Origin of the sequence: Paraburkholderia sp. EB58 (assembly GCF_050436665.1) — a bacterium.
Lineage (GTDB): Bacteria > Pseudomonadota > Gammaproteobacteria > Burkholderiales > Burkholderiaceae > Paraburkholderia.
Genome location: NZ_JBNDMQ010000018.1, coordinates 1 through 187,515, shown reverse-complemented (window position 1 = coordinate 187,515; position 187,515 = coordinate 1). Strand labels below are relative to the sequence as shown.

Annotated in this window: 165 protein-coding genes, 7 tRNA genes, 1 other RNA gene and 2 pseudogenes; 89 read left to right on the top strand and 86 right to left on the bottom strand. The window is 62.2% G+C overall.

The window, feature by feature from the left end:
* Positions 1-371 precede the first annotated feature (371 nt).
* A complete protein-coding gene (gene poxB, locus P3T40_RS25415) occupies positions 372-2,096 on the top strand; it encodes a ubiquinone-dependent pyruvate dehydrogenase (RefSeq protein WP_429270452.1) in 1,725 nt (574 codons plus the stop codon).
* Positions 2,097-2,223: 127 nt separating this feature from the next.
* On the top strand, positions 2,224-3,600 hold the full coding sequence (locus P3T40_RS25410; protein WP_429270451.1) for an amino acid permease: 1,377 nt from the start codon (positions 2,224-2,226) through the stop codon (positions 3,598-3,600).
* Positions 3,601-3,628: 28 nt separating this feature from the next.
* On the opposite strand, the gene P3T40_RS25405 is transcribed toward P3T40_RS25410, so the two are convergent.
* Entirely contained in the window at positions 3,629-5,635 is a 2,007-nt protein-coding gene (locus P3T40_RS25405) for a sigma-54-dependent Fis family transcriptional regulator (RefSeq protein ID WP_429270450.1), read from the bottom strand.
* Between the two features lie 422 nt (positions 5,636-6,057).
* On the opposite strand from P3T40_RS25405, the gene P3T40_RS25400 reads away from it, so the two are divergent.
* The 7 genes from P3T40_RS25400 (at position 6,058) to P3T40_RS25370 (ending at position 12,910) form a co-directional block, all read left to right on the top strand.
* Positions 6,058-7,122 carry an ATP-NAD kinase family protein gene (locus tag P3T40_RS25400; protein WP_429270461.1) on the top strand — a complete coding sequence of 355 codons (1,065 nt, stop codon included), beginning with the start codon at positions 6,058-6,060 and terminating at the stop codon, positions 7,120-7,122.
* Between the two features lie 39 nt (positions 7,123-7,161).
* Positions 7,162-8,145, top strand: coding sequence for a thiamine pyrophosphate-dependent dehydrogenase E1 component subunit alpha (locus P3T40_RS25395; protein ID WP_429270449.1), 984 nt, complete (start codon positions 7,162-7,164; stop codon positions 8,143-8,145).
* 37 nt (positions 8,146-8,182) lie between these two features.
* On the top strand, positions 8,183-9,187 hold the full coding sequence (locus P3T40_RS25390; RefSeq protein WP_429270448.1) for an alpha-ketoacid dehydrogenase subunit beta: 1,005 nt from the start codon (positions 8,183-8,185) through the stop codon (positions 9,185-9,187).
* A gap of 3 nt (positions 9,188-9,190) precedes the next feature.
* Positions 9,191-10,303 (top strand): acetoin dehydrogenase dihydrolipoyllysine-residue acetyltransferase subunit, encoded by a 1,113-nt coding sequence (locus P3T40_RS25385; RefSeq protein ID WP_429270447.1) that lies wholly within the window; start codon positions 9,191-9,193, stop codon positions 10,301-10,303.
* Position 10,304: 1 nt separating this feature from the next.
* A complete protein-coding gene (gene lipA / locus P3T40_RS25380; RefSeq protein WP_429270446.1) occupies positions 10,305-11,297 on the top strand; it encodes a lipoyl synthase in 993 nt (330 codons plus the stop codon).
* A 69-nt stretch (positions 11,298-11,366) separates the two neighbouring features.
* Complete coding sequence (locus P3T40_RS25375) at positions 11,367-11,690, top strand: hypothetical protein (RefSeq protein WP_429270445.1); 324 nt, start codon at positions 11,367-11,369, stop codon at positions 11,688-11,690.
* 587 nt (positions 11,691-12,277) lie between these two features.
* On the top strand, positions 12,278-12,910 hold the full coding sequence (locus tag P3T40_RS25370; RefSeq protein WP_429270444.1) for an NUDIX hydrolase: 633 nt from the start codon (positions 12,278-12,280) through the stop codon (positions 12,908-12,910).
* Between the two features lie 102 nt (positions 12,911-13,012).
* Here P3T40_RS25370 and P3T40_RS25365 read toward each other — a convergent pair.
* Positions 13,013-13,097, bottom strand: a tRNA-Leu gene (locus P3T40_RS25365).
* A 198-nt stretch (positions 13,098-13,295) separates the two neighbouring features.
* Positions 13,296-14,681, bottom strand: coding sequence for an oxygen-independent coproporphyrinogen III oxidase (gene hemN / locus P3T40_RS25360; protein WP_429270443.1), 1,386 nt, complete (start codon positions 14,679-14,681; stop codon positions 13,296-13,298).
* A 237-nt stretch (positions 14,682-14,918) separates the two neighbouring features.
* On the opposite strand from hemN, the gene P3T40_RS25355 reads away from it, so the two are divergent.
* The 3 genes from P3T40_RS25355 (at position 14,919) to P3T40_RS25345 (ending at position 16,851) form a co-directional block, all read left to right on the top strand.
* The gene (locus P3T40_RS25355) at positions 14,919-15,215 is read left to right on the top strand and encodes a YkgJ family cysteine cluster protein (RefSeq protein WP_429270442.1); all 297 of its coding nucleotides are present in this window, start codon (positions 14,919-14,921) and stop codon (positions 15,213-15,215) included.
* A gap of 135 nt (positions 15,216-15,350) precedes the next feature.
* Positions 15,351-15,935: a DUF1439 domain-containing protein gene (locus P3T40_RS25350; RefSeq protein WP_429270441.1), complete on the top strand. Its 585-nt coding sequence runs from the start codon at positions 15,351-15,353 to the stop codon at positions 15,933-15,935.
* A 79-nt stretch (positions 15,936-16,014) separates the two neighbouring features.
* Positions 16,015-16,851: an undecaprenyl-diphosphate phosphatase gene (locus P3T40_RS25345; RefSeq protein ID WP_429270440.1), complete on the top strand. Its 837-nt coding sequence runs from the start codon at positions 16,015-16,017 to the stop codon at positions 16,849-16,851.
* 113 nt (positions 16,852-16,964) lie between these two features.
* On the opposite strand, the gene trmB is transcribed toward P3T40_RS25345, so the two are convergent.
* The gene (gene trmB, locus P3T40_RS25340; RefSeq protein WP_429270439.1) at positions 16,965-17,777 is read right to left on the bottom strand and encodes a tRNA (guanosine(46)-N7)-methyltransferase TrmB; all 813 of its coding nucleotides are present in this window, start codon (positions 17,775-17,777) and stop codon (positions 16,965-16,967) included.
* Between the two features lie 168 nt (positions 17,778-17,945).
* Positions 17,946-18,019, bottom strand: a tRNA-Gly gene (locus P3T40_RS25335).
* Positions 18,020-18,217: 198 nt separating this feature from the next.
* Between P3T40_RS25335 and P3T40_RS25330 the strand changes: the two genes are divergently transcribed.
* A complete protein-coding gene (locus P3T40_RS25330) occupies positions 18,218-21,208 on the top strand; it encodes a tetratricopeptide repeat protein (RefSeq protein ID WP_429270438.1) in 2,991 nt (996 codons plus the stop codon).
* 19 nt (positions 21,209-21,227) lie between these two features.
* On the opposite strand, the gene P3T40_RS25325 is transcribed toward P3T40_RS25330, so the two are convergent.
* The 3 genes from P3T40_RS25325 to P3T40_RS25315 all read right to left on the bottom strand — a co-directional run bounded on the left by P3T40_RS25325 (position 21,228) and on the right by P3T40_RS25315 (position 23,179).
* Positions 21,228-21,791 carry a YggT family protein gene (locus P3T40_RS25325; RefSeq protein WP_429270437.1) on the bottom strand — a complete coding sequence of 188 codons (564 nt, stop codon included), beginning with the start codon at positions 21,789-21,791 and terminating at the stop codon, positions 21,228-21,230.
* A gap of 51 nt (positions 21,792-21,842) precedes the next feature.
* Positions 21,843-22,163 (bottom strand): EthD family reductase, encoded by a 321-nt coding sequence (locus tag P3T40_RS25320; RefSeq protein WP_429270436.1) that lies wholly within the window; start codon positions 22,161-22,163, stop codon positions 21,843-21,845.
* A 77-nt stretch (positions 22,164-22,240) separates the two neighbouring features.
* Positions 22,241-23,179 carry a Rossmann-like and DUF2520 domain-containing protein gene (locus P3T40_RS25315; protein WP_429270435.1) on the bottom strand — a complete coding sequence of 313 codons (939 nt, stop codon included), beginning with the start codon at positions 23,177-23,179 and terminating at the stop codon, positions 22,241-22,243.
* An 844-nt stretch (positions 23,180-24,023) separates the two neighbouring features.
* Here P3T40_RS25315 and P3T40_RS25310 point away from each other — a divergent pair.
* Positions 24,024-24,329, top strand: coding sequence for a hypothetical protein (locus P3T40_RS25310; protein ID WP_429270434.1), 306 nt, complete (start codon positions 24,024-24,026; stop codon positions 24,327-24,329).
* A gap of 161 nt (positions 24,330-24,490) precedes the next feature.
* Positions 24,491-25,456, top strand: coding sequence for a threo-3-hydroxy-L-aspartate ammonia-lyase (locus P3T40_RS25305; RefSeq protein ID WP_429270433.1), 966 nt, complete (start codon positions 24,491-24,493; stop codon positions 25,454-25,456).
* Positions 25,457-25,458: 2 nt separating this feature from the next.
* Here the strand turns inward: P3T40_RS25305 and P3T40_RS25300 are convergent, their stop codons facing one another.
* A complete protein-coding gene (locus P3T40_RS25300) occupies positions 25,459-27,027 on the bottom strand; it encodes a UbiD family decarboxylase (RefSeq protein WP_429270432.1) in 1,569 nt (522 codons plus the stop codon).
* A gap of 583 nt (positions 27,028-27,610) precedes the next feature.
* Between P3T40_RS25300 and P3T40_RS25295 the strand changes: the two genes are divergently transcribed.
* A complete protein-coding gene (locus P3T40_RS25295) occupies positions 27,611-28,780 on the top strand; it encodes a transglycosylase SLT domain-containing protein (RefSeq protein ID WP_429270431.1) in 1,170 nt (389 codons plus the stop codon).
* Positions 28,781-28,942: 162 nt separating this feature from the next.
* On the opposite strand, the gene P3T40_RS25290 is transcribed toward P3T40_RS25295, so the two are convergent.
* The 4 genes from P3T40_RS25290 to ribBA form a co-directional block, all read right to left on the bottom strand.
* On the bottom strand, positions 28,943-30,136 hold the full coding sequence (locus tag P3T40_RS25290) for a pyridoxal phosphate-dependent aminotransferase (RefSeq protein WP_429270430.1): 1,194 nt from the start codon (positions 30,134-30,136) through the stop codon (positions 28,943-28,945).
* Between the two features lie 105 nt (positions 30,137-30,241).
* Positions 30,242-30,676, bottom strand: a complete 435-nt coding sequence (nusB, locus tag P3T40_RS25285) for a transcription antitermination factor NusB (protein WP_429270429.1) — start codon at positions 30,674-30,676, stop codon at positions 30,242-30,244.
* Positions 30,673-31,185: a 6,7-dimethyl-8-ribityllumazine synthase gene (gene ribH, locus P3T40_RS25280; RefSeq protein WP_144163163.1), complete on the bottom strand. Its 513-nt coding sequence runs from the start codon at positions 31,183-31,185 to the stop codon at positions 30,673-30,675. The genes nusB and ribH overlap by 4 nt, the downstream gene beginning before the upstream one ends.
* Before the next feature lie 75 nt (positions 31,186-31,260).
* On the bottom strand, positions 31,261-32,397 hold the full coding sequence (gene ribBA / locus P3T40_RS25275; RefSeq protein WP_429270428.1) for a bifunctional 3,4-dihydroxy-2-butanone-4-phosphate synthase/GTP cyclohydrolase II: 1,137 nt from the start codon (positions 32,395-32,397) through the stop codon (positions 31,261-31,263).
* Positions 32,398-32,675: 278 nt separating this feature from the next.
* Here ribBA and P3T40_RS25270 point away from each other — a divergent pair, with 278 nt between their 5' ends.
* On the top strand, positions 32,676-33,443 hold the full coding sequence (locus P3T40_RS25270) for a tetratricopeptide repeat protein (RefSeq protein WP_429270460.1): 768 nt from the start codon (positions 32,676-32,678) through the stop codon (positions 33,441-33,443).
* 383 nt (positions 33,444-33,826) lie between these two features.
* Here P3T40_RS25270 and P3T40_RS25265 read toward each other — a convergent pair whose 3' ends face one another.
* From P3T40_RS25265 to hemL, 8 genes are all read right to left on the bottom strand, one after another.
* Positions 33,827-34,339, bottom strand: coding sequence for a cupin domain-containing protein (locus P3T40_RS25265; RefSeq protein ID WP_429270427.1), 513 nt, complete (start codon positions 34,337-34,339; stop codon positions 33,827-33,829).
* A 214-nt stretch (positions 34,340-34,553) separates the two neighbouring features.
* Positions 34,554-35,315 carry an ATP-binding cassette domain-containing protein gene (locus P3T40_RS25260; protein ID WP_429270426.1) on the bottom strand — a complete coding sequence of 254 codons (762 nt, stop codon included), beginning with the start codon at positions 35,313-35,315 and terminating at the stop codon, positions 34,554-34,556.
* Positions 35,312-36,286: an ABC transporter permease subunit gene (locus tag P3T40_RS25255; protein WP_429270425.1), complete on the bottom strand. Its 975-nt coding sequence runs from the start codon at positions 36,284-36,286 to the stop codon at positions 35,312-35,314. The genes P3T40_RS25260 and P3T40_RS25255 overlap by 4 nt, the downstream gene beginning before the upstream one ends.
* 89 nt (positions 36,287-36,375) lie before the next feature.
* On the bottom strand, positions 36,376-37,356 hold the full coding sequence (locus tag P3T40_RS25250) for an ABC transporter substrate-binding protein (protein WP_429270424.1): 981 nt from the start codon (positions 37,354-37,356) through the stop codon (positions 36,376-36,378).
* A gap of 213 nt (positions 37,357-37,569) precedes the next feature.
* Entirely contained in the window at positions 37,570-37,884 is a 315-nt protein-coding gene (locus P3T40_RS25245; RefSeq protein WP_429270423.1) for a hypothetical protein, read from the bottom strand.
* A gap of 50 nt (positions 37,885-37,934) precedes the next feature.
* Positions 37,935-38,552 carry a riboflavin synthase gene (locus tag P3T40_RS25240; protein ID WP_429270422.1) on the bottom strand — a complete coding sequence of 206 codons (618 nt, stop codon included), beginning with the start codon at positions 38,550-38,552 and terminating at the stop codon, positions 37,935-37,937.
* A 16-nt stretch (positions 38,553-38,568) separates the two neighbouring features.
* Complete coding sequence (gene ribD / locus P3T40_RS25235) at positions 38,569-39,702, bottom strand: bifunctional diaminohydroxyphosphoribosylaminopyrimidine deaminase/5-amino-6-(5-phosphoribosylamino)uracil reductase RibD (protein WP_429270421.1); 1,134 nt, start codon at positions 39,700-39,702, stop codon at positions 38,569-38,571.
* Between the two features lie 57 nt (positions 39,703-39,759).
* The gene (hemL, locus tag P3T40_RS25230) at positions 39,760-41,052 is read right to left on the bottom strand and encodes a glutamate-1-semialdehyde 2,1-aminomutase (RefSeq protein ID WP_429270420.1); all 1,293 of its coding nucleotides are present in this window, start codon (positions 41,050-41,052) and stop codon (positions 39,760-39,762) included.
* A 487-nt stretch (positions 41,053-41,539) separates the two neighbouring features.
* Between hemL and oxlT the strand changes: the two genes are divergently transcribed.
* Entirely contained in the window at positions 41,540-42,823 is a 1,284-nt protein-coding gene (gene oxlT, locus P3T40_RS25225; protein ID WP_429270419.1) for an oxalate/formate MFS antiporter, read from the top strand.
* Between the two features lie 302 nt (positions 42,824-43,125).
* Here the strand turns inward: oxlT and P3T40_RS25220 are convergent.
* Positions 43,126-43,674: pseudogene (locus tag P3T40_RS25220) on the bottom strand (hypothetical protein); the annotation flags it as partial.
* A gap of 335 nt (positions 43,675-44,009) precedes the next feature.
* Between P3T40_RS25220 and P3T40_RS25215 the strand changes: the two are divergent.
* Positions 44,010-45,230: a Bcr/CflA family multidrug efflux MFS transporter gene (locus P3T40_RS25215; RefSeq protein WP_429270418.1), complete on the top strand. Its 1,221-nt coding sequence runs from the start codon at positions 44,010-44,012 to the stop codon at positions 45,228-45,230.
* Between the two features lie 724 nt (positions 45,231-45,954).
* On the opposite strand, the pseudogene P3T40_RS25210 reads toward P3T40_RS25215, so the two are convergent.
* The 7 genes and pseudogenes from P3T40_RS25210 to zwf (P3T40_RS25180) form a co-directional block, all read right to left on the bottom strand.
* Positions 45,955-46,570 (bottom strand): annotated as a pseudogene (locus P3T40_RS25210) (type VI secretion system amidase effector protein Tae4).
* A gap of 57 nt (positions 46,571-46,627) precedes the next feature.
* On the bottom strand, positions 46,628-46,954 hold the full coding sequence (locus tag P3T40_RS25205; protein WP_429270417.1) for a hypothetical protein: 327 nt from the start codon (positions 46,952-46,954) through the stop codon (positions 46,628-46,630).
* A gap of 138 nt (positions 46,955-47,092) precedes the next feature.
* Positions 47,093-47,638 (bottom strand): PAAR domain-containing protein, encoded by a 546-nt coding sequence (locus tag P3T40_RS25200; protein WP_429270416.1) that lies wholly within the window; start codon positions 47,636-47,638, stop codon positions 47,093-47,095.
* Between the two features lie 29 nt (positions 47,639-47,667).
* Positions 47,668-48,330 carry a PAAR domain-containing protein gene (locus P3T40_RS25195; protein ID WP_429270415.1) on the bottom strand — a complete coding sequence of 221 codons (663 nt, stop codon included), beginning with the start codon at positions 48,328-48,330 and terminating at the stop codon, positions 47,668-47,670.
* Between the two features lie 680 nt (positions 48,331-49,010).
* A complete protein-coding gene (locus P3T40_RS25190; protein ID WP_429270414.1) occupies positions 49,011-50,927 on the bottom strand; it encodes a bifunctional transcriptional regulator/glucokinase in 1,917 nt (638 codons plus the stop codon).
* Positions 50,905-51,609 (bottom strand): 6-phosphogluconolactonase, encoded by a 705-nt coding sequence (gene pgl / locus P3T40_RS25185; RefSeq protein ID WP_429270413.1) that lies wholly within the window; start codon positions 51,607-51,609, stop codon positions 50,905-50,907. The genes P3T40_RS25190 and pgl overlap by 23 nt, the downstream gene beginning before the upstream one ends.
* A 188-nt stretch (positions 51,610-51,797) precedes the next feature.
* Positions 51,798-53,258, bottom strand: coding sequence for a glucose-6-phosphate dehydrogenase (gene zwf / locus P3T40_RS25180; RefSeq protein WP_429270412.1), 1,461 nt, complete (start codon positions 53,256-53,258; stop codon positions 51,798-51,800).
* Positions 53,259-53,766: 508 nt separating this feature from the next.
* Between zwf (P3T40_RS25180) and P3T40_RS25175 the strand changes: the two genes are divergently transcribed.
* The 4 genes from P3T40_RS25175 to P3T40_RS25160 all read left to right on the top strand — a co-directional run bounded on the left by P3T40_RS25175 (position 53,767) and on the right by P3T40_RS25160 (position 58,184).
* Positions 53,767-55,014 carry an ABC transporter substrate-binding protein gene (locus P3T40_RS25175; protein WP_429270411.1) on the top strand — a complete coding sequence of 416 codons (1,248 nt, stop codon included), beginning with the start codon at positions 53,767-53,769 and terminating at the stop codon, positions 55,012-55,014.
* Positions 55,015-55,164: 150 nt separating this feature from the next.
* The gene (locus P3T40_RS25170) at positions 55,165-56,103 is read left to right on the top strand and encodes a carbohydrate ABC transporter permease (protein WP_429270410.1); all 939 of its coding nucleotides are present in this window, start codon (positions 55,165-55,167) and stop codon (positions 56,101-56,103) included.
* A complete protein-coding gene (locus tag P3T40_RS25165; protein WP_429270409.1) occupies positions 56,093-56,950 on the top strand; it encodes a carbohydrate ABC transporter permease in 858 nt (285 codons plus the stop codon). Before P3T40_RS25170 ends, P3T40_RS25165 begins: the two co-directional genes overlap by 11 nt.
* A gap of 115 nt (positions 56,951-57,065) precedes the next feature.
* Positions 57,066-58,184, top strand: a complete 1,119-nt coding sequence (locus P3T40_RS25160) for an ABC transporter ATP-binding protein (protein ID WP_429270408.1) — start codon at positions 57,066-57,068, stop codon at positions 58,182-58,184.
* A 306-nt stretch (positions 58,185-58,490) separates the two neighbouring features.
* On the opposite strand, the gene P3T40_RS25155 is transcribed toward P3T40_RS25160, so the two are convergent.
* From P3T40_RS25155 to zwf (P3T40_RS25135), 5 genes are all read right to left on the bottom strand, one after another.
* Positions 58,491-58,718 carry a hypothetical protein gene (locus P3T40_RS25155; protein ID WP_429270407.1) on the bottom strand — a complete coding sequence of 76 codons (228 nt, stop codon included), beginning with the start codon at positions 58,716-58,718 and terminating at the stop codon, positions 58,491-58,493.
* A 35-nt stretch (positions 58,719-58,753) separates the two neighbouring features.
* A complete protein-coding gene (locus tag P3T40_RS25150; protein WP_429270406.1) occupies positions 58,754-59,638 on the bottom strand; it encodes a lipid A biosynthesis lauroyl acyltransferase in 885 nt (294 codons plus the stop codon).
* A gap of 434 nt (positions 59,639-60,072) precedes the next feature.
* Complete coding sequence (locus P3T40_RS25145) at positions 60,073-60,339, bottom strand: DUF1214 domain-containing protein (protein ID WP_429270405.1); 267 nt, start codon at positions 60,337-60,339, stop codon at positions 60,073-60,075.
* 88 nt (positions 60,340-60,427) lie between these two features.
* A complete protein-coding gene (locus P3T40_RS25140) occupies positions 60,428-61,849 on the bottom strand; it encodes a TAXI family TRAP transporter solute-binding subunit (protein ID WP_429270404.1) in 1,422 nt (473 codons plus the stop codon).
* Positions 61,850-62,197: 348 nt separating this feature from the next.
* Positions 62,198-63,661: a glucose-6-phosphate dehydrogenase gene (gene zwf, locus P3T40_RS25135; protein WP_429270403.1), complete on the bottom strand. Its 1,464-nt coding sequence runs from the start codon at positions 63,659-63,661 to the stop codon at positions 62,198-62,200.
* Positions 63,662-64,057: 396 nt separating this feature from the next.
* Between zwf (P3T40_RS25135) and P3T40_RS25130 the strand changes: the two genes are divergently transcribed.
* The 5 genes from P3T40_RS25130 to P3T40_RS25110 all read left to right on the top strand — a co-directional run bounded on the left by P3T40_RS25130 (position 64,058) and on the right by P3T40_RS25110 (position 67,969).
* Positions 64,058-64,891 carry a transporter substrate-binding domain-containing protein gene (locus tag P3T40_RS25130; RefSeq protein WP_429270402.1) on the top strand — a complete coding sequence of 278 codons (834 nt, stop codon included), beginning with the start codon at positions 64,058-64,060 and terminating at the stop codon, positions 64,889-64,891.
* Positions 64,892-64,931: 40 nt separating this feature from the next.
* Positions 64,932-65,648, top strand: a complete 717-nt coding sequence (locus P3T40_RS25125; RefSeq protein ID WP_429270401.1) for an amino acid ABC transporter permease — start codon at positions 64,932-64,934, stop codon at positions 65,646-65,648.
* A 22-nt stretch (positions 65,649-65,670) separates the two neighbouring features.
* Positions 65,671-66,321, top strand: coding sequence for an amino acid ABC transporter permease (locus tag P3T40_RS25120; RefSeq protein WP_429270400.1), 651 nt, complete (start codon positions 65,671-65,673; stop codon positions 66,319-66,321).
* The gene (locus P3T40_RS25115) at positions 66,318-67,079 is read left to right on the top strand and encodes an amino acid ABC transporter ATP-binding protein (protein ID WP_429270399.1); all 762 of its coding nucleotides are present in this window, start codon (positions 66,318-66,320) and stop codon (positions 67,077-67,079) included. The genes P3T40_RS25120 and P3T40_RS25115 overlap by 4 nt, the downstream gene beginning before the upstream one ends.
* A gap of 128 nt (positions 67,080-67,207) precedes the next feature.
* Positions 67,208-67,969 (top strand): IclR family transcriptional regulator, encoded by a 762-nt coding sequence (locus P3T40_RS25110; protein WP_429270398.1) that lies wholly within the window; start codon positions 67,208-67,210, stop codon positions 67,967-67,969.
* A 26-nt stretch (positions 67,970-67,995) separates the two neighbouring features.
* On the opposite strand, the gene P3T40_RS25105 is transcribed toward P3T40_RS25110, so the two are convergent.
* From P3T40_RS25105 to trxB, 3 genes are all read right to left on the bottom strand, one after another.
* Positions 67,996-68,616: a trimeric intracellular cation channel family protein gene (locus tag P3T40_RS25105; protein WP_429270397.1), complete on the bottom strand. Its 621-nt coding sequence runs from the start codon at positions 68,614-68,616 to the stop codon at positions 67,996-67,998.
* A gap of 13 nt (positions 68,617-68,629) precedes the next feature.
* The gene (locus P3T40_RS25100; RefSeq protein WP_429270396.1) at positions 68,630-69,388 is read right to left on the bottom strand and encodes a Smr/MutS family protein; all 759 of its coding nucleotides are present in this window, start codon (positions 69,386-69,388) and stop codon (positions 68,630-68,632) included.
* Positions 69,389-69,644: 256 nt separating this feature from the next.
* Positions 69,645-70,646, bottom strand: coding sequence for a thioredoxin-disulfide reductase (gene trxB / locus P3T40_RS25095; protein WP_429270395.1), 1,002 nt, complete (start codon positions 70,644-70,646; stop codon positions 69,645-69,647).
* A 325-nt stretch (positions 70,647-70,971) separates the two neighbouring features.
* Between trxB and P3T40_RS25090 the strand changes: the two genes are divergently transcribed.
* Both P3T40_RS25090 and lolA read left to right on the top strand, forming a co-directional pair.
* The gene (locus tag P3T40_RS25090) at positions 70,972-73,287 is read left to right on the top strand and encodes a DNA translocase FtsK (RefSeq protein ID WP_429270394.1); all 2,316 of its coding nucleotides are present in this window, start codon (positions 70,972-70,974) and stop codon (positions 73,285-73,287) included.
* Positions 73,288-73,378: 91 nt separating this feature from the next.
* A complete protein-coding gene (gene lolA / locus P3T40_RS25085) occupies positions 73,379-74,098 on the top strand; it encodes an outer membrane lipoprotein chaperone LolA (protein WP_429270393.1) in 720 nt (239 codons plus the stop codon).
* Between the two features lie 133 nt (positions 74,099-74,231).
* On the opposite strand, the gene P3T40_RS25080 is transcribed toward lolA, so the two are convergent.
* Complete coding sequence (locus P3T40_RS25080; RefSeq protein WP_429270392.1) at positions 74,232-75,152, bottom strand: LysR family transcriptional regulator; 921 nt, start codon at positions 75,150-75,152, stop codon at positions 74,232-74,234.
* A 149-nt stretch (positions 75,153-75,301) separates the two neighbouring features.
* On the opposite strand from P3T40_RS25080, the gene speB reads away from it, so the two are divergent.
* The gene (gene speB, locus P3T40_RS25075) at positions 75,302-76,291 is read left to right on the top strand and encodes an agmatinase (protein ID WP_429270391.1); all 990 of its coding nucleotides are present in this window, start codon (positions 75,302-75,304) and stop codon (positions 76,289-76,291) included.
* A gap of 3 nt (positions 76,292-76,294) precedes the next feature.
* Here the strand turns inward: speB and P3T40_RS25070 are convergent, their stop codons facing one another.
* The 3 genes from P3T40_RS25070 to cytX all read right to left on the bottom strand — a co-directional run bounded on the left by P3T40_RS25070 (position 76,295) and on the right by cytX (position 78,731).
* Positions 76,295-76,819 (bottom strand): helix-turn-helix transcriptional regulator, encoded by a 525-nt coding sequence (locus P3T40_RS25070; protein WP_429270390.1) that lies wholly within the window; start codon positions 76,817-76,819, stop codon positions 76,295-76,297.
* Between the two features lie 3 nt (positions 76,820-76,822).
* Complete coding sequence (locus P3T40_RS25065; protein WP_429270459.1) at positions 76,823-77,116, bottom strand: hypothetical protein; 294 nt, start codon at positions 77,114-77,116, stop codon at positions 76,823-76,825.
* Positions 77,117-77,414: 298 nt separating this feature from the next.
* On the bottom strand, positions 77,415-78,731 hold the full coding sequence (cytX, locus tag P3T40_RS25060) for a putative hydroxymethylpyrimidine transporter CytX (RefSeq protein ID WP_429270389.1): 1,317 nt from the start codon (positions 78,729-78,731) through the stop codon (positions 77,415-77,417).
* A gap of 185 nt (positions 78,732-78,916) precedes the next feature.
* On the opposite strand from cytX, the gene P3T40_RS25055 reads away from it, so the two are divergent.
* The 7 genes from P3T40_RS25055 (at position 78,917) to P3T40_RS25025 (ending at position 86,330) form a co-directional block, all read left to right on the top strand.
* Complete coding sequence (locus tag P3T40_RS25055) at positions 78,917-80,230, top strand: replication-associated recombination protein A (protein WP_429270388.1); 1,314 nt, start codon at positions 78,917-78,919, stop codon at positions 80,228-80,230.
* A gap of 74 nt (positions 80,231-80,304) precedes the next feature.
* The gene (serS, locus tag P3T40_RS25050) at positions 80,305-81,597 is read left to right on the top strand and encodes a serine--tRNA ligase (RefSeq protein WP_429270387.1); all 1,293 of its coding nucleotides are present in this window, start codon (positions 80,305-80,307) and stop codon (positions 81,595-81,597) included.
* Between the two features lie 148 nt (positions 81,598-81,745).
* Positions 81,746-81,836: transfer RNA gene (locus P3T40_RS25045), tRNA-Ser, on the top strand.
* Between the two features lie 311 nt (positions 81,837-82,147).
* Positions 82,148-82,366 carry a hypothetical protein gene (locus P3T40_RS25040; RefSeq protein WP_429270386.1) on the top strand — a complete coding sequence of 73 codons (219 nt, stop codon included), beginning with the start codon at positions 82,148-82,150 and terminating at the stop codon, positions 82,364-82,366.
* Positions 82,367-82,966: 600 nt separating this feature from the next.
* The gene (locus P3T40_RS25035) at positions 82,967-84,265 is read left to right on the top strand and encodes an NAD(P)/FAD-dependent oxidoreductase (protein WP_429270385.1); all 1,299 of its coding nucleotides are present in this window, start codon (positions 82,967-82,969) and stop codon (positions 84,263-84,265) included.
* Entirely contained in the window at positions 84,262-85,122 is an 861-nt protein-coding gene (locus P3T40_RS25030) for a DUF1365 domain-containing protein (RefSeq protein WP_429270384.1), read from the top strand. The genes P3T40_RS25035 and P3T40_RS25030 overlap by 4 nt, the downstream gene beginning before the upstream one ends.
* Positions 85,119-86,330 (top strand): class I SAM-dependent methyltransferase, encoded by a 1,212-nt coding sequence (locus P3T40_RS25025; RefSeq protein ID WP_429270383.1) that lies wholly within the window; start codon positions 85,119-85,121, stop codon positions 86,328-86,330. The genes P3T40_RS25030 and P3T40_RS25025 overlap by 4 nt, the downstream gene beginning before the upstream one ends.
* A 103-nt stretch (positions 86,331-86,433) precedes the next feature.
* On the opposite strand, the gene P3T40_RS25020 is transcribed toward P3T40_RS25025, so the two are convergent.
* On the bottom strand, positions 86,434-87,729 hold the full coding sequence (locus tag P3T40_RS25020; RefSeq protein ID WP_429270382.1) for an Nramp family divalent metal transporter: 1,296 nt from the start codon (positions 87,727-87,729) through the stop codon (positions 86,434-86,436).
* 130 nt (positions 87,730-87,859) lie between these two features.
* On the bottom strand, positions 87,860-88,807 hold the full coding sequence (locus P3T40_RS25015) for a ferritin-like domain-containing protein (protein WP_429270381.1): 948 nt from the start codon (positions 88,805-88,807) through the stop codon (positions 87,860-87,862).
* A gap of 559 nt (positions 88,808-89,366) precedes the next feature.
* Here P3T40_RS25015 and map point away from each other — a divergent pair.
* From map to P3T40_RS24985, 6 genes are all read left to right on the top strand, one after another.
* Positions 89,367-90,152 carry a type I methionyl aminopeptidase gene (gene map / locus P3T40_RS25010; RefSeq protein ID WP_429270380.1) on the top strand — a complete coding sequence of 262 codons (786 nt, stop codon included), beginning with the start codon at positions 89,367-89,369 and terminating at the stop codon, positions 90,150-90,152.
* 122 nt (positions 90,153-90,274) lie between these two features.
* Positions 90,275-90,808, top strand: coding sequence for a GNAT family N-acetyltransferase (locus tag P3T40_RS25005; RefSeq protein WP_429270379.1), 534 nt, complete (start codon positions 90,275-90,277; stop codon positions 90,806-90,808).
* Between the two features lie 157 nt (positions 90,809-90,965).
* A complete protein-coding gene (minC, locus tag P3T40_RS25000) occupies positions 90,966-91,823 on the top strand; it encodes a septum site-determining protein MinC (RefSeq protein WP_429270378.1) in 858 nt (285 codons plus the stop codon).
* A gap of 92 nt (positions 91,824-91,915) precedes the next feature.
* On the top strand, positions 91,916-92,731 hold the full coding sequence (minD, locus tag P3T40_RS24995) for a septum site-determining protein MinD (RefSeq protein ID WP_007175863.1): 816 nt from the start codon (positions 91,916-91,918) through the stop codon (positions 92,729-92,731).
* A 14-nt stretch (positions 92,732-92,745) separates the two neighbouring features.
* On the top strand, positions 92,746-93,000 hold the full coding sequence (gene minE, locus P3T40_RS24990) for a cell division topological specificity factor MinE (protein ID WP_074263652.1): 255 nt from the start codon (positions 92,746-92,748) through the stop codon (positions 92,998-93,000).
* Positions 93,001-93,312: 312 nt separating this feature from the next.
* The gene (locus tag P3T40_RS24985; protein ID WP_429270377.1) at positions 93,313-93,624 is read left to right on the top strand and encodes a YXWGXW repeat-containing protein; all 312 of its coding nucleotides are present in this window, start codon (positions 93,313-93,315) and stop codon (positions 93,622-93,624) included.
* Between the two features lie 362 nt (positions 93,625-93,986).
* On the opposite strand, the gene P3T40_RS24980 is transcribed toward P3T40_RS24985, so the two are convergent.
* On the bottom strand, positions 93,987-95,420 hold the full coding sequence (locus P3T40_RS24980; RefSeq protein WP_429270376.1) for a chloride channel protein: 1,434 nt from the start codon (positions 95,418-95,420) through the stop codon (positions 93,987-93,989).
* 218 nt (positions 95,421-95,638) lie between these two features.
* Here P3T40_RS24980 and waaC point away from each other — a divergent pair, with 218 nt between their 5' ends.
* Positions 95,639-96,646 (top strand): lipopolysaccharide heptosyltransferase I, encoded by a 1,008-nt coding sequence (gene waaC, locus P3T40_RS24975; protein ID WP_429270375.1) that lies wholly within the window; start codon positions 95,639-95,641, stop codon positions 96,644-96,646.
* A gap of 689 nt (positions 96,647-97,335) precedes the next feature.
* Positions 97,336-97,461, top strand: coding sequence for a hypothetical protein (locus P3T40_RS24970; RefSeq protein ID WP_283204759.1), 126 nt, complete (start codon positions 97,336-97,338; stop codon positions 97,459-97,461).
* A 43-nt stretch (positions 97,462-97,504) separates the two neighbouring features.
* On the opposite strand, the gene P3T40_RS24965 is transcribed toward P3T40_RS24970, so the two are convergent.
* From P3T40_RS24965 to P3T40_RS24955, 3 genes are all read right to left on the bottom strand, one after another.
* Complete coding sequence (locus P3T40_RS24965) at positions 97,505-97,702, bottom strand: hypothetical protein (RefSeq protein WP_429270374.1); 198 nt, start codon at positions 97,700-97,702, stop codon at positions 97,505-97,507.
* A 124-nt stretch (positions 97,703-97,826) separates the two neighbouring features.
* Positions 97,827-99,134, bottom strand: a complete 1,308-nt coding sequence (locus P3T40_RS24960; protein ID WP_429270373.1) for an MFS transporter — start codon at positions 99,132-99,134, stop codon at positions 97,827-97,829.
* A gap of 470 nt (positions 99,135-99,604) precedes the next feature.
* Positions 99,605-100,129: an energy transducer TonB family protein gene (locus P3T40_RS24955; protein WP_429270372.1), complete on the bottom strand. Its 525-nt coding sequence runs from the start codon at positions 100,127-100,129 to the stop codon at positions 99,605-99,607.
* A gap of 203 nt (positions 100,130-100,332) precedes the next feature.
* Between P3T40_RS24955 and P3T40_RS24950 the strand changes: the two genes are divergently transcribed.
* The 5 genes from P3T40_RS24950 (at position 100,333) to P3T40_RS24930 (ending at position 102,886) form a co-directional block, all read left to right on the top strand.
* Positions 100,333-100,947, top strand: a complete 615-nt coding sequence (locus tag P3T40_RS24950; protein ID WP_429270371.1) for an HAD family hydrolase — start codon at positions 100,333-100,335, stop codon at positions 100,945-100,947.
* Positions 100,948-101,020: 73 nt separating this feature from the next.
* Positions 101,021-101,326, top strand: a complete 306-nt coding sequence (locus P3T40_RS24945; RefSeq protein WP_429270458.1) for an NIPSNAP family protein — start codon at positions 101,021-101,023, stop codon at positions 101,324-101,326.
* A gap of 184 nt (positions 101,327-101,510) precedes the next feature.
* Positions 101,511-101,720: a hypothetical protein gene (locus P3T40_RS24940; RefSeq protein ID WP_429270370.1), complete on the top strand. Its 210-nt coding sequence runs from the start codon at positions 101,511-101,513 to the stop codon at positions 101,718-101,720.
* A 245-nt stretch (positions 101,721-101,965) separates the two neighbouring features.
* Positions 101,966-102,331 carry a hypothetical protein gene (locus P3T40_RS24935; protein WP_429270369.1) on the top strand — a complete coding sequence of 122 codons (366 nt, stop codon included), beginning with the start codon at positions 101,966-101,968 and terminating at the stop codon, positions 102,329-102,331.
* 27 nt (positions 102,332-102,358) lie between these two features.
* Positions 102,359-102,886, top strand: coding sequence for a hypothetical protein (locus tag P3T40_RS24930; RefSeq protein ID WP_429270368.1), 528 nt, complete (start codon positions 102,359-102,361; stop codon positions 102,884-102,886).
* An 83-nt stretch (positions 102,887-102,969) separates the two neighbouring features.
* Here the strand turns inward: P3T40_RS24930 and P3T40_RS24925 are convergent, their stop codons facing one another.
* Positions 102,970-106,254 carry an efflux RND transporter permease subunit gene (locus P3T40_RS24925; protein ID WP_429270367.1) on the bottom strand — a complete coding sequence of 1,095 codons (3,285 nt, stop codon included), beginning with the start codon at positions 106,252-106,254 and terminating at the stop codon, positions 102,970-102,972.
* Positions 106,255-106,690: 436 nt separating this feature from the next.
* Positions 106,691-106,861: a hypothetical protein gene (locus P3T40_RS24920; RefSeq protein ID WP_429270366.1), complete on the bottom strand. Its 171-nt coding sequence runs from the start codon at positions 106,859-106,861 to the stop codon at positions 106,691-106,693.
* Positions 106,862-107,186: 325 nt separating this feature from the next.
* On the opposite strand from P3T40_RS24920, the gene P3T40_RS24915 reads away from it, so the two are divergent.
* Both P3T40_RS24915 and P3T40_RS24910 read left to right on the top strand, forming a co-directional pair.
* Positions 107,187-107,417, top strand: coding sequence for a hypothetical protein (locus tag P3T40_RS24915; protein WP_429270365.1), 231 nt, complete (start codon positions 107,187-107,189; stop codon positions 107,415-107,417).
* Between the two features lie 315 nt (positions 107,418-107,732).
* Complete coding sequence (locus P3T40_RS24910; RefSeq protein ID WP_429270364.1) at positions 107,733-108,902, top strand: DSD1 family PLP-dependent enzyme; 1,170 nt, start codon at positions 107,733-107,735, stop codon at positions 108,900-108,902.
* Here P3T40_RS24910 and P3T40_RS24905 read toward each other — a convergent pair.
* From P3T40_RS24905 to rph, 6 genes are all read right to left on the bottom strand, one after another.
* Positions 108,890-109,348 (bottom strand): nuclear transport factor 2 family protein, encoded by a 459-nt coding sequence (locus tag P3T40_RS24905; protein ID WP_429270363.1) that lies wholly within the window; start codon positions 109,346-109,348, stop codon positions 108,890-108,892. The two genes, P3T40_RS24910 and P3T40_RS24905, sit on opposite strands and share 13 nt — an antisense overlap.
* 90 nt (positions 109,349-109,438) lie before the next feature.
* Positions 109,439-109,888 carry a hypothetical protein gene (locus tag P3T40_RS24900; RefSeq protein ID WP_429270362.1) on the bottom strand — a complete coding sequence of 150 codons (450 nt, stop codon included), beginning with the start codon at positions 109,886-109,888 and terminating at the stop codon, positions 109,439-109,441.
* A 305-nt stretch (positions 109,889-110,193) separates the two neighbouring features.
* Positions 110,194-110,283, bottom strand: a tRNA-Ser gene (locus P3T40_RS24895).
* Positions 110,284-110,348: 65 nt separating this feature from the next.
* A complete protein-coding gene (gene hemW, locus P3T40_RS24890) occupies positions 110,349-111,569 on the bottom strand; it encodes a radical SAM family heme chaperone HemW (RefSeq protein WP_429270457.1) in 1,221 nt (406 codons plus the stop codon).
* A gap of 5 nt (positions 111,570-111,574) precedes the next feature.
* Positions 111,575-112,165 (bottom strand): RdgB/HAM1 family non-canonical purine NTP pyrophosphatase, encoded by a 591-nt coding sequence (gene rdgB / locus P3T40_RS24885; protein WP_429270456.1) that lies wholly within the window; start codon positions 112,163-112,165, stop codon positions 111,575-111,577.
* A gap of 70 nt (positions 112,166-112,235) precedes the next feature.
* Positions 112,236-112,988 (bottom strand): ribonuclease PH, encoded by a 753-nt coding sequence (rph, locus tag P3T40_RS24880; RefSeq protein WP_429270361.1) that lies wholly within the window; start codon positions 112,986-112,988, stop codon positions 112,236-112,238.
* A gap of 215 nt (positions 112,989-113,203) precedes the next feature.
* Between rph and P3T40_RS24875 the strand changes: the two genes are divergently transcribed.
* The 5 genes from P3T40_RS24875 to P3T40_RS24855 all read left to right on the top strand — a co-directional run bounded on the left by P3T40_RS24875 (position 113,204) and on the right by P3T40_RS24855 (position 118,123).
* Positions 113,204-114,127 (top strand): YicC/YloC family endoribonuclease, encoded by a 924-nt coding sequence (locus P3T40_RS24875; RefSeq protein ID WP_429270455.1) that lies wholly within the window; start codon positions 113,204-113,206, stop codon positions 114,125-114,127.
* A gap of 30 nt (positions 114,128-114,157) precedes the next feature.
* Positions 114,158-114,838 (top strand): guanylate kinase, encoded by a 681-nt coding sequence (gene gmk / locus P3T40_RS24870; protein ID WP_429270360.1) that lies wholly within the window; start codon positions 114,158-114,160, stop codon positions 114,836-114,838.
* 60 nt (positions 114,839-114,898) lie between these two features.
* A complete protein-coding gene (gene rpoZ / locus P3T40_RS24865; RefSeq protein WP_031359151.1) occupies positions 114,899-115,102 on the top strand; it encodes a DNA-directed RNA polymerase subunit omega in 204 nt (67 codons plus the stop codon).
* An 81-nt stretch (positions 115,103-115,183) separates the two neighbouring features.
* A complete protein-coding gene (locus P3T40_RS24860) occupies positions 115,184-117,556 on the top strand; it encodes a RelA/SpoT family protein (RefSeq protein WP_429270359.1) in 2,373 nt (790 codons plus the stop codon).
* 78 nt (positions 117,557-117,634) lie between these two features.
* Positions 117,635-118,123 (top strand): phage protein NinX family protein, encoded by a 489-nt coding sequence (locus tag P3T40_RS24855; RefSeq protein ID WP_429270358.1) that lies wholly within the window; start codon positions 117,635-117,637, stop codon positions 118,121-118,123.
* Positions 118,124-118,258: 135 nt separating this feature from the next.
* Here the strand turns inward: P3T40_RS24855 and P3T40_RS24850 are convergent.
* Together P3T40_RS24850 and P3T40_RS24845 are read right to left on the bottom strand one after the other, a co-directional pair.
* Positions 118,259-118,335 (bottom strand) — tRNA-Arg (locus P3T40_RS24850).
* An 83-nt stretch (positions 118,336-118,418) separates the two neighbouring features.
* Positions 118,419-118,495: transfer RNA gene (locus P3T40_RS24845), tRNA-Arg, on the bottom strand.
* Positions 118,496-118,614: 119 nt separating this feature from the next.
* Between P3T40_RS24845 and greB the strand changes: the two genes are divergently transcribed.
* Positions 118,615-119,184, top strand: coding sequence for a transcription elongation factor GreB (gene greB / locus P3T40_RS24840; RefSeq protein ID WP_429270357.1), 570 nt, complete (start codon positions 118,615-118,617; stop codon positions 119,182-119,184).
* 121 nt (positions 119,185-119,305) lie between these two features.
* Here the strand turns inward: greB and P3T40_RS24835 are convergent, their stop codons facing one another.
* The gene (locus P3T40_RS24835; RefSeq protein WP_429270356.1) at positions 119,306-120,466 is read right to left on the bottom strand and encodes a porin; all 1,161 of its coding nucleotides are present in this window, start codon (positions 120,464-120,466) and stop codon (positions 119,306-119,308) included.
* A gap of 529 nt (positions 120,467-120,995) precedes the next feature.
* Positions 120,996-121,244 carry a hypothetical protein gene (locus P3T40_RS24830; protein WP_429270355.1) on the bottom strand — a complete coding sequence of 83 codons (249 nt, stop codon included), beginning with the start codon at positions 121,242-121,244 and terminating at the stop codon, positions 120,996-120,998.
* Positions 121,245-121,660: 416 nt separating this feature from the next.
* Here P3T40_RS24830 and P3T40_RS24825 point away from each other — a divergent pair, with 416 nt between their 5' ends.
* Together P3T40_RS24825 and P3T40_RS24820 are read left to right on the top strand one after the other, a co-directional pair.
* Positions 121,661-121,864 carry a cold-shock protein gene (locus P3T40_RS24825; protein WP_074300443.1) on the top strand — a complete coding sequence of 68 codons (204 nt, stop codon included), beginning with the start codon at positions 121,661-121,663 and terminating at the stop codon, positions 121,862-121,864.
* 436 nt (positions 121,865-122,300) lie between these two features.
* Positions 122,301-123,473, top strand: coding sequence for an exonuclease domain-containing protein (locus tag P3T40_RS24820; RefSeq protein WP_429270354.1), 1,173 nt, complete (start codon positions 122,301-122,303; stop codon positions 123,471-123,473).
* Here the strand turns inward: P3T40_RS24820 and P3T40_RS24815 are convergent.
* The 4 genes from P3T40_RS24815 to P3T40_RS24800 all read right to left on the bottom strand — a co-directional run bounded on the left by P3T40_RS24815 (position 123,470) and on the right by P3T40_RS24800 (position 128,696).
* Entirely contained in the window at positions 123,470-124,066 is a 597-nt protein-coding gene (locus tag P3T40_RS24815) for a chorismate mutase (protein WP_429270353.1), read from the bottom strand. The genes P3T40_RS24820 and P3T40_RS24815 overlap by 4 nt on opposite strands.
* Positions 124,067-124,297: 231 nt before the next feature.
* The gene (locus P3T40_RS24810; protein ID WP_171991723.1) at positions 124,298-124,447 is read right to left on the bottom strand and encodes a hypothetical protein; all 150 of its coding nucleotides are present in this window, start codon (positions 124,445-124,447) and stop codon (positions 124,298-124,300) included.
* A gap of 874 nt (positions 124,448-125,321) precedes the next feature.
* Positions 125,322-128,021: an excinuclease ABC subunit A gene (locus P3T40_RS24805; RefSeq protein ID WP_429270352.1), complete on the bottom strand. Its 2,700-nt coding sequence runs from the start codon at positions 128,019-128,021 to the stop codon at positions 125,322-125,324.
* Between the two features lie 81 nt (positions 128,022-128,102).
* On the bottom strand, positions 128,103-128,696 hold the full coding sequence (locus P3T40_RS24800) for a TetR/AcrR family transcriptional regulator (RefSeq protein WP_429270351.1): 594 nt from the start codon (positions 128,694-128,696) through the stop codon (positions 128,103-128,105).
* A gap of 135 nt (positions 128,697-128,831) precedes the next feature.
* Between P3T40_RS24800 and P3T40_RS24795 the strand changes: the two genes are divergently transcribed.
* Complete coding sequence (locus P3T40_RS24795; RefSeq protein WP_429270350.1) at positions 128,832-129,878, top strand: saccharopine dehydrogenase family protein; 1,047 nt, start codon at positions 128,832-128,834, stop codon at positions 129,876-129,878.
* 99 nt (positions 129,879-129,977) lie between these two features.
* Here the strand turns inward: P3T40_RS24795 and P3T40_RS24790 are convergent.
* Positions 129,978-130,053, bottom strand: a tRNA-Thr gene (locus P3T40_RS24790).
* 175 nt (positions 130,054-130,228) lie between these two features.
* Between P3T40_RS24790 and P3T40_RS24785 the strand changes: the two genes are divergently transcribed.
* Positions 130,229-131,368: an ISNCY family transposase gene (locus P3T40_RS24785; protein WP_429270349.1), complete on the top strand. Its 1,140-nt coding sequence runs from the start codon at positions 130,229-130,231 to the stop codon at positions 131,366-131,368.
* A gap of 140 nt (positions 131,369-131,508) precedes the next feature.
* Here P3T40_RS24785 and P3T40_RS24780 read toward each other — a convergent pair whose 3' ends face one another.
* From P3T40_RS24780 to pepN, 4 genes are all read right to left on the bottom strand, one after another.
* Positions 131,509-132,525 carry a class 1 fructose-bisphosphatase gene (locus tag P3T40_RS24780; protein WP_429270348.1) on the bottom strand — a complete coding sequence of 339 codons (1,017 nt, stop codon included), beginning with the start codon at positions 132,523-132,525 and terminating at the stop codon, positions 131,509-131,511.
* A gap of 109 nt (positions 132,526-132,634) precedes the next feature.
* Entirely contained in the window at positions 132,635-133,090 is a 456-nt protein-coding gene (locus P3T40_RS24775) for a HigA family addiction module antitoxin (RefSeq protein ID WP_429270347.1), read from the bottom strand.
* Positions 133,091-133,107: 17 nt separating this feature from the next.
* The gene (locus tag P3T40_RS24770) at positions 133,108-133,389 is read right to left on the bottom strand and encodes a type II toxin-antitoxin system RelE/ParE family toxin (protein WP_429270346.1); all 282 of its coding nucleotides are present in this window, start codon (positions 133,387-133,389) and stop codon (positions 133,108-133,110) included.
* A gap of 195 nt (positions 133,390-133,584) precedes the next feature.
* Positions 133,585-136,278, bottom strand: coding sequence for an aminopeptidase N (gene pepN / locus P3T40_RS24765; RefSeq protein WP_429270345.1), 2,694 nt, complete (start codon positions 136,276-136,278; stop codon positions 133,585-133,587).
* Positions 136,279-136,459: 181 nt separating this feature from the next.
* Here pepN and P3T40_RS24760 point away from each other — a divergent pair, with 181 nt between their 5' ends.
* On the top strand, positions 136,460-137,149 hold the full coding sequence (locus P3T40_RS24760; RefSeq protein WP_429270344.1) for a DUF4136 domain-containing protein: 690 nt from the start codon (positions 136,460-136,462) through the stop codon (positions 137,147-137,149).
* A gap of 190 nt (positions 137,150-137,339) precedes the next feature.
* Here P3T40_RS24760 and guaD read toward each other — a convergent pair whose 3' ends face one another.
* The 5 genes from guaD to xdhA form a co-directional block, all read right to left on the bottom strand.
* Positions 137,340-138,695 (bottom strand): guanine deaminase, encoded by a 1,356-nt coding sequence (gene guaD, locus P3T40_RS24755; protein WP_429270343.1) that lies wholly within the window; start codon positions 138,693-138,695, stop codon positions 137,340-137,342.
* Between the two features lie 102 nt (positions 138,696-138,797).
* Positions 138,798-139,844 carry an adenosine deaminase gene (locus P3T40_RS24750; protein WP_429270342.1) on the bottom strand — a complete coding sequence of 349 codons (1,047 nt, stop codon included), beginning with the start codon at positions 139,842-139,844 and terminating at the stop codon, positions 138,798-138,800.
* 72 nt (positions 139,845-139,916) lie between these two features.
* Positions 139,917-140,924, bottom strand: a complete 1,008-nt coding sequence (gene xdhC, locus P3T40_RS24745; RefSeq protein WP_429270341.1) for a xanthine dehydrogenase accessory protein XdhC — start codon at positions 140,922-140,924, stop codon at positions 139,917-139,919.
* 90 nt (positions 140,925-141,014) lie between these two features.
* Positions 141,015-143,417 (bottom strand): xanthine dehydrogenase molybdopterin binding subunit, encoded by a 2,403-nt coding sequence (xdhB, locus tag P3T40_RS24740; protein WP_429270340.1) that lies wholly within the window; start codon positions 143,415-143,417, stop codon positions 141,015-141,017.
* On the bottom strand, positions 143,417-144,961 hold the full coding sequence (xdhA, locus tag P3T40_RS24735) for a xanthine dehydrogenase small subunit (protein ID WP_429270339.1): 1,545 nt from the start codon (positions 144,959-144,961) through the stop codon (positions 143,417-143,419). The genes xdhB and xdhA overlap by 1 nt, the downstream gene beginning before the upstream one ends.
* Before the next feature lie 224 nt (positions 144,962-145,185).
* Here xdhA and P3T40_RS24730 point away from each other — a divergent pair, with 224 nt between their 5' ends.
* A complete protein-coding gene (locus tag P3T40_RS24730) occupies positions 145,186-145,482 on the top strand; it encodes a hypothetical protein (protein WP_429270338.1) in 297 nt (98 codons plus the stop codon).
* A gap of 15 nt (positions 145,483-145,497) precedes the next feature.
* Here the strand turns inward: P3T40_RS24730 and P3T40_RS24725 are convergent, their stop codons facing one another.
* The 3 genes from P3T40_RS24725 to P3T40_RS24715 form a co-directional block, all read right to left on the bottom strand.
* Entirely contained in the window at positions 145,498-146,007 is a 510-nt protein-coding gene (locus tag P3T40_RS24725) for a disulfide bond formation protein B (protein WP_429270337.1), read from the bottom strand.
* Positions 146,008-146,102: 95 nt separating this feature from the next.
* Positions 146,103-147,479, bottom strand: a complete 1,377-nt coding sequence (locus tag P3T40_RS24720) for an amidase (RefSeq protein WP_429270336.1) — start codon at positions 147,477-147,479, stop codon at positions 146,103-146,105.
* 43 nt (positions 147,480-147,522) lie between these two features.
* On the bottom strand, positions 147,523-147,663 hold the full coding sequence (locus tag P3T40_RS24715; protein ID WP_429270454.1) for an FCD domain-containing protein: 141 nt from the start codon (positions 147,661-147,663) through the stop codon (positions 147,523-147,525).
* 316 nt (positions 147,664-147,979) lie between these two features.
* On the opposite strand from P3T40_RS24715, the gene P3T40_RS24710 reads away from it, so the two are divergent.
* From P3T40_RS24710 to P3T40_RS24700, 3 genes are all read left to right on the top strand, one after another.
* A complete protein-coding gene (locus P3T40_RS24710; protein WP_429270335.1) occupies positions 147,980-149,737 on the top strand; it encodes a cation:proton antiporter in 1,758 nt (585 codons plus the stop codon).
* A gap of 139 nt (positions 149,738-149,876) precedes the next feature.
* Entirely contained in the window at positions 149,877-151,388 is a 1,512-nt protein-coding gene (locus tag P3T40_RS24705) for a gamma-glutamyl-gamma-aminobutyrate hydrolase family protein (protein WP_429270334.1), read from the top strand.
* Positions 151,389-151,852: 464 nt separating this feature from the next.
* Entirely contained in the window at positions 151,853-152,590 is a 738-nt protein-coding gene (locus P3T40_RS24700) for a DUF2968 domain-containing protein (RefSeq protein WP_429270333.1), read from the top strand.
* Positions 152,591-152,652: 62 nt separating this feature from the next.
* On the opposite strand, the gene P3T40_RS24695 is transcribed toward P3T40_RS24700, so the two are convergent.
* Entirely contained in the window at positions 152,653-153,183 is a 531-nt protein-coding gene (locus P3T40_RS24695) for an N-acetyltransferase family protein (RefSeq protein ID WP_429270453.1), read from the bottom strand.
* A 325-nt stretch (positions 153,184-153,508) separates the two neighbouring features.
* Here P3T40_RS24695 and P3T40_RS24690 point away from each other — a divergent pair, with 325 nt between their 5' ends.
* Complete coding sequence (locus tag P3T40_RS24690) at positions 153,509-154,804, top strand: MFS transporter (protein ID WP_429270332.1); 1,296 nt, start codon at positions 153,509-153,511, stop codon at positions 154,802-154,804.
* A 134-nt stretch (positions 154,805-154,938) separates the two neighbouring features.
* On the opposite strand, the gene P3T40_RS24685 is transcribed toward P3T40_RS24690, so the two are convergent.
* Positions 154,939-156,786 carry a tetratricopeptide repeat protein gene (locus tag P3T40_RS24685; protein WP_429270331.1) on the bottom strand — a complete coding sequence of 616 codons (1,848 nt, stop codon included), beginning with the start codon at positions 156,784-156,786 and terminating at the stop codon, positions 154,939-154,941.
* 126 nt (positions 156,787-156,912) lie between these two features.
* Between P3T40_RS24685 and P3T40_RS24680 the strand changes: the two genes are divergently transcribed.
* The 3 genes from P3T40_RS24680 to P3T40_RS24670 all read left to right on the top strand — a co-directional run bounded on the left by P3T40_RS24680 (position 156,913) and on the right by P3T40_RS24670 (position 160,191).
* The gene (locus P3T40_RS24680) at positions 156,913-157,236 is read left to right on the top strand and encodes an ArsR/SmtB family transcription factor (protein ID WP_429270330.1); all 324 of its coding nucleotides are present in this window, start codon (positions 156,913-156,915) and stop codon (positions 157,234-157,236) included.
* Positions 157,233-158,309 (top strand): cation diffusion facilitator family transporter, encoded by a 1,077-nt coding sequence (locus P3T40_RS24675; RefSeq protein WP_429270329.1) that lies wholly within the window; start codon positions 157,233-157,235, stop codon positions 158,307-158,309. Before P3T40_RS24680 ends, P3T40_RS24675 begins: the two co-directional genes overlap by 4 nt.
* A 79-nt stretch (positions 158,310-158,388) precedes the next feature.
* Positions 158,389-160,191, top strand: coding sequence for an FAD-dependent monooxygenase (locus P3T40_RS24670; protein ID WP_429270328.1), 1,803 nt, complete (start codon positions 158,389-158,391; stop codon positions 160,189-160,191).
* 29 nt (positions 160,192-160,220) lie between these two features.
* Here the strand turns inward: P3T40_RS24670 and P3T40_RS24665 are convergent, their stop codons facing one another.
* The 4 genes from P3T40_RS24665 to P3T40_RS24650 are packed head-to-tail and all read right to left on the bottom strand — an operon-like array spanning position 160,221 to position 165,498.
* Positions 160,221-160,472 carry a formate dehydrogenase subunit delta gene (locus tag P3T40_RS24665; RefSeq protein WP_429270327.1) on the bottom strand — a complete coding sequence of 84 codons (252 nt, stop codon included), beginning with the start codon at positions 160,470-160,472 and terminating at the stop codon, positions 160,221-160,223.
* Between the two features lie 9 nt (positions 160,473-160,481).
* The gene (gene fdhF / locus P3T40_RS24660) at positions 160,482-163,436 is read right to left on the bottom strand and encodes a formate dehydrogenase subunit alpha (protein ID WP_429270326.1); all 2,955 of its coding nucleotides are present in this window, start codon (positions 163,434-163,436) and stop codon (positions 160,482-160,484) included.
* Positions 163,437-163,450: 14 nt separating this feature from the next.
* A complete protein-coding gene (locus tag P3T40_RS24655) occupies positions 163,451-165,010 on the bottom strand; it encodes a formate dehydrogenase beta subunit (RefSeq protein ID WP_429270325.1) in 1,560 nt (519 codons plus the stop codon).
* Entirely contained in the window at positions 165,007-165,498 is a 492-nt protein-coding gene (locus tag P3T40_RS24650) for an NAD(P)H-dependent oxidoreductase subunit E (protein WP_429270324.1), read from the bottom strand. The genes P3T40_RS24655 and P3T40_RS24650 overlap by 4 nt, the downstream gene beginning before the upstream one ends.
* Positions 165,499-165,632: 134 nt before the next feature.
* On the opposite strand from P3T40_RS24650, the gene P3T40_RS24645 reads away from it, so the two are divergent.
* Together P3T40_RS24645 and P3T40_RS24640 are read left to right on the top strand one after the other, a co-directional pair.
* Positions 165,633-166,712, top strand: coding sequence for a substrate-binding domain-containing protein (locus P3T40_RS24645; RefSeq protein WP_429270323.1), 1,080 nt, complete (start codon positions 165,633-165,635; stop codon positions 166,710-166,712).
* Positions 166,713-166,823: 111 nt separating this feature from the next.
* Positions 166,824-167,090, top strand: a complete 267-nt coding sequence (locus P3T40_RS24640; protein ID WP_429270322.1) for a hypothetical protein — start codon at positions 166,824-166,826, stop codon at positions 167,088-167,090.
* A gap of 86 nt (positions 167,091-167,176) precedes the next feature.
* On the opposite strand, the gene ssrA is transcribed toward P3T40_RS24640, so the two are convergent.
* The 4 genes from ssrA to ompA form a co-directional block, all read right to left on the bottom strand.
* Positions 167,177-167,546, bottom strand: a transfer-messenger RNA (tmRNA) gene (gene ssrA, locus P3T40_RS24635).
* 127 nt (positions 167,547-167,673) lie between these two features.
* Positions 167,674-168,387 (bottom strand): HAD family hydrolase, encoded by a 714-nt coding sequence (locus P3T40_RS24630; protein ID WP_429270321.1) that lies wholly within the window; start codon positions 168,385-168,387, stop codon positions 167,674-167,676.
* A gap of 25 nt (positions 168,388-168,412) precedes the next feature.
* The gene (ubiG, locus tag P3T40_RS24625) at positions 168,413-169,111 is read right to left on the bottom strand and encodes a bifunctional 2-polyprenyl-6-hydroxyphenol methylase/3-demethylubiquinol 3-O-methyltransferase UbiG (protein WP_429270320.1); all 699 of its coding nucleotides are present in this window, start codon (positions 169,109-169,111) and stop codon (positions 168,413-168,415) included.
* Between the two features lie 223 nt (positions 169,112-169,334).
* Complete coding sequence (ompA, locus tag P3T40_RS24620) at positions 169,335-169,985, bottom strand: outer membrane protein OmpA (protein ID WP_429270319.1); 651 nt, start codon at positions 169,983-169,985, stop codon at positions 169,335-169,337.
* Between the two features lie 484 nt (positions 169,986-170,469).
* On the opposite strand from ompA, the gene gyrA reads away from it, so the two are divergent.
* The 15 genes from gyrA to P3T40_RS24545 all read left to right on the top strand — a co-directional run.
* Positions 170,470-173,100, top strand: coding sequence for a DNA gyrase subunit A (gyrA, locus tag P3T40_RS24615; protein ID WP_429270318.1), 2,631 nt, complete (start codon positions 170,470-170,472; stop codon positions 173,098-173,100).
* Between the two features lie 115 nt (positions 173,101-173,215).
* Complete coding sequence (locus P3T40_RS24610; RefSeq protein WP_429270317.1) at positions 173,216-173,830, top strand: DUF2059 domain-containing protein; 615 nt, start codon at positions 173,216-173,218, stop codon at positions 173,828-173,830.
* A gap of 183 nt (positions 173,831-174,013) precedes the next feature.
* Positions 174,014-175,096: a 3-phosphoserine/phosphohydroxythreonine transaminase gene (gene serC / locus P3T40_RS24605; protein WP_429270316.1), complete on the top strand. Its 1,083-nt coding sequence runs from the start codon at positions 174,014-174,016 to the stop codon at positions 175,094-175,096.
* Between the two features lie 53 nt (positions 175,097-175,149).
* Positions 175,150-176,232, top strand: coding sequence for a prephenate dehydratase (pheA, locus tag P3T40_RS24600; protein WP_429270315.1), 1,083 nt, complete (start codon positions 175,150-175,152; stop codon positions 176,230-176,232).
* 72 nt (positions 176,233-176,304) lie between these two features.
* Positions 176,305-177,417, top strand: coding sequence for a histidinol-phosphate transaminase (hisC, locus tag P3T40_RS24595; protein WP_429270314.1), 1,113 nt, complete (start codon positions 176,305-176,307; stop codon positions 177,415-177,417).
* Between the two features lie 83 nt (positions 177,418-177,500).
* Entirely contained in the window at positions 177,501-178,442 is a 942-nt protein-coding gene (locus P3T40_RS24590; protein ID WP_429270313.1) for a prephenate dehydrogenase, read from the top strand.
* Between the two features lie 19 nt (positions 178,443-178,461).
* Complete coding sequence (gene aroA / locus P3T40_RS24585; protein ID WP_429270312.1) at positions 178,462-179,766, top strand: 3-phosphoshikimate 1-carboxyvinyltransferase; 1,305 nt, start codon at positions 178,462-178,464, stop codon at positions 179,764-179,766.
* Positions 179,767-179,802: 36 nt separating this feature from the next.
* On the top strand, positions 179,803-180,489 hold the full coding sequence (cmk, locus tag P3T40_RS24580) for a (d)CMP kinase (RefSeq protein ID WP_429270311.1): 687 nt from the start codon (positions 179,803-179,805) through the stop codon (positions 180,487-180,489).
* A gap of 185 nt (positions 180,490-180,674) precedes the next feature.
* Complete coding sequence (gene rpsA, locus P3T40_RS24575; RefSeq protein ID WP_144156931.1) at positions 180,675-182,408, top strand: 30S ribosomal protein S1; 1,734 nt, start codon at positions 180,675-180,677, stop codon at positions 182,406-182,408.
* A gap of 32 nt (positions 182,409-182,440) precedes the next feature.
* On the top strand, positions 182,441-182,767 hold the full coding sequence (locus tag P3T40_RS24570) for an integration host factor subunit beta (protein WP_074300394.1): 327 nt from the start codon (positions 182,441-182,443) through the stop codon (positions 182,765-182,767).
* 340 nt (positions 182,768-183,107) lie between these two features.
* Positions 183,108-183,401 carry a LapA family protein gene (locus P3T40_RS24565; protein ID WP_429270310.1) on the top strand — a complete coding sequence of 98 codons (294 nt, stop codon included), beginning with the start codon at positions 183,108-183,110 and terminating at the stop codon, positions 183,399-183,401.
* A gap of 61 nt (positions 183,402-183,462) precedes the next feature.
* Entirely contained in the window at positions 183,463-184,638 is a 1,176-nt protein-coding gene (gene lapB, locus P3T40_RS24560) for a lipopolysaccharide assembly protein LapB (protein ID WP_429270309.1), read from the top strand.
* Positions 184,639-184,784: 146 nt separating this feature from the next.
* Positions 184,785-186,188: a UDP-glucose dehydrogenase family protein gene (locus tag P3T40_RS24555; RefSeq protein ID WP_429270308.1), complete on the top strand. Its 1,404-nt coding sequence runs from the start codon at positions 184,785-184,787 to the stop codon at positions 186,186-186,188.
* Positions 186,154-187,155, top strand: coding sequence for a D-glycero-beta-D-manno-heptose-7-phosphate kinase (gene rfaE1 / locus P3T40_RS24550; protein ID WP_429270307.1), 1,002 nt, complete (start codon positions 186,154-186,156; stop codon positions 187,153-187,155). The genes P3T40_RS24555 and rfaE1 overlap by 35 nt, the downstream gene beginning before the upstream one ends.
* 77 nt (positions 187,156-187,232) lie before the next feature.
* A partial coding sequence (locus P3T40_RS24545; RefSeq protein WP_429270306.1) for an NAD-dependent epimerase/dehydratase family protein occupies positions 187,233-187,515 on the top strand: 283 nt, incomplete at its 3' end.

Here is a 187,515-nt window from a genome sequence, read left to right as displayed (position 1 = left end):
ACACCGTGCGGCTCTGGCAATGCTAACCCGCGTTTGATTCCTCACGGCAGGCCAGCCTTTGCCTCACGGGAGTCATACTGCCTAATAGACCGATAAGAATGCAAGGAAAGGCCAACGCCATAAGAAAACAGCCAAGTGCGGCGCCAACAGACCAACAAGCCAGCAGGAAAGGCCAACGCCATAAGCAAACAGCCAAGTGCGGCCCCAAACAGACCAACAAGCCAGCAAGAAAAGCCCAACACCACAAGAGCACCACCAAAGCGCCGCAAGGCAAAAAACCAAAACCTGTACGACAATAGACCCCCAGTGCGCAAATCGCCGCACCCCTCCCAGCGACATCGTCTCTTCAACCCTGGCGGAGCAGAAAGACCATGAGCAAACAGACCATCGCAGACTACCTTGCAAAGACGCTTCATGCAGCCGGGGTCGAACGTATCTGGGGCGTGACCGGCGACAGCCTGAACGGCCTATCGGACAGCCTCTACCGCCTCGGCTCGATCCGCTGGATGCACACCCGCCACGAAGAAGTCGCCGCATTCGCGGCAGGCGCCGATGCCGCCGCCACCGGCAAGCTCGCCGTCTGCGCGGGCAGTTGCGGCCCCGGCAATCTACACCTGATCAACGGCCTGTACGACTGTCACCGCAATCATCAACCGGTGCTCGCCATCGCCGCGCATATTCCGTCGTCGGAAATCGGCCTCGGTTACTTTCAGGAAACCCATCCGCAGGAGCTGTTCAGGGAGTGCAGTCACTACGTCGAACTCGTGACCAATCCATCGCAGTTCCCGCGGGTGTTGGCCACCGCGATGCACACGGCGATCGAGCAGCAGGGCGTCGCAGTGATCGTGTTGCCGGGCGACGTCGCGCTCGGCGAGGCGCCCGATGAAGTGCCCACCTGGGCCGGCACGCTGGGGCCGGCCACGTTGATGCCGTCCGCTGCTGATATCGACCGACTCGCCGATCTGCTGAACCAGTCCGAAGGTGTCACGCTGCTGTGCGGCAGCGGTTGCGCGGGCGCGCACGACGAAGTGGTCGCGCTCGCCGACGCGCTCGGCGCGCCCACCGTCCATGCGTTGCGCGGCAAACAGTACGTGGAGTGGGACAACCCGTACGACGTCGGCATGACTGGCCTGATTGGCTTCAGTTCCGGCTACTACGCAATGATGTCGTCCGACACACTGGTGATGCTCGGCACCGATTTCCCCTATCGCAACTTTTATCCATCGCACGGCAATATCGTGCAGATCGATCGCCGCGGCAGCGCGCTCGGCAAGCGCGCGCCCTTGAAGCTGGGGCTGGTCGGCGACATCAAACCGACCTTGCAGGCACTGCTGCCGAAGCTCACACGCAAGACCGACCGCGACTTTATCGAGCGCGCCCGCACCCATTACTACGCTGCGCGCCTCACGCTGGACGATCTCGCTCGCCCATCGGATCCCGGCAAGCCGATTCATCCGCAATACCTGACGAGCATCGTCAACGAAGTGGCGGACGACGACGCGGTGTTCACCGTCGACGTCGGCACGCCCACGCTATGGGCCGCGCGCTATCTGACGATGAACGGCAAGCGCACCTTGCACGGCTCGTTCAATCACGGCTCGATGGCGAACGCCATGCCGCAGGCACTGGGTGCGAAAGCGGCGCAGCCGAACCGCCAGGTGATCTCGCTATCGGGCGACGGCGGTCTGTCGATGCTGCTCGGCGATCTGCTGACTGCCCGCCAGCTCGACCTGCCGATCAAGGTGGTGGTCTACAACAACAGCTCGCTCGGCTTTGTCGCGATGGAGATGAAGGCGGGCGGCTACCTCGATACCGGCACCGACCTCAGCGCGACTGATTTTGCAGCCATCGCACAGGCCGCTGGAATCTACAGCGTACGTGTAGAGGACTCCGAAAGGATCGGCGATGCGTTGCGCGACGCCTTCGCGCATCCCGGGCCGGCGTTGATCGATGTGGTCACGGCGAAGCATGAACTGGCGCTGCCGCCAAAGATTCAGTGGGCGCAGGCCAAGGGCTTTAGCTTGTACATGTTGCGCGCGGTATTGAACGGTCGCGGCGACGAGGTAGTGGAACTGGTGAACACGAATCTGCGCTAGCGGCTTCTGCAGTCACGGGTTCCACCCAGTATGTGGGGCGTATCGGAACAAGCTAAAATCTTGGGCTTTGCCAGCTCAAACCATTAGTTTGTCTGGGTGATCGACATCCCTACACTGGGGCGCAATTTTGAATAGTCCACAGCAGCAAGAAGGCCTGAAGCGCGGGCTGAAGAACCGTCACATCCAGCTGATCGCGCTGGGCGGGGCAATTGGCACGGGCTTGTTCCTCGGGTCGGCTAGCGTGTTGCAGGCGGCCGGCCCGTCGATGATTCTCGGCTACGCGATTGGCGGCATCATCGCCTTCATGATCATGCGGCAACTCGGCGAGATGGTCGCGCAAGAGCCGGTGGCTGGTTCGTTCAGCCACTTCGCCTACAAGTACTGGGGCGATTTCCCCGGCTTTCTATCGGGCTGGAATTACTGGGTGCTGTACGTGCTGGTCAGCATGGCCGAGTTGACGGCAGTGGGGACGTACGTGCATTTCTGGTGGCCCGGTGTGCCCGCCTGGGTGTCGGCGCTGGTGTGCTTTGTGGGCATCAACGCGATCAATCTGGCTAACGTGAAGGCCTATGGTGAAACCGAATTCTGGTTTGCGATCATCAAGGTGGTGGCGGTGATCGGCATGATCCTGTTCGGCGGCTATCTGCTGATCAGTGGCCATGGCGGTCCGCAGGCGTCGATCACCAATCTCTGGGCCGATGGTGGTTTCTTCCCGCACGGCTTCCATGGCCTCTTCATGATGTTGGCCGTGATCATGTTTTCGTTCGGAGGCCTCGAACTGATTGGCATCACGGCGGCTGAGGCGGATGAGCCGCAAAAGAGCATTCCGAAAGCGGTGAATCAGGTGATCTACCGGATTCTGCTTTTCTACATCCTCTCACTGGTGGTGCTGCTGTCGCTGTATCCGTGGAATCAGGTGGCCGCAGGCGGTAGTCCGTTTGTGATGATCTTCTCGCAGATCGGTTCGACCCTCACGGCGAATATTCTCAACGTCGTGGTATTGACCGCGGCGCTGTCGGTCTACAACAGCGGTGTGTACGCGAATAGCCGCATGCTGTATGGCCTCGCGGAGCAGGGCAATGCGCCGCGTGCGCTGATGAAGGTGGATCGCCGCGGCGTGCCGTATCTGGCGATCGGCCTGTCCGCGCTCGCTACGTTTGCCTGCGTGATCATCAACTACCTGATTCCGTCTGAAGCGCTCGGCGTGTTGATGGCGCTGGTGGTGGCGGCGCTGGTGCTGAACTGGTCGCTGATCAGCCTTACGCATCTGAAGTCGCGCAGGGCCATGGTGCAGGCAGGCGAGACGCTGGTGTTCAAGTCGTTCTGGTTCCCGGTCAGCAACTGGATCTGCCTTGCGTTCATGGCGATGATCCTGGTGATTCTGGCGATGACGCCGGGGTTGTCGGCGTCGGTGTGGCTGGTGCCAATCTGGTTGCTGTTGATGTGGGCCGGCTATGCGGTGAAGCGGCGTCGGGCAGGGGCAGTCGCTCACGCCACGCGCTAAGACATCGCTAATACCTTGGCGGTCCGCATCAACTGCGATGCGGGCCCACAATTTCCAGTTTCGCAATCCGCCGGTACAGGGTCGCCCGCGAAATCCCTAACGCCTGCGCCGCGGCATTGGGCCGCCATTGATGCCGCGTGAGCGCTTCGACAATGCGCGTACGTTCGTCGCGCGAGTCGTGCGAGTCGTGCAAGCCGTGCGAATCGTGAGTGTTGCGCTGTGGAGGCATCGAGGCTAACGTCCGGTTGCCCACAATCTCAGGCTCGAGAAGTACCGCGACGTCAGGCGCGACGTGCCGCATTTCGACCCGCGACGAATCGCAGAGCGCACACGCATAACGCAACACATTGCGTAACTGCCGGATATTGCCCGGCCACGTAAAGCTCGCGAGGCGCTCGGCGAGCCGCGGGTCTAGCGTCAGGACGTGGCCTGCCATTTGCGCTTCTTCGTCGAACACAATCGCAATGACGTCGCGGATATCCGCGCGCTCGCGCAACGGCGGCATCGGTAAGCAGGCGCCGCTCAAGCGGTAGTACAGGTCCTCGCGAAACAATCCTTCAGCAACCATCTGCGCGAGATCGCGGTGAGTCGCGCAAATCACATCAATGTCGACGCGTACGGGCGCGTCGCCCCCGAGCGGCATCACCTCGCCCTCGGCCAGCACGCGCAGCAAGCGCGTTTGCAGATTGAGCGGCATATCGCCGATTTCGTCGAGAAAGAGCGTGCCGGTATGCGCCTGCGCAATCTTGCCGCGAGCGCCGCGGCTGCGCGCGCCCGTAAATGCGCCGGGTGCGTAGCCGAACAATTCGCTCTCAATCAGCGACTCTGGAATCGCGCCGCAATTTACCGCGATGAATGGCCGCGTGCGTCGTGCGCCGGAATCGTGCACCGCACGGGCGAAGACTTCCTTGCCGACACCTGTTTCACCGAGAATCAGAATCGGTAGCCGCCTGCCGATCAGGCGCAGCGCCACCGACGCGTTGTGCGCGATACGCGAGTCCGCGCTACCGAGAAACCGGCTCAGTGCGCCGACGTGAAGATGATCGTGGGCGCCGTCTTGTGACAGGCGGACGGCGCCAGCGCTGGCTGCGGTACTGGCCGATGGACGCGCAGGACGTTTGAGCGGCGCGCGAATCCGCGCATAGAGCGTCGAACCCGTTGCCCGCAGACGCAAACAGACAATCGCATCGGTACGTGCGACATCGTGCAGATGCACGTCGGCGGTATCGAACACGTCGTCTATATGACGCGGGCCGTTCAAGGCCGGAATGCATTCGCGCGCTTTGCGATTCGCCGCGACCAGGTTGCCGCATTCGTCGAACGCGATCAGCACTTCCGGTTGCGCTTCGACGAAGTTGCGGCTCGAGTGCCCGAACAGAACCCAGTGCTGCGCGGTTTGATTAAGAAAGTAGCCGTCTTCGATCAGCCCCGCGCTCTGACGCACCAGTTGAAACACGAGCCGCTGGCTGTCGCGGTTATCCGGCGAGCGTACAGCGGAGGCGTCGAGCACGCCGATCATTTCGCCGGTGGGCGCGAAAATGGGCGCTGCGCTGCAGGTCAACGTCGTAAAGGCTGCACGGAAGTGATCGGTCTTGTGCACCGTGATCGGCGCGAGATCAGTCAGCACGTTCGCCACGCCGCAGGTGCCTTCTTCGCGTTCGGACCAGCACGATCCAATATAGAGCCCCGCGTGCTTGAAATCGCTGCGACGCTCGCGGTCGATCCGGTAGTCGATCGTCACACCGTGAGCGTCGGTGAGCATCACGCAATAATCGGCCACGCGGATCATGTCGTGCAGACGCGTCAGACATTGACCCGATGCGCGCAGGAACGACTCTTCCTTACCCTGAATCTCGCGCAATTCCGCCGACGTCAGGACGCGGGGCCCGATCGCGGCGCCCGGATCGAGCCGGTATTGTTCGAACGAACGCTGCCATGACGAGACAAGGCGTGCGGAATCTGCGGGGGCGGGCAAGCGCCCTTCGATCGCGCCGCGCACGCGCTCGATATGCTGGTTTTGCGAAACGTAAGGCATGGTCGGCTCCGGTCGAGCGACACACAGTCAGTTCAGGCTGATCTTGTAGCACATCCCGCCGCATCAATCACACTGCAATGCAGCATGCGAGACGCGTGAGACGTTCGTCTCATCGGTGCATGAGACGAGGTCGCGGAGCGCCGTGATGCAAGCGCGATAAGGCTCAGCGCGTTGCGGGCTGGTTGGCCTGTCTCGCTGCGACGATCTCTCATGCTGCACTTGAGACGCGCCGCGCGCTGCGCCACACCGCGCTCGTCACGAGTTTCACACCCGTTGTTTGCCAGAAAAGCCCTTTAAACAAGGCACTTTCGCTGGACATCCTGCTCCTTCAGAAACATTGGCACACCCTTTGCAGTGTCTCGCTCATGACAAACGCGCCGTCGCTCGAAGACGGCGTGTCGAAAAAACCGGAGACAAGCACAGTGCCATCGCCCTTTACCGTTGGCGTAATCGCGAATCCCGCGTCTGGGCGCGACATTCGCCGCCTCACGAGCTATGCGTCCGTGTTTCCGACTTCCGAAAAAGCGAACATGGTGGTGCGATTGCTGGCGGGACTCGGCGCGCTCGGCGTGGATCGCGTGCTGACCTTGCGCGACCGTACCGGCGTCGCCGCGCTGTTGTTGCGCGCACTCGAAACCCACGCGGTGGTCGGCACACAGCAGCGCTGGCCGGTAGTCGACTTCATCGCCCAACCCATCACCGATAGCGCCGCCGACACGCACGCAGGCGTCGTCGCGATGCTGCGGGCCGGCGTGGAACTGATCGCAGTACTCGGCGGCGACGGAACGCATCGCGCGGTCGCCGCGCATTGCGGGCGGGTCCCGTTGCTGACCTTGTCGACCGGTACCAACAACGCCTTTCCCGATTTGCGCGAAGCGACGGTCGCCGGACTCGCCGGTGCGCTGGCGGCATCCGGTTCTGTGCCGCCCGATGTGGCCTTCACGCGCAACAAGCGCCTCGTGGTGCGCTGCGTTGCCGGCCCCAATCGTGGCCGCACGGAGATCGCGCTCGTGGATGTCTGCGTGAGCCGGCAGCGCTTCGTCGGCGCGCGCGCTATCTCCGAGCCGTCCGATATCGAGACCCTTTTTCTCACCTTTGCGTCGCCCGACGGGATCGGCCTGTCGTCGATCGGCGGCGCGTGGGCGCCAGTCGAGCGCACGGCTTCGCATGGCTTGCATCTGCGTTTTGCCCGGCCCGGCGAATCCGGCGTGCCGCTGGTCGCGCCGATTGCACCGGGTCGGGTCGAGCGGGTGCTCATGCGTACCTGCGAGCGCTTTGAAGTGGGCGGCTGGACGCCGCTCGAGGCAGAGCACGGCACGCTTGCGTTCGACGGTGAGCGCGAAATCGAACTGGAGCGTGGCGACCAGTACGAGATTTCACTCGACTGGGACGGCCCGCTCACCGTCGATGTCGAACGCACGCTGCGTTACGCGGCGTCGCGGCAGCTGGTTAGGGACGTGGCACATGTGGTTGCGCAGCAAAAGTAGTTGGGTGCAAGCAGGGCATTCATTTCAAGGAGACACACCATGTCGGTTTCAACTGATTTGAGCAAGGACGAACTGCTGAAGGCGTATCGGATGATGCGCACGATCCGCGAGTTCGAGGAGCGCCTGCACGTGGAGTTCGCGACCGGCGAAATACCCGGTTTCGTGCACCTCTACGCGGGCGAAGAGGCGTCGGCGGTCGGCACGATGCTGCATCTGAACGACGCGGATTATGTGGCCACCACGCACCGCGGCCACGGTCATTGCATCGCCAAAGGGGTCGATGTGCGCGGCATGATGGCCGAAATCTACGGCCGCAAAACCGGTGTGTGCCACGGCAAAGGCGGCTCGATGCACATTGCGGATCTGTCGAAGGGCATGCTCGGCGCGAACGGCATCGTCGGTGCGGGTGGCCCGTTGATCTGCGGCGCGGCGCTCGCGGCCAAGTACAAGAAGTCTGGAGGCGTGGGGGTGTGTTTCTTCGGCGACGGGGCCTCGAATCAGGGGGTGATCTTCGAGTCGCTGAACCTTGCCTCGGTCTGGCGCTTGCCGGCGATTTTTGTGGCGGAGAACAACGGCTACGCAGAAGCGACGTCGTCGACGTGGTCGGTAGCGACCGACAACATCGCAGACCGCGCGAGCGGCTTCGGCATGCCGGGCGTGATCGTCGACGGCTTCGATTTCTTCGCGGTGCATGAAGCGCTTGGCGAAGCGATTGAAAGGGCGCGCCAAGGCGGCGGTCCGACGCTCGTCGAAGTGAAATTCTCGCGCTATTTCGGCCATTTCGAAGGCGATGCGCAAACCTATCGCGCGCCGGGTGAAGTACAGAAACTACGTGACGAGAAAGACTGCCTGAAGCGCTTCGAGGAGCGTGTGGTGCGCGCGGAGATGCTCACCGCGGATCAGTTACGTGGCATCGATGCAGAGGTGAAGACCTTGATCGATTCCGCCGTGACCGAAGCCAAAGCCGCGCCGTTGCCCACCGCCGAAGACCTGTTGAGCGACGTGTACGTGTCGTATCCGTAATGCGCCCGTCGTACACCTAAACTATCTGGAGACAGACATGGCACGCAAAATCACCTTCTCTCAGGCAATCAACGAAGCGCTGAGTCAGGAAATGGCCCGCGATGAAACCGTCATCGTGATGGGCGAGGACAACGCGGGCGGCGCAGGCTCGCCCGGCGAACAGGACGCATGGGGCGGCGTACTCGGAGTGACGAAGGGCCTGTTTCACAAGTACCCGGGGCGTGTGCTCGACACGCCGCTTTCCGAGGGCGGCTATATCGGCGCGGCAGTGGGCGCGGCGGCATGCGGCATGCGGCCAGTGGCGGAGCTGATGTTCATCGATTTCATGGGCGTGTGCTTCGACCAGATCTTCAACCAGGCCGCTAAATTCCGCTATATGTTCGGCGGCAAGGCGGTGACACCAGTCGTGATTCGCGCAATGCAGGGCGCCGGCTTGCGCGCGGCCGCGCAGCACTCGCAAATGCTGACGTCGTTGTTCACGCATATCCCCGGTCTGAAAGTGGTGTGCCCCTCCACGCCCTATGACGCGAAAGGCCTGCTGATTCAGGCGATCCGCGACAACGATCCGGTGATCTTCTGCGAGCACAAGCTGCTGTATAGCCGCGAAGGCGACGTGCCGGAAGAGTCGTATGCGATCCCGTTTGGCGAAGCCAACGTAGTGCGTGAAGGCGACGACGTGACGATCGTCACTTACAGCCGCATGGTGCACTACGCGACGGAAGCCGCGGAAAAGCTCGCGAAGGACGGCATCGAGGCGGAGGTGATCGATTTGCGCACCACCTCGCCGCTCGATGAAGAGACCATCCTCGAGAGCGCGGAGCGGACGGGCCGCGTGGTCGTGGTCGACGAAGCGAATCCGCGCTGCTCGATTGCCACCGACATCTCCGCACTGATCGCGCAACGCGCGTTTCATTCGCTGAAGGCGCCGATCGAAATGGTGACCGCGCCCCATACGCCCGCGCCGTTCGCCGGCGTGCTCGAGGACATGTACATCCCGTCGGCCAAGCAGATTGCCGACGCCGTGCTGAAAGTGAGAGGCTAAGCGATGCCGATTCATATGATTACGATGCCCAAGTGGGGCCTGTCGATGGAGCAGGGACAGGTGAACGGCTGGCTCAAGGCGATCGGCGACAAGGTCGCCAAAGGTGACGAAATTCTCGATGTGGAGACGGACAAGATTTCATCCGGCGTCGAGTGTGCGTTCGACGGCATCCTGCGGCGGCAGATCGCGCAGGAAGGCGAGACCTTGCCCGTAGGCGCATTGGTCGCAGTGGTGGCGGATGCTGAAACCGCCGACGCGGAGATCGATGCAGGGGTGGAAGCGTTTCAGCGCGACTTCGTGCCGGCCAGTGCCGAAGCGGGCGAAAGCGGCCCGCAGCCCGAAAAAGTCCAGATCGGCGGACGCACTGTACGGTATCTGAAGCTGGGTGAGGGCGGCACACCCGCGTTGCTGATTCACGGCTTCGGTGGCGATCTGAACAACTGGCTGTTCAATCACGCCGATCTGGCCGCGCATCGCACCGTGTGGGCACTGGATTTACCGGGTCACGGCGAGTCGGGCAAGTCAGTCGAGAGCGGCAGTGCGCAGGAATTGGCGGACGCCGTGATCGCTTTCATGGACGACCGCGGCATCGGGCGTGCGCATCTGATCGGGCATTCGATGGGCTCGCTCGTGGCGATGACGGTGGCCGACAAGGCACCCACGCGTGTTGCTTCGCTATCCTTGATTTCCGCTGCAGGCTTGGGCAAGGAGATCAATGGCGGCTACATCAGCGGATTCACCGAAGGCAGCAATCGCAACGCACTCAAGCCGCAACTGGCGAAGCTCTTCGCCGATCCGACGCTCGTCACGCGTCAACTCGTGGAGGATATCGTCAAGTACAAGCGGCTCGAAGGCGTGCAGGATGCGTTGCGCAAGATATCTGCATCCGCATTCGAAGGCGATGTGCAGCGCTCGGGCTATCGCGACCGGCTCGCGGGGCTCGCGCCTCGCATCCTGGTGATCTGGGGGGATGGGGATCAGATCATTCCGGCGTCGCATGCTCAAGGACTGCCAGGCGATGTCAGCGTGCATGTGCTGGAGGGCAAAGGGCACATGGTGCAGATGGAAGCGGCCTCGGAGGTGAATCGCCTGCTCAACGACTTTCTGGAGGGCTGAGATGGACGCCGCCCTGCATGGCGTCGGCGTCACTGCGGTCACTGCGCTTGGCCAGCACGGCAAGCGCAGCGGCGACAAGCTCGCGCGGATTCCGGTGAAGATCGTCCCGCTGACAGCCGGCGAAGTCCTGCCCAAACCTTCCTGGTTGCATGCCAAGCCGATGATGAGCGAGACGGTTGCCGGCATGGCGGCGATCCTGCGTGAACACCGCTTGCATTCGGTGTGTGAGGAGGCGATGTGTCCGAACATCGGCGAATGCTTTGCGCAGCGTACCGCGACGTTCATGATCATGGGCGGCATCTGCACACGCCGTTGTGCCTTCTGCGACGTCGCGCACGGCCGGCCGGAGCCATTGGACGAGCGGGAGCCGCACAGGCTTGCCGAAGCGGTGGCGGCGCTCGGTTTGCGCTATGTAGTGGTGACGTCGGTAGACCGCGATGATCTGCGCGACGGCGGCGCCGCGCATTTTGCGCGCTGCGTCGCGTTGCTGCGCGAGCGCGTGCCGGGAATTCGTGTCGAACTACTGACGCCGGATTTTCGCGGCCGCGCCGAGCGGGCGTTGCTCGCTCTGTCGCAGGCGTGGCCGGACGTGTTCAACCACAACATCGAAACCGTGCCGTCGCTTTATCGCGCCGCGCGTGCCGGTGCGGATTACCGCGGCTCGCTCGAACTGCTTTTACGCGTTAAAGAGGCGAACGAGGCCGTGCTGACCAAGTCGGGTTTGATGGTCGGGCTTGGCGAGTCGGATGAGGAACTGCTTGAGACGCTGCGTGATTTGCGCGCCCATTGCGTAGATGTCGTCACGATTGGCCAGTACCTCGCCCCGTCGCGCTTTCATATGCCGGTGCGCCGGTATATGGAGCCGGCGCAGTTCGCGGCATTGCGCGAGGAGGCGGTGAAAATGGGGTTTCGCGAAGTTGTCGCGGGGCCGCTCGTGCGTTCGTCGTATCACGCGGATCAGGTGGCGGATGTGGCCACGAATAGTTATCCCTAGCGTCTTCTTTGATAAATCACCATCGCGCCAACGCCTAGCGCCACAGCAACGAGCAGAACACCGAGAACGATGGGCAACCCATTCGACGATGTGCCGCTCGAGGTAGGTGTGGTCGCGGATGCCGCACTGACTGGGGCCGCCCCCGACGCATCCGATGTAACGGCCCGCGGCAGGGCGATGCCGTATGCACTTCCCTGGCGCGAGACGGGGACGCTCGACGCTTGCTGGTTTGCCGCGGCCGCAGTTGCGGCGGCGGCCGGAGAAGCCGGCAACGTAGCGGAGGCAGGTCCGAGTGCTTCCGAAGCGGTTATGACGGGTTCCGCTGGGATGCTCTCGGCTGTGGTGTTCTGGGTTGGACTATTCTCAACACCTTTGCCGATGGCGTTCCATTGAGCGAATACACCGTCGATGCAATGCACGTCAGTGCAGCTATCGCGTTTGCGCTTCCATGCCGCGAGGTCGTTCGCGTTCAGCTTGCCTTGCTGAATCAGCTTCTGCTGCTGCTCATAGATGTCGTCGTACTCGTGATTCAAAATCGCGTGATCGCAAATGACCCGCTGGGCCGGTTGCTGTGTGCTCTCACACTGAATGTCGCTTGCCCATGAGCTTGTGCTGCAGAGCAGGAAGCAAATTAGAGCGCATTTGATACTACTTGTGTGCAGCGGCAATTCACCCTCCTTTGAGTATGGTCGAGTTCATAAGGCGCGGGTCGCCGTGGCACAACCCACTTTAATTGCCAGAGCGGCGACGAGGCTGAACAAACATGGCCACGTCGCAAACGGTATGCCACATCCTGACAGCGGTAAGCTCACTCCGCAATGCAGAGCCCACGGCATGTAGTTTGCTGGCAGGATGCGGTCTAAACGAAGATGCCAGATTGATTGCCAATGGTTCTATCGCCGGTCAGAGCTAAGCATGGGAAGTTTGGATTACATTTGGGGTTTTAAATTTCATCAATCGCCCAGAAGCGGAACGGTCCCATGCGTGAACCTGCTGACTTGACGAAACGGCGGTTGACACAGGCGCGTCGCCTGTTGGCAATCGCACAATCGGGCCTGCATTACACCACCGGCGCATTCGACAAAGAGCGTTATCAGGAGTTACTAAGCATTGCGCAGGCCCAACTTGCCGACCTCGCCGATATGAACACAGAGGAGGTCGCGCAACTATTCGCCCCTGAAGAAGGTTATGCGAATCCGAAAATTGATGTTCGCTGCGCGGTGTTCGATGACGCCGGTCAGATCCTGCTAGTGCGCGAAGCTTCCGATGGTCGCTGGTCCCTTCCCGGCGGTTGGGCCGACATCGGCGCCTCGCCAGCCGAGAACGCCATGCGCGAGGTCCGCGAGGAAAGCGGGTACACCGTGACCATCGAGCGATTGCTTGCGATATGGGACATGCCGAAGCACCAACACCCACCTTCCGTTTTCCACATCTGGAAGCTGGTGTTTCTGGGGAAGATTGCCGCTTCGGGTGAAATCTCCGGCGTGGAAACGGACGCCGCGGGATTTTTCCCCATCGACGCATTGCCTCCGTTGTCGCTGGGGCGCATCTTGCCCGAGCAGATTCGAAGACTTGCTGAGCTTCGATGTGAGGGGGCCGTGGAGTTCGACTAAGCCCTTTCGGTCACTTATCGGCGCACTTGATCGGATTGCGTGCGGCTTGAGCGCAAATGCAAAAAGCCGCTCGAGAGCGGCCGTTGCGATACTGCTGAGATTTGGTGCCCAGGGCCGGACTCGAACCGGCACGCCTTGCGGCGGGGGATTTTGAGTCCCCTGCGTCTACCTGTTTCACCACCTGGGCTTGTCTTGCGACACGTGCGCATAAAGGCTGCGCGCGGCGGGAGACGCAGATTATGTCCGAAAATGCCGCGCCGGGCAAGCTGCCTGCCAACTATCGCCGTTCAGGGTTTGTCCGGGCCGAATCGGCAGGCGCTCCGCACGCGGACAGTTCAATTGGCTCAGGGCTTGTCCGTACCGTACTGTATTGCCGCCCGAAGCCTCAGACCGTCCGCGAGAACCGGTCCATGGTCTGCTGGCCGAGATAGCGGTCGAACACCATCGCAATGTTGCGCACCAGCATGCGCCCGGCCATCAGTACTTCGACCTTGCCACCGCCGATCGACACCAGTCCATCCTCCGCAAAGCTACGCAGCCGTTCCAGTTCTGTAGCGAACGTATCGGCGAAGTGAATCCCATAAGCCGCTTCGAATTCATCGAAACGTAGCTCCAGGTTGCACATCAGTTGCGTGATGATGTCGCGGCGCAGGCGGTCGTCGGCGCTCAGCCGCACACCACGCGTGATCGCGAGACGTCCGGCATCGATCGCCGCCGCGTAGCCCGGCAGATCCTTCGCGTTCTGCGCATACACGTCGCCCACCTTGCCGATCGACGACGCCCCGAAGCCGAGCAAATCGCATTCCGCACGCGTGCTATAGCCCTGGAAATTGCGGTGCAGGGTACGTTGCTCCTGCGCACGCGCCAGTTCGTCAGTGGGCAGCGCGAAGTGATCCATGCCGATATACACATACCCCGCGCTCGTCAGACGCTCGACCACCAGCCGCAGGATCGCCATCCGCACGGCGGATGAGGGCAGCGCCGAGGCGTCCATCTGGCGCTGCATCTTGAAGAGCTGCGGCATGTGCGCATAACCGAACACCGACAGGCGGTCAGGCGCGAGCGCAAGCATGGTGTCGAGGGTGCGGCTGAAACTGTCGACCGTCTGATGCGGCAGTCCGTAGATCAGATCGACGCCGATAGAGTGAAAGCCCGTGGCACGGGCGGCGCGCATCACGGAAGCGGTCATCTCGAGCGGCTGGATACGGTTGATGGCCTGCTGGACCAGCGGATCGAAATCCTGCACGCCAAGACTCAGCCGGTTAAAGCCGAGCGTGCGCAGATGCACGATGGTCTTGGCGGATGCCTCGCGCGGGTCGACTTCGATCGAGAATTCGCCCGACGAGTCGGGACTCAGCATGAAGTGCTGACGGGTGGCCGCCATTAGCTCGCTCATCTCGTCGTGGGACAGAAAAGTCGGCGTGCCGCCGCCCCAGTGCAGTTGGGAAACCGGCCGTGTGGTGTCGAAGCAGGCCGCCTGCAAGGCGAGTTCGCGCTTGAGCCGGTCCAGATACGGGCGGGCGTGGGCGCGGTTCTTCGTCGCCACCTTGTTGCAGCCGCAATAGAAGCAGACGGTGTCGCAGAACGGAATGTGGAAGTAGAGCGAGAGAACCGTCGCCGACGCGCCTGGGTCAGCCGCGGCGCGCCGATAATCGGCCTGATCGAAATCGTCGCGGAACTGAAGGGAGGTTGGATAGGACGTATACCGTGGGCCGTTTGCGCTGTACTTGGAGAGCAGGTCGGGGCGAAAGAGGGTGTCGGCGATGGTCATAGGTGGCTCGGTGGGGCGCCACGCCGGGAAGTGCGAGAGAGGCCTGCGGGTCGGCTAAACCGGATGGAACGGGGCAGGCGCCTCTTGAGCGTGGCCTTTCGTATCTGTCCAAGCTTACGGGAGCGCTCGCGGCCCGCATTGTGTAAAAAGGTCGCACGCGGCGCAATGGCACAATGCAGGGTTGGCGTGCCGTACGGACATCGCCGGCGAGTGTTGGGGCGTTTCAGGAAGAGTGTGGTGACTGTCGAATCTCTGTTTAACGTAGCGGGTCATGCGTGCCGTCCGGATTGCGGCGCGTGCTGTATCGCGCCGTCGATCTCGAGCCCGATTCCGGGCATGCCGTACGGCAAGCCAGCGGGCGTGCGCTGCGTGCAGCTGGGGGACGATCTGCGCTGCGCGATCTTTGGCCAGCCCGAGCGGCCGGCGTGCTGCTCCGGCTTGCAACCGCAGGGAGAGATGTGCGGCACGACGCGCACCGAGGCGCTTGCCTGGCTCACCCAGCTCGAAACACTGACGCAGCCCGCAAGCCCGTAAAAGCCCTATAGGGCACGGCCGACCGCGTGGCTGACCCCGTGCCGCTTCGCACTTGCCGCTGACCGCGTGTGGGGGCACTAACTGACAACCATGGTTCGATCCCCGCAACGGGGCCGTTTCAACAGGAGAATGTGCATGACTCAACCCGTTGCGCCGACCCGGCGCCGATTCCTGCTCGCGGCCGCTGCGGCTGCGGCCATCACGATGTCGCTGACGGCTTGCGCGACGTCGACCTTTCCGTTCATCCCGTCGCATTACACGTTCTCGCAGCAGCAGGTGCAGGAGGCCGTGCAGCGCAAATTCCCGTATCAGCGGACGATTCAGCAGGTATTCGACGTTGCGCTCACCAACCCTGTGGTCGGCTTCCTGCCGGATAGCAACCGCGTCTCGGTGCAGCTCAATGCGCGCCTCGCCAGTCCGTTCCTGCGGCAACCGGTCGACGGCGTGTTCACGTTGTCGAGCGAACTCGCCTACGACGAGGCCAGCAAGTCCGTCGTGCTGAAGTCGCCGAACGTCGACAGCGTCAATGTCAGCGGTGACGCGCAGGCCTACACGCAGCAGATCAACGCCGCGGCGGCCCTGCTGGCCACCCAGTTGCTGACCAACTACCCCATCTACACCTTCAAGCCTGAGCAATTGCAATTCGCGGGCGTGAACTACGAACCCGGTACAATCACAATCCTTACAAACGGCATACGCGTGCAGATCGTCGAGAAATGACGCGCGTGCGGCCGCCAGGGCCGCGCGTTGCTTGCTGGACCAGCCCTGATTCGACAACCTTTGGCGATGAGAGGAATGGATGGACTGGTTACTGGCTGGCAAGGCGCTGATACTCGGGGTTGTCGAGGGCTTGACTGAATTTTTGCCGGTATCGAGTACGGGTCACCTGATCGTCGTCGGCAGCCTGCTCGATTTCAGCGGCGAGTATGCAAAGACCTTCGATGTCGTGATCCAGCTCGGCGCGATTCTGGCCGTGTGCTGGGAGTATCGCCGGCGGATCGGCAGCGTCCTGACCGGCTTGCCTTCGCGGCCGGACGCGAGGCGTTTCGCGCTCAACGTGGTGATTGCAACCATTCCGGCGGTCGTACTCGGCCTGCTGTTCGAAAAGACCATCAAGGCCGCGCTGTTTTCACCGCTGCCGGTTGCCTATGCGCTGGTGGCGGGCGGCCTGGTGATCCTGTGGGCGGAAGTGCGGCAGCGCGCACGCGGCGCTGTGCCGCCGCGCGTGCAGTCGGTCGACGACTTGAGTCCGCTCGACGCGCTAAAGGTGGGCCTGGCGCAGTGTTTCGCGCTGATCCCGGGCATGTCGCGCTCCGGCTCGACGATCATCGGCGGCATGTTGTTCGGCCTCGAGCGGCGGGTGGCCACCGAGTTTTCCTTTTTCCTCGCCATGCCGATTATTTTCGGCGCGACGACCTTCGAACTGGTTCGGGGCTGGCGCCTGCTATCGGCAGATGCGCTGGGGGTCTTCACGTTGGGTTTCGTCGCCGCGTTCGTCAGCGCCTTCGCTTGCGTGCGCTGGTTGCTGCGCTACATCGCGGCGCATGATTTCACGGTGTTCGCGTGGTATCGGATTGCGTTTGGCTTGCTGATCCTGTTGCTGGGATATAGCGACGTGCTGGACTGGTCGGAGTAATGCAGGGAGCGAGGTCCTCGTCCTTGAGCTCCTCAACCCGTTGAGCCATAAGCAAAAAGGTCCGCGTGAGTGCGGACCTTCTATGACGTTTTCTAACATCCCCTGGCGGGCGCTTAACTTCCGTTGCGCCGCTTGAAAACCAGATCCCAAACACCGTGGCCGAGCCGCAGGCCACGGCGCTCGAATTTCGTCACCGGACGGTACTCGGGGCGCGGCGCATAGCCGTCCGCCGTGTTTTCGAGCGCGGGGTCTGCACCCAGCACTTCGAGCATCTGTTCGGCGTAGTTTTGCCAGTCGGTGGCGCAGTGCAGATACGCGCCCGGTTTCAGGCGAGATCCCAGCAGCGCGACGAACTTCGGCTGAATCAGGCGGCGCTTGTGATGACGCGCCTTGTGCCACGGATCGGGGAAAAAGATGTGCACGCCGTCGAGACTGTCCGGCGCGATCATGTGCTCGAGTACTTCGACCGCATCGTGCTGGATGATGCGGATGTTCGACAGTTCCTGCTCGCCCACCAGCTTGAGCAAAGCGCCGACGCCCGGTTCATGAACCTCGACGCCGAGAAAATCGTCGCTCGAACGATGCGCTGCGATTTCCGCTGTAGTCGCGCCCATGCCGAAGCCGATTTCCAGCACGCGCGGAGCCGCGCGGCCGAACACCGCGTCCCAGTCGGGTTGCTGCGGTTCGTATGGCAGCACGAAGCGCGGACCGAACTCGTCCATCGCGCGGCGCTGGCCAGTCGAGACACGCCCGGCGCGCGTGACGAAGCTGCGGATGCGGCGCAAACGCAGGGCTTCTTTCGGATCGTTCGACTCGTTCGCGGCGTCGCCGTCTTCGGCTTGCGGCGCTGACGGTACGAGATTCGCGTCGTCGGCGGTCTGGGAAAGCTCGCCTGGCTGGCCGGCTTGGTTCGGATCGTGGATCATCTTCGATGGCTACAAGGGTAGCGGCAAGGGTGAGGGCGGCAGGGGCGGCGCTGCGTGCACCGGAAGGCGCGACGGCTGCGACGCCATACGTTACCGCCCTCAGTACGAAAAAGCCGCCTTCGTGGAGGCGGCTCTCGTGCTGGAATTCCGCTGACGGTCAGCTGAATGTGGAGCGGGCGATGGGAATCGAACCCACGGCTCTAGCTTGGGAAGCTAGGGTATTACCATTATACGACGCCCGCAGAGCGCGCTATTTTACGCGGAATTGGGTCATTTAGGCAAATGCGGCCCGGATTGGCAGGCAGGAAAGGGCGCTGAGACAGTTGGCTCGCTGAAGTATTGCCGACCATCAAGTTTTTGCGCCACGTGCCGATACACCTAAGTTGGCACGCAATCTTGTGCCGGTTGCCGTTTGGACGGGACCCATCCCACGAGATCGAATGAACCACACCATCGGCCGTTCGCGCGGCTTCCCGCTGCGCCGCCCAGTTCTGCGTCGTCTTTACGCCTGTCTCGCGCTCGCCTTGCCGGCGATGTCCGCGCTCGACGCCGGCGCCATGCCCGCCGCTGCCATCACGACCGCCGGCCATGCGACATGGCTGTTGTCCCAAGCACCTGGCACGCCTTCGATCACGCAGCGCGCGCCGCTTGCCGTATTCAGCGACCCGACCACGCCGTGCGCGCTATCGAGCACGAACGCTTCATGGGCTGTCTCGCCGCTTGCCAAACCGGCCCAGCTATTGGCTGTCTGCGCTGCCGAAGCCGCCACCGGCCGTCTCAACGCACGGGCACTCTACGCCCAGATGATCCTGTTCGGCGTTGCCACACGGCCCAGCACCGATCGCGGTCTTGCGCTGCTCGAAGACGCTGCACTTGACGGCTCCGGCGTCGCGGGGCGGGTACTCGGCTCGCTCTATCGACAGGCTTTGCGAGTGCCGCAGGACTACGCAGCGGCGCGTCGCTGGCTTGCGCTTGCGGCGGACGCCGGCGACGGCTTTGCGGCAGACACGCTCGGTTTGATGAACTACAGCGGCGAAGGCGCGCCCGTCGATAACGCGGCGGCCTACGTCCTGTTCGCGCGCGCCGCGGAGCATGGCGACCCGCACGGCGCGGCCAACGCCGGCCGTCTGATGATGAACGGGCAGGGCGTGCCCATCGACGCCGCGGGCGCCGTCGTATGGTTCACGCGCAGCGCGCTGCGCGGCGACCCGGATGGCGAGTTCATGCTGGGTCTCTCGCTGCTGCAAGGCAAAGGTGTCGCGCAGGACTTCCAGAAGGGCAGCGCCTGGGTGAGTGCTGCAGCTGTGCAACATCACACTGGCGCGCAGGCCCTGCTAGCCGATCTTTACCTCAGCGGCACGGGTGTGCCGCGCGACCCGAAGCGGGGTTTCGTGCTGATGTCGAGTGCCGCACACAGCGGCGTGACCTACGCGCAGCGCCGACTCGGCGACCTTTATGCAAACGGAATCGGCGTCGCGCGCAACGATGCGATCGCCCGCGTCTGGTACCGCAAGGCCGCGCTCGAAGGGGACCCGTTCGCGCAGTTCGGTCTCGCGTTCGAGTATCGCAACGGACGCGGCGGCCCGAAGGATCTTGCGGCGGCGATCGGCTGGATGCGCGGCGCGGCGGATGCCGGCGTAGCCGCGGCGCAGAACGATCTGGGCACGATGTTGCAGCATGGCGAGGGCGAGCCTCAGAACCTCGTGGAGGCAAAAGCCTGGTACGAGAAGGCGGCTGCACAGGGACTTGCGATCGCTGATTTCAATCTCGCCTCGCTCGCCTACAGCGGCGCAGGCACGCCGCGCGATCACGCCGCCGCGTACCGGCTGGCGCGCGTCGGTGCTGAGCGCGGCAACCTGCAGGCGAGTCTGATGGTGGGCACGTTGCTGTTCCGAGGCGATGGTGTGGCCGTGGACAAACGGCAGGCCGTCGCCTGGTATCGCAAGGCGGCGGACCTCGGCAACGTCGACGCTGCGCGCGCAATAGGCTGGGAGTATCTGACCGGCATCAACGTCCCGCGCGACGCAGCGCTCGGCGAGCAGTATCTCGAACGGGCCGCGCAACCCGGCGACCCGCGGGCGCAACTTCTGCTCGGCGGCCATCTGCTCGATCGCAAGCAGGCGGGAGACAACAGTGCCGGAATGGCGTGGATCCAGAAGGCAGCCGCGCAGCACTATGCTCCGGCCTACAACGCCTTGGGCCGTCTCTACTGGTACGGCGTCGGCGTTGCGCCGGACCGCAGCGCGGCGATCGACTGGTTCACGCGCGGCGCGCAAGCCAATCAGACGGCTTCGCAACTGGCCCTGTGCGGCGCTTATCTGAATGGCGTCGGCGTGCCGCGCGACGACCCGACGGCGACACGCTGGTGCTCCGCTGCCGCACGCGGCGGCGACCTTACGGCCATGCGTATTCTGACGTCCAACTCTCCACGTCTGCCGGGTGTGGACGCCGACGCCCGCGCTTACTGGATGTGGCGTCTGGCGAGCGGCGGCGAAGCCCGCTACCAGTCCATGCTGGGCGACGCCTATGATTTGGGCAACGGCGTCCCCGTCGACTACGGCGCGGCCCTGTATTGGTTCCGCAAGGCCGCGCAGCAAGGCGACGTCTCGGCGCAAGGCTCGCTCGCGTGGCACCTGCTCACCGGTCTTGGTGGCGAGCGCGATGAACGCCAGGCGTTCGAGTGGGCGACCCGCGCCGCAAACGGCGGTCCGGAAGGCAAGGAGATGGTGGGCGCGGCCTATCTCTCCGGTCGCGGCGTCGCAGCCGATGCGACGGCAAGTCGCGCGTGGTTCGAGAAAGCTGCGGCCGGCGGCGAGAGCTGGGCCGCCAGCGACATCGCGCGGCTCTACGAAATGGGTGCCGGCGTACCGCGTGACGATCTGGTGGCGGTGAGCTGGCACCGCAAGGCTGCGGCGAAGGGAGCCGATTCATCGGAGATCGCGCTGGCTTTGCGGGCGCTGGCCACGGGTGACGTGCACGGTCTCAGCGCGAGCGAGGCCCATTGGCTGTTGGACGATGCCTCTTTGGGTGCGGTCGGCGGCGCAGGCGGCAACAGAAGCACCACTGCGCAGGCAAGCGCGGGTGGTCAGGTCGAATGGGATGCGCTGTCGTGTCTGAACGAGGCCCTGCTGGGCGACGCGATGATGCAGTACGAACTCGGCGTTCGCTATCTGACCGGCGACGGCATCGCACCCGACCGGGCGTTGGGCGATGCCTGGCTCAGGCGCGCGCAGGCGAGCTTTGCCGCCGAGCCAGGGTTCAGTGTGTACGCGCAGGCGACGCGGATGGTCGAAGCGCGGGTGGCGGCGCGGCTCAGTGCCGATGAGCGCGAACGCGCGGGTCGCCTCGCGGACCATCTGCTGGCGACCGTACCGGGAAGTCTTGCCGTTGCCGCATCCGCGGGAACGGCGTTGGCGACCGCGTCGCCATAACCGTTCCCGCGCCAGCCGCTCAGATGACGAAATACGTCAGTTGCACGGCGGCCCGCGTGACGATCATCAACAGCACCTGCACGATCACGAACAACAGGATCGGCGACAGGTCGATGCCGCCGAGATTCGGGATCACGCGACGCAGCGGATCCAGAAACGGCGCGGTGAGCTGAAACAGAATCGGCATGGCCGGCGAGCGCGGATTGAGCCACGACAGCAGCGCCATCAGGATGGTCAACCAGATGATCAGGTTGAGCCCCCATTTGATGAGCGTGAGCAGCGCGACGATCAGCAAGGTCGGCCACAGCGTGAGCGGATCCACCCCGGTCACAGCCACCATCAGCACCACATAGACGATGGCAGCGATCAGCGCGGCGAGGATGCTTGCCCAATCGATCCTGCGCGTACTGGGCACGATGTGCCGTAGCGGCAGCACGATCCAATTGGTGGCGTGCAATACGGCGTTCGAGACCGGGTTATACGGCGGCAGGCGGACGACTTGCAGCCATGCGCGCAAAAGCAGCGCCGCGCCGAACAGCGTGAAAACGGTATTGAGCAGAAAGCGGGCGATATCGCCGAACATCTCGTGTCCTTTCCTTCAGGGTAGCGTCGGGTGGGAGTGCAAAAAGAGGAGCTAAACCGTGACCTTGATTTCGCTGATCAGAATCGAGCCGTTACCGCCGTCGGTGTAGTTCGGAATATCGGCGAGCAGCGTGTCGGCGGCCGGCTTGAAGACCGTGTAGAACGCCTCGACCGTGTCGAACAGGAAATGCCCGGCCGCGACATAGGGCGGCGGCGTACCCGGCGGCCCGGCATTGATGCCGATATCCACTGACCAGCCTTTGAGCGCCGCGCCGAACAGCTTGGCCGCAAGCGGCATGTGCGTGCCGCAGTAATACTCCACGTCGAATTTGCCGTTTTCTCGGTACGGATAGAGGATGCTGACCTTGATCATTATGTGTTCTCGTCGATTGGTCCCGGAGCGAGGCGCAGGCGGATTGCGCGCTGCGCCGGTCGTCACATTATCACGGCTTACTTGACGCTAGTACCCGCTGGCACCTGATTCAACGATCGCGCGAGCGATTCTTCGACGGCTTCCCCGATGGCGTCGATCGTGGCCGGCGGCGTGGCGCGACGGCGCGCCAGTGCCACCGCCCGCCGGCTCATCAGCCCGTACAGCGCCGCGTGGTCGCCGCCAAGCGCTTCGAGCAGCGCGAGCTGCTTGCGCACGACGCCGGTATCGCCGCGCGACACAGGTCCGGCGAGCGCGCCCGGCAAGCCTTTGTCGCGGGCCGTCTGGATCGTGCCGGTCAGCATCGGCAGGAGCGCGCGCAGCGCGTCTTCTTCGGCAAAACCGAGGGTGCGCCAGAGCGCTACGCATTCGGCGAGGCTGCACAGCACAAAGCTGGCCGCGTAATGGGCGGCGCCGTGGTAGAGCATCCGCCCGCCGGCCGGAATCGACAGCGGATGGCAGTTCAGCGCCAGCGCCAGCGCCGTGAGTGCCTCTTTGAGCGCGCCATCGGCCTCGATGGTGATCGAGCAGCCGCCGATGCGCTCGATATCTGCGAGATCGCCGCTAAACAGGTACAGTGGGTGAAAACCACCGATCGATGCGCCCTGCGACTGCGCCGGCGCGAGCAGTTCCACTGGCGAGGCGCCGCTGCAATGCACCAGCGCGCGCAGGTGCCCGGGCGAGCTGGGCGAGTTATTAAAGCGCAAAGTGTTCGCCGTCGAACCGATGCTGTCGTCGGGAACGGATAGAAAGACGATATCGGCGGCGTCGACGACGTGTTGCGGATCGTCGTACGCCGCACATTGCTCTATCTGACTGGCGAGCACGCGCGCGGATTCCGGCGTGCGGCTCGCAATGGCCGTGACCGGATAACCGGCCCGGGTGAAGCCGAGCGCAAGGCACCGTGCAAGGCGCCCCGCGCCGATGAAGCCGAGACGCGGCAAAGAGGACTGGGACATGGTTCCGGCTCCGGGCGGCACTATGAACGTGAACGGAAAGCTGGAGTATCGCGCATTCATTCAGCGCTCGCGAGCGGGGGCCTTGCCCCGCGCAGAGCACGTGGGACGGCGCCGTGGGCGTGACGGCGTTTTCCTCGGATCAATTTCTGCGCCATATGGCGCGCACGGCGGACTATCCGCCCGTACGAATCCCGCAGGCCCGGAAACTGCTCACAATGAATTTGGTCGATTGAGTTAGGGGTTGCGGTTGGAGTTTTTTCTGTCTCGCAGTCAGATTCGGGAGGTAACTATGAGCATTTTTTCTTACCGAAAGCACTTGCGGTTCCTGACCCATTCGCAGCGTCGCCGCTGGTGGGATCAAAGAAAGCGCCTCACGCCACGCGTCAAGATTAGTGGGGCTTACGTGCCGCCGAATGTCACACGTGAATTCACTTATGTAAAAGTGGGTTGAAGATTTGTCCCTTAAAGGGTGAGAAATGCCCGGCCGTCGCGCCGGGCATTTTCGTTTACAGCGCGTCGCGCTTTTGCGGTGTTTTGACCAACCTTCAACACGGCCAAGTCTGAAGTGAATTTGTAATTAAAGATTACTGGTATTGGCGCTCCGAGGCGCGGCCGCCCGGTAAAACGCGCTTCGCACGGTCTCTGACCCCGCGCAAACCCTTAGATATCGAGATATTGTGGCTTACTCGCGCGCAGCAACACATTGCTGCGTATTTCAACCTCTAAACAGCAATTGCAATTTGCAACAAATGCGCACAGCCGTGCTGATCCTTTTTCGATACATTGGATTCCATAGCATGCACGTCATGCGACACGGTCATCCGGCCGCGCTTGGAGAAGAAACATGAAAAAGATCATTCCGCTTGTTGTTGCCGCTGCACTGGGTGTGGGCTTCGCCACCGCTGCGGAGGCGCACGTGTCCGTCGGTATCGGGATCGGCGTTCCGGTGGCGCCGGCGTATCCGGTTTATGCAGCGCCGCCGCCGGTGTACTACGCACCGGCGCCGGTCTATGCTCCGCCTCCTGTCGTGGTGGTGGGTGGTGGCTATGGCGGTTACTACGGCTATCGCGGTGGTCCGTACTACCATCGCGGCTACTACGGCCACGGTTATTACGGCCATGGTTACGGGCACGGCTACTATCGTCGTTAATCACTTCGGCGCACGCGACTGGCGCGTAGGCACTTAGTGCCCCAGCGCACTGTTTATCGTATCGGCGTAACGCATGCTTAATCGCTGCGTTGCGCCGTTTTTATTTTGGGGACGAAGCTGGGAGAATGCCTTCCATTCCGCTGCTTCGGAGTTCGCCGCCTATGCAAGTGCTCCCCGCTCCCACCTATGTCGATATCGTCGATGCCGCTGCGCGTCTTGAAGGCGTCGCCCATCGCACGCCGGTTCTTACGTCCACCACGGCAAACGAACGCACCGGCGCGTCTATCTACTTCAAATGCGAGAATTTCCAGCGCATGGGTGCGTTCAAGTTTCGCGGTGCTTATAACGCGGTGTCGCACTTCGACTATGCGCAGCGGGATGCAGGTGTAGTGACTTACTCGTCGGGCAACCATGCCCAGGCCATTGCGCTGTCGGCGCGTCTTGAGGGGATTCGCGCGACGATCATCATGCCGCACGATGCACCCGCCGCGAAGGTCGCCGCCACGCAAGGTTACGGCGGCGAAGTGATTATCTACGACCGCTACAAGGAAGATCGCGAAGAGATCGGCCAGCGGCTCGCGCGCGAACGCGGCATGACGCTGATTTCACCTTACGATCATCCGCATGTGATTGCAGGGCAGGGGACGGCCGTCAAAGAGCTGCTCGAGGAAACCGGCCCGCTCGATCTGCTGTTCGTGTGCCTGGGCGGTGGTGGATTGCTCGCCGGCAGCGCGTTGGCGGTGGCCGAGTTGAGTCCCAACTGCAAGGTCATCGGTGTCGAACCGGAGGCCGGTAACGACGGCCAGCAGTCGCTTGCGCGCGGCGAGATCGTGCACATCGAGGTGCCGCATACCATCGCAGATGGCGCAGCGGCGACGCATCTTGGCCTATACACGTTCCCGATCATCCAGCGTCTGGTCGAGCAGGTGGTGACGGTGACGGACGCGCAACTGATCGAGACACTGCGCTTTTTCGCGCAGCGTATGAAGATCGTCGCGGAGCCGACGGGTTGCCTCGCCGCCGCGGCCGTGATGAGCGGCGTCGTGCCGGTGGAAGGCAAGCGTGTCGGCGTGCTGGTCAGCGGCGGTAATGTGGATCTGGCGCGGCTGGCACAGTTTCTTGCCTAAAACTATAAGCCCAACTCGGTCCACAACGTATCGACGCGCCGTTTCACCGCGGCGTCCATTTCGATGGGGCGGCCCCATTCGCGATCGGTTTCGCCGGGCCATTTGTTGGTGGCGTCCAGCCCCATCTTCGAACCCAGCCCGGCTACCGGCGAGGCGAAATCCAGATAGTCGATCGGCGTGCGATCGACCAGCACCGTATCGCGCACTGGATCGATACGCGTGGTGATGGCCCAGATCACTTCTTTCCAGTCGCGAATATTCACGTCCTCGTCGACCACGACGATGAACTTCGTGTACATGAATTGTCGCAAGAAACTCCACACGCCGAACATCACCCGTTTGGCATGTCCAGGGTAGCTTTTCTTCATCTGCACGATCGCCATCCGGTAGCTGCAACCTTCGGGCGGCAGATAGAAATCGGTGATCTCAGCGAACTGCTTCTGCAACAGCGGCACGAACACCTCGTTGAGCGCGACGCCCAGCACGGCGGGCTCGTCAGGCGGTTTGCCGGTGTAGGTGGAATGGTAGATCGCGTCGCGGCGCATCGTGATCCGCTCGACGGTGAACACCGGGAACCACTCCTGTTCGTTGTAGTAGCCGGTGTGGTCGCCGTAGGGACCTTCGAGCGCGTGCTCGTAGGCGGCGCTTGCACCTTTCGACGGCCGTGGCGGCGCGCCGGCCGGAGCCGGCTCGGGCGTGCCTTCCTGCGGATAGATGAAGCCTTCCAGAACGATCTCCGCGCGCGCCGGCACCTGCAGCGTGTCGACGCCCGGCGTGATGCACTTCGCGAGCTCCGTACGGCCGCCGCGCAGGAGGCCCGCGAACTGGTATTCGGAGAGCGTATCGGGCACCGGTGTGACCGCGCCGAGGATGGTGGCCGGGTCGGCGCCGAGTACGACGGCCACCGGGTACGGCTTGCCGGGATTCTGCAGGGCGAACTCGCGGAAATCGAGCGCGCCGCCGCGATGGGCGAGCCAGCGCATGATGAGTTTGTTACGGCCGATCAGCTGCTGGCGATAAATGCCTAGATTTTGGCGGCTCTTGTTTGGGCCTCTTGTAACGGTCAGGCCCCATGTGATCAGCGGGCCTGCGTCGCCCGGCCAGCAGGTCTGAATCGGCAGCCTGGCGAGGTCCACAGCGGCCCCCTCCCAGACGATTTCCTGGCAAGGCGGCGCGCTCACCGTCTTGGGCGCCATGTCCCAGACCGCCTTGGCGAGCGAGAACAGCTTGCCGGCGTCCCTGAGGCCTTTGGGCGGCTCCGGCTCCTTCAGCGCCGACAACAGGCGGCCGACGTCGCGCAGCGACTCCAGCGCGCCACTATCGCCGTCTTCCTCGCCGCTTTCGATGCCCATGCCGAGCGCGACGCGCCGCGGCGTGCCGAACAGGTTGCCGAGCACCGGGAACGCATGGCTTTGCTTGCTCTCAAACAGCAACGCCGGGCCACTGGCGCGCAGCACGCGGTCGCACAGTTCAGTCATTTCCAGGATTGGCGAGACGTTTTGCGGGATACGGCGTAGCTCGCCAAGGGTCTCGAGACGGCCGACGAAGTCGCGCAGGTCTTTGTATTTCATCTGGTCCGGATCAGGGCCGCACAGCGCGGCGGGAAAGTGGGGCGCGACAGGCCATCGGCGCGCATGAACTATTGTCGATTTTACCTGCGTTGGTTAGCGCACGTTATTGAAGCAATTCTGTAACTGACCTGAGAGGCGCGTAGCGCGCGGGTTTCGGGGCGCTGAACACTGTTCTTTATTACAATTAGTTATAGATTTGCCTATCTATAGTGTTGACGAACTATTTAAGCCTGCTAGAATCCGGTCACATTGGTTGCAGGGCGTGAACCTTTTTACCACCGCCCCCGGTCCTTACGACGCAACGCGTCACCGCTTACCGACCCCCCTGCACGGTATTTGACGGCCTTATTTGCAGTCCTCGCCAGCGCGACCTGACGCTGGTTTTTCGCGTGGGAGCCTCTGCGTGCGTGCTTTTTAGGCACGGCGCCGAGCTGTTCCGAGATGGCTCCCCACCGACGGTTATGCCGTATTCCCGACGCCGCTGCTGCCCTAACCAGAGCGCGCGACGTCTTGACTCTGCGAACGTGTTTTGATGCCGGCTCGACCGGTGGGGTTCGCAGATCATGCAAGATGGGAGATCTGAATGAACGCCTGGTTAACGTGGCGTCCCGACGAAAAACTTGCGCAAGTCATGCGCGGTGTCTTACGTCGCGGGACGCGTATGAGTCATCACCTGTTCAGCATTGTTGGCGGTTCCGCCGTCCTGCTGGCGCTCGCGCTGTGGCTGATGCCCACTTGGCGCGGTACGCTGGCTGCCAAGCTGATGCCGGTCATTTCTGCCGCTGTGCAGGCCGGCCCCGCCCGTCTGTTGCAGGGTAACCCGCTGCCGTCGTTCGCGCCGGCCAACGCGGTGCCGTCCGACGATTCGCTGTCCGCGTCCGCCAATGCGGTGGGCGGCGACACCAGCAATGGCGCAACCAGCAACGGTGCAACCAGCAGCAATACGAGCTATGACGGCGCCTTTGACGGCAGTGGTACGAGCGGTCTCGGTGGCGCGGCGCTCAACGCGCTCGATCCGCGTTCGGTGCAAAGCATTAGCGCTCTTGCGCGACTGATTCCTTCACAGCGTGTCGCTCCTGACGCACGTGACGACCGCGCGCTGGTCTCCACCCGCGAGCAGGATCTGGTGGCTTACTATCTGGCCCGGCGCTATCGCGTCGCCCAGGAACCGGTGAGCGAACTCGTCAAGGCGGCGTTTGACACCGGCCGCGAAGTCGGCCTCGACCCGCTGCTGCTGCTCTCCGTGATGGCTATCGAATCGGGCTTCAACCCGTATGCGGAAAGCGGCGTGGGGGCGCAGGGCCTGATGCAGGTGATGTCGAAGGTGCACTCGGACAAGTTCCAGTACTTCGGCGGCGAAAGCGCCGCACTCGATCCGCTCGCCAATATCAAGGTTGGAGCGCTCGTGCTGAAGGACTGCATCGCACGTGGCGGCTCGCTGCCGGGCGGCCTGCGTCTTTATGTCGGCTCGACTGCGCAGGATGACGGTGGCTACGGCGCGAAGGTGATGGCGGAACGTGGCCGTCTGCGTGACGTGGCGCGTGGCCGCAAGGTGCCGATCAACGCACCGCAAGCACCGGTCACGACGACTGCGTCGGTCGCGACGCCGGCTGCCGCAGCGCCGGGCAAGCGTGTTCAGGTGACGCTCGAGGCGCATCCGCTGACCGCGACCACTCCGGCGAAGGCGCCGGAACAGGACGACGCCAGCGCGACGGCAACGAAGCACGCTTCGACGTCGGAGTTGGGCGCCTGAGTGGTTGCAGACACATCGCAGTAAAGGCAGTACTGGTAGTACAAATAGAGAAGGCACCCGCGCGGTGCCTTTTTTCATGGTTCGACGCTTTTTGATTAGCGGAATGCTTGCGTCGATTGCGCGGCGTCGCATAGGCGTTCTGTGAGGCCAGTTCGGCTCAACTCAGCGCCCGAAGAACCCATGCAAACGTTCGACCGCCTCTTCGAGCTTCGAATACGCCGTTGCATACGACAGACGGATATACGAACGCGGCGCATGATTGCCGAAATCCATGCCCGGCACCAGCACCACGCCTGCATCGTGCAGCATGGCTTTGGTGAGCGCGGCGCTGTCGCCGGCCGCCGCGTGCGTGACCCGGCTGCAATCCGCGTACACATAGAATGCGCCGTCCGGCATGACTGGCACCGAGAACCCAAGCGATTCGAGCGCCGGAGCGATGAAATCACGGCGACGCTTGAACTCGAGACGGCGCGCCTCGTAGATCGCGCGCGTGTCCGGTTCGAAGCAGGCGAGTGCCGCATGCTGCGCAAGCGCCGAGGCACAGATAAACAGGTTTTGCGCGAGCTTCTCGAATGCCCCGACCAGCGACGGCGGCACCACGAGCCAGCCGAGGCGCCAGCCCGTCATGTTGAAGTACTTCGAGAAGCTGTTGACGGTGATCACATCCTCGCCGTACGACAAGGCGGAGATGGGTGGCTCGCCGTAGCTCAAGCCCTGATAGATTTCGTCGACGATCGTAAAGCCGCCGCGCGCGCGGACGGCCTCGACGATGCGCTTCAATTCCGCGGGTTCGATCGACGTACCGGTTGGGTTCGACGGCGACGCGAGGAGCACGCCGCGCGTGCGTTCGTTCCAGAGGCGCTCGACATCGGCGGCGGTCAGCTGGAAGCGTTCGGCCGGGCCGCTGGGCACCAGCACCGGCTTGCCTTCCGCGGCGGCGACAAAATGCCGGTTACACGGATAGCAGGGATCGGGCATCAGCACTTCATCGTCACGGTCGACCAGCGCCGCGCACGCGAGCAGCAGCGCAGCCGAAGCGCCGGCGGTGACCACGATGCGCGCCGGATCGACGCGGATGCCATAGGCCTGCGCATAGTGGCCGGCAATCGCCTCGCGCAGCGCGTGCAGCCCGAGCGCGCTGGTGTACTGCGTGACGCCGCGGCGCAGCGCGCTTGCGGCAGCTTCGATGACTGGCTCGGGGGCAGTAAAATCGGGCTCGCCGATTCCCATGTGGATGATGTCGCGCCCCTCGCGCTCCAGCAGGGCGGCTTCCTTCGCCAGTTCCATCACATAGAAAGGCTGGATGGCGTCGACACGCGCAGCAAGCCGCACCAATGGTTCGGTCACGGAGTTCATACAGTCAGTACAGTAAGTGCAATTTCAGAAACCCGGCAGGGGTGCTGCGAGGTAAGCGCGCCGCCCGCCACCCTGCCCTGGCGAGGCAGGGTCCGGCGAGACGGCTTAGCGCTTGCGAGCCGCCTGCGTTTCGTCGACGCGCAGTTGCGCCGCCAGCTTGTCCAGCACGCCATTCACGTACTTATAGCCGTCTGCACCGCCAAAGGTCTTGGCGAGTTCGACTGCTTCGTTGATCACAACGCGGTACGGAATGTCGACGTGATTCTTCAGCTCGAATGCCGCGACGAGCAGCACCGCGCGTTCAACCGGCGAGAGCTGGTCGATCGGGCGGTCAAGACACGGCGTGAGGTCGGCCGACAGCGCTTCCGAGTCGCGGATCACGCCATGCAGCAGCGTGTCCAGGTGCTCGTGATCCGCCTTGTCGAAGCCTTGCGCCCCGCGCAGCTGCGCGTCGATCTCGCCGCCGGGCGCGCCCGACAGCAGCCACTGATACAGCCCCTGCGTGGCCAGTTCGCGGGAACGTCGGCGAGCGCTCTTCATGCCTGTTCCTCTTCGTCGTCCTCGTCTTCCTCTTCGTCGTCGCCGCCGAGTTGTTCGAGTGCGACCGCGAGGTTTGCCATTTCGACGGCCACGCGTGCAGCGTCACGACCCTTTTCGGTCATGCGCGCGACGGCTTGCTCGTCGTTTTCGGTGGTCAGCACGGCGTTGGCGACCGGAATGCCGAAGTCGAGGCCGACGCGCGTGATGCCGGCGCCGCTTTCGTTCGACACCAGTTCAAAGTGGTACGTCTCGCCGCGAATCACTGCGCCGAGCGCGATCAGCGCGTCGAACTGGGCGCTTTCTGCCAGCTTTTGCAGCGCCAGCGGGATTTCCAGCGCGCCCGGCACGGTGACGAGCAGCACGTCTTCGCCGGTGACGCCGAGGCGTTCGAGTTCTTCAATGCACGAATCGGCGAGGCCGTTGCAGACGGGCTCGTTAAAGCGTGCCTGGACGATGCCGATACGCAGGCCGTCGCCGTCGAGGTTCGGTTGGTATTGTCCGATTTCCATAGTCAGTCCGTAGTGTGTTTGAGTAAGCGCCAAGGCGCGTGAATGGTCGGATCAGCCTTGCGCTGCGTATGCCGGTCAGGGCGTTTGCGGCGACTGGGAAGGGCAGCCCGGCATCGGCACGAAGCCCGTGACTTCGAGGCCATAGCCCGACATGCTGCCCAGCTTGCGCGGGTTCGACAGCACCTGCATCTTGCCGACACCCAGTTCGCGCAGGATCTGCGCGCCGATGCCGTAGGTTTTGAAGTCGACCGGACGGCGCTTGAGCGCGTCGGCCCTGTCCTTCGAATCGAACGCCTTGAAGACGTCGATCAGGTGATCTTTCGAATCGCCGCAGTTCAGCAGCACGACCACGCCGAGATCGCGTTCCGCGATCTCTTTCATCGCGGCGTCCAGCGTCCACGAGTGAGTCGACGTGCTGACTTCGAGCAGATCGAGCACCGACAGCGGTTCATGCACTCGCACCGGCGTTTCCTGCTCCGGCGTGGGCTTGCCGCGCACCAGTGCGATGTGCGGCTGGCCGCTCGGCTGGTCGAGGTACATTACCGCGCGGAACGGGCCGTGCGCGGTATGCATGGTGCGTTCGCAGATTCGCTCCACGATCGATTCGGTGCGGCTGCGGTAGTGAATCAGGTCGGCAATGGTGCCGATTTTCAGGCCGTGTTCCTGGGCGAACTCCATCAGGTCGGGCAGGCGCGCCATCGTGCCGTCGTCCTTGATGATCTCGCAGATCACCGCGGCGGGCGTCAGGCCCGCGAGCGCCGTGAAATCACAGCCGGCCTCGGTATGGCCGGCGCGCACCAGCACGCCGCCAGGTTGGGCCATGATCGGGAACACGTGGCCGGGCTGGACGATGTGCTCGGCCCGCGCGTCGTGCGCGACGGCGGCGAGGATCGTGCGGGCGCGGTCGGCCGCCGAAATGCCCGTGGTGACGCCTTCGGCCGCTTCGATGCTGACGGTGAACGCCGTACCGTACTGGGTGCCGTTGCGGTATGTCATCAGCGGCAGGTTCAGCAGTTTGCAGCGTTCCTGGGTGAGCGTCAGGCAGACGAGCCCACGGCCGTAGCGGGCCATGAAGTTGATCGCTTCCGGCGTGACGAATTCGGCGGCGATCACGAGGTCGCCCTCGTTTTCGCGGTCTTCTTCGTCGACGAGTATCACCATCCGGCCGGCTTTCAGTTCGGCGATGATCTCAAGTGTGGAGGAGAGCGTCATGGTGGCGAGAATTTCGGGAAAGCGCGTATTTTACGCCACGCGCGGGTCCGCGTCGTTCCCCCGAACGGGATAGGCCGTTTGGCGGGGTGGTGCAGGCGGTTTAATAGACCGAAACATCGCTCTAGCCGGTCTTCGGTAGACTGTGGCATCTGCAATGCAGCAAATCAACGGATTACGGTCCGTTTAGGGGTGTCGGTCATGGTGCCCCTGTGGTGGCTGCGCCGTTTTTGTCCGGCGCCGCCGTTGATCGCTTCGCCCTGTGTCTCAAGTCGATAAACATGTCATTTTTCGGAATCGGTCTTCACGTCATTGTTGCGCTGTTCTTTGCCGTGCACGTGGTGCGTACTCACCAGAATATGTACTGGCTGTTGCTGCTGTTTGCTTTTCCGCTGCTCGGTAGCCTGGTTTATCTGTTTGCGGTCTATTTGCCTAGTTTGCGGGAGTCGCGTGGCGGGCGGGCTGCTTCGCGGGCTATTACGCAGCTCGTGGATCCTAATCGGGCAGTGCGCGAGGCGCGGGTTAATTTCGATCGTGCGCCCACTGTCGAGCATCGGATGCGGCTTGGGGCGGCATTGCTCGAAGCCGGGCAGCCTCAGGAAGCGCTTGAGCATTATCAGGCGGCTGCTAATGGGCCTTTTGCTACTGATGCGGCTCTTTTGCTGGGAATGGCCAAGGCGCAGTTTGCTGTTGGGCAGGTTGCTGCTGCGGACGTTACTTTGGGGCGGTTGTTTGAGGCTAGTCCGCAGGCGCGGCAGCAACCTGAGCCTGCTTTGTTGTATGCGCGGACTCTCGCTGCGCTTGATTCTCCCGCTGCGCGGGCCGCGTTTGAGCAGTCGCTGGCTTGTGCTAGTGATGCTGCGCCCAGGTGTTTGTTTGCCGATTGGCTGGCGAAGCAGGGGGATGAGGCGGATCGGCAGCGGGCTAACAGTTTGTATGCGGATATCGCGCAGGATGCTAAGCATTGGCCTCGGCATGCGCGGGAACATAATCGGGAGTGGTTGTTGCGGGCGCAGGCGGCGTTGGCGGGGGCGCCGGAGCGGCGGTGAAGGTGGGGTGTTGGCCTTTCCTTGATTTCTTGTCGGTATATTTGTGTTGCCCCTGTGCGGGGCGGCACCTACTTTTCTTTGCCGGCCGCAAAGAAAAGTAGGCAAAAGAAAGCGGGCTCACACCGCCAGCCTGTAGATGTCCATCCCGGTCCTCAACCGGGAACGGCCCAAGACGAGACGTGCTCTCGCACCACGCACTTAGTGACAAAGCAGTCATCCGTTCCAGCGTCGCGCTGCGCGCCCCGCTGTCGGGCATAACATTCGGTAGGCCTTCAGACATCCGCTTCGCGAAATGCACGGACGCTATGAGTTCGTTTTGCCAGACTTTGGGTGCCGTTCCGTTTGCATGTTGGCGCAGGTCCGCGATTGACAATATTCCCGGCTTATACGGCTCGCGCCAAGGGTTTGTCCGGTTCCGCCAACTTGATGTCTACCGGACCGATCCCGCAAATCGCGATCGTTACCGGTCCCGCTTCGCCCCGCGGGACGCCGTCGTAGTGCCACGTGCGCGCTATGCGCCGTACGAAGGTGCCGACCTTCACGGGCACCGTGTGTGCGGGGTCGAAGTCCGCGCCGCTGTTGATCCACCATGTGCCCGACACCACCACGCATAGACGGTCCGTCGCATAGCTGTGCGGTGCGCTCATGTAGCCTGGATACCACCGTAAAAGCGCGTAGTAGATGCCTTCCTTCTCGGGACTGCTGTACAGGAGCGCGCTCTCCACGCTCTTTGGCGGCGCTCCGCCTTGCGCCACGAATTTGATGTCTTCTGGCACGGTGTACATCGTCTCGCTAGTGTTGATCGGGCTAGCCTCGGCTCGTCCGGCCAACAGCAGCGATGCCATTCCGCCCATCATCGCTAGCATTTCGCGTCGGTTGATGCTCTCTCCTGCCATCAAGACTCTCCTTGTCCATTCTCAGAGGCGCCCATCGTGCCGCGCAATCAGCGTCTTACTCGCGGCCAGGCGAGCAACAACTATAGATCAAGTGTTTTCGGACAGTCGGCGAGGAGGGCAGGTTACGTCCATGCCATCACGCGGCGGTGTCCTGTCGCGTGACGTCAATGAACGGTGACGGAGGGGGCTTGCCTTACTTTACGTAATGTCCCGCTTAGCCAGGATTCGCGTACGTGTCGCCAACCATCAGGTGCACGATCTCGTCGCCATTCGTTTGCTGAACCAGCCGCTCTCCGGCTACTTCCCCACGCCGCAGTACGACAATGCGATCGGCGATCGCGAAGATGTCGTGCAGATTGTGCGAGATCAGAATCACCGAAACGCCCTGTGCCTTCAGCGTCGCAATCAATTCCATCACCTTGCGTTGCTCGGGCACGCCTAGCGCAGCCGTGGGCTCATCCATGATCAGCACCCGTGCATTCCAGTAAATGGCTCGGCCAATCGCAATCGCCTGGCGTTGGCCGCCCGAGAGCATCTTTACTGGGCCGCCGAGCTTGCGCTCGGGTATCACAATGTCGAGGCGCTTAAGCACCTCGCGCGCGACCTGCGCCATGCGCGGACGGTCGACAACCTGAAAACCGAGTTGTCGTTTTAGCGGCTCGCGTCCAAGGAAGATGTTGCTTCCAACGTCCAGGTTATCAGCCAGCGCGAGGTCCTGGTAGATCGTCTCGATTCCCTTGGCCCGCGCGTCCTGCGGATCGCGCAATTGCAACGGCGCGCCGTCGAACAGCAGTTCACCCTGATCGGCCCGGTAGACGCCTGAAATGATCTTGATCAACGTTGATTTGCCCGCGCCGTTGTCGCCGGCGAGCGCCAGCACTTCGCCCGGCAACAGTTGCAACGACACGTGCTTGAGCGCCTCCACGCCGCCAAAGCGGATCGAGACGTCGCGCACCTCCAGAATCGGTGTGCTCATTGCGCACCTCCGAGACGATCCTTGTATTGATCGATCAGTACCGACAGGATGATGACGATGCCCACCACAATGAATTGCCAGAACGCGTTCACGTCGATAAACACCAGGCCGAACTGGATCACCGCGATAATCAGCGCGCCGATCAGCGTCCCGACCACATTGCCCGTCCCGCCGAACAGGCTCGCGCCGCCGATCACCACAGCGGCGATCGAATCGAGCAGCATCGGCTCGCCGGCGTTGGCGGCCCCCGCGGCAAAACGCGCGGTGTAGATGATCCCGCCAACCGCGGCGAACGCGGCGGCGATCAGATACACCACGATCAGGTGTCGTTTCACGTTGATGCCGGCCCGCACCGCCGACTGCGGGTTGCCGCCAATTGCGTAGGTGTACTGGCCGAAGCGAGTTTTCGAGAGCAGCAGATGCATGATCACCAGCAACACCCCGGTGAGTATCACGGGCGTCCAGCCGGCACCGAGCCAGACGAGGCCGGCGTTGTCCACCGAGACGGTCATGCCGCTGCCCGCCGCGAGAAAGCCTGCGCCTCGTGCTACGCCGTACATACCGAGCGTGCCGATAAAGGCCGGCACACCAAGCCACGCAATCAGCACACCGTTGACCAACCCGGGAATAAGGCAGACCACGATGGTGAGCGGGATGGACACGATCAGGATCCACGGCGAGCCGCTGCCGAACAGCGTGAATTGTGCGACACACACGGCCGCGAGTCCCATCACGAAGCCCGCGGACAGATCGATGCCGGCCGTGATGATCACGAAGGTCTGGCCGATGGCCAGCAGCAACGGAGCGGCGGCGGCAAGTCCGATTGATTGCAGGTTGTAGGCGTTAAACAGAAATGACCGATGAGCCGAGACCTGCGCATACGCCTCAAAAAAAGCGAGCAGCGCGCACAGGAACAGCCACGGCCATAGCTTGGTAATCAGCGCGATCTTGTCGAGACGCGAGTTATCCATGGAGTTATCCGCGTTATCAGGAGCAGAACCCGCGTGCGCCGTCGCGCACGCGGTGGAGACGATCTATCGCTTAAGCCACTCTGCTTCGGCTAGTTCGAATAGATGTACTTCTGCATGTCGGGCTGGTCGATATTATTTTTATCGAGAACCTCGAAACCCGTGCTCTTGAGGGTGGGGACTTTCTTGCCGTGAATTACGTCGGCGGCAAACTTGACACCGTAGTAGCCGATTTCGTCCGGACGCTGCGCGATCGCAATGTCGACGAGGCCGCTCTTGATTTGCTTGTCGATGCCCGGCACCGCATCGAATACCACCACCTTGACGACGCCTTGTTTGCCGGCCGCCTTGACCCCTTGGGCCGCGCCGCTGCCGGAGAAGGTGTTGGCGCCGAATACGCCGGCGAGATTCGGATTACGTGCCAATACCGCGGCGACGTGGGCAGCGGCCTGGTTGGCGTCATCCTCGTTGTAGAGCGTTTGCAACACGGTGATGTTCGGGTGCTTCTTCATCTCCTCCGCGAAGCCCTCGGCACGCGCATCGGTGCTCGAGATACCCGGCTTGTTGTTCTCGCAATAGACCGTGCCCTTGTCGCCGATGGCTTTGGCCAGCGCGCGTGCTGCGACGCGGCCGCCTTCCAGGTTGTCCGAAGCAATGTACGAAAGGGGGAAGTCCGCATCGCCCTTGCCGGTCTGGTAGTGGCCGTCGCCGATATACGTGTCGACGGTAATGACCTTGATGCCGGCGTCGGCGGCTTCCTTGAGCGGTTGAATCAGCTGTTGCTTGTCGACCGGTGAAATCAGCAGGACGTCAGGATGTTTGGCGATAAACGCCTTGAGGATCGGCACCTGCTCGCTGGTGTTCCATTCTTTGGGAACCTGGAACAGCAATTCGACGTTCTCTTCTTTGGCGGCCCGTTCGGCGCCGCGATGCATTGTGAAGTAGAACGGATCAACCACGCCGGGCAGGAGAGCCACTACCGGATGAGCAGCATCCGCCTGCGCAAGTCCCGACAGCGAACAAACAATGATCGTTGAAACTGCAACCATACAGCGGGAAACGAATCGCTTCATTTTGTCTTCCTCCAGTTTTTGAGTCCGACTCGCGACGCCCGACTTGTTCTACACGCTCCATGGCGACGGCAATCGGCTGTCGGCCAGTATAGGCGCGAGCGGTCTCAATGACTATTGGTATGACAATGCTTGTTGCGCTGCAACGGATGAACGCGGTGATTTATGTTCGGGATCGATAGATGGACAAAGCATCTAGCGATCCCGATCTTACGCTCACGGGTTCGGGTAAAGCGTATCGCGCGGGAAGAAGATACGTGGGTCGAAAGGCGTCAGTTGGACGCTCGCGCCTGCGGGAGTCAGGCGGACGTTGCAAGTTTGATCGACCTGCTTGCCGTTGCTGTAAACGAACGCACCGGGGCCGCCGGCACACTCGGCCGTGTGCTCGAGCAGGCGCAGATTGCGCCCGTTCGACATGGACCTCGTGATGTCGAACCCATCAGCATAGGCAGCGCTTACGCCGACGAGGGCGGCTACTCCGATTACGATTTTCGCGATCTGCATGATGGCGATCTCCGAAGCCGGCAACATGATGCGCACCGGCTGGCCGCCGACGGGCCGGAGCCGGTGCGAGAATGCAACTATTCCTTCGACGTCGACAACATCCTCTCCACATACCGTGCAATCAGATCAATCTCCAGATTGACCTTAGTCCCTTCACGCAGATGCTTGAGCGCAGTCACCTCAACCGTGTGCGGAATCAGATTAATCGAAAACTCACAGCCGTCGTCGCGATCCTTCACCGAGTTGACGGTAAGGCTCACGCCATTGACGGTAATCGACCCCTTGTACGCCAGATAACGCCCAATCTCACGCGGCGCCAGCACACGCAATTCATGCGACTCGCCGACCGGCGCGAAATGCGTGACCGTCCCAAGCCCATCCACGTGGCCCGACACGATATGGCCACCCAGCCGGTCATGCGCACGCAGCGCCTTCTCGAGATTGACCTCACCCGGCTCACCGAGCCCAGCCGTGCAGTTCAGGCTCTCGCGGGACACATCCACTTCGAACGAGTTCGACGTCTTGGCCACCACGGTCATGCAGGCGCCTTGAATCGTGATGCTATCGCCAAGCTGGACGTCCTCGAGATCGAGGCCGCCTGCGTTGACATTCAGGCGTACGCCTGCGTCCCCATCGCTGCCGAGGGGTTTGACTGATTCGATGCGGCCGACCGCCGCGACGATTCCGGTAAACATCGTGCTGATTCCTTGGTTAATTCGCAGTAGGGTGGGGCGCAGATTGAGGCGCGAAGCGCGCCAGAATCCGCACGTCGTCGCCGATCCGGTCGACGGCATGGAAGTTCAGGCGTACGCGCCCCTCAAGCGTTTCCGGTGCGACGAGATTGAACATGCTCATCGAGTCAGTGCCAAGCAGACTCGGCGCCAGATAAACCAGCAGCTCGTCGACACAGCCTTCGCGCAGCAACGAGCCGTTCAGCTTGTACCCGGCCTCGACGTGCAGTTCGTTGACCTGGCGCTCGCCGAGCGCCCTAAGCATGCCGGGCAGATCCACTTTGCCGTCCGCGTTCGCCATTTGCACGATTTCCGCGCCACGGTCGCGCAACGCTTTCGCGCGTTCGGTGTGACGCTCGTCCAGGTTGCCGCAGAAAATCAACGTCGGCGGCCCGGCCAGAATCTGCGCGGTGGGCGGCACATCGAGCTGGCTGTCGATCAGTACGCGTTGCGGCTGGCGCGGTGTATCGACGGCGCGCACTGTCATGCGCGGATCGTCTTCTCTCACGGTGCCGATGCCCGTCAGGATCGCCGACGCGCGGGCGCGCCAGGCGTGACCGTCAGCGCGTGCGGCCTCGCCGGTGATCCATTGGCTTTCGCCAGATGGCAGCCCAGTGCGGCCGTCGAGCGAGGCAGCCACTTTCATGCGCACCCATGGCCGGCCGCGCGTCATGCGTGACACGAAGCCGATGTTCAGTTCATACGCCTCATTGGCGAGCAGCCCACAGCGCACTTCGATGCCCGCGTCGCGCAGCATCTTGAGGCCGCGTCCCGACACCTGCGGGTTCGGATCTTCCATGGCTGCGACCACGCGTTCCACCTGCGCCTCGATCAGCGCATTGGCGCACGGCGGCGTGCGGCCGAAGTGGCTGCATGGCTCAAGCGTCACGTAAGCCGTGGCGCCACGCAGATCGTGGCCGCGCGAACGCGCGTCCTTCAGCGCCCTTATTTCGGCATGGTCTTGCCCAGCCGGCTGCGTGAAACCCTCGCCGATCACTTCGCCGTTCTTGACCAGCACGCAGCCGACGCGCGGGTTCGGATCGGTCGTGTACATGCCGCGCTTCGCGAGAGCGAGCGCACGTTCCATATGGACGAAATCGGTTTGCGAGAACATCGGCGTCCGTTAAGTGCTGTGGCGTGTTCTGTCGTAAGTGATGTCTTGGCGCGTGCTTCAGACGGCCAGCGCGGCGAAGGCGCCGCGGGCCGCGTCGATCGTTGCGTCGATGATCGCGTCGTCGTGGGCAATCGACACGAAACCTGCCTCATAGGCCGACGGCGCGAAGTACACGCCCGCGTCGAGCATCTTGTGGAAGAACGCGTTGAAGCGTGGCACGTCGCTCGTCGTGACTTCGGCGAAGCTCGCCGGAATCTTGTCCGCAAAGTAGAGGCCGAACATGCCGCCGAGCGAGTCCGCCGCGAACGGCACTTTCGCTTCGCGAGCCACGTTGCTGAGTCCCTGTACGAGGCGTGCGGTGCGGGCAGCGAGCGTGTCGTAGAAGCCCGGCGCCTGGACCAGTTGCAGCGTCTTGAGGCCGGCCGCCACGGCGATCGGGTTGCCCGACAGCGTGCCCGCCTGGTAGACACCGCCGAGCGGCGCGAGGTGGGCCATGATGTCGCGGCGACCACCGAATGCAGCAGCCGGCATGCCGCCGCCGATCACCTTGCCGAGGCACGTGAGGTCCGGCGTAATGCCGTAGACCTGCTGGGCGCCGCCAAGCGCGACGCGGAAGCCGCACATCACTTCGTCGAAAATCAGCACGGAGCCGTACTCGGTGCACAGGCGGCGCAGGGCGTTGAGGAACTCCGGCGTGGCGCGCACGAGGTTCATGTTGCCCGCGACCGGCTCGACGATCACCGAAGCGATCTCGTTGCCGAAAGCCTTGAACGCTTCTTCGAGCGCGGCGACGTTGTTGTATTCGAGGACCGTGGTGTGCTTGGCGATATCCACCGGCACGCCGGCCGAGGTCGGGTTGCCGAAGGTCAGCAGGCCCGAGCCGGCCTTGACCAGCAGGCTGTCCGCGTGGCCGTGGTAGCAACCTTCGAACTTGACGATGCGGCTACGGTTCGTGAAGCCCCGGGCGAGACGCAGCGCGCTCATGGTGGCTTCCGTACCGCTCGACACCATGCGCACCTGTTCGATAGACGGCACCAGCTTGCAGATTTCCTCGGCGATTTCAACCTCGGATTCGGTCGGCGCGCCGAACGAGAAACCGTTGACGAGCACCTTCTGCACGGCTTCGAGCACTTCGGGATGGACGTGGCCGAGGATCATCGGGCCCCAGGAGCCGATGTAGTCGATATAGCGCTGGCCGTCGGCGTCCCAGAAGTAGGCGCCCTGCGCGCGCTCGATGAAGCGCGGCGTGCCGCCGACCGAGCGGAAGGCGCGCACGGGCGAGTTGACGCCGCCGGGGATGGTGAGCTGGGCGCGTTCGAAAAGAGCTTCGTTCCTGGAATTGCTGGACATGGACGTTGGACCTGTCTGAAAGAGATGCACAGAGGCGCGCGGGATCGACCGGCGGCCGGGGAATTGCCCGGCCCGCATGCCCGTTTCGCGGCAGCTGAATGGTTATCTGAAATTGTACCGGAGTCGCGCGCAGTCGGCGGGCGGCCGCGGCAGAAGGGGCTTGCGGCGGATTGTCCGGGCGCGCGCCGCCCGGCAGCACCAAGGCGGAACGTGCCGCGATTTCGGGCGCACCGTCGAAGGGCCGCGGCACCATCTGGATTCACCTTTGGATGCCGCTGGTGGTGGCGCTGGCCGCCTGGCCGGCGTGGCTGTGCCTGCCGAAAACTCCCGCCCCACAAGGATCTCCCTCCGATCGAGCCGACTCGCTCATCCAATCGGCATGCTTCTCGCTAATGTCGACGGGCTTGTATACATAGGGCGCCAACCGTTGTCCAAATGAATCCGGGGTGATTCGAGCGGCTCGCGCCATCCGCAACGGAGAGCTCGAATGAATAGCCGCACGCATGCACTGAACGGCGCAGCCGCACCTATCACGCCGTCAATTGCACGCACCCGCTGGTTTCAGCTTGCCCTCGGGCTCGTCTGCATGATGACGATCTCGAGTCCGCAATATGTCTGGACATTGATGACGAAGCCGCTTGCCGCCAAGCTCGGCATTGCGCTGCCGGAATTGCAGGTCACCTTCTCGATTCTGGTGCTTTTGCAGGCATTCTTTTCGCCGTTCCAGGGGGCGCTGATCGATCGTTTCGGGCCGCGCCTGTTGATCTCGATCGGCACGCTTCTGGCGGGCGTGAGCTGGGTGCTGGCCTCGTACGCACAGAGCACGCCGATGCTGTATCTCACCTATGGCGGCGTCGGCGGTCTCGGGACGGGCATTGTCTATGTCGGCGTGGTTGGGCTGATGGTCCGCTGGTTTCCCGATCGACGCGGGTTTGCGGCCGGTGCAGTGGCGGCCGGCTATGGCATGGGCGCGATCGTGACGACCTTTCCGATTGCGGCATCGCTCGCCTCACGCGGCGTGGAGTCGACGTTGTGGCTGTTCGGCATCGTCTTTGCCGCGGTCGGCTTCATTGCCTCGCAGGGGCTGCGCGTGCCGCCGGCGGATTTGGGCGCGAGCGTGTCGAGTGCCCAAACGTCCGTCGCCGCGCGCGATTATCGACCGTCCGGGATGCTCAGGCAGCCGCTCTTCTGGTTGATGTTTGTAATGATGACGATGATGGCCACCTCCGGATTGATGGTCACGTCGCAGATGGCGACCTTTGCGACCGACTTTGGCGTCAGCAAGGTCATGGTGTTCGGGCTTGCGGCATTGCCACTCGCGTTGACCATTGACCGCTTCACGAATGGACTGACGCGGCCGTTGTTCGGCTGGGTATCGGATCGGCTGGGCCGCGAGAACACCATGGGATTTGCCTTCGCGCTGGAGGGCGTTGCCATGACGCTCTGGCTGTTGACGCGCGATAACGCGGCGCTGTTCGTGCTTCTCTCGGGCCTCGTGTTCTTCGGTTGGGGTGAAATTTTCTCGTTGTTCCCATCGACCTTGACCGATACCTTCGGCACCCGTTACGCAACCGCGAACTACGGCTGGCTTTATATCTCGTTCGGGGTGGGTTCGATCTTCGGCGGCCCGCTGGCCGCGTTGCTGCATCAGCACACTGGAAGCTGGACCCCGGTGTTCGGCTGCGCGATCGCGCTCGATCTGAGCACCGCCGCGCTGGCCATGTTCGTGTTGAAGCCGGCGCGACGGCGCTTCCTCGGCGCAGGGCACTGAGGTTCGCGGACAGCGGGGGCGTCTTGTGCGACCACGCTAGCGGTAGCGCTTGATCAGAGATGCGTTCCCTTGGGCGAGGCGACCCATCAGGTTGCAGGCCTGCTTCGACGGGGACGGGGACCTTTGCTGGTGACGCTGCCGTGCTTCGCTGTGGTGGACGGCGGCATGGCGCCATGTTTGCCCGCGACAGCATCCTTCTTCGCCACAGCGTTGTGCTTCGACGTAGCGCCGTGCTTCACCACGGCGTCGAGCTCTACCTCGTCTTTCTCCGCCACAGGGCCGTCGCCCGCGCCCGCGGCGTTCTTCTTGCCCGCGACTTTGGCCGCCGCTTCGCCCGCCTGCTTCGCTGCAGCATGAGCCGACACCTTGCTGGAGCGCGTCGGACCTGACGGCGCCTCGATCTTTGGCGGTTTGCGCTTGCCCGTCAGCTCGGCCCAGCGCTTCTCGAGCGCACCTTCGGCAACCGGCTTGATCGAGGTCCCCGAGGCTTGCGCATCCCATGTCTGCACGGAGAACGGGTGCACGCGTAGCGCATCGCGCGTGACGACGACATCCTGGTGCGCGTCGACGAGCCAGTCGTAGACGAAATCAATACACAGGCGATAACCGCGTTTGGAATGGGGATCGGGCACTTCGTACGGAGCGCGGGTGACGTAGCCGGACCCGAACACGCCCTTGGGTTCCTGGGTGACCCGATGGAGGAATACGCGGTCGCCCGGCAGGATGCTGCGGGCGACGCCGCAGCCCCAGACGTCAGTCACCGCTTCGCCGGCGGCGACGCGTTTGGCAACACCGGGCAGTTCTGGCCAGGGCCATTTCTTGGGGCTCCAGATCAGCAGGAAGGCGGTCATAACGGACTAGGGACAGGTGCGTTGGGATGGATGTTGCGGCTCAGGCGGGAGCTTAGCCGATTGGCGGCCTGGCCGGGGTCATCGTCCGCTGAGCATGAACCCGCTGAGCACGAACGCGCCGGTACCTGTGGCGAGCACCGGCAATACGCCAAGATGCCGGCCGACCTTGTTGCGTGAGTGGGAGGGAAGGGCGGGGCGGCCGTTCAGGCTGAGCGGAGCGCGACGACGTGTTAACCGTCGCGTACAATTGCGGCTTGCGGTTGTTAATGCTGCAGTTTTCACCGTTTTCCCGCGGTCCGACGCATAGGTTGGCGGACCGCCTCTTCTGGATTTCCATGCCTCACTCCACTCGACGCCGGCCCGATGGCCGGCTGATCCTGTTGCTCGGCGCACTCGCCGCATGCGGGCCGATTTCGATTGATATGTACCTGCCGAGCCTGCCATCGATTGCGCAGGCGTTCATGGTCAGCACCAGTGCCGCGCAGACGACGCTCACGGGTTTCATGCTCGGTTTCTCGGTCGGGATGTTGCTATACGGACCGCTCTCCGATTCGTTCGGACGGCGACCGGTGCTGCTAGGCGGGATCATCATGTACGCGCTGGCGAGCATCGCATGCGGGTTTTCGTTTTCGATTGGTTCGCTGGTGACGTTCCGGTTTGTGCAGGCGCTCGGCGCGGGCGCGGCGTCCGTGCTCGCACGTGCGATTGCACGCGATGCGCACGAGCCAACCGATGCGGCACGGGTGTTGTCGATGCTGGCGATCGTGACTTCGATCGGGCCGCTGCTGGCGCCGCTGATTGGCGGACAGCTATTGTTGCTGGGCGGCTGGCGGGTGGTATTCGTTGCGTTGACGCTGTTTGGCACCGTGTGTGCGGTGACGGCTTTCCTGAAGGTACCGGAGACGTGGCCACCTGAAAAGCGCAAGCATTCCGCGGTGCTGCAGTCGTTTGCGGCGTATGGGAAGTTGCTGCGCGACCCGGTGGCGTGGGGGCATATGTTGTGCGGCGGGATGGCGTTTGCGTCGATGTTCGCGTACATCACGGCGACGCCGTTTGTGTACATCGAGTACTTCCATGTTTCTGCGCAGCATTATGGGTTTTTGTTTGCGTTGAATATCGTGGGGATCATGTTCGGCAATTTCATGAACACGCGGCTGATTGGGCGGTTGGGGTCTTTGCCGATTATTTCGTTTTCGGCGACGGTCAGTTGTGTGGCTTCGTTGTTTGTTTCGTTGGTCTGCCTGACAGGGTGGGGTGGGTTGTGGTCGATTGTTGCTGGGTTGTTTTTTGTTGTGGGCGTGGTGGGGTTGTTGTCGGCTAATTGCACTACCGATTTGATGCATCGGTATCCGCATAATGCGGGGGCTGCGGCGGCGGTTTTTGGAGCTGTGCAGCTGGCGTTGGGGGCGGCTGCTAGTCTTGCCGTTGGGGTTTGGCAAGGGGCTTCGCCTAAAGGGATGGGGGTTACTATTGGTGTTGCCGGGGTGCTTTGTTATTGCGGGAGGCTGTTGGTTGTCCGTTGGCACGGACGGGCTGTTCCAGGGGTAGTGGCTTAAGGTTTTTGTTTTTGCCTCCGGGGCGCTTTGGTTGTTTTCTTAGGGCGTTGGCCTGGCGCGCATTTTGGCGCCGACGTGTAAAGCGGGTCAACGCGATCACGACAGACGCACAGGCAATGGCCGCGCAGCACTGATAGCAAATAGCTGCGACTCACTGCAACGACGAAAAGGCGCGAGCGATCGCGCCATTTTGTCGTTGCCTTGAAGGGCGCGGGACTCGCACGAATTGGAGGGGACGGCCCACTGCATTTCAGGCCGAACAAGCGGCCAGTGTATCGCACCGGGCATTGTTCGCCTGCCCCTGTTCATGGGCCGACAAGCGATTCCATCAGGCACAGAAGGATGCGCTAGTAGAGCAACACAAATTTGACAGACTGGCTGGGCGGCAGAGCTTAAGGGCCCGTCGCGTAACCGGCGAGATAGAACAACGTCGTAAGGACAATCAAGGCTGCGAGCCGAAGTGCAACGTTCCGGCGTTGCGTCCCGTCGCGTACGCTCACCCAACCTGTCACAGCAAAAACGATTGAAGGTCCGAATAGATAAGCGAGGAAAGCGGCGATTATCCACCAAGGCTCCGAGCACCAGCCGATCTCATTGCAATTTCCCGATCCACGGAACAGGGGCTTCAAGGGCAACCGATACGACATGCGACTGCCCACCCAGCAGGAAGCCCAGGTGGTGAGCAAGCCGACTAGCAGAAAGGCAGTTGCAGCGCTGCCGCGTCTTACTTTATTTCCCAAAATAGTATCTCCGTTGCCTTTCTCAGGTCGGAATAACCATAAGTGGTTCCTGGAAAGTGCGCGCTGTGGACGCCAATCCCTCGACCGATTACACCTAATAAGCCTTCCCCGCTGGAAATCGTTAAGCGATTGCCATTCCACAAATCAATATGGCCGCCACTTGGGTCTTTTTCCTTTAGGCTACGCGCCCAATAGTTCCTGAAAGCGATGATGCCGGTGCTTCCCTCACCTTGGACTCCCAGTCCGCCCCTGTGACATTCTCGGGAAGGGGTAAGCCAGCGAACGGCCTCAATTTTAGCCACTCTGAGAGTTCGTCAGCGCGTGTGGCGGTTGCCTTACCGTCAAGGATGATTCGACCGATGGTCGGCTGACCGGAAGCGGCCTTACCAGTTTTTGGGAAAACGACTTCATTTCGACGCCAACGCGGTGGAGCGTTACGCTCATGCGAATAGCGCACTGATCCTTATAGTCCGGGTTGTCGTACGGGTCTCCCGATGGGTAGTTGTCCCACAATTCTTGGAACGTTAGCACTTTCAGTTCCACTACCTTGATGGAGCCGGGTGTCGAGTTGGTTCGAACCACAGTAGGTTTGTTCGGCATGTTCAGTTTCCTTCCTGTCTCGCAAGGGCATCATCGCCCCAAAATACGGTGTAGTTATCAGAGATCGAAGAGGCCCGAGAAAACTCGCCCATCCTCTGTTTGAATGAAGTACGGGTAACCTTCGAACGATGCCCCGCATTTTGCTTCGATCTGTTCGTCGTAAAGGCCGATCAGCACGGATGCCACACCGCTGGAGGCGGTCCTGCTGGAAGTGACTACCCCCATTGATTCCGCCATGTCGTCGTGCGTGAAAGTGCTTTGCATGCGCGCGATCATGCGCGGCGATGTAGCACAACGGCATAAGAGAACGTCGCCATCGAGAGCGATTTCGTGCGGGGTATGGTTGATTCTGCGAGGGCCACCGGCCTTGGCGATGACACCCATACTTTTGCACTGCTTCGCAGTAGGCGCGGCCACCGATAATCGCTACCTGATGCCCGAACACCTTGAACGGTCGAGCATTGTTGTCTTCGGTGTAACCGCCCGCGTCGGGCTTGTCGCCCACACAAAGAACCCGACGCATCACGTGCTTTGCTCCTGCCTTGCGAGTGCGTCATCCCCCCAATGCACCGTGTAATCGTCGGCGCTTTCGGTAGCGATGCGAGGCAGGCGACCGTCTGCAGCGATGCGACCGCAGGACGTGCGATCGTCTGCCGTTGCGATGAAATACGGGTAGCCGTCTAAAGCCGCTCCAGTAGCTACAGAGCGGATCTGTTCATCAAAGGCCATACCCACTGAAGGCGCGGCGGCGCTGCGGGAATTGGCCGCGCTGCCTGTAGCCGCTTCAGTCTTCCGCTCCAGATGGCAACCTGCGTTCATACTCGCAATAACGCGATTTTTCCCGCAAGGGCATAGCACTCCGTCGCCATCTACGATTGAAAGCACTCCTCTATCGGAGACACCCTTACCGGTTCCGTGGATGGGATAGTTGCCTTTGCAAGTGCCACATGTTGCCCTGTCGCCTGAAATGGCAATCTTCTTTCCGTGGTCGTGCATCCCGGATTTGAAGGCCATCACAAAACCACCGGTTGTTGTCGTATCGCCGTGCCGAACCAATGCAACTCTCATAGGCTGTAACTCCGTTGGGCGATGCCGGATCAGTGAATCGAAATATCGGAACTGACTGGCGCAAAGGCAACCGCATGGTGCCGACGATCGGGGCTATCGGTAATCACATCGCCGTTTTCGAGCAGACTGCCTACGATTGCGAGCGCGCGGAAATTCGGTGTCTCGGGCGAACCAACGCCTGTAACGATCTGAGAACGCCTACCATTTCCGTACTCGATGTAGTCACCCACGCAGGCGGCGTTGTGGTGAGTCCCGCTAACGGCGAGATCACTTGTCGCCTCGCGCAGCACGCCGCCGAGTCTGGTTGTGGCTCCTTTCACTGCGAAGCGGTAAGTAGGCCCGGAGTACGGCGACGGCACATAGTCGGCATTTAAAAGCCCTTCGATGGTCTCACCGACGGGTACGGCAATGCCACATGTCTGTTGCAATGTCTCCGTAATCCAGTCGCCGTTGCTCAAGATGCTGCCAACGAGCGCGGCGGCTTGACCGTCGATGACCAGTGCGGAGCCCACGCCATCCATGATGACCGCTTCGCTCCCGTCCGGGTACGTTGCTACGTCACCGACACGGGCCATGTCCAGCCCATTGACAGAGGAACCTCCGGTTGCCGTAGTAACCCGGCCACCTCGCGAGGTGAGCGAACCAATTGTGGCGAACAAAAAAGCCTTTTTGTCGGCGTTCGAATTTGTCATGCGCCAGTCTCCTTTAGGGTTGAACAACTTTTAAGGAGCCTGGCCTTTTTGAGTGGAGTCGTATATGAGATAAGTCTGAAAGGGGGCGGGGCGATGGCACACATCAATCGCGCCACGTTTCCCCATGGGGCTTCTTCCCGACCGTTCCGTGCAAATTATATGGAGTACACACCATGGAAGTGACCATCTATAGCGGTCGCGCTGCGCGCCCGGTCGTCGGGTATGGCGCCTTCTGCAATTTCAGAAGGATACCTAATGTTTTTGGGGAGCCCCTTAGAGGTTAGGCTGCATGCCGCTTCCTGCCTCATCTTGCAAGGCCGCCTTCCGAAGCAAACGTCACCAGGCTAGCTGGCCGCCGTCTTCCAACGCCCTGCTTTTCCACGCAGACCCATCCGCGACGCACGAAGTGCGGAGTGGGGTAGATGAGCGCTGTGTCACTAACTTGGGAAATGCGAGGGCGGGTCTTGTTTTCGGACCTCTCCGGGTTGACCGGAGAGGTGGACATCTAAGAGCTAGCGGTTTGAAGCCCGCTTTCTTTGCCTACTTTCTTTGCGGCGGCAAAGAAAGTAGGTGCCGCCCCGCACAGGGGCGAAGCTAATAGACCGATAAGAATGCAAGGAAAGGCCAACACCCTAAGCAAACAGCCAAAAAAAAGCCGCCTGCAAGGCAACAAAAAAACCTCAATCCCGAGCAGAAGAAGCCGCCCCATGACTTAACCAATCGAGCACAGCAGTAGCATCATCATCAGCCCCGCTACGAGCCTTAGCGACAGCTTCTGCGACATCTTCACTAGGCACAGCCCGCCGAATAGCCACGCCAACGGCAAGAATATCAATCATGACAAGATGCAAAATCCGCGAAATCATGGACAACTGCGATTCACGAATCTCAATATGATCAGTCTCAAGCGCCACAGTAGCGCGCTTAGCCAACGGCGTATTACTAGACGTAATAGCAATCACCTGCGCCCCTGCCTGCATCGCCACATCCAGCACGCGCAGCAACTCAGGCGCACGCCCTGACTTCGACACTGCAACAATCACATCCCCCTTGCCAAGCAGCGCCGCCGACGCAGCCTGCATGTATAGATCGCCATAAGCAATCGTAGGGATCCCGAACCGGAAGAACTTGTAGTGCGCATCCTGCGCGACGATGTTCGAATTGCCGAGCCCATAGAACTCAATCCGTCGCGCGCCGTTCAAAAGATCGATCGCCCGCTCGACATGCTCGAAGTTCAAATGCTCACGCAGCTGCAGAATCGCCGAGATCGTGTTGTCCAGCACCTTCGCGCCGAAGTCCGTCGCGGTATCACCCAGGTGCACCTGGCTGTGACTCACCGGAATCGTCCCGGTCAACCCCGTCGCCAGTTTCAGCTTGAAATCGGATAGTCCCTGGCAACCCAGCGAACGGCAGAAACGGATCACCGTCGGCTGGCTCACGTCGGCCTTGCGCGCAATGTCCACGATCGGGTCGTTGATGATCGAACGCGGATGATTCAACGCCAGATCAGCCACGCGCCGCTCCGCCGGCGTCAAGGCGTCACGCATCTGGCGAATCCGCTCGAACACCGCCGACGAACTCCCTCCCGCACGATTCGACAGCTGCTCCGCCAGAATCGCCGACACGCCGAGGAACGCCGGATACTCGGCGGTAATCACGTAGGTCGGCACGTTCTGCAGATACGCCTCGAAGCGGCCCTTCGCCTCAAAGCGCTTACGGAACGACGAACGCTCAAACAACTCGCCCAGCCGCGGCACCACGCCACCGCCAATGTAGATGCCGCCCAGCGCACCCAGCGTCACCGCAATGTTGCCGGCGAAGGTGCCGAGGATGCCGCAGAACACATCAACCGATTCCGCCGCCAGCGGCTCGCCTTCGAGCGCGCGCTTGACCACGTCGGACGTGTCGAAATTCGACGGTACGCGTTTCTTGTCGCGTGCCGCCAGCGCCCGGTAAATCACTTCCATGCCAGGACCCGCCGCCACGCGTTCGAACGATACGTGCGACCACTTCTTGCGTGCGTACTGCAACACCAGGTCTTCGCGTTCGTCAGCCGGCGCGAAGGTGGCGTGGCCGCCTTCACTGCCCAGCGCAATCCAGCGGTCGTCAGCCGGAATCAGACCGGAGACGCCCATGCCCGTGCCCGGCCCCAGCAGGCCGATCACGCTGTTCGGTCTGCGCGCGCCGCCGCCTACCTGCACGCGTTGCGAATCCGTCAGGCCCGGCAATGCCATGGCCAGCGCGGTAAAGTCGTTGACGACCAGCAGCGTGTCGAAGCCCAGCGCGCGGCGCGTGGCTTCGATCGAAAAGGTCCAGTCGTGGTTGGTCATGCTGACCTGGTCGCCGTCGACCGGGTTCGCAATCGCAATCGCCGCATGGTTCACACGGCCAATCTTGGTATCTTTCAGGTACTTCTTGATGACTTCGGCCACGCCCGGATAGTCGGCGCATGGATACACCCGCACCTGCCCAATCTCGCCCGGCCCTGTCTCCAGTGCAAAACGCGCGTTGGTGCCGCCGATGTCGGCTAACAGCCGAGGTCCGTCGGCGTGCTGGCCCGCGCCCGGGACAGCGTTACTTTTCACACCAGTAGACATCGAGTCTCACTCCCTTGTCGTTTGCCAACTGTGAGATGGCATTTTTTTGTGGCGCAGCGGCGGCAGCATTCAGCACGTCCAGCTTGCGCGGTCCTGCAATCAACAGAAACAGACGGCCCATTTGCTTTAACGCAGACATGGACCAGCTCACGCGTGCATGCGGCGCGCTGCCGGGATGTACCGCGACAAAGCGCTCGGACGTCGTGATGGAATAGTCCCACTCCGGCGAATCGGCGAAGATCGACGCCGTATGGCCGTCCTCGCCCATGCCCAGCACGGCGACATCCGGCAGCTTGCGCAGCGGGTCGGCATTCAGCGCGGCGACGTGCGCCTCGAGGGATTGGCTCGTGTCGACCAGTGGCCAGAACGCCGCGCCTTGCGCCGCGTTTTGCAACAGCGTCTCGTGCGCAAAACGCGAATTGCTGGCGCTGTCCGTGTCGGGGACCCAGCGGTCGTCGACCAGCGTCACGGCAATGCGTGACCAGTCGAACGGTTGAGTGGACAACACCTGCAGGAACGGACGCGGACTGCTGCCGCCGGACACTGCAAGCGTTGCCTGGCCCGCAGCGGTAGCTGTCGCGGTTGCCTGAGCGGCGAGGGACGCATGTAAAGCGTCGCCCACCGCTTTCGCCAGGGCAGCCGATTGGGCGGCCTGGTCGTCGAAAGCGTGAAGCTCGATCACATCTCCTCCGTACTGCTTTTTGTTGGGTCTGCGGAATATGCCTTAACGCACTGCAACGGCCGCTCGCAGGACTCTGTCCGCTGCTGCCATTGCTGCCGCCGTCAAGGCGCCACCCCGTTCAGTCCATCGATGAGGTCTTGCATGCAGCGAAGCGGCGCGCTGGTTCGCGCATGCCGCGTCGCCGCCTGTCAGTTTTCTTCTTCGAGCCAGCAGGTGCCGTGCTGCGCCAGCATCGCGCTCGACGCCGCCGGTCCCCACGTACCCGCTGCATACGGCTTGGGCGGCTTGTTGGCCGCTGCCCAGTCGTTCAGGATCGGTTCAACCCAGCGCCATGCCGCTTCCTGCTCGTCGCGTCGCACGAACAGCGCAAGCCGGCCGTTGATCACGTCGAGCAGCAGGCGCTGATAAGCCTCCATCTGCCCTTCGCGGAAGAACTGGTCGAACGCGAGGTCGAGGTGGACGCTTGCCAGGTTCATGCCCTCGCCGGGCTGCTTGGCGAGGCAATACAGGCGAATCGTTTCGTTTGGCTGCAGCCGGATCACCAGCCGGTTCGCGCCGGGGCGCAAGGCGGTCGGCCCGAGCGCCGAATGCGGCACCGGACGGAAGTTCACGACGATCTCAGCGACGCGGTCCGCCAGACGTTTGCCCGTGCGCAGGAAGAACGGCACGCCGGCCCAGCGCCAGTTTTCGATTTCCACCTTCAGTGCGACGAAGGTCTCGGTGTTGGTATTCGCCTTGACGCCGGGTTCGGTGGCGTAAGCCGGCACCGATGTGCCGCGGATCCCGCCGGCATGATACTGACCGCGCACGGCCACCTTGCCGATGTCGCGCGGATCGATGGGCTTCAACGCGCGCAGCACCCGCAGCTTTTCGTCGCGCACCGAATCCGAATCCATCGAATGCGGCGGTTCCATTGCCACGATCGAGAGCAACTGCAGCAAATGGTTCTGCACCATGTCGCGCAGCGCGCCGGTGTTGTCATAGAAGTCGCCGCGCGCTTCCACGCCGAGCTCTTCCGCAATCGTGATCTGGATGCTTTCGACCCATTCGCGGCGCCACAGCGGTTCGAACAACGCATTGCCGAAGCGCAGCGCGAGCAGGTTCTGCACCGGCTCTTTACCTAGGTAGTGGTCGATCCGGTAAATCTGTTCTTCGGCGAAGATTTCGCCCACGGCGTCGTTGATTGCGTTGGACGACTTCAGGTCGTAGCCGAGCGGCTTTTCCAGCACGATGCGCGAATTGGTGTTCAGGCCGACAGCGGCCAGCGCATGGCAAATAGGTACGAACAGCGACGGGCCGGTGGCGAGATAGAACACGCGGATACCCGGCAACTCACTGACCGCATCGCGCAGCAGCGCGAAGTCTTCGGGTTTGCCCAGGTCGAGCTTCACGTACTGGATGCGCTCAAGGAAGCTGGCCCATGCCGCTTCGTCGAGACCGTTCTTGGAGACGTGCGGTTTGACGTGTTCGTTGACCCACTCGATATACCCAGCCCGGTCCTCGGCATGACGCGCCACGCCAACGATCTTGCCGCCTTCTGCCAGCATTCCCGCACGGTGCGCTTCATACAGTGCCGGCAGGATCTTGCGCATCGACAGATCGCCGGTTCCGCCGAAGAGCACGAAGGTAAAACTTGAATCGGTAAACATGTGTCTCCGTCGATGTCCAGGGGGCCGCCCCAGGCGACCGTAGTCCGATAAAATTTTTTTTGACACTGAATTGTAGTTTAACTACAATCCAAATCAAGAGGTAGCGATAAATCGATGAAAAAAGCGTGCGTGCTTAGGCAAGATGCGCGTTTTCCTGAATCGGTCCGCGTCCCCTTCATGTTAATGGACATTGCGTTTTTGCATGTGCTGGCTGCCTTCGGGGCCGCAACCGCACCGCGATGTCAGGGTTAACCTGTGAGGAACCTCGAGTCTGCCGCGCGCGACGCGGGCAGGCAAAAATCAAAAGAGGAGACAGTCAAGTTGCATCCCGAACCACTCATCTTCTGAGCTTCCAGCGGCCGAACGTCGGCTCGCCGGCGCATGCATAGGCATGCGCTTGCCCGAAGCTCGATCGCCGCCCAGTGATTTGCCTGTTTGAACCAACCACAGCACCCTGGAGAATCAGGGGCCATTCGTTTTTTGTTCAGGTGTCTGGAGGAGATAAGCAATGAAATTCCGCGCGATCATGGGCGCTTTGTGCGCCGCAGGTCTGATGTGTGGTGTATCCGCAGTGCAAGCTGCCGAGTCGATCGAAGTGCTGCACTGGTGGACGTCAGGCGGCGAATCGAAAGCCGTCGGCGTGCTGAAAGATGACATGCAGAAGCAGGGTTACACCTGGAAGGACTTCGCGGTTGCGGGCGGCGCAGGTGCTGCGGCCATGACGGCATTGAAGACGCAAGTGATCTCGGGCAATGCTCCGAGCGCTGCGCAGATCAAGGGTCCGCTGATCCAGGAATGGGCGGAGCAGGGCGTGCTGGTTCCGATCGACTCCGTCGCAGGTGACTGGAAGAAGAACCTGCCGCCGCAGATCGACAAGATCATGCACGCAGACGGTCACTACGTCGCAGCACCGTTCTCGGTGCACCGCGTGAACTGGATCTGGATCAACAAGGCGGCACTCGACAAGGTTGGCGCGAAGCCGCCTACCACGTGGCCGGAATTCTTCGCTCTCGCTGACAAGCTGAAGGCTGCCGGCATCCAGCCGGTTGCTGCCGGCGGTCAACCGTGGCAAGACCTGACGCTGTGGGAAGACGTGGTGCTGTCGCAAGGCGCTGACTTCTACAAGAAGGCGATTGTTGACCTCGACCAGAAGACCCTGACGTCGCAGCAGATGGTCGGCGTGTTCGACACGGTCCGCAAGATCGAGTCGTACATGGACAACGGCCGTACCGGCCGCGACTGGAACCTCGCGACGGCCATGGTCATCAACGGCAAGGCCGGCATGCAGTTCATGGGCGACTGGGCAAAGGGCGAGTTCGCGAACGCGAACAAGACGCCGGGTACGGACTATATCTGCGCACCGGTGCCGGGCACGTCGAAGGGTTACACGTTCAACGTCGACTCGTTCGTGTTCTTCCAGCAGAAGGGTGCGAAGGAAGCAACGCCGGGTCAACTGGCGCTGGCCAAGACGATCATGACCCCGGACTTCCAGGAGCAGTTCAGCCTGAACAAGGGTTCGATTCCGGTTCGTCTGGGCGTGAACATGGACAAGTTCGACGCTTGCGGCAAGCAGTCGTACGCGGATGAACAAACGGCCATCAAGGCCGGTGGTTATGTTCCGTCGCTCGCGCACGGTATGGCTCAGCCGGATGCAACGGCTGGTGCAATCACCGACGTCGTGACGAAGTTCATGAACTCGGACCAGGATTCGAAGAGCGCAGTTGAAGCGCTCGCGAAGGCTGCGAAGACGAAGTAAGCAAGGTAGCAGGGCGCCCGGTTGCGACTCCACGCGCAACCGGGCGTTTGCCTCAAGCATGAAGATGTACTCAGAGTCACAGCCGTTGCCAGTCCAGTGTCGCGCGAATCACCGTGCGGACCCCGGCGGCACAGTTTCAGGAGTCGAGTAGTGACTGCTTCTCTTAGCGGAAACGGGAAAACCACGACCGTGGCCCGCCGCACGTCGCCAATGGCGGCGCTCGCCGACCGCTGGATTCCGAAGCTGGTGCTTTCTCCCAGCATCGTGATCAGCCTGGTCTTCGTTTACGGCTTCATCTTTATTACCGGTTTTCTGTCGCTGTCGAATTCGCGACTGATGCCGCGCTACGAATTCGTCGGTCTCGACCGTTACCGAGAACTGTTCGATAACGACGTCTGGTGGACCTCGGCCGCTAACCTCGGCTGGTTCGGCATTCCGTTCATTGCGATTTGCGTGGGTCTCGGCCTCTTCCTCGCCATCCTGCTCGATCAGCAGATTCGCAATGAAGGCGCATTGCGCGCGGTGTTCCTGTATCCGATGGCACTGTCGTTCATCGTGACCGGCACGGCATGGCAATGGATTCTCAATCCCAATCTCGGCATGCAGAAGGTGCTGCACGACTGGGGCTGGACGAGCTTCCAGTTCGACTGGCTCGACAATCCGGACCGCGCGATCTTCTGTATCGTGATTGCGGCCGTCTGGCAATCGACGGGCTTCGTGATGGCGCTGTTCCTCGCCGGCCTGCGCGGTGTGGATGCGGAAATTTTCAAGGCGGCACAAGTGGATGGCGCGACGCTGCCCACCATCTACCGCAAGATCGTGATTCCGAGCATGCGTCCGGTGTTTTTCTCGGTGCTGCTGATTCTCTGCCATATCACGATCAAGACCTTTGACCTCGTCGTCGCGTTGACGGCGGGTGGCCCGGGTACCTCGTCGTCGCTGCCCGCGATGTTCATGTACACGTTTTCGTTTAACCGCGGGCAACTGGGCGTCGGCGCGGCGTCGTCGATGATGATGCTTGCAACCGTCGTGGCCGTGCTCGTGCCGCTGATGTATATGGAATCGAGGAGCACGCGTAATGCAGCCTAAGATGACGATCAGCCGTGCCGTCATTTATGCGGCGCTGATTCTGTTTGCCTTGTACTTCCTGTTCCCGTTGTACGTGATGCTGTCCACGTCGTTCAAGGACATCGATCAACTGCGCACCGGTAACCTGCTGACGCCGCCGTCGCATCCGACTTTCGCGCCTTGGATCAAGGCATGGAGCCAGGCGTGTACGGGTGTGCGTTGCGACGGCATGGAGCCGTTCTTCATGAACTCGGTGCGCATGGTGATTCCGGCCGTGCTCATCTCGTCGATCATCGGCGCGTTTAACGGCTACGTGCTCACGCACTGGCGCTTCCGTGGCGCGGACATCCTGTTCACGATGCTGCTGGTGGGCTGCTTCATTCCGTTCCAGGCCATCCTGCTGCCGATGGCGCGTTTTGAAGGCTTCCTGGGGCTGTCGAACACGGTGGCCGGCCTGGTGCTGGTGCACGTGGTGTACGGCATTGCGTTCACGACGATGTTCTTCCGCAACTTCTACGTCAGCATTCCGGCGGAACTGGTGAAGGCGGCGCGGATTGACGGTGCAGGCTTCTTCCTGATCTTCACGAAGATTCTGCTGCCGGTTTCGTTGCCAATTTTCATGGTCTGCCTGATCTGGCAATTCACGCAGATCTGGAATGACTTCCTGTTCGGTATCGTGTTTTCGGGCGTCGATTCGATGCCGATCACGGTGGCGCTGAACAACCTCGTGAATACGTCGACCGGTGTGAAGGAATACAACGTCGACATGGCAGGCGCGATCATCGCGGCGCTGCCTACGTTGCTCGTCTACATCATCGCCGGCCGATACTTCGTGCGCGGCCTGACGGCAGGCGCAGTGAAGGGCTAACCCAAACGATTGCCGCAGCGCGCCACGTGGCAGCTGCGGTGCGAACCGGCATCCGGCCTGCGCCGCCTGAGTGCGACGCAGCTGAAGCTGTACCAGAGACAAGAGGATTCACAGCATGGCAAGCCTTTCCATCCGTGACGTGTACAAGACCTACCCGAACGGGGTGCCGGTCCTGAAGGGTGTCAACATCGACATCGAAGACGGCCAGTTCCTGATTCTCGTGGGCGGCTCGGGCTGCGGTAAGTCGACGCTGCTCAACATGATCGCCGGTCTCGAGACCGTGACGAAGGGCGATATTCAGATCGACGGCAAGACGGTGAACAACCTGTCGCCGAAGGATCGTGATATCGCGATGGTGTTCCAGTCGTATGCGCTGTATCCGTCCATGACGGTGCGGGGCAATATTTCGTTTGGCCTGGGTATCCGCAAGGTGCCGAAGCAGGAGCAGGAGCAGATTGTCGACCGCGTGTCGAGCATGCTGCAGATTCAGCATTTGCTGGATCGGAAGCCGGGACAGCTTTCTGGCGGTCAGCGTCAGCGGGTGGCGATGGGGCGTGCGCTGGCGCGGGATCCGGTGATGTTCCTGTTTGACGAGCCTTTGTCGAACCTGGATGCGAAGCTGCGGATTGAGATGCGGTCTGAGATCAAGTTGCTGCATCAGCGTCTTGGGACCACCATCGTTTATGTGACGCATGATCAGATCGAGGCTATGACCTTGGGTGATCGGATTGCGGTGATGAAGGATGGCGTCGTGCAGCAGTTTGGCGCGCCGCAGGATATTTATGATTCGCCTTCTAATCTTTTCGTGGCTGGGTTTATTGGTGCGCCGCCGATGAACTTCATTCAAGGCAAGCTGGTGGAGCAGGGTTCGGGCGTTGGCGTTGAGATTGATACGGGGATCAAGCGTAGTGTGCTGAATCTGCCGTTTGACTCACCTAAGGTTAAGGGGCATGTGGGCAAGGAAGTTATCCTGGGCCTGCGGCCGGAGCGGATTACGGATGCGCGTAGCGCGCATAACGTTGAAGATGCGCAGTTGCAACCGATTGAAGTCAAGATTGATGTGATCGAGCCTACTGGGCCGGATACTTTGGTGTTTGCTCAGGTGAATGGTAAGCGGGTGGTGAGCCGCGTGCACCCGGCTTCGAATCCGCAACCGCTTACTAACATGACGCTGTTGTTTGATGTGTCGAAGGCGGTGTTGTTTGATCCGGCTAATGAAGATCGGATTGCTTAAGGTTTTTTTGCGGTAGGTTGAGGGAAGACAAAGGAAGGCCCCATGCGTTGGGAGACGCGTGGGGCTTTTTGTCTTTAGGCCGTGCCAACGGATGACCGCTTCGTTCTGGGCGCCGCGTCATTTCGCTGTGGCACGATCACTGTTTTCCAACGCCGGATGCATCAGGGCGCTCGGACTTGTAGGTCTGCCCGCGTCAGCAGCTAATCGTTCAGATGCACACGACGGTGCTTGCGAGATGTAGCGCCATCGAGCGCTTTAGAAAAAAGCGCGTCGTCCGGCAAACTTTCTACCGTCGAACCTGAACGATCAGTAATCGTTCTCGTTGATCCACCGAATGGCCCAGGATTCGCCCCGGCTCGCCGCCTCGCCTTGTGTAGCGTAATGTCCGAGGTCGGAGAAAATGAAATTTTCGCCTTGTGCCTCGCCTTCACACGCTTCGCGCTGAACCCACGCGCTAGCCGAAAAGCCGTCGGGCAGCGTATCCGGCGTCATATCGACGATCCAGTCCCGATGTATCGATGTCAATTTGATCAAGCGTGCTCCAGACTTACTGTGTGATTGCCGCACCGTTAATAAAACGACGCTTCGCCAGGCGGCCGGGTCTTGAAGCGCTTATGGACCCAGTAATATTGTTCAGGCATCCGACGGATCTGCTCTTCGAGATAAGCGTTCATCCTACGCGCGTCGATCGCGTCATCGCCAGTCGGATAATCCTGCCACGGCTTGAATACTTTCAACCGATAGCCTCTATAGTTCGGCAGCACCTCGCCAATAAACGGCAGCACTTGCGCCTGACCGGTTTTGGCAAGTCGCCCGACCGCAGTCAGCGTGCAGGTTTGAATGCCGAAGAACGGGACGAAAGTCGAATTGCGAAGTCCATAGTCCATATCCGCGCCGAGCATGACAGGCTTTTTATCGCGAAGCCATCGCAACACGATGCGCGCGCTGTCGGCGCGGCTGGCCATTTCGGAACCGAAACGGCCACGCTGGGTTCGGGCAACAGCATCCAGCGCCTTGTTGGACATTGGCTGATACAACGCACCGCAGGGCCTGCCCAGCGCGTAATTGATGAATACCGAGCCCGCTTCAATGCCAACAAAGTGCGCCCCAAGCAGCACCGTGGGAGGCATGTCCGGGTCCGACAAGTCGACCTCGCTGTCTACGATCACCAGCTTCTTCAGCTTCTCCGCCGAACCGAACCATTGGACGCTGCGCTCCACGTAGCTGCGGATCGCATGGCGGAAATGCTGCTGCGCCACGCTTTCGACGCGTTCGGCGCTCCAATCGGGAAAGCAGAGCCCCAGATTGATATGGACGATGCGCTTACGCCGGCTGGGCAACTGGTAGAGCAGCCAGCCCAGGCCATCGCCGAAACGGGCAGTGACGCCATAGGGAAGGATTGCGAGGAATTTCAGCAATGCCAGGGCGGCCGCGACGCCGGTGCGGCCTAGCAAAAGACCTCCTGCAGGAGCCGGTTTTCAATGAGAACGGGGGCTGGAGAAAGTAAAGACAAGCGTTCCGCACCTTTATCGAGTAGAACGGGAGGGTAAAGCGCTTTGGACGGTTTAGCGTTTGCCGCAAAACATGGATAGAAGACTCGCACGCTGTACGCTAAAAGCGATAGGAGAGTTGACAGTTGCTACTCCTTATTTCTCTATCCGGGCGCGCTCGACCATCAATCGCGACTGACGACCTTCCACGTGTGTATGGTATCCCGCCAGCGGAGTCGAGTCCACATTTCGAATGGCCGCCGATGCCCGGACTCTGCTGGCCGGCCATCGACGCTTCACGGACCCGAAGCAGCCCTTCGAGTATGGCCGAAGCGGACATTCGTCGCATCATGCTGACGGGGCTGAATGCAAACGCCCGTAGTGCCCGATGCTTCATTTCACTGCACTGCCATGATTGGTGCGGGGAACCATTCACCTTGCTCGACTTCCTGCTTCGGCACATACGCGCGGAAATTCAGCGAGAATCGCCTGCCATCAGCCGTGGGCAGCCAATTGCTTTGCGCCACGTTCTCCGGCCGTTCTGGCGCCAGCCAGATACTGGTGCTACCGTCTGCGTTGGCCTTCAGATGGGATACGTTATTCAGGTTATAGCGGTGTAACGCGTTGGGTACCAAGAAGAGAAAGCCTTCATCTTCGGTGCGCAATGCCTGATCGCTGGCGGAGTGGCCAGATGCCACCGCAGTGGCGGGAGGCGTTTCTATGACTATTAAGGCGACCCACGCTCGCGCTGACTTATTGTCGGGAGTCGTTACCGCGCCGTAGTGCTGCGATCTGCGAGCGCACATAACTGATGTGCTCGCGCAGCGCGTAGAAGTGATCGGCGTAGGCGATCGGCATCTGAAGTTTGTTGAGACCTTTTTCGATCGCATTGAGCTTCTTGGTGAACTCGACATAACTCTGTTCGGAAGGGTCGTCGAGCACGCTACGCTCGAGTACGATCAGCTCGCCGTAGCGCAGGTAGAAGCGCGACTTGACGCGCCACGCGTACAGCGGCGGCACGAAGCGCAATGCCGGTATCAGCACGACGACGATAGGTACGACCAACACCAGGAGGCGGTCTACGAGGCTCGCGAGCCAGAATGGCATCGTCCGGTAGAGGAAGCTCTTGCCGGACTTGTAGTAGCGCGCGGCCTCCGGACTCAACGGGAAATCGTGCGCAACGGGTGCCGGGAACTCGCCGGCGGTCTGCAGCAGGCTGGCGCCGCCGTGAACCTCGCCGGCAGCCTCGATGATCAGGTCCGACAGCGCCGGGTGCAGCGTATCGCGCGCGATCAACTCCACGGTTGTCTCGATGGTCGCCGTGGCTTTGGGAGGCAGGTTGTCGGCCAGATCGAACGCGCCCATCGGCACGTCGAACTGGCTCAGGAACGGGAAGCTGCGCACGTAGGCTTTCGCCTGCGTGAAGTTCAGGAGCCGGATATCGGGCGTGCGGATCATTTTCGCCGTGAGCTCGGGCCGCGCGGAATCAGCGGTCAGGAAGACCGCGTCGACCTTGCCGGCCAGTAAGGCGTTCACGGCGTCCTCGCCGACGAGCGGCAGCATCTGCGCGTTGCTGTCCGGTTCGACGCCGTTTGCCCTCAGCAGTAACAGCACGATCTGGCGCGTGCCGCTGCCTTCGCGGCCGATGGCGAGCCGCTTGCCCTTGAATTCCGAGAGCCGCGTGAGCTCGGGGCCGCGATAGAAGACGAAGAGCGGCCAATTGCTGACGCTGCCGAGCGACATCAGGCCGCCCCGCCGCGTGTCGGGCGAAACAACGCTCGGGATACTCGCTAGGCCGCTCTGCACGAACCCGAGATCTACATGAATGGCGGGATCGGCGAGTCGCTCGAGGTTCTCCAGCGTGCCTGACGACGTCAGCACGCGCAGCGTTACGCCGTTGCGCGCGAGGATCTCCTTATACTTTTGCGCGGCAAACCAGAAGCGGCTGTACTCGGGACCCGCGGAGATCGTCAGAGTACTCGGTGGGGCGGGTTGGATGACACGGATGGCCACCCAGATCACCACGGCACCGACAATCACCATTATGCTGAGAGAGACGGCCAGGTCCAGCCACGAAATGCCGAGATAATAGGCGGCGCGGCGGGATCCAGGCTCATCTGGGGTGGCTTTGTTCGGATGGTCCGGAGAACGCCCGGTGGGAGCATTGTTATCCATTTTTGACGCAGACAGCGTAGCTTCAGGATCCGGAACCGTGCGCGTTCGATGATGGTCACGCGAATCCTCCAGATCGCAGAGGATTCTCAGATTAGCGCAAGAAAAGCCGACGCTACCAAACTAGACAGTAATAAGCAACGCAACCTTTATGACGAACGGCATACGACAGAATTTTGCGCTAATCTTGTTCGTTCCCCTTATCGAAGCGAATCTCGACAAGCCGCAGGTTCATGGAAGCAGGCAGACCAGGATAGATCCAGTGGCGGTTAGCTCCGATGCGTTGAAAGACTCACGGGGCCTTTCGCTATCTTGCCGCGCTCACGAACCTCAGCCCCCGAATAACCCCCCTCAACTCCCCAACTTATCCGGATCCCGCCACGCCCGTTCAAACGGAAGCCGCCACGCGCGCGGCGCGACGAGTTGATGGATAGCATTAGGCCCCCACGACCCCGGCGAATAAAACCGCACGGGCGGAGGCGATTCAATCAGCGCGGTCGATACTTGCCACAACCGCTCAATCCCTTCCGCAGTCGTGAACAACGTGCGATCGCCTCGCATAGCATCAAGAATCAACCTCTCATACGCTTCAAGCACATCCCCGATCATGCCAGTATCACGCATGGCAAACTGCAAGCTCAGCTTATCCAGTCGCATACCCGGACCAGGTCGCTTGCCATAAAACGAGAGCGACATCTTCGAAGCGTCAGCCAGATCAAACGTCAAATGATCCGGTCCTTGCGCACCAACCCCCGACCCCGCAGGAAACATACTCTTAGGCGGCTCCCGAAACGCGATAGAAATAATTCGTTGTCCTTCAGCAAGCCTCTTCCCGGTACGGAGATAGAACGGCACACCAGCCCAACGCCAATTATCGATGGAGCACTTCAACGCAATAAAGGTCTCAGTTTCCGACTCGGGGCTCACACCCTCCTCGGCACGATAACCGGTGTACTGCCCTCGCACCACATCGCCCGGTTGAATCGGCAACATACTGCGAAAGACCTTGTTCTTCTCCTCGCTGATCGGCGCCGGCTCAAGTGATGTAGGTGGCTCCATCGCCATAAAAGCGAGAATCTGAAACAGATGCGTGACCACCATGTCACGAAACGCCCCAGTCTGCTCATAGAATCCCGCTCGCTTCCCGAGTCCGAGCGTCTCCGGAACATCGATCTGAACATGATCAATGAAGTTACGATTCCAGATAGGTTCGAAGAGGCCATTCGCAAAGCGGAACGCAAGAATGTTCTGTGCGGGCTCTTTCCCAAGAAAATGGTCGATCCGGAAAATCTGCTCTTCTTCGAATACTTCGTGTAGCCTGGCATTCAATGACACCGAACTCGCCAGATCGGTGCCAAAGGGCTTTTCCATAATGATGCGGGAACGCTCGACGAGGCCCGCTTCGTTGAGCATGCCAACTGCGGACAAGGCAGCATTCGGCGGTACGCTCAGATAGTGCAGCCGCCGGCACTCACCTTCGAGGGTCTGTTCGGCCCTTTCAACCGCGACCTTAAGCGCCTCCGCACCCGCGGTCAGCGGCAGATAGTCGAGATGCGCAGCAAACGTCTCCCATTCCGACTCAACGATCTTGCGAGAAGAAAACTCATCGAGCGCTTCGCGGGCTATGCGGCGAAAGTGATCCACTTCGAGGTCATCGAGCGCGACCGCAATAAGCCGGCAACCCGGGATGAAGCCCGCGCGCGATAGATGGAACAGACCGGGCAATAACTTGCGTCGCGCCAGATCGCCGGTGGCGCCGAAGAGGACGACGACCTGTGGAAACCGCGGACCCACTCCTGGGGAGATCTTCGCCATCGTGCAAATCCTCGTAGGTTAGCGACGTCAAACGAAAAGGTGATGCGGTAAACCAAAAGCCGGCTCGGGTTTCAGCCAGCAATTCTACGCGGCGAAAGCTTGAGCGGCCCGTGCGGGCGCGTGCAGAGTTCGGTAAGCGCATGAATGCTTTCATGATGAAAGCATCCCGAGCGAGCGAATCACATCCGGTTGCGCTCGCGTATACCCCATTGCATCGATTTTTTTCCCGTGAAACACTCCTCTACATCTGCTGTGTCGGACGACGATCCGATATATCAGACAAACGAATATTGACGTGCGATCAACTCAAGCTCACCAGTCCGGGCAGGCCGAGGGCCAGGCTGATCGCCGTTTCCGTCCACGTGTGGACTTCTCACTCCAGATCGGGATCGAAAAATGAGAATCGTCAGGGAAAGCGCAAGACTCGCGTGTTTGTTTGCAGTCGCCGGTCTATTGGTGTTCGCAGGTTGTACGAAGATCCCCACGCCCGAACAGAGCGGCGCGGCCGATTCGGCGCTCAAGCAGGTCCTGCAGCGCGGCACCTTGCGCGTAGGCGATTGTTTGACCTTTGCGCCGTTCGGCTTCTACAACAAGGACGGCCAGCCTGACGGCTACGACGTCGACCTTGCGAAAGAGCTGGCCAAGCAAATGGGCGTCAAGCTCGAAGTCGTGAATACGACGAGCGCCAACCGCATTCCGAACCTGCAAACCAGCAAGGTTGACGTGGTGTTCTGCAACTTCACCCGCAACCTCGAGCGTGCCAAGGAAATTTCCTTTACGAATCCGTACGTCGTGGCGAGTGAGGCGCTGCTTGTGAAGAAGAGCAGCGGCATCAAGTCGATCAACGACATGTCGAATCGCACAATTGCCACCGTCAAGGGTTCGACAAACGGCGATGAAGTGCGCGCGCTGAACATGCAGGTGAAGATCCAGGAGTTCGACAGTTCGCAGGCCGCGATCCTTGCAGTCAAGCAAGGCCAGGCCGACGCGATGATCGAGGACAACAACTTCCTCGCGTACCAGGCAACGCTCGATCCGGATCTGACCGTGACTAACGAAGCGCTGGTGCCGCTCGAATACAACGCGTTCGGCGTCAAGCAGGGAGATCAGGTCTGGCTCGATTACCTGAACCTGTTCCTGTTCAACACGAACGCCTCCAAGCTGAACGCGCAGCTTTACAAGAAGTGGTTCGGCACAGATCCGCGCTTCCCGCTTAACCCGCAGTATTGAATCTGCGCGTGCTCAACGTCGGTTTAAAGACGGAGGAACCATGAGCTATGAATGGCTGACCCTTGCTGGTTACTGGAACGATTTCGTTCGCGCGGCGTGGTTGACGCTTCAGATCACGCTGCTGGCCTTCGTCCTCGCGATGCTGCTCGGCTTGCTGACTGCACTGGCGAGCGCATCGCCTGCCCGACTGTTGCGCGGGATCGCGAGCGTCTACATCGAAGCGATCCGCAATACGCCGGTACTGCTGCAGATCTTCATCGTGTTCTTTGGCTTGCCGTCGCTTGGGATCACGCTTAACGCCTACACCGCCGGTGTCATTGCGTTAGGGGTGAATGTCGGCGCGTATCTGGCCGAGGTGTTTCGTGCGGGCATCCAGTCCGTACCGCGCGGACAACAGGAAGCGGCGTCGATCCTCGGCCTGGGGCGCTCGCAGATCTTCGTTGAGGTGGTGCTGCCGCAGGCCGCGCGTGCCGTCTATCCAGCGATCGTCAACAACCTGATTCAGCTATTGCTCGGTACGTCGCTTCTGTCAGCGATCGCGTTGCCGGAGCTGAGCGGAACGGCGACGGTGATCAACGCGCGCACGCTGCTCTATATCCAGACCTTCACGATCACGCTGATCGCCTATCTGGTACTGAGTGGTGTCCTGTCGTGGGTGGCGGGCGAGATCGGGAGGCGCGTCTTTCATCCGCCACTGGTCCTGAAGAAACGTCCGCGCCGCCTATTCTTTCTCGCGCGTCAGACCGATCGCACGTGAGCGCCGAACCCGGAGATTGAACATGTCAAGCGAATTGCTCACGACCAGCCTCGCGATCCTGATTCAGGGTCTGGTGGCGACACTTCTTCTGTCCGCGGCATCGATCGTCGGCGGTACGCTGATCGGACTGCTGGCAGCCGTACTACGATCGTTCGGACCATGGGGTACGCCGCGCATCGCCAGGCTCTATACCGAACTGTTTCGCGGCACGCCTGTGCTGATCACGCTGATGTTTATTTATTTCGGCGTGTCGTACTTCGGCTATGCGATCGATGTCTTCGCAGCAGGCGTGGTCGGCTTGAGCGTCTATCAAGGCGCCTACATTGCCGAGGTATTTCGCTCAGGCATCGAAGCCGTGCCCAAAGGACAGTGGGAGGTCTCACAGATCCTCGGGCTCAGCAAGACGCAGGCGTTCTTTTCGGTGGTCCTGCCGCAGACCGGCAAGATCGTGATGCCGCCTCTTATCGGCCAGTATTTGTCGCTTATCAAGGACACGTCGATCGTCAGCATGATCGGCATGTCGGAATTGATGCATGCGGGGCAGGCCATCGTCGACCGGGTCGGCAAACCGGTGGAAATCTATGGCCTCGTTGCCGTGCTTTATTTCGTTGTGTGCTTTCCACTCTCGCAGTGGGTGCGCCACCATGATCGAAGAAGGAGCCTGTTGTCATGACCTCTACTACCCCAAACGCCGCGACGAAGCCCATCATCAACCTCACTGGCGTCAGCAAGTCCTTCGGCGCGACGCAGGTGTTGAAGGAGATCAACCTTGATGTGCGGCCGGGCGAAGTGCTCGTGCTAATCGGGGCCTCCGGCTCCGGAAAGAGCACGGTGCTGCGCATCATGAGCGGTCTGGAAACGGCCGACGCCGGCGAGGTCTGGGTCAACGAAGTGCCGCTGCACGACGCTCGCCGGGCCAAAGAGATCCGTGGTCACGTCGGCATGGTGTTCCAGCAGTTCAACCTGTTTCCGCACAAGACTGCGCTCGGCAACGTGACGCTCGCGCTGATCAAGGCACGCAAGATGAGCCCGGCGGACGCGCGCAAGCGTGCGATGGATGCGCTCGACCGCGTGGGTCTCGCCGACCGTGCCGATCACTATCCGAGCCAGCTCTCAGGCGGCCAGCAGCAGCGCGTGGCGATTGCCCGAGCATTGGCGGTCGAGCCGGGCATCATGTTCTTCGACGAGGCCACTTCCGCCCTCGATCCAGAACTGGTCGGCGAAGTGACCGAGGTCATGCGCGGCCTGGCGCGCGACGGCATGACGATGGTCGTCGTCACGCACGAGATGGGCTTTGCGCGCAAAACTGCCGATCGCGTCGTGTTCATGGATAAGGGGGTGATCGCGGAGCAGGGCGCTCCTGAGGACATCTTCGTGAACCCGCAGAACGACCGTACCCGGCAGTTTCTGCACCGCGTGCTCGACCATTGATGGATCGAACGAGAGGGCGCTTATCGCAGCCGGTCTTCCGCGAGATGACGAGGCGCCACTCTTTACGCGGTAAACTCGCGTCACAGAAAAGCTAAACAGCGAACCCTATCGCCGACGGAGTTGAAGGAATGTCTGCACCGGAATCATCAAGAGCGAGAGGCGTTGACCGCGTCGTCGGTATTTTCAAACAGTTGCATATCGCGCGGCGTCCGATGACGATGCGCGAACTGATTGAAGCGACCGGCGCGCCGCGCTCAAGCATCTACGAACTGGTCACCATTCTCACGGAAGCCGGATGGCTTGAGACCGCGGCCGACGGAAGTGTGTTTTTTGGCCGTGAGATGCATTACTACGGCGCCGACTACGCGGTGCATAACGATCTGATCAGTCGTGCTCACCAGGCCATCCTCGCGCTGGTCAGAAACCACGATGAGACCGCGCAGCTGTGCATGCTCGAGGGCAACAAGTACACCGTGGTCCTGTCGGAGAACAGTTCGCGACCGTTCAACATCAGTTCCGATATCGGCGTGAAGGTGCCGATTCCGTGGACCGCAACGGGCCGCCTGTTGCTCGCACACCTTCGCGCGGACGAGATTCGCGCGCTGATCCCGGACGAAGACTTTGTCCTCGACAACGGCAGGCGCGTTGAATTTGAGGATTTTCTGCGCGACGTCCAACGCGCTGCGGAACAGGGTTACTGTTGCACTGAGGGTCTTTCGCACACCTTTCGATACTGCATGGCAGCGCCGATTCGTGACCGTACCGGTCTTCCGGTCGCGGCGCTTTGCTTTATGACGAGCCGCGACACCGATCCGGATAAGCGCGCGAGGATGCTGGAAGACCTGATCTCGTCTTCGAAAGCGTTATCGCAGCCCTATGTCCGTTTGTAGATGGCGGGCGAGTCGGCGCTCGCCACCTAATGCGGCAAGCGGACATTGAACTTGAACGTCACAAGCCGCGCGAGCAGGATGAACGCAGTGGCGATCAACACGCTATAGACCGTATCGAAGTTGATGTAGTCCAGCAGCAGGTACAACCAGCATCCCAGGAACGCACAAGTCGCATACGGCCTCGAATCCCGCAGAATCAGCGGGACTTCGTTGCAGAGCACATCGCGAATCACGCCGCCAAATACGCCAGCCAGAACCCCGATCATCACCGACGTGAACCACGGCATTTGCGCGTCGAGCGCCAGCGAAGTGCCGGAAATACTAAAGAGCCCAAGCCCAATCGCATCCGCTACTAACAACACCTGCTCCGACAACAACCTCGATGTCATCTTCAGTAACATCGGCGCGAACAGTGACATCACAAAGATCGCGATCACATACGGTTGATGCTCGACCCAATAGAACGGCCTGCGCTCCAGCAGCACATCGCGTACGGTGCCGCCGCCAAAGGCGGTCGCCATCGCCACAAGAAACGTTCCAACCGCGTCGAGCTGCCGTGTGCGTGCTTCGATAAAACCAGAGATCGCGTAGGCGAAGATCGCCAGCGCCTCCATGATGGTGAGCGCAAGCGTAAGCCTCGGATGCATTAACGGAGCCCTGTCACGTTTTAGGATGAGCGACTTGCGCACCCGGCTGCAACAGCACGAGCACAGCCCCCGCGCCGCCGTCATGCGCTCTCGCCTGGCAGAACGCAATCACTTCTTCCTTCTGCACTAGCCAAGCCCGAACTTTGCCCTTCAGCACCGGCTCCTTGCCGACGGACCCAAGCCCCTTGCCATGAATCACCCGCAGGCAACGAAGCCCACGCTTAACCGACTCACGAATAAACTCGGCCAAAGCCTCACGCGCTTCCTCACGCCGCATCCCATGCAGATCCAACTGGGCCTGCACAATCCACGCGCCGCGCCGCAACTTACGCACAACCTCCTGGCTCACGCCTGGCCGGCAATAAGAAAGCGTTTCATCGGTCTCGAGCAAAATTTCCGGATCGAACTCATCCGAAATCGCCTCATGCAGCACAGCTTCTTCATCGAGCTTGGTCTGCGTCGGTACAGGTGAGGGTGGAGTACGCGCCGGCGGCACCCTGGGCGGTACGACTAGCGGCGCGACAGCGCCGATCTCCCGCCGGAACAGATCAGCATCCGCCGACGCTTCACGCTGGGCCTGCGCCGCGGCAACGCGTTCGCGGTCACGCCGCTCGGCATCGCCTTTCAGCGCAGCACGCAAGGCGCCCAGACCGGCAAGCCCAGCCGCCGGCTCGATCTGTGGTTTGGAGGGCGCAACCGGTACCGGCGTCGGCTGAACAGCAGCCGCGCGGGGGCGTTTAGGTTCGCTAGGATGAGGCAGGTTCTTTGCCATAACGGTGACACGTTGGAAAGTAGATCGTCGCGTGAGGCAATCACGCGCCTCGCAATGCATTCATTCGCAGGTCAAAACTGACACGCAGCCGCGACAAGGCAACAAGACGCAAAAAGGGCCGCCAGCTTGCCAGCCGCGGCCCTTCCCAGGGTGTGATGCGTGCGGTAACCGGTAAGCGCTCAGGCCCAAGCCCGAGTGTCATTTTACCTTTCCCGCTTCACCGAGCCGGCCTGTTTGCCCGGCTTAATTGCCCCGCTTAACGCTCAGCTTCGGCGCTCATCACGCGCTCGCCGATCATCTCATCAATCGTTTCGAGGTAACGCTGAGCGTCCAACGCAGCCATACAACCCGTGCCGGCGCTGGTAATCGCCTGACGATACACGTGATCCTGCACGTCGCCAGCTGCAAACACGCCCGGCACGCTGGTACCCGTCGCGTTGCCCGACAAGCCGCCATTAGTAATGATGTAGCCGTTCTTCATCTCCAGCTGACCTTCGAAGATATCGGTATTCGGCTTGTGACCAATCGCGACAAACAGGCCCTGTAGCGCGAGATCCGTCGCTTCACCGGTCTTCGTATTCTTGATACGCAGGCCAGTCACGCCCGATTGATCGCCGGTCACTTCGTCCAGCACGTGGTTCCACTTGATATCGACGATGCCTTCCTTTTCCTTCGCCAGCAGACGGTCGATCAGGATCGGCTCGGCGCGGAACTTGTCGCGGCGGTGGATCACCGTCACTTTCTTCGCGATGCCGGCGAGGTAGAGGGCTTCCTCGACTGCGGTATTGCCGCCGCCGATCACCGCCACGTGTTGCTGCTTGTAGAAAAAGCCGTCGCAGGTCGCGCAGGCGGACACGCCCTTGCCCATGAACGCCTCTTCCGACGGCAGCCCAAGGTACTGCGCCGATGCGCCGGTCGCGATGATCAGTGAGTCGCAGGTGTATTCGCCCGAATCGCCAATCAGGCGGATCGGCTTCTCATTGAGCTTCGCGGTATGGATGTGGTCGAAAATGATCTCGGTGTTGAAGCGCTCAGCGTGCTCCAGAAAGCGCTGCATCAGCTCCGGCCCCTGCACGCCGTTGCCGTCCGCCGGCCAGTTTTCGACGTCCGTCGTGGTCATCAGCTGGCCGCCTTGGGCCAGACCCGTGACGAGCACCGGGTTCAGGTTGGCGCGCGCCGCGTAGACGGCGGCCGTATAGCCTGCGGGGCCGGAACCGAGAATCAGGACTTTGGCGTGTTTCGTGGTGGATGCGGGCATGATCAGAATCCGTAAAAAGCGCCCGGCTCGCCCATGCGAGGCCGCGCGGCTACAGCTGTTCTTGAACTGAGCTGTAGATGGGTATTAGAGCGGCATTATAAAGGTCCGCAAGCAGGCCTGCTTCATGATGCTTGTTGATCGTCCCGATAGCCCGTTGCCGCAGTTTGGCCCGAAAACCACGCTCGCTGGCTCCAGTTACCGTCATTTACAGCCTTGCGCACGACTCTACGTTTACAATAGCCCGGATCGAACGACCCGGCGGCCACGACCGGGCACCCAGCACCGCCTGGGGGCGCGCATTTTGGCCTCACCCGCAACAGGATCAATGGCAAAAGCTCCTTATTCCGCGAGCGCGCAGGCATTGCCGCACCGCATGTCGCGCCTCTTCACCGAAATCCGCTGGATCCTGCAGGTCGCGCTCGGCGTTTTCCTGCTGATGGCGCTTGTCAGCTATAGCCGGCACGACCCCAGCTGGACGCACGCGGCGCAGGTGGACCGCATTGCCAACTGGGCCGGCCGCGTCGGCGCCTGGACGTCTGACATTCTGCTGCTCCTGTTCGGCCTGTCCGCCTACTGGTGGGTCGTGCTGCTCGGCCGCAGCATCTCGGCCAATTATCGCCGCATTACCCGTCACGAGACGGAGCCCGAGGACAAGCCGCGTGATGTGACCTGGCTCGCTGAGATTTTCGCCTTCGTGCTGGTGTTGCTCGCCAGCGACGGCATCGAGGCGCTGCGGATGTGGTCGCTCAAAGTCCAACTGCCGCGCGCGCCGGGCGGCGTGATCGGCGAGGCCGTGGCGCGCGGCGTTTCGCACGCGCTTGGCTTCACGGGCGGCACGCTGGCGCTGCTGGTGGCGCTGGCAATCGGCTTGTCGCTGTATTTCCGCTTTTCCTGGCTCTCTGTGTCTGAACGGGTCGGCGAATCGATCATTTCCGCCGTCACGTTTGCCCGTCTGCGCCGCGAAGCCGGCCGCGACCGCAAACTGGGCGAGGCTGCCGCCGTCAAGCGCGAAGGCAAGGTGGAGCAGGGCCGTGTGCGTATCGAAGAGCACGAACCGGTCATGATCGTGCCGCCGGTGGTCACGCCGGCCAAGTCCGAACGCGTCGAGAAAGAGCGCCAGGTGCCGCTCTTCACCGACCTGCCGGGCGATTCCACCCTGCCGCCCATCTCGCTGCTCGACGCCGCGCCCGCCATGCAAGAAACAATTTCACCCGATACGCTCGAATTCACCTCGCGGCTGATCGAGAAGAAGCTGAAGGATTTCGGCGTCGAAGTGAGCGTGGTCGCCGCCTATCCGGGCCCGGTCGTCACACGTTACGAAATCGAGCCGGCCACCGGCGTGAAGGGCAGCCAGATCGTCGGTCTGGCGAAGGATCTGGCGCGTTCGCTGTCGCTGGTGTCGATTCGCGTCGTCGAGACCATCCCCGGCAAGAATTTCATGGCGCTCGAGTTGCCGAACCAGCGCCGCCAGACCGTGAGCCTCTCCGAGATTCTCGGCTCGGCTGTCTACGCCGACGCCGCATCGCCGCTCACCATGGGCCTCGGCAAGGACATTGGCGGCAAGCCGGTGTGCGCCGACCTGGCCAAGATGCCGCACTTGCTGGTGGCCGGTACGACCGGCTCGGGGAAGTCCGTGGGGATCAACGCGATGATCCTGTCGCTGCTCTACAAGGCAAGCGCCGAGCAGGTCCGGATGATCCTGATCGACCCGAAGATGCTCGAAATGAGCGTCTACGAAGGTATTCCGCATCTGCTGTGTCCGGTCGTTACGGACATGCGCCAGGCCGGTCACGCGCTGAACTGGGCGGTCGCCGAAATGGAGCGCCGCTACAAGCTGATGAGCAAGCTCGGCGTGCGTAATCTGGCCGGCTACAACAACAAGATCGACGAAGCCACCAAGCGCGAAGAAAAGCTGCCGAATCCGTTTAGCCTGACGCCGGACGAACCAGAACCGCTCACGCGTCTGCCGAACATCGTGGTCGTGATCGACGAACTGGCTGACCTGATGATGGTGGTCGGCAAGAAGGTCGAAGAGCTGATTGCGCGGATCGCGCAGAAGGCGCGGGCGGCCGGCATCCACCTGATTCTGGCGACGCAGCGGCCTTCAGTCGACGTCATCACCGGCCTGATCAAGGCCAACGTGCCGACGCGGATGGCGTTCCAGGTGTCGTCGAAGATCGATTCCCGCACGATTCTCGACCAGCAGGGCGCGGAATCGCTACTCGGCATGGGCGACATGCTCTATCTGCCCCCCGGCAGCGGTCTGCCGGTGCGGGTCCACGGCGCGTTCGTCTCCGATGAGGAAGTGCACCGCGTCGTCGAAAAACTCCGGGAGCAGGGCGAGCCGAACTATATCGAGGGCATCCTCGAGGGCGGTGTCACCGGCGACGGCGACGAAGGTTCCGCAGGCGCCGAGGGAACTGGAGCGGCCGGCGGCGAGTCGGACCCTCTATACGATCAGGCGGTGGAAGTCGTCATCAAGAATCGCCGAGCGTCGATTTCGCTGGTGCAGCGGCATCTGCGGATCGGCTACAACCGCGCCGCGCGCCTGCTCGAGCAAATGGAGCAATCCGGGCTCGTATCGGCGATGTCGTCGAACGGTAATCGCGAGATTCTCACGCCCGCGCGTGAAACCGATTAAGCGGCCCACCCCCTCGCCTTGACAGGCGGTGACGCCCACCCCGCGTTCCACCGCCTCTGTCCCTGGTCCGATCCAATCCACGGAGAATGATATGCAGCAATACGCCGGGCACAGTGCCCATCCTGGCCGCCTCGGTCAACTGGTTCGAACGCTAGCGCGTGGGATTGGCAGCGTCGCGATCGGTGCGTCGTTGCTGGTCGCGCAACAGGCATTTGCGAGCGGCACCGAGCAGCTCAAGGCGTTTGTCGCACTGGTGCATTCGGCGCGCGGCGATTTCGTGCAGCAGGAAGTGCGGGCGCCCAGCAAGGCGCAGCAAGCCGCAAGCGACGCCGCGCAGATCATGCCGAAAAACACCACGTCGAGCGGCACGTTTGTGTTCGCGCGTCCGGGCAAGTTCATCTGGTCGTATGAGAAGCCGTATCAACAGGTGCTGCAGGCCGACGGCGACAAGCTCTATGTGTACGACAAGGACCTGAACCAGGTGACGGTGCGCGCGCTCGGCGGTGCACTAGGCGCGAGCCCGGCGGCGATCCTCTTTGGCAGCAACGATCTGGACAAGAATTTCACGCTGCACGATGCGGGCGTGAAGGGTGGCATCGACTGGCTCGAACTGATCCCGAAAGCGAAAGACACGCAGTTTCAAAGCGTTGGGATTGGCTTTAAGGACGGCAATCTGCAAGCCATGGAATTGCACGATGTGTTCGGCAACGTGACTTTGCTGACGTTCTCGAACATCCAGAAGAACCCGCCGCTGCCCGCGGATGCGTTCAAGTTCACGCTGCCGAAGGGCGCGGATGTGATTAACGGCTAAGCGCGTACGTCGCCGGGTAGTGCGAAAGGCCACGCAGGTTTTGCGTGGCCTTTTCTTATTGCGCGTGAGTTTCCGATTGCGTTGTCGCTTCCGTTTGCGGTTGCAGAACCGCTAAGCGGCGTCCCGGCGCGCGTTATTCGTCCGCCTCGGCGCCGAGCGGAGGATGCGCGGCCTTCATATCGTCGATAAACGCTTCGACAATATCCGTGCGATGCTGCCGCGCCCGCGTGACCATATGGAACGCAACGCGGTACTTCATCTGCGCGGGGTTCAACGCCGCCAGCAAACCTTCCTTGACGTACGGCGCGGCGAAATGCCCGGGCAGATAGCCGAGGTGATGGCCCGAAAGAACCAGCATCGCTACCGCTTCCATGTTGTCGGCGACAGCGGTTACGTTTTGCGGCGTCGTCGAGCTTTCGGCCTCGGGTAGCGGATAGCTTCGCCACGCCCATTCGTGTTGCGCCGCTTCAGCAGGTGCAACCTCGCCAGCCTGCTCGAACAAGGGATGCCCCTTCGCGCAATAAGCGAATTGCTCCTCGGCGAACACCTCCGTGTATTCGAGCGACGGCACCCGGTGCCAGAAGTAGCCAATGCCGACCTGAATGCGCCCGTTCAGCAGCAACTCCTCCAGTTCGCCCGGCGAGCGCACCAGAATCGAAAAGCGTACGGACTGATCGCGTGTGCGAAACCGCCCGATCGCACTGCTGATGCGCGCGCTCGCCGACACCGGCGTGTGCCCGATCATGCCGATGTCGAGCGTACCGACCAGCTTGCGGCCGACGTTGCGCGCCTGCATCCCGAAGGTATCGACAGCGGCCAGCAGCGCGCGAGCCGCTTCGATGAACTGCTCGCCGCGTGCCGTCAGGCTGAAGCCGCTGCGGCCGCGCTCACACAGCCGGTAGCCGAGACGTGTTTCCAGCGTGGCAAGCTGGGTGCTGATGGTCGACTGCCCGACATTGAGCGTCGCCTGAGCGGGCGAGACGCCGCCGGCGTCGACGATCGCGAGGAAAACGCGGATCAGGCGCAGGTCGAGATCGGTAAGTTGCGAGAACATGGGGCGGATACATCGCTTGAGATCGATGTGAAGTTTATTCTGTCGGCATTTTATATTGATACGAAGTGCTCAAAAATGACAATAAGTCTTGCGAGTCGATCAAATCGCTGCCCGGTTTGACCGCTTTTTCATTTCATTGCCGAGTCACGATGAATACCTCCTCCTTCATTTCCCCCGACCTCACCGACCGCCCCCAGCCGCTGTCAGGCAATGTGATGCCACGCTGCGGCGGCATCGCGACGATGATGCGCTTGCCGAATGTCGGCTCGGCCGAAGGGCTCGACGCCTGTTTCGTGGGCGTGCCTTTCGATCTCGGCACGTCGAACCGCACCGGTGCGCGCTTTGGGCCACGGCAGATCCGGAGCGAATCGGTGCTACTGCGCCCGTACAACATGGCCACGCGTGCTGCGCCGTTCGACTCGCTGCGAGTGGCGGATATTGGCGACGTTGCGATCAATCCGTACAACCTGCTCGATTCGATCGCACGCATCGAAACCGCTTACGACGAGATCCTGCAGCACGGCACCAAGCCGATTACGCTCGGCGGCGATCACACCATTGCGTTGCCGATTCTGCGTGCGATTCACCGCAAGTACGGCAAAGTTGGCCTGATTCACGTCGACGCGCACGCGGACGTCAACGACACCATGATGGGCGAGAAGATCGCGCACGGCACGCCGTTCCGCCGCGCGGTGGAAGAGGGCTTGCTGGATTGCGAGCGGGTGGTACAAATCGGGCTGCGCGGAACAGGCTACGAAGCCGAAGACTTCGACTGGTGCCGCGACCAGGGCTTCGACGTGGTGCAGGCCGAGGCTTGCTGGAACCAGTCGCTCGCGCCGCTGATGCAACGCGTGCGCGAACGCATGGGCGAGGGCCCGGTGTACATCACGTTCGATATCGACGGCATTGATCCGGCGTTCGCGCCAGGCACCGGCACGCCTGAAATCGCCGGGCTGACCGTGCCGCAAGCGCTGGAGATTATTCGCGGCTCACGCGGCCTGAATATTGTTGGCTGCGATCTGGTGGAGGTCGCGCCGCCCTACGATCCCTTCGGTACGACTGCTCTGCTGGGCGCCAACCTGGCGTTCGAACTGCTGTGTGTGCTGCCGGGCGTGGAGTATCGGCCTGCCCGGCGCTGAGGGTTATGCAATGAGGTCTTCGAGCTGCCGATTGACCTGCGGCTCGAGCTCACGCGCTTCTTTCGCCAGGTTGACCTGTTTGGCCGATTTCGCCACCTCGAGGACATCGGACTTGATGTCATAGCCGCCTCGCGTGTTCAACCATGCGAGGACGTCCCACAGATGCCAGACCGATGGGTTGCCTTCGTGGACCGGAATCGGGAAGTCGGCAGCATGACTGAGCATCAGCTTGCGCATGTTCTGGCGCGAGACGCCCGCGACGTCGGCCACGTCCGTGAGGCCGACGAAGTCCGGTGCCGCCTCGACGAGGCGGGCGGATGGCACCGCGCGCTTTACGTCTTCGAGCGCGCTCATCAGCGCGGCAAGCGCGGTGGAGCCATCGCGGGCGAAGACGAGTGCGATGCGCCCCGGTTGCCCGACGCCGATGGTGGCGTCGTCGCAGCCTGCTTCAGCCAGGCGTTCCACAATCTCGTCGTGGTCGCTGTCGTCTGCTGCAAGCTGGTATTTCAGCGTGAATTCGTATTCCATGCGTTACTCCTGCGTTTCGGCACGTTGGCGTGTGCCTTGAGGCGCGCGCTTTTGCCGATGTGTCGTGCAATTGTCGACCACCCTTCTGAGAAGCCGAGCGTGATTCCCTGGATTCCTGGGCGTGCTCCAGACACTGGTGATGCAGAACTCTCCGCACCGGCATTCTGAGTCGTTGTACGGACAGTACATTTTTCCCCAGGCGTGCCCTTTGCCGCCGCTCTTGACGCGCCAGCCGAGTGCTTCGGCATAGGCCAGTGCGTCTTCTACTTCTTTCTTTGAGTGCGTCCCTCGAATCATTAATGGCCTCATCTTAAGTTCGTTAATCAAGGTTGTCAAGTGACAACCAAATTCGATGAAGGCACGCACAGAATGCGCCGGTGGTTCGTTTTCGGAAGTAAGAGAGTAGGAGTGAATCTATCTCCCAAATGCGCGTGCCAGATAGGAACTACATCATGGAGGAGGGTCTTCCGCACCCTGAACGGAAGTTATAGGACGAACGGAATATTGGATTGTGGACGGCTTGCCGGGGGAGAATGCGGCGGCCGGAAAATCAGGCAAACGGCCCGCGTTGCACGGGCCGTCGAGGCGTTTCTGCTTAGGCGTAGGCGGTCTTGCGCGCCGACACCATGACGTAATAGCACAGCGCGCCGATTGCCAGCGCGGGCAGCGTCGCGCCCAGGTTCGGCAACCATTGATTGATGACCTGATAGGCGACGATCCCGATCGCCCATGAGATGAAGGCGCTCAGATGCCATCCGCCCGAAAAGCCATAACGGCCTTGCAGGTCGGCGAGGGCTGCGGCTTCGATCCGGCGCTTGCGCAGGATGAAGTGATCCACCAGCACGACGCCGAACAGCGGCGCGAACACCGAGCCGATCAGGAGCAGGAAGTTCTGGTACTTCGCCATCGGCACGAGCAGGGCGATCGCCGTGCACAGCGCACCGAATGCCGCCGACAGCAGCGGCACAGTCGCCCGCGTCCAGAAGGTGCCGGTCGAGACCGCAGCGGAGTGGATGTCGGCGAAGGCGTTATCGACTTCATCGATGAGGATCAGCAGCAGCGCGAAGCCGCCGCCCGCTTGCGCGAGCGCGCCGGTCAAGAGGGCATCGCCGCCGCCCGCGGCGAGCCCGTAGATCGCACCGAGCGCATAGAACCAGATGTTGGCGATGCCGTAGCCGAGCAGCGTGCCGCGGAACGACTCGCCGGCGCGGCGGCCGAAGCGCGTGTAGTCGGCGATCAGCGGCAGCCACGACAACGGCATGGCAACGACCAGATCGATTGCGCCGCCGAACGACATGTCGCCGGTACCGGGGCGTCGCATCAGCGCGGCCAGATCGTGCCTCGCCAGCAGGTTCCACGACAGCCACGCCGCGCCTGCCAGCAGCAGCCAGATGCCCCAGGTCCGCAGGAAGCGGCGCACGAACGACAGCGGGCCGCTGATCGCGAGCAGCGTCGCAAGCAGGCCGAAGACGATCGTCCAGATGAGCGGAATCGACAGGCCGAAGGCCTGTTTGGCGAGCGCGTCGGCGGAATCGCGCATCACGATCACTTCGAACGAGCCCCAGCCGACCAGCTGCACGGCATTGAGCACTGCGGGCACGGAGGCGCCCCGTACGCCGAGCGTGGGCCGTAACGACGACATGGCCGCGAGCCCCGTATCCGTGCCGATTACGCCAGCGAGCGCAAGCAACACGACGCCGATCACGCTGCCGATGCCGATGGCCGCCAGCGCATGCGGCAGCGACAGCCCCGGCACCAGCAGCGCGCCCGCCTGGGCGACCAGCAAGCCGATGCCGAGCGAGAACCACAGCGCGAAAGCGTCGCCGGTGCGGAACGCGCGGCGCGCGTCGGGCACCGGCGTGAGCGGGGCGTAGGTGGAACCGGCGTCGCCGGCGAGTGGATCTTGTGCCATCTGGTGTTGTCCCTGTTTTGAAGCTGTCATACGCTCCCGGCTCGTCGCGGCGCGGTCACTGTCATAATGCAGCACCGGGCCGCAGACTGCGCGCCGGCTGTTTCGCTGGCCGGGCGCGTGTCGTGCTGGGTTCGCGTCATATTGCCGAGCCATGCCCGGAAAGCCGAGATTATCCACAAAACGCCATGTTTGAAGAAACCCGTGCCAATGTCCCGCTCGCTGAGCGACTGCGCCCCCGCAATATCGACGAAGTAATCGGCCAGAAGCATCTGCTGGGTCCGAACAAGCCGTTACGGGTCGCTTTCGAGTCGGGCGAGGCCCATTCGATGATCCTCTGGGGGCCGCCCGGCGTCGGCAAGACCACGCTCGCGCGGCTGATGGCCGATGCCTTCCACGCGGAATTTATCGCACTTTCGGCGGTGCTCTCAGGCGTGAAGGATATCCGCGAAGCCGTCGAGACCGCGCAGGTGCATCGCGCGCATGGGCATCAGACGCTGGTTTTTGTCGACGAAGTGCATCGCTTCAACAAGAGCCAGCAGGACGCGTTCCTTCCACACGTCGAGTCGGGCCTGTTCGTATTTGTCGGCGCGACGACCGAGAACCCGTCGTTCGAGGTTAACAGCGCATTGCTCTCGCGAGCCGCGGTGTATGTGCTGAAGAGCCTTGACGACGACGAGCAGCGCGAACTGCTCGATCGCGCGCAGCAGGAACTCGGCGGCCTCACTTTCACCGACGAAGCCCGCGACGCGCTGATCGGCTCCGCCGACGGCGACGGCCGCAAGCTGCTCAATAACCTCGAAATCGTTGCGCGGGCCGCGGCGCAGCAGAAGACCACGGAGATCGACGGCGCATTGCTGGGCAGCGCGCTCGCCGAGAACCTGCGCCGCTTCGACAAAGGCGGCGACGCGTTCTACGACCAGATCAGCGCGCTGCACAAGTCGGTGCGCGGCAGCAATCCGGACGGCGCGTTGTATTGGTTCTGCCGGATGCTCGACGGCGGCGCCGACGCACGCTATCTCGCACGCCGCATCGTGCGCATGGCGTGGGAAGACATTGGACTCGCCGATCCGCGCGCCGCCCGTATCGCGCTCGATGCAGCCGAGACCTACGAACGGCTCGGCACGCCCGAAGGCGAACTCGCGCTGGCGCAGGCCATCATTTATCTGGCCGTGGCGCCGAAGTCGAACGCCGGCTATATGGCGTATAACGAGGCACGGCGCTTCGTCAGCAAGGATCAGTCGCGCGGCGTGCCGGTGCATCTGCGCAATGCGCCCACCAAGCTGATGAAGGAGCTCGGCTACGGCCATGAGTATCGCTACGCGCACGATGAACCGGACGCGTACGCGGCAGGCGAGACCTATCTGCCCGACAACATGCGCGAGCCGCACTGGTACGAACCGACGCCGCGCGGCCTTGAAGGCAAGATCGGCGAGAAGATGGCGCGTCTTGCCGATCTCGATGCGCAATGGCGCCGCGAGAACAAGCCGAAAAAGAACTAATCCCCGGATGCGCCGGCAGCCCGCGCCGGTGCGCTAAAATCCCAAACTCACACAACGAATACCCGCCCCATTCCATGCTCGACATCCAGCTGCTGCGCAAAGACCTCGACGGCGTCGCGAAGCGCCTCGCCGACCGCGGCTATACCCTCGACGTGGCGGCTTTCACCGCCCTCGAAGCGGAACGCCGTGCCGTTCAAACCCGCACCGAAGAGCTGCAGGCCCGCCGCAACAGCCTGTCGAAGCAGATCGGCGCGATGAAAGGGCGCGGCGAGGACACCTCGGCGGTGATGGCCGAAGTGAGTGGCCTTGGCGACAAGATGAAGGCGTCGGCGGTTGAGCTCGAAGATATCCAGAACCGCCTGTCCGACCTGATGCTCGGCATGCCGAACCTGCCGCACGAAAGCGTGCCGGCCGGCAAGAGCGAAGCCGATAACGTCGAAGTGCGCCGCTGGGGCACGCCGCGCCAGTTCGACTTCGAAGTGAAGGATCACGTGGACGTCGGCACGCCACTCGGCCTCGATTTCGAGACGGGCGCGAAGCTCTCCGGTGCGCGCTTCACGATGCTGCGCGGACAGATTGCGCGGCTGCATCGCGCGCTGGCGCAGTTCATGATCGACACGCATACGCAGCAGCACGGCTATACCGAAATCTATACGCCGTACATCGTCAATCCGGAGATCCTGTACGGAACGAGCCAGTTGCCGAAGTTCGCCGACGACATGTTCCGGGTGGAGAAGGGCGGCGCGGAGAACACGGTGACGCAGTATCTGATCTCCACTTCGGAAATTTCGCTGACCAACACGGTGCGCGAGAGCATCGTCGAAGCGGACGCACTGCCGATCAAGCTGACCGCGCACTCGCCGTGCTTCCGTTCGGAAGCGGGCTCGTATGGGCGCGATACGCGCGGGATGATTCGTCAGCATCAGTTCGACAAGGTGGAGATGGTGCAGATCGTCGCGCCGGAAACGTCGTATGACGTGCTCGAGCAGATGGTCGGCCATGCCGAGGCGATTCTGCAGAAGCTCGAGTTACCATATCGCGTGATCACGCTATGCACGGGCGATATGGGCTTTTCTGCGACGAAGACGTATGACCTCGAGGTCTGGTTGCCCGCGCAGAACACCTATCGCGAAATCTCGAGCTGCTCGAATACCGAGACGTTCCAGGCGCGCCGGATGCAGGCGCGTTATCGCAACGCGCAGGGCAAGCCTGACCTCGTGCATACGCTCAATGGTTCGGGGCTGGCTGTGGGCCGTACGCTGGTCGCCGTGCTGGAGAATTTCCAGAACGCGGATGGCTCGGTGACGGTGCCCGAAGCGCTGCGCCCGTACATGGGCGGCGTGGCTCGCCTCGAAGCGGCGTCCTAACGGCGCCTCGCCGCCGTTAGGACATGCGAATTTTCCGGACCTCGAAATTTGCTCGAGAGAGGGCTTGTAAAATTCAAAAAATGTTCTATAATCCTCGCTTCTCCGGTCGCCGACCAATACCGGAGAGGCAGTAAAAAGGCAGTATCCCGGAGAGGTGGCAGAGTGGTCGAATGTACCTGACTCGAAATCAGGCGTACGGTTTCCCCGTACCGTGGGTTCGAATCCCACCCTCTCCGCCAAGATTCAGAAAAGCCCCGTAGAAGAAATTCTGCGGGGCTTTTTGTTTTTCGACTGACGATCCGGTTATCAAAAAAGGAGCGCTCGGGCCGCGGCAACAAGATTTGAATTGCTCGGACCTAACTCCCGAAGTTTCCCTAAGCATGACTAATTACATTGCCAAATCGTGCGATGCCGCTAGTGATATTGGGAGGCCGGAGTTTCGTGCATCTGGTACCTTTTCGTTCCCCCTCAACCGCTACCTGCTCACCACCCCGCCACCGGAGTAAAATTACGGTTTCAGTAACCCGCAACAAAACACTTTGGTGCTGCGATGAACACCCCTCCTACAGATCAGCGGCCACGCAAGCAACCGTCAAAGCGGACGCTGACTATCCTGACGTGGCTCGTCGCGATCGCAACGCTTGGCGCGGGTGTCGGCTGGCTGGTCTATAGCTACTACGTCGATCTCGAAGTGCCTTATTTCGCCATTCCTCTGGTCCTGTGCGTGCCGGTGATCGTGGCCGTCGCATTCCGGAACATGTGGGACTAGCGCATCGGCAGATCCACCCACCGCGTTAGTCGCCACTACCCAAACCCCACGCCTTCACCGCCTGCGGCGACCCGAACATCGCCGCAGCGTCGTGCCCAACTCCGGGCACCCCGATCAGCTTTCACCCGAACGCCCAACTGTTGCGTTTGGCAACTTCCTCAACCGCTTGAAACGCCCTTGTCCCACGGAGATAGCGATTCTGCCCCTTGGGCTTCTGCCTGCGGGCCTTGTGCGAGCCCGCGCGTGCGGGTGTCTTCCTGTCCTGTCCGAGCAGCCCGGTTAGCGGCTCTGCCACTCATGAAAGCATGGCGGTAGCCTAAGCGCTGTCCACGCGTTCGCTCCACGTCGCGGCCGCTTCCTTTCACGCGACTTGCGCACGTTCTCCGACCCACCGGTTCGTCTGCCAGTGGGAAATTATGCCCGTCCGCGTTGCGCGCCCGTCTCTTCCACGGTTCGCCTTCTTCCTGGCGGAGCCATCCCCCTGAGTCTTCACGCCGCCCTGCATCCGATCCAGCCCCTGCTGCGTATTTCGATCATGGGCGCGCAAATCAAGCCAATTCCTGCTCCTATGCACACCCGTTTCATTCCGGAGACCCAGCCATGAGTCACCCCGCTTCGAACCCCCAGCCACGCGGTCAACGGATCGCTGTCGTCGGCGCCGGCATTGCGGGACTGGCGAGCGCCTATCTGCTGTCGAAGCACAATCAGGTGACGCTCTTCGAGGCCGGCTCTTATCCAGGCGGTCACACCAACACGGTCGATGTGACGCTCGAAGGTCACACCCATCCGGTCGATACCGGATTCCTCGTCTTCAACGATCGCACCTATCCGAATCTGATCGCGCTGTTCGCCGAACTCGGTGTGCAAGCCCATCCGAGCGAGATGACGTTCTCGGTTTCGCTTGACGGAGGGCGCCTCGAATGGGCGGGCACCAATCTGAACACTGTCTTCGCCCAACGCCGCAATATGTTCTCGCCAAGCTTCATCGGCATGCTGCGCGACATCATGCGTTTTAACGGCAGCGCCGAGCGCAATCTGGACGTCGCGGTGCAAACCGGCGCGTCGATGGGTGACCTGCTGTCCGCGGGCGGTTACGGCGGTGCGTTCCAGCAGCACTACCTGCTGCCGATGGCCGCCGCTATCTGGTCGAGCGCTACCGCCGACGTTCTGAGCTTCCCCGCCACCACCTTTCTGCGCTTTTGCCTGAATCATGCGCTGCTCCAGGTCAGCCGTCGTCCGCAGTGGAAAACGGTGGTGGGCGGCGGACGCGAGTACGTGCGGCAGATTGTTAGCAAGCTCGACGACGTGCGCATCGAGACGCCCGTGCGCGGTGTGCGACGCTATGCGGATGGCGTCGACGTGTTGACAGATACCGGTCCGCAGCGCTTCGACGCGCTGGTACTGGCCACCCACGCACCCGACACGCTGGCCATGCTCGACGACGCGGACGACGCCGAGCGCAGTGTGTTGCAAGCCGTGCGCTACCAGCCGAACGTCGCAGTGCTGCATACCGATACGAATCTGTTGCCGCGCCGCCGCCGGGTCTGGTCGGCCTGGAATTACCTGGGCGGCCGCCATCTCGACGGGACGCGCCCGGTCTGCGTCAGCTATCTGGTCAATCAGTTGCAGCCGCTACCGTTCGACACGCCGGTGGTCGTCACGCTGAATCCAGTTGCCGAACCGTCGCCAGGTACCGAATTGCGCCGCTTCGTGTACGACCATCCGCTGTTCGATCTGGCCGCCATCGACGCCCAGCGCCGCCTGCCGTCGCTGCAGGGGCGGCGTCGCACCTGGTTCGCGGGTGCATGGACGGGCTACGGTTTCCATGAGGATGGCCTGAAATCGGCGCTGCGCGTCGCCGCCGATTTCGATGCGCTGCCGGAGTGGGCCAAGCTATGAACCGCGCGCCAACGGAGCGGCCGGATATCGCGGCGTGGCTGATGATTGGCCGGGTGATGCACGAGCGGCTGCGGCCGCGGCCGCATCGCTTCGCGTATCCGGTGTTCTACGTGCGCTGCAACCTGGCGCGTCTCGCAACGCTCGATAGCTGGTGGTTTGGCATCAACCATTGGGGGCCACTCAGCCTGTTTGCATGCGACCACGGTCCTTGCGACGGCAGAGATCTCGACACATGGATGCGCGCGCAACTAGTTGAGGCCGGCGTCCCGGCCGACGGCGAGATCTGGCTGCAGGCCTTTCCTCGTGTGTTCGGCTACGCGTTCAATCCGGTCAGCTTCTGGTTTTGTCACGATCGGGACGGCGCGTTGCGCGCCCTGTTGGCCGAGGTGCGCAACACGTTTGGCGCGCGCCACAGCTATCTGTTGACCTCCACCGACGGCGCGCCGATTGAAGCGTCTACCGAACTGGCTTGCCGCAAGGTCTTGCACGTATCGCCGTTCTGCCGGGTTGAAGGTGGCTACCGGTTCCGGGTGCGCGAGACGCAAAGCGCGTCATCCGTGGCCATTGACTATCGCGATGCCGAGGGCTTGCTGATCCGCACTGCGCTCGGCGGCCGTTTGCTTCCATTGACGCGCGCTGCAGCACTCGGCGCACTGGCGCGGCAGCCGTTCCTCACGTTGGGCGTCGTGGCCCGCATCCACTGGCAGGCGCTGCGACTCTTCGCCGAAAAAGTCCCTTTTTACGGCAAACATCCTGCGCCGGGCCGCGATCCCGAGGTGCCCATCCATCATCGTGGCGCGGATCATCCGCTAGAGGCCACACATCATTCTTCATCGATTGAGGAGATTCAGCCATGACGCTTTCCAGGACCCTGAGCGGCGCCCAGGCCGCCCCCGCGTCGGGCCGTTTGTTTTTGTCGTTGCTCGGGCGGATTCGCGTCGGGCACCTGGTACTCATCACGCCCGATGGTCAGCCCCGCGTGTTCGGCGATCCGCATGCAATGCCCGGCGCGCGTCTGGAGTTGCGAGACTGGCGTGCGTGCGGCGCGATCCTGCGCAAGGGCGATATCGGCTTTGCCGACGCCTGGCGTCAATCCTGGGTCGATACGCCGGATCTCGGCGCGCTCTTGCGCGTGGCGATCCGCAACGAACGCGCCTTGCAACGCACCGTCTATGGCGGCTGGCTCGCGCAAGTCTGGTACGGCCTGCGCCACCGCCTACGCCGCAATACACGCTCCGGCAGCCGTCGCAACATCCACGCGCACTACGACATCGGCAATGCCTTCTATGCCCGCTGGCTGGACCGGAGTCTCACCTATTCGAGCGCCGTGTTCGACGGGAACTTCGAAGCGTCGCTCGAAGACGCGCAGCACGCAAAATACCAGCGCATCATCGATACGCTCGGCCTGCGCGCCGGTATGCGGATTCTCGAGATCGGCTGTGGATGGGGCGGCTTCGCGCTGCATGCGGCGCGTCTTGGCATTCACGTCCACGGCGTGACCATTTCGCTCGCCCAGCTCGAATTCGCCCTGCAGCGTGTGCATGAGCAGCGCCTCACCGATCGCATCAAGCTAGAACTGCGCGACTACCGTACGCTGACCGGCCAGTACGACGGCATCGTGTCGATCGAGATGTTCGAAGCCGTCGGCGAACGGTTCTGGCCCGCTTACTTTCGCATCCTGCGTGAGCGGCTCGTACCTGGAGGCCGGGCGCTGGTGCAGACCATCACGATCGACGATTCGCACTTCGCCACCTATCGCGCCACTAGCGACTTTATCCGCGAGTACATTTTCCCGGGTGGCATGCTGCCGAGTCCGGAACGGTTCATCGCGGTAGCGAGGCGCGCGAAACTTGCGGGTCAAGTATCGCTCGCGTTCGGCCGCGACTATGCGGAGACGCTGCGCCGCTGGCGCAATGCCTTCGAGACCCAGCTCGATGCGATCCGCGCGCAGGGCTTTGACGAAACGTTCGTGCGGACGTGGCGTCTCTATCTCGCGTATTGCGAGGCGGGTTTCGACGAAGGCCGTACTGACGTGATGCAGTTCGTGCTCGATCCGGCCAAGTGAGATGCAGATGCGCGCCTTCGCTGTTTTGATGCTGCTGCCGTGGGCTGTTTCAGCGAGGGCGATTTCAGTGCGTTCGGCTTGGCGAAGCGGATTGACTTCCCGTTCACCCCAAAGTCTGCAGCAACAGCACGACATTCAAGGCCAGCACGGCAACGGTACCCGCCACCGCGCCGAGGTTCGTCAGGCGGCGGTTCCGATAGACGCCCATCAGATCGCTACGTGACGTGAACCACACCAGCGCGATCATCGGCACAGGTAGCGCGATACTCAGTACTACCTGGCTCAACACCAGCGCGTGGGTTGCATCCACGCCCCATGCGACTACCGCGAAGGCCGGCGCCATGGTGAGGAGACGGCGCACGCCGACCGGAATGCGAAAACCGACGAAACCCTGCATGATCATCTGCCCGGCCATGGTGCCCACCACCGAACTGGAGATTCCGGACGCAATCAACGCAGCAAGGAACAGCCCCGCTGCGGCGCTGCCAAGCAAGGGCGTCAGGGTATGCCACGCCGTCTCGATGCTGGCGATGTCCGCGTGACCCTGATGAAATGCACTGGACGCCATGATCACCATTGCCATGTTGATCAGGCCGGCTGCACCGAGCGCAACGACGACTTCGATGTTCGAAAACTTCAGCAGCTTTGACCGTTCATGCTCGTTGCGGGGCGTGACGCGATTTTGCGTGAGGCCCGAATGCAGGAACAGCACGTGCGGCATCACGGTCGCGCCGATGATCCCCACGGAAATGGTCAGCGCATTGCTATCGGGGATGCTTGGTCTGACGGTATGCAGAAACACCGCGGGCCAATGCACAGGCGCGATCAGCAACTCGGCCAGGTACGACAGACCGATCACGCCCACAAGTGCCGCAATCACCAGTTCAAGCGGGCGGAAACCCTTTCTCTCGAATTGCAGCAGCCCATAGGTGAGGGCGCCGGTGACCAGCATGCTCGCCATCATAGGCAGATGCAGCAGCAACGATACGCCGATGGCCCCGCCGACGAATTCGGCAAGATCCGTCGCCATCGCGGCGATTTCGCTCATGCCCCACATGGCGTACACGTAGCGGCGCGGCAACGATTCGCGGCACAGCTCAGCGAGATTGCGGCCGGTGACCAAGCCGAGCTTGGCGGATAACGACTGAAACAGCATGGCGACGATATTCGCGACGGCCACCACCCACAGCAGTGTGTAGCCGTAGCCGGCACCCGCCTGGATGTTGGTCGCGAAGTTGCCGGGGTCCATATAAGCGATCGAAGCGACCACCGCCGGCCCGGCAAAAGCAAGCATTACACGCGCTCCGCGGCGGCGGCCTGCGAGCGCTTCGCGCATGTGGAGGCAGGTTTGCTCGCTCAGTGTGAGCGGCGCGACCGCTTGAGTCATGGCTTCGTCCATGACGTCTCCTGTGTGTCGTCAACCGAGGTCAAGCTGTTGTGTGTTGTGTAGTGAAGGCCCGGCCAACGGGGCCGCAAGCGCCGTTCCTGCGATCCGTTGCCGGTATTCCAGAGGATGCTTCAGGCATGCATCAGGCGCTCATATTGAGCGCGCCGTTCACACCGTTCGGGAAGAAGCCGCCCTTCACCGCCGCCGTACTGGTCAGATACACGATGTTGAGCACGTCCGAGTACGAGCGTCCGAACGCGAGGCCGTTGCTGTCGAGCGGCACGATGTTGGACGTACCCGCTGTGGCGCCGGTGATGCCCTGGTCGTCGTTGCCGACCTGATCGAGGCTGTCGCGTGCCGCGGAGATGGCATTGGCCGCGGTGATCAGGCTCGCGGTGTCGAGGCCTTTCGCGTACAACGTTGTGCGCACGAGGCCAGCGTGATATGCCTCGGCCGCGAGAATGCCGGCCGCAGCGCTCAGGAACGTCTTGCTCGCGAGTAGCGGAGCGGCGCCTTTATAGGCAGTCACGCCGACGTCTTCGAAGATGAATGCGCCGAGCAGAAAGTTGTTGTCGCTCGCATACGGGTCGAACGCAACGCCTGAGGCGACCAGGCCCGCGGCGCGTGCCGCCACCGAGAATGCGCCATTCGGATTGGCGCCGCTCACGTCGATGGACGGCATGGCGACCGCCGCCGAACCCAGTGCGCTGCGCAGGAAGGCAACGTGCTCGCGTTCATCGTTCGCGATCTCATTGGCGTACGCCTGCACCAGCGGATCCTGGAACGGCACTTGCGCGCCGGCCATGACGGTGCCTTGAGTGCCCACGCCGGAGAGCATGCTGGCCGGCAGACCGCTGCCGGTCGTAGCATAGGTATAGAACTGGGCTTCGAGGTACTCGAGGTTGAGGGCGAAGTTGAGAATCTCGTCGTCGGTCGGGGCGGCCGTCTGAGCCATGGAGGAGATGCCGGAGCCGCCGCCGCAAGCGCTGATCAGCGTGCCGCCTACGAGACCCAGACTGAGGCCGCCTGCATTCCGGAAGAATTGTCGACGTTGCTTGCGCCGTTCGACCCGGCGATCAAATGTACCCATTAGTTCTGCTGAATTACTTTGGCTCTGTTCTGACTTTTCTGACATGACCGTGCTCCTCACATAGACCGCAGGGAAAGCCGCGCCATTCGCGACGCAAACGCGTACACAACAGGACAACTGACGCGATGCACTGACGCAAATCGCGGACACGAAGACGCATCGCTCCTCACTGACGCATCTTTGGGCAATGCAGAAGAGGCGAGTCCTCAACGCACTTTACGAACCGAATCCGCCTGTGGATGCAGCGCGCACAAAAGATATTTGCGTGCGCTCGCAGCAATTCATGCGGATACGCGGGGTTCACGCGTATGCGTGAACGTCTCGCAACGCGTTGTGCGAGGGTTCGCCATGCCATGCGTCAGTACCTCGCTGAACAGGCGTGAGGCGGCCTGAAAGTGCCCCTGCCGTCATCCTCTGTACAATTCCCTGATCGATGACCGGATTGGGAGGGGCTTGCGCGAGTGTTTAGCGCAGCAGCACGCTCCCGCCGGTTTGCCTTTCGCATACGAACGCGAGTAGCGGGTTTGCCGCCACGCGTTCACCAACCGCCTTTGATTTCATGGCCATTACCTACAAGACTCCCGACGATATTGCGGCGCTGCGCATAGCCGGACGGCTTGCCGCCGACGTGCTCGCGATGATCGGCGAACACGTGCGTGCCGGCGTATCGACGGACGACCTCGACGCGCTGTGCAACGACTACATCGTCAATACGCAGAAGGCGATTCCGGCGAATGTCGGCTACCTGGGCTTTCCGAAGACGGTTTGTACGTCGGTGAACCAGGTGGTCTGCCACGGCATCCCAAGCCGGGCCGAAATCCTGAAGGACGGCGACATCGTCAATATCGACGTGGCCGTGATCAAGGATGGCTATTTCGGCGATACGAGCCGCATGTATTGCGTCGGCAAGCCGAGCACGGTGGCGCGGCAACTGATCGACACGACCTACGAGGCGATGCTGGCCGGCATCCGCGAGGTGAAACCGGGCGCGACGCTGGGCGACGTGGGGCACGCGATCCAGAAGGTCGCGCAGCGCGATGGCTTCTCGATCGTGCGCGATTACTGCGGGCACGGCATCGGCAAGGTCTACCACGAAGATCCGCAAGTGCTGCACTACGGCCAGCCGGGGCAGGGCGTGCGCCTGAAGCCGGGCATGGTCTTCACCATCGAGCCGATGATCAACGCTGGGCGCGCCGGTACGACCGTCCTGCGCGACGGCTGGACGGTGGTCACCAAGGACCGCTCGTTGTCGGCGCAATGGGAGCATATGGTGACCGTCACGGAAGACGGATTCGAGCTGCTGACGCCCTGGCCGGACGGCACCGGCAGTTACGAGGCACCGTGAGGGGCCTGCTATAAGCGGCCGCCGTCAAGGCCGTCTGCGCACAAATCACGAAAATAAGGATTTGACTCGCGCGCCGGTTCGGTTAAAGCTACGCCTTAGTGTTACAAGGGGTTTTCGTCTGCATGAGTCCGTCATTGACCGTTCGCCGCATCGCCGCTGATCAGGGCGCAGTTTTACGCGAACTTCGTACCGCGTCGCTGCGGGAGGCGCCCTACGCCTTCGGCGAGACGCTCGAGGACGCCCTCTCGGTCGACGCCGCAACCTTCGATGTCACCGCTGCGGACCATGCGGTCTCGAACGGGGCTACGTCGTTCATCCTCTCCACCGAAGGGCATCCCGCCGGGCTGATCGAAGCGCATTTCGAAGACACCGCGGCGCGCCGCGCGTTCGTCTGTGAGCTCTGGGTGGCCCCGGCGGTGCGTCATCTGCGCGGCGGCGAGTTGCTCGTCAATACCGCCAGCGAGTGGTTAGCCGGTGCGGGTGCCGAGGAAATCTACGCGTGGGTCGCCGACGCCAACCGTAATGCCATGCGTTTTTACGAGCGCCTCGGCTTTGGCCCGACCGGCGAGCACGCCCGCACGGCGCGCTGGCCCGACCAGTCGGAAAGCCTGCTGGTGCGCCACGTGCAGCGTGCCTCGCAAGCCTCCTCCCAGTGATCCGGCGAGCGGTCCCGCCGGGTTCCGCTCCCTTTCTTCCCGCGTCGCCGCAGTGTCCTCCGCCCATGATTGGGACGCGCCGTCCATTCGTGGCTCCGAAAATACTGGCTCCTCGCGTGGACGCCTGTAAAATACGCAAAATTTTTTGCCGAACGCTATGTCGCCCAAGAAATCGCCATTTTTCGAACTCCGCAGTGGCACTGTCGACACGCTCCTGTTCGTGGTCAAGACGACCGACCTCGACGCCATGCGTGCCGAACTGACCCGGCGCTTCGAGGCGACCCCCGAATTCTTCGCTAACGACGTGGTCGCCATCGACGTGCGCCGCCTCGCCGACGAGGAGCGCGTGCCGCTCGCCGAGATCGCCCAACTACTCGACAGTGTCCGCATGCGCCCGGTGGGCGTGGTGGCGAACCCGCAGCAAGGGTGGGCCGCCGAGTCCGCCTTACCGCTGCTCGAAGCGCGCGATCGGCGTGGCGCAGGCGCCAAAGCGGCGGCCGAAGAGGACGCCCAGGGCGCTCCGGGCGCTGAAAGTGCCGCGGATGTCGAAAGCACCGGTCCGGTACAGGGTGAATTGCCGATGGACGTGCCGGCGACGGCCGTCGAGGTCGTGGCGGGCGGCCCCGCCGCGGGCGCCCAGGCAGGAGCGGCAGGCGAGGGCGCGAAGCTCGTCACCTCGTCGCAGACCACGGTGGTCGACAAGCCGTTGCGCTCGGGCCAGCGCATCTACGCCAAGGGCGATCTGGTGGTGCTGGGCCTCGTGAGCTACGGCGCGGAAGTGATCGCCGAAGGCAACATCCATATTTACGCGCCGCTGCGCGGCCGGGCGCTGGCCGGCGTGCACGGCAACCACGACGCGCGCATCTTCTGCACGTGTCTCGAGCCGGAACTGATCTCGATCGCCGGTATCTACCGTACGACTGAGAACCCGCTGCCGCCCGACGTACTCGGCAAGCCGGTGCAGATCTGGCTCGAAGAAGAAAAGCTGATGATTGAACCGCTGCGGCTCACCTGATCATCCGTTGCGCGCGCCGTGCCCGGCGCGTGCCTGATCCTGGCTGCCGCCGGACTTATTTGAACGAATTTGACGAACACAGGGTAAGGGTAATGGCAAAAATCATTGTGGTGACTTCGGGCAAGGGTGGCGTGGGCAAGACGACCACGAGCGCGAGTTTTGCATCGGCCCTGGCGTTACGGGGCAGCAAGACGGCCGTGATCGACTTCGACGTCGGCCTGCGTAACCTCGATCTCATCATGGGCTGCGAACGCCGTGTGGTGTACGACCTGATCAACGTGATCCAGGGCGAAGCCAATCTGAACCAGGCGCTGATCAAGGACAAGAAGTGCGAGAACCTCTTTATCCTGCCGGCTTCGCAGACGCGTGACAAAGACGCGCTGACGATGGAAGGCGTCGAAAAGGTCATCAATGACCTGATCGCGATGGACTTCGAATACATCGTCTGCGATTCGCCCGCTGGTATCGAATCGGGCGCGCTGCTGGCCATGCACTTCGCCGACGAAGCGCTGATCGTGACGAACCCGGAAGTCTCTTCGGTGCGTGACTCGGATCGTATTCTGGGCATTCTGTCGTCGAAGACCAAGCGCGCTATCGAAGGCAAGGAGCCGATCAAGGAACATCTGCTGATTACGCGCTACAACCCGAAGCGTGTCAGTGAAGGCGAAATGCTCTCGCTTACCGACATCCAGGAAATTCTGCGTATCGATCTGATCGGCGTGATTCCGGAATCGGAAGCGGTACTGCATGCGTCGAACCAGGGCTTGCCGGCCGTGCACCTCGACGGCACAGATGTCGCTGAAGCCTACAAGGATGTCGTGTCGCGTTTCCTCGGCGAGCAGAAGTCGCTTCGCTTTACCGATTACCAGAAGCCAGGCCTCCTGCAGCGCCTCTTCGGCACCAAGTAAGGGGAGCGCACGTAATGTCGATTCTTTCGTTTTTGCTGGGCGAGAAGAAGAAGTCCGCGTCAATAGCGAAGGAACGCCTGCAGTTGATCATCGCGCATGAGCGCGCCGGCGGCCATGCGCCTGCCGATTATCTGCCTGCGTTGCAACGCGAACTCGTCGCCGTGATTTCCAAGTACGTGAAGATTTCCGATGAGGATATTCGCGTCAGTCTCGAGCGCCAGGACGATCTCGAAGTGCTCGAGGTCAAGATTGAAATTCCGCAGGCCTGATTCTCCAGAAGTGTGGTCTGTATGAACTGTGTCGCGCACCCGTTGCCTTGACGTGGACGGGTGCTTCAGTGCGATGCGCTTTGTTCTCGTCCCGTCTTTTCTGTTGCTTCTCCACGCCCCTCGTTGCGCCCCGCCTGTTCCGCCGCTTGCCCCCTGACACGTCCCTGTCGCGGTGGTTTAATAAACCGCCTACGCGCGAAATATTCCGTTGCACTTGAGGGACGCCCGTTACGTCTGCCACGTCAGCCAAAACGACGTCTCGCGCATTAAACGGATAACGCCTTCACTGGCGCTTTTTACCAAGAGGGGAATATGAACAAAACTTTTCGCTTGCTGCTCGCTCAGGCGGTGTTGATCGCCGCGGGCGCCTCGGTCGTCGGTTCGGCATCCGCCGCTGAAGTCGTCGTGATTGCGCCGTCCGCTCCGCCGCCGGCGCGCTACGAAGCGATGCCCGCACCGCGGCATGGCTTTGTGTGGGATCACGGTCACTGGCGCTGGGATCACGGCCGCTATGTGTGGGTGCCGGGTCACTGGCAACCCGAGCGCGTCGGCTACCACTGGGTGCCGGGCCACTGGGTCGCACACGGTCCGAACTACCACTGGGTTGAAGGGCACTGGGCCTGAGTCTTCTCTACGACGCGTTGTTTTCACAACGCGCCAAGGCGGTCCGAGAACTGGCTAAGCGCTGCGTGACGGCATACCACGCCTGAGTGAATGCCCGCGCAGCGCAGCGGGCCCGATACGGCCCGCATACCACCCATACATTGAGCACACAGCCACGCCGCGCGCCATCGGCGTGCTGGCTGGCTGCGCGCTCGCGGAGAGTAAAAATGAAACGGAATTTATTGGCCATCGCCTTGCTGGCGATCACGCTGGCCGGCTGTGTCGTCGTGCCGGGGCGACCGATGTATGTCCGCGCGACACCCGTCGTGATCTATTGATCAGACGATTGAAGACGTGAACGACGCGCCTCGCGATCAGACAAACTAGCGGGGTGGCGTGTCGGCTTTATCGGCTGCATCTGCCACATCCGCTTCCTTCGCTTCCTTCGCTTCCTTCGCTTCCGGTTCGTCATCGATCAGCGCCTCGGGCACTTCCGGGACCGGCGCGGGTGTCGGTTGCGGAAGGGGCGCCATATAGCGCTGCGATAGCGCTTCGTACAGCGGCGGTGCAAAGAAACGCGAGACACGGCTGGCGATCAGCGACGTCGCCATCAGCGAGATCACGAGCGCGTGGCCGTTGATCATCTCCATCACGATCACGAACGACGTAATTGGCGCCTGCGTCACTGCGGCCAGGTAACCCACCATGGCGAGTGCGATCAGCATCGGCAATTGCATGCTGCCGAAAACCATGTGCAGCAGATTGCCGAAACCCGCGCCGATCGACAGTGATGGCGCGAAAATCCCGCCCGGGATGCCCGGCAGATACGAGCCGACCATCGAGATCATCTTCAGGAACGAGTAGAACACCGACAGTTGCTCGCGCCCATCGAGCAGGCCGCGCGCTTCCGCGTAGCCGCTGCCGAAGGTCACGCCGCCCGAAATCAGGCCGACGAAGGCAATCGCCAGCCCGCACAGCGCGGCAAACGCGACCGGGCGCTCACCATGCAACTTGCGCAGCGGTGCGGGGATCCAGCGCGCGGTATTGAGTATCAGCCAGCAAAAGAAGCCGCCGGCGATCCCGGTCACGACCGCGGTGAGGACGACGGCTACCGCCAGCAGATCTGGGAAGTGCGTACCGATCTCGATCGTGCCGAAATAGGTGTAGTTGCCGTTCACCCCGAGCGCGATCACCCCCGCGATGATGATCGCGGTAATCAGCACGCCGCTCGCGCGGGCTTCGAAGCTGCGGGTGAGTTCCTCGATGGCGAAGACGATCCCGGCAAGCGGCGTATTGAACGCCGCCGACAGACCGGCCGATGCACCGGCCAGCACGAGTTGCCGCTCAATCAGCGCGTTCGAGCGCGGGTAGAACCGCCGCAGGTTGAACATCAGGGCCGCGCCGACCTGCACGGTCGGTCCTTCGCGGCCGATCGTAAAGCCGCCGAGGATGGCAAGGAACGACACGAGGATCTTGCCGAACATGATGCGGAACGACAGCAGGCGCTCGCCGTATTCACTAGGTTTGGCGTGCAGGGTGGCGATCACCTGCGGAATACCGCTCCCTTCCGCGCCGCGAAAGAATTTACGCGTGAGCCATGCGCACAGCGCAGCGACGGCTGGCGTCACGAACAACGGCAGCCAGATATGCCGGTGTTGCATGGCGCGGAACTCGGCGTAGCCGAAATCGATGAGCTTGGCGTAGAGCACCGCGGTGAGGCCAACGACAATGGCGCCGAGCCAGAACACACCGTATTGGCGCCACAGGCGGCGCGTGCGTCGGGCGACGCTGGAGGAGAGAGGAGGGAATGCCCGCATGAGGTAATTGCTCAGGCAAAGCGTGAATTATAGCGATCGGACGGGGCGTTTGATCGTATGAAAGCAGATTGAAATAAATGTGACAGGTAGCCCGGTTGAGCGATAATCCGCCGTTCGCCTTGCCGGGCCGCGCTGCAGTAAAACCGCCGCCGCGTGTATATGATGAAAGCATGGTCGGCTAAAATAGCGGTGCGACCGAAACTATGACGGGCTACTTAATGAAGCGAATTCTTATCGTCAAGGTGACTTCACTAGGCGATATTGTGCAGGCCCTACCGGTCATTGCCGACATCAAGCGTGCATTTCCAGGCGTGCAGGTCGACTGGGCCGCAGACGAGGCATTTGCCGAAGTGGTTCACTGGAGCCAGAGCGTAGACCGCGTGCTTTTTGCACCGCTGCGCCGCTTCAAAAAGTCACGCCGCTGGGTGGATCTCAAGGCGATTGCAGCATCCATCGGCGAGTTGCGGGCCTACCGCTACGATTGCATCATCGATATTCAAGGCGTCTACAAGAGCGCGATCATCGCCTTTCTGGCCCGCTCGTCGCGCCGCTTCGGCTATCGCAACAAGGACCTGGGCGAGCTCGGTGCCGCGTTCGCTTATACGGGCCGCTTTGGTCCGCGCCCACCCGGCAACGCCTGGCAAGGCATGCGCATCAGCGCGGGCGAAGCGCTGGGCTATCAGCCGGAAGGGCCGTCCGTCTACGATATGAAGCTGCCCGAGGATGGCACCGCGCCGTTCGAGGCCGGGGACGCACCCGTCGCGGCGCTGTTTCACGCCACCTCGAAAGACGACAAGAAATGGCCGGTCACGCACTGGGCCGCCGTCGGAAACGAACTGGTGCGGCGCGGTTTTCGTATCGTGTTGCCGTGGGGCTCGTCCGGCGAGCGTGAAGAAGCTGTCGCCATCGCGGCACAGGTGCCGGGCGCAACCGTTTTACCGCAGATGAGCGTGACCGGGATCGCCCATATGATCGACGCCTGCTCGCTCGTCATCGGTACGGACACGGGCTTTGTCCACGTCGCCCATGCCCTGCAAAAGCGCACGGTGATGATCTTTGTCGCGACCTCGCCTTCCCACTTCGGCATTGAAGCGCCGCATCGCTCCATCTCCATTGGCGACGGTCATTCGGTGCCGCCCGTGAGCGAAGCCTTGCAGGCCATCGACTACGTGCACAGCGACCCGCTTGACGCCACTGCGGTGAAGCGTCCGGTCACTGCCATCTGATTCGTTTCTGCCGGGCCGCCGTTTGCGCGCCTCACGGGCGTGAGTGAGAACAGGTGGCCCGCGTCTCGTCAAAAGAAAAAAGGCGTGACGTACAGCCCACCCAAACCAGCGAGCGCTGCCACGGCACGCCTCTAAAAGCGCCCGCGTCGGGGAACGACGGGCGGAGAGGATCCTGCAATGAACACAACAGAACTTCACTCATAGAGACTGCTTGTGGCACGCTGAGTTCAATCGCGCCCAGCCGTACCGGTCCGTTGGTTGCCGCTCCAGGCCGGCGGGAAGCAGGCGCGGTACGGGCGCATTACATGGCTGTTAAAAGTGTCGCTTTTCGTAGGCTCCCTACACGCAGCTTACGAATGGCATATGCCTATGGATTGGGCCAAGCAAGCCTGAATGCAGGGCGCGTTTCAATGCGCCTCGCCGGTGCTGGCACACACCGAGCGCCCGTCAGAGCGCCTCAAGCGGCGGCCGCCGCCGGGGCAGTGTGGCGTCGTCGTATTGAGACCGGCGTATGCGAGACCACCGCGACGATCTTTACTTCGGGCGCGGCATCCATCCGGGACCCGCAAAACCTGTAACGCCGCGCAAATCATCGCTTACAAAATGCAACGCCCGCACAGGGCCGCTTCGTGTCCAATCAACAGCATTCGAGGCTCACTCGACAAACACTGAAACGATTGGAGAACGACGTGAAACGCTTGACGCTAACTTTGATTGCAGGTGCATTGCTGGCTGCTGCGCTGGGTGGTTGCGTAATAGCACCGGCACCGGGTTACTACGGCGGGGGCTACTACCATCATGGGTACTACTATTGATCCGTGCGGGGAGTCGTAGCGTGCGCGGCAAGCCGGCAGACGCCTAGCTCAGCATCAGCTCGAACGCCACCACCGCGACGATGGCCGCCGCGTTGGCGGCGAGCGCTTCGAGTACGATCGCTTTCCAGCTGGAAGGGCGGAAACGGATGGCCAGCAGCAGCGAGCACAAGAGTGCCAGCGCAATGATCATCACGACGTCTGAGTTCTGGAGATAGAGCCTCACCGTGGCCTCCCTGCTCATCGGTTATGTGACTTGAGTATAAGCAAGTCAAAAAGCCGTGCAAGAGGGGAAACGCACCAGGTGAAGGAGGTGGGCGAGGCTGCCCGCGCACCTGCGCGGCGGGCAGTTCATGCCAGGTTCGCGCTTACATCAAACGGGTGTCGCGCGTCTCGTGCATGCACAGCACACCGAACAGACTGACGGCGGCGGCGATTGACACGTAGGCGCCGACCCACGACAGCCCTCCGTGCGCGGCCAGCACCTGGGCAATGTACGGCGCCACCGACGCGCCGAGAATCCCGCCCAGGTTGTACGACACGCCTGCACCCGTATAACGCACGTTGGTCGGAAACAGTTCCGGCAGCAGCGCGCCCATCGGCGCGAAGGTCACGCCCATCAGGAACAGTTCGATCACGAGGAACAGCAACACGAGCGGCATGGAACCGCTGCCGAGCAGCGGCGCCATCGTGAAGCCCGACAGGATCGCCGCGATGATGCCGACGATCAACACCGGCTTGCGGCCGTAGCGGTCGCTCGCCCATGCGGACAGCGGCGTGGCGAGCGCCATGAACAGTACTGCGACGCACAGCAGGCCGAGGAAGTTCTGACGCGGAATGTGCAGCACCGACACGCCGTAGGAGAGCGAGAACGTCGTCGCGTTGTAGAACAGCGTGTAGCAAACCACCATGGCCAATGCACCCAGCAGCGTCGGCCACCAGTATTGCGAGCAGAGCGTCGCAATCGGCACGCGTACCCGTTCTTCGCGTTCGATCGCGGCACGGAAGGCAGGCGTCTCAGCGATCTTCAGACGCACATACAAACCGAGCGCGACCAGCACCGCGCTGACGATGAACGGCACGCGCCAGCCCCAGCTACGGAACTGTTCGTCGGAAAGCGAGAGTGCCAGGCCGAAGAACAGCCCATTGGATGCCAGAAAGCCGATCGATGGCCCAAGCTGCGGGAACATGCCGAACCAGCCGCGTTTGCCGGCCGGGGCGTTTTCGGTGGCGAGCAGCGCCGCGCCGCCCCACTCGCCGCCGAGCCCAATCCCCTGGCCGAAGCGCAGGATGCACAGCAGGATCGGCGCGAGGCTGCCGATCGAGTTATAGCCGGGCACGAAACCGATCAGCGTGGTCGACACGCCCATTACCAGCAGCGAGGCGACGAGGGTCGATTTGCGGCCGATGCGGTCGCCGAAGTGGCCGAACAGAAACGAGCCGATCGGTCGCGCGACGAACGCAATGCCGAAGGTGACGAACGCGGAGAGTGCCTGCGCGGTAGCGGAACCGTGCGGGAAGAACACCGGTCCGATGACGAGCGCGGCGGCCGTCGCGTAGACATAGAAATCGTAAAACTCGATCGCGGTGCCGATGAAGCTTGCGAAGATGATCCGCGCACTGCTGTTTTGACCGGCCGCGTCAGGCTGGGCTGCGGATATCGGCGAAGTGGACATTCAAGGTCTCCAGTTTCGTGATGCAGCGTGGCGCGCCCGGTAGGCGACGCGCTCGTACAGCATCGTATTTTGTTTGCACTCGTGTGCGCCGCGGCGCTCGGCGGCCAGCCATGGCCGCAAGTTGCGCGGGCAACGATTCGACAGCTTACAACGACGGACGATGGCCGGCGTGCCGGGCTACGGCTGTACCAGGGAAAAACCAGGATGGAGCGCAGCGTCGGTGACGGCGGTGACAGCGGCCAGACAGAGGGGTGCAAAGCGCGCGGGTGGCGCGGCGACGCGAAGGGCGGACTGCGCAGCGCCGGCGGGTGAGCGGGCGGCGACAGCCGTACCGGAAGGTTCCGGCGGGGATGGGAAAATTATAGCGTGAGGGTGCCGGAGCTGTGCGGCAAGGGAGCAAGGTCGAGCGGTGGCAGCGCATCGACGTGCAAGGCAGTTCGGCACTGGCGAATGCGTGCAACGACCTGCTTTCAATCGATCGTTTGTGCTTGCGGCGAGGCGAACTCGCGGAGCTGGAACTTGCCGTTGTCGTTGAACAGCCAATCCTCGAACAACTCGACCTGGCCGCGTGCGTTGAGCAGTTTGGCGGGCGGCAGCGGCAGCGGCGACGCGCGGCGCAGGGTCGCGAGCGCGGTGCTTTCGGCTTCGTCGTCGCCATTGGTGCGATACACGGCTGATTGCAACACCTGGCCGTCGCGGTCGACCGTGAAGGAGACCACCACCAGCGAACGCAGCATCGGCTGCAGCGTGCCTTGCAGCACGTAGGACGGATTGCGATCGAGGATGCGTCGCGCGACCGCGATGCGGTATTGATCGAGCGTCGCGCTATTCACCGCGGCAGGAGGTGTGATGAGCAGCGGCCGATCTGGCGGCGTGATCGTGCAAGCGGCCGCCGCGAGCGCAACAGCAAGCGTGAGAGCTGCGCGGCGTGCGCGCGACAGCCACGAGCCACCGGCTGATGTGATGCAACGAACTGGGCGTGTGCGGGTGAGCATCGCAGGAGAAGCTCGAGAGCAAGACGTATCTTCATGGTAGTCAAAACCCGCCAGGTTTCAATGAGCATTGGCCCTGAATAGCGTGCTTCGGATGCTTGCCGGGCGATCCGTGCACAGGCCGTCCAGGTGGCGTAGATACGACCGACGGTCTCTGTCAGAATCGTGAAGTCATTGACCTGTGCGATTCCCTTTCGACGGACGCCATGAACCCACCCATCTCACTGGTCCTCTTCGACCTCGACGACGTGTTGTGCCACTACGACCGTTCAGCGCGCATCGCGCATATTGCGGCCGTCGTCGGCCATGATGCGCAAGCGGTCCGCCAGGCGATCTGGGACTCGGGTCTCGAAGGGCGCGCCGACGCGGGGCTGGTTAGCGATGCCGACTACATTGATGAACTCGGCGCGCTGTTGAGCTATCCGCTCACGCTCGACGATTGGCTCGATGCGCGGCGTGCCGCGATGACGCCGGACCCTGAGGCGATTGCCCTCGCGCAAGCGGTCGCTGCTCACAATAGGGTTGCGGTGCTCACCAACAACTGCTGTCTGCTCGCCGATTACATTCATTATTTATGTCCGCCTGTCGCCCAGGTGTTCGGCGCGCAGGTTTACGCGTCGGCTTCGTTCGGCGCCGCGAAGCCTTCCCCCGAGCTGTATCGGCGTTGTGTGGCGCATCTCGGGGTGGCGCCTACCGAGACGTTTTTTATCGACGATGTTGAAGCGAACGTCGCAGGTGCGATCGAGGCAGGCCTGCGTGCTTACCGATTCATCGGCAACGAAGCGCTTGCACGCGAACTGGCTTACCATCGCTTGCTGTAGTAACGCGGCTATGGGCGCGCCGGGCAGTCTGCGCATGCCAAAAGTCACTCAAAAGCTCCAAGGAACCTCAACGATGATTACCTGCTATCTTCGCTACATCATTGATCCCTACAAGCTCAAGGAGTTCGAGCATTACGGCAAGCTTTGGATTCCACTCGTCGAAAAATTCGGTGGCCAGCATCACGGCTATTTCATGCCGTCGGAAGGCTTCAGCAATGTTGCGCTCGCGATGTTTACCTTTCCCTCGCTGGCGCTTTACGAGGAGTACCGTAACAAGTCCTTCGCTGATCCCGATTGTCTGGCTGCGGTGGCTTACGCCGAGCAGACGCGCTGCATCGTCAGTTACGAGCGTAGTTTTTTCCGGCCTGTATTCGGGTAAGCCGCTTTTTGCCGGGATGTCGGCGAATGCGTCGCCGCGCAGTGAGCGGGCGGGTGGCCGCACGATCGAATCGTGCGTCGAACGTGTAACTTCGTAACGTCGCGAAACAAGATCGTAGCCAAACTGTAGCTTCGGGTCTCTAGGATGTCGACATCGCCTATGCATTGACCAACGGAGGTGTCGGATGCTGAGCCATCACGAACTCGCGACGCTCATGTCGATCCGGGATACCGGGCGGCATCTGGAAGAACTCGACCCTGATGTTCTTGCGTTGCGCCACTATGAGCTTGTCGAAGTACGCACGCACGACCGTCACGGCTCGACACTGCAATTGACCCGGCGTGGCCGCGAGCTGCTGCAGCGACTGCATCTGCACGGCGGCCGGTTGCAATAGGGACGTTTCACGCGCCATGCGGCACACCTGCTGCCACCTCACGGCATCTGCATCCCCGTAAGGCGCCTCGGCCCGGCGCGTTGCGGAACAAATCCTGCTGCTCCGTTCATGACAAACACCTTGCGATGTAATGCGCTGAAAAATACGCAAGGTCTTAAGTAATTGTATTGCGGCTCGGAGTGGAATAGCGTTCAGTAGTACTTTGGGACACCATGTCGGTGCCGGTTTCTGTCGTGGAGAGTGTTGTGAAAAGGTTGAATATTTTGCTCGGAGTGGCAGCCGCGGCGATGGTCTGTGCGAGCGGCGTGGCAAATGCAGCACATGTGGGGGTGTTCATCGGGGGTGGAGGCTATTACTACGCGCCAGGGCCGTATTACTACCCGTACCCGTACCCGCCGGCGGTCGCAGTACCGGTACCGGTTCCGGCGCAACCGCAGGAGTACGTGGAGCAAGGGCAGGCCGGTGCGGCTCCGGCGCAGGCCGCGCCCGGGCAACAGAGCGCCACCTGGTACTACTGTGACGACTCCAAAACCTACTACCCGTACGTGAAGTCTTGCTCGTCGGGTTGGCGTCCGGTGCCCGCGCAGCAGTCGCAGGGCCCTGCAAATTAAAAAACGCAATACCGCAAAGAGAAGCAAATGAAATATTCAAGGTTAGCTTTGATTGCCTCGCTGAGTTTTCTCGGCGCGTGTTCGGTCATGCCTCAGGGCCCTAGCGTCATGGCGCTGCCCGGTACCGGTAAGACTTTCGACCAGTTTCGCGCTGACGATAATTCATGTCGGCAATTCGCGTTTCAGCAGGTGGGTGGGGCAACCACCAACCAGGCGGCGACCAACAGCGCGGTGGGTAGCGCGGTTGTCGGCACGGCGCTCGGTGCGGCGGCCGGTGCGGCTTTCAATGGCGGCAGCGGCGCTGCGGTTGGCGCAGGTGCTGGCTTGCTGGCTGGCACCCTGTTCGGTGCAGGGGCTGCGCAGGGTTCGGCTTACGACGTCCAGCGCCGCTACGACTATGCGTACCTGCAATGTATGTACGCGAACGGTGACCGGATTCCGGTGCAGGGTCGGATGCGCACCATGCAGTCCTCCGGTGAGGGTAGCGGTTACGTGACCGCGCCGCCGCCCCCGCCGCCGGGCTCCCCGCCGCCGCCTCCGCCCGGCGCGTATTGACCGGATCGAAACTGCCCGAGGTGTTTCACTCGAACGCGGCTGCCGCTTCCAACGGCAGCCGCGTTGTCATTGGGGCGGTGGTTTCAGGCCGCCGCGCGGCGCTGGCCCCGCGAGCGCATCCGGGACTGCAGGCGGTCGATATACAGATAAACCACCGGCGTTGTGTAGAGCGTGAGCAACTGGCTGACAATCAGCCCGCCGACAATCGAAATGCCGAGCGGCCGGCGCAGATCGGCACCCTCGCCGTGGCCGAAGGCCAGTGGCAGCGCGCCGAGTAGCGCGGCGCACGTCGTCATCATGATCGGCCTGAAGCGCATCAGGCTGGCGCGATAGATGGCATCGCGCGGCGACATGCCTTCACGCTCGGTGTCGATGGCGAAATCCACCATCATGATGGCGTTCTTCTTGACGATGCCGATCAGCAGGATCACGCCGATCAGCGACATGACCGTGAATTCGACATGAAACGCCATCAACGCGAGCAACGCGCCGACACCCGCCGAGGGCAGCGTGGAGAGAATCGTCAGAGGGTGGGCGTAGCTTTCGTACAGGATGCCGAGCACGATATAAACCGCCGCGAGCGCCGCCAGAATCAGCAGCGGCTCGTCCGACAGCGATTGCTGGAAGGTGCGCGCCGTGCCCTGAAAACCGCCGTGAATCGAACTGGGCATGCGAATCTCGGCCATGGTGCGCGCGATCGCGGCGACGGCGGTGGAGAGGGGCTCGTTCGGCGGCAGGTTGAACGAGATCGTGGTGGCGACGAAATTGCCTTGGTGATTGACACCGAGCGGCGTGTGGCCCGGGTCCCAGCGAGCGAAGGTGCTGAACGGAATCATGGTCTCCAGCGCCGTGCTGACGGAGGTGCCCGCCGAAGCGCTGGAATGCCCGCTGGCGGCCAGCGAATTGATCGCGAGGTTGCGCGCCGAGTCAGCGGCGATCTGGGCTGCGGTGGTTGCGGAGGTGGGGACGCTGGAACTGCTCGAGCTCGTGGCCGTCGAGACCGTACCGGCCACCGCATTGGTCGATTGCGTGCCGCTTGGCGTGCCGCCTGAGGTGCTCACGTACAACTCGTCGAGCGTCTCCGGATGCTGCCAATAGCGCGGCGCCACTTCCATCACGACGTAGTACTGGTTCAACGGGTTATAGATCGTCGACACGAGCCGCTGGCCGTACGCGTCATAGAGCGTGTTGTCGATCTGCGATGGCGTGATGCCGAGGCGCGCCGCGGTGCCGCGATCGATATCCACATTCGCTTCGAGGCCGCCTTGTTGCTGGTCCGAGTTGACGTCCTCCAGTTCGGGCACGTTTTGCAGCGCCTGCGTGAGGCGCGGCGCCCATGTGTAGAGTTCGGCGGTCGAATCGCCTAACAGCGTGAACTGATATTGCGCGTTGCTCTGCCGGCCGCCCACGCGGATGTCCTGCACGGACTGCAGATACAACCGGCCGCCCGGTACGGCGTTGAGCTTCGGGCGCAGCCGGGCGATCACCTCGTCAGCGGTTTCACTGCGTTGCGACAGCGGCTTGAGCGCCACGTAGACGGAACCGGTGTTGGTCTGCCTGCCGCCGGTGAAGCCGACCACATTCTCCACGGCCGGATCGTCGCCAATGATCTTCATGACCTGTCTGAGCTTCGGCTCCATCGCCTGGAACGACGTACTCTGGTCAGCCTGGATGCCGCCGGTCAGACGTCCCGTGTCTTCCTGCGGGAAAAAACCTTTGGGAATCGTCACGTACAGGTAGACGTTCAGGGCCATGGTGGCGACGAGCGTCATAAGTAGCAGAAACGGATGGCGCAAAGACCATTCGAGCGAGCGCGCATAGCCGTCATTCAGGCGCTGCAACGGCACGGCAAACAGCCGGCCGACCCGGGTGGACGTCTTCGGCCCGGCGGTGCGCAAAAGCCGCGAGCATATTACGGGCGTGGTGGTGAGCGAGACCACCAGCGACACGGCGATGGCGAGCGACAGCGTCACCGCGAATTCGCGGAACAGGCGGCCGATGATGCCGCTCATCAGCAGGATCGGGATGAACACCGCGACGAGCGAGATTGAAATCGACAGCACGGTGAAGCCCACCTCGCGTGCGCCGACCAGCGCCGCCTGCATGCGCGGCATGCCGGCCTCCATGTGGCGGGCGATGTTTTCCAGCACGACGATCGCGTCGTCGACCACGAAACCCGTGGCGATGGTCAACGCCATCAGCGAGAGGTTGTCGATCGAATAGCCGAACAGATACATGAAGCCGAACGTGCCGATGATCGACACCGGTACGGCCGCACTCGGAATCAGCGCCGCGCGGCCGCTGCCGAGGAAGATGAACACGACGAGGATCACGAGACCTACCGCAATGACCAGCGTCGCTTCAGTGTCGTGCAGCGAGGCGCGGATCGTGGTTGAGCGGTCGGACGCTTCGATGACGTCGACGTCAGCGGGCAACGCGGGCTTGAGTTGCTCGATCTGCTTGCGCACGCTGTCGACGGTGCTGATGATGTTGGCGCCCGGCTGGCGGTACAGCATCACGAGCACGGCCGGCTGGTTGTCGCGCGCGAGGCCGAGGTTGCGCAGGTCCTCGACCGAATCGACGATCTCGCCGACATCGGAGAGCTTGACCCCCGCGCCGTTGCGATACGCAATGATCAGATCCTTGTACTGGTCCGCGATGCGCGCCTGATCGTTGGCGTAGAGCTGATAGCGCTGACCGTAACTTTCGATAATGCCTTTTGGACTGTTGGCGTTGGCCGAGGCGAGCGCGGCCCGCACGTCTTCAAGACCGATGCCGTAGTGATAGAGCGCGGTTGGATTCAGCTCCACGCGTACCGCCGGATTGGCCGAACCGTTGACATCGACCTCGCCGATGCCGGGCAACTGGGACAACGATTGCGCGAGAATCGTCGAGGCCAGATCGTAGAGCTTCGGGCGTGGCAGCGTGTGCGAGGTGAGCGCGAGAATCAGGATCGGCGCGTCGGCGGGATTGACCTTGTGATAAGTCGGATTGCTGCGCAGGCTGGACGGCAGATCGGCGCGCGCCGCATTGATGGCCGCTTGCACGTCGCGCGCCGCGCCGTTGATGTCGCGATCCAGCCCGAACTGCAAGGTCACGCGCGCTGAACCCACCGTGCTTTGCGACGTCATCTCCGTCACGTCGGCAATCTGTCCGAGGTGCCGTTCAAGCGGACTCGCGACGCTGTTGGCAACCGTGTCGGGGCTCGCGCCCGGCAGGCTCGCCTGCACGGAAATAGTCGGAAAATCGACTTGCGGCAGCGGAGCAACGGGGAGTTTGATAAACGCGAAGACACCGGCGAGCGCCACGCCCAACGAAAGCAGCGTGGTCGCAACGGGGCGTTCGATAAAGGGACGTGAGAGGTTCATCGACAGGAGGAGGGGGCTGGCGAGGCAGCGTCTGTCGATGCTAGAGGACGAGATTCTTGCGGGCGTTACCTGCTTTTTTCCACGGGTTACGGGGTAACGGCCAGGAAATAATTGTCAGCTTCGAGCCCGCAGAATCAAGCGCGGGTGATGGCTTGATCACAAGCGGTAATGAAGCGGGCGGCTTAGCGCGGAACTACACGCGTGGTATGCGCTTCGCCCCTCAACTGGCTCCAGGTTGCATTGCGCCGGTGTAATCGTCCGAAACATAGCTGCAACACTGCGGCGCTCAAATCCTTCTACACTGCAATTGCCTCTCTCAAGGAGGCATCGGTGGAAGGTCTTTATTTTGCCCGCTTCGTGCGGGCATTCTTTTGTGCCTTTCCACCGGAGTGTGACGCGCACCGCACAACGCTAGAGCGTGGCGATGCGCGTGTGCTTACCGGCGCCAGCCGCCACCCCAACCGCCGCCCACGCCAATCCCGACGTTGACCGCTGGCGGTGCATAGTATCCGTACGCTGGACCGTAGCCATATCCGTACGGTGCGGGTGCGACAACGCAACCACCGAGACTGGCTGCAAGTGCGATAAGCGCGATGACTCTGAGCATGATGATCCCTCCTTTGTAACTTGGAGCCACGCACCGAGGCCTTCGTTCGGGTCGACTCGAGCTGTCGTATAACGGCGCATTACGCGGCTGATGACGCGGATTCCGCCTGTGGGGCGGTTGCGCTGTGTGCGCCGCGACAATGGGGGGCGAGCCCTATTTACAGATGCTTACGTTCCATGTGGTCTGACGAATGCGCCATTGCGCTGAAAACGCATGGTCGTTCGACGGTTACGCTTGTGGAAAGTCCCAGGTGTTGCGCGCGCGCTACCTTGCAACGCATGCGGCGTTGCTATGATGGAGTCACTGTTCCTCGGGAGCGGCAAACATGGCGATCAGAGATTTGACCAAAAGCGAGCGGCAGCATGCCGCCATCGCCGAAGCACGCAAGCTGGCAGACAGCGGTGCGTATCACGACTACACCGACATCGAATACGTGTTGCGTTTTGACCAGGGATTGACGGATGTATCGGCCTTGCTAGACAGCCAGGCGATCCACCGCGATCTGAATCGCCGTTGCGCGGATGCGCGCGAGAAGCAGACCTTGGTGGCCGTGTGAGCGCGTCAGGGGATCGTTCGGACGGCACCATAAAAAAGCCCGCCGGTCGGGGCGGGCTAAGCTGAGGAGATTCACACAACATACCTCACGGGGGATGAGGTGAATCCAGTGTAGCCGTGAGTGAAGCGCATTGGGTTTCATAAGCTCTTACAGCTATTACGCTCCGTGACGAAGGCCTCATGGCGTTGCTGCGGAGCGTGCTTACTTGTTGATGTTGACGCGCTCTTTCAGATCTTCCCCGCTCTTCCTGCTTCGCGCGCTCTTGACGCTGCTTCGACGTCAACCTCCTAGCTTCTCTCACGCATCACCCGCGCCATGACACTCGATACCCTTGACACGCCTGCTGCGCTGATCGATCGCTCGCGCATGCTGCACAACATCGCACGCATGCAGCAGCGCATGGATGCGCTCGGCGTGAGCTTCCGGCCGCACGTGAAGACCGCGAAATGCATCGAAGTGGCTGAGGCGCAACGCGAGGCAGGCGCACGCGGCATCACGGTGTCGACGCTGAAGGAAGCGGAGCAGTTCTTCGCCGCGGGTTTCACCGACATCCTGTACGCGGTCGGCATCGCGCCGTCGAAGTTACCCAGGGCGCTGGCATTACACCGGGCTGGCTGCGACCTCAAGCTGCTGGTGGACAATCCCGACGCGGCGCGAGCGATTGCTGCATGCGGTCGCGAGCACGGCGAACGCTTCGAAGTCTGGATCGAAGTGGATACCGACGGCCATCGCTCGGGCATCCGTCCGGAGGACGACACGTTACTGGAGATCGCCCATCTTCTGCATGACCATGGGATGCACATTGGCGGGGTGATGACGCATGCCGGTTCCAGCTACGAGTTGAACACGTTCGCGGCCCTTGTCACGCTGGCTGAACAGGAGCGCGCCGGCTGCGTCCGCGCGGCGCAGCACCTGCGTGATGCGAACCTGCCGTGCCCAGGCGTGAGCGTCGGCTCGACGCCGACGGCCCTGTGTGCACAGCATCTCGAAGGCGTCACGGAGGTGCGCGCAGGCGTCTACGTGTTTTTCGATCTGGTGATGCACAACGTTGGCGTGTGCGAGACGAGTGAGATTGCGTTGAGCGTGCTGACCACGGTGATTGGCCACCAGACGGAGAAGGGCTGGACGATCGTCGACGCCGGATGGATGGCGATGAGCCGCGACCGTGGCACGGCTAAGCAGGATCACGACTATGGCTATGGTCTGGTGTGCGCGCTCGACGGATCGCCGCTGGATGGCTATGTGATGATTGGCGCGAATCAGGAGCATGGGATCGTGGCGCTCGCGCAGCCTGCGGGTGAAGGTGAAAGCAAAGGTGGCGTCCGGGGCGTCGCTGCGAACGACATTGCAACCCGCTTGCCGATCGGCATGAAGTTGCGCATTGTGCCCAATCACGCCTGTGCGACGGGGGCGCAGTTTCCCGAATATCACGCGCTATCCAATGATGGCGCGATCACCGTGTGGAGTCGCTTTCATGGCTGGTAAGGAGCGGGATGTGCGCTTGCGCGAACGTTCGCGAGCGAGGCACGCAGCGATCTGAAGCCGACCCATCCCCAGTAGACCCGATGATGGACGATCAGTCCGTCGGCGAGATCCATCATCTCGACCAGATCCACCTGGTCGCCATCCGGCGTGTGGCGCGGATACTCCCAGGTAAGCTGTGTGCCGTTGCTGAAGAAGGTGCCGGTGCGGTACCAGCGGCCCAGATCGTTGGGCGGCGCGCGCAGGCCGGCGTCGAAGAACGGTCTGATTTGAGCTTTGCCAGTCAGGATTCCGCTCTCCCGGTCCGACCATGTGGCGAAGATCAGCGGGCTTTCGAGGGTGGCTTCGTCGGCATACAGCGCCATTAACGCTTCCAGATCGCGCCTTTGGACCGATTCGTGCCATTGGTCGTAGATGTGGCGAATCTCGGCTTGCGTGGTTTCGGTCATGGTCGGCTTCCGTCGTCGTTATAGGACTTCGAGTCTAGGGTGCCCCCCGACGGAGTGTTTCGACGCGTACCGAACGATGCGGACTGCTTTTTAGTGAATCGCCAGCGCGTTCGACTGCACGTTGCTCGCACCTGAGGCGACATTCACGCCGACATTGCCACTTACATGCGACAACGCGCCTGCGCCGAGTGTGGCGGTGTTTTTGCCGGTGACCGAGGCGGTGGCGTGTGCATCCTGCAGGGTGTTGACGTCGGCGGCTGGCGAACTGATCAGGGCGATCTGGTTGGACTGCGCATTCAACGCGCCGGCCGCGACGTTGACGCCGATGTTGCCGGTCGCGCCGCGCAGCACATCCGCGCCGACGGACGCCATCGATGTGGCGACGGTCGCGTTGCCGCTCGTTTGTTGGACGGTCGTCAGTTTCGTCGAGCCGAACAGTGAGGCGACATCCGGGTCGGTGGAGGCCAGCGCGTTGACGAGAGCGGGTGAGGCGCCGACGGCGACGGAGATGAGCAGCGTGAAGACGGGACGAAGTTTCATGTGTGGCTCCCAGACGAGTTTTTGATGAAACTCGTAGCTGTGATATCGGCTGGGTTGGGGGGAAGTTAAGGGGGATGTACGGAGGTGAGCGGCGGAGCGGATGAAAAGGCGGGTGGACGTCCTGCGAAAGGCACGGGTGTGTGCCGCGCAAGCGCTAGAGCGGGCGGTGGGCGGACGTCGGGGATTCGCGGCGTGCTGTTGCGACGGGCACGCTGCGATTGGCAGACTTTTACGCTAATGCGGCGCGGGTTCTTTGCCGGGTAAAAACGAAAAACGGGCCGAGAGGCCCGTATTCATTGGTGTTCTGGCGGAGGCGGTGAGATTCGAACTCACGGAAGGATTGCTCCTTCGCCGGTTTTCAAGACCGGTGCCTTAAACCGCTCGGCCACACCTCCAAGCCCGAAATTGTAACCCGAAATCTCTCCAGCCCGGCAACTCCGCACGCAAAATCACTGCGTGGCTATGACTGCGGGTCCTTCAAAAACAGCGCCTGCAGATCATTCAGGAAAGCCTGACCAAGCGGCGTCGGTGCGATCTTTTCATAATCGCGCACGATCAGCCCACGCTGTTCCGCTTCCTGCAACGCCGGTTCGATCGACGTCATCGACATGCCCGTGCGCTCGATGAACCGATGCACCGGAAATCCCTCCACCAGCCGCAACGCATTCAGCATGAATTCGAACGGCAGATCGCGCGTCCCGACTTCGTTCTCTTCATGCACTGGCGTACCGGCTTTGGCCTGTTCGATGAAGGTCGTCGGATGCTTGTAGCGCATCTGCCGCAGGATGCGATTTGGAAACGACAGCTTGGTATGCGCGCCGGCGCCGATGCCCAGGTAGTCGCCAAAGCGCCAGTAGTTGAGGTTGTGCTGGCTTTGCCGATGCGGCTGCGCATAGGCCGACACCTCATAGCGCCCATAACCGGCTGCCGCGGTGCGTTCGTGAATCCAGTCTTGCATATCGGCGGACGAATCGTCGTCCGGCAGGGGCGGCGGGAATTTCGCAAACAGCGTGTTCGGCTCGAGCGTGAGGTGATACAGCGAAAGATGCGGCGGTGCAAACGACAACGCCGTTTCGATATCCGCCTGACATTCTGCGAGCGTTTGCCGCGGCAGCGCGAACATCAGGTCGAGATTGAAGTTGTCGAAGGTGTTGGCCGCGACTTCCACCGCATGGCGCGCCTGTGCCGAGTCATGGATCCGACCGAGCGCCTTCAGATGCGCTTCGTTGAAGCTCTGGATACCCACTGATAACCGGTTCACGCCGCTTGCGCGAAACTGCGCGAACTTGTCCGCCTCGAACGTGCCGGGGTTGGCTTCGAGCGTGATCTCGGCGTCGGCATCGAGCGGCAGCAGCGCGCGCACATCGGAGAGCAGCCGATCGAGTCCCGCCGCCGACAGCAGGCTAGGTGTGCCGCCACCGATGAACACCGTATGCACCTGGCGGCCCCACACGAGCGGCAACGCCAGTTCGAGATCGGTGCGCAGCGCGTCGAGGTATTCCTTCTCGGGGAACGCATCGCCTTTCCACTCATGCGAGTTGAAATCGCAGTACGGACATTTGCGCACGCACCACGGGAAGTGCACGTACAGCGCCAGCGGAGGCAAGGACGTGAGATGGATGCGACCCGGCGCCGTGAAAGCCTTGATCACCCCGGCGCCGCTCTGGCCGGCGGGCTGGATGGGAATCACGCTTCCTCCGTCAGACGCGCGAGCAGTTGTCGCAACGCAATCGCGCGATGGCTGCTGGTGTTTTTCACTGTCGGATCGAGTTCGGCCGCTGTTCCACCAAGTTCCGGCAGGAAGAAATGCGGGTCGTAGCCGAAGCCGTGCGCGCCGCGTGGCACGTCGATGATCTGCCCGGGCCAGCGGCCTTCGGCGATCAACGGCTCGGGGTCCTCAGCGTGGCGCACGAGAACCAGGGCGCAGAAATAGTACGCGCGGCGGTCAGCTTCGCCCTGCAGTTGCTCGACGAGACGCGCATTGTTCGCCGCATCGCTCTTCGGGCCGCCGGCCAGTTGCGCGTAGCGAGCCGAATACACGCCGGGTGCGCCACGCAGTGCACGCACGCAGAGTCCGGAATCGTCGGCCAACGCGGGCAACCCTGTCAGCTTCGCCGCATGACGCGCCTTCGTGAGCGCGTTCTCGACGAAGGTCGGATACGGCTCTTCCGCCTCCGGCACGTTGAGCGCGCCTTGCGGGATCAGTTCGATGCCGGCCGCGCCAAGCAGCGCGGCAAACTCCCGCAGCTTGCCCGCATTGTTCGAGGCGAGCACCACTTGGCCGACCCCGAGCGACGCTTGCGCAGCGTTCGAGGCCCGCGATGCCGCGCCGCCGGCGCTTTGACGATCATTCACCCTTCAACTCCAGCGCTTGCTTCTGTTTCGCGACCAGCGTGCTGATGCCGTCGCGTGCGAGATCGAGCAGCGCGTTCATTTCGTTGCGCGAGAACGGCGTCCCTTCGGCCGTTCCCTGAACTTCGACGAAGCCGCCTGCGCCTGTCATCACCACGTTCATGTCGGTGTCGCACTTCGAGTCTTCGTCGTAGTCGAGATCCAGCACCGGCAGGCCGTTGTACACGCCCACCGAAATCGCCGCCACGAAGTCCGTAATCGGTGAGCTTTCGATCTTGCCGCTGGCGAGCAGCTTCGTCACCGCATCGTGCGCAGCCACAAACGCGCCGGTGATGCTGGCCGTGCGCGTACCGCCGTCGGCCTGGATCACGTCGCAGTCGATATTCATCGTACGTTGGCCGAGCTTCTCGAGATCGAACACCGAACGCAATGCACGGCCGATCAGCCGTTGGATTTCCTGGGTGCGGCCAGTCTGTTTGCCGCGCGCGGCTTCACGGTCGTTACGGGTGTTGGTGGCGCGCGGCAGCATGCCATATTCGGCCGTCAGCCAGCCCTGGCCGCGATCGCGCAGGAAGCCGGGCACGGTTTCGGCAACGCTCGCCGTGCAGATCACCTTGGTGTCGCCGAATTCGACCAGCACCGAGCCCTCCGCATGCTTCGTATAGTGGCGCGTAATGCGCACATCGCGCAACTGGTCGGCGCGGCGGCCGCTGGGGCGGCCTTTGGAAAATGCGGTGGTGTCGTTCATCGTTGGGGATCGGTGTGGGGAGAGAGGGGGAAACGATGATTTTACCGCCTATCCGTTTGACGGGCTCCCCGCGCGCCCCGGAAGTCTCCGTGGGACGGCCTCTCCGCCAAAAATGGGATAATGCCGGTTCCACGCCCCGCGTCTCGTACACGCCGGGCGATTCGACTCTTCCGGCCATCCCAACCAACGGCATGGCCTCCATCGCGAGACAAATGATGATCTACAGCATGACTGGCTATGCGAGCGCGACGCGCGAACTCGCAGCGGCCTCAGGCAACGGCGGCGTGAGCGTATCGGTCGAACTGCGCACGGTGAACTCGCGCTTCCTCGACCTGAACTTCCGGATGCCCGAAGACGTGCGCGTCTGTGAGCCGACCCTGCGCGAAATGCTGATGAACAAGCTCTCGCGCGGCAAGGTGGATATCCGTATCAATCTGCAGCGTAGCGAACAGTCGGCCAATGCCGGCGCGATCAATCATGATGCACTGAGCCAGCTTGCGCTGCTGGAACGCGCGGTAGTCAACGCGTTTCCGGAGGCGGGTCGCCTGCGGACCGGCGAAATCCTGCGCTGGCCAGGCGTGCTGTCCGAAAGCAACGTGCCTGCCGAAACGCTGCGCGATGCGGTGCTCGCATGTGGCAAGCAGGCGATTACGGATCTGATCGACGTGCGCGGCCGCGAAGGCGCCCAGCTGGCGACCATGCTGCTCGCGAACGTCACGGAGATGGAAACGATCGTCGCAAAGATCACGCCGCTGGTGCCGGAACTGATCACCAAGCATCAGCAAAAGATCGTCGAGCGGCTGCAGGAAGCGCTGGGAATCGCCGCGCCGGATACGGTGACGACCAGCATCTCGCGCGAGGAAATCGCCGAACGTATCCGTCAGGAAGTGACGATGTACGGCATCCGCATTGATATCACGGAAGAGCTGTCGCGCCTGACCGCCCATCTGAACGAAACGCGTCACGTCATCGAGAAGGGCGGCAAGGTGGGTAAGCGCCTTGACTTCATGATGCAGGAGCTCAATCGCGAAGCGAACACGCTCGGCTCGAAGGCTGCCGCGAAGGAACTGGCGGATTCGTCGATGACCCTGAAGCTGCTCATCGAACAGATGCGCGAGCAGGTACAAAATCTGGAGTAATTCTCGAGCCACTCTCGGACAACGATTGCAATGACCGACCACACACGCGAAAGCAGCGCACCGCGCAACCCCTACGCCGGGGCGTATCCCGGCAACCTGTTCATGGTGGTCGCGCCTTCGGGCGCGGGCAAATCGACGCTCGTCAACGCGCTACTCGCGCGCGACGAGGCGATCCGCCTGTCGATCTCCTACACGACGCGCCCACCGCGTCCGAAGGAGAAGGACGGTGAGCATTACCACTTCACCTCCGTCGACGACTTTCTCAAGCGCCACGCAGAGGGCGAGTTCCTCGAAAGCGCGGAAGTGCATGGCAACTACTACGCGACCTCGCGTCTGTGGATCGAAGAGCGGATGAAAAGCGGGCATGATGTGCTGCTCGAAATCGACTGGCAGGGCGCGCAGCAGGTAAAAAAACAGTTTCGCAATGCTGTCGAAATCTTCATTTTGCCGCCCTCGCTCGAAGCGCTGGAAGAGCGTTTGAGAAAGCGCGGCCAGGATGAGCCGAACGTGATCACGCGGCGCCTGCTGGCGGCCGGTAGCGAGATCGCGCACTCGGCTGAAGCGGAGTACGTGGTGATCAACGAGAACTTCGACCGCGCACTGGCGGAGCTGCAGTGTCTCGTTGCCTCGACGCGCTTGCGCTTCGCCTCGCAATACGCACGCCACACGGACCTTTTTGTGCAGCTTGGCATCCACCTCCCGCACGCGTGATCGCGGCGAGGTACCGAGCACATAAGGTAGAATAAGCGACATACTGAGAAGGAATCCAACATGGCCCGCATTACCGTCGAAGACTGTCTGAAAATGATCCCGAATCGTTTCGAACTGGCACTTGCCGCAACTTATCGCGCACGCCAGCTCGCACAAGGGCACACGCCGAAGATCGAAAGCCGCGACAAGCCCACCGTTGTCGCGCTGCGTGAAATCGCGGCAGGCCAGGTTGGCGTCGAGATGCTGAAGAAGGTACCGGTCTAAGGTACGCTTCATCCACATTCGATTGCCATGTAATTCAACACACGCGTGCAGACCGGCGTCCAACCTGATACGGAGGCGAATATGAGCACCAATCCCTCGCCCCCCATCACGGAAGTGGAGCACGAAGCCCACGAAGGCGACTCACCGGCTTCTGCACGCAAGTACATCGACGCGGTCCTCGAACAGTCGTTTCGCCATCTGTTTGGGCCGACCGCCACGCCGGAGCAGCCGCGCCGGCATGACGTCGTTTCGATCGCCAAGCTGACCTCCGCTTTGTCCGGCTACCTGTCGCCGGAAGAGATCAAGGACGTCAAGGCGGCGTTCCACTTCAGCGACGAGGCCCACCTCGGCCAGTATCGCCAGAGCGGCGAGCCCTACATTACGCACCCGGTTGCTGTCGCGGAGACCTGCGCCAGCTGGAAGCTCGACGCCCAGTCGATCATGGCGGCGCTGCTGCATGACGTGATGGAAGACCAGGGCGTGACCAAGGCAGAGCTCGCCGAGCGCTTCGGCGCGAAGGTCGCGGAACTGGTCGACGGCTTGTCGAAACTGGACAAGATGGAGTTTCGTAATCGCGAGGAAGCGCAGGCGGAGAATTTCCGCAAGATGCTGCTCGCGATGGCGCGCGACGTGCGTGTGATACTCGTCAAGCTGGCCGACCGGCTGCACAACATGCGCACTCTCGGCGCGGTGCCGCCGGAAAAACGCCGCCGCGTGGCGCGCGAAACGCTCGATATCTACGCGCCGATCGCCCACCGGCTGGGTCTGAACAATACCTACCGCGAGCTGCAGGACCTGAGCTTCGCGAACTTCAACCCGCATCGCTACGCCACGCTCGAAAAGGCCGTCAAGGCGGCGCGCGGCAACCGGCGGGAAGTGGTCGGCAAGATTCTGGAGTCGGTGCAGCGCGCCATTGCGGACGCGAAGCTCGACGCCGAAGTCACCGGCCGCGAAAAAACCATCTTCAGCATCTACAAGAAGATGCGCGACAAGCAGTTGTCGTTCTCGCAGGTGCTCGACGTCTACGGGTTCCGCGTCGTCGTCGACAGCGCGCTGGAGTGCTATACCTGTATCGGCGCGCTGCATGCGCTCTACAAGCCGGTGCCGGGCAAGTTCAAGGACTACATCGCCATTCCGAAGGTGAACGGCTACCAGTCGCTGCACACCACGCTGGTCGGTCCGTTTGGCGCACCCATCGAGTTTCAGGTGCGCACGCGCAAGATGCACGAGATCGCGGAAGCGGGCGTCGCGGCGCACTGGCTGTACAAGAACGGCGGCGCTGATCTGAACGACGTGCAAAAGCGCGCCCATCAGTGGCTCAAGTCGCTGCTCGATATCCAGAGCGAAGCGGGAGATTCGAGCGAATTCCTCGAGCACGTGAAGATCGATCTGTTCCCGGATGCGGTCTATGTGTTCACACCGAAGTCGAAGATCATGGCGCTGCCCCGCGGCGCCACCGCGCTCGATTTCGCGTATTCGATCCACAGCGACCTGGGCAACCAGTGCGTCGCGGTGAAGATCAACAATGAACTGCTGCCGCTGCGTACCGAGCTGAAGAGCGGCGATATCGTCGAAGTGATCACGGCGCCGTATTCGAAGCCGAATCCGGCCTGGCTCGGGTTTGTGCGAAGCGGCAAGGCGCGTTCTGCCATCCGTCACTATCTGAAGACGATGCGTCTGAACGAGTCGGTGCAGTTGGGCGAGCGGCTGGTCGATCAGGCGCTGAAGGGTTACGACCTGGCGTTGTCGGATGTAACGCCGGAAGCCTGGGAAAAGCTCGTGCAGTGGACCGGCAACAAGAGCCGTCAGGAAATTTTCGCGGATATCGGCCTCGGCCGGCGCGTGGCGGCGGTGATGGCCAAGCGCATCGAGGTCCTGATGAGCGGCCACGACGCCGACGACGACAGCCCGCGCTCCGAATCCGGCCACACGTCGCATGCGCCGCCGGTGGTGATCACCGGCACCGAAGGCATGTCCGTCCAGCTATCGGCCTGCTGCAGACCGATTCCGGGCGACGACATCATGGGCTATATCGGCATCGGCCTTGGCATGGCCATCCATACCACCGATTGCCGCGTCGCCCAGCGAATCCATAAGCGCGATCCGGGCCGCTGGATCGACGTGGCGTGGGCGCCGCAGCCAGGACGTCTGTTCGACGTGGCGGTGAAGGTGCTCGTGAAGAATACCAAGGGCGTCTTCGCCCGCGTGGCGGCGGATATCACCTCCGCTGACGCGAACATCGTCCACATTGCCATGGACGAAGACCTGTCGCAGGAATCCACCGTCTTGCGCTTCGTGATTCAGGTCAGCGACCGGGTGCATCTCGCCAACGTGATGCGTCGCGTCAGGACCAATCCGGACGTGATGCGCATTGCGCGCGAACGGCCGAGCGAAGAAGGGCATCACCGTCATGATGGCGGGATGCGCATCGATCGCGAACGGGCCGATTACTGACGGTCCGCGCTCCGCAATACTCAAGCCTGAACACTCTCTCCGGATTCGAGTCTCACCCTGTTCTTGAGGGGGAATGCGATGAACGTAGCTGACCTGACCGGCATGGCGCTTGACTATTGGGTGGCCCGCAGCCTGCACGACTTCGTGCGCGAAATTCACTTTACCGATAGCGGAGAGACCGTCTCGATTCGAGGCGAGGCCCACGGACGTCCATGGGATGGGCGCTTCACGCCCTCGACGTCATGGGAAGCTGCGGGAGTGGTGCTGGAACGCGCCCAGCGGCTGGAGGTGCGCGAGCACGTGAACCGCCAGCAGGCGCACTGCATCGCAGACTTCGAAGGTGGCCACAAGACGGTAGAGGGGCGCGGCGACACGCTGCGTCTTGCGCTACTGCGGGCGTTTGTGGCCAGCCGTTTCGGCGATACCGTAGATGACGTGCTGCAGCAGTCTCAGGCGCTCGCCGGCTTGAGGGCGGAGCCTATCAGCGAAGAGACCCGGGACCTCGCTGTGGAAGACATCCCGACTCCCGATGGGCAGATCGGCGACATTCAATCGGCGCCGCGGTGAAGGGTGCGTCTCTTCTGGCCTGAAAGAGGGCCGATGGCACATCGGTCAGGAATGCAATGACGTCGACGCGCCGAACGCGTCGCGATCCGGCGAACCAAAAACAAAGGGCCTTCCGTCTGGAAGGCCCTTTATAGGTGGTGCGGCTGGCAGGATTCGAACCCACGACCCCTTGGTTCGTAGCCAAGTACTCTATCCAACTGAGCTACAGCCGCACGCTAAACAGGTACAACGCGGGTATGAAAATAAACCCGGGTGAAACGAAAGGGCCTCCCCGGAGGGAGGCCCTCGAAATAAGTGGTGCGGCTGGCAGGATTCGAACCCACGACCCCTTGGTTCGTAGCCAAGTACTCTATCCAACTGAGCTACAGCCGCACGCAGAAAAGAGATTATAGCAAAGCTTCAAAAAAAGGGAAGCCGCAAACTGCGATTTGTCTCATTGTCCCGATCGTGTAACCTTGATAGGCAGGGTTTGCTGCAGTCTATGGAAGATCATGAACAAGGCCTTTGTCAAAGAGTCGAGTGAAGAAAATGACGACGACCTCGACGTCGCGCAACCTGCGATTCCCGCAGGTGCGAAGAACTACATTACGCCCGCTGGCTACCGCCGCCTGCGCGATGAACTGCTGCATCTGATCGACGAGGACCGTCCGGAGGTCGTGAAGCTGGTGTCGTGGGCGGCCTCGAACGGCGATCGTTCGGAAAACGGCGATTACATCTATGGGAAGCGGCGTCTGCGCGAAATCGACCGGCGCATCCGCTTTCTCACCAAACGCCTCGACCTGGCGGAGGTTGTCGACAGCAGCAAGCAGGAAAACGTCGATCAGGTGTTTTTCGGCGCCGCCGTCGACTATGCGACGCAGGACGGCGAGATGCACACGGTAACGATCGTTGGCGTCGACGAGGTCGACCTGGATCTCGGGCGGGTGAGCTGGATCTCGCCGGTTGCGCGGGCGCTGGTGAAGGCCAGGATCGGCGATCAGGTCACGCTGCATACCCCTGCGGGGCCCGAACCGATCGATGTGATCGACGTTCGGTATCCGCCGCCTGATACGGGCGGCTGATCGGCGAAGGCGCGGCCACACTCGGCCGCACGGCGGCCACCGGGGCATCGCTCTTCCACCTAAGAGCAAAAAAAGGCGCCGCAAGCGGCGCCTTTCGATACTGCGTGTACTGCCAGATGCTTTAGAAGCGGTGACGCAGACCAGCCGTCACAGCAACTTGATCTTGCGTTGTCGAAGCCGAGCTCAAACCGTTCATATAAGGTCCGATGTTTGCCGGGTTCGAGCTGACATGCTGCCAGTCGCCTTGCAGGTAAACATCGGTGCGCTTCGACAGCGCGTAGTCGGCTTGCAGATTGACCTGGTTGTAATTCGGGTTCACGCCGCCGCCGAAGTTCGCGCGGGTGTACGTGTACGAACCCGCCAGGCTGACGGCCGGCGTCAGAGCATAGCGGATGTTGCCTTCCAGGTTCTGCAGGCGGGCGCTGTTTGCTCCGAAAGCGTAGCCGGCGCTCGTGCCGGATTGCACCGCCGAAATGCCGCCGCCGAACGTGTCGGTCAGGTTGGTTTGCGTGTACACGATGCCAGCCGTTGCCGGACCGAACGTGTAGCTCGCGCCGCCGCCGAACGTGCGTTGACGGCCAGCCGCGAACGTGAACGTGCCGGTCACTGCGCCCGGATCGGACGCGCTTGCCATGGCCAGATTGTTGACGTCGTTGTTCAGTTGCAGGTAACCCGCACCAACATTCAAGCCGCCGTAGTTGTACGATGCGCCGAAGCTATACGCCCGGTTGTTCGAGAAGCCGTCGGCCGTGTTCGAGAAGCCATACAGGCCGCCGAACGTGAAACCACCGTAGTTGGCGCTCGTGTACTTGATCGAGTTGTTGATACGGAGCGTGTTGTCGAGGTTGTCGTTGTCGAACGGGTGAGCGGCAATGGTGCCGCCGAATTGCGAGCCCGTTGCAGAGAGCGGGCCGACATAGTCAACCACGCTGTCGTATTGGCGACCGAGGGTCACTGCACCGTACTGGCTGCTCGACAGACCGACGAACGCTTGACGGCCGAACAACCGGCTGTTTTGGCCCAGGTTGCCGTTGGCGATGTTGAAGCCGTTTTCCAACGTGAAGATTGCCTTCAGGCCGCCACCCAGATCTTCCGAGCCGCGCAGGCCCCAACGGCTGCCGTTAACCGTACCGCTCGTTTCTTGCCAGTTGGAGTGACCGCCTTGGTTGTTCGTGTAGGTGATGCCTGCATCGATCAAGCCGTACAGCGTGACGCTGCTTTGTGCGTGCGCTGCAGTTGCGAAAACGCCCGTCAGGGCCGCGACCATGAGTGTCTTTTTCATCTTTGTAACTCCGAGAACAGGATGGGTTTTGGAAACCCAGGCTTCAAGGAAACGTCACGCTTACGCTGCGAGAGGCGATGTGATCTGCGTGAAAACGCGCGGTACATCAAGCGCGCTTGTTTCCGGACAGGCAAAGTTTAGGGACGATGGTCGCCCGGCTGACATTCCGATTTGCGCAATAAAGTATTACTTGACGCGCAATTATTGGCGATGCCTGTCGGAGCCTTGCTGGAAAAGGCTTTGCGGGGATAGGGCGGGGCGGGCGGGGTGGTGTCAACCTTGGTGCGTTGTTCAATTGCTACATCAAATGATGTAAAAAAACAACGCGAAAAGAATGAAAAATCAGCATTGTTGTCGCAACCGCAATAGATGATTGCCGATTGCGCCGCCAATCATCAGATGCTTCGGCGGTATACTGAGATTTCTGCTTTCCGAAGCAGACTTTTTCGTTGACGAAAAAGATCTCCAAACCTTTGTCGGCGCGACTTCCCAGTCGCGCTTTTTTTGCCCGCGTTTTTCTGCGTAGTTTCTAGCGAATCTGGGTAGCCACTCCGGCCGCCGCGAAATCCATATCGGTCACCACGCTCCAATCTTCCATTACATAGTGGCGTGCGTCCATTGGGGAAGACAGCAGGTTTTGCCAGTGATCGCCGTGCCACATTGGATCGAAGTCGAAAACTGAGCTGATTGTGGCTGCTTGCGTTGTCGCCTCTGTGGGCGCCTTGTGGAGCAAGCGGCCAAGCCAGGCGGCGAGGCGGTGGTATTCATTCCGTAGCATGGCAATCTCCTGATACGACCTGCGCATACTCATCATGAGCGGAGCCCATTACGGTAACAACTCGGACAAACACTTACGATTGACATGATTTGTTACAGATAACGGAAAAAATTCCCTTGAATACGCGAAACGACTATTTACTGGGTAAAAACGACGCGGTGTTTATTCGGTTGTTACTTAAGAGACAGCCGGATATTGCGCCACGTCAGGTATCGTTTCGTAATGGTTTAAACTGATAAGCGATGATTAAAAATTCTCTTGACGGCCGATCTGCCTTCCCCGTATAACGGCAATGCTGAATTTTCGATTAGCAGACGTGATGATGTATCGTCGCCACGTACCTCTATCAGGGCGTATCGTAATCGGCGTAAGGGCATTGCCCGTTTTAATCATTAAATCTCGAGGAAAACTGGAATATGGAAACCGGTATCGTAAAATGGTTCAACGATGCTAAGGGCTTTGGCTTCATCACATCGGACTCCGGCGGTGACGACCTGTTTGCTCACTTCTCGGAAATTCGCAGCGAAGGTTTCAAGTCGCTCAAGGAAAACCAGCGCGTTTCCTTCGAAGTGAAGACCGGCCCGAAGGGCAAGCAGGCAGCGAACATTCAGCCCCTGTAAGTCGTACGGGCGGCGCAGTCGCACGTACTGCATCGCGGAAAGAAGAAAGAGCCCTCGGATTGCCGAGGGCTTTTTTATACGTACGAGCATTCGCTTTCCTGTTTTCCGAAGCCTGTACCGGCGACCCGCCGTCCTCACCCTGGCATGCCGGAAGCTCGTCTAAAAAGCTCGCGGTTTCGTTTATATGGGATGCCCTAACTTATATGGTGTCGTGCTACAACGTTTTACCTAGGGTTTTCGAGTATAAAAATCACCGGCTTTTGGATATCGAGGTCATAAAAATATAATCTTGTGGCGGTGCCTGCGACTCCTAACGGCAACCATGTAATGGCGGCGGACTGCTCGCAGAGGCGTTAAAAGACCATGCCGCGTACATGCGCAGGCGCCAACTGGTGCATACTTGCCGCAAGCTACGCACCCAAATCTATTCTTCCCCATGTCTGAACAGTTTTTGCAGAACCCCGCGATTGGTGCGCCGATCGCGTTCGTCGATCTCGAGACCACAGGTGGTTCGACCGGCGAGCATCGCATTACAGAGGTCGGCGTCGTCGAAGTGGGGCCGGAAGGTGTCTCTCGCTGGAGTACGCTAGTCGACCCCCAGCAATCCATCCCGCCGTTTATCCAGCAGTTGACCGGCATCACCGATGCGATGGTGCGCGGCGCCCCCACCTTTGATGCCATCGCGCCCGCCCTGTTCAAGCGCCTGGACGGCAAGCTGTTTATTGCGCATAACGCAAGTTTCGATCGCGGCTTCCTGCGTAGCGAATTCCGCCGCGCGGGCCTCGCCTTCAATCCGGACGTGTTGTGCACGGTGCGTCTGTCGCGCGCGCTCTTTCCGGCGGAAAAGCGCCATGGACTCGACGCGCTGGTCGAGCGTCACGCACTGGTGCCGTTCGACCGGCACCGTGCATTGGCCGATGCTGATCTGCTGTGGCAGTTCTGGCAGCGTCTGCATGGCCTCGTTCCGGTCGAGGTGTTGCAGGCGCAGATCGAGCGCACGCTGCGGCGTTACCGGCTGGCGGGCGAGATCACCGAAGACCTGCTCGACACGGCGCCTGCCGGCTGCGGCATCTATGCGTTCTTCGGGGAGGAGGATGTACCACTCTACGTCGGTCGCAGTGTGCGGGTTCGACAGCGCCTGCGCTCACATCTGACAGGCGAGCGCCGTTCGTCGAAAGATGTGCGGCTGGCCCAGCAGGTGCGGCGTGTCGAGTGGCTCGCGACGGGCGGCGAGCTTGGCGCCATGCTGGCGGAGGCTCAATGGATCGCGACGCTGCGCCCGGGGCAAAACCGTCTGCCGCGGGCGGCGAAAAGCGACCCGGTCGACGCGCCCTGGCCGTTCGACGGTCCGATTGTCTTCGAAGAGCGCGATGCGGAATTGCAGACGCGCGCCTTTCACGTGGTCGATCGTTGGCGTTACGTCGGCCACGCCCCCACGCTTGCCCAGGCGGCTAGCTTGCACGCGTCGAGCGTGACTAGCACCTGCACGTTCGAACTCTCCACCTACCGGATTCTGCAAACGCATCTTGCGCGTGGTTTGCGGGTCATGCCGCTTGGCGTTTCTGTCACCACGGGCGCCGTCACCGCGGGTACGGTGAGCATCGCCTAGCCGGTCGCGCCGACTCCGCCCGATTCGCACACGTGGCCGAGCGCATGGGTAAGTGCGCCCGAGCGCGCGGAGTCGTAGCGCGTCAACGTCTTCCAGTTAGCAATCCCCTGAGCGACGCGCGACGGACAGTCGGGCGCTGTGCGCAGCGTCTGCACGCGCGTAAGCCCGGCGATCAGCGATTTAGTCAACTGATCGAGTTGAGGCCGGGTGCTGGTGGCGAGGTCGGGCGGTGCGCCTTCGGGTGGCCGGGTGCTGCGCCAGGTTGCGAACAGGGCGTTTTGCACTTCCTTGCTGGCGTCGATCTGGTCCTGGAAGAATGCGCGGGCGAACTCCGGGTCGACTTGCGCGGCAGCGGCGCGTTTGGCGACATCGGCGAGTAACGCGGCTTCACGCGGCGGGTCGGCGATGTCCTGATGGTTTGCCCATTTCCAGCGCGCCACCGGCTCGGCCAGCGCGAGCCGTTGCGAGACGAGCGAGATCAGATTGGTCAAGGCGGTGTCGTCGCTGTCTGCGTGAGCAGGTGCCGGCGCAAGAGTCAATGCGGCGCACAACGCGAACGCGCCCAGCACGCTACTGCGATACAAACGGTTCATGAAGGAAGGGCGACCGAACGGTCGAAGCGGAAAAGCCTGAAGAATAAACGATGCGAGGGTGAAGCGGCGCGGATGCGGTTGCGAGACGCGCGACCACCCGCGCTGAACCGAATGGCCCGGCGCGTACGATTGACTAACGCGACCCGTAACGACCTGCGTAACGAGCGCGCATGCAGCCGCAGGTTACGCACAGGGTGCGTCTCCCCGATGTGACAGCGCGCCAGCTAATAGTTACTTCTGCTCGCACGACTTGCGTTGTTCGTCGAAGAACGCTCGAACATGTTCAGGCAGTTCGGCGCCCAGGAACTCAACGCCAGCGGGTTCCGGATCCGGACTGAAAACTTTATCCGGGGTCGGAATCTTGGGCGGTTTGGCATCCATGATCTTTCTCCTTTACGAACCGATTATCTGCCTCGGTCCCCGTTTTACACCAGCGCTGCAAACCCATAACGCTGCTTTTCATCCGCCATTTGTTGCTTTAACGGCACAGCGTCACTTTGCTTGAATTCGTTTGAATAAAATTTAACGGTTGTCCTGCATTTACGAACGATCGCACTAATCAACGCACGCCGTTTGTGCGGTGTCCCTCACGTTCGCAGCAGCGCGTATCATCCGATCTTGCGACAGCGTGGCGCGCACCGCCTTCGATCCCGCTCGCTCCAACTCGAAACTTGCATCTGCTGACGCCTGGCGCTTCATCGTCGTAAGTACCCAAGGTGCGCCAAATGCGTTTGACCCCATGCCCGCAGCGCTGGATTGGTGCGATGCAGCGTACAACTGCACTTCTCGCGTGTATCTCGAAGAGCGAGTCATGTCGCTCCGCGCAGCCTTTGCCGCAGCGCGTGTTGCACCTCAACCCGCCGCGCTTCGTGCCACTTCAGCCGGTGGTCAGGAGCCTTAATCAATCCGTTTCGCTGCACTGCACACACATCGATCGATACGTATGGTTTCCGTTCGCCGCCTCATTCAAAGCATCGAATTGCACCTTCAATTTTTTGTTAACGATGGATTAGCGGATTCCGTTGACGCGTCTAACGTTCTTTTACTTATGCATATGAAAAGAGGAATGCACGCCGCATCCAGATTGAAAGCGGCGTGCAATTATCGAGCGGTGAAAACGGTTACAGGACTTAGCCTGACGAATAAGCGTTTTATCGATACACCTCGAGCCGCGTGCAGATGCCCCTCGAGCTGCGCGTGCTGACCGATTTCCTGCAGGGCAAGCCGAACCGGCGTTGACGGCGCGCCGCAACGCTCACTCCACTATCCGTTCCTTCAGATACGCGGCCGTCCGGCTTGCGGCGACCCGCACGACCTCGGCCGGCGTGCCGCTCGCGACAACCTTGCCGCCCGCCTCGCCGGCCCCCGGTCCCACGTCGATGATCCAGTCGCTTTGTGCTGCGACGCGCATATCGTGTTCGACGACCACCACCGTATTTCCAGCATCCGCGAGGCCCTGTAGCTGCACCAGGAGCCGGTCGACGTCGGCGGGATGAAGACCGGTGGTCGGCTCGTCGAGGATATACAGCGTGTCGCCGCGTTGCGCGCGTTGCAATTCGGTGGCGAGCTTGATGCGCTGTGCTTCGCCGCCGGACAGTTCCGTGGCGGGCTGGCCGAGCCGCAGATAGCCGAGCCCGATGTCGCGCAACACCGTAAGCGCGCGCATCACGTGGGGTTCTCCCGAGAAGAGCTCGCACGCGGCATCGACGGTCAGCGCGAGTACCTCGGCGATGTTCTTGTCGTGCCACTTGATTTCGAGCGTCTGCGCGTAATAGCGGGTGCCGTGGCACGTCGAGCAGGGTGCATAGACGCTCGGCAGAAACAGCAATTCGACGCTGACGAAGCCTTCTCCTTCGCACGTGGGGCAGCGTCCTTGTGCGACGTTGAACGAGAAGCGCCCGGTGCTGTAGCGCCGCTTGCGCGCGGCGGGCGTCTCGGCAAACAGCTTGCGCACATGATCGAAGAGGCCAGTGTACGTAGCGAGATTGGAGCGCGGTGTACGGCCGATCGGCTTCTGATCCACGCGCACCAGGCGGTGCACGGCTTCCATGCCTGCGACGATCTGACCGCTCGTCGGCACATCGGGCGTGGTGAAGAGCGGATCCTGTTCGTCGTCGTCAGCGGTCTCGATGACACGACCCAGGCGATTCGCGACGAGTTCCGGCAACGCCTGGCTGACCAGACTCGACTTGCCGGATCCGGACACGCCTGTGACCGTGGTGAAGCAGCCAAGCGGAAATCCGACGTCGAGACGATGCAGGTTGTTGCGGGTGACGTGGGCGAGCCGCAACCAGCCGCGCGGCGAGCGGGGCGCACGCAGACTCGGCGCGGGCCTGGCAAAAAGATGGTGGCGCGTCTGCGACGCAACGACCGCCGCGAGGCCGGCGGGCGGCCCGCTGTAGATCACGTGCCCACCGGCTTCGCCGGCAGCCGGGCCGACGTCGACCAGCCAGTCGGCCCGGCGCATCATCTGCAGATCGTGTTCGACGACGAACAGCGAGTTGCCGGCTGCCTTGAGACGCTGCAAGGCGGTGAAAAGCGCTTCGCCATCGGCCGGATGGAGCCCCGCGGACGGTTCGTCGAGCACATAGACGACGCCGAACAATTGCGACGACAACTGGGTCGCAAGCCGCAAGCGTTGCAGTTCACCCGAGGAGAGCGTCGGCGTGCTGCGTTCCAGTGCGAGATAGCCGAGACCCAGGTCGATGAGCGTCGCGAGGCGCTCGAGCAATTCGGTGGCGATCCGTTGAGCGGCGAGGCGTTTTTCTTCCGAGAGATTCGGCGTGCGCCGCACATCCGGCGCCGCTTGGTGCGCTGAGCCGCCAGCGGCAACCCGGCGGGCAGTCGCATCGCGTCGGGCGGGCTTGCTGAGCACGCTGCTGTTCGTCGCAGTACCGGAATCGGGCCACTCGCCTTGCGCTACCGGCTCCAGGATCGCGGCGAGGCGTGCGAGCGGAAGTTGCGCCAACTCGCCAATATCGAAGCCCGCGAAAGTCACCGAGAGGGCTTCCTTTTTCAGGCGCTTGCCGTGGCACGACGGACATTCGCTGCTGATCATGAACTGTGAGACGCGCTTTTTCATCAGCGCGCTCTGCGTATTCGCGAAGGTATGCAGGACATAGCGGCGCGCGCCAGTGAACGTGCCCTGGTAGCTTGGCTCCGCCTTGCGTTTGAGCGCAGCGCGCGTTTCCTTCGGAGAGAAGCCGGCGTAGACGGGCACGGTTGGCGTCTCGTCGGTGAAGAGGATCCAGTCGCGATCTTTCTTCGGCAGATCGCGCCAGGGGGTGTCGACGTCGTAGCCGAGCGTCACGAGGATGTCGCGCAGGTTCTGTCCGTGCCATGCGGGTGGCCACGCGGCGACGGCGCGCTCGCGAATCGTCAGCGAGTCATCGGGCACCATGGATTTTTCGGTCACCTCATAGACCCGGCCGAGGCCGTGACAGGTCGGGCAGGCACCCTGGACCGTGTTGGGCGAGAAATCTTCGGCGTACAGCATGGGTTGCTTCGGCGGATAGCTGCCGGTGCGCGAATACAGCATGCGCACGAGACTGGACAGCGTCGTGACGCTGCCGACCGACGAACGTGCGCTCGGTGAGCCGCGTTGCTGTTGCAAGGCCACCGCGGGCGGCAGGCCTTCAATGGCATCCACGTCGGGCGCGCCGACCTGTTCGATCAGGCGCCGGGCGTAAGGCGCCACTGACTCGAAGTAGCGCCGCTGCGCTTCGGCATAGAGCGTACCGAACGCCAGCGACGATTTGCCGGAGCCCGACACACCGGTAAATACCACCAACGCATCGCGCGGGATCTCGACATCGACGTTCTTCAGATTGTGCTCGCGAGCGCCGCGTACGCGCACGAAGCCTGAGGGTACGACGACGGTTGACTCGGACGGCGCAGGGCGAGCGCGCGTTGCAGCGGCCGGCGGTGTGGGCGTTTTTTTATCGGAAGAGGTCATGTCAAACCATGAGGGTTGGCGTACGAGCTGGGCAGCGCGGCGCCCACAGCGTGACCTGTCACGTGAGATAAGACGGGCGCGTCACTTCCTGGTTTTCTTCGGGATCAGTATGTGCGCCAGTTCCTGCAGGAACCGTACGGGTCCCTCTGCGTGCAGCGCGCGCCCGCTGCTGAGTGCGCCGTCGATGACGGTTCCCATCCGCAAGGCAAAAGTCTCCGGCTCATCGATGCGCATGGCTCGTGCCAGCTCCGCGAGTCTGCGTCGCAGTTCCCGCTTATGCGCTACCGCGACCTTGCGAGCGGGGTGGTTATCGTCCGCATATTCCGCGGCGATGTTGATCTGCGGGCAGCCGCGATAACCGGGACGTGCGATGCGTTCGCCAATCCATTGAAGTTGCGCGTCGAGCTCTTCGCGCGGCGCGCCCTTGTGGTGTGCGGCGACCGCATCCCAATGCTGCCAGAAGTCGTCATCCTCAAGCAGAAGAAAAGCTTCGATCAGATCATCCTTCGTTCCGAAGTGACGATACAAACTCGTCTTGGCGACACCCGCCCGCTCCACGATAAGGTCGACGCCAACTGCACGCGTGCCCTCGCGATAGAAGAGTTCGCTGGCGGTCCGCAGAATGCGCTCGCGCGTATCAGGTGTGGCTCCGCGCGCTTGTTCTCCCTTCTTCATTCAGGCTCAACCTCAAAGATTTGTGATGCCGAAACAGTGGTTTTGATCATAGCACTCGAAGATTGACGGCGCTACAGATCTGTACTATAAAACAGACAGGTCTGTAGCGTACCTAATCCTGGAGTGGAGACAAACATGAACGACAGAATGACTGTTGCAGTCTATGGGGCCTCGGGTCACACGGGAAAGTTTGTCGTCGCGGAATTGAAGCGGCGTGGTGTTGGGGTGGTGCGGATAGGGCGAGATGCTGCGCGTTTGACGGAAAGCAGTGCTGACGATGCGACTCCATGGCGCGTCGCCGCCATTGACGATCCCGCGCAACTCGACGCGGCGATCCGCGGTACCGATGCCGTCATCAACTGCGCCGGACCTTTTCTCGATACTGCGTTGCCAGTCGTGGATGCAGCGTTGCGCGCCGGCATTCCGTATCTCGACGTGATGGCGGAACAAGCCGCGCTCCAGGCGCTAATCGAGCAACGCGATGCGAGCGCACGCGATGCGGGGGTGAGGCTCGTCCCTGCGGCGGCGTTCTATGGCGGACTCGCCGATTTGCTCGTCACGGCCGCCGCAGACGCAGATACGCCGCTCGACAGGGTTGATATCGCCATTGGCCTCGATAGTTGGCATCCGACGCCTGGAACGCGGCTGACCGGCGAACGCAATCGCGCGAGACGGCTGATCCAGGAGCAGGGGAGACTGGCGCCTGTCCCGCAGCCTGCGCCCGAAGGCGTGTGGTCCTTCCCGTCGCCGCTCGGCACCATGGACGTGGTGATGCTCCCCTTTACGGAGGTGCTCACCGTCTCCCGTCACTTGCGCGTTAGCACGCTCGAGTCCTGGCTCGCTCTCTCGGCCCTGCGCGACATTCGCGATCCCAATACGCCAGCGCCCCGTCCTAACGATGAGCAGGGGCGATCGGCTCAACAGTTCGTGGTGGACGTTGTGATTGAACAGAGCGGGACGACGCGCCGTGTGACGGCAGAGGGACGTGACATCTATGCAGTCAGTGCGCCGATCATCGTGGAGGCGACCGAACGGTTGCTGAGCGGGAAGGCCGCGCCGGGAGGTGGTGTCTCGAGTCTGGGAGAAATTTTTGATGCGAGGGATTTTCTTGCCGCGCTTGATATGGTGACGGTTTCCTATGGCGCCGTATCCAGCCCGATCCTTAAGAGGAGCTACGCGTAGACAATGGCTCGTTGACCGAGTCCGCCACGCTGCGGATGAATATCAAGCCGAAAAGCAAAAAGCCCAGTCACGAGGACTGGGCTTTTTGCTTGAATCTTGTGGTGCCGGAAAGAGGAATCGAACCCCCGACCTTCGCATTACGAATGCGCTGCTCTACCGTCTGAGCTATTCCGGCATCAGGAGAAACGAGATTATAGGGACTTCATTGGCGCTTTGGCAAGCCCCTGGCTCAATTTTTGTTGCGAGTTAATGGGTTGTCCGGTTCTGTAGCACGCCATCTGTCCGGTTCATAGTCTCCTCAACGGGAGGACGACATGACACGGACGGTACTGCTACAGGAGATCCGGAAAATGAGATTCGACGAGGCTTACGAGGGATGGGACTCGGGCAGGTTGACGCAAGGCCAGGCGGCGGAGCTTCTAGGGATGTGCGAGCGCAGCTTTCGCCGCTATTTGACGCGCTACAAGGCGAGCGGCCTGGATGGCCTGATCGATCATAGACTGGAGCAGGTGTCGAATCGACGCGCTCCGGTCGACGAGGTGTTGGCGCTGACCACGCAATATCGTGCGCGACATGTCGGCTGGAACGTCAAACATTTCCATAACTGGTACCAGAGGTCGGGCGGGCTGCGCGGCTATACGTGGGTCAAGATGCGTCTGCAGGAGGCCAGGCTGGTTCCCAAGGCCGCCAGGCGTGGAGCGCACCGGAAGCGGCGCGAACGGCGTCCGCTGGCAGGCATGATGATCCACCAGGACGGCAGCCGGCACGAATGGGCAGCCGGACAGATGTGGGACCTGATCGTGACGATGGACGACGCCACCAGCGAGCACTATTCGATGTTCTTCGTTGCGGAAGAAGGCACCGTCAGCAGTATGCGGGGTGTCTACGAAGTGATCGCCGGGCATGGCCTGTTCAACTCGTTTTACAGCGACCGTGGCAGCCATTACTGGCATACGCCGCAGGCTGGTGGCAAGGTGGACAAGGACAATCCGACCCAGTTCGGGCGCGCCATGAAACAGTTGGGCGTCGACATGATCGCCGCCTACTCGCCAGAAGCGCGAGGACGCTCAGAACGCGCGTTTGGTACCCACCAGGGTCGGCTTCCACAAGAACTGGCGCTCGCAGGCATCACGGACATGGCGCAGGCCAATCGATATCTGGCGACCGTCTATATGCCGGCCTTCAATGCCGAATTCGCTCAACCGGCGATGGAGGAGGGTTCCGCGTTTATTCCGTGGTTCGGCGGCAGCCTGGAAGATATCCTGTGCGAGCAGTACGACAGAGTCGTGGGTTCCGACAACTGTGTCCAGTTCGAGGGCCTCGCGCTACAGATACCGGCGGATCGCCATCGCTGTCACTACGTCAAGGTGAGAGTTCGAGTGAACCGATACCCCAGCGGCGCTTTGGCGGTGTTCCACGGACCTCGCGGCCTGGCTTACTTCACCCCGCAAGGATTGACGATCACAGAGGAAGTGCAACAGGTTGCCTGAACCGTTCGCCAGGTACGCCGTCTGAGGCGGCAAGCAGCATCGGGCTACGCCCTCAACTGCTTCCCGCCTCAAGTCAAAAAAGCGGACAATTCATGTGCTACAGAACCGGACAGTTCTACAAACCCCTAACAGCCCCTGGCTCAATTTTTTGTTTCGAGATGGTAGCGGGTCACGCGATCCACTTCGTTCTTCGAGCCGAGGAACACCGCCACGCGCTCGTGCAGGCTTTTGGGCACGATGTCGAGGATACGTTTCTCGCCGTTGGTCGCGGCGCCGCCCGCCTGTTCGACGATGAACGCCATCGGATTCGCCTCGTACATCAGGCGCAGCTTGCCCGGCTTGTCCGGCGTGCGCTTGTCGGCCGGGTACATGAAGATGCCGCCGCGGTTCAGGATACGGTGCACGTCGGCCACCATCGACGCGATCCAGCGCATATTGAAATCCTCCTGACGCGAGCCATCCTTGCCGGCCTTCAACTCGCCAATGTACTGCTGGACAGGCGGGTACCAGTGGCGCTCGTTCGACGCATTGATCGCGTATTCGCGCGTTTCGACCGGAATGGTCATGTCGCTCTGCGTGAGCACCCACGAACCCAACTCACGGTCGAGTGTGAAGCAGTTCACGCCATTGCCGGTGGTGAGCACGAGTACGGTTTGCGGACCGTAGACGGCGTAGCCCGCGGCGACTTGCTGCGTTCCCGGTTGCAGGAACGACTGTTCAGTCGGCTGCTGCCCGTCCGGACAACGCAGCACCGAGAAAATGGTCCCGATCGACACGTTCACGTCGATGTTCGACGAACCGTCCAGCGGATCGAACACCAGCAGATATTCGCCCTTCGGATAGTTCGCCGGAATCGGCGAGAACTTCTCCATTTCTTCGGACGCCATGCCGGCCAGATTGCCACCCCATTCGTTCGCTTCCAGCAGGATGTCGTTGGACAGAATGTCGAGCTTTTTCTGCACCTCGCCCTGAACGTTCTCGCTGCCCGCGGTGCCGAGCGCATCGCCCAGCGCGCCCTTGCTGACGTGGTAGCTGATCGCCTTGCAGGCGCGCGCAACGACTTCGATCAGGAGCCGCAGATCGGCCGGCAGGTTGTTGGTCTCGCGCTGCTGCTCGATCAGGTACTTCGTAAGAGTGGTACGACGTTGCAAAGCCATTGCAGTACTCCGGTAAGGCGAAGGAATAGTCCGATTTTACCCGCTCGCTGTGACTTTCCTGTGCTTTTGAGACGGAATGTGCACGCCGTGTTGGCCCAGGCGTTGAATCTCAGGGCTTGCGCCGGGGTTTGACAGCGGCCACGCTGCCGGACACCTTCGCAGCAAGGGCAGCAGCCTGTGCGTGACCGCGCGGCATTCCGGGCAGCTTCGGGCGCCGCGCCCGAGCGAGCGGTTCGATCTCGTTTGCGATCTGCTCGCCGGCTGCTTCGGTGGCGATGCGCAGGTCATAGTCGATCTGCAAATTGAGCCAGAACTGCGCGCTCGCGCCGAAATAGCGGCTAAGGCGCAGTGCCGTGTCTGCCGAGATGACGCGCTTGCCGAGCATGATGTCGTTGATGCGCGGCGTAGGCACATGCAGAGCTTTTGCCAGTGCGTTGACCGACATGCCGAGCGGGTCGAGGAATTCGCTGCGCAGAATCTCCCCCGGATGGACCGGCGCAACCCGCTCGCCGGTGTCGATGTCCGAAAAGTCGATGCTGTCCAGCTCGGAGCGTTTGATGACCATGCTGGTCTCCCAATCAATCAGTGAAAATGGACGATCTCGACATTCAGCGCCTCACCGTCCACGAAGTGGAAGCAGATACGCCACTGCGCGCTAATGCGGATGCTCCATTGCCCACTGAGTTGCCCCTGCAGCGACTCCAGCCGGTTTCCGGGTGGAGTGTAGAGGTCTTCAATCGAAGCCGCGGCATCGATCGTGAGCAGCTTGCGATACGCGACGTGCTGGATCTGCGTGGGCACGGAACGGACGAAGCTGCCTCTAAATAACACTGCTGTGGCCTTGTCGCCAAATGTTGTGATCATGGGAAATGTATAACGCGTCGCGTTAAATGCAAACCGTTAAATGGATGCGTTTACTTTCACCCATGCAGCCTGACAAAAACAGTCATCCGGATGACTAACTAATTCCCGCAGCCCCTCTTGCAGAGCAGTTCCTACGGGCGAAAAAAAGCCGGCAACGGGTGCCGGCTTTTCCTTACCTGAGAGCGCTTGCGAAGATCAGGCCAGGGCCTTCTCCACGATCTCCCGCACATCGCGCGACTTCGCTTGCGCGGCCACTTTCTCGAGCGCTGCACGCATGCCTTCGCGCAACCTGGGGGTAAAGCGCCGCCACAGTTCGAGGGAGCGGGCGAGACGCGCGGCGACCTGCGGATTCAGTGCGTCGAGCGCAATCACCTGTTCTGCCCAGAACGCATAACCCGAACCGTCTTCGGCGTGGAACTGCGCCGGATTGGCCATACAGAAACTGAAAATCAGCGAACGGGCGCGGTTCGGATTCTTCAGGTTGAACGCCGGATGCGCCATCAGCTTGCGCACGCTTTCGATCACCGGCTGCTGGGTGCTGCCGCGCTGGGTGGCCTGCAGGGCAAACCACTTGTCGATGACGAGCGGCTCCTGCTCGAAGCGCCGATAGAAGTCGGCCAGTGCATCTTGCGCCTGCGTACCGCCGCCCGCTGCCGCCGCGTTGAGCAGGGCGGAAAGCGCTGCCGAGCGATCGGTCATGTTGTTCGCCGCGGCGTACTGCGCCGAGGCAAGCCGCACGGCGTCGGCCGGATCGTCCAGTTCGGCGAGGTAGGACAGCGCGAGGTTCTTCAGCGCGCGATGACCGCTGGCCTTCGACGTAGCCTCGTACGCACCCGGCGTATGGTGTTGCTCGTACACCGTGAGCCATTCGCCCTTGAGGGCGGTGGCGAGGCGCTTGCGCACGAACTGACGGGCGGTATGAACGGCGGCGGGGTTCGACTCGGCCATCTGCTCGGCCAGATACGCCTCAGACGGCAGGATCAGCGCCAGTTCACGGAACGCCGGGGAGAGCGACTCGTCGGTCAGCACGCGTGCAAACGCGGCGACGACCGAATCGTCCAGTTGCAGCGGCACGCCCGTTGCAGCGCGCCCGGCCAGTGCGAGCAACTCACGCGTTGCGAGCCGTTGACCGGCTTCCCAGCGGTTGAACGGATCGCTGTCGTGGGCAAGCAGGAATGCCAGTTCGTCGGCGGTATAGTCGTATTCGACGATGACCGGCGCCGAGAAATTGCGCAACAGCGAAGGCAACGGCTTCTCAGCGACATCGACGAACGTGAAAGTCTGCGCAGTCTCCGTCAATTCGAGCACGCGCGTGGTGCCCGGCGCAGCGCTCGCTTCGCCTTCGAGCCGCAGCGGCAGATCGGCACCGTCCTTGCCGATCAGGCCGATCGCAAACGGGATCAGCAGCGGGCCCTTTTGCGTTTCGCGGGCGGCCGGTGCGGCGTCACCATAACCCTGCGTGAGCATCACGCGGTAGCTGCGCTGCGCGGCGTCGTACTCGGTCTTGACTGATACACGCGGCGTGCCTGCCTGGCTGTACCAGCGCTCGTATTGCGCGAGGTCGCGGCCGTTCGCGTCCGCCATCGCATGACGGAAGTCGTCGCAGGTCACGGCCTGCCCGTCGTGCCGCTTGAAGTACAGATCCATGCCCTTGCGGAAGCCGTCGCGGCCGAACAGCGTCTGATACATCCGCACGACTTCCGCGCCCTTTTCATAGACGGTCATCGTGTAGAAGTTGTTGATCTCGACGTAGCTTTCCGGGCGTACCGGATGCGCCATCGGACCCGCGTCTTCGGCGAACTGCATCTGGCGCAGCACCCGCACGTCCTCGATCCGCTTGGTGGCACGCGCGGCTTCGTCGGTCGCGCCGCCTGCCATGTCGGCCGAGAACTCCTGGTCGCGGAACACCGTCAGGCCTTCCTTCAGGCTCAACTGGAACCAGTCGCGGCAGGTGACGCGGTTGCCGGTCCAGTTGTGGAAATACTCGTGGCCGACCACCGCTTCGATGTTGGCGAAGTCGGTGTCGCTCGCGGTTTCGGGGTTCGCCAGCACGTACTTCGTGTTGAAGATATTGAGCCCCTTGTTTTCCATCGCGCCCATGTTGAAGTCGCTCACGGCGACGATCATGAAGCGGTCCAGATCCAGCTCGAGCCCGAAGCGCTCCTCATCCCAGCGGATCGAATGGATCAGCGAATCCATGGCGTGACGGGTCTTGTCCAGGTCGTGCGGTTCGACCCACACCTGCAGCAGCTTTTCCTTGCCCGAGCCGCTCTTCACGCGCTCTTCGATGCACACCAGCTTGCCCGCCACGAGGGCGAACAGGTAGCAGGGCTTGCGGAACGGATCTTCCCAGCGGGCGAAGTGGCGGCCGTCGGGCAGATCGCCTTCTTCGAGCAGGTTGCCGTTCGACAGCAGCACCGGGTACGCGGCCTTGTCCGCCCGCAGGGTGACCGTGTAGGTGGCCATCACGTCCGGCCGGTCGAGGAAATAGGTAATGCCGTGAAAGCCTTCCGCCTCACATTGCGTAAAGAAGTTGCCGCTCGACACGTACAACCCGGAGAGCGTAGTGTTTTCAATAGGCTTGCAAATGCTCGTGAGCGTCAGCTCGAAGGCTTCCGGCACGTTCTCGACCGTCAGGCCGTGTTCGTTCGGGCGCACGGCGGTATACGGCTTGCCGTCGATGGACGCGCTGACGAACTCGAGGCGCTCGCCGAGCAGTTCGAGGTGCGCGGCGCGGCTGGCGTCGGGGTTGCGGCGCACGCGCATCGTGTTCTTGACGACCGTGCGCTCGGGCACGAGATCGAATTCAAGTGCTACGGTATCGATCAGGAAAGCGGGCGCCGCATAGTCGGCGCGGCGGATCACAGTGGGTGTTGCGGTATCAGCCATGGTATTTTCTAAGAATAGGGTCTCGAGCCGGCCGCGCACCCAGTGCGCACCGGTATACCGAGCCATTGTACAAAGCTCGGGCGTGCTCTGCGCGCCGAACTTTTTCTTCAGGGGCCAGGTCAGCGTATGATCGGGCCGCCGCGCGTGCGTGCGGCGATTAAACGTAAGAATGAGGAAGACCATGAAATCAGACCGTTGGACCCGGCGCGCGATGCTGATGCTGTTTGCGCTGACGGCAGCGCTCTCCGGCTGTACCAGTTACGTGACGACTCAGGTGACGGCCTTCTCGGACTGGACCGGCAGCGATGCGAGCCGCACCTATGCGTTCACGCGCAGCCCCGCGCAGCAGAACAGTCTGGAACAGCAGACCTACGAAGTGCTGGTGGCCAATGATCTGGCAACGCGCGCGTTCAGGCAGGTCGACGAGCAGCAGGCTCACTACCTGGTGGGCCTCTCGTACGGCACCCGGACCGACACCATGAACGTCACCCAGCCCGTGTTCTACAGCAGCCCGTGGCCCGGCCCTTACTGGGGCCGCCCACTCGACCCGTGGGGGCCTTACGGGGCGTTCCCGCCGGCTTATGTGAGTCAGTCATACCCGGTGTTTACGCATACGCTCGGCATCCGCATCACGGACCGTGCAACCGGCAAGGAGGTCTACAACGTGTTGGCGCGCAATGCGGGCGACGAACCGTCGCTGGTGCGGGCAATGCCGTACCTGGCGCATAGCGCGCTGGCGGACTTCCCGCTCGGCAACGGCGCGGTGCGCACGGTCAAGCTGCCGGTGGACAAGAACGCCGGGGTGTCGAACGAGGCGGCCGGTGCGCCGGCGCCTGCTTCGCCGGCTTCGGGGCCGGTGGTCGTGCAGTAAGAGTCTGGACGGCCGCCGCCGGTCGGCACGACGCGGCACACGCAAGCAAAACGGCCCGGCAGGGCGAACCTGCCGGGCCGTTTTGCGTTGTCAGGTTGCGGCCAGAAGTCGCGGTGCAACTGTGCGCCTTTGCACTCCGATGACTGACAGCCTCCACGTATCGAGCGCTAACGCCGCGACCTCGACGCATTTACGCGGCGATCTTCGCCTTGCGCGCGGCATCTTGACGCGCTTCGTCGCGCTTGTGCACGCGCTTGCCGGCCGCGTAGGTTTCAAAGATGGCACGGTCGTCGCCCAGCAGCGCGAAAGCGAACAGCAGTTCTTCAAGGGACTCGGTGCGTCCGGTGCGGCGCGCGAGCAGCGGCGTCGCCTGCGGGTCGAGCACGACGAAATCCGCTTCCGACTTCGGCGCGAGCGTGCCGACCTTGTCCGCCAGGTCGAGCGCCTCGGCCGCGCCCGCGGTGGCGAGCCAGAACATGCGCGTGGCGGTCAGATGATGACCGGTAAGCCGCGCCACCTTGTGCGCTTCGTTCATGGTTTGCAGCATCGAGAACGAGGTGCCGCCGCCGACGTCGGTGGCAAGCGCGATCGGCATGCCGGCTTCGTCAGCCTTGTCGAAGTCGAACAGGCCGCTGCCGAGGAACAGGTTCGAGGTCGGGCAGTGCGAAGCCACCGTGCCGGTCTCGGCCATCCGCTTGCGGTCTTGCTGATCGAGGTAGATGCAGTGGCCGTAAACGGCGCGGCGGCGCAGCAGGCCGTAGTGATCGTAGATGTCCAGATAGCTGCGGTGCCCGGGGAACAGATCCGCCACCCACTTCACTTCGTCGGTGTTCTCCGCGACGTGGCTCTGGATGAAGATATCCGGATGCTGGCGCGCGAGCACGCCGCAGGCTTCGAGCTGGGCTTCGGTCGAGGTCGGCGCGAAACGCGGCGTCAGTGCGTACATCTGGCGTCCGCGGTTGTGCCAGCGGCCGATCAGCTCGGCGCTGTCGTCGTAGCCCGACTGCGCGGTGTCGCGCAGGAACTCGGGGCAGTTGCGGTCCATCAGTACCTTGCCGGCCACCATGCGCAGGTTGCGCGCTGCGCTTTCAGTGAAAAGCGCGTCCGCCGATTCCTTGTGCACCGTGCAATATACCAGCGCCGTGGTGGTGCCGCAGGCCAGCAGTTCTTCGACGAAGAAGCTCGCCGTGTCCTGCGCGTAGGCCGGGTCGGTGAAGCGCCGCTCGGTCGGGAACGTGTAGGTCTCGAGCCACGGCAGCAGACCGGGCGCGGGCGAGGCGATCATGTCCGTTTGCGGATAGTGGATGTGGGTGTCGATGAAGCCAGGCACGATCAGTTTGCCGCGCATGTCCTGCACTTGCGTGCCGGGGGCGAGCTGGGACGAGAGCGCCGCATACGCGCCCGTCGCGACAACGTGGCCGTCTTCGACGATCAGCAGCCCGTCTTCGTGGAAGACTGCTGCGTTGGAGGATTGCGCCGGGTCGCCGTTGAACGTCAGCAGTTGCGCGCGGAATGCGGTTTGGGCCGCTTGAGCCGAGTGAGTCATGGGAAAAACCGTCTCCGTTATATGAGAATGTAAAGGGGGCGCAGAGGGCCGCGCGCACCGCGCCGCCCCCCTGCTGGTCAAGCGCAACCGCGCTGGCGCCGGTCAGTTCACCTCAGCGGCGTGCCAGTGCGCATCGAGCTTGGCGATCAATGCGTCGCGTTCCGCCAGCGTAACAAACGCTGCCTCGAAGCTGTTGCGGATGATGGTGTAGACCTCGGCGTCGGTGAGCTTGAGCGCCTCGATGGTGGCGAGGTAGTTCGCGTTGACGTAGCCGCCAAAGTAGGCCGGATCGTCGGAATTCACAGTGACGGCGACACCCTTGTCGAGCAGCGCCTTCAACGTGTGTTTGGTCAGGTCGTCGAACACGCACAGCTTCAGGTTCGACAGCGGGCACACGGTCAGCGCGACGCGTGTGTCGGCCAGACGCGTGACGAGCGCGGGGTCTTCGATGCTGCGCACGCCGTGGTCGACGCGATCTACCTTCAGCAGATCGAGTGCTTCGTAGATGTACGACGGCGGGCCTTCCTCGCCCGCATGCGCGACGAGCTTCAGCCCCTTTGCACGCGCTTTCGCAAACACGCGCTCGAACTTCGACGGCGGATGACCGCGCTCCGACGAATCGAGGCCCACGCCGATCAGCCGATGTTTGTACTGGTCGAACAGAGGCAGTGCCTCCTCGAAGGTGGCGAGCGCATCTTCTTCCGAGAGGTGGCGCAGGAAGCACAGAATCAGCTTGCTGGTCAGCCCGCGCTTTTCGGCGTCGGCCAGCGCGCGCTCGATACCCGCCACGACGGTTGCAATCGATACGCCCCGTTCGGTATGCGTTTGCGGATCGAAGAAAATTTCGGTGTGCGTGACGTTGTCCGCGAGCGAGCGCTCGACGTAGGCCATCGTCATGTCGTAGAAATCCTGCTCATGCAGCAGGACGCTCGCGCCTGCATAGTAGATGTCGAGAAACGACTGCAGATCGGTGAACGCATACGCGGCGCGCAAGGCCTCGATCGAGTCGTAGGCGAGCTTCACGCCGTTGCGCTCGGCGAGCGCGAAGATCAGCTCGGGTTCCAGAGAACCTTCGATATGGATATGCAGTTCGGCCTTGGGCGCGCCTGCCACCTTGTCGGCGAGAGTGGGGGTGGTCGTTGTGTTCATGTTCGATTCTTCAATGGTCTGATTCGGGATGAGTCGATCCGTGCCGGATGTGTGTCGCTGATCGAAGCCTCATCATGCTGTCTGGGTTGCGTGAGCGTTCGCTTCTACCGCCTGCAACACCTGCGCGGCCGCGGAGATCGCTATGATTTCCGGCGACTTGTCGATGATGCCGTCCACGCCGAGCGGGCATTTCATCCGCGCAACCAGCGCGGGGTCGATGCCGCGAGCGGCGAGCCGGCGTTCGAACTGCTTGCGCTTGCTGTGCGAGCCGATCATGCCGAAGAACGCGAAGTCGCCGCGCCGCAAAATACGCTCGGCTAATTCGAGGTCGAGCGCATGGTTGTGCGTCATCACGATGAAGTACGTGTGTGGCGCAGCCTGGTCGATGGCCTCGTCGGGTGCGTCGTTCGGATCAATCGTCAAATTCGGCGCTTGCAGCAGCTCGGGCGGCGGAAATTGCGCGTCGCGCTCGTCGACCCACCGCACGTGGCATGGCAGCGTTGCCAGCACGCGCACGAGTGCCGCGCCCACGTGACCGGCGCCGAACAGTACGACGGCGAAGTCGCGTGGCGCGATGGTTTCAGTGAGCAGCGAACTGCTCTCGTCGAAGCCGGCGCCGTCCCACAGCAAACAGTCGGGGCCTTCGACGCCGGGCTCCGGGTCTGACAGCACGACCGCATCCGGCGCGGGCCCGAATGATACGCTACGCACCGTCGAAAGACCTGCCGCCACGCGCTTCACGAGCGAGCTGATCCAGCCGAGATCGCCGACATCCAGCCGCTCGAACGCGAGCACCACGGCGCCGCCGCAGCATTGGCCGAGACTCGGGCCGAGCGCGAAGCGTTCGAGCCGGCGCATATGCGGCACGCGCATGCCTTCCTTGAGGACCTGGCGTGCGGTTTCGATGGCTTTCCATTCGAGATGGCCGCCGCCGATCGTATGCCGCGCCGAATCGCGCGTGACGATCATCTTCGTGCCGGCTTCGCGGGGCGCCGATCCCTCGACGCGCGCGACCGTCACCAGCACGGCAGCATCGCCGTGGGTGAGCAGTTGTTGCAGATCGGTTAGCCAGGCTTGCATCCGGCGGTTCTCCATCCATGGCCGCACGGGGTGTCCGTGTGACCGGTTAAGCGTGGCGCTGCGCGTTCGTGTCGCGCAGCGCGTGAAAAATCATGTGGCGGTATCGACGCTTGCGGGAGCGCTGGCCGGCGTCGCTGAAGGCGCCGGCGGCACCATAGCCTCCAGCGCATCGAGAATCGCCTCCGGCGTCGCGGGGGCGCGCAATGGCGGTGCGCTACTCACCTCCGGCGCCGCCGCCGCAACCGCATCGCGAATCGCCAGGAACACCGAAAACGGCAGCAACAACGGCGGCTCGCCGACAGCCTTCGAGCGGAACACTGTCGGCTCGGCGTTTTCATTGCGGTAGAGCCGCACGTGGAACGCAGCGGGCGTATCGCTTACCGCGGGAATCTTGTACGTCGACGGCGCATGCGTCATGAGTCGACCCTCGCGGTTCCACCAGAGTTCCTCGGTCGTGAGCCATCCCATCCCCTGGATGAAGCCGCCTTCCACCTGGCCGATATCGATGGCCGGATTGATCGACTGCCCGGCGTCATGCAGCACATCGGCGCGCACGAGCTTCCATTCGCCGGTCAGCGTATCGACCACCACTTCCGACACTGCCGCACCGTATGCGAAATAGTAGAACGGATGACCGGTGAGGTTTTTCGCGTCCCAATGCACCTTGGGCGTGGTATAGAAACCGTCGGACCACAGTTGCACGCGGGCGAGATACGCGGCGTTGACGAGTTGTGCGAAGGGCATCGCCACGCCGTCGGCGTGCACCATGCTGTCCTTGAACTGCACGGCGTCGGCTGCGCCGCCGAGTTCCTTGGCGGCCAGAACGGCCAACCGGTTACGGATCGTGCGCGCCGCGGCTTCGGCCGCCTTGCCGTTCAGATCGCTGCCGGTCGAGGCGGCTGTCGCGGACGTGTTGGCCACCTTCGACGTATCCGTCGCCGTTGCCCGCACGCGCGCGAGCGGTACGCCAAATTCGTTCGCCACCACCTGGGCCACTTTCGTGTTCAAGCCCTGACCCATCTCGGTGCCGCCGTGATTGACGAGGATCGAGCCGTCCTTGTAGACGTGCACCAGCGCCCCGGCCTGATTGAGGAACGGTACGTTGAACGAAATGCCGAATTTCACCGGCGAGAAGGCGATGCCACGTTTGAGCACCGGACTCGCCGTATTGTAGGCAGCCAGCGCCGCGCGGCGGGCGCGATAGTCGCTGCTGGCGAGCAGTTCGTCCGTGAGCGGTGCGATCACATTGTCTTCCACGCGCTGGCCATACGGCGTCACGTCACGCTCGCCCACGCCATAGTAGTTGGCAAGCCGGACATCGAGCGGATCGCACTTCAGTTGCCGGGCGATACTGTCGAGCATCACTTCCATCACCAGCGCGCCCTGCGGGCCGCCGAAGCCGCGGAATGCCGTGTTCGACTGCGTATTGGTCTTGCAGCACAACGCGACAATCTCGACGTCGGACAGGTAATACGCGTTGTCGAAGTGGCACACGGCCCGCGTGGCCACGGCGCCGGAGAGGTCCGCGGAGTAGCCTGCGCGCAGCGCGATCTCGACGCGTGCGCCGAGAATGCGGCCGGTCTCGTCGAAGCCGGCTTCGTATTCGTAGACGGCGTCGTGACGTTTGCCGGTGATCATGAAATCGTCGTCGCGGTCGGCACGCACTTTGACGGGCCGCTGCAGAATCTTTGCAGCGAGCGCCGCGACGCATGCGAACAACGCCGATTGCGATTCCTTGCCGCCGAAGCCGCCACCCATGCGACGGCATTCGCAGACCACGCTATGCGCCGGCCAGCCGAGCATATGCGCGACCACCTGCTGCATTTCGCTCGGATGCTGCGTCGAACTGTAGACGAGCATGCTGTCCATCTCTTTGGGGATCGCGTAGGCGACCTGTCCTTCCAGATAGAACTGTTCCTGACCGCCGACTTCGAACATCCCCGCAATCTGGTGCGGCGCGGCGGCGATTTTCGCAGCAGGCTCACCGCGTTTCAGATGCAGCGGCGGCAGGACGAACTGCTTCCTCGTCTTGGCTTCGGCCGGCGTCAGCACAACCTCCAGCGGTTCGTAACGGACCACGTCGTCGCTTTTCGCGAGCGTTGCGGCACGTCGCGCCAGTTCGTGGCTCTCGGCGATCACGGCGAACACCGGTTGACCGAGATACAGCACTTCGTCCTCGGCCAGAATCGGATCGTCGTGCAGCACCGGGCCGCAATTGTTTTCACCCGGGATGTCTGCAGCGCATAGCACCGCGATCACCCCTGGCGCACTGCGCACGGCTGCGAGGTCGAGCGAAACGATCCGCGCATGCGCATGGCGCGCCAGTCCGAGCGCGGCGTGCAGCGTGCCTTGGAGTTCAGGCAGGTCGTCGGTATAGGTGGCTTCGCCGCTCACATGCAGCGCGGCGGACTCATGCGGCAAGGACGCGCCGATCGCGGCGGTTTCCTCACGATCCGCGGCATGTTTGATGAAAGCTTCGGTTTGCTTGTTCATCACGACGACTCCTGCGCGGCTGCCGCGCTCGCCTCGCCGGCTTCGAATGCAAAGGCATTCACGTCGAGGAGGGCAAGCGGTGCGTGATCGCGCGTTTCCATCTGGAAGCGTCGCAGCAGATTGCGCGCCACCTTCAATCGATACGCGCTCGACGCCCGCATGTCGCTGAGCGGCTGGTAGTCGGCGGCGAGTGCGTCCATCGCGCGCTGGGTCGTTGTGTCATCCCAGGCTGCGCCGGTCAGAGCGGCTTCGGCGTGAGCGGCGCGCTTCGGCGTTGCCGCCATGCCGCCAAAGGCAATACGCGCTTCAACGATCGCGCCATCCGCAATGCGTAACGCAAAGGCGGCGCAGACCGCCGAGATATCCTGATCGTACCGCTTCGAGACCTTGTAGGTGCGAAAACGCAGATCGGGCGCAGGACGCGGCACACGGATCGCCGCGACAAATTCACCGGCGGCGAGCGCGGTCTTCTGATAGCCGAGGTAAAACGCGTCCAGCGGTAGCGTGCGCGTTTTGGCGCCGTGCCGCAGCACGACTTCGGCGCCGAGCGCGAGCAGCGCCGGCATCGAATCGCCGATGGGCGAGCCGTTCGCGACATTGCCGCCGAGCGTGCCGGCATTGCGGATCGGCAGCGACGCGAAGCGGGTCCAGAGTTCGGCGAGTTCGGGGTAGTCCGCGGCGAGCGCGGCGTAGGCGTCTTCCAGCGTGACCGCCGCCCCGATCGTCAGGGTTTGCGCGTCGCGCTCGATGGTCTTGAGTTCGGCCACGTTGCCGAGGTACAGGATGTCGCCAAGGTCGCGGAACTGCTTGGTAACCCACAGGCCGACATCCGTGCTGCCGGCGAGAATGCGGGCTCGCGGATGCTGCGCGCGCAAGGCCGCGAGGGCGTTCAGCGTCACCGGCGCGTAGAACGCGGGCGTGCTGAAAGCGCCGCCGCGCACGTCGGGTGCGAGGTATTCGAACGTGTCTTTGCGTTGCAGCGGCTTTAGCGCCTCGCTGACGGCCACCCGATCGAACGGTACGCGCGGATACTGGGCGTAGTCGAACATCTTCTGCGCAGCGTCGACGATTGGCCGGTAGCCGGTGCAGCGGCACAGATTGCCGGACAAGGCGGTATTGATTTCGTCGCGCGTAGGGAGGCCTGCGGCAGCGGGCTGGTTTTCGTACAACGCCCACATCGACATGACAAACCCGGGTGTGCAGAAGCCGCATTGCGAGCCATGACAGTCGACCATCGCCTGCTGTACGGGGTGCAGTGCGCCATCGGCAGCGCGCAGGTCTTCGACGCTGAAGAGCGCCCGGCCGTCGAGCGTGGGCAGAAACTGGATGCAGGCGTTGACGGCTTTGAGCGTCAGCCTGCCTTCGCCATTGAGTTCGCCGAGCACGACTGTGCAGGCGCCGCAGTCGCCTTCCGCGCAACCTTCCTTGGTGCCCGTGCAATGCAGGTCTTCGCGCAGGTGCTGCAGCACGGTGCGCGTCGCCGGCACGCCCTGAACCTCTCGGACGGCCCCACGGTGATAGAAGCGGATGGTTTGCGTTGTCATGGCGAATCCGAAAGACATTGCGGACCGGGCGCGCGTTACGCATGAGGTCGCACCGTAGCCGGCCTCGCGCACGTAGATCGCCATCCATATCCGAAGATAGCACTACCTTGTCCTGAAAATATTTCCCCTGGGTGATGCGGATTATTCGCGGGTGGTCATGAACGTCGGACGCGGCACGGGCGGTGATACGGCGGCGGGAGGCGGCGGTTTGGCCGGAAAGGCAGATGGAGCACGGCGCAGCGGCCGGCGCGTTGGGCGCCAAGGAGTGGAAATCGGGGCGGGCAGCGGGTAAAAGGGGGCTGAACCGGTCCTCCCAGGTGTTTACGACGACGCATGCATTTGGGCGCGTGTCCGGCCTTGGCGGCAAGCATGGGCGCATGCACGGGATGACGAAGGCCGGCGGCGGAATCGCCCGTCAGGGCGTTGCCTGCACACCTGGCCTGAGAGCCAGGCGCGTGACGCCGGACGGGTTCGGACCGGCTTCGACAGCCGGCCGGGCTGCGAAGCCGCCGCGGCGTTGAAAGCCGTGCTAGCCGTTAAGCGATCCGGCGGCGATTACGAATGAGGCTCAACGCCAATGGCACATACGCCACGAAAAAGGCGAGCAGCGACCACTGCGGCAGGGTCAGGCCAAAAATCGGCGGATACGCCGTCTCGCACAATCCCGCGACTTTGAACACGCCCGGCAGCCAGTGAGCCGGCGGCAGACTGTCGACCAGCGGTTGCAGCGCGTCGAAGCCGCAGCTAAAACCCGGATTCGCCTGCACGTAGACATGCCGTGCCGCCGTCACAATGCCGGCCAGCGCTGAGATGGCGGCCAGGACTTCGAGCAGCCGCACGCCGCGCCAACTGTTGAATCGCGCGCCGAGGAACGCAAAGATCGCGATCAACAGGAAGAAGTAACGCTGCAGAATGCACAGCGGGCACGGGTCTTCGTGCAGACCGTACTGCAGGTACAGCGCGCCGCCGACCAGCGCAACGCAGATCAGGCCAAGCAAAACCAGCAGGGTGCGCTCGCGGCGCAGCATCGCATTGTCGTTATTCATGGATCGTGTGGCTGTCGAAAGTCGAAAACCCAAAGGGGCGGGTGCCCGCGATTCTAGCGCGAACACCCGCCCGCCTGTTCTTCGTCTACGGATCGCTAACGGATCGTATTGAGCACCGCTTCGGCGGCGCGGCCAATCGCCAGCAGGGCGTCGTCGCCATGCGGCGCGCCCGCCAGCATTAGCCCGACCGGTGCGTCGCCGCGGCGATGGCAGGGCAGCGAGAGCGCGCAGGTATCGAGGAAGTTAAATGCGCTCGGATTGCGCAGGATCAACGCATTGGTGCGGCCGAAGGCGTCGTCGTCATGCACGAGGTCGGCCACGCGCGGCGGCACGACCGGCACCGTGGGCGCGACGATTGCGTCGAAGCGTTGCCACAGCTTGCGGGCGGCGTCCAGCAGCGCGGTGCGCTCGGCCACCAGGTCGAGATAGTCGGCGGCGCTGGCCGGCTGACCTTTCAGGATGCGCACCAGCACGCGCGGGTCGTACTCCTCGCGGTGCTTCTCCAGTAGCGGACGGTGCCACGCATACGCTTCAATCGACGGAAAGCCGAAGCGGTTGATCTCCGGCAAGCGGTCGAGCGGCGCAAAACGGACTTCGCTGACAATCGCGCCGGCTGCTTCCAGATGCTTGAGCGCTGTATCGAGGGCGGCGGCGACGGCGGGCTCGACGCCGTCGGTCACATAGTTGGTCAGCACACCGAGGCGCACGCCTTCGAGCGGGCGAACCGCCGGGATGCGCGGCTCGAGCCCCGCCAGCATGCGGTCGACCAACGCGCAGCACGCCACGGAGACACCGATCGGCCCGAACGAATCGAGCGTCGGCGAGAGCGGCACGCCGCCTTGCTTGGGGATGCGATCGGCGGTGGGTTTGAAGCCGGTCAGGCCGCATAGCGCGGCTGGAATGCGAATCGAACCGCCCGTGTCAGTGCCAAGCGCGATGGCCGCCATCCCATCCGCCACCGATGCCGCCGCACCCGAGGATGAGCCGCCGGAAACCCGTTCGTCGCCTTTCACGTCACGCCGGTAAGGCGAGAGCGGATGGCCGTAGTGCGGGTTCAGGCCGAGCCCGGAGAACGCAAACTCGCTCATGTTGGTGCGCCCGACGATCACCGCGCCGGCCCGCTTCAGGCGGGCGACGGTGACCGCATCGGCAGTGGCGGGCGGCGCATCGGCCAACGCGAGCGAACCCGCACGGGTGACCTGGCCTTCGATGTCGAACAGGTCCTTGACCGACACCGGGATGCCGGCGAGCGGCGACAACACAGTGCCGGCCGCGCGCAGCCGGTCGTGGCCGTCGGCGGCGGCGCGGGCGTTGGCGGCATCGACATGCATGAAGACGGTCGAGCCCTGGCCGGCTGGATCTGCGATGCGTTCGAGCGCGGTTTCGACGAGCTGGCGGCTGGTGGTGCGGCCTGCGGCCAGATCGGCGGCGAGCTGGGCGAGCGGCGGGAAGGGCGTGAATTCAGTGGCCATGGTCGTTCAGGTCCGGTTAGATACGATCAGATGCGGTTGACGGTTAAATCCGGTTGAAGAGGGTCGCGCGAAACGCTTCAGCTTCAATATGGCGCTGCACCGACTGGCGGGCGCCAACGGCATCACGCGCGCGCAGCAAGCGAAACAGTTCGAGATGTTCCTCGTGGACATCCGCGCGCGGCATGAAGAGCAAGGGTGAAACTCATCGCACGCATTGTAGAACAAGGCTCAGGCCGCCAGCACGAGGCCGTCGGCGGACCCTGCTCATGGCGATGCTGGCCACGATGGCGGTGCCTTGCAGGAAGGTGGCGGGCATGGACCAGACGATTTCGAGGCCTGCAAGGATGCCGATGGGGTGATTGGCAGCCCGGTCACCGTCAGGAGGGATCGAGGTCGTCAGCGACGCGTTTCTGCCTCCGGCGACGCCGCCAGGTCGGCTTGCCGCCAGGCTGCGTTACTATCGTGTTTTCAAGATTACTTTTTGTAAGGATTCTCGGCCTATGCACCACGGTATCGGCTTCATTCAGGATCTGGCGGTAGTCATGGCGCTCGCGGGCGTCGTCACCGTGCTGTTTCATCGCCTGAAACAGCCGGTGGTGCTCGGGTATATCGCCGCTGGGGTGATCATCGGGCCGTACACGCCGCCGTTTCAGTTGATCCACGACGAGCAGACCATTCAGACGCTCGGCGAGCTCGGCGTCGTGTTCCTGATGTTTTCGCTGGGGCTCGAATTCAGTCTGCGCAAACTGTTTCAGGTCGGCGCCACGGCGATCGTCGCGGCGTTGTCGGAGATCGTGCTGATGCTGTGGCTCGGCTACGAGATCGGCAGCGCGTTTGGCTGGAATCCGATGGACTCGCTGTTTCTCGGCGCGATCCTCGCGATCTCGTCCACCACCATCATCGTCAAGGCATTGTCCGAACTCGGTCTCAAGCGTGAGAGCTTCGCGCAACTGGTGTTCGGCATTCTGATTGTCGAGGACATTCTCGCTATCGCCATGCTGGTGCTACTGTCCGGCATCGCGCAGACGGGACAGTTGAGCGTCGGCGTCGCGGTGATCACGCTCGGCAAGCTGCTGCTGTTCATGACGGTGTCGCTGGTGGTGGGCATTCTCGTCGTGCCGCGCGCGCTCAATTACGTGGCGCGTTCGGGCAGCGACGAGATGCTGCTCGTGTCGGTGCTTGGTTTCTGTTTTGGCTTCTGTCTGCTCGTCGTGAAGCTCGACTACAGCATCGCACTCGGCGCGTTCCTGATTGGCGCGATCATGGCCGAGTCGCGTCATCTGCATCGCATCGAACATCTGATTGCGCCGCTGCGCGATGCTTTTTCGGCGATCTTCTTCGTCACGATTGGCCTGATGCTCAACCCGCATGTGCTGGTCGACTACGCGTGGCCAATTGCGGTCATCACGGTGGCCGTGATCGTCGGCAAGATCGTCTCGTGTGGTCTCGGCACCTTCCTCGCCGGCAAGGATGGACGCACGGCGATGCGGGTTGGTATGACCGTGTCGCAGATCGGCGAGTTCTCTTTCATCATCGCCTCGCTCGGTCTCACGCTGAAAGTGACGAGCGCCTTCCTGTACCCGATCGCAGTCGCGGTGTCGGCGCTGACGACTCTCTTCACGCCGTATCTGATCCGCGCCGCCGATCCGCTCACGCAGCGGCTCGGTCACGCAATGCCGCGCACCGTTGCCAATGTGTTCGGCATGTATTCGCAGTGGCTCGGGAGCCTGCGGCCTGCCAACGACGGCCCGACGCTGTTTGACATCACGCGCCGGATCATCCTGCAGATCGCGGTCAACCTCGCGCTGGTGGTGGCGATCTTCCTCGCGGTCACTTACGGTGCGCCGCATGCGAATACGCTGCTGGATCGTTGGTTGCCCTCCGAACCCATGCAGCGCGTCGTGCTGTGGAGTGTAGCCTTGGTGGTGTCGATGCCGTTTCTGGTTGCGGTGTATCGCAAGACCAAATCGCTCGCGTTGCTGCTCGCCGAGCTCAGTGTCCAGCCGGCGAAAGCGGGGCGCTTCACACGCGCGATCCGCTCGGCGATTTCCGACCTCGTGCCGGTGGTCTCGATGGTAGGGGTGTTCCTGCTGGTGGCGGCGCTCTCGGGCGGTATCCTACCGCCCACCGGGCTGCTCATCGCGGTGCTGGTGTGCGCCGCGCTGTTGATGACGCTGCTGTGGCGCTGGTGCGTGAAGATCCACGCGAGCTTGCAGATCGCACTGCGCGAAACTTTCGACGAACAACCCGATCCATAAATGGATAGGGTTATCGCACCGACTGATGAACGTGGCGTAACAATGTGAGCAATTGTGTGCACGTTTGCCGCGCCTCGCCCGGTAGCGGATAATCAATCCACATCCGTCCGTTCGCGTGGAAGGCGCCTGTCCGACAGTCATGAGCGAAAACAAGCCAGAGAATGCCGGTACGCCCGGCACCCCATCCCCGTCCGGCACGCCGGCAGAGGTTTCGAAGCCCGACGTTTTAAGCCCCACGGGTTCACAGCCGGATACTGCGCCTGCATCTCCCAAGGTCTCCTCGCCCGTCTCACACGAGGATTCCATCCAGTCGCCGCTCAAAGATCTGCCTGCCCAGTCTGCGGCGCCCTCGCCCGCGGCTGAAGAAGCGGCAGTCCGCTCTTCGACCGACGATCCTGCCAGCGCGTCGAGCGTCACTCCCACGGATGCTGCTCAGGCCCAGCAGCGCGATGCCGCCGAAGCGCGCGCGTCCGCCGCTGAGTCTACGGCGCGGCAAGAGGCCTACGCGCAGCAGGAAGCCCACACGAAGGAGCTACGCGACGCCGCCCGTGCCGCGCGTTCTGCGCCGGCAGCCGCGGCGCCGGCAGCGGCACCAACACCAGCCGCCGCGCCAGCACCAGCAGCCGCAGCGGCGAACGCGAAGGCAGAGAGCACGTCGTCGGCCGCATCCGGCGCGCGCGGCACTGCAGGTTCGGTGCCGCCTGGGTTTGGCGCGGCGCCGGATTTCACGGCCACAAACCCGCCACCGCCGAATGCGTTGCCACCATCCCCGCCACGCTATCTAAAGCAGACGGACTCCGCCTGGTCCGTATTTGGCCGCATTATCGCGGCGCGCGCGCGCCAGATCTTCGACCGGGCAGGGCGGCGGATCACCCAGCGGACCTTGCGTATTGGCGTATCGGCGCGGATCTTCCACCCGGAGCCGGGCGCCAAAGGCCTGCGCGGCAAGACGTTGCAATATCTCGAAGAATCGATTGCGCACTGGGTGATGTCGCGCGACGTGCTGGTTTTCATGATCCCAACAGTCGGCCATCAAGGCATGCTGCATCCGAGCAACATCCGTCTGCGCGACTACGCGAAGAATCTCGATGGCCTGTTGCTGCAGGGTGGTGCGGATGTGTCGCCACAGTCCTACGCTGAACAGGCGACGAGCCCCGAGTGGCCGGGCGACCGCGTGCGGGACATGTACGAACTGGAACTGCTGCACGAATTCATCGAGTCCGGCAAGCCGGTGCTCGGCGTGTGCCGGGGCTGTCAGCTGATCAACGTGGCGTTTGGCGGAACTCTCTACCAGGACATCGCCACGGACGTGCCGACAGCCGGCGCGCACGTCAACGAACACTATGATCAGCACCGTCACGGCATTCACTTTCCGGACGGCTCGACGCTTGCCAACATGTTCCCGGGCCGGCGCGACGCCATCGTCAATTCGATTCACCACCAGGCGGTCAAGACGCTCGGCCGCGATCTCAATATTGAGGCGGTGTCGGCGGCGGACGGCATCATCGAAGCAGTTCGCTATCGACGCGCACCGTTCGTGATGGGCGTGCAGTGGCACCCTGAATTCCACCGTGCGGGCGGTCCCGAGTTGCTCGACTGCACACCGCTACTCGATACGTTCCTGCGCGTGGCGCGCGAAACGCGGTTCTAGGAGCGCATTCGCAGCAACAGTCTTGTCGCACTCGATACGAGGGCACAAAAGCGGCTCCGTTTTTATACGGAGCCGCGTTGTTATGTGGATACGGTTTCGCGATTCGATTGAATAGGACAACCACCGTGTTCTGCTTTAATTGGATAGTCAGTTATGAAATATAAGATGCCGTGTTCAGGTTCATTGAAGTTTCACGCGGCAACTATCTCCATATAGCGGGCAGATCGGGCTGCAGCTGTCCGGAAATTCCTGCAAAATTCGCCCTGTCTCCATGCGGTTTATTGTTTCTTTTTTAGTGCATCAAGCAGGACACTTTTTCGCGATTGTCGATTGATTTGATGGAACCTTAAGATTGCTATCTATCTCGATTTAAAGTGTTGTCACGCGACACAGTAACGCTTCGCCTGAACGCAAATCCGCGCGATAATTCACGGCTATTTGAAATTCGCATGGAGCATGCACGTATGAAGTACCTCTTAACTGTACGGCGCGCAATGCTGCTCGCGACCACGTGTGCGCTGCTGCAGCATGGTGGTCTCGTGCTGGCAGGAGAGGCCGCTGGTTCATCAAATTCGGCGCCGGTCGTCGGAACGCGTCCGGCCATGAATACGCTGACGCCTCAGCCGGTTGCCACGGCCTTGCAAACGGCCTCAGGTGCCGGCACTGCTGGCGACACCAGCGGCGACGCGCAAGGCAACGTCGCCGAACTGATGCAGATGATTCACGACTCGCAACTGACCGAGTTGCGCACCACTTACAACGGCAGCTATGGCGCGAGCCTGTTCTTCTATCCGCAGGAAATGACGTATTACGTAGCGTTGTTTCAGGACAAACACTTCTGGCGGGTGATCAAATCACAGGACGACGTTCGCGCCGAAGCAGTCTATACGGGCTTCGTGCAGCAGACCGCACAACTGGCCGAGGTGGAAATCCGCCGCACGCAATTGCAGGCGCAAAAGGCGTTTATTCAGGATGTGATTGCGCTGTCGGAAGACCGCGCAAAGCGCTTGCAGGCCGATCTGGATGTGGCTCGCACCCAGCAGGCCAAGGTCAACGATTACCAACGCCAGGCCCAAAACGAGGCGGTTGCATTGCGAGTCGAGAAGGAAAAGGCCCAAGCCCAGTTGCGTGAGGTGCAGAACCAGGTGCTGCAACTGCAGCGTCAGAACGAGTCGGGGCTGCCCACATCGCCGTCGCGATAAGCAGGCCGCAATCCCTTTCGTGGTTTCAGGCAGACAGCCCGGCAATTTGCCGGGCTGTTTGTTTATGCGCGACCGTCCAGCTGATACACATAGCGCAGCGCGGTGATATCCACGCCGCCCATGTGATCGGGCTCCGCGCCGGCGAATTGCCAGCCCTGACGTTCATAGAAGCCGATGGCCGGTGTATTGCCTTCCAGCACGTACAGATAAAGTTGGGTTTCGCCTTGCGCGCGCGCCCAGTCGACAGCCGCCCGCATCAACAGCTTGCCGACGCCGATTCCCTGATGGCCGGGCAGCGCATGCAGATTGTCCAGCAAGACGCCCCACGCGGAGTCGGGTTGCCGTTCGACGCAGGCAAAACCGATCGGCTCGCCGGCGATCTCGGCGATCACCACATTGCGCCGTTCGGCGCCCGGCGCGCGCAGTCGCACCTGCCAGTAGGCGGCGCGTTCGCGCGTCACCTCGCCGTCGAGGAAGGCGTCGGGCAGCAGGCCACGATAGGTGGCTTGCCAACTGGCGGAATGGATCGATGCGATCAGGTCGGCGTCGGCCGGCGTAGCGGGGCGCAACGAAAGAGCGCGGGCGGTGGACATCTGTTCGACAGTCACGTGAAAGAGGGTGGTCAACAAAGGGTACCGCGAGTGTACTGCGAGAGCCACTAAGGGGCGCGATCAGTGTGTCTCTAACCTGCAAGCTTGCGTCAGGAACGGTAATATTCGGTCTCGCAGCCGTCGCAGCGGCACCCCTAGGTTTACCCTGATACCGCTGCAATGTGCGCAGCATCAAAATGCGCCGCCCCCGGCGCATTCGTTTCAGGTTTTCCCTCGCCAGTGGCATCTGCTCGCCGACGCGGTGAAGTGTAGTCAACTGCCCAATCATGCCGGCCCCGATCCGGCGGTGGGCCATTTCGAGAATGTCATGTCTACTGCGTCCCACGCATCCCCCAACGAATCGAAGGTCCGGACCGTTTTCCGCGTCGTCAGCGGCAACTTTCTGGAGATGTACGATTTCATGGTCTATGGCTATTACGCTTCGTATATTGCCAAGACCTACTTCCCGAGCGGGAGCGATTTCGCTTCGCTGATGCTGTCGCTGTCGGTATTCGGCGCAGGCTTCCTGATGCGGCCGCTCGGCGCCATTGTCCTCGGCGCCTACATCGATCATCACGGCCGACGCAAGGGCCTGATGCTGACCCTCGGGCTGATGGCGCTCGGCACCCTGACGGTCGCCGCCGTTCCAGGCTATTCGACCATCGGCATGCTCGCGCCGGCCCTGGTGCTGTTGGGCCGTCTGCTGCAAGGCTTCTCGGCCGGCGTGGAACTGGGCGGCGTGTCGGTCTACCTGTCGGAGATCGCGACCAAGGGCAACAAGGGCTTTTATTGTTCATGGCAGTCGGGCAGCCAGCAGGTTGCGGTCGTGTTCGCTGCGCTGATCGGCGTGTTCCTGAACCGGCTTCTGCCAGTTGAACACATGGGCGCATGGGGATGGCGCGTGCCGTTCCTGATCGGCTGCCTGATCGTGCCGTTCCTGTTCCTGATCCGTCGTTCGCTGCAGGAAACCGAAGAGTTTGCGAAGCGCAAGCATCGTCCGAGCATGGGCGAGATCATGAAGTCGATGCTCGAAAACTGGGGCATCGTGCTCGGCGGCATGGGCATGGTGATCATGACCACCGTGTGTTTCTACATGATCACGGCTTACACGCCGACCTTCGGCAAGGAAGTGCTGAAGCTGTCATCGCTCGACTCGCTGGTCGTCACGGTCTGTATCGGGCTGTCGAATCTGGTCTGGCTGCCGCTCGCCGGGGCGGTCTCGGATCGCGTCGGGCGTCGTCCGGTGCTGCTGGTGTTCACGATCCTGACGATCCTCACAGCGTATCCGGCCGTGCAATGGCTGGTGAGCGACCCGTCGTTCGCGCGCCTGCTCGTCGTCGAACTGTGGCTCTCGTTCCTCTACGCCTGCTATAACGGTGCGATGGTGGTGGCATTGACCGAAGTGATGCCGGTCGAAGTGCGTACCGCGGGTTTCTCGCTCGCCTACAGCCTCGCGACGACGATCGGCGGCTTCACGCCAGCGATCTCGACGCTGCTGATCCATACGACCGGTAACAAGGCGGCGCCTGGCTTGTGGCTCGGTCTCGCGGGAATCTGCGGTCTGATCGCGACGCTCGTGCTGTATCGCACACCGGAATCGCGCAACCAGTACCGCGCGGCCTAAGCGACTTCAGGCAAGCGACTTTAGCCTGTCAGGAAAAGAAAACCCCACATTTTTGCGAGTGTGGGGTTTTTGTTTTTTAGTGACCTTTTCTGACGCTTAAGGACGTTTGAGGACCTTTGGGCCGTGGAGACCTTCTACGCGTTGCGCAATTCCTGCGCGACTTTCTCGACCACGGCATCCCATGCGCCCGGTTGCGGTTGACGCACGAGGCGCGCGCCGGGATACCACGGGCTGCGCGGGTCGTCGACGAACCAGCGCCAGTCGGCGGCAAACGGCAGCATCAACCAAAGCGGCTTGCGCAATGCGCCGCTCAGGTGGGCGATCGAGGTATCGATTGAGACGACCGCGTCGAGCCGCTCGATGATCGCCGCCGTGTCCGCAAAATCGCCGATGCGCCTGTCGAAGCGATGAATGGAGCTGGCGCGCGGATGCGCGTCGAGCGTGGCACATTCCGCCGCGCTGAGATTGGGCTGCAGGATGATCCAGTCGATGCCTTCGAGCGCGAATAGCGGCTCGAGAGCGGAGAGCGGCATCGTGCGGTTTTCATGTTGCTGGACGCGGCCGGACCACGCGAGGCCGATTTTGCGCTTGGCCTGGCCGCCGAGCGAGCCGCGCCACTTGCGCCGGTAGGTGGGTGGCACGCTGAGGTAGGGCGTACGCGCCGGAATGGTCTCGGCGTTCATGCCGAGTGCGAGCGGCAAGCTCAACAGTGGGCATTGCAGATCCGCCGGCGGGCGCGGCGTGCCTTGGGCGATCAGTGTCACGCGCCACTCGGTCGCGGCGGGCGCGAGAATCGGCACGAGCTGCGGCTGCACCTCGAGCACGACACGCGCCGCGCGCTGAGCCGCGATCGGCACGAAACGCGCGAATTGCAGCGTGTCGCCGAAGCCTTGTTCAGCATGCACGAACAGCGTGAGTTTTTCGATCGGCTCACCCTGCCAGCGAGGCAGCGTCTGCGGGCCGCGCTGCGCCATCGTCTTGAGGCGCCATTCGTATTCGGGTAGTCCGCGCGCGAAATCTCCGAGCGTAAGCCATGCAATCGCGCGGTTCATATGGGCAGACGCCAGATCGGGCCGCAGCCGTAACGCCTGATCGAATGCGCGTACGGCCGCAGCATGCGCGCCGAGCGCATGGTGCGTGGTGCCGAGACTCAGCCACGCGAGCGCGAAGTTCGGATCGAGGCCCACCACGAGTTCAAAACGCGGCAGCGCCTCCTTGTGACGTCCCAACGCGGCGAGCGAATTGCCCAAGCCGTACAGCGCTGGCGGGAACTGCGGCTGCAACGCCAGCACGACTTCGAACGCGCCGAGCGCCTGCTCGTGCTGACCGGTTGCGTCCAACGTGTTGGCCAGGTTGAAATGCGCGGCAACAAAGCGCGGCTGCGCGGAGATCGCGGCGCGAAACTGTTCAACGGCTTCGTCGGCCTTACCTAGCGCATTGAGCGCCATGCCGAGATTGTTGTGCGCGCCCCCGTGGCCCGGATGCAGTTCGAGCGCGCGCTGGAATGAGCCAATCGCTTCGTCGTGGCGCCCGAGCGCGTGCAGCGCGTTGCCGAGGTTGTTGTGCGTCGACGCGTTATCCGGTTGCAGGCGCAACGATTTCCTGAACGCGTCGGCTGCGTCTTCGTGGCGACCGGCAGCCGCATATGCGTTGCCGAGGTTGTAGTGCGCCAGCGGAAAGGCCGGCGCAAGCGTCAGCGCATTGCGAAAGCGCTCGATCGCGCCGTCGAGTTGTCCCAGTGCCTTGAGCGCGTTGCCGAGATTTAACTGCAGCGCGGCATCCTGCGGGCGCAGGTCGACCGCGCGCCCGACGAGGTCGGCAGCTTCGGCATGCTGACCCAGCTGGTGGCGTAGCACACCTAGCAGGTGCAGCGCATCGACATGCGCGGGATCGATATCAAGCGCGGCGCGATAGCCGCGCTCGGCGTCGTCGAGGCGGCCGTCACGATGCGCCGCGTAGGCGCGTTCAAACAGGGGTTCCATGACGGGGAGGGCAAGTCTTGTAAGGCAAATGTCGCATTTTCCCATACTCGCCGCCTTCCACCCATCGATTGACGGTCTAGATGTTGATCTATAACATATGAACAACTGTTCATATGTTCGTAGACGATGTTGCCCGTATTCAATGACGACCGTGTCGTGCCGCTCGCCGACCTGTTCCGCCTGCTCGGAGATCTGAGCCGCCTGCGTATCGTGCTTGCCTGTGTCGACGAACCTCGCGCGGTCGGCGCGATCGCCGAGTCGCTGGGTTTCTCGCCTTCGCTCGTGAGTCACCACCTGCGGTTGTTGCGGGCGGCGCGGATTGTGCGCGCGGAGCGCCAGGGCAAGCAGGTGTTCTACCTCGCGGCGGATCGGCACATCAGCGGCATGCTCGCGGGCATGTTGGAACACGTGGCTGAACCGGTGACCGAATTTCCCTTGGACCCGTCATGAATACACCTCCAGTTTCCAACGGCCCGGCCGAGCAGCGCGAAGACGGTCACGCGCATGGCGAGCATGCCCATGAGCACGCGCATGAACACGATGAGCACGCGGCTCACCCGCACGCCAAGGGCCACACCCATAGCAACACTCACGGTCATTCCCACAACCACAGCCACGGCGGCCACCATCACCATCACGCACCGGTCGCGGGTCACGGGCGCGCCTTCGCTATCGCTGTCGTACTGAACGTCGCCATCGTCCTGATTCAGGGCGTCTACGGCGTGATCGCACATTCGACCGCGCTGCTCGCCGATGCCGGCCACAACCTCTCTGACGTGCTCGGTCTGCTGCTGGCCTGGGGCGCCACCTGGCTCACCACGCGACGCCCCTCGGCGCACTACACCTTCGGCTATGGCAGCACCTCGATCCTCGCCTCGCTGGTGAATGCGGGGCTGCTGCTGTTTGCGTGCGGCGTGATCGTCACCGAAGCAATTGGCCGCCTGATGAACCCCGCACCGGTTGCGGGGCTGACCGTGTTCGTCGTCGCCACCGTTGGTATGCTGGTCAACGGCTTCTCCGCGTGGCTCTTCATGCGCGGCCAGAAGGAAGACCTCAATATTCGCGGCGCGTTTCTCCACATGGCGGGTGACGCGCTGATCTCCGCGGCCGTCGCGGTGAGCGGCCTCGTCATTCTCGGCACGAACTGGACCTGGCTCGACCCGGTGATGAGCCTCATTGTTGTGGCGGTAATTGTGTACGGCACATGGGGGCTGCTGCGCGATTCGGTGCGGCTCGCGCTGGATGCGGTTCCGCCCGGTGTCGACCTGCAGCGCATTCGCGAATATCTTGCGGGTCAGCCGGGCGTCACCGACGTGCACGACCTGCACGTGTGGGCGCTATCCACCACCGGCAACGCCCTGAGCGCGCATCTCGTGATCCCGGCGGGACACCCCGGAGACGCAGCCGTTGACGCCATCGTGTTCACGCTGCGCGAAGAATTTGCCATGCAGCACGCCACGCTGCAGGTCGATCTCGGTACCACCCATCACCACTGTTCCCTCGAGCACCCGCATTCGCATTGACGCGGGATTGACGCAGTGCACCGTCAGGCGGCCGGGCAGCGGCGTACACTAGGCGGCATGTTGGTCTCCGGAGTTCTGCATGGCCGCCGCCTCATACGATGCGTCGCCGGTGCTGATCGTTGGGGCGGGCCCAACCGGGCTTGCTGCCGCAATGAGCCTCGCGCGTGCGCATATTCCCGTGCGCCTGATCGACAAGGCGTTGCAGCCGGACCCGCATTCACGGGCCATCGGCATCCAGGCACGCACGCTTGAACTGCTTGAACAGCATCGTCTCATCGAGCCGTTTCTCGAGCTGGGCCATCGCGCCCGCGCAGCGAATCTCTATTCCAATGGGCAACGGCTTGCGCGCCTCGACTTCGATCCGCTGCAGACGCGCTATCCGTACGTGCTGTTCCTCGATCAGGCCATCACCGAACGCTTGTTGACCGAGCACCTGGCGACGCTCGGCGTGAGCATCGAGCGCGGCGTCGAACTGACGGAGTTCGCGCAGGGCTCTGCCGGGCTCAGCGCGACGCTGCAGCGCGCCGACGGACACAGCGAAACCGTGCATCCTTCATACCTGATCGCGGCGGACGGCGCGCACAGCGCGATTCGCCACCGCCTCGGCATGAGCTTCGCCGGCAAGACCTTCGAGCAAACTTTCCTGCTGGCCGATCTGCAGGCCGAGACGGACTGGTCCGATGACGAGCTCCATATCTTCGCCTCGGGCGAGGGGCTCGCGGCGCTGTTTCCAATGGGCGCGGGGCGCTATCGGCTGATTGCAGATCATTCGCCGACGCCCGTTTCCCCGCAAGCGGATGAGGCTCGACGATCTGACTCAAGCTCGTTGAACGGCGCGGGTTCGTCGAGCGTGTCAGCCTTGGATGGTTCATCCTCTTCAACTGCAGCCGGCACTTCCGGCGCAGCGCCACGGGTCGCCGCGCCCGCGCCTTCGCTCGAGGAATGCCGCGCGCTCGCCGCACGGCGTATCCATCATTCCGTGAAGTTCGAGGACCTGACGTGGTCGACGCATTTTCATCTGAACAGTCGGATGGTCGAACAATTGAGGGTCGGGCGGGTGTTCCTTGCCGGCGACGCCGCGCATGTGCACAGCCCAGCCGGTGCACAAGGAATGAACACGGGGATTCAGGAAGCGTTCAACCTGGGCTGGAAACTGGCCCGCGTGATGAAGGGCCACGCGCCGGACCGGCTGCTCGACTCGTATCACCTGGAGCGGCATCCAATCGAGCGCGATGTATTGCGGCAGACCAGCTTCGTCACGCACATGGCGGAAGCCGATCATGGGCCGCTCAAGCTATTGCGTGAACGCGTCATGCCGGCGCTCGCCGCGCTTGGCCCGCTGCGCGATGCCGCGCGTCTCACGGTGAGTGAACTGGCGATCCAGTACCGGCGCAGTCCGCTCACGCTTGAGCGGGTGCTCGATGGCGGCCCGCGTGCTGGCGAGCGCGCGCCCGATGCGCTCGTGCATGTCGTGGACGGACCACTGGGGCGCGCGCCAGGTATCGGCTGCATTTTCGACTTGCACGATCCGGCGTTCTTTTCGTTGTTTCTGCTGGTCGCGCCGGTTGATGCCAACGGAGCGCCGCTCGATCCAGCCGCGAGCCGCAACGCGACCCACGACGCCAATCTTGACCGCTTGAGCGAGGCCGTCGAGCGGCTTTTGCCGGGTGCGGTGCGGATCTGGCGCGTCAGCGATACGACAGGCGAAGGCGCGCCGTCGCTGTCCGAGTCGTATGGGCGGACCCGGCCGGCGTTTTACCTGATGCGACCGGATGGCTATATCAGCGTGCGCGGGCGGCCCGCGTCCGATCTGAACGCGTTGCTGCGCCACTGTGAGGCGTGGTTCGCGAGGAGTGTTACGCCTCAGCAGGCAGCGGGTTAGGGACGCTTAAGTGGTCCCGGAGCATCCCTTCAGTTGGCCACAGCCGCTGCCGGTGTCAACTTTTCGCGGTTCGCCAGCACGGCCTCTTTGACGATGGCCGACATCTGCAGGCCGCCCGCATCCGGCCGGTCGAGCGTGGCCAGCAGCGTGCGCCGCATCCGCGGCTCCCAGAAGCGGCGAATATGATCGGCGATGCCGGCGAGCGCCTCTTCGCGGTCCGGCATCGAATCGAAAAACTCGCCGATCCGGTTCGCCATGTCGATCAGGTTCTGTTCATCCATGGCGTGCCCTCATTTGCCCGACGTTGCATTGGCCAGTTCACGCTGGCGCAGCAAATCGAGCTGTTCCGTATTGAAGCGAGAATAGTCCTGCTGCCATTGTGACGGCTGTTCAACCGGCATCACCTGCACGGCGGTCACCTTGTATTCGGGACAATTGGTGGCCCAGTCGGAACTCCCGGTCGTGATCACGTTGGCGCCTGATTCGGGGAAGTGGAACGTCGTATAGACGACGCCCGGCTGCATCCGATCGGTCACCTTGGCGCGCAATACGGTCTGGCCTGCGCGTGATTCGATGCCAACCCAGTCATCCATCTTGATGCCGCGTTCTTCTGCATCGTGCGGATGAATCTCGAGCCGGTCTTCGTCGTGCCAGCGCGAGTTTTCCGTGCGACGCGTTTGCGCACCCACGTTGTATTGCGACAGGATGCGCCCAGTCGTGAGGATCAGCGGGAATTTGCGCGTGACCTTTTCCGGCGAGGCGATGAACTTCGTGATCACGAACTTACCTTTACCACGCACGAAAGTATCGATGTGCATGGTCGGCGTGCCGTCCGGCGCGTTTTCATTGCACGGCCACTGGATGCTGCCGAGCTGCTCGAGCTTCGCGTACGAGACACCGTGGAAGGTCGGCGTGAGGCGTGCGATTTCGTCCATGATCTCGGACGGATGTGCATAGTCCATTTCGTAGCCGAGCGCACGGGCGAGCATCACCGTGACTTCCCAGTCGGCGTAGCCAGGAAGCGGCGGCATCACTTTGCGAACGCGCGAGATGCGGCGCTCTGCGTTGGTGAAGGTGCCGTCCTTTTCGAGGAACGTCGAACCCGGCAGCAGCACGTGTGCGTACTTCGCCGTTTCGTTCAGGAAGATATCCTGAACGACGATGCACTCCATCGACGACAGCGCGGCCGACACGTGATGCGTATTCGGATCCGACTGCACGATGTCTTCGCCCTGGCAATAGAGCCCCTTGAAACTGCCGTCGAGCGCCGCATCGAACATGTTCGGAATGCGCAGACCTGGCTCGGGTTGCAGCGTGACGTGCCAGGCTTCTTCAAACAGGGTGCGTGTGGTCGTATCGCTGATATGGCGGTAACCCGGCAGTTCGTGCGGGAACGAGCCCATGTCGCACGAACCCTGCACGTTGTTCTGGCCGCGCAGGGGATTGACGCCCACCCCTTCGCGGCCGATATTGCCGGTGGCCATCGCGAGGTTCGCGATACCCATCACCATGGTCGAGCCTTGAGCGTGTTCCGTGACGCCGAGGCCGTAGTAGATCGCGGCGTTACCGCCCGTCGCGTAGATGCGTGCGGCGGCACGTACGTGTTCGGCAGGCACGCCAGTGATTTCCGCCGTGGCTTCCGGCGCGTTTTCCGGCAGCGCGACAAACGCGCGCCATTGATCGAACGCACGCGTGTCGCAGCGTTCTGCAATAAACGCCTCGTTGAGCAGGCCTTCCGTCACAATCACGTGGGCGAGCGCATTGACGATCGCGACGTTCGTACCGGGCCGCAGTTGCAGGTGGTATGACGCCTTCACGTGCGGCGTATCGACAATATCGATGCGGCGCGGATCGACCACGATCAGCTTCGCGCCTTCGCGAACGCGGCGCTTCAGGCGCGAGCCGAACACCGGATGACCATCAGTCGGATTCGCGCCGATCACCATGATGACGTCGGCCTTGTCGACGGACGCGAAAGTCTGCGTGCCCGCCGACTCGCCGAGCGTGGTCTTCAAACCGTAGCCGGTCGGCGAGTGACACACGCGCGCGCAGGTGTCGACGTTGTTGTTGCCGAACGCGGCGCGCACGAGCTTCTGCACCAGATACGTTTCTTCGTTAGTGCAGCGCGACGACGTGATACCGCCGATCGAATCGCGGCCATATTTCGCCTGAATGCGGCGGAACTCCGAGGCCGCGTAGCTGAGCGCCTCTTCCCAACTGACTTCGCGCCACGGATCGGTGATCTTCGCGCGGATCATCGGCTTGGTGATGCGGTCCTTGTGCGTGGCATAGCCCCACGCAAAGCGGCCTTTCACGCACGCGTGGCCTTCGTTGGCCTGACCGTTCTTGTTCGGCACCATCCGCACAACCTGGCTGCCCTTCATCTCCGCCTTGAACGAGCAACCCACGCCGCAGTACGCGCAGGTCGTCACAATCGAATGCTCCGCCTGGCCGAGCATCACGACGGTCTTTTCCTGCAGCGTCGCGGTGGGGCACGCAGCGACGCACGCGCCGCACGAGACGCACTCCGATTCCATGAACGGCTGGTTTGCGCTTGCGGCGACACGCGATTCGAAACCACGACCGGCGATCGTCAGCGCGAACGTGCCCTGGGTTTCTTCACACGCGCGCACGCACCGGTTGCAGACGATGCACTTGGACGGGTCGTAGGTGAAGTACGGATTCGATTCGTCCTTCTTGTCCTTCAGATGGTTCGCGCCGTCGAAGCCATAGCGCACTTCGCGCAGACCCGTTACGCCGGCCATGTCCTGCAGTTCGCAATCGCCGTTGGCAGGGCAGGTCAGGCAGTCGAGCGGGTGATCGGAGATGTACAACTCCATCACATTGCGGCGTAGCGACTGCAGACGGTCGGTTTGCGTGCGCACCTTCATGCCCGCTTCAACGGGCGTCGTGCACGAGGCCGGATAACCGCGCTTGCCTTCGATCTCGACGAGACACAGACGGCACGAGCCGAATGGTTCGAGGGAGTCGGTGGCGCACAGCTTCGGCACGTTCACGCCGGCCTCGATCGCCGCGCGCATCACGGAGGTGCCGGCTGGGACGGTGACCGCCTGACCGTCGATTTCGAGCGTCACGTCGATATCCGCATGGCGCAGTGGCGTGCCGTAGTCGGTGTCGTCAAAGGGCGAGCGGGTTGGGGTGCTTCTTTGCGCCTGTGCCTGTGCTTTGCACGCGCAGTTGCCGGAACCGCAACCGCCAGCGGGGGATTTGATCACGTCGGACATGGTGGGCTCCATCGTCAGGCCGCCGCCGCTTTGGGCTGGACGGTGTCGAGACCGAAGTCTTCGGGAAAGTGGTCGAGTGCGGACAGCACCGGGTAGGGCGTCATGCCGCCCATCGCGCAGAGCGAACCGGACACCATCGTGTCGCACAGGTCGCGCAGCAATTGCACTTGCCGCGTCGAAGTATCGCCATTGCGAATGCGTGCGATCACCTCCACGCCGCGCGTCGAACCGATCCGGCATGGCGTGCATTTGCCGCACGATTCGAGCGCGCAGAAATGCATGGCGTATTGTGCGAGTTCCGCGAGATTCGAGGTGTCGTCATGCACCACGATGCCGCCGTGGCCCACCACTGCGCCGACCGCCGCGTAGGCTTCGTAGTCCAAAGGAATGTCCCATTGGCTTTCCGGCAGATAGGTGCCGAGCGGGCCTCCCACCTGCACCGCGCGCGCGGGCCGGCCGCTGGCGGTGCCGCCGCCATAGTCGTACAGCAACTCGCGTAGCGTGACACCGAACGCGAGCTCGACTAGACCGCCTTGCTTCACGTTACCGGCGAGCTGAAACGGCAGGGTGCCACGTGAGCGGCCCATGCCGAAGTTTGTATAAAAGGCCGCGCCGCGTGCGAAGATGATCGGTACCGTGGCGAGTGTGATGACGTTGTTGATGACGGTTGGCTGTCCGAACAGACCCACCAGTGCCGGCACCGGCGGCTTGGCACGCACGATGCCACGCTTGCCTTCGAGCGATTCGAGCAGCGCGGTTTCTTCGCCGCAGACATAGGCGCCCGCGCCTTTGGCGACCTCAAGTTCGAACCTGTGAGCCGAGCTCAGCACGCTGCCGCCGAGCCAGCCGGCGTCACGGGCGCGTTTGATAGCGGCTTCGAGCGTCGCGATCGAATGCGGGTACTCGCTGCGCACGTAGATGTAGCCGAGCGTCGCGCCGGTCACGATGCCCGCGATGATCATCCCTTCGATCAGCACGTAGGGATCGCTCTCCATGATCAGACGGTCGGAGAAAGTGCCCGAATCGCCTTCATCCGCGTTGCAGACGATGTACTTCTGGGCAGCCTTGGCGGCGCGCACCGTGCGCCATTTGATACCGGCGGGGAACGCTGCACCGCCGCGGCCGCGCAGGCCTGATTCGATCAGGGCTTCGCAGGCGGCGTCGCCATCGGTGGCGAGCGCCCGCTTCAACCCTTCGAGACCGCCATGGGAGACGTAATCCTCGATAGACAGGGGATCGGTGATGCCGATGCGGGCGAAGGTTAGACGCTGCTGTCTTTGCAGATAAGGAATCTCGTCGACGACGCCCACATGATTCGGATGAGCGCCGCCCTCAGTGAAGCCCGCATCGAACAACGAGGCGACATCTGCTGCGTCGACATTCGCATAGCCGATCCGCCCGCGCGGAGTGACGACTTCGACAAGCGGCTCGAGCCATAGCAACCCGCGCGAACCGTTGCGGATCAGTTCAATGGCGATGCCGCGTTGCGCCGCTTCACGGGCAATCGCATCGGCCAGCGCGTCAGCGCCGAGTGCCAGCGCCGCGGAATCGCGAGGAACATAAACGCGCGTCATGCCGTTTCCTCCACTCGCTTTGTCGCAGCCGCGAGCAGCGCGTCGAACTTCTGGGGCGTGACTTTCGCGTGCAGCGTGCCGTTGATCATCAGCGCGGGCGACAGCGCGCACTGGCCGAGGCAATACACCGATTCGAGCCCGACGGCCGCGCCATGTGCGTCTTGATGCTCGCCGTCGAAGCGGCAACCGGTGCGCGCTTCAATGTGCTGCGCCAGCGCCTCGGTGCCCATGCTGCGGCAGGCTTCGGCGCGGCAGAGTTGTACGGTGACCGGCGCCGCGGGATGGGTACGGAAATGGTGGTAATAGGTGAGCACACCGTGGACTTCCGCGCGTGACAGGTTCATCGCCCGGGCGAGCGGTGCCACGGTCTCCGGCGGTACAAAGCCTAGTTCGTCCTGGATGGCGTGCAGCACGGCAAGCAAAGACCGGCCTGGCTGCGCATGACGCTGCACCAGTTGCTCAGGTGCGAGCGCGTTCGAATCGTCCAAAGTGGGGGCTCCTCCGAAGTCTAATATGCACTTGTGTTTCATAAAGTATGCACATATGCTTCGTACGTTTGGTATGTGTAGAGCAACGATAGGCGGGTGACGCCCCTTTCGCAATAGGATGCAACTCAGCATATATGATCAGGATCGAATGCCATGCGCAGTTGGTTGTCCGCGACGCGGACGGCCGCGAAGCCAGCCTGACGGACGTCGTGCAGCTTTTGGCGCTCGTTGACGAAGCGGGCAGCATTGCCCAGGCGGCGACGCTTAAGGGTTTGTCCTACCGTCACGCATGGGGTTTGCTGCGCAGCATCGAGGAGCGGCTGGGTGGTCCATTGATTGCCAAAGAGCGCGGGCGCGGTTCGGTGCTGTCTGACTTGGGCCAGGCCGTGTTGCGCGCGCAGCGTCTGTGCAGCGAGCGGCTCGATGGCAACATGCGGGCGCTGGCGAGCGAGGTGGCGAGCGACCTGAACCGATGGCTCGCGCCGCCCGCCGATGACGTACGGATTCACGCTTCGCACGGCTATGCGGTGGCTGCGCTGGTCACCTCGCTGGTGGCTGATGAAGTGCCCGTCGACATCAAGTATCGCGATAGCGCGGATGCCGTCACCGCGCTGGCGCGAGGCGAGTGCGATCTGGCCGGCTTTCACCTGCCGCGCGGTGAATTTCGCGCTGCTTGTGCAAATACCTACCGGCGCTGGCTCGATCCCGAGCGCCATGTGCTGCTCCACCTCACGCAGCGTAAGCAGGGCCTGTTTCTATCGAAGGGCAATCCGAAGCGGATCGGCGGACTGCGCGATCTCTCGCGCGACGACATCCGCTTCGTGAACCGGCAGCCGGGGTCCGGCACGCGGATGCTGCTCGATCTCGCGTTGCGTCGCGTGGGCGTCGATCCGGATCGGGTCAACGGCTATGCGTCGACGGAACTGACGCATTCGGCGATTGCTGCGTTTGTCGCCAGCGGCATGGCCGATGTGGGATTCGGCGTGGAGCCGGCCGCCCATCATTTCGGCCTCGATTTTGTGCCGATCGTCGATGAGGACTATTACTTCGCTTGCGACCGGGCGGCGCTCGAACGCACGCCGCTTGCCACCGTCATCGACATGCTGCGCAGCGAAGTATTCAAGAGCGGCGTGGCCCGGCTGGAGGGCTACAATCCACAGGATTGCGGAGTGCTGCTGGAACTCGACGATGGACTCGGTCCGGCCCTCGGGTAAGCGCCTGTAACAACACAGGCGGGGCCTGCCGCCCCGGTCTGGCGCGGTATGCGATACTCTGTAGCCTTCTGATTTAGCCTCAACTGCGCGGCACACCCGCGCCGGATCGACATGAACGTTCTACTCAAAGCCTGTGCCGTGGCTGTTACGGCAGGCGCGTTGTTCGCCACAGTCTCCATTGCTTTCGCGCAGAATTCGCCGGGCGTGCCTGGCGGCATCCTGGATGACGAATTCCATCTGCAGGAGCACCCGCAACTGCCGTTCGCCGCATCCGCGCCGTCGAACAAGTACCAGTCCGACAAGAAGTCCGCGATGCGCAAAAAGGGCGACAACGGTGACCCGGACGGTTGCAATCTGCAGTGCCCGCAGGATCAGTAAACGAAAGCAACACGCAACAAAAAACCCCCGAAAGCCTGACGCTGTCGGGGTTCTTAGCAAAACATTGCTGCTACTTGCAGGGTGTTTGGTGGAGGCGGCGGGAATCGAACCCGCGTCCAGAAGCACTCTACGACCAGTTCTACATACTTAGTTCTGTCATTTGATTTAACCGCCACGACGCGGACGAACACGCTGCATGACGGCGATTCACTAGATTTTCGACCCGGACGTCGTGACACCGCCAAGGCTTAACTGACGTATATGACCTCTGTCGGTATTGCTACCGGTCTTGCGACTCTAGCCCGTCAGTGAACTAGGCAGAGGACGGCGGCCCTTAGGCTGCCAGTGCGAACGTATCGTCGTTTGCAGTTACGTTTTTCCCATTGATTAACGAGGTGACGGGTCCTCGGTATGCCCTAGCCGCTTCGCAACCCCTGTCGAAACCAGGTCGCCCCCGCGGTTTGTTGCCCCTAAATGCTGGGCCAAAGTAGATTTTACAATAGATCGACAGCCCTGTCTTGGCTGTATTTGGATAGGACACCGCACGGTGCTCCGCAACCTGATCCGCGAGGTAGCAGCCCGGTCAACTGATCTCTCGCAGCAGTTTCTGCAGTTCAGCCGGAGATTGGACGACATGTTGCGCATGCCAGCGGGTCGGCGGAATGTCATTGCCACAGTAGCCGTAGGCCGCTGCGACCGTCACCATGCCTGCTGCGAAGCCCGCCTGCACGTCGCGCAAGTCGTCACCCACGTAGACGATCCGCTCCGGCGGGAGGTCCAGCATGCGGGCCGCGTGCAACAGCGGCGCCGGATGGGGCTTCGAGTGCGGAGTCGTATCGCCGCTGACCACGCAGCCGGCCCGCAGATCGAGACCCAGCAGGGCCACCAGCGGATCGGTCAGGCGGGCCACCTTGTTGGTCACGATGCCCCAGCGCACACCACGCGCGTCCAGTTCATCGAGCACAGCGTCGATGCCCTGGAAGAGCGTGGTTTCGATGCACAGGTCGGCTTCGTAATTGGCGAGAAACTCCTCGCGCATCCCCGCGAACTCGGGATGCTCGGGCCCAATGCCGAAAGCGCCCCCGATCAGCCCGCGCGCGCCGGCCGACGCCAGCGGCCGCAGGTTTTCGAGCGGCACCATCTCGAGGCCGCGCTCGTGACGCATCTTGTTGACGGCTGCGGCCAGATCGGGCGCCGTGTCGGCGAGGGTGCCGTCGAGGTCGAACAGGACCGCCTGGCAAAGGCCTATCGAGGCGTCTTCGTCTTCGCGTTGCGGCAGAGGGGTAGGGTCGCTCATGGATGCGTATTGGAGTCGATGCGCGTCAGACGTCGCGGCGGCAGGCGAGCATGTAGTTGATGCTCGTGTCGTCCGACAGGGCGAAGTGCTTGCTGAGCGGGTGATACACGATGCCCTTGATGTCCGCGGTGCGCAATTCGGCGGCGCGGACGAAACCCGCTAGTTCCGACGGGCGGATAAAGCGCGTGTAGTCGTGGGTGCCCTTGGGCAGCATCCGCGCAATATATTCCGCGCCGATCACAGCGAACAGATACGACTTCACGTTCCGGTTGAGCGTTGAGAAGAACACCCAGCCGCCAGGCTTCACCAGCGTCTTGCAGGCCGCGACAATGGCCGCCGGCTCGGGTACGTGTTCCAGCATTTCCATGCAGGTTACGACGTCGTAGGTGCCGGGTTCGCGGGCGGCGAGTGCCTCCGCGGCGATTTCTTCGTAATCGACGGTTACACCACTTTCAAGGCTGTGAAGATCTGCCACCCCGAGCGCCTGGCTGGAGAGGTCGATTCCCTTCACGTGTGCGCCTAATCCGGCCATCGATTCCGTCAGAATGCCGCCGCCGCAGCCAATATCGAGTACTCGCTTGCCGGCGAGGTGCGCCTGAGCGTCGATCCAGTTGAGCCGGACCGGATTCAGTTCATGCAGCGGTTTGAATTCGGCGTTCGGGTCCCACCAGCGATGGGCGAGATCGCTGAATTTTTGCAGTTCGTGGGGATCGGCATTGGTCATGGCGGATGCGGCCTTGATGAGAGCGGGTGAACGGGTGTCGAGGATAAACCCCGAGTATATAGGCCGACAGACAGGGCAGCAAAATGCCGCCGGCACATCGGCTGCCCGAACCTGCCACCAGAGGCCGAATGTGAGGCGTGCGGCCCTGATCGACGCAAGGAAGCGTTCGGACATAAAAAAAGCCCCGCCGAAGCGGGGCTTTGATACTGCGGTAATCTGGAGCTTACTGCTTCGAAGTACCAACAACTTCGACTTCCACGCGACGATCCGGTGCGAGGCAGGCGATGAGAGCCTTGCGGTTCTTCTGGTTGCAGCCGGTGGTAACCGGGTTGCGCTTGCCCTTGCCTTCCGTGTAGATGCGGTTGGCTTCGATGCCCTTGCTGACCAGGTATGCCTTGACAGCTTGAGCACGACGCAGCGACAGGCGGTCGTTGTACTTGTCCGAACCGATACGGTCCGTATAGCCCGTTGCAACCACAACTTCCAGGTTCAGGCCGCCGATCTTCGATGCGAGATCATCCAGCTTTTCCTTGCCGCCCGGCTTCAGGATAGCCTTGTCGAAGTCGAACAGAGCGTCAGCTTGATACGTAATCTTTTGGCTTTGGATAACCGGAGCCGGAGCCGGCGGCGGTGCCGGCGGGGTAGGTGCCTGAGCAACCAGGGCGCCATCGCACTTTGCGTTAGCGGTTGCCGGCGTCCAGAATGCATCGCGCCAGCAGAGTTCGTTCGTGCCGTTCATCCACACGTACTCGCCCGTGCCGTTCACCCAGTTGTCGTTCGTAGCTTGTCGCGACGCCGGCACCGACTGTGCCATTGCGGATGCAGCCATAACTGCGGTAGCTGCAATGAACGCGAGCTTTGAAAGTTTATTCATATTTCTCCTCTCGAAATTGAGATTACCGCAGGTTTACTGCGAGCTTGTTGACGATGACAAGTCATACATTGCTCGAAGTATAACATTGGTGCGGAACAAAAAACGTGGTGTGTAGACTTCGAGCAGTGTCTAACTCTTTGTGCGTTGGCATTTTGCCATATCGTTCCCTTCCCACGTAAAAAAATCTGCCCCCTTTCCATAGGCTTGTCCGATTGTGGTGCGTCCGCAACAGAAGCCTTGTGGGAGAGCAGTGTGCCCCGCCAGTCATGGCCGCGAGCCGAATAAGGGCCAGCATAAATCGGGCCTGCTCTTGCTCGCCGCACACGCGTCTCAGGAGCCGTTCGGGCGCCTCCCACTAATAGGTATACGTACCCCCGCCGGGCGTGGATGCCCGGCATGTTAGAATCGCGTGATGCGTTGCGCCTGCAGCGCTTACGCGGAGGCGGGGTCCCGCCATCGTCTTCGCACGTAAAAGATACGGATAATGGATCAATTCGCCAAAGAGACTCTGCCAATCTCCCTAGAGGAGGAAATGCGCCGTTCGTATCTCGATTACGCGATGAGCGTGATCGTGGGGCGTGCGCTTCCCGATGTTCGCGATGGCCTGAAGCCGGTGCACCGGCGCGTGCTGTACGCGATGCACGAGCTGAACAACGACTGGAACCGAGCTTACAAGAAGTCGGCGCGTATTGTCGGCGACGTGATCGGTAAATATCATCCGCACGGCGACACGGCTGTCTATGACACGATTGTCCGGATGGCACAGGACTTCTCCCTGCGCTATATGCTGGTGGACGGTCAGGGCAATTTCGGTTCGGTCGACGGCGACAACGCCGCGGCGATGCGGTACACCGAAATCCGCATGTCCAAGATCGGCCATGAACTGCTCGCCGACATCGACAAGGAAACGGTCGACTTCACGCCGAACTACGACGGCAGCGAAAACGAGCCGGCCATCCTCCCGGCGCGCATCCCCAATCTGCTGATCAATGGCTCGTCCGGGATCGCGGTGGGGATGGCAACGAACATCCCGCCGCACAACCTGAACGAAATCGTCGACGCCTGTCAGCATCTGCTGAAGAACCCGGAAGCGACGATCGACGAGCTAATCGAAATCGTTCCGGCGCCCGACTTCCCGACGGCCGGCATCATCTACGGCGTGGCCGGCGTGCGCGACGGCTATCACACCGGCCGTGGCCGCGTGGTGATGCGCGCGCTGACGCACTTCGAGGAAATCGACCGCGGCCAGCGCATGGCGATCATCGTCGACGAATTGCCGTACCAGGTGAACAAGCGCTCGCTCCTCGAGCGCATCGCCGAACTCGTCAACGAAAAGAAGCTCGAAGGTATTTCGGACATCCGCGACGAGTCCGACAAGAGCGGCATGCGGGTGGTGATCGAGCTGAAGCGCGGTGAAGTGCCCGAGGTCATCCTCAACAATCTGTACAAGGCGACCCAGCTTCAGGACACGTTCGGCATGAACATGGTCGCGCTGGTCGACGGCCAGCCGAAGCTGCTGAACCTGAAGGAGATGTTGTCCTGCTTCCTGTCGCACCGGCGGGAAGTGCTGACGCGGCGCACTGTATACGAACTGCGCAAGGCGCGCGAACGTGGTCACGTGCTGGAAGGTCTGGCCGTGGCGCTCGCCAACATCGACGAGTTCATCGCCATCATCAAGGCCGCGCCTACGCCGCCTATCGCGAAGCAGGAGTTGATGAACCGTCCGTGGGATTCGTCGCTGGTGCGCGAAATGTTGTCGCGCGCCGAGACGGAAAATGCCTCGGCCGGTGGTCGCGAAGCGTATCGCCCGGAAGGCCTGAACCCCGCGTTCGGCATGCAGTCCGACGGCCTTTACCGCCTGTCCGACACCCAGGCTCAGGAAATCTTGCAGATGCGTCTGCAACGCCTGACGGGTCTGGAGCAGGACAAGATCATCGGCGAGTACCGCGAAGTGATGGCGCAAATCGCTGACCTGCTCGACATCCTGGCACGCCCGGAACGCATTACGGCGATCATCGTCGACGAACTCACCTCGATCAAGGCCGAATTCGGCGACGCCCGCCGCTCGAAGATCGAGCTGAACGCGACCGAGCTGAATACCGAAGACCTGATCACGCCGCAAGACATGGTGGTGACCATGTCGCATGCCGGTTATGTGAAATCGCAGCCGTTGTCCGAATATCGCGCCCAGAAGCGCGGAGGTCGTGGCAAACAGGCGACTTCCATGAAGGAAGACGACTGGATCGACACGCTCTTCATCGCCAATACGCACGATCACATCCTGTGCTTCTCGAACCGCGGCCGCGTCTATTGGGTCAAGGTCTATGAAGTGCCGCAGGGCTCGCGCAACTCGCGTGGCCGCCCGATCGTCAATATGTTCCCGCTGCAGGACGGCGAAAAGATCACGGTGGTCCTGCCGGTCAAGGAATTTTCGGCCGACAAATACGTCTTCATGGCCACCGCGTTAGGAACGGTAAAAAAGACGCCGCTAGAAGCCTTTAGTCGGCCGCTGCGCAAGGGTATTATTGCGGTCGGTCTGGATGACGGTGATTACCTGATCGGCGCGGCTATCACCGATGGCCAGCACGACGTGATGTTGTTCTCGGATTCGGGCAAGGCAGTGCGCTTCGACGAGAACGACGTGCGTCCGATGGGCCGGGAAGCCCGCGGCGTCCGTGGCATGCAGCTTGACGATGGGCAGCAGGTGATTGCGCTGCTGGTCGCCGGCGACGAGCAGCAGTCAGTGCTCACTGCGACAGAGAACGGCTTTGGCAAACGCACGCCGATCACTGAGTACACCCGTCACGGGCGTGGTACGAAGGGAATGATCGCGATCCAGACATCGGAGCGTAACGGCAAGGTAGTTGCCGCGACGCTGGTGGATTCCGAAGCCCAGATCATGCTGATTACAAATACGGGCGTGCTGATTCGCACGCGCGTGTCGGAAATCCGTGAAATGGGCCGTGCAACCCAAGGTGTTACACTCATCAGCCTTGATGAAGGGACTAAGCTTTCCGGTCTACAGCAGGTTGCTGAGGCTGAAGCCGATGTGGAAGGTGACGCCGAAGGTTCCGCTGACGGTGACGAAAGCGGTGAGGAAGGCGGAGCAGCCTGATTCGCGCCGGCAATCATGTACAGGTGAACGCTGCGGGGACGCAGACAGGCGCATCGGGCCGATGCGCACAGTCCACGCGGCAAGCAGTTCGACTAATTTCTCTTAGGGAGTAATGATGCAAAAAGGATTCAAACAGTTGATGTTGCTGGCTGCTTTCGTACCGGCATTCGCAATGGCGCAGGCGCTTCAGACGCAAACGCCGAATCCGGCGGACAACAGCACGGCTGCTCCGGCGCCGGTTGATCCGGCCAAGCAAGCTGCCATCAAGGATCTGCTGGACGCGATCGACGCGCAAAAGCTCGTCGGCGCAATCGGTAACAGCGCACAAATGCAAGCCAAGCAACTGGTTCCGGCCATCCTGTCGGACGCGCTGAGCGAAAACAAGACGATGACGGACAAGCAGAAGCAAGCTTCCGTGCCGACGCTGCAGAAGAACGCTGTGCCGAAGCTGGTTGACTCGGCAGGCCAGGTCTTCGCAACGGATAGCTTCCGTCAGGACGCAATGCAAGCTCAGTACGACGCGTACGCGAAGTACTACTCGACGTCGGAAATCAAGGATCTGACGGCGTTCTACAAGAGCCCGACGGGCCGCAAGTTCATCCAGGTTCAAGACCAGGTTGGCCGCGACGTCGTGAACGGTTTGATGCAAAAGTACATGCCGCAATCGATCAAGGCAACGCGCGCTCAAGCTGACCAGGAAGTCGCTTCGGTCAAGCCGCCCAAGCAATAAGGTCGGGTTTTGCTGATGCCACGCTAGCCTGCCGGCCACAGGCGCCTCGCGGCGCCCGGGTTTGGCGGGGTAACGGCGTCAATGCGATAATGGCCGTTTGCGCACACGCGCAGACGGCCATTTTCTTTTCGGGCGCGAATTCGCAAGGGTAATTCGCTGCGCGCCCGCTTCAGGGATTTCACGATGCGCGTCTTTAATTTCTCGGCCGGACCTGCGGCCATGCCAGAAGAAGTGCTGCGCCTCGCAGCCGCCGAGATGCTCGACTGGCACGGCAGCGGCATGAGCGTGATGGAAATGAGCCATCGCGGCAAAGAATTCATGGCGATTCATGAGGAAGCGCTGACGGACCTGCGCGATCTGCTCGATGTGCCTGCAAGCCATCGCATCCTGTTTTTGCAGGGCGGCGGGCTGGGCGAAAACGCCATCGTGCCAATGAACCTGTTCGGCTCGAAGCCGCGCGCCGATTTCGTGGTGACGGGTTCGTGGTCGCAGAAGTCGTTCAAGGAAGCGCAAAAGTACGGCGCCGTGCATCTGGCCGCGAGCGGTGAGACCGCCGACGGCTTTACGCGTGCGCCGGCGCGCGCCGAATGGCAATTGTCTGACGATCCCGCCTACGTGCATCTGTGCACGAACGAGACGATCCACGGCGTCGAAACGTTCGAAATTCCCGACCTCGGCAACATTCCGCTGGTAGCCGACGCGTCGTCGCATATCCTGTCGCGTCCCATGGACATCGCCAAATATGGCGTACTGTTCGGTGGGGCCCAGAAGAACATCGGCATGGCGGGCGTCACTGTGGTGATCGTGCGCGAGGACATGCTTGACCGGGCAATGACTATTTGCCCGTCGGCGTTCGAGTGGAAAACCGTCGCCGCGAACAATTCGATGTACAACACGCCGCCCACGTACGCGATCTATATCGCCGGGCTCGTGTTCAAGTGGCTGAAGAAGCAGGGCGGACTTGCCGCCATGGAAGCGCGCAACCTCGAGAAGTCGAAACTCCTGTACGACGCAATCGATGCCAGCAGCTTCTACCTGAACAAGATTGAACGCGCTTCGCGCTCGCGAATGAACGTACCGTTCTACCTCGCCGACGAAGCGCGCAACGAAGATTTCCTGGCCGGCGCGAAAGCGCGCGGGCTGGTGCAGCTGAAGGGCCACAAGTCCGTCGGCGGCATGCGGGCGTCGATTTACAACGCGGTGCCGCTCGAAGGCGTTAAAGCGCTCGTCGAGTACATGAAGGAATTCGAACAGCGCAGCGCCTGAGCCTCAGGCGCGGGCATCCCTTCCCGCAGTTTCCCGGCAGAGCCGTTTCACGCATGGACGACGAACTTAATACACGACTTAAACCGCTGCGCGATCGCATTGACGAGCTCGATGCACAACTCATCGCGCTGCTGAACCAGCGGGCCGCGGTTGCGCTCGAGGTCGGCGAAGTCAAGAAGCATTTCAACGCACCGGTGTTCCGGCCGGAGCGCGAGCAGCAGGTGATTGCGCGCCTGCAGGAGATGAGCGACGGGCCACTGGCCAGCGAGCACATCAGTGCGATCTGGCGCGAAATCATGGCGGCGAGCCGCGCGCTCGAAAAGACCATCAAGGCTGCGTACCTGGGCCCGGTGGGCACGTATAGCGAACAGGCGATGCACGAGTACTTCGGTCAGTCGATCGAGGGGCTGCCGTGTCCGTCGATCGATGAGGTGTTCCGTTCGGTCGAAGCCGGCGCTGCCGAGTTTGGCGTCGTGCCGGTCGAGAACTCGAATGAAGGCGCGGTGTCGCGCACGCTGGACCTGCTGCTGCAAACGCAGTTGCTGATCGGCGGCGAGCTCGCTTTGCCGATTCACCACAATCTGCTGACGCTCAACGGCGATCTGACCGGCGTGACGCGCGTGTGCGCGCATCCGCAGGCACTCGCGCAATGCCAGGGCTGGCTTGCGTCGAACGCGCCGCATCTGGAGCGGCAGGCGGTGGCGAGCAATGCCGAAGGCGCGCGGCTCGCCGCCGGCGACCCGAGCGTGGCGGCAATCGCCGGCGATCGCGCGGCGACCCACTACGGCCTGCAGGTCGCGCACGCGCTGATCCAGGACGATCCGCACAACCGCACGCGTTTCGTGATGATCGGCAAGGAGCCGACGGGCACGAGCGGAAACGATCTGACGTCGCTGATCGTCTCGGTAGCGAATGAGCCGGGCGCGATGGTCAAGCTGCTGGAGCCGCTGGCTCGCCATGGGGTGTCGATGACGCGCTTCGAGTCGCGTCCGGCCCGTGTCGGTACGTGGGAGTACTACTTCTACATCGACGTCGAAGGACATCGGGATGACGCGCCTGTCGCGGCGGCGCTGGCCGAACTCGGCCAGAAGGCCGAATTCCTGAAGATCCTCGGCTCGTACCCGCGGGCGCGCTGATCCGCCGCCCTGGTGCCCTTCGTCGAACCGCGAACCTTATTCATTATTCAATCAGTCGATCCGGAGATACTCATGACAACGCCATTCGGCCCTTCCTATGTGCGCGCGATTGCGCCTTATATCGCCGGTAAGCCGATTTCGGAAGTGGCCCGCGAGTTTGGCCTCGACGAGGCCAGCATTGTGAAACTCGCGTCGAACGAAAATCCGCTGGGTATGCCGGAGTCGGCGCAGCGCGCCTTGGTGCAGGCCGCGAGCGAGCTGGGCCGTTATCCGGACGCCAACGCGTTCGAACTGAAGTCGGCATTGAGCGCGCGCTATGACGTCCCGGCTGACTGGATCACGCTCGGCAACGGCAGCAACGACATTCTCGAAATCGCGGCGCACGCGTTTGTCGAGAAGGGTCAGTCGATCGTCTACTCCGAGTATTCGTTTGCGGTGTATGCCCTGGCAACCCAAGGGCTGGGCGCGCGCGCCATTGTCGTGCCGGCGGTCAAGCACGGCCACGACCTCGACGCGATGCTCGCGGCCATCACCGACGACACCCGTCTCGTATTCGTCGCCAATCCGAACAACCCGACTGGCACCTTCATCGAAGGCCCGGCGCTTGAGGCGTTTCTCGACAAGGTGCCGCGCAACGTCGTGGTGGTGCTGGACGAGGCGTACACGGAATATCTGGCGCCGGAAAAGCGCTACGACTCCATTGCATGGGTGCGCCGCTACCCGAACCTGCTCGTGTCGCGCACGTTCTCGAAGGCGTTCGGCCTGGCTGGCCTGCGCGTCGGGTTTGCGATTGCACAACCGGAACTGACTGACCTGCTGAACCGCCTGCGTCAGCCGTTCAACGTGAATACGCTGGCCCAGGCCGCGGCGATCGCAGCCCTGAACGACAAGGTTTTCCTCGAAAAGACCGCAGCGCTCAATGCGCAGGGCTATCGCCTTTTGACGGAAGCGTTCGACCGGCTCGGCCTCGAATATGTGCCGTCGTACGGCAACTTCGTCCTGGTGCGCGTCGGCAACGACGATGGCGCCGGCAACCGCGTCAACCTCGCGTTGCTCAAGCAGGGCGTGATCGTGCGTCCGGTGGGCAACTACGGTTTGCCGCAATGGCTGCGCATTACGATCGGCCTGCCCGAAGAAAACGAAGCATTTATCGCCGCGCTCGAAAAGACGCTCGCGCCCGCCTGAATGGCGCCACGCGAGCGCTTGAACCGAGCGTGAGATTTTGACACCCGCGCGCCGGCGTTTCACGCCATGGCGCGCCTTTCTCTGTGACCGACGTGGCCGGGTTTTCTTTTAACAAGCTGGTGATTTTTGGTGTCGGCCTGATCGGCGGTTCGCTGGCGCGCGGACTGCGCGAGCGCGGCGACGTGGCAGGCGCGCGCACCGTAATCGGCGTAGGGCGCACGCCTGCGTCGATCGCGCGGGCGCTGGAGCTGGGTGTCGTCGACGCCGCAGTGACGTTGAGCGACGATGACGCCCTGCGCGCGGCGCTCGCCGGCGCGGACTATGTGTTGCTGGCAGCGCCCGTCGCGCAGACCCAGCCGCTGCTCGAGCGGATCGCGCCGTTTCTCGAAGCCTCCACTATCGTTACCGACGCGGGCAGCACCAAGTCCGACGTCGTCGCCGCGGCGCGCGCTGCGCTGGGCGAACGGGTCGGGCAATTCGTGCCGGGGCATCCGATTGCCGGACGCGAATCGAGCGGGGCGGATGCCGCGTTGCCCGATCTTTACGAAGGCCGCAACGTCGTGCTGTGCGCGTTGCCCGAGAATCCGCCTGAAGCGGTGGCGCGCGTTGCCGCGATGTGGCGCGCCACCGGCGCGATGGTGCACGAGATGACGCCGGAGCAGCACGACCGTGTCCTGGCGTCGGTGAGCCACTTGCCGCACCTGCTGTCGTTTGCACTGGTCGAGCAGATTCTCAACTCGCCCGACGCGGCGCTGAAATTCTCCTTCGCCGCGGGTGGTTTCCGCGATTTCACGCGGATCGCTGCGTCGAGTCCGGAAATGTGGCGCGACATCTGCGTCGCCAACCGTGCTGCGCTGCTCGATGAGCTGGACGCTTATACGGCGGTGCTCGCGCGCTTGCGCGCGGCCGTCGAGGCAGCGGACGGCGCCGCGCTCGAAGCCGTGTTTGCGCGCTCGCGCGTGGCGCGCACGGAATGGCAGGAGCAGCGCGCTCCGATCGTCGCTGCTGATGACCCCGCGAAATAACCGGAAACTGGACTCAATCATGGAACATCTCGATCTCGGACCGTTTTCCCGTGCGTCCGGCACGGTTCGCCTGCCTGGCTCGAAGAGCATTTCGAACCGCGTTCTGCTGCTCGCGGCGCTGGCCGAGGGCGAAACCACGATCACCAATTTGCTGGACTCCGACGACACGCGCGTGATGCTCGAAGCGCTGGAAAAGCTCGGCGTCAAGCTGAAGCGCGAGGGCGACGAGTGTGTCGTGTCCGGCACACGCGGCGCGTTCACGGCAAGAACCGCGGATCTGTTCCTCGGCAACGCCGGCACGGCCGTGCGACCGCTGACGGCAGCGCTCGCGGTCAACGGTGGCGACTACCGTGTGCATGGCGTGCCGCGCATGCATGAGCGGCCAATCGGCGACCTGGTCGACGGTCTGCGGCAAATCGGTGCGCGCATCGACTACGAGGAAAACGAAGGCTTTCCGCCGCTGCGGATTCGTCCGGCAAAGATCGCCGTCGAAGCGCCGATCCGCGTGCGCGGCGACGTGTCCAGCCAGTTCCTGACCGCACTGCTGATGACGCTGCCACTGTTGCGCACGGACAGCGGCGTGACGGTCGTTCAGGTGGATGGCGAGCTGATTTCGAAGCCTTATATCGAGATCACGATCAAGCTGATGGAGCGCTTCGGCATCAAGGTCGAACGCCACGGCTGGCACCAGTTCACCGTGCCGGCCGGCCAGCGTTATCAGTCGCCGGGCAAGATCATGGTGGAAGGCGATGCGTCGTCCGCCTCGTATTTCCTCGCCGCGGGTGCGCTCGGCGGCGGTCCGCTGCGCGTCGAAGGGGTCGGACGCGCCAGCATCCAGGGCGATGTCGGCTTTGCCGACGCGCTGATCCGGATGGGCGCGAACGTGTCGATGGGCGACGACTGGATCGAAGTGCGCGGCGTCGGCCACGATCACGGCAAGCTGGAACCGATCGACATGGACTGCAACCTGATCCCGGATGCCGCAATGACGATCGCAGTCGCCGCGCTGTTCGCCGACGGCACCACTACGCTGCGCAACATCGCTAGCTGGCGCGTCAAGGAAACCGACCGGCTGGCGGCCATGGCTACCGAACTGCGTAAGGTTGGCGCCAAGGTGGTGGAGGGCGAGGACTACATTGCGGTCACGCCGCCCGAGAAACTGACGCCGAACGCCGCGATCGACACCTATGATGACCACCGGATGGCGATGTGCTTCTCCCTGGTGAGTCTCGGCGGCGTGCCGGTGCGGATCAACGATCCGAAGTGCGTCGGTAAAACTTTCCCGGACTATTTCGAGCGCTTCACGGCGCTGGCTCAACCCTGATTTCGACCTGAACCGACCTGACGTGCGACTTTTTCGATGAAACCGACCCGTCCCTTTCACCAGACGCCCGTCATTACGATCGACGGCCCGAGCGCCTCCGGCAAAGGCACCGTGGCCGCGCTGGTCGCCGCCAATCTCGGCTTTCACCTGCTGGATAGCGGCGCGCTGTACCGGCTCGCCGCGCTGGCGAGCATCCGTTACAACGTTGCGGGGGACGATGCCGAGGCCCTCGCGAAGCTGATCGACGACCTCCATATCACGTTCCGCGAGGGGCTTGCCCAACTCGACGGCGTGGACGTATCAGGCGAAATCCGCGCCGAGGAAGTCGGCCAGCGGGCTTCGGCAATTGCCGTCCACGCGCCCGTGCGAGCCGCGCTGGTGGCCCGTCAGCGGGCTTTTCGCAAGGAGCCGGGGCTGGTCGCGGACGGCCGCGACATGGGTACGGTGATCTTCCAGGACGCGGCGCTCAAGGTGTTTCTGACGGCCAGCGCTGAGGCCCGCGCCGCCCGGCGACATAAGCAATTGATACAAAAAGGATTTTCTGCTAATATAGATGACTTGCTCCGGGATTTGCGTGAACGCGATGAGCGCGACAGTCAGCGCACAGCCGCACCACTCAAGCCTGCAGCGGATGCGAAGTTGCTCGATACTTCCGCATTGTCGGTCGACCAGGCGGTCGATCAGGTAGTGCAGTGGTACCAGGCGCTTCTTCCGATCGCATAAAAGTGCGCTCGGGCATCAACAGTAATTGAGTAGCAAGCAGTAAAGAGCACAATGAAGAGCAGTCCGTTGTCGTGTAGGTGCTCCGCGTAGACGCGTGGAGCGTGTTTTAACCCCTTAACCCCGCTTGGCATTCGCACACTAGCCGTTATTGCTGACCATCCGGCCAGCCGGGCACCGCGAGAACCATGCAAATTTTGATTTTTATGTCCGACCTGCAAACCTCTACCCCGAATACCGAATCTTTTGCGGCTCTGTTCGAAGAGTCGCTGACCAAGCAAGACATGCGCGCTGGCGAAGTGATCTCCGCCGAAGTCGTGCGTGTTGACCACAACTTCGTGGTTGTCAACGCTGGTCTCAAGTCCGAAGCCTACATCCCGCTCGAAGAGTTCCTGAACGACGCGGGCGAGGTAGAAGTGCAGGCGGGCGACTTCGTTTCCGTCGCGATCGACGCGCTGGAAAACGGCTATGGCGACACCATCCTGTCGCGCGACAAGGCGAAGCGCCTCGCTTCGTGGCTGTCGCTGGAAAAGGCCCTCGACAACAACGAACTCGTGACCGGCACGATCACGGGCAAGGTCAAGGGCGGCATGACCGTCATGGTCAACGGCATCCGCGCATTCCTGCCGGGTTCGCTGGTTGACACGCGTCCGGTCAAGGACACGACCCCGTACGAAGGCAAGACGCTGGAATTCCGCGTCATCAAGCTCGACCGCAAGCGTAACAACGTCGTGCTGTCGCGCCGTGCTGTGATCGAAGCAACCCAAGGCGAAGAGCGCGCAAAGCTGCTCGAAACGCTGAAGGAAGGCGCGATCGTGGAAGGCGTGGTCAAGAACATCACCGACTACGGCGCATTCGTGGACCTGGGCGGTATCGACGGCCTGCTGCACATCACCGACATCGCATGGCGTCGTGTGCGTCATCCGAGCGAAGTGCTGTCGGTTGGCCAGGAAGTCACCGCGAAGATCCTCAAGTTCGATCAAGAGAAGAACCGCGTTTCGCTGGGCATCAAGCAACTGGGCGACGATCCGTGGGAAGGCATTTCCCGCCGTTACCCGTCGGGCACGCGCCTGTTCGGTAAGGTCACCAACATCACCGACTACGGCGCATTCGTCGAAGTCGAATCGGGCATCGAAGGCCTGGTTCACGTGTCGGAAATGGACTGGACGAACAAGAACGTTGCACCGTCGAAGGTTGTTCAGCTGGGCGACGAAGTCGAAGTCATGGTTCTCGAAATCGACGAAGACCGCCGCCGTATCAGCCTCGGCATGAAGCAATGCAAGCCGAACCCGTGGGACGACTTCAGCCGCAACTTCAAGAAGGGCGACAAGCTGCAAGGCGCAATCAAGTCGATCACCGACTTCGGCGTCTTCATCGGTCTGCCTGGCGGCATCGACGGTCTGGTTCACCTGTCGGACCTGTCGTGGAGCGAAACGGGCGAAGAAGCAGTTCGCAAGTACAAGAAGGGCGACGAAGTGGAAGCGATCGTTCTCGGCATCGACGTCGAGAAGGAACGTATTTCGCTGGGTATCAAGCAGCTCGAAGGCGATCCGTTCAGCAACTTCGTTGCAATGAACGACAAGGGTTCGATCGTCGACGGCGTGGTCAAGACGGTGGATGCGAAGGGTGCTGTAGTTCAGCTGTCGGCAGAAGTCGAAGGCTACCTGCGCGCTTCGGAAATCGCACAAGACCGCGTGGAAGATGCTCGCAACGTGCTGAAGGAAGGCGACAAGGTCAACGCGATGATCATCAACATCGATCGCAAGTCGCGTGGCATCAACCTGTCGGTCAAGGCTAAGGACTCGGCTGAGCAACAGGAAGCGATTCGCGGCCTGGCTTCGTCGGATTCCAGCTCGGCTGCCACCGGCACGACGAACCTTGGCGCGCTGCTGAAGGCCAAGCTCGACGGCCAGAACCAGTAAGCCTTGAGTTTTCTTGAGAGGTCTGCTGCAGTATGACCAAATCGGAATTGGTCGCCCAGCTGGCTACGCGATTTCCGCAGCTTGTACTTAAAGATGCGGATTTCGCGGTGAAGACGATGCTTGATGCGATGTCGGAGGCACTTGCCAACGGCCATCGTATCGAAATTCGTGGCTTCGGCAGCTTCGGCCTCAATCGTCGTCCCTCCCGCGTCGGACGCAATCCGAAGTCGGGCGAGAAGGTGTTGGTACCTGAGAAGTACGTACCGCACTTCAAGCCTGGCAAGGAACTGCGCGAGCGGGTAGACCGACGTTCGGGCGAACCGCTGAAGGCCGAAGAGCCGGATGACGACGACCTGTAAATGCTCCGCTGCGCGGTTGGCAGCGTGGCATTGGTAGCGTCAGCGGCCAAAGCCAGACGGCAAAAGACCAGAAAAAGCGCCTTCGGGCGCTTTTTTTTCGCCTGCGCTTGATGCAGCCCGCCACCTGCCTTCGCGTGGCAGTCAAAGCGGCGCAACCCCGCTTTGGCGGTAGGCAACCCGGGTGGTAAACCACGCGTAAGCGCAAGCACACGGCTTGTTCCTGCCCACTCGCTGGGCCTTCCATTACAATACGGGTCACTTCGGCGCGGGCGACACGGTGGCGCGACGTGCGTCATCAAGCCGGCGTCATACCCGCAACTGCCGTCAAGAGACCTTATTCATGAAATTTATCGTCTGGCTGATCCGCGTTCTGGTGTTCGTGCTGCTGCTGGTGCTCGCACTCTCCAACACGCAAACCGCTACGCTGAATTTCCTCGCCGGCTATGCGTGGTCCGCCCCGCTGATTCTCATTGGTCTGGCGTTCTTTGTGGTTGGTTTGCTGGCCGGGCTGGTGTCGGCGGTGCCGGCGGTGTTCCGGCTGCGGCTCGAAAACGGCCGCCTGAAGCGTGAGTTGCGCGTGGCGCGCGAGACCCCGGTGGTGGTCGAGCAACCGCCGCTGCCGCCGCTGATCTAGGTTTTCCCATGCCGTGTGCCCGAGGCGCGCGGCTTTCGTCTCTGTACTCCCAATCATTCGCATGGATCTAGACTTCTGGTGGCTGCTCGTCATACCCGTCGCTTTCGCGTTCGGCTGGATGGCCGCGCGTTACGACCTCAAGACGCTGCTGTCCGAGAGCTCCAACCTGCCGCGTTCGTATTTCCGCGGCCTCAATTTTCTGCTCAACGAGCAGCCGGATCAGGCCATCGATGCGTTCATCGAGGTCGTCAAGCTCGACCCGGAAACCATCGAACTGCACTTCGCGCTCGGCAATCTGTTCCGCCGTCGCGGCGAGACGGATCGCGCAATTCGCGTGCATCAGAATCTGCTAAGCCGTGCCGACTTACCGGTCAAGGAGCGCGATCACGCAGCCTACGAGCTGGGCCAGGACTTCCTGAAGGCGGGCCTGCTCGATCGCGCCGAAGAGACCTTCCGGTCGCTCGAGGCCGGCGAGCATGCGTTGGGCGCGCAGCGTGCGCTGCTCACCATTTACGAAATCGAAAAGGATTGGATCAAGTCCATCGATACGGCACGTCATCTCGAAACGATGGGCGCTGAATCGCTGGACAAGGAAATCGCCCAGTTTCACTGTGAATTGGCGCAGGAAGCACTCCAGCAGAAGAACCCCGATGAGGCCCGCCACCAATTGGATCTGGCGTTGAAGGCCAACTCGCAAAGCGTGCGCGCGACCATCCTGTTCGGCGATGTGGACATGGCAGGCGGCGCGCCCGAGGCGGCGATCGCGCATTGGCTAAAAGTCGAGGAGCAGAATTCCTCGTATTTGCCGCTCGTGGCCGAAAAGCTGGTGAAGGCCTATGAGGCGCTCGGGCGCGCGGAGGAAGGCGCGGATTTGTTGACGAGCTGGGTTGACCGCTATCCTTCGAACGACCTGTTGGATGTCGCCTATCAGCACGTTGCGGCCTTGCGTGGACAGGATGCGGCGCACGCGCTCGCGCGCTCGCAGATGCAGAAGTCGCCCAATCTGGCCGGTATGACGCGGCTGCTCGAAGCGCAGCAGGCGAGCGCTGAAGAGCCGCGGCGCAGTGAACTGGAATTGATGCGTACGCTGATCAAGCAGCGCACCAAAAATCTGCCACGGTATACGTGCCAGAATTGCGGTTTCCGGGCACGTCTTTTCTACTGGCAGTGTCCGGGTTGCAGTGGGTGGGAAACCTATGCACCCCGCCGCGTCGAGCCGATCATGGCGTCAAGCTGAGCGGAGTGCCATGACCCGCGCGCAGCGGCCCGGCACGACGGCCTGCGGGTGCATGCAGGCTCGTGCGGCATGCGCTGTTCGTGTATGGCAGTCAGCGCCGGATTCAATACCGGAAACCATCACCGGAACCCATTAGCGGAACGCGTATGAAAATCACCATCATCGGCACGGGCTACGTCGGCCTTGTCACTGGCGCGTGCCTTGCCGAAATCGGCCACGACGTCTTCTGTCTGGATGTCGATCCGCGCAAGATTGAGATCCTGAACAATGGCGGCGTCCCGATTCACGAGCCTGGTTTGCAGGAAATCATCGCCCGCACCCGGGCGGCGCGGCGCATCACGTTTTCGACGGATGTCGAGGCGAGCGTGGCGCACGGAGACGTGCAGTTCATCGCGGTCGGCACGCCGCCCGATGAAGACGGCTCGGCTGACCTCCAGTACGTTCTCGAAGCGGCGCGCAACATCGGCCGCACGATGAACGGCTTCAAGGTGATCGTCGACAAGTCGACGGTCCCGGTCGGCACCGCGCAGCGGGTGCGCGCGGTCGTGGAAGAGGAGCTTGCGAAACGCGGCCTTCGCGACAGCGAGCAACATCGTTTCTCGGTCGTCTCAAACCCCGAGTTCCTGAAAGAAGGCGCGGCGGTCGACGACTTCATGCGCCCCGACCGTATCGTGCTCGGCCATGACGAGGACGAATACGGCCAACGCGCGCGCGAGCTGATGAAGCGCCTGTACGCGCCGTTCAACCGCAATCACGAACGCACGCTCTACATGGATGTGCGCTCGGCAGAATTCACCAAGTATGCGGCGAACGCGATGCTCGCCACGCGCATCTCGTTCATGAACGAGATGGCGAATCTGGCGGATCGCGTCGGCGCGGATATCGAAGCGGTGCGCCGCGGGATCGGCTCGGACCCGCGCATCGGTTATCACTTCCTGTATGCCGGCTGCGGCTACGGCGGGTCGTGCTTCCCGAAAGATGTGCAGGCGCTGGTGCGTACCGCCAGCGAAAGCGGCCACAACCTGCGCATTCTGGAAGCGGTCGAAGCGGTGAACCACGAGCAGAAGGAAGTCCTCGTGCGCAAGATTACCGGCACGCTCGGCGAGGATCTGAGCGGCCGCACCTTCGCCGTGTGGGGTCTGGCGTTCAAGCCGAACACCGACGATATGCGTGAAGCACCGAGCCGGCGCATCATCGCCGAGCTTCTGGCGCGCGGCGCCAACGTGCGCGCGTACGATCCGGTCGCCATCACCGAAGCGCGCCGCGTTTTCGCGCTCGACCTGCACGATGTACCCGAACACATGTCGCGCCTGCACTTTACGAGCACCCAGAACGAGACCCTCACCGGCGCCGACGCGCTGGTAGTCGTCACCGAATGGAAGGAGTTCAAGAGTCCGGACTTCGTGCATCTGAAATCGGTGCTGAAGACGCCCCTGATTTTCGACGGCCGTAACCTCTACGAACCGGAAGCGATGACCGAACTGGGCATCGATTACCACTCGATTGGACGTCCCTATGCCCAACCCTTCGAACTCCCAGCCGATGCCTGAAACCATCAACGAAACCGCCGCGTCTGCTCTCGGGGCCGCCGCCGTTCCGCGCGAGCGGCTCGCCAAGGCCCGCGTGCTGGTGGTCGGCGACGTGATGCTCGACCGCTACTGGTTCGGCGACGTCAATCGTATTTCGCCGGAAGCCCCTGTGCCGGTAGTGCACGTGCAGAAGCAGGAAGACCGTCTTGGCGGCGCGGCGAATGTGGCGCGCAATGCGGTCGCCCTCGGCGCGCAGTCGGGCCTGCTCTGCGTGGTCGGACATGACGAACCCGGCGAGCGCATCATCCAGTTGCTCGACGATAGCGGCGTGGTGCCGCATCTGGAGCGTGACCCGGACTTGCTGACCACCATCAAGCTACGTGTGCTGTCGCGTCAGCAACAGTTGCTGCGGGTCGATTTCGAGAACACGCCGGCGCACGAAGTGCTGCTCGCCAGTCTCGCGCGTTTTGACGAGTTGCTGCCCACTTACGACGTAATCCTGATGTCCGATTACGCCAAAGGTGGCCTGACGCACGTCACGAAAATGATTGCGAAAGCGCATGCGGCAGGCAAGCCGGTGCTGGTGGATCCGAAGGGTGACGATTGGGAACGCTACCGTGGCGCGACCCTGATCACGCCGAATCGCGCCGAGTTGCGCGAGGTGGTCGGGCAATGGAAGTCGGAAGACGATCTGGTTGCGCGGGTGACGAAGTTGCGCACCGAACTCGAATTCAAGGCGCTGCTGCTGACGCGTTCGGAAGAGGGCATGACGCTGTTCTCGGATGACGGTATCCTGCACGCATCAGCGGTTGCACGCGAAGTGTATGATGTGTCGGGTGCGGGCGACACCGTGATCGCCACGCTCGCCGTGATGCTCGGCGCGGGCCTGTCGCTTGTCGATGCTGTCGCATTGGCGAATCGCGCGGCCGGCATCGTGGTCGGCAAGCTCGGCACCGCCACCGTCGACTACGACGAACTCTTTCTCTAATGCCGCACGCCGCCTCGCGCGCGCTTGCGGCGCGGGCGGCGGGCGTCAGTCGAACCCAATTTCGGGACAGGACGACCATGACACTCATCGTCACCGGCGCGGCCGGCTTTATCGGCAGCAATCTCGTGAAAGCGCTCAACGAGCGCGGTGAACAACGCATCATCGCCGTCGACAATCTCACGCGTGCCGACAAGTTCAAGAACCTCGTCGATTGCGAGATTGACGACTATCTCGACAAGACTGAATTTGTTGAACGCTTTGCGCACGGCGATTTCGGTAAGGTGCGCGCGGTGTTCCACGAAGGCGCCTGTTCGGACACGATGGAAACCGACGGCCGCTACATGATGGACAACAATTTCC

Coding starts and splice junctions, on each gene's coding strand:
- ribBA (WP_429270428.1), bottom strand. CDS start 32,397: ATGACGCTCTCCTCCACACTTGAGATCATCGCCGAACTGAAAGCCGGC.
- P3T40_RS25350 (WP_429270441.1), top strand. CDS start 15,351: ATGACTCAACCCGTTGCGCCGACCCGGCGCCGATTCCTGCTCGCGGCC.
- P3T40_RS25300 (WP_429270432.1), bottom strand. CDS start 27,027: ATGAAATACAAAGACCTGCGCGACTTCGTCGGCCGTCTCGAGACCCTT.
- P3T40_RS25165 (WP_429270409.1), top strand. CDS start 56,093: ATGCAGCCTAAGATGACGATCAGCCGTGCCGTCATTTATGCGGCGCTG.
- P3T40_RS24690 (WP_429270332.1), top strand. CDS start 153,509: ATGTCTACTGCGTCCCACGCATCCCCCAACGAATCGAAGGTCCGGACC.
- P3T40_RS24555 (WP_429270308.1), top strand. CDS start 184,785: ATGAAAATCACCATCATCGGCACGGGCTACGTCGGCCTTGTCACTGGC.
- P3T40_RS25245 (WP_429270423.1), bottom strand. CDS start 37,884: ATGTTGCCGGCTTCGGAGATCGCCATCATGCAGATCGCGAAAATCGTA.
- cytX (WP_429270389.1), bottom strand. CDS start 78,731: ATGGCACAAGATCCACTCGCCGGCGACGCCGGTTCCACCTACGCCCCG.
- P3T40_RS24800 (WP_429270351.1), bottom strand. CDS start 128,696: ATGAAGAAGGGAGAACAAGCGCGCGGAGCCACACCTGATACGCGCGAG.
- xdhB (WP_429270340.1), bottom strand. CDS start 143,417: ATGAACAAGCAAACCGAAGCTTTCATCAAACATGCCGCGGATCGTGAG.
- P3T40_RS24985 (WP_429270377.1), top strand. CDS start 93,313: ATGAACAAAACTTTTCGCTTGCTGCTCGCTCAGGCGGTGTTGATCGCC.
- P3T40_RS24860 (WP_429270359.1), top strand. CDS start 115,184: ATGAGCACCAATCCCTCGCCCCCCATCACGGAAGTGGAGCACGAAGCC.
- P3T40_RS24680 (WP_429270330.1), top strand. CDS start 156,913: ATGTTGCCCGTATTCAATGACGACCGTGTCGTGCCGCTCGCCGACCTG.
- P3T40_RS25250 (WP_429270424.1), bottom strand. CDS start 37,356: ATGAAGCGATTCGTTTCCCGCTGTATGGTTGCAGTTTCAACGATCATT.
- gmk (WP_429270360.1), top strand. CDS start 114,158: ATGACCGACCACACACGCGAAAGCAGCGCACCGCGCAACCCCTACGCC.
- nusB (WP_429270429.1), bottom strand. CDS start 30,676: ATGAAGAGCGCTCGCCGACGTTCCCGCGAACTGGCCACGCAGGGGCTG.
- P3T40_RS24670 (WP_429270328.1), top strand. CDS start 158,389: ATGGCCGCCGCCTCATACGATGCGTCGCCGGTGCTGATCGTTGGGGCG.
- P3T40_RS24655 (WP_429270325.1), bottom strand. CDS start 165,010: ATGACGCGCGTTTATGTTCCTCGCGATTCCGCGGCGCTGGCACTCGGC.
- P3T40_RS25375 (WP_429270445.1), top strand. CDS start 11,367: ATGGGCAACCCATTCGACGATGTGCCGCTCGAGGTAGGTGTGGTCGCG.
- P3T40_RS25160 (WP_429270408.1), top strand. CDS start 57,066: ATGGCAAGCCTTTCCATCCGTGACGTGTACAAGACCTACCCGAACGGG.
- P3T40_RS24960 (WP_429270373.1), bottom strand. CDS start 99,134: ATGTCCACTTCGCCGATATCCGCAGCCCAGCCTGACGCGGCCGGTCAA.
- P3T40_RS25175 (WP_429270411.1), top strand. CDS start 53,767: ATGAAATTCCGCGCGATCATGGGCGCTTTGTGCGCCGCAGGTCTGATG.
- P3T40_RS25200 (WP_429270416.1), bottom strand. CDS start 47,638: ATGAGAGTTGCATTGGTTCGGCACGGCGATACGACAACAACCGGTGGT.
- P3T40_RS25345 (WP_429270440.1), top strand. CDS start 16,015: ATGGACTGGTTACTGGCTGGCAAGGCGCTGATACTCGGGGTTGTCGAG.
- greB (WP_429270357.1), top strand. CDS start 118,615: ATGAACAAGGCCTTTGTCAAAGAGTCGAGTGAAGAAAATGACGACGAC.
- P3T40_RS24875 (WP_429270455.1), top strand. CDS start 113,204: ATGATCTACAGCATGACTGGCTATGCGAGCGCGACGCGCGAACTCGCA.
- serC (WP_429270316.1), top strand. CDS start 174,014: ATGCGCGTCTTTAATTTCTCGGCCGGACCTGCGGCCATGCCAGAAGAA.
- P3T40_RS24905 (WP_429270363.1), bottom strand. CDS start 109,348: ATGACCGAAACCACGCAAGCCGAGATTCGCCACATCTACGACCAATGG.
- P3T40_RS24795 (WP_429270350.1), top strand. CDS start 128,832: ATGAACGACAGAATGACTGTTGCAGTCTATGGGGCCTCGGGTCACACG.
- minD (WP_007175863.1), top strand. CDS start 91,916: ATGGCAAAAATCATTGTGGTGACTTCGGGCAAGGGTGGCGTGGGCAAG.
- P3T40_RS25005 (WP_429270379.1), top strand. CDS start 90,275: ATGAGTCCGTCATTGACCGTTCGCCGCATCGCCGCTGATCAGGGCGCA.
- P3T40_RS25315 (WP_429270435.1), bottom strand. CDS start 23,179: ATGTCCCAGTCCTCTTTGCCGCGTCTCGGCTTCATCGGCGCGGGGCGC.
- P3T40_RS24705 (WP_429270334.1), top strand. CDS start 149,877: ATGAGCGAAAACAAGCCAGAGAATGCCGGTACGCCCGGCACCCCATCC.
- P3T40_RS24855 (WP_429270358.1), top strand. CDS start 117,635: ATGAACGTAGCTGACCTGACCGGCATGGCGCTTGACTATTGGGTGGCC.
- P3T40_RS25290 (WP_429270430.1), bottom strand. CDS start 30,136: ATGAACTCCGTGACCGAACCATTGGTGCGGCTTGCTGCGCGTGTCGAC.
- P3T40_RS24685 (WP_429270331.1), bottom strand. CDS start 156,786: ATGGAACCCCTGTTTGAACGCGCCTACGCGGCGCATCGTGACGGCCGC.
- P3T40_RS25390 (WP_429270448.1), top strand. CDS start 8,183: ATGGCACGCAAAATCACCTTCTCTCAGGCAATCAACGAAGCGCTGAGT.
- lapB (WP_429270309.1), top strand. CDS start 183,463: ATGGATCTAGACTTCTGGTGGCTGCTCGTCATACCCGTCGCTTTCGCG.
- gyrA (WP_429270318.1), top strand. CDS start 170,470: ATGGATCAATTCGCCAAAGAGACTCTGCCAATCTCCCTAGAGGAGGAA.
- lolA (WP_429270393.1), top strand. CDS start 73,379: ATGCAGCAATACGCCGGGCACAGTGCCCATCCTGGCCGCCTCGGTCAA.
- speB (WP_429270391.1), top strand. CDS start 75,302: ATGAATACCTCCTCCTTCATTTCCCCCGACCTCACCGACCGCCCCCAG.
- P3T40_RS24570 (WP_074300394.1), top strand. CDS start 182,441: ATGACCAAATCGGAATTGGTCGCCCAGCTGGCTACGCGATTTCCGCAG.
- P3T40_RS24950 (WP_429270371.1), top strand. CDS start 100,333: ATGAACCCACCCATCTCACTGGTCCTCTTCGACCTCGACGACGTGTTG.
- P3T40_RS24965 (WP_429270374.1), bottom strand. CDS start 97,702: ATGAGCAGGGAGGCCACGGTGAGGCTCTATCTCCAGAACTCAGACGTC.
- P3T40_RS24675 (WP_429270329.1), top strand. CDS start 157,233: ATGAATACACCTCCAGTTTCCAACGGCCCGGCCGAGCAGCGCGAAGAC.
- P3T40_RS25405 (WP_429270450.1), bottom strand. CDS start 5,635: ATGCCTTACGTTTCGCAAAACCAGCATATCGAGCGCGTGCGCGGCGCG.
- P3T40_RS25100 (WP_429270396.1), bottom strand. CDS start 69,388: ATGGCAAAGAACCTGCCTCATCCTAGCGAACCTAAACGCCCCCGCGCG.
- P3T40_RS25240 (WP_429270422.1), bottom strand. CDS start 38,552: ATGTTTACCGGAATCGTCGCGGCGGTCGGCCGCATCGAATCAGTCAAA.
- cmk (WP_429270311.1), top strand. CDS start 179,803: ATGAAACCGACCCGTCCCTTTCACCAGACGCCCGTCATTACGATCGAC.
- P3T40_RS24725 (WP_429270337.1), bottom strand. CDS start 146,007: ATGAATAACGACAATGCGATGCTGCGCCGCGAGCGCACCCTGCTGGTT.
- P3T40_RS25320 (WP_429270436.1), bottom strand. CDS start 22,163: ATGATCAAGGTCAGCATCCTCTATCCGTACCGAGAAAACGGCAAATTC.
- trmB (WP_429270439.1), bottom strand. CDS start 17,777: ATGATCCACGATCCGAACCAAGCCGGCCAGCCAGGCGAGCTTTCCCAG.
- P3T40_RS25040 (WP_429270386.1), top strand. CDS start 82,148: ATGAACACCCCTCCTACAGATCAGCGGCCACGCAAGCAACCGTCAAAG.
- P3T40_RS25070 (WP_429270390.1), bottom strand. CDS start 76,819: ATGGAATACGAATTCACGCTGAAATACCAGCTTGCAGCAGACGACAGC.
- P3T40_RS25270 (WP_429270460.1), top strand. CDS start 32,676: ATGTCATTTTTCGGAATCGGTCTTCACGTCATTGTTGCGCTGTTCTTT.
- P3T40_RS25140 (WP_429270404.1), bottom strand. CDS start 61,849: ATGGATAACAATGCTCCCACCGGGCGTTCTCCGGACCATCCGAACAAA.
- P3T40_RS25080 (WP_429270392.1), bottom strand. CDS start 75,152: ATGTTCTCGCAACTTACCGATCTCGACCTGCGCCTGATCCGCGTTTTC.
- P3T40_RS24810 (WP_171991723.1), bottom strand. CDS start 124,447: ATGGATGCCAAACCGCCCAAGATTCCGACCCCGGATAAAGTTTTCAGT.
- P3T40_RS24930 (WP_429270368.1), top strand. CDS start 102,359: ATGAAATATTCAAGGTTAGCTTTGATTGCCTCGCTGAGTTTTCTCGGC.
- zwf (WP_429270412.1), bottom strand. CDS start 53,258: ATGTTTACCGATTCAAGTTTTACCTTCGTGCTCTTCGGCGGAACCGGC.
- ribD (WP_429270421.1), bottom strand. CDS start 39,702: ATGTTCTCGCAAACCGATTTCGTCCATATGGAACGTGCGCTCGCTCTC.
- P3T40_RS24910 (WP_429270364.1), top strand. CDS start 107,733: ATGACACTCGATACCCTTGACACGCCTGCTGCGCTGATCGATCGCTCG.
- hemL (WP_429270420.1), bottom strand. CDS start 41,052: ATGTCCAGCAATTCCAGGAACGAAGCTCTTTTCGAACGCGCCCAGCTC.
- P3T40_RS24945 (WP_429270458.1), top strand. CDS start 101,021: ATGATTACCTGCTATCTTCGCTACATCATTGATCCCTACAAGCTCAAG.
- P3T40_RS24805 (WP_429270352.1), bottom strand. CDS start 128,021: ATGACCTCTTCCGATAAAAAAACGCCCACACCGCCGGCCGCTGCAACG.
- P3T40_RS24610 (WP_429270317.1), top strand. CDS start 173,216: ATGCAAAAAGGATTCAAACAGTTGATGTTGCTGGCTGCTTTCGTACCG.
- P3T40_RS25030 (WP_429270384.1), top strand. CDS start 84,262: ATGAACCGCGCGCCAACGGAGCGGCCGGATATCGCGGCGTGGCTGATG.
- hemN (WP_429270443.1), bottom strand. CDS start 14,681: ATGACCATCGCCGACACCCTCTTTCGCCCCGACCTGCTCTCCAAGTAC.
- rph (WP_429270361.1), bottom strand. CDS start 112,988: ATGAACGACACCACCGCATTTTCCAAAGGCCGCCCCAGCGGCCGCCGC.
- P3T40_RS25190 (WP_429270414.1), bottom strand. CDS start 50,927: ATGTCTACTGGTGTGAAAAGTAACGCTGTCCCGGGCGCGGGCCAGCAC.
- serS (WP_429270387.1), top strand. CDS start 80,305: ATGCTCGACATCCAGCTGCTGCGCAAAGACCTCGACGGCGTCGCGAAG.
- P3T40_RS25255 (WP_429270425.1), bottom strand. CDS start 36,286: ATGGATAACTCGCGTCTCGACAAGATCGCGCTGATTACCAAGCTATGG.
- P3T40_RS24980 (WP_429270376.1), bottom strand. CDS start 95,420: ATGCGGGCATTCCCTCCTCTCTCCTCCAGCGTCGCCCGACGCACGCGC.
- rfaE1 (WP_429270307.1), top strand. CDS start 186,154: ATGCCCAACCCTTCGAACTCCCAGCCGATGCCTGAAACCATCAACGAA.
- P3T40_RS24955 (WP_429270372.1), bottom strand. CDS start 100,129: ATGCTCACCCGCACACGCCCAGTTCGTTGCATCACATCAGCCGGTGGC.
- xdhA (WP_429270339.1), bottom strand. CDS start 144,961: ATGACAACGCAAACCATCCGCTTCTATCACCGTGGGGCCGTCCGAGAG.
- P3T40_RS24900 (WP_429270362.1), bottom strand. CDS start 109,888: ATGAAACTTCGTCCCGTCTTCACGCTGCTCATCTCCGTCGCCGTCGGC.
- zwf (WP_429270403.1), bottom strand. CDS start 63,661: ATGGCGAAGATCTCCCCAGGAGTGGGTCCGCGGTTTCCACAGGTCGTC.
- minE (WP_074263652.1), top strand. CDS start 92,746: ATGTCGATTCTTTCGTTTTTGCTGGGCGAGAAGAAGAAGTCCGCGTCA.
- P3T40_RS25115 (WP_429270399.1), top strand. CDS start 66,318: ATGACCTCTACTACCCCAAACGCCGCGACGAAGCCCATCATCAACCTC.
- P3T40_RS24820 (WP_429270354.1), top strand. CDS start 122,301: ATGTCTGAACAGTTTTTGCAGAACCCCGCGATTGGTGCGCCGATCGCG.
- P3T40_RS25025 (WP_429270383.1), top strand. CDS start 85,119: ATGACGCTTTCCAGGACCCTGAGCGGCGCCCAGGCCGCCCCCGCGTCG.
- P3T40_RS24665 (WP_429270327.1), bottom strand. CDS start 160,472: ATGGATGAACAGAACCTGATCGACATGGCGAACCGGATCGGCGAGTTT.
- P3T40_RS25105 (WP_429270397.1), bottom strand. CDS start 68,616: ATGCATCCGAGGCTTACGCTTGCGCTCACCATCATGGAGGCGCTGGCG.
- P3T40_RS24940 (WP_429270370.1), top strand. CDS start 101,511: ATGCTGAGCCATCACGAACTCGCGACGCTCATGTCGATCCGGGATACC.
- P3T40_RS24775 (WP_429270347.1), bottom strand. CDS start 133,090: ATGGTCATCAAACGCTCCGAGCTGGACAGCATCGACTTTTCGGACATC.
- map (WP_429270380.1), top strand. CDS start 89,367: ATGGCCATTACCTACAAGACTCCCGACGATATTGCGGCGCTGCGCATA.
- P3T40_RS24565 (WP_429270310.1), top strand. CDS start 183,108: ATGAAATTTATCGTCTGGCTGATCCGCGTTCTGGTGTTCGTGCTGCTG.
- P3T40_RS25055 (WP_429270388.1), top strand. CDS start 78,917: ATGTTTGAAGAAACCCGTGCCAATGTCCCGCTCGCTGAGCGACTGCGC.
- P3T40_RS24920 (WP_429270366.1), bottom strand. CDS start 106,861: ATGCTCAGAGTCATCGCGCTTATCGCACTTGCAGCCAGTCTCGGTGGT.
- P3T40_RS25370 (WP_429270444.1), top strand. CDS start 12,278: ATGCGTGAACCTGCTGACTTGACGAAACGGCGGTTGACACAGGCGCGT.
- P3T40_RS24780 (WP_429270348.1), bottom strand. CDS start 132,525: ATGGCTTTGCAACGTCGTACCACTCTTACGAAGTACCTGATCGAGCAG.
- P3T40_RS24645 (WP_429270323.1), top strand. CDS start 165,633: ATGATCAGGATCGAATGCCATGCGCAGTTGGTTGTCCGCGACGCGGAC.
- P3T40_RS25035 (WP_429270385.1), top strand. CDS start 82,967: ATGAGTCACCCCGCTTCGAACCCCCAGCCACGCGGTCAACGGATCGCT.
- P3T40_RS24925 (WP_429270367.1), bottom strand. CDS start 106,254: ATGAACCTCTCACGTCCCTTTATCGAACGCCCCGTTGCGACCACGCTG.
- P3T40_RS25305 (WP_429270433.1), top strand. CDS start 24,491: ATGCAAGTGCTCCCCGCTCCCACCTATGTCGATATCGTCGATGCCGCT.
- P3T40_RS25195 (WP_429270415.1), bottom strand. CDS start 48,330: ATGACAAATTCGAACGCCGACAAAAAGGCTTTTTTGTTCGCCACAATT.
- rpoZ (WP_031359151.1), top strand. CDS start 114,899: ATGGCCCGCATTACCGTCGAAGACTGTCTGAAAATGATCCCGAATCGT.
- P3T40_RS24630 (WP_429270321.1), bottom strand. CDS start 168,387: ATGAGCGACCCTACCCCTCTGCCGCAACGCGAAGACGAAGACGCCTCG.
- P3T40_RS24640 (WP_429270322.1), top strand. CDS start 166,824: ATGAACGTTCTACTCAAAGCCTGTGCCGTGGCTGTTACGGCAGGCGCG.
- hisC (WP_429270314.1), top strand. CDS start 176,305: ATGACAACGCCATTCGGCCCTTCCTATGTGCGCGCGATTGCGCCTTAT.
- waaC (WP_429270375.1), top strand. CDS start 95,639: ATGAAGCGAATTCTTATCGTCAAGGTGACTTCACTAGGCGATATTGTG.
- ubiG (WP_429270320.1), bottom strand. CDS start 169,111: ATGACCAATGCCGATCCCCACGAACTGCAAAAATTCAGCGATCTCGCC.
- minC (WP_429270378.1), top strand. CDS start 90,966: ATGTCGCCCAAGAAATCGCCATTTTTCGAACTCCGCAGTGGCACTGTC.
- lipA (WP_429270446.1), top strand. CDS start 10,305: ATGGACGCCGCCCTGCATGGCGTCGGCGTCACTGCGGTCACTGCGCTT.
- pheA (WP_429270315.1), top strand. CDS start 175,150: ATGGACGACGAACTTAATACACGACTTAAACCGCTGCGCGATCGCATT.
- P3T40_RS25310 (WP_429270434.1), top strand. CDS start 24,024: ATGAAAAAGATCATTCCGCTTGTTGTTGCCGCTGCACTGGGTGTGGGC.
- P3T40_RS25120 (WP_429270400.1), top strand. CDS start 65,671: ATGTCAAGCGAATTGCTCACGACCAGCCTCGCGATCCTGATTCAGGGT.
- ompA (WP_429270319.1), bottom strand. CDS start 169,985: ATGAATAAACTTTCAAAGCTCGCGTTCATTGCAGCTACCGCAGTTATG.
- oxlT (WP_429270419.1), top strand. CDS start 41,540: ATGAATAGCCGCACGCATGCACTGAACGGCGCAGCCGCACCTATCACG.
- P3T40_RS24835 (WP_429270356.1), bottom strand. CDS start 120,466: ATGAAAAAGACACTCATGGTCGCGGCCCTGACGGGCGTTTTCGCAACT.
- P3T40_RS24710 (WP_429270335.1), top strand. CDS start 147,980: ATGCACCACGGTATCGGCTTCATTCAGGATCTGGCGGTAGTCATGGCG.
- P3T40_RS24785 (WP_429270349.1), top strand. CDS start 130,229: ATGAGATTCGACGAGGCTTACGAGGGATGGGACTCGGGCAGGTTGACG.
- P3T40_RS24715 (WP_429270454.1), bottom strand. CDS start 147,663: ATGCCGCGCGCGGATGTCCACGAGGAACATCTCGAACTGTTTCGCTTG.
- P3T40_RS25260 (WP_429270426.1), bottom strand. CDS start 35,315: ATGAGCACACCGATTCTGGAGGTGCGCGACGTCTCGATCCGCTTTGGC.
- P3T40_RS25110 (WP_429270398.1), top strand. CDS start 67,208: ATGTCTGCACCGGAATCATCAAGAGCGAGAGGCGTTGACCGCGTCGTC.
- P3T40_RS24700 (WP_429270333.1), top strand. CDS start 151,853: ATGAAGTACCTCTTAACTGTACGGCGCGCAATGCTGCTCGCGACCACG.
- P3T40_RS24915 (WP_429270365.1), top strand. CDS start 107,187: ATGGCGATCAGAGATTTGACCAAAAGCGAGCGGCAGCATGCCGCCATC.
- trxB (WP_429270395.1), bottom strand. CDS start 70,646: ATGCCCGCATCCACCACGAAACACGCCAAAGTCCTGATTCTCGGTTCC.
- P3T40_RS24825 (WP_074300443.1), top strand. CDS start 121,661: ATGGAAACCGGTATCGTAAAATGGTTCAACGATGCTAAGGGCTTTGGC.
- P3T40_RS25205 (WP_429270417.1), bottom strand. CDS start 46,954: ATGGGTGTCATCGCCAAGGCCGGTGGCCCTCGCAGAATCAACCATACC.
- P3T40_RS25020 (WP_429270382.1), bottom strand. CDS start 87,729: ATGGACGAAGCCATGACTCAAGCGGTCGCGCCGCTCACACTGAGCGAG.
- P3T40_RS24760 (WP_429270344.1), top strand. CDS start 136,460: ATGAAATCAGACCGTTGGACCCGGCGCGCGATGCTGATGCTGTTTGCG.
- P3T40_RS25015 (WP_429270381.1), bottom strand. CDS start 88,807: ATGGGTACATTTGATCGCCGGGTCGAACGGCGCAAGCAACGTCGACAA.
- P3T40_RS25385 (WP_429270447.1), top strand. CDS start 9,191: ATGCCGATTCATATGATTACGATGCCCAAGTGGGGCCTGTCGATGGAG.
- P3T40_RS25215 (WP_429270418.1), top strand. CDS start 44,010: ATGCCTCACTCCACTCGACGCCGGCCCGATGGCCGGCTGATCCTGTTG.
- P3T40_RS25265 (WP_429270427.1), bottom strand. CDS start 34,339: ATGGCAGGAGAGAGCATCAACCGACGCGAAATGCTAGCGATGATGGGC.
- P3T40_RS25330 (WP_429270438.1), top strand. CDS start 18,218: ATGAACCACACCATCGGCCGTTCGCGCGGCTTCCCGCTGCGCCGCCCA.
- ribH (WP_144163163.1), bottom strand. CDS start 31,185: ATGGAAATCGGACAATACCAACCGAACCTCGACGGCGACGGCCTGCGT.
- P3T40_RS24750 (WP_429270342.1), bottom strand. CDS start 139,844: ATGAACACAACGACCACCCCCACTCTCGCCGACAAGGTGGCAGGCGCG.
- rpsA (WP_144156931.1), top strand. CDS start 180,675: ATGCAAATTTTGATTTTTATGTCCGACCTGCAAACCTCTACCCCGAAT.
- xdhC (WP_429270341.1), bottom strand. CDS start 140,924: ATGCAAGCCTGGCTAACCGATCTGCAACAACTGCTCACCCACGGCGAT.
- P3T40_RS24770 (WP_429270346.1), bottom strand. CDS start 133,389: ATGATCACAACATTTGGCGACAAGGCCACAGCAGTGTTATTTAGAGGC.
- P3T40_RS25090 (WP_429270394.1), top strand. CDS start 70,972: ATGGCAAAAGCTCCTTATTCCGCGAGCGCGCAGGCATTGCCGCACCGC.
- P3T40_RS25395 (WP_429270449.1), top strand. CDS start 7,162: ATGTCGGTTTCAACTGATTTGAGCAAGGACGAACTGCTGAAGGCGTAT.
- P3T40_RS24730 (WP_429270338.1), top strand. CDS start 145,186: ATGGAGCACGGCGCAGCGGCCGGCGCGTTGGGCGCCAAGGAGTGGAAA.
- P3T40_RS25065 (WP_429270459.1), bottom strand. CDS start 77,116: ATGATTCGAGGGACGCACTCAAAGAAAGAAGTAGAAGACGCACTGGCC.
- P3T40_RS24695 (WP_429270453.1), bottom strand. CDS start 153,183: ATGTCCACCGCCCGCGCTCTTTCGTTGCGCCCCGCTACGCCGGCCGAC.
- P3T40_RS25130 (WP_429270402.1), top strand. CDS start 64,058: ATGAGAATCGTCAGGGAAAGCGCAAGACTCGCGTGTTTGTTTGCAGTC.
- aroA (WP_429270312.1), top strand. CDS start 178,462: ATGGAACATCTCGATCTCGGACCGTTTTCCCGTGCGTCCGGCACGGTT.
- poxB (WP_429270452.1), top strand. CDS start 372: ATGAGCAAACAGACCATCGCAGACTACCTTGCAAAGACGCTTCATGCA.
- P3T40_RS25295 (WP_429270431.1), top strand. CDS start 27,611: ATGAACGCCTGGTTAACGTGGCGTCCCGACGAAAAACTTGCGCAAGTC.
- P3T40_RS24830 (WP_429270355.1), bottom strand. CDS start 121,244: ATGCTACGGAATGAATACCACCGCCTCGCCGCCTGGCTTGGCCGCTTG.
- P3T40_RS24815 (WP_429270353.1), bottom strand. CDS start 124,066: ATGAACCGTTTGTATCGCAGTAGCGTGCTGGGCGCGTTCGCGTTGTGC.
- pepN (WP_429270345.1), bottom strand. CDS start 136,278: ATGGCTGATACCGCAACACCCACTGTGATCCGCCGCGCCGACTATGCG.
- guaD (WP_429270343.1), bottom strand. CDS start 138,695: ATGACTCACTCGGCTCAAGCGGCCCAAACCGCATTCCGCGCGCAACTG.
- P3T40_RS25325 (WP_429270437.1), bottom strand. CDS start 21,791: ATGTTCGGCGATATCGCCCGCTTTCTGCTCAATACCGTTTTCACGCTG.
- fdhF (WP_429270326.1), bottom strand. CDS start 163,436: ATGTCCGACGTGATCAAATCCCCCGCTGGCGGTTGCGGTTCCGGCAAC.
- P3T40_RS25125 (WP_429270401.1), top strand. CDS start 64,932: ATGAGCTATGAATGGCTGACCCTTGCTGGTTACTGGAACGATTTCGTT.
- P3T40_RS24720 (WP_429270336.1), bottom strand. CDS start 147,479: ATGGCCACTGAATTCACGCCCTTCCCGCCGCTCGCCCAGCTCGCCGCC.